217 protein-coding genes, 6 tRNA genes and 2 pseudogenes (2 of these 225 running past the window's edge) are annotated in these 230686 nt (G+C 49.7%); 156 read left to right on the top strand and 69 right to left on the bottom strand.

Annotation, left to right across the window (positions count from 1 at the left end):
- Window positions 1-2437, bottom strand: partial view of a M14 family metallopeptidase gene (locus tag BLX24_RS12880; RefSeq protein ID WP_071503539.1) — the 5' portion only. 386 nt of this gene lie to the left of the window's left edge; only the first 2437 of its 2823 coding nucleotides appear in the window; it begins with the start codon at window positions 2435-2437; its stop codon lies off the left edge, out of view.
- 284 nt (window positions 2438-2721) lie between these two features.
- Here BLX24_RS12880 and BLX24_RS12875 point away from each other — a divergent pair, with 284 nt between their 5' ends.
- The 24 genes from BLX24_RS12875 (at window position 2722) to BLX24_RS12765 (ending at window position 27393) form a co-directional block, all read left to right on the top strand.
- Window positions 2722-3813: a PepSY-associated TM helix domain-containing protein gene (locus BLX24_RS12875; protein WP_071503538.1), complete on the top strand. Its 1092-nt coding sequence runs from the start codon at window positions 2722-2724 to the stop codon at window positions 3811-3813.
- 119 nt (window positions 3814-3932) lie between these two features.
- Entirely contained in the window at window positions 3933-4364 is a 432-nt protein-coding gene (locus BLX24_RS12870) for a hypothetical protein (protein ID WP_071503537.1), read from the top strand.
- Between the two features lie 115 nt (window positions 4365-4479).
- Window positions 4480-5913, top strand: a complete 1434-nt coding sequence (locus BLX24_RS12865; RefSeq protein WP_071503536.1) for a c-type cytochrome — start codon at window positions 4480-4482, stop codon at window positions 5911-5913.
- 58 nt (window positions 5914-5971) lie between these two features.
- Entirely contained in the window at window positions 5972-7306 is a 1335-nt protein-coding gene (locus BLX24_RS12860; protein WP_071503590.1) for a c-type cytochrome, read from the top strand.
- Between the two features lie 6 nt (window positions 7307-7312).
- The gene (locus BLX24_RS33845; protein WP_262482982.1) at window positions 7313-7447 is read left to right on the top strand and encodes a hypothetical protein; all 135 of its coding nucleotides are present in this window, start codon (window positions 7313-7315) and stop codon (window positions 7445-7447) included.
- 24 nt (window positions 7448-7471) lie between these two features.
- Window positions 7472-7852 carry a hypothetical protein gene (locus tag BLX24_RS12855; RefSeq protein ID WP_229201787.1) on the top strand — a complete coding sequence of 127 codons (381 nt, stop codon included), beginning with the start codon at window positions 7472-7474 and terminating at the stop codon, window positions 7850-7852.
- Between the two features lie 343 nt (window positions 7853-8195).
- The gene (locus tag BLX24_RS12850; protein WP_143092655.1) at window positions 8196-8480 is read left to right on the top strand and encodes a hypothetical protein; all 285 of its coding nucleotides are present in this window, start codon (window positions 8196-8198) and stop codon (window positions 8478-8480) included.
- The gene (locus BLX24_RS12845) at window positions 8470-10113 is read left to right on the top strand and encodes a PepSY domain-containing protein (protein ID WP_083421947.1); all 1644 of its coding nucleotides are present in this window, start codon (window positions 8470-8472) and stop codon (window positions 10111-10113) included. The genes BLX24_RS12850 and BLX24_RS12845 overlap by 11 nt, the downstream gene beginning before the upstream one ends.
- A gap of 93 nt (window positions 10114-10206) precedes the next feature.
- Window positions 10207-11733 (top strand): DJ-1/PfpI family protein, encoded by a 1527-nt coding sequence (locus BLX24_RS12840; RefSeq protein ID WP_071503534.1) that lies wholly within the window; start codon window positions 10207-10209, stop codon window positions 11731-11733.
- Window positions 11734-11741: 8 nt separating this feature from the next.
- Complete coding sequence (locus BLX24_RS12835) at window positions 11742-12890, top strand: DJ-1/PfpI family protein (protein ID WP_071503533.1); 1149 nt, start codon at window positions 11742-11744, stop codon at window positions 12888-12890.
- A 77-nt stretch (window positions 12891-12967) separates the two neighbouring features.
- Entirely contained in the window at window positions 12968-15289 is a 2322-nt protein-coding gene (locus tag BLX24_RS12830) for a TonB-dependent receptor (RefSeq protein WP_071503532.1), read from the top strand.
- 20 nt (window positions 15290-15309) lie between these two features.
- Window positions 15310-15843 (top strand): DinB family protein, encoded by a 534-nt coding sequence (locus tag BLX24_RS12825; RefSeq protein ID WP_071503531.1) that lies wholly within the window; start codon window positions 15310-15312, stop codon window positions 15841-15843.
- A gap of 35 nt (window positions 15844-15878) precedes the next feature.
- Window positions 15879-16706: an MbnP family protein gene (locus tag BLX24_RS12820; protein WP_071503530.1), complete on the top strand. Its 828-nt coding sequence runs from the start codon at window positions 15879-15881 to the stop codon at window positions 16704-16706.
- Between the two features lie 11 nt (window positions 16707-16717).
- Window positions 16718-18262 carry a cytochrome c peroxidase gene (locus BLX24_RS12815; RefSeq protein WP_229201786.1) on the top strand — a complete coding sequence of 515 codons (1545 nt, stop codon included), beginning with the start codon at window positions 16718-16720 and terminating at the stop codon, window positions 18260-18262.
- Between the two features lie 81 nt (window positions 18263-18343).
- Complete coding sequence (locus tag BLX24_RS12810; RefSeq protein WP_071503528.1) at window positions 18344-18724, top strand: hypothetical protein; 381 nt, start codon at window positions 18344-18346, stop codon at window positions 18722-18724.
- 166 nt (window positions 18725-18890) lie between these two features.
- Complete coding sequence (locus BLX24_RS12805; RefSeq protein ID WP_071503527.1) at window positions 18891-19700, top strand: MbnP family protein; 810 nt, start codon at window positions 18891-18893, stop codon at window positions 19698-19700.
- A gap of 51 nt (window positions 19701-19751) precedes the next feature.
- Complete coding sequence (locus BLX24_RS12800; RefSeq protein WP_083421946.1) at window positions 19752-20834, top strand: cytochrome-c peroxidase; 1083 nt, start codon at window positions 19752-19754, stop codon at window positions 20832-20834.
- Window positions 20831-21739, top strand: coding sequence for a transporter family protein (locus BLX24_RS12795; RefSeq protein ID WP_071503525.1), 909 nt, complete (start codon window positions 20831-20833; stop codon window positions 21737-21739). The genes BLX24_RS12800 and BLX24_RS12795 overlap by 4 nt, the downstream gene beginning before the upstream one ends.
- A 20-nt stretch (window positions 21740-21759) precedes the next feature.
- The gene (locus BLX24_RS12790; RefSeq protein WP_143092654.1) at window positions 21760-22209 is read left to right on the top strand and encodes a hypothetical protein; all 450 of its coding nucleotides are present in this window, start codon (window positions 21760-21762) and stop codon (window positions 22207-22209) included.
- Between the two features lie 2 nt (window positions 22210-22211).
- Window positions 22212-22856 (top strand): SCO family protein, encoded by a 645-nt coding sequence (locus BLX24_RS12785; RefSeq protein ID WP_071503523.1) that lies wholly within the window; start codon window positions 22212-22214, stop codon window positions 22854-22856.
- Between the two features lie 16 nt (window positions 22857-22872).
- Entirely contained in the window at window positions 22873-23256 is a 384-nt protein-coding gene (locus tag BLX24_RS12780; RefSeq protein WP_071503522.1) for a hypothetical protein, read from the top strand.
- 33 nt (window positions 23257-23289) lie between these two features.
- Window positions 23290-23688, top strand: coding sequence for a hypothetical protein (locus tag BLX24_RS12775; protein ID WP_071503521.1), 399 nt, complete (start codon window positions 23290-23292; stop codon window positions 23686-23688).
- A gap of 54 nt (window positions 23689-23742) precedes the next feature.
- Window positions 23743-26106 (top strand): TonB-dependent receptor, encoded by a 2364-nt coding sequence (locus tag BLX24_RS12770; RefSeq protein WP_071503520.1) that lies wholly within the window; start codon window positions 23743-23745, stop codon window positions 26104-26106.
- Window positions 26107-26157: 51 nt separating this feature from the next.
- Window positions 26158-27393, top strand: a complete 1236-nt coding sequence (locus BLX24_RS12765) for an exo-alpha-sialidase (protein ID WP_071503519.1) — start codon at window positions 26158-26160, stop codon at window positions 27391-27393.
- 9 nt (window positions 27394-27402) lie between these two features.
- On the opposite strand, the gene BLX24_RS12760 is transcribed toward BLX24_RS12765, so the two are convergent.
- Window positions 27403-28497, bottom strand: a complete 1095-nt coding sequence (locus BLX24_RS12760; protein WP_083421944.1) for an alkaline phosphatase family protein — start codon at window positions 28495-28497, stop codon at window positions 27403-27405.
- Window positions 28498-28699: 202 nt separating this feature from the next.
- Between BLX24_RS12760 and BLX24_RS12755 the strand changes: the two genes are divergently transcribed.
- The 34 genes from BLX24_RS12755 (at window position 28700) to carA (ending at window position 50426) form a co-directional block, all read left to right on the top strand.
- The gene (locus tag BLX24_RS12755; protein ID WP_229201785.1) at window positions 28700-29452 is read left to right on the top strand and encodes an MbnP family protein; all 753 of its coding nucleotides are present in this window, start codon (window positions 28700-28702) and stop codon (window positions 29450-29452) included.
- A gap of 7 nt (window positions 29453-29459) precedes the next feature.
- Window positions 29460-30557, top strand: a complete 1098-nt coding sequence (locus BLX24_RS12750; RefSeq protein WP_071503518.1) for a cytochrome-c peroxidase — start codon at window positions 29460-29462, stop codon at window positions 30555-30557.
- A gap of 396 nt (window positions 30558-30953) precedes the next feature.
- The gene (gene fusA, locus BLX24_RS12745) at window positions 30954-33071 is read left to right on the top strand and encodes an elongation factor G (protein ID WP_071503517.1); all 2118 of its coding nucleotides are present in this window, start codon (window positions 30954-30956) and stop codon (window positions 33069-33071) included.
- Between the two features lie 128 nt (window positions 33072-33199).
- Window positions 33200-33505, top strand: a complete 306-nt coding sequence (gene rpsJ, locus BLX24_RS12740) for a 30S ribosomal protein S10 (protein WP_071503516.1) — start codon at window positions 33200-33202, stop codon at window positions 33503-33505.
- Between the two features lie 404 nt (window positions 33506-33909).
- Window positions 33910-34530: a 50S ribosomal protein L3 gene (gene rplC / locus BLX24_RS12735; protein ID WP_071503515.1), complete on the top strand. Its 621-nt coding sequence runs from the start codon at window positions 33910-33912 to the stop codon at window positions 34528-34530.
- Window positions 34531-34535: 5 nt separating this feature from the next.
- Window positions 34536-35165 carry a 50S ribosomal protein L4 gene (gene rplD / locus BLX24_RS12730; RefSeq protein ID WP_071503514.1) on the top strand — a complete coding sequence of 210 codons (630 nt, stop codon included), beginning with the start codon at window positions 34536-34538 and terminating at the stop codon, window positions 35163-35165.
- A gap of 5 nt (window positions 35166-35170) precedes the next feature.
- Complete coding sequence (rplW, locus tag BLX24_RS12725) at window positions 35171-35458, top strand: 50S ribosomal protein L23 (protein ID WP_071503513.1); 288 nt, start codon at window positions 35171-35173, stop codon at window positions 35456-35458.
- Window positions 35459-35487: 29 nt separating this feature from the next.
- A complete protein-coding gene (gene rplB, locus BLX24_RS12720; RefSeq protein ID WP_071503512.1) occupies window positions 35488-36312 on the top strand; it encodes a 50S ribosomal protein L2 in 825 nt (274 codons plus the stop codon).
- A 7-nt stretch (window positions 36313-36319) separates the two neighbouring features.
- Window positions 36320-36598, top strand: a complete 279-nt coding sequence (gene rpsS, locus BLX24_RS12715) for a 30S ribosomal protein S19 (protein ID WP_071503511.1) — start codon at window positions 36320-36322, stop codon at window positions 36596-36598.
- A gap of 68 nt (window positions 36599-36666) precedes the next feature.
- Complete coding sequence (gene rplV, locus BLX24_RS12710) at window positions 36667-37056, top strand: 50S ribosomal protein L22 (RefSeq protein WP_071503510.1); 390 nt, start codon at window positions 36667-36669, stop codon at window positions 37054-37056.
- 6 nt (window positions 37057-37062) lie between these two features.
- Complete coding sequence (gene rpsC / locus BLX24_RS12705; protein WP_071503509.1) at window positions 37063-37935, top strand: 30S ribosomal protein S3; 873 nt, start codon at window positions 37063-37065, stop codon at window positions 37933-37935.
- An 88-nt stretch (window positions 37936-38023) separates the two neighbouring features.
- Window positions 38024-38449, top strand: a complete 426-nt coding sequence (gene rplP / locus BLX24_RS12700; protein WP_071503508.1) for a 50S ribosomal protein L16 — start codon at window positions 38024-38026, stop codon at window positions 38447-38449.
- 22 nt (window positions 38450-38471) lie between these two features.
- Complete coding sequence (gene rpmC, locus BLX24_RS12695) at window positions 38472-38666, top strand: 50S ribosomal protein L29 (RefSeq protein ID WP_071503507.1); 195 nt, start codon at window positions 38472-38474, stop codon at window positions 38664-38666.
- A gap of 13 nt (window positions 38667-38679) precedes the next feature.
- Window positions 38680-38970: a 30S ribosomal protein S17 gene (gene rpsQ, locus BLX24_RS12690; protein ID WP_071503506.1), complete on the top strand. Its 291-nt coding sequence runs from the start codon at window positions 38680-38682 to the stop codon at window positions 38968-38970.
- Window positions 38971-38973: 3 nt separating this feature from the next.
- Window positions 38974-39342, top strand: a complete 369-nt coding sequence (gene rplN, locus BLX24_RS12685; protein WP_071503505.1) for a 50S ribosomal protein L14 — start codon at window positions 38974-38976, stop codon at window positions 39340-39342.
- 1 nt (window position 39343) lies between these two features.
- Window positions 39344-39688 (top strand): 50S ribosomal protein L24, encoded by a 345-nt coding sequence (gene rplX, locus BLX24_RS12680; protein ID WP_071503504.1) that lies wholly within the window; start codon window positions 39344-39346, stop codon window positions 39686-39688.
- A 35-nt stretch (window positions 39689-39723) separates the two neighbouring features.
- Window positions 39724-40278 carry a 50S ribosomal protein L5 gene (gene rplE / locus BLX24_RS12675; RefSeq protein ID WP_071503503.1) on the top strand — a complete coding sequence of 185 codons (555 nt, stop codon included), beginning with the start codon at window positions 39724-39726 and terminating at the stop codon, window positions 40276-40278.
- 28 nt (window positions 40279-40306) lie between these two features.
- Window positions 40307-40576: a 30S ribosomal protein S14 gene (rpsN, locus tag BLX24_RS12670; RefSeq protein WP_071503502.1), complete on the top strand. Its 270-nt coding sequence runs from the start codon at window positions 40307-40309 to the stop codon at window positions 40574-40576.
- Window positions 40577-40683: 107 nt separating this feature from the next.
- The gene (rpsH, locus tag BLX24_RS12665) at window positions 40684-41082 is read left to right on the top strand and encodes a 30S ribosomal protein S8 (protein ID WP_071503501.1); all 399 of its coding nucleotides are present in this window, start codon (window positions 40684-40686) and stop codon (window positions 41080-41082) included.
- Window positions 41083-41095: 13 nt separating this feature from the next.
- The gene (gene rplF, locus BLX24_RS12660) at window positions 41096-41650 is read left to right on the top strand and encodes a 50S ribosomal protein L6 (RefSeq protein ID WP_071503500.1); all 555 of its coding nucleotides are present in this window, start codon (window positions 41096-41098) and stop codon (window positions 41648-41650) included.
- A 115-nt stretch (window positions 41651-41765) separates the two neighbouring features.
- The gene (gene rplR, locus BLX24_RS12655) at window positions 41766-42119 is read left to right on the top strand and encodes a 50S ribosomal protein L18 (protein ID WP_071503499.1); all 354 of its coding nucleotides are present in this window, start codon (window positions 41766-41768) and stop codon (window positions 42117-42119) included.
- A 3-nt stretch (window positions 42120-42122) separates the two neighbouring features.
- On the top strand, window positions 42123-42638 hold the full coding sequence (gene rpsE, locus BLX24_RS12650) for a 30S ribosomal protein S5 (RefSeq protein WP_071503498.1): 516 nt from the start codon (window positions 42123-42125) through the stop codon (window positions 42636-42638).
- A 12-nt stretch (window positions 42639-42650) separates the two neighbouring features.
- A complete protein-coding gene (gene rpmD / locus BLX24_RS12645; RefSeq protein WP_071503497.1) occupies window positions 42651-42830 on the top strand; it encodes a 50S ribosomal protein L30 in 180 nt (59 codons plus the stop codon).
- A gap of 78 nt (window positions 42831-42908) precedes the next feature.
- The gene (rplO, locus tag BLX24_RS12640; RefSeq protein ID WP_071503496.1) at window positions 42909-43379 is read left to right on the top strand and encodes a 50S ribosomal protein L15; all 471 of its coding nucleotides are present in this window, start codon (window positions 42909-42911) and stop codon (window positions 43377-43379) included.
- 28 nt (window positions 43380-43407) lie between these two features.
- On the top strand, window positions 43408-44721 hold the full coding sequence (gene secY / locus BLX24_RS12635; protein WP_071503495.1) for a preprotein translocase subunit SecY: 1314 nt from the start codon (window positions 43408-43410) through the stop codon (window positions 44719-44721).
- Between the two features lie 17 nt (window positions 44722-44738).
- Window positions 44739-45551 carry a type I methionyl aminopeptidase gene (gene map / locus BLX24_RS12630; protein WP_071503586.1) on the top strand — a complete coding sequence of 271 codons (813 nt, stop codon included), beginning with the start codon at window positions 44739-44741 and terminating at the stop codon, window positions 45549-45551.
- Between the two features lie 8 nt (window positions 45552-45559).
- The gene (gene infA / locus BLX24_RS12625; protein WP_071503494.1) at window positions 45560-45778 is read left to right on the top strand and encodes a translation initiation factor IF-1; all 219 of its coding nucleotides are present in this window, start codon (window positions 45560-45562) and stop codon (window positions 45776-45778) included.
- 81 nt (window positions 45779-45859) lie between these two features.
- Complete coding sequence (gene ykgO / locus BLX24_RS12620) at window positions 45860-45976, top strand: type B 50S ribosomal protein L36 (protein ID WP_009284800.1); 117 nt, start codon at window positions 45860-45862, stop codon at window positions 45974-45976.
- Between the two features lie 6 nt (window positions 45977-45982).
- Entirely contained in the window at window positions 45983-46360 is a 378-nt protein-coding gene (gene rpsM, locus BLX24_RS12615) for a 30S ribosomal protein S13 (RefSeq protein WP_071503493.1), read from the top strand.
- Between the two features lie 81 nt (window positions 46361-46441).
- The gene (rpsK, locus tag BLX24_RS12610; RefSeq protein WP_071503492.1) at window positions 46442-46837 is read left to right on the top strand and encodes a 30S ribosomal protein S11; all 396 of its coding nucleotides are present in this window, start codon (window positions 46442-46444) and stop codon (window positions 46835-46837) included.
- A 78-nt stretch (window positions 46838-46915) separates the two neighbouring features.
- A complete protein-coding gene (gene rpsD, locus BLX24_RS12605; protein WP_071503491.1) occupies window positions 46916-47521 on the top strand; it encodes a 30S ribosomal protein S4 in 606 nt (201 codons plus the stop codon).
- Between the two features lie 99 nt (window positions 47522-47620).
- Entirely contained in the window at window positions 47621-48610 is a 990-nt protein-coding gene (locus BLX24_RS12600; RefSeq protein WP_071503490.1) for a DNA-directed RNA polymerase subunit alpha, read from the top strand.
- Between the two features lie 82 nt (window positions 48611-48692).
- The gene (rplQ, locus tag BLX24_RS12595; RefSeq protein ID WP_071503489.1) at window positions 48693-49244 is read left to right on the top strand and encodes a 50S ribosomal protein L17; all 552 of its coding nucleotides are present in this window, start codon (window positions 48693-48695) and stop codon (window positions 49242-49244) included.
- Between the two features lie 84 nt (window positions 49245-49328).
- On the top strand, window positions 49329-50426 hold the full coding sequence (gene carA, locus BLX24_RS12590) for a glutamine-hydrolyzing carbamoyl-phosphate synthase small subunit (protein ID WP_071503488.1): 1098 nt from the start codon (window positions 49329-49331) through the stop codon (window positions 50424-50426).
- 47 nt (window positions 50427-50473) lie between these two features.
- Here the strand turns inward: carA and BLX24_RS12585 are convergent, their stop codons facing one another.
- From BLX24_RS12585 to BLX24_RS12550, 8 genes are all read right to left on the bottom strand, one after another.
- A complete protein-coding gene (locus tag BLX24_RS12585; protein WP_071503487.1) occupies window positions 50474-51469 on the bottom strand; it encodes a zinc-dependent alcohol dehydrogenase in 996 nt (331 codons plus the stop codon).
- Window positions 51466-52725 carry an MFS transporter gene (locus tag BLX24_RS12580; RefSeq protein ID WP_229201784.1) on the bottom strand — a complete coding sequence of 420 codons (1260 nt, stop codon included), beginning with the start codon at window positions 52723-52725 and terminating at the stop codon, window positions 51466-51468. Before BLX24_RS12580 ends, BLX24_RS12585 begins: the two co-directional genes overlap by 4 nt.
- A gap of 35 nt (window positions 52726-52760) precedes the next feature.
- Window positions 52761-53831, bottom strand: coding sequence for an alpha/beta hydrolase family protein (locus tag BLX24_RS12575; RefSeq protein ID WP_229201783.1), 1071 nt, complete (start codon window positions 53829-53831; stop codon window positions 52761-52763).
- Window positions 53832-53903: 72 nt separating this feature from the next.
- Complete coding sequence (locus BLX24_RS12570) at window positions 53904-54773, bottom strand: amidohydrolase family protein (protein WP_071503484.1); 870 nt, start codon at window positions 54771-54773, stop codon at window positions 53904-53906.
- A 26-nt stretch (window positions 54774-54799) separates the two neighbouring features.
- Entirely contained in the window at window positions 54800-56599 is a 1800-nt protein-coding gene (locus BLX24_RS12565) for a feruloyl-CoA synthase (protein ID WP_071503483.1), read from the bottom strand.
- Between the two features lie 36 nt (window positions 56600-56635).
- The gene (locus BLX24_RS12560) at window positions 56636-57421 is read right to left on the bottom strand and encodes a crotonase/enoyl-CoA hydratase family protein (protein WP_071503482.1); all 786 of its coding nucleotides are present in this window, start codon (window positions 57419-57421) and stop codon (window positions 56636-56638) included.
- A 96-nt stretch (window positions 57422-57517) separates the two neighbouring features.
- Entirely contained in the window at window positions 57518-58453 is a 936-nt protein-coding gene (locus BLX24_RS12555; protein WP_229201782.1) for a helix-turn-helix domain-containing protein, read from the bottom strand.
- 5 nt (window positions 58454-58458) lie between these two features.
- Window positions 58459-59160, bottom strand: a complete 702-nt coding sequence (locus BLX24_RS12550) for a thioredoxin domain-containing protein (RefSeq protein ID WP_071503480.1) — start codon at window positions 59158-59160, stop codon at window positions 58459-58461.
- Between the two features lie 70 nt (window positions 59161-59230).
- On the opposite strand from BLX24_RS12550, the gene BLX24_RS12545 reads away from it, so the two are divergent.
- Entirely contained in the window at window positions 59231-60559 is a 1329-nt protein-coding gene (locus BLX24_RS12545; RefSeq protein WP_071503479.1) for a rhamnogalacturonidase, read from the top strand.
- Window positions 60560-60565: 6 nt separating this feature from the next.
- Here the strand turns inward: BLX24_RS12545 and BLX24_RS12540 are convergent, their stop codons facing one another.
- Together BLX24_RS12540 and pdxR are read right to left on the bottom strand one after the other, a co-directional pair.
- Window positions 60566-61006, bottom strand: a complete 441-nt coding sequence (locus BLX24_RS12540) for a VOC family protein (RefSeq protein ID WP_071503478.1) — start codon at window positions 61004-61006, stop codon at window positions 60566-60568.
- Window positions 61007-61058: 52 nt separating this feature from the next.
- On the bottom strand, window positions 61059-62537 hold the full coding sequence (gene pdxR / locus BLX24_RS12535; RefSeq protein ID WP_071503477.1) for a MocR-like pyridoxine biosynthesis transcription factor PdxR: 1479 nt from the start codon (window positions 62535-62537) through the stop codon (window positions 61059-61061).
- 86 nt (window positions 62538-62623) lie between these two features.
- Here pdxR and BLX24_RS12530 point away from each other — a divergent pair, with 86 nt between their 5' ends.
- Window positions 62624-63256, top strand: coding sequence for a pyridoxamine 5'-phosphate oxidase family protein (locus tag BLX24_RS12530; protein ID WP_083421943.1), 633 nt, complete (start codon window positions 62624-62626; stop codon window positions 63254-63256).
- 193 nt (window positions 63257-63449) lie between these two features.
- Here BLX24_RS12530 and BLX24_RS12525 read toward each other — a convergent pair whose 3' ends face one another.
- A complete protein-coding gene (locus BLX24_RS12525; protein ID WP_071503476.1) occupies window positions 63450-64421 on the bottom strand; it encodes an aldo/keto reductase in 972 nt (323 codons plus the stop codon).
- Window positions 64422-64586: 165 nt separating this feature from the next.
- Window positions 64587-65015: a DUF6010 family protein gene (locus BLX24_RS12520; protein ID WP_071503584.1), complete on the bottom strand. Its 429-nt coding sequence runs from the start codon at window positions 65013-65015 to the stop codon at window positions 64587-64589.
- A gap of 252 nt (window positions 65016-65267) precedes the next feature.
- Here BLX24_RS12520 and BLX24_RS12515 point away from each other — a divergent pair, with 252 nt between their 5' ends.
- From BLX24_RS12515 to BLX24_RS12480, 8 genes are all read left to right on the top strand, one after another.
- The gene (locus BLX24_RS12515; RefSeq protein ID WP_083421942.1) at window positions 65268-65567 is read left to right on the top strand and encodes a putative quinol monooxygenase; all 300 of its coding nucleotides are present in this window, start codon (window positions 65268-65270) and stop codon (window positions 65565-65567) included.
- A 9-nt stretch (window positions 65568-65576) separates the two neighbouring features.
- A complete protein-coding gene (locus BLX24_RS12510) occupies window positions 65577-66083 on the top strand; it encodes a GNAT family N-acetyltransferase (RefSeq protein WP_071503475.1) in 507 nt (168 codons plus the stop codon).
- A 54-nt stretch (window positions 66084-66137) separates the two neighbouring features.
- The gene (locus BLX24_RS12505; protein WP_071503474.1) at window positions 66138-67172 is read left to right on the top strand and encodes a YheT family hydrolase; all 1035 of its coding nucleotides are present in this window, start codon (window positions 66138-66140) and stop codon (window positions 67170-67172) included.
- A gap of 9 nt (window positions 67173-67181) precedes the next feature.
- A complete protein-coding gene (locus tag BLX24_RS34055; protein ID WP_083421941.1) occupies window positions 67182-67418 on the top strand; it encodes a nucleotidyltransferase family protein in 237 nt (78 codons plus the stop codon).
- A gap of 28 nt (window positions 67419-67446) precedes the next feature.
- Entirely contained in the window at window positions 67447-67782 is a 336-nt protein-coding gene (locus BLX24_RS12495; RefSeq protein ID WP_177225828.1) for a HepT-like ribonuclease domain-containing protein, read from the top strand.
- Between the two features lie 18 nt (window positions 67783-67800).
- Window positions 67801-69705 (top strand): phosphoglycerate dehydrogenase, encoded by a 1905-nt coding sequence (serA, locus tag BLX24_RS12490; RefSeq protein WP_071503472.1) that lies wholly within the window; start codon window positions 67801-67803, stop codon window positions 69703-69705.
- Between the two features lie 94 nt (window positions 69706-69799).
- A complete protein-coding gene (locus tag BLX24_RS12485; RefSeq protein ID WP_071503471.1) occupies window positions 69800-70882 on the top strand; it encodes an aminotransferase class V-fold PLP-dependent enzyme in 1083 nt (360 codons plus the stop codon).
- Between the two features lie 609 nt (window positions 70883-71491).
- Window positions 71492-72175: a hypothetical protein gene (locus BLX24_RS12480; protein ID WP_071503470.1), complete on the top strand. Its 684-nt coding sequence runs from the start codon at window positions 71492-71494 to the stop codon at window positions 72173-72175.
- Between the two features lie 55 nt (window positions 72176-72230).
- Here BLX24_RS12480 and bla read toward each other — a convergent pair whose 3' ends face one another.
- The 3 genes from bla to pyrF all read right to left on the bottom strand — a co-directional run bounded on the left by bla (window position 72231) and on the right by pyrF (window position 75201).
- Window positions 72231-72965: a subclass B1 metallo-beta-lactamase gene (gene bla / locus BLX24_RS12475; protein ID WP_071503469.1), complete on the bottom strand. Its 735-nt coding sequence runs from the start codon at window positions 72963-72965 to the stop codon at window positions 72231-72233.
- A 25-nt stretch (window positions 72966-72990) separates the two neighbouring features.
- On the bottom strand, window positions 72991-74277 hold the full coding sequence (locus BLX24_RS12470; RefSeq protein WP_071503468.1) for a DUF2851 family protein: 1287 nt from the start codon (window positions 74275-74277) through the stop codon (window positions 72991-72993).
- Between the two features lie 111 nt (window positions 74278-74388).
- Window positions 74389-75201 (bottom strand): orotidine-5'-phosphate decarboxylase, encoded by an 813-nt coding sequence (gene pyrF / locus BLX24_RS12465; RefSeq protein ID WP_071503467.1) that lies wholly within the window; start codon window positions 75199-75201, stop codon window positions 74389-74391.
- Window positions 75202-75296: 95 nt separating this feature from the next.
- Between pyrF and rfbC the strand changes: the two genes are divergently transcribed.
- Window positions 75297-75842, top strand: coding sequence for a dTDP-4-dehydrorhamnose 3,5-epimerase (rfbC, locus tag BLX24_RS12460; protein WP_071503466.1), 546 nt, complete (start codon window positions 75297-75299; stop codon window positions 75840-75842).
- 216 nt (window positions 75843-76058) lie between these two features.
- Window positions 76059-76730, top strand: coding sequence for a tyrosine-protein phosphatase (locus BLX24_RS12455; protein WP_071503465.1), 672 nt, complete (start codon window positions 76059-76061; stop codon window positions 76728-76730).
- A 3-nt stretch (window positions 76731-76733) separates the two neighbouring features.
- Here BLX24_RS12455 and BLX24_RS12450 read toward each other — a convergent pair whose 3' ends face one another.
- The gene (locus BLX24_RS12450; protein ID WP_177225827.1) at window positions 76734-77426 is read right to left on the bottom strand and encodes a type 1 glutamine amidotransferase domain-containing protein; all 693 of its coding nucleotides are present in this window, start codon (window positions 77424-77426) and stop codon (window positions 76734-76736) included.
- A gap of 32 nt (window positions 77427-77458) precedes the next feature.
- Between BLX24_RS12450 and BLX24_RS12445 the strand changes: the two genes are divergently transcribed.
- Complete coding sequence (locus BLX24_RS12445) at window positions 77459-77674, top strand: hypothetical protein (protein ID WP_071503464.1); 216 nt, start codon at window positions 77459-77461, stop codon at window positions 77672-77674.
- 160 nt (window positions 77675-77834) lie between these two features.
- On the opposite strand, the gene BLX24_RS12440 is transcribed toward BLX24_RS12445, so the two are convergent.
- On the bottom strand, window positions 77835-79349 hold the full coding sequence (locus BLX24_RS12440; RefSeq protein ID WP_071503463.1) for a 4Fe-4S binding protein: 1515 nt from the start codon (window positions 79347-79349) through the stop codon (window positions 77835-77837).
- A gap of 220 nt (window positions 79350-79569) precedes the next feature.
- Here BLX24_RS12440 and BLX24_RS12435 point away from each other — a divergent pair, with 220 nt between their 5' ends.
- Entirely contained in the window at window positions 79570-79968 is a 399-nt protein-coding gene (locus tag BLX24_RS12435) for a hypothetical protein (protein WP_071503462.1), read from the top strand.
- An 81-nt stretch (window positions 79969-80049) separates the two neighbouring features.
- On the opposite strand, the gene BLX24_RS12430 is transcribed toward BLX24_RS12435, so the two are convergent.
- The 12 genes from BLX24_RS12430 to pth all read right to left on the bottom strand — a co-directional run bounded on the left by BLX24_RS12430 (window position 80050) and on the right by pth (window position 101485).
- Window positions 80050-83832: a beta strand repeat-containing protein gene (locus BLX24_RS12430; RefSeq protein ID WP_143092653.1), complete on the bottom strand. Its 3783-nt coding sequence runs from the start codon at window positions 83830-83832 to the stop codon at window positions 80050-80052.
- A gap of 347 nt (window positions 83833-84179) precedes the next feature.
- Complete coding sequence (locus BLX24_RS12425) at window positions 84180-86582, bottom strand: SdrD B-like domain-containing protein (RefSeq protein WP_143092652.1); 2403 nt, start codon at window positions 86580-86582, stop codon at window positions 84180-84182.
- Window positions 86583-86762: 180 nt separating this feature from the next.
- A complete protein-coding gene (locus tag BLX24_RS12420) occupies window positions 86763-87782 on the bottom strand; it encodes a DUF6807 domain-containing protein (RefSeq protein WP_071503459.1) in 1020 nt (339 codons plus the stop codon).
- A gap of 29 nt (window positions 87783-87811) precedes the next feature.
- Window positions 87812-89158, bottom strand: coding sequence for a Gfo/Idh/MocA family protein (locus tag BLX24_RS12415; protein WP_071503458.1), 1347 nt, complete (start codon window positions 89156-89158; stop codon window positions 87812-87814).
- Window positions 89159-89290: 132 nt separating this feature from the next.
- Complete coding sequence (locus tag BLX24_RS12410; protein WP_071503457.1) at window positions 89291-90037, bottom strand: 3-keto-disaccharide hydrolase; 747 nt, start codon at window positions 90035-90037, stop codon at window positions 89291-89293.
- Between the two features lie 97 nt (window positions 90038-90134).
- Window positions 90135-91058, bottom strand: coding sequence for a sugar phosphate isomerase/epimerase family protein (locus BLX24_RS12405; protein ID WP_071503456.1), 924 nt, complete (start codon window positions 91056-91058; stop codon window positions 90135-90137).
- Window positions 91059-91263: 205 nt separating this feature from the next.
- Window positions 91264-92958, bottom strand: a complete 1695-nt coding sequence (locus tag BLX24_RS12400; protein WP_071503455.1) for a RagB/SusD family nutrient uptake outer membrane protein — start codon at window positions 92956-92958, stop codon at window positions 91264-91266.
- Window positions 92959-93004: 46 nt separating this feature from the next.
- Complete coding sequence (locus BLX24_RS12395) at window positions 93005-96019, bottom strand: SusC/RagA family TonB-linked outer membrane protein (protein WP_071503581.1); 3015 nt, start codon at window positions 96017-96019, stop codon at window positions 93005-93007.
- Window positions 96020-96171: 152 nt separating this feature from the next.
- A complete protein-coding gene (locus tag BLX24_RS12390; protein ID WP_071503454.1) occupies window positions 96172-96981 on the bottom strand; it encodes a FecR family protein in 810 nt (269 codons plus the stop codon).
- A gap of 225 nt (window positions 96982-97206) precedes the next feature.
- Complete coding sequence (locus BLX24_RS12385; RefSeq protein ID WP_071503453.1) at window positions 97207-100047, bottom strand: M16 family metallopeptidase; 2841 nt, start codon at window positions 100045-100047, stop codon at window positions 97207-97209.
- Window positions 100048-100246: 199 nt separating this feature from the next.
- Entirely contained in the window at window positions 100247-100684 is a 438-nt protein-coding gene (locus BLX24_RS12380; RefSeq protein WP_071503452.1) for a hypothetical protein, read from the bottom strand.
- A gap of 240 nt (window positions 100685-100924) precedes the next feature.
- Window positions 100925-101485 carry an aminoacyl-tRNA hydrolase gene (gene pth / locus BLX24_RS12375; protein WP_071503451.1) on the bottom strand — a complete coding sequence of 187 codons (561 nt, stop codon included), beginning with the start codon at window positions 101483-101485 and terminating at the stop codon, window positions 100925-100927.
- Window positions 101486-101591: 106 nt separating this feature from the next.
- Between pth and pyrR the strand changes: the two genes are divergently transcribed.
- On the top strand, window positions 101592-102131 hold the full coding sequence (gene pyrR, locus BLX24_RS12370; protein WP_071503450.1) for a bifunctional pyr operon transcriptional regulator/uracil phosphoribosyltransferase PyrR: 540 nt from the start codon (window positions 101592-101594) through the stop codon (window positions 102129-102131).
- A gap of 106 nt (window positions 102132-102237) precedes the next feature.
- Here pyrR and lpxA read toward each other — a convergent pair whose 3' ends face one another.
- From lpxA to BLX24_RS12350, 4 genes are all read right to left on the bottom strand, one after another.
- Window positions 102238-103029, bottom strand: coding sequence for an acyl-ACP--UDP-N-acetylglucosamine O-acyltransferase (gene lpxA, locus BLX24_RS12365; RefSeq protein WP_071503449.1), 792 nt, complete (start codon window positions 103027-103029; stop codon window positions 102238-102240).
- Between the two features lie 72 nt (window positions 103030-103101).
- On the bottom strand, window positions 103102-104496 hold the full coding sequence (locus tag BLX24_RS12360) for a bifunctional UDP-3-O-[3-hydroxymyristoyl] N-acetylglucosamine deacetylase/3-hydroxyacyl-ACP dehydratase (protein WP_071503448.1): 1395 nt from the start codon (window positions 104494-104496) through the stop codon (window positions 103102-103104).
- 45 nt (window positions 104497-104541) lie between these two features.
- Complete coding sequence (lpxD, locus tag BLX24_RS12355) at window positions 104542-105570, bottom strand: UDP-3-O-(3-hydroxymyristoyl)glucosamine N-acyltransferase (RefSeq protein WP_071503447.1); 1029 nt, start codon at window positions 105568-105570, stop codon at window positions 104542-104544.
- A 168-nt stretch (window positions 105571-105738) separates the two neighbouring features.
- Complete coding sequence (locus tag BLX24_RS12350) at window positions 105739-107013, bottom strand: HD domain-containing protein (protein WP_071503446.1); 1275 nt, start codon at window positions 107011-107013, stop codon at window positions 105739-105741.
- Between the two features lie 218 nt (window positions 107014-107231).
- Here BLX24_RS12350 and BLX24_RS12345 point away from each other — a divergent pair.
- The 7 genes from BLX24_RS12345 to BLX24_RS12315 all read left to right on the top strand — a co-directional run bounded on the left by BLX24_RS12345 (window position 107232) and on the right by BLX24_RS12315 (window position 116883).
- A tRNA-Ile gene (locus tag BLX24_RS12345) sits at window positions 107232-107305 on the top strand.
- 78 nt (window positions 107306-107383) lie between these two features.
- Window positions 107384-108220, top strand: a complete 837-nt coding sequence (locus BLX24_RS12340) for an MBL fold metallo-hydrolase (protein ID WP_071503445.1) — start codon at window positions 107384-107386, stop codon at window positions 108218-108220.
- Window positions 108221-108319: 99 nt separating this feature from the next.
- Window positions 108320-109099, top strand: a complete 780-nt coding sequence (locus BLX24_RS12335; RefSeq protein ID WP_071503444.1) for a patatin-like phospholipase family protein — start codon at window positions 108320-108322, stop codon at window positions 109097-109099.
- A gap of 487 nt (window positions 109100-109586) precedes the next feature.
- Entirely contained in the window at window positions 109587-112880 is a 3294-nt protein-coding gene (locus BLX24_RS12330; protein ID WP_071503443.1) for a SusC/RagA family TonB-linked outer membrane protein, read from the top strand.
- Window positions 112881-112949: 69 nt separating this feature from the next.
- On the top strand, window positions 112950-114677 hold the full coding sequence (locus BLX24_RS12325) for a SusD/RagB family nutrient-binding outer membrane lipoprotein (protein WP_071503442.1): 1728 nt from the start codon (window positions 112950-112952) through the stop codon (window positions 114675-114677).
- A 62-nt stretch (window positions 114678-114739) separates the two neighbouring features.
- The gene (locus tag BLX24_RS12320; RefSeq protein ID WP_071503441.1) at window positions 114740-115447 is read left to right on the top strand and encodes a hypothetical protein; all 708 of its coding nucleotides are present in this window, start codon (window positions 114740-114742) and stop codon (window positions 115445-115447) included.
- Between the two features lie 71 nt (window positions 115448-115518).
- Complete coding sequence (locus BLX24_RS12315) at window positions 115519-116883, top strand: monooxygenase (RefSeq protein WP_071503440.1); 1365 nt, start codon at window positions 115519-115521, stop codon at window positions 116881-116883.
- A 17-nt stretch (window positions 116884-116900) separates the two neighbouring features.
- On the opposite strand, the gene BLX24_RS12310 is transcribed toward BLX24_RS12315, so the two are convergent.
- The gene (locus BLX24_RS12310; protein WP_083421940.1) at window positions 116901-117401 is read right to left on the bottom strand and encodes a thioredoxin-like domain-containing protein; all 501 of its coding nucleotides are present in this window, start codon (window positions 117399-117401) and stop codon (window positions 116901-116903) included.
- A 104-nt stretch (window positions 117402-117505) separates the two neighbouring features.
- Between BLX24_RS12310 and BLX24_RS12305 the strand changes: the two genes are divergently transcribed.
- The 7 genes from BLX24_RS12305 (at window position 117506) to BLX24_RS12275 (ending at window position 126095) form a co-directional block, all read left to right on the top strand.
- Window positions 117506-118759, top strand: coding sequence for an OmpA family protein (locus BLX24_RS12305; protein WP_071503439.1), 1254 nt, complete (start codon window positions 117506-117508; stop codon window positions 118757-118759).
- On the top strand, window positions 118756-119418 hold the full coding sequence (locus BLX24_RS12300; protein WP_071503438.1) for an endonuclease III domain-containing protein: 663 nt from the start codon (window positions 118756-118758) through the stop codon (window positions 119416-119418). The genes BLX24_RS12305 and BLX24_RS12300 overlap by 4 nt, the downstream gene beginning before the upstream one ends.
- Before the next feature lie 55 nt (window positions 119419-119473).
- Window positions 119474-120667, top strand: coding sequence for an alpha/beta hydrolase family protein (locus tag BLX24_RS12295; RefSeq protein ID WP_071503437.1), 1194 nt, complete (start codon window positions 119474-119476; stop codon window positions 120665-120667).
- 137 nt (window positions 120668-120804) lie between these two features.
- Window positions 120805-122808: a DUF3858 domain-containing protein gene (locus BLX24_RS12290; RefSeq protein WP_071503436.1), complete on the top strand. Its 2004-nt coding sequence runs from the start codon at window positions 120805-120807 to the stop codon at window positions 122806-122808.
- Window positions 122809-122821: 13 nt separating this feature from the next.
- Complete coding sequence (locus BLX24_RS12285; RefSeq protein WP_083421939.1) at window positions 122822-124744, top strand: DUF3857 domain-containing protein; 1923 nt, start codon at window positions 122822-122824, stop codon at window positions 124742-124744.
- A gap of 109 nt (window positions 124745-124853) precedes the next feature.
- Complete coding sequence (locus BLX24_RS12280) at window positions 124854-125471, top strand: LEA/WHy family protein (protein ID WP_071503435.1); 618 nt, start codon at window positions 124854-124856, stop codon at window positions 125469-125471.
- Between the two features lie 261 nt (window positions 125472-125732).
- Window positions 125733-126095, top strand: a complete 363-nt coding sequence (locus BLX24_RS12275) for a TonB C-terminal domain-containing protein (protein WP_071503434.1) — start codon at window positions 125733-125735, stop codon at window positions 126093-126095.
- A 74-nt stretch (window positions 126096-126169) separates the two neighbouring features.
- Here the strand turns inward: BLX24_RS12275 and BLX24_RS12270 are convergent, their stop codons facing one another.
- The 3 genes from BLX24_RS12270 to BLX24_RS12260 all read right to left on the bottom strand — a co-directional run bounded on the left by BLX24_RS12270 (window position 126170) and on the right by BLX24_RS12260 (window position 128944).
- Window positions 126170-127342 carry a glutathionylspermidine synthase family protein gene (locus tag BLX24_RS12270; RefSeq protein WP_071503433.1) on the bottom strand — a complete coding sequence of 391 codons (1173 nt, stop codon included), beginning with the start codon at window positions 127340-127342 and terminating at the stop codon, window positions 126170-126172.
- A gap of 16 nt (window positions 127343-127358) precedes the next feature.
- Entirely contained in the window at window positions 127359-127988 is a 630-nt protein-coding gene (locus BLX24_RS12265) for a Cj0371 family chemotaxis-regulating polar lipoprotein (protein ID WP_071503432.1), read from the bottom strand.
- A gap of 203 nt (window positions 127989-128191) precedes the next feature.
- The gene (locus BLX24_RS12260) at window positions 128192-128944 is read right to left on the bottom strand and encodes a hypothetical protein (protein WP_071503431.1); all 753 of its coding nucleotides are present in this window, start codon (window positions 128942-128944) and stop codon (window positions 128192-128194) included.
- Window positions 128945-129192: 248 nt separating this feature from the next.
- Between BLX24_RS12260 and BLX24_RS12255 the strand changes: the two genes are divergently transcribed.
- The 4 genes from BLX24_RS12255 to metK all read left to right on the top strand — a co-directional run bounded on the left by BLX24_RS12255 (window position 129193) and on the right by metK (window position 133645).
- On the top strand, window positions 129193-130269 hold the full coding sequence (locus tag BLX24_RS12255) for a hypothetical protein (protein ID WP_071503430.1): 1077 nt from the start codon (window positions 129193-129195) through the stop codon (window positions 130267-130269).
- A 123-nt stretch (window positions 130270-130392) separates the two neighbouring features.
- Complete coding sequence (locus BLX24_RS12250) at window positions 130393-131088, top strand: 3-keto-disaccharide hydrolase (protein ID WP_071503429.1); 696 nt, start codon at window positions 130393-130395, stop codon at window positions 131086-131088.
- 127 nt (window positions 131089-131215) lie between these two features.
- Window positions 131216-132256 (top strand): DUF3500 domain-containing protein, encoded by a 1041-nt coding sequence (locus BLX24_RS12245; RefSeq protein WP_071503428.1) that lies wholly within the window; start codon window positions 131216-131218, stop codon window positions 132254-132256.
- Window positions 132257-132367: 111 nt separating this feature from the next.
- On the top strand, window positions 132368-133645 hold the full coding sequence (metK, locus tag BLX24_RS12240; RefSeq protein WP_071503427.1) for a methionine adenosyltransferase: 1278 nt from the start codon (window positions 132368-132370) through the stop codon (window positions 133643-133645).
- Window positions 133646-133758: 113 nt separating this feature from the next.
- Here the strand turns inward: metK and BLX24_RS12235 are convergent, their stop codons facing one another.
- Window positions 133759-134133: an HPF/RaiA family ribosome-associated protein gene (locus tag BLX24_RS12235; protein ID WP_071503426.1), complete on the bottom strand. Its 375-nt coding sequence runs from the start codon at window positions 134131-134133 to the stop codon at window positions 133759-133761.
- Between the two features lie 224 nt (window positions 134134-134357).
- Between BLX24_RS12235 and BLX24_RS12230 the strand changes: the two genes are divergently transcribed.
- The 5 genes from BLX24_RS12230 to BLX24_RS12210 all read left to right on the top strand — a co-directional run bounded on the left by BLX24_RS12230 (window position 134358) and on the right by BLX24_RS12210 (window position 140358).
- Window positions 134358-135143: a sulfite exporter TauE/SafE family protein gene (locus BLX24_RS12230; RefSeq protein ID WP_071503425.1), complete on the top strand. Its 786-nt coding sequence runs from the start codon at window positions 134358-134360 to the stop codon at window positions 135141-135143.
- A 217-nt stretch (window positions 135144-135360) separates the two neighbouring features.
- The gene (locus tag BLX24_RS12225) at window positions 135361-137688 is read left to right on the top strand and encodes a TonB-dependent receptor (RefSeq protein WP_083421937.1); all 2328 of its coding nucleotides are present in this window, start codon (window positions 135361-135363) and stop codon (window positions 137686-137688) included.
- A gap of 12 nt (window positions 137689-137700) precedes the next feature.
- Entirely contained in the window at window positions 137701-138771 is a 1071-nt protein-coding gene (locus tag BLX24_RS12220) for a DUF4249 domain-containing protein (RefSeq protein ID WP_071503423.1), read from the top strand.
- 202 nt (window positions 138772-138973) lie between these two features.
- Window positions 138974-139525, top strand: a complete 552-nt coding sequence (locus BLX24_RS12215; protein ID WP_071503422.1) for an META domain-containing protein — start codon at window positions 138974-138976, stop codon at window positions 139523-139525.
- Window positions 139526-139755: 230 nt separating this feature from the next.
- On the top strand, window positions 139756-140358 hold the full coding sequence (locus tag BLX24_RS12210) for a hypothetical protein (protein WP_071503421.1): 603 nt from the start codon (window positions 139756-139758) through the stop codon (window positions 140356-140358).
- Between the two features lie 98 nt (window positions 140359-140456).
- Here the strand turns inward: BLX24_RS12210 and BLX24_RS12205 are convergent, their stop codons facing one another.
- The 3 genes and pseudogenes from BLX24_RS12205 to BLX24_RS12195 form a co-directional block, all read right to left on the bottom strand.
- Window positions 140457-141842 (bottom strand): cytochrome P450, encoded by a 1386-nt coding sequence (locus tag BLX24_RS12205; protein WP_071503420.1) that lies wholly within the window; start codon window positions 141840-141842, stop codon window positions 140457-140459.
- Window positions 141843-141904: 62 nt separating this feature from the next.
- Window positions 141905-143197 (bottom strand): TraB/GumN family protein, encoded by a 1293-nt coding sequence (locus tag BLX24_RS12200; RefSeq protein WP_071503419.1) that lies wholly within the window; start codon window positions 143195-143197, stop codon window positions 141905-141907.
- Between the two features lie 175 nt (window positions 143198-143372).
- Window positions 143373-144071, bottom strand: a pseudogene (locus BLX24_RS12195) (SDR family oxidoreductase); the annotation flags it as partial.
- A gap of 245 nt (window positions 144072-144316) precedes the next feature.
- On the opposite strand from BLX24_RS12195, the gene BLX24_RS12190 reads away from it, so the two are divergent.
- Window positions 144317-145324 (top strand): IS110 family RNA-guided transposase, encoded by a 1008-nt coding sequence (locus BLX24_RS12190; RefSeq protein WP_071503418.1) that lies wholly within the window; start codon window positions 144317-144319, stop codon window positions 145322-145324.
- Window positions 145325-145335: 11 nt separating this feature from the next.
- Here BLX24_RS12190 and BLX24_RS31685 read toward each other — a convergent pair.
- The 3 genes and pseudogenes from BLX24_RS31685 to BLX24_RS12180 all read right to left on the bottom strand — a co-directional run.
- A pseudogene (locus tag BLX24_RS31685) lies at window positions 145336-145494 on the bottom strand (NAD(P)-dependent oxidoreductase); the annotation flags it as partial.
- Between the two features lie 319 nt (window positions 145495-145813).
- A complete protein-coding gene (locus BLX24_RS12185; RefSeq protein ID WP_071503417.1) occupies window positions 145814-147466 on the bottom strand; it encodes a hypothetical protein in 1653 nt (550 codons plus the stop codon).
- 883 nt (window positions 147467-148349) lie between these two features.
- Entirely contained in the window at window positions 148350-148697 is a 348-nt protein-coding gene (locus BLX24_RS12180; protein ID WP_071503416.1) for a hypothetical protein, read from the bottom strand.
- A gap of 174 nt (window positions 148698-148871) precedes the next feature.
- Here BLX24_RS12180 and BLX24_RS12175 point away from each other — a divergent pair, with 174 nt between their 5' ends.
- The 3 genes from BLX24_RS12175 to BLX24_RS12165 are packed head-to-tail and all read left to right on the top strand — an operon-like array spanning window position 148872 to window position 151442.
- Entirely contained in the window at window positions 148872-150611 is a 1740-nt protein-coding gene (locus BLX24_RS12175) for a GMC oxidoreductase (protein WP_071503415.1), read from the top strand.
- A gap of 12 nt (window positions 150612-150623) precedes the next feature.
- On the top strand, window positions 150624-150917 hold the full coding sequence (locus tag BLX24_RS12170) for a DUF952 domain-containing protein (RefSeq protein ID WP_071503414.1): 294 nt from the start codon (window positions 150624-150626) through the stop codon (window positions 150915-150917).
- Between the two features lie 60 nt (window positions 150918-150977).
- Window positions 150978-151442, top strand: a complete 465-nt coding sequence (locus BLX24_RS12165) for a 3-oxoacyl-ACP synthase (protein ID WP_071503578.1) — start codon at window positions 150978-150980, stop codon at window positions 151440-151442.
- 48 nt (window positions 151443-151490) lie between these two features.
- Here BLX24_RS12165 and BLX24_RS12160 read toward each other — a convergent pair whose 3' ends face one another.
- Complete coding sequence (locus BLX24_RS12160; protein WP_071503413.1) at window positions 151491-152393, bottom strand: carboxypeptidase-like regulatory domain-containing protein; 903 nt, start codon at window positions 152391-152393, stop codon at window positions 151491-151493.
- Between the two features lie 199 nt (window positions 152394-152592).
- Between BLX24_RS12160 and BLX24_RS12155 the strand changes: the two genes are divergently transcribed.
- Window positions 152593-153531, top strand: a complete 939-nt coding sequence (locus BLX24_RS12155) for a LytTR family DNA-binding domain-containing protein (RefSeq protein WP_071503412.1) — start codon at window positions 152593-152595, stop codon at window positions 153529-153531.
- A gap of 6 nt (window positions 153532-153537) precedes the next feature.
- On the opposite strand, the gene BLX24_RS12150 is transcribed toward BLX24_RS12155, so the two are convergent.
- Window positions 153538-154353: a carboxylesterase family protein gene (locus tag BLX24_RS12150; RefSeq protein ID WP_071503411.1), complete on the bottom strand. Its 816-nt coding sequence runs from the start codon at window positions 154351-154353 to the stop codon at window positions 153538-153540.
- Between the two features lie 235 nt (window positions 154354-154588).
- Here BLX24_RS12150 and BLX24_RS12145 point away from each other — a divergent pair, with 235 nt between their 5' ends.
- Entirely contained in the window at window positions 154589-155536 is a 948-nt protein-coding gene (locus BLX24_RS12145; RefSeq protein WP_374755004.1) for a glycoside hydrolase family 43 protein, read from the top strand.
- 59 nt (window positions 155537-155595) lie between these two features.
- Here the strand turns inward: BLX24_RS12145 and BLX24_RS12140 are convergent, their stop codons facing one another.
- From BLX24_RS12140 to BLX24_RS12125, 4 genes are read right to left on the bottom strand one after another with little or no spacing between them, the layout of a single operon-like run.
- Window positions 155596-156300 (bottom strand): DUF4097 family beta strand repeat-containing protein, encoded by a 705-nt coding sequence (locus BLX24_RS12140; RefSeq protein WP_071503409.1) that lies wholly within the window; start codon window positions 156298-156300, stop codon window positions 155596-155598.
- Between the two features lie 18 nt (window positions 156301-156318).
- Window positions 156319-157095 (bottom strand): DUF4097 family beta strand repeat-containing protein, encoded by a 777-nt coding sequence (locus BLX24_RS12135; protein WP_071503408.1) that lies wholly within the window; start codon window positions 157093-157095, stop codon window positions 156319-156321.
- Between the two features lie 31 nt (window positions 157096-157126).
- Window positions 157127-157894, bottom strand: a complete 768-nt coding sequence (locus BLX24_RS12130; RefSeq protein WP_071503407.1) for a HEAT repeat domain-containing protein — start codon at window positions 157892-157894, stop codon at window positions 157127-157129.
- Window positions 157875-158396 (bottom strand): GFO_1088 family ECF-type sigma factor, encoded by a 522-nt coding sequence (locus tag BLX24_RS12125; protein ID WP_071503406.1) that lies wholly within the window; start codon window positions 158394-158396, stop codon window positions 157875-157877. Before BLX24_RS12125 ends, BLX24_RS12130 begins: the two co-directional genes overlap by 20 nt.
- Window positions 158397-158665: 269 nt before the next feature.
- Between BLX24_RS12125 and BLX24_RS12120 the strand changes: the two genes are divergently transcribed.
- The gene (locus BLX24_RS12120; RefSeq protein WP_071503405.1) at window positions 158666-158947 is read left to right on the top strand and encodes a hypothetical protein; all 282 of its coding nucleotides are present in this window, start codon (window positions 158666-158668) and stop codon (window positions 158945-158947) included.
- A gap of 535 nt (window positions 158948-159482) precedes the next feature.
- The gene (locus BLX24_RS12115) at window positions 159483-161024 is read left to right on the top strand and encodes a DUF4394 domain-containing protein (RefSeq protein WP_071503404.1); all 1542 of its coding nucleotides are present in this window, start codon (window positions 159483-159485) and stop codon (window positions 161022-161024) included.
- Between the two features lie 194 nt (window positions 161025-161218).
- On the opposite strand, the gene carB is transcribed toward BLX24_RS12115, so the two are convergent.
- Complete coding sequence (carB, locus tag BLX24_RS12110) at window positions 161219-164095, bottom strand: carbamoyl-phosphate synthase large subunit (RefSeq protein ID WP_071503403.1); 2877 nt, start codon at window positions 164093-164095, stop codon at window positions 161219-161221.
- Window positions 164096-164308: 213 nt separating this feature from the next.
- Between carB and BLX24_RS12105 the strand changes: the two genes are divergently transcribed.
- From BLX24_RS12105 to BLX24_RS12090, 4 genes are all read left to right on the top strand, one after another.
- Window positions 164309-165304: a DNA cytosine methyltransferase gene (locus BLX24_RS12105; RefSeq protein ID WP_071503577.1), complete on the top strand. Its 996-nt coding sequence runs from the start codon at window positions 164309-164311 to the stop codon at window positions 165302-165304.
- Window positions 165252-165836 (top strand): HNH endonuclease, encoded by a 585-nt coding sequence (locus BLX24_RS12100; protein WP_071503402.1) that lies wholly within the window; start codon window positions 165252-165254, stop codon window positions 165834-165836. The genes BLX24_RS12105 and BLX24_RS12100 overlap by 53 nt, the downstream gene beginning before the upstream one ends.
- 76 nt (window positions 165837-165912) lie before the next feature.
- On the top strand, window positions 165913-167292 hold the full coding sequence (locus tag BLX24_RS12095; protein WP_143092651.1) for a hypothetical protein: 1380 nt from the start codon (window positions 165913-165915) through the stop codon (window positions 167290-167292).
- Between the two features lie 89 nt (window positions 167293-167381).
- The gene (locus BLX24_RS12090) at window positions 167382-168908 is read left to right on the top strand and encodes a hypothetical protein (protein WP_229201781.1); all 1527 of its coding nucleotides are present in this window, start codon (window positions 167382-167384) and stop codon (window positions 168906-168908) included.
- Here BLX24_RS12090 and BLX24_RS33840 read toward each other — a convergent pair.
- Together BLX24_RS33840 and BLX24_RS12085 are read right to left on the bottom strand one after the other, a co-directional pair.
- A complete protein-coding gene (locus BLX24_RS33840) occupies window positions 168905-169036 on the bottom strand; it encodes a hypothetical protein (protein WP_262482981.1) in 132 nt (43 codons plus the stop codon). The genes BLX24_RS12090 and BLX24_RS33840 overlap by 4 nt on opposite strands.
- Before the next feature lie 99 nt (window positions 169037-169135).
- Window positions 169136-172177: a histidine kinase gene (locus tag BLX24_RS12085; RefSeq protein WP_071503400.1), complete on the bottom strand. Its 3042-nt coding sequence runs from the start codon at window positions 172175-172177 to the stop codon at window positions 169136-169138.
- A gap of 83 nt (window positions 172178-172260) precedes the next feature.
- Between BLX24_RS12085 and BLX24_RS12080 the strand changes: the two genes are divergently transcribed.
- Complete coding sequence (locus BLX24_RS12080) at window positions 172261-172998, top strand: LytR/AlgR family response regulator transcription factor (RefSeq protein ID WP_143092650.1); 738 nt, start codon at window positions 172261-172263, stop codon at window positions 172996-172998.
- Between the two features lie 96 nt (window positions 172999-173094).
- Complete coding sequence (locus BLX24_RS12075) at window positions 173095-174363, top strand: MFS transporter (protein WP_071503398.1); 1269 nt, start codon at window positions 173095-173097, stop codon at window positions 174361-174363.
- Window positions 174364-174464: 101 nt separating this feature from the next.
- Here the strand turns inward: BLX24_RS12075 and BLX24_RS12070 are convergent, their stop codons facing one another.
- The 4 genes from BLX24_RS12070 to BLX24_RS12055 all read right to left on the bottom strand — a co-directional run bounded on the left by BLX24_RS12070 (window position 174465) and on the right by BLX24_RS12055 (window position 180131).
- Window positions 174465-175958 carry a tagaturonate reductase gene (locus BLX24_RS12070; RefSeq protein ID WP_071503397.1) on the bottom strand — a complete coding sequence of 498 codons (1494 nt, stop codon included), beginning with the start codon at window positions 175956-175958 and terminating at the stop codon, window positions 174465-174467.
- Window positions 175959-175986: 28 nt separating this feature from the next.
- A complete protein-coding gene (locus tag BLX24_RS12065) occupies window positions 175987-177330 on the bottom strand; it encodes an MFS transporter (RefSeq protein WP_071503396.1) in 1344 nt (447 codons plus the stop codon).
- Between the two features lie 232 nt (window positions 177331-177562).
- Window positions 177563-178648, bottom strand: a complete 1086-nt coding sequence (locus tag BLX24_RS12060) for a saccharopine dehydrogenase family protein (protein WP_071503575.1) — start codon at window positions 178646-178648, stop codon at window positions 177563-177565.
- Between the two features lie 193 nt (window positions 178649-178841).
- The gene (locus BLX24_RS12055; protein ID WP_071503395.1) at window positions 178842-180131 is read right to left on the bottom strand and encodes a metal-dependent hydrolase family protein; all 1290 of its coding nucleotides are present in this window, start codon (window positions 180129-180131) and stop codon (window positions 178842-178844) included.
- A gap of 115 nt (window positions 180132-180246) precedes the next feature.
- On the opposite strand from BLX24_RS12055, the gene BLX24_RS12050 reads away from it, so the two are divergent.
- Window positions 180247-181473: a retropepsin-like aspartic protease gene (locus BLX24_RS12050; protein ID WP_071503394.1), complete on the top strand. Its 1227-nt coding sequence runs from the start codon at window positions 180247-180249 to the stop codon at window positions 181471-181473.
- On the opposite strand, the gene BLX24_RS12045 is transcribed toward BLX24_RS12050, so the two are convergent.
- Window positions 181437-182066 carry a hypothetical protein gene (locus BLX24_RS12045; protein ID WP_071503393.1) on the bottom strand — a complete coding sequence of 210 codons (630 nt, stop codon included), beginning with the start codon at window positions 182064-182066 and terminating at the stop codon, window positions 181437-181439. The genes BLX24_RS12050 and BLX24_RS12045 overlap by 37 nt on opposite strands.
- A 115-nt stretch (window positions 182067-182181) precedes the next feature.
- On the opposite strand from BLX24_RS12045, the gene BLX24_RS12040 reads away from it, so the two are divergent.
- Entirely contained in the window at window positions 182182-184371 is a 2190-nt protein-coding gene (locus BLX24_RS12040; protein WP_071503392.1) for a penicillin acylase family protein, read from the top strand.
- Between the two features lie 96 nt (window positions 184372-184467).
- Here BLX24_RS12040 and BLX24_RS12035 read toward each other — a convergent pair whose 3' ends face one another.
- Both BLX24_RS12035 and BLX24_RS12030 read right to left on the bottom strand, forming a co-directional pair.
- Window positions 184468-184914 carry a DUF4920 domain-containing protein gene (locus tag BLX24_RS12035; protein WP_071503391.1) on the bottom strand — a complete coding sequence of 149 codons (447 nt, stop codon included), beginning with the start codon at window positions 184912-184914 and terminating at the stop codon, window positions 184468-184470.
- A gap of 102 nt (window positions 184915-185016) precedes the next feature.
- On the bottom strand, window positions 185017-185637 hold the full coding sequence (locus tag BLX24_RS12030; protein WP_071503390.1) for an ABC transporter ATP-binding protein: 621 nt from the start codon (window positions 185635-185637) through the stop codon (window positions 185017-185019).
- A gap of 32 nt (window positions 185638-185669) precedes the next feature.
- Between BLX24_RS12030 and moaA the strand changes: the two genes are divergently transcribed.
- Window positions 185670-186650 (top strand): GTP 3',8-cyclase MoaA, encoded by a 981-nt coding sequence (moaA, locus tag BLX24_RS12025; protein WP_071503389.1) that lies wholly within the window; start codon window positions 185670-185672, stop codon window positions 186648-186650.
- Here the strand turns inward: moaA and BLX24_RS12020 are convergent.
- Window positions 186647-187039 carry a VOC family protein gene (locus BLX24_RS12020; protein ID WP_071503388.1) on the bottom strand — a complete coding sequence of 131 codons (393 nt, stop codon included), beginning with the start codon at window positions 187037-187039 and terminating at the stop codon, window positions 186647-186649. The genes moaA and BLX24_RS12020 overlap by 4 nt on opposite strands.
- Before the next feature lie 3 nt (window positions 187040-187042).
- Entirely contained in the window at window positions 187043-187585 is a 543-nt protein-coding gene (hpt, locus tag BLX24_RS12015) for a hypoxanthine phosphoribosyltransferase (protein WP_071503574.1), read from the bottom strand.
- Window positions 187586-187758: 173 nt separating this feature from the next.
- Here hpt and BLX24_RS12010 point away from each other — a divergent pair, with 173 nt between their 5' ends.
- Complete coding sequence (locus tag BLX24_RS12010) at window positions 187759-188976, top strand: tetratricopeptide repeat protein (protein WP_071503573.1); 1218 nt, start codon at window positions 187759-187761, stop codon at window positions 188974-188976.
- Between the two features lie 55 nt (window positions 188977-189031).
- Here the strand turns inward: BLX24_RS12010 and BLX24_RS12005 are convergent, their stop codons facing one another.
- On the bottom strand, window positions 189032-189502 hold the full coding sequence (locus BLX24_RS12005) for an Lrp/AsnC family transcriptional regulator (RefSeq protein ID WP_071503387.1): 471 nt from the start codon (window positions 189500-189502) through the stop codon (window positions 189032-189034).
- 176 nt (window positions 189503-189678) lie between these two features.
- Entirely contained in the window at window positions 189679-189969 is a 291-nt protein-coding gene (locus tag BLX24_RS12000; protein WP_071503386.1) for a TIGR03643 family protein, read from the bottom strand.
- Between the two features lie 62 nt (window positions 189970-190031).
- Between BLX24_RS12000 and BLX24_RS31680 the strand changes: the two genes are divergently transcribed.
- Together BLX24_RS31680 and BLX24_RS11995 are read left to right on the top strand one after the other, a co-directional pair.
- The gene (locus BLX24_RS31680; protein WP_218160690.1) at window positions 190032-190175 is read left to right on the top strand and encodes a DUF2256 domain-containing protein; all 144 of its coding nucleotides are present in this window, start codon (window positions 190032-190034) and stop codon (window positions 190173-190175) included.
- Window positions 190176-190290: 115 nt separating this feature from the next.
- Entirely contained in the window at window positions 190291-191913 is a 1623-nt protein-coding gene (locus BLX24_RS11995; protein ID WP_374755003.1) for a glycoside hydrolase family 10-like protein, read from the top strand.
- Here the strand turns inward: BLX24_RS11995 and BLX24_RS11990 are convergent.
- Window positions 191910-193139: a 4-hydroxy-3-methylbut-2-enyl diphosphate reductase gene (locus BLX24_RS11990; protein ID WP_071503384.1), complete on the bottom strand. Its 1230-nt coding sequence runs from the start codon at window positions 193137-193139 to the stop codon at window positions 191910-191912. The two genes, BLX24_RS11995 and BLX24_RS11990, sit on opposite strands and share 4 nt — an antisense overlap.
- Window positions 193140-193276: 137 nt before the next feature.
- Here BLX24_RS11990 and BLX24_RS11985 point away from each other — a divergent pair, with 137 nt between their 5' ends.
- Window positions 193277-193765 (top strand): flavin reductase family protein, encoded by a 489-nt coding sequence (locus BLX24_RS11985; protein WP_071503383.1) that lies wholly within the window; start codon window positions 193277-193279, stop codon window positions 193763-193765.
- On the opposite strand, the gene BLX24_RS11980 is transcribed toward BLX24_RS11985, so the two are convergent.
- Together BLX24_RS11980 and BLX24_RS11975 are read right to left on the bottom strand one after the other, a co-directional pair.
- A complete protein-coding gene (locus tag BLX24_RS11980; protein WP_071503382.1) occupies window positions 193766-195298 on the bottom strand; it encodes a GH3 auxin-responsive promoter family protein in 1533 nt (510 codons plus the stop codon).
- Between the two features lie 3 nt (window positions 195299-195301).
- Window positions 195302-196150 (bottom strand): glycerophosphodiester phosphodiesterase family protein, encoded by an 849-nt coding sequence (locus tag BLX24_RS11975; protein ID WP_071503572.1) that lies wholly within the window; start codon window positions 196148-196150, stop codon window positions 195302-195304.
- 234 nt (window positions 196151-196384) lie between these two features.
- Here BLX24_RS11975 and BLX24_RS11970 point away from each other — a divergent pair, with 234 nt between their 5' ends.
- From BLX24_RS11970 to rpoB, 39 genes are all read left to right on the top strand, one after another.
- Window positions 196385-198841 (top strand): penicillin acylase family protein, encoded by a 2457-nt coding sequence (locus tag BLX24_RS11970; RefSeq protein WP_071503381.1) that lies wholly within the window; start codon window positions 196385-196387, stop codon window positions 198839-198841.
- Window positions 198842-198848: 7 nt separating this feature from the next.
- Window positions 198849-199217 (top strand): hypothetical protein, encoded by a 369-nt coding sequence (locus tag BLX24_RS11965; RefSeq protein WP_071503380.1) that lies wholly within the window; start codon window positions 198849-198851, stop codon window positions 199215-199217.
- A 59-nt stretch (window positions 199218-199276) separates the two neighbouring features.
- Entirely contained in the window at window positions 199277-199879 is a 603-nt protein-coding gene (locus BLX24_RS11960; RefSeq protein WP_071503379.1) for an OmpH/Skp family outer membrane protein, read from the top strand.
- A gap of 425 nt (window positions 199880-200304) precedes the next feature.
- A complete protein-coding gene (gene smpB, locus BLX24_RS11955) occupies window positions 200305-200766 on the top strand; it encodes an SsrA-binding protein SmpB (RefSeq protein WP_071503378.1) in 462 nt (153 codons plus the stop codon).
- 123 nt (window positions 200767-200889) lie between these two features.
- Window positions 200890-201405 (top strand): HNH endonuclease, encoded by a 516-nt coding sequence (locus BLX24_RS11950; RefSeq protein WP_071503377.1) that lies wholly within the window; start codon window positions 200890-200892, stop codon window positions 201403-201405.
- Between the two features lie 258 nt (window positions 201406-201663).
- Window positions 201664-203448: a 30S ribosomal protein S1 gene (gene rpsA, locus BLX24_RS11945; protein WP_071503376.1), complete on the top strand. Its 1785-nt coding sequence runs from the start codon at window positions 201664-201666 to the stop codon at window positions 203446-203448.
- A 198-nt stretch (window positions 203449-203646) separates the two neighbouring features.
- Window positions 203647-203717, top strand: a tRNA-Cys gene (locus BLX24_RS11940).
- A gap of 354 nt (window positions 203718-204071) precedes the next feature.
- On the top strand, window positions 204072-205352 hold the full coding sequence (locus tag BLX24_RS11935; RefSeq protein WP_229201780.1) for a cytochrome c3 family protein: 1281 nt from the start codon (window positions 204072-204074) through the stop codon (window positions 205350-205352).
- 55 nt (window positions 205353-205407) lie between these two features.
- On the top strand, window positions 205408-208509 hold the full coding sequence (locus tag BLX24_RS11930; protein ID WP_071503374.1) for a TAT-variant-translocated molybdopterin oxidoreductase: 3102 nt from the start codon (window positions 205408-205410) through the stop codon (window positions 208507-208509).
- Between the two features lie 25 nt (window positions 208510-208534).
- Complete coding sequence (gene nrfD, locus BLX24_RS11925) at window positions 208535-209965, top strand: NrfD/PsrC family molybdoenzyme membrane anchor subunit (RefSeq protein ID WP_071503373.1); 1431 nt, start codon at window positions 208535-208537, stop codon at window positions 209963-209965.
- Window positions 209966-209989: 24 nt separating this feature from the next.
- Window positions 209990-210526, top strand: coding sequence for a DUF3341 domain-containing protein (locus BLX24_RS11920; protein ID WP_071503372.1), 537 nt, complete (start codon window positions 209990-209992; stop codon window positions 210524-210526).
- A 15-nt stretch (window positions 210527-210541) separates the two neighbouring features.
- Complete coding sequence (locus BLX24_RS11915) at window positions 210542-211147, top strand: c-type cytochrome (protein ID WP_071503371.1); 606 nt, start codon at window positions 210542-210544, stop codon at window positions 211145-211147.
- 96 nt (window positions 211148-211243) lie between these two features.
- Window positions 211244-212554, top strand: a complete 1311-nt coding sequence (locus BLX24_RS11910; protein WP_071503370.1) for a quinol:cytochrome C oxidoreductase — start codon at window positions 211244-211246, stop codon at window positions 212552-212554.
- Between the two features lie 13 nt (window positions 212555-212567).
- The gene (locus BLX24_RS11905; RefSeq protein WP_071503369.1) at window positions 212568-213686 is read left to right on the top strand and encodes a cytochrome c oxidase subunit II; all 1119 of its coding nucleotides are present in this window, start codon (window positions 212568-212570) and stop codon (window positions 213684-213686) included.
- Window positions 213687-213710: 24 nt separating this feature from the next.
- The gene (locus tag BLX24_RS11900; protein ID WP_071503368.1) at window positions 213711-215597 is read left to right on the top strand and encodes a cytochrome c oxidase subunit I; all 1887 of its coding nucleotides are present in this window, start codon (window positions 213711-213713) and stop codon (window positions 215595-215597) included.
- On the top strand, window positions 215572-216594 hold the full coding sequence (locus BLX24_RS11895; RefSeq protein WP_071503367.1) for a COX15/CtaA family protein: 1023 nt from the start codon (window positions 215572-215574) through the stop codon (window positions 216592-216594). Before BLX24_RS11900 ends, BLX24_RS11895 begins: the two co-directional genes overlap by 26 nt.
- Before the next feature lies 1 nt (window position 216595).
- Window positions 216596-217495: a heme o synthase gene (gene cyoE, locus BLX24_RS11890; protein WP_071503366.1), complete on the top strand. Its 900-nt coding sequence runs from the start codon at window positions 216596-216598 to the stop codon at window positions 217493-217495.
- Window position 217496: 1 nt separating this feature from the next.
- The gene (locus BLX24_RS11885) at window positions 217497-218090 is read left to right on the top strand and encodes a cytochrome c oxidase subunit 3 (RefSeq protein WP_071503365.1); all 594 of its coding nucleotides are present in this window, start codon (window positions 217497-217499) and stop codon (window positions 218088-218090) included.
- 15 nt (window positions 218091-218105) lie between these two features.
- Window positions 218106-218879, top strand: a complete 774-nt coding sequence (locus BLX24_RS11880) for a cytochrome c oxidase subunit 3 (protein ID WP_071503364.1) — start codon at window positions 218106-218108, stop codon at window positions 218877-218879.
- 18 nt (window positions 218880-218897) lie between these two features.
- Window positions 218898-219224, top strand: a complete 327-nt coding sequence (locus BLX24_RS11875) for a cytochrome C oxidase subunit IV family protein (RefSeq protein ID WP_071503363.1) — start codon at window positions 218898-218900, stop codon at window positions 219222-219224.
- Window positions 219225-219227: 3 nt separating this feature from the next.
- Window positions 219228-219938: an SCO family protein gene (locus BLX24_RS11870; RefSeq protein WP_071503362.1), complete on the top strand. Its 711-nt coding sequence runs from the start codon at window positions 219228-219230 to the stop codon at window positions 219936-219938.
- Window positions 219939-219946: 8 nt separating this feature from the next.
- Window positions 219947-220489, top strand: a complete 543-nt coding sequence (locus BLX24_RS11865) for a DUF420 domain-containing protein (RefSeq protein WP_071503361.1) — start codon at window positions 219947-219949, stop codon at window positions 220487-220489.
- An 11-nt stretch (window positions 220490-220500) separates the two neighbouring features.
- A complete protein-coding gene (locus BLX24_RS11860) occupies window positions 220501-220782 on the top strand; it encodes a CAMCR motif-containing small membrane protein (protein ID WP_071503360.1) in 282 nt (93 codons plus the stop codon).
- Window positions 220727-221104: a DUF983 domain-containing protein gene (locus BLX24_RS31675; RefSeq protein ID WP_083421935.1), complete on the top strand. Its 378-nt coding sequence runs from the start codon at window positions 220727-220729 to the stop codon at window positions 221102-221104. The genes BLX24_RS11860 and BLX24_RS31675 overlap by 56 nt, the downstream gene beginning before the upstream one ends.
- Window positions 221105-221220: 116 nt before the next feature.
- Window positions 221221-221808, top strand: coding sequence for an RNA polymerase sigma factor (locus BLX24_RS11855; protein WP_071503359.1), 588 nt, complete (start codon window positions 221221-221223; stop codon window positions 221806-221808).
- A complete protein-coding gene (locus BLX24_RS11850; protein WP_071503358.1) occupies window positions 221777-222667 on the top strand; it encodes a hypothetical protein in 891 nt (296 codons plus the stop codon). The genes BLX24_RS11855 and BLX24_RS11850 overlap by 32 nt, the downstream gene beginning before the upstream one ends.
- The gene (locus BLX24_RS11845) at window positions 222664-223701 is read left to right on the top strand and encodes an outer membrane beta-barrel protein (protein ID WP_071503357.1); all 1038 of its coding nucleotides are present in this window, start codon (window positions 222664-222666) and stop codon (window positions 223699-223701) included. The genes BLX24_RS11850 and BLX24_RS11845 overlap by 4 nt, the downstream gene beginning before the upstream one ends.
- 154 nt (window positions 223702-223855) lie before the next feature.
- A tRNA-Tyr gene (locus BLX24_RS11840) sits at window positions 223856-223938 on the top strand.
- Between the two features lie 66 nt (window positions 223939-224004).
- Window positions 224005-224080 (top strand) — tRNA-Gly (locus BLX24_RS11835).
- Window positions 224081-224153: 73 nt separating this feature from the next.
- Window positions 224154-224228: transfer RNA gene (locus BLX24_RS11830), tRNA-Thr, on the top strand.
- A gap of 157 nt (window positions 224229-224385) precedes the next feature.
- A complete protein-coding gene (gene tuf, locus BLX24_RS11825; RefSeq protein ID WP_071503356.1) occupies window positions 224386-225573 on the top strand; it encodes an elongation factor Tu in 1188 nt (395 codons plus the stop codon).
- 130 nt (window positions 225574-225703) lie between these two features.
- Window positions 225704-225774: transfer RNA gene (locus BLX24_RS11820), tRNA-Trp, on the top strand.
- Window positions 225775-225789: 15 nt separating this feature from the next.
- Window positions 225790-225981, top strand: a complete 192-nt coding sequence (gene secE, locus BLX24_RS11815) for a preprotein translocase subunit SecE (RefSeq protein WP_071503355.1) — start codon at window positions 225790-225792, stop codon at window positions 225979-225981.
- Between the two features lie 68 nt (window positions 225982-226049).
- A complete protein-coding gene (nusG, locus tag BLX24_RS11810; protein ID WP_071503354.1) occupies window positions 226050-226607 on the top strand; it encodes a transcription termination/antitermination protein NusG in 558 nt (185 codons plus the stop codon).
- Between the two features lie 83 nt (window positions 226608-226690).
- Window positions 226691-227137 carry a 50S ribosomal protein L11 gene (rplK, locus tag BLX24_RS11805; protein WP_071503353.1) on the top strand — a complete coding sequence of 149 codons (447 nt, stop codon included), beginning with the start codon at window positions 226691-226693 and terminating at the stop codon, window positions 227135-227137.
- A gap of 21 nt (window positions 227138-227158) precedes the next feature.
- Entirely contained in the window at window positions 227159-227857 is a 699-nt protein-coding gene (gene rplA, locus BLX24_RS11800) for a 50S ribosomal protein L1 (RefSeq protein ID WP_071503352.1), read from the top strand.
- Between the two features lie 2 nt (window positions 227858-227859).
- Window positions 227860-228393 (top strand): 50S ribosomal protein L10, encoded by a 534-nt coding sequence (gene rplJ / locus BLX24_RS11795; protein WP_071503351.1) that lies wholly within the window; start codon window positions 227860-227862, stop codon window positions 228391-228393.
- A 113-nt stretch (window positions 228394-228506) separates the two neighbouring features.
- Complete coding sequence (gene rplL, locus BLX24_RS11790; RefSeq protein ID WP_071503350.1) at window positions 228507-228890, top strand: 50S ribosomal protein L7/L12; 384 nt, start codon at window positions 228507-228509, stop codon at window positions 228888-228890.
- Window positions 228891-229154: 264 nt separating this feature from the next.
- Window positions 229155-230686: the start of a DNA-directed RNA polymerase subunit beta gene (gene rpoB, locus BLX24_RS11785; RefSeq protein ID WP_229201777.1), read on the top strand. Its footprint extends 2314 nt past the window's final position; 1532 of the gene's 3846 nt are visible here — the first part of the coding sequence; its start codon is at window positions 229155-229157; its stop codon lies beyond the right edge, outside the window.

Raw genomic sequence — 230686 nt, 5'->3', positions numbered from 1 at the left:
CGGTGTTTGTCATTTCGACAAGGGCATTGCGCACCGGCAGACCAAGGTGGTAGGCCAGGTTGGTGCTGCTGCCAATAGTAACAACATTACCGCCTTCTTCCATGAACTTCTTCAACTGCGGGATTGACTTATCGGCTGTGATCCGGCCCATCCATGGTCTGAATTCGGCCGGAATTTCTTCGGTTTTCGGCTCGCGGCCAAAGCCAAACTCGCCTTCGCCGCCTCCCGGACGGGGAGCGCCGCTGCTGACGGCAGGAATGGCACGCGTAACAAATACGATTACGTCGAACTTCTTCCGCAGGTCACCGGCGTCGATGTCCTGCGCATAGACCACCTTCATCGGGAAGTGGTATTGCTCCATCATCCAGCGTACCCAACCCGACGGCATAGACCCGCCGTAGCTGTCCCAGAGCGCAATCCGCATCGGGCTGACTTTCGTGAGGCCGGCTGGCTTTTTGCTCAGGCCCGTAACGCGGACGCCTAATTCTTTCGCGGCTTTGTCGAGTGCTGCTTTCGCTTTGCTGCCTGCTGGTACGAAGAAGGCCCCGGCTTCTACGCTATTCTGACCGGCCGCTCCTTTCGGTAACCGATACACGTCAACCCCTGACGCAATCAGGTCGTTGACGGCAATAAAGGAGTTGTTCGACCGGCTGGTCAGCACATAGCCGCCACTTGCCGAGGCATCGACAGTGCCCTGTGGTGATTGCAGTTCGCCATATGGCAGTGCTTTAAACGGACCGTCGAAGCCCTCCAGCACGCGGTCGACCTGTACACCCATCTGGTAGGCCAGTGTCCAGCCGGCGGCATCGTATGGCCGGATCGGCGGGCCACCCTGATACTGGAAATCATTCGGGTGATCCTGCGGTTCGAACATATCAATAACGTGCGGGCGGAAAGCCTGAGCCGTTTTGACCACATACGAGCCTGCCGGATATTTTTTGCCGTTTACCGTAAATTCGGCAGTAGCCTGATGAATCTGGATGCCGGTTTTAATCAGGGCGTTAATAAACTTCACTGCTGTCGGGAAGTCCGCCTGATCGGCAGGAATGATGAATCCGCGCGGGTCGCGGGTTGCCGGGTCTTTCAGCACCTGATCAAAATATTTCACCGGTACACCCGACGACCGGCCGCTCCAGCCGAACGGATCAGAGGCGCCGCTGTTTGCACCGCCATTGGCCCCGGCCGTTTTGCGCTGGTCAGCCTGATAGGCCTGATTGATGGCCTCTACGCGTTTCGGCGACAGGGTCCAGTAATCGCTGCTGCCACGGTCGATGGAGTTTTTACCCATGTGGTAGATGTTGTACAGCAACTCGTCGTGGTGACGGGCGGCATAATCCAGCACGGAGTAGTTCAGCGACAACGAATAATCAATGGATTGTTTGTAGTGCCATTTCTGCGGCGTTACCGGGTAAGGTGTATTGCCGTTCGGGATCAGGCGTTGTGGCACCAGCGGCACCTCTTCCGGCGTCGGACCACCGATAATTTCGGTCAGCAGGCCGATCATGTTATGGAAGTGGGTTGTTGTGCGCAAGCCACCGTTATACCAGGTCGAGAAGCTTGCCCCGTTCAGCCGCGTAAAGCCGGGCTTATTTTCGGCATTCAGGCGGTTATACATGGCAGCCCCCACCGCGTCGATGCCCGTAATCATCATCGGATCGAACACATAGTTGAACGGGTCACGGTAAGGCGGGCCTGCCAGAACCGAACCGGCCGGACCGCGCTGGTGGTGGTTATACATGATCTGCGGAATCCACTCTACGAAGAGCTGACGGCCCATGTTCTGCGATTCCTTCAGGTTCATCATGAAGAAATCGCGGTTGTTGTCGTGACCGGCGTATTTTTCGTACAGACGCGGCAGGTTTTCCAGCGACCGTTTTTTCGGGTCTGATTCGCGCATGTACCAGTTACTGACCAGCTCCTGTCCGTCGGGGTTAGCGTGTACGAAAAGGATAATGACATTGTCGAGAATCCGCAGGGTTTCGGGGTCTTTGCGGCTCACCAGCTGCCACATGGTTTCGATCAGCTGATGCGTACCCACGGTTTCGGTTGCGTGCAGACCACCGTCGATCCAGACCACTGCTTTGCCTTCTGCGGCAAGGGCGCGGGCCTGCTCTTCGGAAATGCCTTCGGCACGGGCAAGTTTCTGTGAAATCTCCTTATAACGGTCCAGCTTTTTATGGTTTTCCGGCGACGTTACGATAAGCATGTACTGATGGCGACCTTCTTCCGTCATCCCGATGTCGACCAGCTTTGAGCGGTCTGAGGCAGCAAGTTTTTTAAAGTACGCTTCGGTTTGCGTGTAGTTGGCCAACTGATAATCGTCGCCGATGTTGAAACCGAAGTGTTCCCTGGGCGAAGGCAGGTTTTGTGCCCGGGAAGACATAGTCAGGCTAAGGGCCAGAAGGGCCGTTAGTAACGGTAAACGTTTACGTATCATAAACTGATGAAAAATGATGATACACTCAGAGTTTGTTAGAAGTGTTCAGGCTAAATAAGCCATTTTATTTTACAATATACCTGAGCATGAATATAAAATTTTACCATTTTGGGATATTGTACTATAACTTATTAGAGGATTACAGAAGTAAGTTAAATGCCTGAAAGTGTAACTATTGCTGTAGGTGACAGCCTCCGGGAGATAACCGCTCTTTTTACCTGGAAGTCTGTACTTTTGCGCCGGATCTGAGATTGTATGCATCTGGTTCTGCTCTGTTTGCACGTATGAATAAAAAAAAACTCGGGCGCATCGCGTTCCGGCTGCATAGCTGGTTTGGACTCATAACCGGTATCTTTTTATTGCTGTTAGGCGTAAGCGGCTCGGCACTGATTTACATGGACGAGCTGGATTACTGGCTCAACCGCAACATAATGACCGTAGACCCAACGGGCCCGCGCCGATCGCTGGATGAACTCTACGGGCAAATCATAAAACGGTATCCCAGCCTCGATAATATCGCCTGGATCAATCCGGAAGCCGGACCGGAGGAAGCGCTGAATTTCCGCCTGTATCTGAATGACGGAAAGCTGCATACGTACGACCTCGGCATGCTTACCCTCAACCCGTATACGGGTGCGGTGCTGCGCGAAGGCCGCAATGACGAATTCCGGTCGGGGATCATGCCCTGGCTGTTTCAGTTTCATTTTTCCTTTCACGGCGGGATGCCCGGCGCCGCGCTGACAGCCATTTTCGGGCTGACGATGCTGGTATCGATCATTACCGGCTTGATCATTTACCGCAAGTTTATCTGGAAGGTTCTGACGTTCCGGGTAGCCATCAAGCGGAAAAACTGGCGGACGTTATCGTCCGATCTGCATCGGGTGGTCGGGGTATGGACACTGCTGCTGAACGCCGTCATTTTTTTCACCGGTTTCTGGATGAATCTGTTTGCCTTCGAACCCGGTGTCTGGCAGACAGAGACCACTCTGGCAAAGCCTAATGTACCTGTCCGGCAATCGCTGGACCGTATGCTTGTGCAGGCGCGTCAGGCGATGCCCGACCTTGAGGTGTCGTATGTGACACTGCCTACCCAACCCGAACGTAAATTTATGATCCGTGGCAGCCGTCCGGGCGATTGGGGGATTTTCGGGAAGAGCAATTCCGTGGCCATTGACGGGCAGACCGGCGAACTCAAAGCCGTTAAGCGGATTGAGGACGCACCGGTTGCGGCCAAAATCGAGGCGATGGTGCATCCGCTGCATGTCGGTATTTACGGCGGATGGCCCATAAAATGGCTCTATATCGTGCTGGGCCTGACGCCCGGGTTTCTGTCGGTAACGGGGGCCTTGCTCTGGTGGCGGCGGAAACGGAAGTAATGCTGCCGATGGCTGACTGAGCTGAAAGGTTTTCGGCCTGGTCAGCCATCGATAAGCTATCTGTTGTTATCTTTGTTGTAACGAAAATGCGCTTAACAAAAGTGGAATAGCCCTGGAGCATGCTTAGCTTTCGTCTCGATATAACCCAACTAAGCCAGACCCGGCTTCGCCGCATACGGGCGTGGCTGGTGGTGGCTATTGTCGGGGTGATGGCGATGCAAAGTGTAATCGGGCTGCTGCTCGTTACGTCACTCGATTATCCGTATCTGCTGCGTCAGCAGACCCGCCAAACGGAAAGACAGCTACAAACGTTCCGGCAAAAGGTACATAAACAGCTGGCTAACATGCTTGATTTCGGGCAGGAACCAACCCAGAAAAAGGAAAACCGCCCGGCAGCCAGCGGTGCCTTTAACCTGTTTGCCGATGCCCTCATTATTACCCTGCCACCCTGCCGGCAATATGATGTCATTCCGAGTCAGGGAGTGGGCTACCTGTTGCTGCATGGCAGTGAATTTCCTCAGAAAATTCCCCATCCTCCGCGCTTCGCTTAGTGATTTACTGACTTAGCAACTGCTCCGGCAGCTGTTATCGTGCCCGGCCGGCCCGTTTGTGGTCCGGTTACGGAGCATACTGTCTACGATTTTAATCACTAAACAGAAGATATTCATGGATTTTCCCATATTTCACCTCGATTTCATCGGAAACCGGGCGATGATTGCCATCATTGCCGTGCTGCATGCGGTCATCAACCATGCGCTGGCGGTCGGCCTGATGCCGGTAGTTACCATGCTCGAAATTAAAGGATTCCGGCTTATGGCTACCCAACCTGAACTGGCCGAAAAGTGGGACCGGCTGGCGTACCGGATTTTATTTTTTGCCTTTATCATTACGACAACCATCGGTGCCATGACCGGCGTCGGTATCTGGTTCTCGGCCGCGCTCATCAATCCTGCATCCATTGCCAGCCTGATCCGTGTGTTTTTCGGCGCCTGGTTTGTCGAATGGGGCGTTTTTGTGACCGAAGTGGTCTTGATGCTGCTTTACTTTTTAACCTGGAAAAAGCTGAAATCCAGTATGGCAATGAAGTTCAGACACGTGAAATACGGCCTGTTCCTGAGCTTCTTCTCCTGGATTACCATGGCCATCATTGTGTCAATTCTGGCATTTATGATGGATACGGGCAACTGGAATACTAACCGGTCCTTTCTATACGGGTTTACCAATCCGCTCTATCTGCCGCAACTGGCTTTCCGGACACCGCTGGCGATGACGATGGGGGGAATGATTGCGCTCTTCCTGACGCTCATCTTTACCCGCAACGATCAGCCGTTCCGGGCCGTTGCCCTGCGGTCGATCAGTAAGTGGGTACTGGTTTGGGGGCCGTTTGCGGCCGGCGGAGCCATGCTGTATTACTACATGATTCCGCAGAACCTGACCGGCAATCTGCCGGTTGCGATGGGCACGATTGAGTTCCAGAGCTGGTATCAGCAAATTATTGTCATTGTGGCGGTAGCCATCGGGCTGGTCATTCTGCTGGCGAACTGGGCCTATTTCCGGCCGCGTACCACACCGGTCTGGCTGGCCGGCGTCAGTATTCTGCTGATTGCCGGGCTGATGGGCCATTTTGAACGGCTGCGCGAGTTTATCCGCAAGCCCTATGTTATCGGCGAATACATGTACTCAAACGGGTACCGGGTCGAGGATTATCCGCTCCTGAAACGGGACGGTGTCCTGAAGCACGCCAATTTTGTTGCCACGAAGGAGATAACGGTCGATAACCAGCTGGCGGCCGGCCGCGATGTATTTATCCTGACCTGTAGCCGCTGCCATACCAGCAACGGGGCTGTGAACTCCCTGGCGTCTAAGTTTACCAACATGTTCGGCACAAAACCCTGGGAAAGCGGGCCGCTGAAGGGCTACATCAAAAACATGCACTCGGCGCGGTATTTCATGCCGCCATTCCCCGGCAATGATGAAGAACTGGAAGCACTGACGGTTTTTATTAAGTCATTGCAGGATTATCCGCAACCTGTTCCGGGTGCGCAGGATGGCCTTGGCTTTCAGAAAGCCACTCCGGCAAAACCGCTGGCGTATAACTAACCGAATGCCTTCCGGACGTATGTTTCCGGAAGGCACCTTTCTAAAACGACTTATTTTTATGTTTATACAGATTTTATTGCAGGCACCAACCATCGTGCAGAAGGATATTCCCTTGCCATTGCCTGTTCCTGAATGGTTTCTGATTGTTGTGCTGGTCAGCATGTTTCTGGTGCACATGCTGTTTATTAATTTTATGGTAGGCGGCAGTATCATTACACTGGCTTATCAGTTACTGGGCCTTCGTAAGCCCGACTATGATAAACTGGCCTACGAAGTTGCACAGACCATTACGGTAAATAAATCAATGGCAGTGGTGATGGGTATTGCACCGTTGCTGGCTATCAACACGCTTTACACGACCTATTTTTATACAGCCAACGCCCTGACCGGATTGATGTGGATCATGATCATTCCGCTGGTTACGATTGCCTTTCTGCTGTTGTATGCGCATAAATTTCTCTGGCACCGGCTGGAAAAAAATAAACTGCTGCATATCAGTATACTGGCGACTTCGGTAGCGATCTTTCTGTTTGTGCCGCTGATTTTTCTGACCAACGTAAACCTGATGATGTTTCCCGATAAATGGTCGGTGGTAGAAGGGTTCCTGTCGGCGCTGACATTACCAAACGTTTTTCCGCGTTACCTGCATTTCCTGAATGCCTGCCTGGCTGCTTCGGGGTTGCTGCTGGTGTGGTATTTCGGGCGGTCATCTTTCGATTTCGAGGGGAAATTCCCGGCCCTGAGCCGCTACCGCATCCGGCTGAATCTGTATACGGTGACCTTCTATGGCTCAGTTGTTCAGTTTCTGGTCGGCCCGATTGTCCTGATGACATTACCTACGCAGGGACTGGGCTGGAATGTACTTGGCGTCATTCTTACGGGTGCTTCTATTGCGGTATTTGCCCTGTTCTGGCTGTGGAAAGAACTGAATGCCCAGGAGGCGCAGTTTGGAAAGCATTTTCCGAAAATTGCCGTTACAATGGGTATCGTGGTGTTGTTTATGGGGTCAGGCCGTCAGCTCTACCGCTCCAATGTGATTGACCCGCATCGTAAGCTGGTCGCGCAAAAGACGGCTGACTATGAAAAAATGGTACAGGAAGCCCGGACCGAAGCGGCCAGGCCGCCCGCTGCCGGCCCGGCAACGGCGATCAATATGCCGGGCGAAACGGTGTTTAACGGCAACTGTGTGGCCTGTCATCAAGTAGATGAAAAGCTTGTCGGACCGGCCATGAAAGAGGCTGCTCAGATTTACAAAGGCAATATCAACGGATTAATAGGCTGGATCCGTAAGCCGGGTAAAAAGCGCGAAGGACCGGCAATGCCTGCTCAGACTCATTTGACAGACGAACAGGTAAAGCAGGTAGCGGAATGGATTCTGTCGCTTAATACGTAGCGCATTATGGCTAAAAAATCGGTTCGTGACAAGGTAACCGATGCACGCCCTCCACGCTGGAAAGCGTGGGGGGCCATGCTGTTACTGATACTGATGCTGGTGTCGATGATTCTGGCGGGTATCTTGTTTAGTATTGCATAATCAAAAAATGTATCTTTGCGGTATATGCGTCAGCTGGTTATTTATATGCTACTGGTTGCGGTGCTATTGCCTGTCATTAGCCCGTGGGGAACCATTGCCTATTACCAGCTCAACAAAGACTACATTGCCCGCGTGCTCTGCGAAAACCGCGATAAACCTCAATTGCACTGTGACGGGAAATGTTATCTGGCCAAACGCCTGAAAGAGCAACAGGATAAACAGGATAAGGAAACAGCGGAACGCGTGCAGAAACTGCCGGTAGTCCAGTTGTTTTCAGATGCGCTGACCACGTTTGTCTTTCAGGTGCCTCATTTATCACATATACCTTCTCCGCCCGCCGGGTATGCCGGAGCCTGTCTGGCCGGTTATCCGGGTGAGCCTCTCCAGCCTCCGCAGGCCAGTTAAGTTGACTACCGTTTAGTTCCTGATTTTGCTGCCGGTAACGGCAGCCCGGTTCAACTTATTCTTCATTTCGACATGGAATCATTACCCTCACGCCGCGCGTTGCGCCGGCTGTTAGAGGGCACAGGTGTTGCCTTGCCGGTACATCCGCTTTTCTGTCATGAAAACTGGATATGGGGCCTTCTGGCCCTTATCCATCTGGCGGTATTTTTCGGCCTGTGGGACCTGTGCCTTCGCGTTCACTGAATCTAAATCATGCTGACCAAACGGCCGGGCGGATGGGATTCAGTCGCTGACTTCTCCAGCCTGCCTGGCCTCTACATACATTAAACTTATGTTCCGGAAAATGCCCTCAATCGTCACGTTCACCTTCTTCGGGCTGGTGTTCGTCGAAATAACACTTTTCAGCAGCCTGATTTATACGCTTAAACAATCGCCGTTACCGGTATCGGAGCTGGCCATTGTTGTTTTTCTGATGGTTGTTATTGCCGGTATGCTGCTGCTGATTCTCTGGCTTACGGACCGTAAACCCGATCTGCCGGAATTTCCGGTTCCTGCCCGTAAACGGCATATTACCGGACAGCTTTCACCTGAAACGGACTATTTAGCCGGCTCATACGATGAAAAATGATAAAAACGGGTCAATGGCTTATCAGGGCACTGTTGCCGCCCGTCAGGTACATTCAACGCCTGAAAAATCATCATTGCGGAAATATGTACAGCGCAATATGTATCGCTGGCATCGCCTGATCGGAATCCTGACGGTAATTCCGGTTATTTTCTGGTGCCTGAGCGGGTTAACACATCCGTTTATGTCGCATTGGTTTAAGCCGGCAATTGCCCGGGAGTTTGTTCGTCCGCAGGCTATAGACAAAAAGGCACTCATTAAATCGCCGGAAGCTGTGTTAAGCCTCAATCACATCGCTGCCTTCCGGAATATCCGTGTCGTTACTATTGGCAGCGCTACCTATTATCAGGTTAAAGGCGCCGATAACCAGCTGAATTATTATGATACCGGTTCGGGCAAACCGTTGGTTAAGGGCGACGAACAGTATGCGGAGTCATTGGCGCGCTATTTCGTTGACGATGCCCGTACACCGGTCCGGATTACGCCCATAACCGGTTTTACAAACGAATACCGCTATGTGAACCGGTTGCTGCCTGTCTGGAAAGTTAGCTTTGACCGGTCCGATGATATGGATGTATACGTGGAAACCGAACAGGGGCGTCTGGCAAATTACAATGAGTGGAGCCGGAAATCCTTTCTGTGGTTATTCAACAATTTTCACAACTGGGACTGGCTGGCTGCTATCAGTAATCACACCATACGGGTAGGGGTTATGCTCTTGTGCCTGAGCATCATTATTCTGTCGATGATCAGCGGCCTGGTTATCTACGGATTTATGTGGGATCGGTTTAAAACGGCCCGAAAAGCGGCCGGCAAGACAGGATTACTCCGGAAAAACCACCGCCGGATTGGTATCGCTGTGTCGTTTGTAACCTTTACGTTCGCCTTTAGCGGGGCCTGTCACGTAACCCGTAAACTAACATCGGACGAGCGCATCAAGTACGTACATCAGCCGGTTATCCGGACAGAGAAACTTCAGGCCTCTTTGCTGCAATTGCCGGTTGACTGGGGAAAGATCAGCCAGATTGGCGTAGTAAGCCTGGGCAGGAAAGCATATTATCAATTGTTTGCCAAACCGGAAGGTAATGAAAGCTGGAATAAAAAGCAGATTGATAACGCAGAAGGCAGCAGAAAGGAGGCCGTAACCCGGCAGAAATCCGGCATTACGTATTACGATACACAGACAGGAACGTTGCTGCCGGATGGTATGACCCGGCACGCCAAAGAACTTGTAAAACGCTTCCTGGCGGCAGATGCCAACGGAGTGCCCTGTTGCGGACGTATAGATGCAATACAGGTGGCAAACGCCGGTGAACTGCCCGCCTTACAGGCAACAGAAATTCTCACAAAATTTGACCGGGAATACGGCTTTATCAACAAGCGGTTGCCGGTGGTCAAACTTGCGCTGGACACTCCTGACAAACTGACTTACTACATCGAACCGGCTACCAGCCGGCTGGCGGCCAGAATCACCGACAGCGACCGGCGCGAAGGCCTTTCGTTTGCCGTGCTGCACAAATACTTTTTCATGGACTGGGCGGGTAAAAATGTGCGCGACATCGTGACTATGATTTCGGCGTTGGGCGTGCTGGTAGTAAGCCTGTTCGGGCTGGTGCTGTTTCTGAAGGTAAAGTAGGCGCAGGTTTCTTCGGGTGTAATCATCAGGCCTGACGGCTTATCCATGTACAATCGGTAGTGTGTGTATGACTTCTTTATTTATCTGTAACCCATGCGTTTGCTGACTACGTTTCTGATTTTGCTGGGCCTGACCGGTTGCCAGTCTCCCGATAAGCTGCCCGCCTATAACTATGGCAGTGCCAACCGTAAAAAGCTGCCCGAAATGACCATGTTCAATCACAGCAGCATTATGGGCGAGGTGATCGGCAAACCGGCTATCGATATTAAACAAATCGGAATTCTGGTCTATGACGGTGTAAACACGCTTGAGGCCATTGCGCCTATGGTCGTGTTTTCTGAACTGATGGACGTCAAAATCGACTACATCGCTCCCCGTAAAGGACGGATTAAAACGACACTCGTTGATATTGACGCCACTAAGTCGATAACCGACGTCGACGGGCTTGATCTGCTGGTGGTACCGGGCGGAGACAGTCTGGCGTTGCAAACGATCCTGCACGATAAGGCGATTCTGGAGTGGCTCAGCCGGACCGATGCCCGCACAACGTTGACGGCAGGCATCGGCAGCGGAAGTTTTCTGCTGGGTAAAGCCGGCCTGCTGAAAGGAAAAAGGGTGAGCCTTCCGTGGTGTGGAGCAAAAAAGAATGCCGGACACATGGGGGCGGAATACATTGAAAAACGCTACATCGCCGACGGCAAGTACGTCACTTCCGGCAATGGTACGGCAGCCCTTGATTTATGTCTGTTTATGGTCGGGCAGATTGCCGGTAAAGGTAACCTGCAGGGAGCTATGCTGGATCTGGAGTATGATCCTGAACCACCGCTGAACGGCGGTACCCCTGACCGCACGCCGCCACAACTTGTTGATCAGCTGCAACAGGCATCGACGGAGGTTGACGGGTTTGTTCTGGCCCGCGATGAGCAGGTGCCCCGAACGCTTATTACACCGGCGGATCCGCCGGTTAAAACGGTTGGCATACTGGTGTATGAAGGCTTCTTCCCGCTCGATGCTATCGGTCCGCTGGTGGTATTGTCGCAGCTGCCCGATCTGAAGGTTAAACTCATTACAACCGGCGAAAACAGGATTAAGAGCGGACGGACCTATTTCTACGTGGATGATACCTACCGCCAGACCACTGATTTGGACGCCGTGATTGTGCCAGGCGGCGCAGAAGGGACGTGGCAGATTACCCAAAACGATGAGGTACTGGACTGGCTCCGGAAAACAGACAAAACCACGGCCTATACGGCCAGTGTCTGCACCGGATCGTGGGTATTAGGGGCAGCCGGTTTACTGAAAGGCAGAAAGGCCAGTACAAACTGGTATCGCGCCGGGCAAATGATGACCCGTTACGGGGCTGAGTTTACCGGCAAACGGTATACCCGCGACGGCAAATACTGGACTTCGGCGGGCGTTTCGGCGGGTATCGACATGGGCTTTGCACTCATTGAAAAACTGGCGGGCCAGAAAGCTATGGCAACCTCTATGCTGAATCTGGCCTATCACCCGCAACCACCTGTGTCAGGCGGATCGCCCGAAAAAACAGATGATCTGGTGCTGGATATGATGCACCAGATGTATGACTACCTGATGGCTCCGCTCATCCGTAAAAACTAATTTATAACATGACTAATCGCATCATTGCCCGTTTTTCCGGAAGTATTACTCTGGCAGGGCTAAGCATACTGTTTCTGCTGAGTGCTTCCAGCCTGTTCGGGCAGGTAACGAACCGTAGTGTTCAGGACAGCATTGTTTTTGTGTGTGAACCCTGCAATCTGCCTTGTGACACCATACAACACGCATCGCCGGGTATTTGTGAGGTATGCGGCATGCAGCTGTTTGCCACCTATGCCGGGCTTAAACCAAAACACGGAACGATCAGCAGAAAATTCGATAAGACCGTGGCGGTGCTGTTGTTTCCGGGCGTAGAGGTCATCGATTTTGCCGGTCCTTATGAGGTTTTTGAAACCGCCGGTGCCAAAATCTTTACCGTCGCCGAAACGACAGGTATCCTGAAAGCGGGTAAAGCGCTGCAGGTTAAACCCGACTACACGTTTGCCGACATGCCTGAGGCGGACATTATTCTGGTGCCCGGTGGCACCGTAGACCGCTCTGACCCTAAAATCCTGAACTGGCTGAAAGCGCAGGATAAGCAGGCTGAAAAAATAGTATCGGTATGTAACGGGGCTTTTTTTCTATCCGGCGCCGGACTGCTTGATGGGCTGAGTGCCACCACTACGTTTCCGCTGGTGGCTGCTCTGCAAAGCATATCCCCGAAAACAAAGGTTGTCAACGATCAGCGATACGTCAATAACGGGCACATTATTACATCGGCCGGGCTATCGGCCGGCATCGATGCCGCCTTGTTTGTGGTCTCGGAGTATATAGGCGTGGTGGGTGCCCGGCAAATTGCCATGACACTGGAGTATAACTGGAATGATGGAAATGGCTATGTGCGTGGTCAGTTAGCGGATAAACACCTGGCCCGGAGTATGGATATTTTCTCCCCGTTTGCCCCGGAATTACGTACCTACACCGGTGACCGGAATCAGTGGCAGGCCGGTCTGGATATTGAAACGCCGTTGACTGCCGCACAGTTAACCGGGCTAATCGATGCCCAGTTTGCTCAGGTAAATCAATGGAAGCGGGCCGACTCTACCCCAGGGTCAAGCCGGTGGACGTTCAAAAACGGTGCAGAAAGCTGGAATGCGCTGGCGACTATTGAAACCAAAACCGGAAACACCAGATACGTTACACTTAAAGTGTGGCGCTGACGGAGATCAGTGCAAAGCACTAATCAGGTGTATTCTTCTTAAAACAAGTTCATTGTAACAGTTAATCAATCGGTAAAATGCCTCTTAAAAATACAATAACCATTCTTTTTTGCCTGCTGGCATCCATCACTTTTGCTCAGTCTATAAAAGGAACCGTTAAATCGCAGTCAGGCGAAGCCATCGGCTTTGCCAACATTGCCGTATTAAACAGTTCAATCGGCACGGTTGCCGACAAAGACGGTAACTTTTCACTTGCCCTGGGCAAAGGAAAGTATCAGCTACAGGTAAGTACCATTGGTTATGCTACCAAAATCCAGTCCGTAAACGTGAGTAACCAGACGCAGACGGTAGTGATTACCTTAGCCGATAATGTAAACGCGCTGAGTGAAGTGGTCGTAACGGCAGATAAAACAGAAGAAAGACTACAGAATACGCCGATGGCCGTTACGTCTTTGAGTAGCAGACAGCTGAAAGAATACAGGGTCTGGACAATCAATGACCTTACGGCACTGGCACCAAGTACGTTTACTGTGGAGCACGGAAACAGTACCGGATCGAATTTCCTGAACATCCGGGGAGCTATGGGCTTTTCAAATGATCAGGCCGTAGCTACGTATGTAGACGGGGTCTATCAGTTTGATTATTTTTCGGCTCCGATCAATTTCAGCAATATCGAACGGGTTGAGATTCTGCGGGGACCGCAGGGGACACTCTATGGCAGAAATGCATTTGGCGGTGTACTGAATATCATTACCAGAAGACCGACCAACCAGACAAGCGGATTTGCCGAAATTGATTTGGGTAATTACGGTCAGCAGCGTTACAGCGTGGGCATCAATACACCACTCATAACCAATAAACTGTTTGTGAATGCAGGCTTTCAGGCTAACAACCGTGGTGCTGTGTATGACAACCCAACGCAGGACACCAAAAATTTTGATCACCATAATGCGTACAGCGGCAATGTGAACCTGAAATATCTGGTATCGGATAAATGGACAATTGACTGGAACACCCGTTACGAAAATGATAAGGACAAGGGAGCTTACCCCTGGGCGGCTACCGACAGTGCTGCCAGAGCCAATCCGTACACGGTTTTCGGCAATTGGGATAATACAGAACGCCGGACTAATGTCAACACGTCGGTTGCTGTAAAATATTTTGGTAAACGGTTCAATTTTACGTCGATCACTGCCTTTGTCGATTACCATATCTGGCTTCCGGGACGATTTGATTTTGATTTTGGTCCTGCCCGGTTAATCAGCTTTACGACCTGGTCAAGACAAAACGAACTCACCCAGGAGCTTCGGTTCTCGTCGCCGGCCAATGCCGGAAAGTGGAAATGGACAGCAGGGACCTTCTTATTCGGAGAAAAAACAAAGAACAGCAGCACGACGTATTTTGACGAAGATTATGCCCTTCTCGATCCGAATGCACCTTATGCGTCTATCGGTGATGGAAAACGAAAGGCGTATGGTGCGGCGTTTTTCGGGCAGGCTACTTACGCCATTTCGCCGGCGTTTGACATTACTGCCGGGGCAAGGTATGATGTAGAGCGCAGGGAGCTCACCCAGAATGCTTCGTTTGAAAAAGACAATGTAGTGATGCTTCTTTCTCCCGACAGTACCGCTAAAAAGACCTTTAATGCGTTTACGCCTAAGGTCGTTCTGAGCTATAAACTGACAGATAATTCGATGGTGTATGCGTCTTACGCCAAAGGATTCCGGGTTGGCGGCTTTAATTTCGGCAACAAAACAAACCCCACGTACAACCCCGAAAAATCGGATAACTATGAAGTGGGAATCAAAAATATGCTGTTTACTAACCGGCTGAAACTGAATATTACCGCGTTTTATTTTCAGCAGAAGGACCAGCAGGTATCTACATCCCGGGATGGTATAAACTACGCCACGCTCAATGTCGGCGACATGGATAACTACGGCCTTGAGCTGGAAGCTTCTGCCCTGCCGGTTAAAAATCTGCAGATCGAGTGGACCGCGAGCACGTCGCACAGCGAATACAAAAAACTGGAATTGTTTGATGCAGCAGCCAATGCCGTAAAAAATTACAAGGGGAATAAGGCAATTAATAATCCGGCTCTGCAGTCAATGCTTGCGCTTCAGTATGGTGTTTCTTTGTCTGAATCGGATCAGCAGCTCAAAGCCTTTGTCCGTGGGGAGTTCAGATACATCGGTGAATACCAGCTGGATTTTATCAATGCATATCAGCAGAAAGCGTATGGTATGCTCAATGCCCGGGCAGGCGTTACCAGCAAGCATTTCGATGTGGCGCTATGGGTCCGTAACCTCAATGATGTGCGCTACATGGCTTATGGATACGGCAGTTATATGATGGGGCTGCCCCGAATGATGGGCGTAACGGTAGCAGGGCGGTTTTAAAACGTAATTAACCGAAAACTATGAAATACATTCTCATCCTTTTGTGTAGCCTGACCGGTTATGCAGCTATGGCGCAGCGGTCGCCGGAAACGATGACGCCGGTATTGCGGCAGGAACTGATTGATGCCTTTGACGCGTCGGAGCGCTACAGCCTGAAAATCTGCGAACAGATGCCGGCAGAACATTACAACTTCCGGTCTACTGATTCGACGATGACCTTTGCGGAGCAGTGGCGGCATTGCTGCATCTTTACCAGCGGACAGCTTGCCGGCCGGCTGGGCATCGACAATCCGTATAAAACCCGTAAGCTGCCTAAGGTTATGACTAAGGAACAGATCATAGCTGAGGTGAAAGCCCTGTATGAGTTTGTCCGCCAGACCATCCGGAATGTGCCGGACAGCAAACTCTATGAGAAGACGGATTTCGTGAACGGAGCCATTCCGGGATGGCGGCTGATTTACGCCATGGAGAATCATATCATTCACCACCGCGGGCAATGTATCGTTTACTTGCGGCTGAAAGGCATTACGCCGGAGAGCTACTACGGGTGGTAATTAACCAAATACAAACATTGAATAATCACAAACCAATGAAAAAAAACCTTCTTTTCGTGGCGTCAGTGCTAATGACCATGAACACCTTTGCCCAAAAGACCGGCTCGGTCGAAATTCAGTTCGACAACGTGGTTGGCAGTCAGGATCTGGTCCTGAAAGACAAAACGTACACCAATGCAAACGGGGATGAGTTCGCGGTGTCGCTGTTTCAGTACTATGTCAGCAATTTCCGGCTGAAGCGGAAAGACGGCAGCGAGTACGTGGTGCCACAGGATGAGTCGTATTTCCTGATCCGCGAGCAACGTCCTGAAACGCAGCGTATCATCCTGAAAAATATACCGAAAGGTAACTATGTCGGCGTTAGCTTTGTCATTGGCGTGGATAGTCTGCGGTCGGCATCGGAAGTAAGCCAGCGGCAAGGTTGCCTGGATGTCGGGGGCGAAGGTAAGGATATGTACTGGGCGTGGAATTCAGGGTATATCTTTGTGAAGATGGAAGGTCGTTCGCCACAGGTGCCGATGACCGGAAACCGGAAAGAACCCATCTTTATGTACCACATTGGCTTATTCGGTGGCATGGGCGACAAAAAGACGCTGAACAACATTAAGGCCGCAAGCCTGAGTTTCGGCACTGATAAGGTGCGTGTGAAGGCAGACGATATAACCCGTATCGGCATAAAAACGGATGCGTCGAAACTGCTTAACGGATCAACCAACGTCAGCATCGCAGCCAATCCGTCGGTGATGGGTGGTCCGTATTCAAAACATATCGCGGATAACTACGCGACGATGTTCAGCTACGATGGATTGAAAAAAGAACTGCCGGCCGGAAAAGGGGCCGGTGTGGTTGGTATGAACGAGTAAACACGATGACCATGACGTCGAAAATTGGTATTGTCCTTTGCTGTTTTGGCCTGTTGCTGCTGTCGTTCTGTAAAAAGAGCGCACCTGCGCTGTTTGAAAAACCGGCCAACTTCCCGGCACCGACGTATAAATTTGCTGAAAACCCGCTGACAGCCGACGGGGTGGCGCTGGGCAAAATGCTGTTTTATGATGCGCTGTTGTCGAAGGATAATACCATTAGTTGCGGCAGCTGCCATCAGTTGTCGGCCGGGTTTACCCAGCACGGACACGCGCTGAGTCATGGCATCAATGATTTGCTGACCAAACGAAACTCCATGCCGTTGTTTAACCTGGCCTGGTCGACGGATTTTGGCTGGGACGGCGGGGTACATCATCTGGATTTATTTCCGCTGGTGCCGCTGCAAAATCCGTCGGAAATGGATGAAACGCTGGCCGATGTGCTGGAAAAGCTCCGGAAAACAAACCAGTATCCGCCCCTGTTTGCCAGAGCCTTCGGCTCACCGGAAATCAATACGGAGCGCTTCCTCAAAGCCCTGTCGCAGTTTATGCTGACGATGGTATCGGCAGACTCCCGTTACGATAAGGCGATGCGTTATGAAGGGGTGACGCTGACGGATACTGAAAAGGAAGGGCTGACGCTGGTGCAGCAGAAGTGCGGGAACTGCCATAGCGGCGAGTTATTCACCGATAATAAGTTCCGGAACAACGGGCTGAAACGGGAGCTGAATACCGACGAGGGCCGTTATGATATAACGTTGCTGAACGAAGACCGCTTCCGGTTTAAAGTCCCGGGTCTGCGAAATCTGGCCGCCACGGCACCTTATATGCACGATGGCCGCCTGGAAACGCTGGAGGCGGTGCTGGATCATTACAGCAACGGAGTGGAAGACAGTCCGACGCTTGATCCGTTGCTGAAGCAAAACGGGCGGTTGGGCATTGCGCTCACGGCTGATGAGAAGCAGAAGATACTGGCATTCCTGCAAACGCTGAACGATGATACGTTTCTGAAAAATAACCGGTTCGCCGAATTTGATGCGCCTGAAAAACCGCAGAAAAGCCAGTATGCCAATACCGACTGGAGCAAAGTCGATCTGACGCTGACCAGTCCGGCCCTGAAAGCATCATTCGATAAAGTGATGAACTATTATTGGGAAAGCCTGAACGGCCTCATGGCAGAAGACGGCGCCAGGGTAAAGCAGTCGGCGTTGCGGATGCTGAACATCCTCAAAAACTTTGACCGTTCGCAACTGACAGAACAACAAAAGGCGTTTTATGAACTGGTTTACGAAGATCTGGGCTTTGATGCAGAACATCTCGGCGAGACAGGCCTGATCGCCCATCAGCGGGATCATTTCGGGGATTTGTCCAAAAACCTGTACCGGCTTGTCAAAGCATTTCACCTGAATAAAAAACCGTTGTATTATCACTTCTGCCCGAAGGCGGTTTATAACCAGGGAGGTTATTGGATGACGGAAACGGCTGACAGTAAGGGAAATCCGTTTTTTGGTAAGCATGACGAGGCGTGTGGTACCATTTCACACGTAGTGCTGGAATGATGCCGGTCATATCGCTACACTGATCAAAATTAGTAGACTATAAGGCGAAGAGTCATTATCTTTGCGGAAAATTACAAAAACGTGCGTTCGGTTCTGGTGTACATATTGCTCTTTGCGATTATGCTGCCAACGGTTAGTCCGTGGGGAACCATTGCCTGTTTTCAACTGAACCGGGACTACATTGCCCGTGTGCTCTGCGAAAACCGCGACCGGCCGCAAATGAATTGTAACGGCCAATGCTATCTGGCCAAACGCCTGAAAGCGCAGCAGGACAAACAGGACAAGGAAACGACCGAGCGGGTACAGAACCTGCCGGGACTACAGCTTTTCTGGCAGGCACCGGCTGTCTTGTCTGTCAGCACTGACGTCATTGATCTGACGGGTCATTCTACGCATTTTATTTACCTGCTTAAGCATTATTCGGCTCCTTTGACGGGCTTATTGCAACCTCCCCGCCGGTAAAGTTTTTTGTCTGCCACCCTGCTTATCGTCTGGCGGGACGGCTCTGATCGCAGTTTCCTGCGATTTCAATTCACTTTATATCAATAACAGCACCATGCTTCAGTCAACAGACGGGCATGCATCCTCTCATTTTGTGACCTCTGCGGGGAAGAGGTCAGCTATTTCCATGAAATCAATTCTTTCATTTGTCGTTGCGGCTGTATTAGCCTTTACCATTTTTTCCTGTTCAAAAACCGAAGTTGACAGCATTGATCCGAACGGAACAGGCGGTCTGACGCTCGAATTCGATAACTATGTCGGTGGTACGAACATGGCTCTGGGCACGGCGCAATATAAAAACACGGCCGGTGAGTCGTTTACGGTCACTACGTTCAACTATTTCGTCAGCAACATTGAACTGACGAAAGAAGACGGAACGGTTGTAAAAGTACCAAACAGCTACTATCTGGTACGGGAAGCCGATCCTAAGTCGCTGAACGTTGCCCTGACCGGCATTCCACAGGCCAATTATGCAAAAGTTGCTTTTACCATCGGCGTCGACAGCCTGAAGAGCCAGGCACCGGTGACAGAGCGTACAGGCGCCCTGGATACCGGGAGCTATGGTACCGATAATATGTACTGGTCATGGAACTCAGGCTATATTTTCATGAAGCTGGAAGGTATCTCACCTGCATCAACCATTTCCGGCAAAGCGTTCCAGTATCATATTGGTGGATACGGCGGTGGCTTCCAGGGAGCTGCCAGGACCGCCAATAACCTGCGGAAAATAACCTTGTCGCTCGGTAGCACCAGTGCAAAAGTGCGCGCAGCAACAACACCAACGGTGCATTTGATTGTTGATGCGGCTAAGGCATTGGGCGGTACGAATACCATCAGTTTTGCGACGACCCCAACGGTACACAGCCCGGCATTGGCTAAGCCAATCGTAGATAACTACGTGAATATGTTCGTGGTCGATCACGTACATAACGACTAACCCCTGATCAGGTGTCCGGAGGAGGGTTCTCTTCCGGACCTTTTATGTGGTATGCAAAAACGACACACAACAGGGCAGGCCGGAATGAGGCTGGTTCGTAAGGTATTACGTGTTGTAATGGTCTGTACGTTGCCGGCGGGTATCAGTAGTTGTAGCAATCAGTCAGAGGTGGCATTAGATACGCCGGCATTTACTGTACCGAAAAACTTTCCGGCACCGGTTTATGCACTGGACCGAAACCGGATTACAGCGGCCGGTGTCGAATTGGGCCGGATGCTGTTTTTTGACGCCAGATTATCCCGCGACAAGTCAATTTCCTGCGCCGAGTGCCACAGTCAGCCGTATGCCTTTACGCATCACGGACACGACGTGAGTCACGGCATTGATAACCGTGTGGGAACGCGCAATTCACTGCCGATTCAGAATCTGGCCTGGAGCAACAGTTTTTTCTGGGATGGCGGGGTGCTGGATCTTGATCTGGTGCCGGTTGCACCCATTGAGAACCCGCTTGAGATGGATGAGACGCTGTACAATGTGCTGGAAAAGCTCCGGAAAGACAGCACCTATCCGAAAAAATTCAAGGCGGCATTCGGAACGGAGGAGGTGACTACCGCCCGTTTTCTACAGGCACTGTCGCAGTACATGCTGACGCTGGTTTCGGCCAATTCGCGGTATGACAAGTATGTACGGAATGAAGGTGTTACGTTAACTGCGGATGAGCTGGCTGGTAAACAGTTGTTTGTACAGAAAGGCTGTGCGAACTGCCACGCTGGTGAGTTATTTACCGACAACAAGTTCCGGAACAATGGGCTGAGCCTGGCATTCGGTACTGATTTGGGCCGCGGCCGGATTACCGAAGCCCCGCAGGACAATTATACGTTTAAAGTCCCAAGCCTGCGTAATGTCGGGGTATCATTCCCCTACATGCACGACGGTCGTTTCCGGACGCTGGAGGCGGTACTGGATCACTACGCGGAAGGCGTTACCGAAACGCCGAACCTCGATCCGCTGCTGAAGCAGAACGGACGGTTAGGTATTCCGATGACTGCCGGGGAAAAGGCGCAGATCATTGCCTTTCTCAAAACGCTTACAGACGAGGAGTTCCTGAAGAATCCACAATTCATACAGAAATGAAAAAACTATTGATGTTTACGTTAGTACTGTGGCCGCTGGTTAGTTCTGCCTGTGATATTTGCGGGTGTTCGAACGGCGGGGCCTATTTCGGCATCATGCCGCAGGTCGGCCGGCCGTTTGTCGGAGTACGCTACCGGCTTGCATCGTATGATTCGCACCTGAACAGTCAGTATTTACGGACGAAGGAAACATTCCGCGCCACGGAGGTGTGGGCGCGAGTTTATCCCGTCCGGCGGGTACAGGTGATGGCCTTTGTGCCGTATTATTTCAATCAGCAACAGGAAGTCAGTTCCGGAGCGATTCGCCGGCTACAGGGCATTGGCGATATTACGGCGCTGGCTAACTACAATGTCTTCAATACATTCTGGGATTCAACCCGTGTACATCGCGTCAACCACAGTCTGTTGCTGGGGGCCGGTGTGAAGCTGCCGACCGGCCGTTTCCGGTACGATCAGACGGATCTCAGTGAGGTAAACAACCCGAATTTTCAGTTGGGGACCGGCAGTGTGGATGCCTTGCTGAGTGCCTTATACTCGATGCGGGCCGGTGCGTGGGGCTGGAATACCGATCTCACCTATAAAATTAATACAACCAATGCGCAGCAATACCGCTTCGGTAACCGGTTGACAGCCAACAGCCTTATTTTTTACGCGAAAGAGCTGCCGGCCGTTACGCTGATGCCGAATGCGGGTGTGTATGCCGAGGTTGCGGCACAGGATCACCGGAGTGGTGTATCAAACAACCAGACGGGCGGCTATGTAACGATGGCTAATCTGGGCATGGAATTATACCTGAAACGGTTTTCGGTAGGGGCAACCTATCAGCATCCGATGGCTCAGCAACTGGCCGAAGGTGAGCTGAAAGCCCGTAGCCGCGCCACGTTTCACATTACTTTAATGTTATAGTCTTAACAAACGGAACAGAGATGAAACTTTATCATTGGCTATATATGCTGCTGGCGTTTACCGCCTGTCAGTCAAAAACGGAACAGCACGAACATCACCATGGAGGCGCCGCAAAGGTAGTGGCGGAGATCGATTCTGTGGGACAACTGGAACAGGAAATTCTGGCTATTCATGACAGTATAATGCCGCAGATGAGTGAGCTGATGCGGCTGAAAAAAACTGTTTCTGCCAAAATTGAAGCGACTAAAGACGAGGCCGTAAAAAAGGGTGGTCTGGCAGTCAGCGGCGAGCTGGAACAGGCCGATCAGGCGATGATGTCGTGGATGAATCAGTACAACGGCGATACGCTGAAAAAGCTGCAACCGGCACAAGCCATGGCTTACCTCAGGGATCAGCACGGTAAAGTAACTGAAATGCGCCGGACCATGCATACGAGCATCGATCACGCTAAAGCCTACGTGCAGCCCTGATCATGAAACGAGCACTTTTTGCCGGTATGCTGAGTCTGTTTGCGTTAACCGGTTGCCGGTGGAAGGCGGAAAAGCTGCCTTATCTGGGTGAGCCGGAAAAGATTACGAAAGTAGTGGATGGCAAACAGGTGGACGAACTGGTTTATCCAACCATTCCGGCTTTTCAGTTTATCAGCCAGGACAGTGTACCCATTACGGAGAAAAGCTTCGACGGTAAAATATACGTAGCTGATTTTTTCTTCGTGACCTGTCCGACTATCTGCCCGATCATGAAGAAAAACATGCTGAACGTATACGAAGCGTTTAAGGGAGCTGAGGACGTACGGATTCTGTCGCACACCATCGACCCGAGTCACGATACACCGGCGGTATTAAAGCAGTATGCGAAAGACCTCGGCATTACTGGTCCGATGTGGCAGTTTGCAACCGGCGACAGGGAGAAAATTTATGACATCGGCGAAAACCATTATCTCGTCACGGCGGGTGCAGATTCGACCGCTCCGGGTGGCTATATCCATAGCGGTGCCTTTGTCCTGATTGATAAGGAAAAACACATACGCGGCCAGTATGACGGTACGACAGAAGCAGGGACCAATAAGCTGATTGCTGACATCAAACGCCTCCGCGACGAATACAAAAACGATTAACCAACACAACTAAACCATGAAAATCAAACAAACCGCCCTCATTACCGGCCTCTTTATGCTGGTCAGCCTGTTGTCGTTCGGCCAGAAAAAGGCCTGGAAAGAACTGGATGACTACCATTCTGTAATGGCGCAGACATTCCATCCGGCCGAAGAAGGAAACCTGAAGCCGGTAATGGCCCGCTCCGGTGAACTGGTGGCCAAAGCCGTTGCCTTGCAGAAAGCAGCCATCCCGACAGATTACCAGAAAGAAGGGGTTAAGCAATCGATAGACCTGCTGGCAAAGGAGTCGGCCGCGCTGGATAAACTGGTGCAGCAGAAAAAGCCGGAAGCCGACATCAAGAAGGCCATTACAGCGCTGCATGACCGCTTCCATGAGGTTATGGAAAAATGCGAACACTAACCGTTACCAACACTGCTTAACTAACGCTTTTCTTTGCTGTTCCGGAGATACATAGCGCTTTTTCTGCTGGTCACACTTTGCGCCAAAGTGCTGATTGTGCCGTGTATTCTGCTGGATTTTGAACTCCGGAAGGCGTATATCGTCAGTAATTTCTGTGAAAATAAAAACCGGCCTGAGCTGCACTGCGACGGGAAATGCTATCTGGCAAAACGCCTCAGGGCTGCTCAGGAGCGGGAAGAACAATCGAAGACCGAAGAAGTGGTAAACCGGCTGCTGAAAGCCGTTTATTACCAAGATATAGTGCTTCGGTATGTTGCCTCAACCGCACCTTTAACCACATTCATCAACCAACATGTCCTTACTTTTCTTTACATAGTAACACGGCCCGGCTATTTGTCCGGGGTTTTCCGTCCGCCTGCTTTGTCGTACTGATCCGCTTCCGCACCAAACGAAGCATACCGTTAGTTTTTCAGTACAGACATTTTCATGAATTCACCAAAGTTACTTTCATTGACAGTGGCCATGCTGCTGTCTGTCAATACATTTGCTCAGACCATAAAAGGGCGCATTTTTGATGCGCAGACCAAAGAACCGGTTATCGGGGCTACCATTCGTGTGGTACAGGGCCAAACCGGAACGACAACCGACGTTAATGGGCGCTTTGAGCTAAAGCAAGCTACTGACAATGCCCGTCTGGTCATTTCTTCGGTAGGCTATGGCACGCAGGAAATCAACGCGTCAGCGATTGGCAGCGGCATTGCGCTCGAACCAAGCATTGAAGATTTACAGACGATCGTGGTGACCGGCAACCGCGAAGCAACGCTGCGCACGGAAACGCCGATTGCCATTTCCCGCCTGTCGCCCCGAATCATCGAAGAAACTAAGCCAACCGCGCTATACGAAATCGTGAATAAGGTGCCGGGTGTGCTGATGGTTAACCTCAATAATGAGCAGCACATGATGGCGATACGGCAGCCGATGACCACAAATGCCTACTTTCTGTATCTTGAAGACGGGATTCCGATCCGGCCGATGGGGGTATTCAACCACAACTCCATTCTGGAATTTAACCAGCTTGCCATCAGCTCGGTTGAGGTGGTGAAAGGTCCGGTTTCATCGATATACGGAGCAGAAGCGGTCGGAGGAGCGATCAACTTTATTACCCAGCGTCCGACGGTGGTGCCAACCGCCCGGATCGGCGTTCAGGCCGATCAGTGGGGCTATAAACGGATACAATACGGGGCCGGTGCCACCATGGGTAAACTTGGCGTGTATGTGGGCGGTTTTGTTGCCCGTCAGCGTAGTGCCTGGATGACCAGCTCAGACTACGACAAGGCCGCCGTTAATGCGCGGGTCGAATACAGTTTTACCCCTAAAACGCGGCTGACGGGTGCGTTATCCTATAATAACTACGACTCGCAGACCAGCGGCAGCGTCGATAGTGTGGCGTTTTACAGTCGTCAGTACGTCAGCACGACGGATTTTACGTACCGGAAATCGTACTCACTGCGGACGCGGCTGACGCTGGAACATGAGTGGAAAAACGGCTCTCAGTCGTTCATAACGGCTTTTCTGCGGGATAACAAGCACGGGCAGAATCCATCGTACAGCATCATCTGGAAATCAGGTGCCTCAACCGCTACCGGTCAGATTAACTCCAATGACTTTAAAAGTAAAGGCATCATTGCCCAGCATACTCAGAAGCTGCCGTTCCTGAACGCAAAGGTGATTGCCGGTGCTACGGTCGACCTGTCGCCGAACACGTATTGGGCCTATCAGGTCGATCTGAATGCACAGTTGCGGGCCGATAAAAAGTCGGTTGAGAGGTATACTATCGCCAAAGAACGGCCGGATGTTCAGCTGGCCAATTACAATGCCGACATTTTTAACACGGGACTGTATGCGCAGGTTGAGTTTGAGCCGGTTTCACGGCTGCGGGTATCGGCCGGTGTGCGCTACGACCGTATGTCATTCGATTATGTGAATAACCTTGATCTGGATAAAACGACCGGTCTGGCCGTTGGCGGGACAAAGGAATATAGTCAGGCTACGCCGAAACTGGGGCTGACCTACGATCTGGGCAAGGGCAAAGGGCTGTATGCCAGCTATTCGAAAGGTTTCTCACCGCCGGCCTTAACGGCTATTTTCCGGAAACGGCCTGTCGCAGCGGCCAACGGCGATTTGTTCTACTACAACATTACACCGGCGCTGTTCAACAACATGGAAGTTGGTGGCTGGGCATCGGCGTTTAAAAATAAGGTATACATCGATCTGGCCTATTACCAGATGAACGGCACCAACGAACTGCTCAACATCCGGCAACCGGATAACTCAACCGACTACCAGTCGGTCGGGAAAACCCTGCATCGTGGTGTTGAATTCGGACTGACCTACAAACCGTCGAAACAGTTGTTTTTTCGCTTTGGCGGGACGAATGCCATCCACCGGTTTGTGGCCTTTACGCTGAGTCAGCGGGCGTCAGATGCCGTAAAAGATGTAAACGGCAAGGACATGCCGTCGGCCCCGCGCTGGCTCTGGAACACAGAACTGAGCTATTATCCGGCCTGGCTGCCCAAATTCCGGACTTCGGTGGAGTGGCAGCATGTGTCGTCCTGGTACCAGAACCAGGTAAATACAATCACCTATCCGGGCTATGATATCATGAACGTCCGGATTGGCTATCAGTGGAGAGGCATTGAGGTATTCGGTAATGTGCTGAACCTGACCAATGCACTTTATGCTACCAACGCAACACGCGGTAATGCCGCTACCGACCGCACTACGTTTACCCCTGCTGCGCCACGAACCTTTGTGGCGGGTATCCAATACAACTTTACCGGTAAAAAATAACATCACTTAACCACCTCCCGGAAGCCGGTCTTCCGGGAGGGTTTTCTCTGTATGAAAACGATCATCTCCTGTATCTGTCTGCTGGGTATTCTGGCCCTTAAACCTGCCCCGAAACCTGCTGCTACGCGTTTGTCAGATCCGGCGTTTACCGGCCTGACCCCCCGCTTCTCCACTGATCAGCACGGTAATCCGGTATTAAGCTGGGCCGAGCGCGTGGATGATAAGTCAGCCAGGTTCTTTTTCTCTGTCTCAGCGGATGGCGGGCAGACCTTTGGCCCCAAGGTGCAGGTTGCTGCGCCGGCGGACTTGTCGGTGCATGCGGAAGGCATGCCGAAGCTGGCATTCAAAGCCGATGGGACCATTCTGGCCTTGTTGGAGGTGCCGCGTCCGGCAGCGGCCTCACGCTTTGCCGGCGATTTGTTGTTTACGACCTCATCAGACGGCGGTAAGACCTGGACGCCGGCCAAAGCACTTCACCGCGACACGACACCCGGTAAAAGCCATTCGTTCAGCGATATGACTCGCTTGCCGAACGGACAGATCGGTATTGTCTGGCTCGATGATAAAATGCCCGGTAAGCCCGGACGCAGTGTACGGTTTGTGCAGACACTGCCGGAAGGAGGCTTTACGGAAGAACGTATCGTGGATGACAATGCCTGTCAGTGTTGCCGGACCAACATTTTTGTCGATCAGCAGGGCAATATTCACCTGATGTACCGCGACATGGAGGAGTCATCAACGGATGCCAATCCGGGCGCGCGCGATATCAGCCATGTGGTTTCGGCTGATGGCGGTCAGACGTTCAGCAAGCCGGAGAGGGTCTACGCGGATAACTGGCGGATCAATGCCTGTCCGCACGCAGGACCGGATGTTGAACAGACCGGCGATGGAATCTACGCAACCTGGTTTTCGGGCAAGGAAAAGGCAACCGGGCTGCGTCTGGCCAAACTGGGTAACTCTTCGCTGGTGGCAAGCCGGATGTCAGACCGCGCCAAACATCCGCAGCTGACCAGTTATCATGGTCAACTGGTGTGGGTTTGGGATGAAGCATTCCCCAAAAAAGGGAAGGTAGCCGAAGATGGATTTCCGGAATATGCACAACGCATTTGTATGCAGCTGATAAGCGGGAAAACCGTAAAACCATTAACCTTCCTGACTGATGAAAACCAGCATGCCACCTATCCGGCCGTGATGGTCACCAGAAACGGCCTGCTGCTTGCGTATGAACAGCAGCAGACCACGGGTGGTAGTTCGGTTATTGTTTCCCGGCTGGTGACTGACCTGTAAACCGGTTGCTTACTTAAAGACGGATGACACAGGCTCTCCGACCGGGTGTTCTGCTTTATAGGTAACGCCGAGTAGCCGGGCAATGGTGGCAGCCAGCTGATTCTGGAAAAGTACCGGCCCGCCCTGTTGCTCGCCGGTCGGTGCAACACCTGCCCCCGCCACGCCAAACCACATCTGGTAGGAGTCGGCGGTTTTGGTGCCGTGGTCTTTCCAGCGGACTTTCGGCGTGTGGCCGCGGCCATGATCGGTCGTAATAATAAAGGTTGTTTTACCGGCATACTGCGGCATAGTCTGGATGGTCTGCCACAGGTCATTCAGCATGCCGTCGATGGAATGCAGCATCTCGAGATGGTCCGCGTATTTGCCCGCATGCGCCAGGTCATCGGTTTCATCAAACGAAAGAAAGAGTACACGCGGCTTGTTTTGTTTGAGGTAGTTTTTGGCCATGAAGTAGGTCAGGAAGTCCTGCCGGACGCCATCGCCGAACTGAGACGGGAGCAACCGCATCATATCATTAAGCAGTGAATCGGAACTGGTACGTGGATTAACAATCAGCTCATTCGCCGAGTTAGCATAAATCCCGCTGCGGTTTTCATTGACGGCCGCCTCAATAACATTCCATGACGAGAAGACCGCAATACGGTTTTTGAAGCCCGGCTGCTGATTCAGGTACTCCAGCACCGTTGTATTCGGGTTATCTTTCTTGTCGTTTGAACTAATGCGTTCATCGGCAAAGCCCGACAGAATTTCGTTGTATCCCGGATAGCTGAACCAATATGGATTGGCGGTGTTCACCTTGCTGTCTTTTAATCGGTTACCGTAGAGCTGTCCTTGTTTCGCTACGACGTTCCACCAGAAAGGAAGCAGCTTTTGCCGGCGTTCGGCCGCTGTGGGAGCCCAGAATGTCTTGCGCGCTTTGGCGGTGTCCGGCGAGAAAACCGGATCGAAAAGCAGTGTTGAGTCGGCTCCTGTAAACACTTCCTGCCAGCGTACGCCGTCGAGGGTGATCAATACAATGTTTTGGGCCGGTTGTGCCAGCGCTGGCTGCGCGCATACAACGCTGAAAAGCAGCAGAAACCAGAGGAGGATAGATGATTTCATCATAATGGCAAAAGAAATACGCAGACGACTGTGTGACGATCAGTTATGCATTAACATTTCATGAAATTTGTCCGGTCAGGTAAAATAAAAGGCCGGATCAGCGCAACGCTTACCCTATATCGGACGTTATACAATGCAGAACTTACCTTTTAAAGCAGAAAATGCCATGACGAGAATATATACACTGATTGGTATAGTATGTACTATGCTTCTGTGGGGATGCCAGCGCGATCCTGAAACAGCACCAACCGGCCGGGTGCGGGTTACTTTTGACAATGTGGTAGGCGATAAAGACCTTGTCTTAAACACCGGTACGTATACCAACAGCAGTAATGAGACGTTCTCGGTGTCGCTCTTCAATTACTATGTCAGTAACATTAAACTACTAAAAGCAGACGGGACCTCATTTACGGTTCCGCAAGACAGCAGCTACTTCCTGATTCGTGAAAGCCAGCCGGCAACTCAGACCATTTCGGTCGGTCAAATTCCCTACGGTGAATACACCGGTATGGAGTTTATGGTCGGCGTGGATAGTCTGCGGAATACGATGGATGTCAGCAAGCGTACCGGTGTGCTGGATCCGGTAGGCGGACACAGCGGTGGCATGTACTGGGACTGGAATTCGGGCTATATTTTTCTGAAGCTGGAAGGTAGTTCACCACAGGCGGTTGAAACGGCCGGAACGTTTATGTACCACATTGGGCTGTTCGGTGGCTATCAGGCCAAAACCCTCAATAACCTGCGTACGGTTCGGGTATCCTTTACTAATACTAAAGCCGTAGTTGGTCAGAATCTGACACCTGCCGTACAAATCCGGACGGATGTAGCGACTATTTTCGATGGCGCCACAAAGATTAGTATTGCGCAACATCCGGACGTGATGGTCTCCGATTTTTCTGCGACCATTGCCAATAATTACAGTCAGATGTTCCGCTTTGTAAACCTGCAGTCAAATTAACAGGCATATGAGTCGCTGGCAGTGGATTGGTTTAATGGCAGCCGTTGGGTTCTGGGGGTACATTGTTGTTTCCTGCAAGCCGGGTAATTCGGGCGGGGGAGAAGAGCCTGGTCCTGAGCCGGTAACGCCGGTGCAGACAACACCTTATACCTGGACTAAACCTGCCAATTTTCCGGCTCCTGTCTATAATTTTGCGAAGAACCCGCTGACGGTTCAGGGAGTGCAACTCGGGAAAGCCCTTTTTTATGACGGACTTCTTTCGCGGAATGGCACCATTACCTGTGGTTTTTGTCATTCGCCGTTCAATGCCTTTGCGCATACCGATCACCCGCTAAGCCACGGTATTAACGATCAGACCGGTATCCGGAATGTGCCGGCCATTCAGAACGTTGCCTGGGGACAGCACTTTTTCTGGGATGGCGGTATTGTCGATCTGGACTTACTGCCTATTGCACCCATCCAGAATCCCGTTGAAATGGGGGATTCCATGACGAATGTACTGGCCAAAGTACGGCAAACGGCGAAATACCGTACTATGTTTAAAGCCGCTTTCGGAACCGACTCCATTACTACCGCTACTTTTCTGAAAGCCCTGTCGCAGTTTATGCTGACGCTTGTTTCGGCTAATTCTACCTATGATAAATATACACGCGGAGAAACCGGCGGGGATCTGAGCGAAGAAGCCAGACGGGGTTTAACACTTTTCAAGGCAAAATGTGCAGGCTGTCACAGTGGTGAATTGTTTACCGATCAGACTTTCCGCAACAATGGACTGCCGAAACTGGCCAACGCCCGCACGGATGACAAAGGCCGTTACACCGTTACGCTGCTGACCACGGATCAGTATAAGTTCCGGGTGCCCGGTTTGCGCAACGTCGAATTTACTCCTCCGTACATGCACGACGGACGGTTCCAGACCTTACAGCAGGTGATTCAGCATTACGCCACCGGCGTTCAGGATACGCCGCAGCTGGATCCGTTACTGAAGCAAAACGGTCAGTTGGGTATACCCCTTACCGCTCAGGAACAGAAAGACCTGCTGGCCTTTTTACTGTCATTGACTGATTATGAATTTTTGAATAACCGGCAGTTTCAGCCCAACTGAATCAGTGTGTCTGCAAAAAGCAGAATTTTATAGTACGCCGGGCGAACAGGAAAAGAAAAAACGGCGTTTAGAGGCATATGGATAACCAGCGATTTAAAGCCTGGCTTAAGCGGATTGGGTGGGCAGGCTTTTTGTTTTTTCTTGTTAAAGGGCTTTTATGGCTCCTTATTCCTTATTTAATAGCAAAAGGGTTTCTGTCGAAGTAATAATGCAGATAGAGAATCCTAACTTCCTCATTTATCAATCATTGCGTTTTGCTTTAATTCCGGGTCCCCACTTGGTTTATAAATTGTTTATCAGTAACTTTGCGTCCTGATTTTGAGTAGGTATGTTCTTTACAAAAAAAGCATACTTAATAATCGCATTCGAACTTCATAACTTCAGTATAACACAATAATGGCTCGCGACTTACGATTCACGAGAAACATCGGTATCGCTGCCCACATTGATGCGGGTAAGACGACAACAACCGAGCGGATTCTGTACTATTCCGGTGTAAGCCACAAAATCGGTGAGGTGCACGAAGGTGCTGCCACGATGGACTGGATGGAGCAGGAGCAGGAGCGTGGTATCACAATTACCTCAGCTGCTACAACGGTAAACTGGGAATACCGTGCCCAGAAATACCACATCAACATCATCGATACCCCGGGTCACGTTGACTTTACGGTAGAAGTAAACCGCTCACTGCGTGTACTGGATGGTCTGGTGTTCCTGTTCAGCTCGGTTGATGGTGTAGAACCGCAATCAGAAACGAACTGGCGTCTGGCCAACAATTACAAAGTACCTCGTCTGGGCTTCGTAAACAAAATGGACCGTGCCGGTGCTGACTTCCTGAACGTAGTTAAGCAGGTTAAGGAAATGCTGGGTAGCAACGCCGTTCCGCTTCAGCTGCCAATCGGCGCCGAAGCAGACTTCAAAGGTGTGGTTGATCTGGTAAACTTCCGGGGCATCACCTGGAACGAGCATGACAAAGGCATGACGTTCACAGAGGTTCCTATTCCTGACGACATGCTCGACGAAGCCATTGAATGGCGCGGAAAACTGCTTGAAGCAGTAGCTGAAGTCGACGACACACTGATGGAAAAATACTTCGAGGATCCTGAGTCGATCACCGAAGATGAAATGCTGGCCGCTCTGCGCGAGGCGACGATCCAGATGAAGATCGTTCCTATGCTTTGCGGTTCTGCTTTCAAAAACAAAGGTGTGCAGACGATGCTCGATTACGTGATGGCGCTGATGCCTTCACCACTGGATCGGGATAGCATCATCGGTACAAACCCTGATACAGACGCCGAAATTACCCGTCGTCCAAGTGTAGAAGATCCGTTTACTGCTCTTGCGTTCAAAATCGCGACTGACCCTTATGTAGGTCGCCTTTGCTTCGTTCGGGCTTACTCAGGTGTACTGGAGTCAGGTTCTTACATCCTCAACAACCGTTCAGGCAACAAAGAACGTATCTCCCGTATCTTCCAGATGCACGCCAACAAGCAGAACCAGATCGAGCGTCTGGAAGCTGGTGACATTGCAGCGGTTGTAGGTTTCAAAGACATCAAAACAGGTGATACCCTGTCTGATGAAAAGAACCCGATCGTTCTGGAAGCCATGGTATTCCCTGATCCGGTTATTGGTTACGCTATCGAGCCTAAGAAAACAGCCGATCAGGATAACTTCTCTAAAGCGATCACTAAACTGATCGAAGAAGATCCTACCCTGAAAGTTGAAACTGACGAAGATACCGGTCAGACAATTATCCGTGGTATGGGTGAATTACACCTTGAAATCATCATCGACCGTATGCGTCGCGAGTTCAAGGTAGAAGTAAACCAGGGTGCTCCTCAGGTTGCTTACAAAGAGACACTGACGAAAAACTTCGAACACCGTGAGGTTTACAAGAAACAAACAGGTGGTCGTGGTAAATTTGCCGATATCGTGTTCGAAATCGGACCACGGGACGCAGAAGAAGATGGTACCACAAAAACCGGTCTTCAGTTTGTGAACGGAATCGTAGGTGGTGTAATTCCAAAAGAATTTATCCCTGCTGTTCAGAAAGGTTTCAACGAAGCAATGTCAAACGGTCCGCTTGCCGGTTACCCGCTTGATTCAATGAAAGTGCGTCTGTTCCACGGTTCATACCACGATGTTGACTCCGACTCACTGTCATTCGAATTAGCTGCCCGGACTGGTTTCCGTGAAGCTGCCCGTCAGGCAGGTCCGAAACTGCTCGAACCAATCATGGCAGTAGAAGTACTGACGCCGGACGAGTACACGGGTCCGATCACCGGTGACCTGAACCGTCGCCGCGGTATCATGAAAGGTATGGATACCCGTGCCGGTTCACAGGTTATCAAAGCAGACGTACCACTTTCAGAATTGTTCGGTTACGTAACAGACCTCCGTACAATCTCGTCAGGTCGTGCAACGGCTAACCTTACGTTCTCACACTACGAAGTACTGCCAAACAACCTGGCTGAAACTGTAGTTGCCAAAGCGAAAGGTACAATCAACGCGTAATAGCTGATTCGTTTATGCTTACTGACTCTCCGGAGTTGGTAAGCATAAATTTTAATAAGTACAATTGCCGGAGGAGTAAATGGTTCTTTCGCCGGTTAATTCCATAAACGTTTAACGAACCAAACAGAATGAGCCAAAAAATTCGCATTAAACTGAAGTCGTTCGACCACAATCTGGTTGACAAATCGGCTGAGAAAATTGTGAAGGCCGTTAAGTCAACAGGTGCTGTTGTGAGCGGACCAATTCCTTTGCCAACTGACAAAGAAATCTACACAGTTCTCCGTTCGCCACACGTGAACAAAAAATCACGGGAACAATTCCAGCTGTGTACGTATAAGCGTCTGGTAGATATCTATTCAACGAGCGCTAAAACGGTAGATGCCCTGATGAAACTGGAGCTGCCTAGCGGCGTTGACGTTGAAATCAAAGTTTAATGATAAATAATTGGCCAAAGGCCCGTTATTTTCAAGGCTGAATGGAGTATACCACTATCCGTAAGGTAGTGGTATATTTTTTTGTGTGTCAATGTTTTGCAATGAAAAAAAGATTGCATAATTTTGCACTCCGAATTAGTAGAGTCTCTTGTAACGACATAACCTGGATGAAGGTCTGGTCTCGTACTGGAAACCACATCTGACAACGTGCCAGTATAAGCCATAAGGCTAATACGGCATACAGCGGTCAGGTGTATTTCATACCTGGCTATTTTTTTGTCTGAAATGTTGAAAATCTGCAAGATACAGTTTGTAGTCCTGCATGATTCTCTCTAATTTTGCGGCTCCGTTTCGGCGGAGGTCAAATTTTTTAATTTTTCCTGCTTACAACAGTTACAAAACAAATGTCTGGTTTAATTGGAAAAAAAATCGGGATGACCAGCGTGTACAATGCGGACGGGCAGGCTCTGGCATGTACAGTCATTCAAACTGGTCCCTGTGTCGTAACCCAGGTTCGTACCACTGAGAAAGATGGGTATGAAGCGGTGCAATTGGGTTTCGGCGAAAAGAAAGAAAAGCATACGAACAAGCCGTTGCAAGGCCATTTCAAAAAGGCTGGTACAACCCCTAAGCGTAAGCTGGTCGAATTCAAAGAATTCACAACAGAATTCAACCTCGGCGACACTCTGCAAGTGGCCGATGTATTCGGAGAAGGAGACTTCGTAGATGTAGTTGGCACAGCCAAAGGCCGCGGATTCCAGGGCGTTGTGAAGCGTCACGGTTTCGGTGGTGTCGGTGGTCAAACGCACGGTCAGCACAACCGTCAGCGTCACCCTGGTTCAATCGGTGCCTGTTCATTCCCGTCACGGGTATTCAAAGGATTGCGTATGGCGGGTCGCATGGGCGGTAACCGCGTAAAGGTGCAAAACCTGAAAGTGTTGAAGGTGATGCCTGAGCAAAACCTGCTTGTTATCAGCGGGTCGGTTCCGGGTGCTAAAAATTCATTCGTAATTATTGAGAAGTAAGCGTCATGGAACTTATCGTATATAACAGCAAAGGCGAGGATACGGGAAAGAAGGTTACGCTGCCGGAAGACATTTTTGGTATCGAACCAAACGAGCATGCGATTTACCTGGACGTTAAGCAATACCTAGCTAATCAGCGCCAAGGAACGCACAAAGCAAAAGAACGTGCTGAGAATGCTCACTCAACACGCAAACTGAAGAAGCAAAAAGGTACAGGCGGTGCACGTGCAGGTAGCATCAAATCGCCGGTATTCGTAGGTGGTGGTACCATTTTCGGTCCACGTCCGCGGGATTATAGCTTCAAACTGAATAAGAAAGTTAAGCAGCTGGCACGCAAATCAGCACTGGCCGCTAAAGCTCAGGCAAATAGCATTTCCGTTATTGATTCAGTTGCCTTCGAGAAACCACGTACAAAAGATTACATCTCTTTCCTTGGTTCAGTATCTCTGGGTGCTAAGAAAACACTGCTCATCCTGCCAGACGTAGACTCAAACGTAGTCCTGTCGAGCCGGAACGTACAAAAGGCGAAAGTGGTTACTGCCAGTCAGGTAAACACATACGATCTGATCAATGCTGATCGTCTGTTGATTAGTGAAGAAGCGCTGTCGAAACTCCAAACACTTTTTGAGCAGTAATTATCATGAGCGTTTTAAAGAGACCGATTATAACGGAAAAGATGACAGTCTTGAACAAACAGGGCCAGTATGCCTTCGAGGTAGAACTGAAAGCCAACAAGTTTGAAATCAGCAAGGCTATCGAAAAAATGTACGGCGTGAACGTAGAAAGCGTTCGCACACTGCGCACGCTGGGTAAGACACGCAGCAAGAGTATCAACGGTCGGATTGTGACCGGTAAGACCTCAACTACCAAGAAGGCTATTGTGACACTGGCGGAAGGTGAAGTAATTGACATCTACGCAGACCTGTAAGCCGGAGGGCAATAACGGAATAAACAATCATGGGAGTTAAGAAATTAAAACCAGTAACGCCGGGTACGCGCTTCCGCGTAGCTCCGGACTTCTCGGAACTGACCGCTTCCAAGCCGGAGAAAAGCCTGCTGGAACCAATAAAAAGAACCGGTGGCCGTAACAGCCAGGGTCGTCGGACAATGCGCTACATCGGTGGTGGTCATAAGCGGATGTACCGTATTATCGACTTCAAACGGGACAAAACAGGCGTTCCGGCCGAAGTATTGACAATCGAGTACGATCCAAACCGTTCAGCACGTATCGCGCTGGTTCAGTATACAGACGGCGAGAAACGCTATATCATCGCTCCGCAAGGTCTGGCCGTTGGTAAAACGATCCAGTCAGGCGAAGGCTCTACACCGGATGTCGGGAACGCAATGCCACTGGCCAAAATGCCGATCGGTACCATCGTTCACAACATTGAGCTGCACCCTGGTAAAGGGGGCGCTATGGCCCGTAGTGCAGGAACGTATGCGCAGCTGGTAGGTCGTGAAGACAAATATGCTATCCTGCGTATGCCGTCAGGCGAAACACGTAAAGTATTAGGCGTATGCTTCGCTACTGTAGGTTCAGTATCGAATCCTGATCACATGAACTACACAATGGGTAAAGCCGGTCGTGTACGTTGGTTAGGTCGTCGTCCTCGTGTACGTGGTGTTGCTATGAACCCGATCGATCACCCGATGGGTGGTGGCGAAGGCCGTGCATCAGGTGGTCACCCACGCTCGCGGAATGGTCAGTTTGCAAAAGGCCAGAAAACGCGTAAGCCTAAGAATCAGTCGAATAGTTTGATCATTAGCCGACGGAAAAAGTAATAAATAGATGGCACGTTCACTAAAGAAAGGCCCGTATATAGATTTTCGTCTGGACAATAAAGTTCAGACGATGAACGACTCAGGCAAGAAGTCAGTAATCAAAACCTGGTCTCGCCGGTCGATGATCTCTCCTGATTTCATCGGTCACACGTTTGCCGTACATAACGGTAACAAGTTTATACCGGTATACGTAACGGAAAACATGGTAGGCCACAAGCTGGGTGAATTTGCACCAACCCGGAACTTCCGCGGTCACGTTGCAAAAAAAGACAAGGGCAAACGATAAACCAGGTGGGAGTCATTAACCGGTTGGCCCGCTAGCCGCTGATGACGCCCCTCACCACTCGAAAAAACATGGAAGCAGTAGCAAAACTGAGAAATGTGCCCACGTCGCCCCGCAAAATGCGCTTGATCGCTGACCTGATTCGTGGTCAGCGTGTAAGCCGGGCTCTGGGTCTCCTGAAATACCAGCCACAGGCAGGTGCCGCCGTTATGCAGAAAGTTCTTCTGTCGGCAGTAGCTAACTGGCAGCAAAAAAACGAAGACGTTAATATCGAAGATGCCGATCTGTTCATCAAAACGGTATTTGTTGATGGCGGTCCCGTGCTGAAACGTTTACGTCCGGCTCCGCAAGGTCGCGGACACCGGATCCGGAAACGGTCAAACCACATCACGCTGGTGGTTGATAGCGCAGACGTTGCAAACGACTACGAGGTAGAAACGGAAAAATCTGATAACGAGTAACACCGAATGGGACAGAAAGTAAATCCGGTAGGTCTTCGTCTTGGCATTGTTCGTGGCTGGGAATCAAGCTGGTATGGTGGCAAAGAATTTGCTGACAAACTGGTTGAAGACGAAAAAATCCGCAAATATATTGCAGCCCGTATTCCGAAAGGAGCGATTGCCCGGGTTGTTATTGAGCGTACTCTGAAACGCATTACGTTGACAATTCATACTGCCCGTCCAGGTATCGTTATCGGTAAAGGCGGTGGAGAAGTTGACAAGATCAAAGAAGAATTAAAGAAAATCACGGGCAAAGACGTCCAGATTAACATCTTCGAGATCAAACGTCCTGAAATCGACGCTAAACTGATCGGTGAAGCAATTGCCCAGCAGTTACAGGCTCGTATTTCATTCCGTCGTGCCATGAAGCAGGCGATCAGCTCTGCCATGCGCGTAGGGGCTCAAGGAATCAAGGTGAAATTGTCAGGTCGTCTGGGTGGTGCTGAAATGGCCCGTACAGAACAGTACAAAGAAGGTCGTGTTCCTCTGCACACACTGCGTGCTGATATCGATTACGCAATTTCTGAAGCTCAAACGATTTACGGTAAAATCGGTATTAAAGTTTGGGTATTCAAAGGCGAAGTATACGGTAAGCGCGATCTGTCACCAGCAGCGATGGCAAGTGCCGCTGCCGCCGGCGAACGTAGTGATCGTGGCGACCGTGGTGGTGATCGTGGTGATCGTCGCGGCCCTCGTGGCGACCGTGATGGCAACGATCGTGGCCGTGGCCGTAACGACCGTAACGACCGTGGCGGTAATCGTGGTGGTGGTAACAACCGTGGCGGTAACAACCGCGGTGGTGGAGCCGGCAACAACCGTGGAGGAGGTAATCGTAAATAAGTCGAAAGTCAGAAGTCAAAAGTTAACCGTCGTTTTTAACGATAATCATCTTTAGACTTTCGACTTATGACGCTAACATTCAAGAGAAATGTTACAGCCAAGAAGAACTAAGTTCCGTAAGCAGCAGAAAGGCAGAGTCAAAGGTCTTGCAACACGTGGTCACCAAATTTCTTTTGGTACATTTGCGATCAAGTCTCTGGAGCCAGGCTGGATTACGGCCCGTCAGATAGAAGCAGCCCGTATCTCAGTTACGCGGGCTATGAAACGCGAAGGCCAGGTCTGGATTCGCATTTTCCCGGACAAGCCGATTACTAAGAAACCGGCCGAAGTTCGGATGGGTAAAGGTAAAGGTGCTCCCGAATATTGGGTAGCGGTTGTGAAACCGGGTACCATCCTGTTTGAGGCAACTGGTGTGCCACTCGAAACAGGGATGGAAGCGCTGCGGCTTGCAGCTCAAAAATTACCGGTACGGACCAAGTTTGTGGTGCGCCGTGATTATCAGGAGCAAGAATAAGCCTAGCGTTTAGACACAAGTCATGAAAAAGGAAGAAATCAAGGCATTATCTGTCGAACAATTGCGCGAGCAAATCGCTGCAGAACAGGACCGGTTGTTAAAACTTAAGTTTGCCCACGCGGTATCACCTATCGAAAATCCGATGCGTATCCGTGAGAACCGCAAGCTTATCGCCCGTCTGAATACAGAATTAACGATCAAAACGCGCCAGGCTTAAATAGCGACTACGAATGGAAGAGCAAGCAAAACAAGATCAGCAGCCAACCGTAGAACGGAATAGCCGTAAAGAGCGGATTGGTCGTGTGGTTAGCAACAAAATGCAGAAAAGCATCACGGTTGCAGTAGACCGCAAAGTAAAGCATCCGATGTATGGTAAGTTTATGCACCGTACAAAGAAGTTCATGGCTCATGACGAGAATAACGAGTGCCAGATTGGCGACAAAGTGCGCATCATGGAGACTCGTCCGTTGAGCAAGAATAAGCGTTGGAGATTAGTCGAGATCATTGAAAAGGCGAAATAAGCCATGGTACAGCAAGAATCAAGATTGAGCGTAGCCGACAATAGTGGCGCAAAAGAAGTGCTCGTCATCCGCGTTCTGGGCGGTACGGGCAAGCGCTATGCATCGGTAGGCGACAAAATCGTAGTAACGGTAAAGCAGGCTTTATCGTCAAGCAATATGAAGAAAGGCACAGTCTCTAAAGCTGTTGTCGTTCGGACGAAAAAAGAAATTCGTCGTAAAGATGGTTCGTATATCCGGTTCGAAGATAACGCGGCCGTATTGCTGAACAACAACGACGAACCTCGTGGTACTCGTATTTTCGGGCCGGTTGCCCGCGAGCTGCGCGAGAAACAATTCATGAAAATTGTATCGTTAGCCCCGGAGGTATTGTAAGATGGAAAAGAAGACGACAAAACCCCGCCACAAATTTCACATTAAAACTGGCGATACAGTTTTAGTCATTGCCGGTAATTCAAAAGGCCAGCAAGGCGTTGTGAAACAAGTACTGGTTGAAAAAGAGCGTGCTCTGGTAGAAGGTGTTAATCTGATCACAAAGCACATCAAACCAACGGCTCAGAACCCGCAAGGGGAACTGGTAAAAACAGAAGGTTCGATTCATATCAGCAACCTGAAGTTGATCGATCCGGCTACCAAAGAAGCTACCCGTACGGGCCGTGCCCTGAACGACGCCGGTAAGTTGCAGCGGTACTCGAAGAAGACGGGTAAGTTTATTGCTTAATTCGTCGATGTATCATTCTTAAACGAGCGAAGACAGTGGCAACACCTAGATTAAAAGAAAAATATCTGAACGAAGTAGTCGCCCAGTTGCAGGACAAATTTCAGTATAAGTCGGTCATGCAAGTACCGCGTCTGACTAAAATTGTTATCAACAAAGGCATCGGAGCGGCAGTAGCTGACAAAAAACTGGTTGACGTAGGCGTTGATGAGCTTACACAAATCACAGGTCAGAAAGCCGTGGCAACGGTAGCAAAGAAAGCCGTTTCAAACTTTAAACTGCGTGAAGGCATGCCGATCGGAGCAAAAGTAACGCTTCGCGGAGATCGGATGTTTGAATTCCTTGACCGTCTGACTGCGGTAGCATTACCACGGGTTCGTGACTTCAAAGGAATCAACGATAAGGGCTTTGACGGTCGTGGTAATTACACGTTCGGTATCAAAGAACAAATTATCTTCCCGGAAATCAGCATCGATAAAGTGACGCGAATCTCTGGTATGGATATTACGTTTGTTACAACGGCGGGCTCTGATAACGAAAGCTATGAACTGCTGAAAGCACTCGGAATGCCGTTTGCAAGCAGCAAAAAGTAAGTAACCAACCCGGTAAAGACTTTAAAAAATGGCAAAAGAATCAGTAAAGGCACGTGAGCGGAAGCGCGAGAAACTGGTAGCTAAGTATGCTGCCAAACGTGCTGCATTAAAAGAAGCAGGTGACTATGCCGCACTCGACAAGTTACCGCGTAATGCATCACCCGTACGGCTTCACAACCGTTGTAAATTAACTGGCCGTCCTCGGGGCTATATGCGCAAATTCGGCATTTCACGGGTTACATTCCGCGAAATGGCCGGTGCAGGTAAAATCCCTGGTGTAACAAAAGCAAGCTGGTAAAAATCTGGCAGCGACAGTCACGCTAGCAAATTTTTATTTGTAGTTCTGTTTCCGTAATTTTGCAAGCTCTTTTAAAACAAGGGGTTTGCGAGCAACTCTCAAAGGAGATGAATACAGATCCAATAGCAGATTATCTGACGCGCGTCAGAAACGCCATCCGTGCAAAGCACCGGATTGTGGAAATTCCTGCATCCAACATAAAAAAAGAGATTACAAAAGTTCTGTTTGACAAAGGATACATTCAGAACTACAAGTTCGATGAAAACGGCCCGCAGGGTACGATCAAGATCGCACTTAAGTATAACCCGGTAACGAAGCAACCGGCTATCGTAGATCTGCAGCGCGTAAGCCGCCCGGGTCTTCGTCAGTACCGGTCGGCTGATAACCTGCCGCGCATCCTGAATGGCTTAGGTGTAGCCATTGTTTCAACTTCTAAAGGTGTTATGACCGATAAGGAAGCGAAAACACTGAACGTGGGTGGTGAGGTATTGTGTTACGTTTACTAATTCGTATTGAACAATGTCACGTATAGGTAAAAAACCAATTGCCCTGCCAAGCAACGTTACACTGACGGTCGACAAGAGCGTGGTGACGGTTAAAGGCCCTAAGGGTAGCTTGACACAAGCTATCGATCCTGATATCGAAGTAGCTGTAGAAGAAGGCCAGATTCAGGTGACACGTCCGACCGATCAGAAGCGTCATAAGGCTTTACATGGCCTGTATCGCGCACTGGTAAATAACATGGTTGTTGGCGTTAGCACCGGATACAAAACAGAACTGGAAGTAGTCGGTGTAGGGTACAAGGCGTCAGTAGCTAATAATGTTCTTGAATTGAACCTTGGCTACTCGCACAATGTTTTCCTGGCAATGCCTGACGAAATCAAGGTTACAGCCGTAACAGAAAAAGGTCAGAACCCTAAAGTAATCCTGGAAGGTATCGACAAGCAATTAATCGGCGACGTCGCGGCCAAAATCCGGTCACTGCGTAAAGTTGAGCCTTACAAAGGTAAAGGTATCCGTTTTGTTGGTGAGGTTATTCGCCGCAAAGCTGGTAAGTCTGCCTCTAAGAAATAAGTTTGATGTGTTTGAATGGGTACTTTATTTGTGTTATACAGCTAAAGTGCACGCATTCAAACGCTTCATTCCGGTAAAATAGATTTTTTGGCCGATTTGGTTGGAATCAAATAACATGGCACTTAAGAAAACAGAAAGAAGACAACGGATTAAATACAGCATCCGGGCAAAAATTTCAGGCACATCTGAACGTCCCCGCTTGTCAGTATTCCGTTCAAATAAAGCAATCTACGCTCAGTTAATCGATGATGTAGCTGGTCATACACTGGCTTTCGCTTCATCAAGCGAAATCAAGAGCGAAGCAAATGGCTTTACCGTTGAAACTGCAAAACAAGTAGGTCAACGACTGGCTGAAAAAGCGGCCGGTAAAAACATTACAGCTGTTGTGTTTGATCGTAACGGCTATCTGTATCACGGTAAAGTAAAAGCATTAGCTGATGGTGCCCGGGAGGGTGGCCTCAAATTCTAAGGTATGGTAACGAACGCAAGACCTTCTAAAGTAAACGAAGCGGATCTGAAAGAACGCGTAGTAGCCATTAACCGTGTAGCCAAAGTGGTTAAAGGTGGTCGTCGTTTTAGTTTCTCAGCAATCGTAGTGGTGGGCGATGGCAACGGTGTTGTCGGATATGGCCTGGGTAAAGCTAACGAAGTAACCGATGCAATCGCAAAGGGAGTTGAAGATGCTAAGAAAAACTTAGTGCAAGTACCTTTGCTGAAACATACTGTACCTCATGAAATGGAAGGTAAATTCAGCGGTGGTTTTGTACTGTTAAAGCCGGCTGCTCCTGGTACAGGTGTAATTGCCGGTGGTGCGATGCGTGCGGTACTGGAAAGTGCAGGCGTACGCGACGTATTGGCAAAGTCAAAAGGTTCGTCTAACCCACACAATGTGGTAAAAGCAACTATTGACGCTCTGAAAAAAATGCGGGCTCCTCACCAGGTTGCATTCCAGCGTGGTATTAGTCTTGCAAAAGTGTTCAACGGTTAATTCGTAAAAAACATGGCACGGGTACGTATTACACAGGTCAGAAGCACGATTGACCGTCCGCAAACGCAGAAAAATGCTATCAAGTCTCTGGGCTTAGGCAAGATTAACCGTAGCATCGAGTTAGAATATAACAATGCTATCGCTGGTGTGATCCGCAAGGTTCAACACTTAGTTAAAGTAGAAGAAATTTAAGTAAATTTGTGGTTCATGATCTATTCGGGACATCCCATAGATATGAACCACAATTTTCGATTACAAACCAGTAAAGAAATGAAATTAGAAAACCTCAAACCGGCTAAAGGTTCCGTTAGAGAGCGCAAGCGAGTCGGCCGTGGCCAAGGCTCAGGCATGGGTGGTACCTCTACCCGTGGCCACAAAGGTGCACAATCACGTTCAGGCTACAGCCGCAAGCTGAGCTTCGAAGGTGGTCAGATGCCATTACAGCGCCGTGTTCCTAAGTTTGGTTTCCGTAACCCGACACGCGTTGAGTATAAGCCAATCAACCTGGACAGCATCCAGACATTAGTTGAGAAGTTCGAGGCTAAGGTTGTTGATGTGGCGTTTCTGCAACAGCACGGTTTAGCCGGTAAAAAAGACCTGATCAAGGTTTTGAACCGTGGTGAACTGACAGTGGCTGTTGAAATCCATGCCCATGCTTTCTCAGCGACTGCCAAAGAAGCAATTGAAAAAGCAGGTGGTAAGGCAGTTGTTCCGACACAGGAAGCAGAGCAGAATCAATAAGTGAGCACGGCAACGGCCGGATACCTTTATGAACCGTTTCATAACCACTCTTAAAAATATTTTCGAGATTGAGGAGTTAAGAACACGTATTCTTAACACTCTCTTGTTTATCACGGTTTTTCGCCTTGGTACAGCTATTGTATTGCCAGGCGTCGATCCTAAGCGTCTGAATTTAAACCCGCAAGGTTTGTTGGGTTTGTTAGACACCTTCCTGGGTGGGGCGTTCAGCAAAGCGTCCATCTTTGCGTTAGGTATCATGCCGTATATCTCGGCTTCAATCGCTATCCAGCTTCTGACGCTGGCACTCCCGTATTTCCAGAAAATGCAGAAAGAAGGGGAGTCCGGCCGTAAGAAGCTTAATCAGATTACGCGTATTCTGACAATCTTTGTGACGGCAGTACAGGCAATGACCTATATCCGGACCACTATTCCGGCAGATGCATTACTGATCGATCGCGGATTGTTTACGATATCTTCTCTGTTTATTCTGACGGCCGGTACAATCTTCTGTATGTGGCTGGGTGAGAAGATTACCGATAAAGGTATCGGTAACGGGATTTCGATGATTATTATGATCGGTATTGTTTCCCGTTTTCCCGGAGCAATTGCCGGTGAAGCCATGTCACGTGGGTCAGCTCAGTTGCTCATCTTCGTACTTGAAATCGTTGCGCTGTATTTTGTCGTAATGGGTGCCGTTGTACTGACGCAAGCGGTACGCCGGATTCCTATTCAATATGCAAAGCAGGTAATCGGTAATAAAGTAGTAGGTGGTCAGCGCCAGTATCTGCCATTAAAGTTGAATGCCGCCGGTGTAATGCCGATTATCTTTGCGCAGGCGCTGATGTTTATCCCTACTTATGTGGCAAGCCTTTTTGCCGAAAAGAGTGATTTCGCGGCCGGCGTACAGAATGCATTCCAAACATATACAACCTGGCAGTATAACCTGCTTTTCGGTTTGTTGATTATCATCTTTACGTTTTTCTATACAGCGATCTCGGTAAACCCGAATCAAATCGCTGATGATATGAAGCGTAGTGGTGGCTTTATTCCGGGTGTCAAACCAGGTTTTGCTACTTCAGAATACATCGGTCTGGTTCTGGACCGTATTACATTACCAGGAGCTGTTATGCTGGCTATTGTGGCCATTTTACCAGCGATTGCTAACCTGCTGGGTATGACAACTGGTTTTGCACAGTTCTTTGGTGGTACATCCCTTCTGATCATGGTTGGTGTTGTGCTGGATACGTTGCAGCAAATTGAAAGCTATTTGTTAATGCGACGCTACGAAGGCTTAATGAAATCCGGCCGTATTCAGGGTCGGACAGAAACAGTAGCAGCATAATGTTTCGTAAAAGCACGATGATTAATCTCCGGAGTGAAGAAGAGATTGCTCTGATAAAACAAAGCGCTCAGGTGTTGGGTCGTGCACATGCGGAGGTTGCCAAACTGGTTCGGCCTGGAATTAGCACGAAGGAACTTGACACCGTAGCTGAAACGTTTATTAGAGATAACGGTGGTGAACCGTCATTTAAAGGCTACAATAAATTCCCGGCGTCGCTCTGTATTTCAGTCAATGATGTAGTCGTGCATGGCATACCAGGGCGTTATGAGTTACGTGACGGTGATATTATCTCAATCGATTGCGGTGTGAAGCTTCACGGTTTTCATAGTGATAGTGCTTACACCTATCCGGTAGGAGAAGTAAATGCCGGTGTACGCAAGCTGTTATCGCGGACGAAAGAATCGCTTTATATAGGTCTGTCGAAGGCCGTTGAGGGAGGAAATGTCGGTGATATCGGGTATGCGGTACAAACGTATGCAGAACGTTTCGGATATTCGGTAGTACGGGAACTCGTAGGGCATGGTGTGGGCAAAGACCTGCATGAAGCGCCGGAAGTACCAAACTACGGGAGAAAAGGCCAGGGACCGAAACTAAAAGAAGGCATGGTATTGGCAATTGAGCCGATGATCAATTATGGTAAAAAAGCAATCGTTCAGGAGCGTGACGGATGGACAATTCGTACGGCTGACCGGAAGCCTTCCGCCCATTTTGAACATACGGTTCTGGTTCGCAAAGGTAAACCTGAAATTTTAACAACTTTCGAGTATATCGAAGCGGTTACCGCCAACACCAGTCTGATGATTGACATGAACCATGTAGTGACGGCTTAAAATCAGCTATGGCTAAACAGTCTTCTATTGAACAGGATGGTGTAATCTTAGAGGCATTATCGAATGCAATGTTCCGCGTAGAACTCGCAAACAAGCATGAAGTAATTGCTCACATTTCTGGTAAGATGCGCATGAATTACATCAAAATTTTACCAGGTGATCGCGTTAAGTTAGAGATGTCGCCTTATGACTTAAGTAAGGCGCGAATTGTGTACCGATACAAATGATTTACGCATTACGGATTGCGAATGACGGCACAAACCGTATGGCGTAGTTCTAAAATCGTAAATCGTAAAACGTAAATCGAAATGAAAGTTAAGGCGTCTATCAAAAAACGTAGCGAGGATTGCATTGTCATCCGCCGGAAAGGTAAGCTCTACGTGATTAACAAGAAGAACCCAAGATACAAGCAAAGACAAGGTTAATTATTTATGGCACGTATTGCAGGTGTTGATATTCCAGACCGTAAACGTGGTGAGATCGCTCTCACGTACATCTACGGAATTGGCCGGAGCACAGCTCAGAAAATCCTTTCTGAAGCCGGTATTAGCTTCGATAAGAAAGTAAGCGAGTGGACGGATGAAGAATCTGGCGCAATTCGTACGATCATTAGCAACGAACATAAAGTTGAAGGTGCTCTGCGTTCAGAAATTCAGTTAAGCATCAAGCGACTGATGGACATCGGTTGCTATCGTGGTCTCCGTCACCGGAAAGGGCTGCCAGTTCGTGGTCAGCACACTAAGAACAACTCACGTACGCGGAAGGGTAAGCGTAAAACAGTTGCTAACAAGAAGAAAGCAACTAAGTAACAGTTAACAGTTTCCTCTTTACAGCAGCCAGTTTAGTCGTGAGATTATGCTGCAGGGCTGTAAACCGAAACTCTGAAAACAATGGCTCAAGCAAAACGCAAAGACAAAGCGAAAAAGCGGATAGTAGTTGTAGAATCGGTTGGTCAGGTACATATCAAGGCCTCCTTCAACAACATTATCATTTCGATTACCAACATGAACGGCCAGGTTATTTCCTGGGCATCAGCAGGTAAAATGGGCTTTAAAGGCTCAAAGAAAAATACGCCTTATGCTGCACAAACAGCTGCCCAGAACTGTGCGGCTGTCGCTCATGAATTAGGTATGCGGAAGGCTGAAGTATTCGTAAAAGGCCCTGGCGCCGGTCGCGAATCAGCAATCCGTACTATCCAGAATTCAGGAATCGAAGTAACTACAATCCGCGATATCACCCCGCTACCACACAATGGTTGCCGGCCGCCCAAGCGCCGTCGCGTTTAAAAACGGGTGAAATGAATACGGGCAGGCGACATTTGGTTGTGTCTGTTCATGTTCCACAGTTATTCTTTCATTTAACGAATGGCACGTTATACAGGCCCTAAGGCCAAAATCGCGCGCAAGTTTGGTGAGCCAATCCTCGGCCCGAGCAAAGCGCTTCAAAAGAAAAATTACGCTCCAGGTATGCATGGACGCGGCCGTAAGCGGAAGCAGTCGGAATACGCGCTCCAATTGATGGAGAAACAAAAAGTAAAATATATCTACGGTATCCTGGAGCGCCAGTTCCGCGCACTGTTCCACCGCGCTGCCATTAAAGAAGGCATTACCGGTGAAAACATGCTGAAGCTTTGCGAAGCTCGTCTGGATAACACGGTTTACCGTTTAGGTATCGCCCCAACTCGTCGGGCTGCCCGTCAGCTGGTTACACACAAGCACATCGTAGTAGATGGTGAAGTGGTAAACATCCCGTCTTACTCACTGAAACCAGGCCAGGTTGTTAGCGTTCGGGAAAAATCAAAATCACTGGAAGCTATCACAGATAGCCTTTCTGCCCGCAATGCAAAACGCTACAACTGGGTTGAATGGGATTCACAGGAGCTGTCAGGTAAGTTCATTAGCTACCCTGACCGCGATCAGATCCCTGAAAACGTTAACGAGCAGTTGATCGTCGAATTGTATTCGAAGTAATCACGTTGGCAGAACTCGTCCTTGGGTTCTGCCGACTTTTGCATATATCGGGTAATCTACTCCTTTGGCAGGCGAACTGCTCTAAAAAATACGAAACGTATGTCAATCTTAGCGTTCCAAATGCCCGATAAAGTCGTCGTTGAAAAAGCAAACGACTTTCACGGAGTATTTGAATTTAAACCCCTCGAAAAAGGGTACGGTGTAACGATTGGGAATGCTCTCCGGCGTATTCTGCTTTCGTCGCTGGAAGGCTACGCCATTACGAGTGTGAAATTCCCTGGCGTATTGCACGAGTTTTCATCAATCGAAGGTGTTGTTGAAGACGTGACAGAAATAATTCTGAACCTCAAAATGGTGCGGTTCAAGAAGATTTCTGATATGGTAGACAACAAGATCTCGGTACATATTAAAAATCAGGCAACGCTGTCAGCTGGAGATATCAGCCGCTTTACGTCGTCTTTTGAGGTTCTGAATCCGGAGCTCGTTATCTGTAATATCGATGACACACGCGACCTGGAGATGGAAATTTATGTAGAGAAAGGACGGGGCTACGTACCAGCGGATGAGCCACGGGCAAATGAACTGTCGTTTGGTCACATTCCGATTGACGCGATCTATACGCCGATCAAGAATGTGAAGTACAGCGTAGAAAACACACGGGTTGAACAAAAGACGGACTACGAACGCTTAATTCTGGATATCGAAACGGATGGCTCGATCCACCCTGAAGATGCCCTGAAAGGCGCTGCCAATATTCTGATTCAACACTTCATGTTGTTCTCTGACCAGACCATGACATTTGAAACAACAAAACCTGAAGAGGATAATGTTGTGGATGAAGAGATGCTGCACATGCGTAAACTCCTGAAAACGCCGCTTGCAGATCTTGACTTGTCAGTACGGGCATACAACTGTCTTAAGTCAGCTGACGTACGTACGTTGGGTGACCTTGTAAAACTGGAAATATCAGACATGATGAAGTTCCGCAACTTCGGTAAGAAGTCACTGACGGAGCTTGAACAACTGGTAGCTGAAAAAGGTCTGACATTCGGAATGGATGTCGCAAAATATCGTTTAGACGAAGAATAAAATTGGTTCTGTGTTTTGAGTACTGCGTGCTGAGTCATGGTAAACGCAGACACAGAACCCAGGACGCAGAACAATCAAAACAATGAGACACGGTAAAAAAGATAATCACCTGAGCCGTACGCACTCGCACCGCGGAGCGTTGCTTACTAACCTGGCGTCTTCGTTGATCCTGCACAAGCGCATTGAGACAACGTTGGCCAAGGCGAAAGAACTGCGGAAGTACGTAGAGCCAATCCTGACCCGGGCGAAAGATGATACCTACCAAAATCGTCGGGTTGTATTCCAATACTTAAATAACAAAGAGACGGTAAAAGAATTGTTCGGCGTAGTAGCTGACAAAATCGCTGACCGTCCCGGCGGATATACGCGCATCATCAAACTGGGTAACCGTGCCGGTGATAACGCTGAAACTTGTCTGATCGAGCTCGTTGACTTCAACGAAACACTGCTCGCTGCCGCTGCTGAACAAAAAGCGACGCGTACACGCCGTAGCCGTCGTGCTGGTAAAAAAGCTGAAACAGCTGAAGCGACTGCTGCCCCTGCAGTTGAAGCCGCCGCTGAAGAAGCTCCTGCGGCTGAAGCACCGGCAGAAGACGCACAAAACGAATCATCTGAGGAACCGAAGCAAAGCTAATGACGTTCTTCATTTGCATATCATAAAGGGGTTAACCGTTAGGGTTAGCCCTTTTTTTTAACCCTCAAAACAAGTAAACCATAGATGAAAAACCCTCAGCAACGGGAAGCCCTACTGGTATTGCAGGATGGCTCGGTGTTCAAAGGTTTAGCGTTAGGAAAAATCGGGACAGCCGGTGGCGAGATTTGCTTTAATACAGGGATGACTGGATACCAGGAAATCTACACAGATCCTTCGTATTACGGCCAGGTGATTGTGAATACCACATCACACATCGGTAATTACGGCATTCAGCTGAAAACGGAAGAAGAATCAGGCGGCGTGAAAATCCGGGGAATGGTATGTAACTTTTTCTCGCAGATTCACTCGCGCCATCTGGCCGACGGTTCTTTGCAGGACTATTTTGAGCGCGCAAATATTGTCGGTATTCATGGCGTGGACACGCGTGAGATCGTTCGTCATATCCGGAACAAAGGGGTGATGAACTGTATTATCTCCTCGGAAATCCTGGATCCGGCATTATTGATGGCCGAATTAAATCGTGTACCGGATATGGAGGGCCTTGAACTTTCATCGGAGGTTTGTACACAGGAAATTTATGAGACCGGTCAGGAAGATGCCCGTTTTAAAGTGGCTGTTCTGGATCTTGGTATCAAAAAGAGTATTCTGACCAATCTGACAGATCGTGGTGCTTACTGCAAGGTTTTCCCTGCCAAAACACCGTTTGAAGAACTGGCAGCCTGGAATCCGGATGGGTTCTTTATATCGAATGGCCCCGGTGACCCGGCCGCGATGCCATACGCAGTAGAGACCGTAAAACAAGCCGTAAATACAGAAAAACCGCTTTTCGGCATTTGCCTGGGCCATCAGATTCTGTCGCTGGCCAGCGGTATTTCAACTTATAAAATGCACAACGGCCACCGTGGTCTGAACCATCCGGTCAAAAACCTGATCACGGGTCGTTGCGAAGTGACGTCGCAGAACCACGGTTTTGCCGTAAAAGGAGATGAAGTTCAGGATCACGCTCATGTGGAAGTTACCCACGTGAACCTGAATGATAAAACGATTGAAGGGATTCGCCGCAAAGATAAACCGGCGTTCTCGGTGCAGTATCACCCGGAGGCGTCTCCCGGACCGCACGATTCGCATTATCTGTTCGAAGACTTCATTAAGATGATGTAATCAGAAAGCCTGCTCCGGAAGAGCAGGCTTTTTTCATTCAGGCAGGGTCAGATCGTAACGATAATCTTCGTGTCATCGCCCAGCGCAGCGAGTGTAAGCGCCTCCTGAAGTTGATTAAGCGGCATATACCGCGAAATGATTTTCCCCGGATTGATCTTTTTCCGCTGAATTAAGTTCAGCGTCCGCTTAAAGTCGGCTGGATGGTCATAGATAATCGATGGGACGATATGAATACCTTCGCGGGCAATTTTTAGTGGAGTAAAGCTCGCAGGCTGACTGGCTAAACCAAGTAAAACTACCTCAGAGCCGCGAGGTGCAGCGGCAGTTGCCAATGAGGCGGTAGCCGCAGAACCGGCACACTCAAACACTGTACAAACTTCATATTGCTCCCAGAGCCGGTTCAGCGTATCGGCGTCGCCTTCTACCGCGATGGCACCTTCCGCAACGGCAAGTTGTCGTTTGCGGGCATTTAATTCGGTTACCAGCACACGATAGCCAAGCGATATGGCCAGATGAGTAAGTAACAGGCCGATAGCCCCGAGCCCGATCACGGCAATGGTATCGCCCGGTAAAGCTGATGACTTGAACAAAGCATGGACGCCAACTGCCATGGGTTCAACCGTAACTGCATCGGTATCCGTAATATCGTCGGGAACCGGCCGGCAAAATGCTTCGGGCCAGCAGACATATTCGGCAAAGCAGCCGGCTTCCGTTAGTCCTGCAACCCGTTTATTGACGCAGATATTTCCATGCCCCTGCAGGCAATACCGGCATTGGCGACAGGGAATATTGGGCTCAATAATGACGCGCTCGCCGATTTGCCGGCCGGTTACCCCATCACCGGTTTTGTCGATAAAACCATAGCCTTCATGACCAATAATGGTTGGTTGAGGCAGCGCGCGATGTCCCAGAAATAAGTGTACATCCGACCCACAGATTCCGACCTGCTTCAGCCTGACGCGAACTTCACCCGTTTTGGGTTCCGGAATAGCTACTTCGTCTAAATCAATGTGTTTCGGGCTCGTTAAAAAGGCAGCTTTCATAGATTTTCAGCCTGTAATAACCAGATGCAGCCGCCCATAACCAGCAGCGGAACCGAGAAAATAACGAATAAAAAGGGCGTGCTCAGGGCAGCGTCGGATAAATAGCCGAAAAGTAGCGGTCCTAAAATGGCCCCAAACCGGCCAATGCCAACCGTAAAGCCAACGCCTGTCGCGCGGATACGGGCCGGATACAGGCGCGACAGAGTAGGCCAGATGCCGTTAAAACCACCCTGCACAAAAATACCGATCAGTAGTACCAGACCGAAAATCAGCTCGGTCGAAAGCGGTAAGAAGGCGTAAAGCTGCATGACCAGAAAAGCGACGAGCATAAAGGTCAGGACGCTTCTCCGGAGACCAAACCGTGAACCAATGGCCCCGATTGACGCAGAGCCCAGGGCTGCGCCGATATTCAGGGCAATGCCTACCCATGTGGCCAGTTCAAACGGTAAGCCCGAGTCTTTGGCAATGGTAGGCACCCAGCTCATCAGCGTATACAAGGTCAGAAAACCGAAGAAAGCCGCAATCCAGACTTTAATGGTATTGGCACGGTAACCCGGCATGAAAAGAGCACTCAGGTGAGCGTCAGCGCCTTTTTCGATCCTGTCGGGCAGTGTCTCAAGCCGGGGAAGCTGAAGTTTCTGAAGAAGGTTATTGACGGTGGTCAGACGGCCGGTAGCCGGGTTATTTAACATGAACTCCAGCGAGTCGGTCATGAAAAACCAGACCAGTACCAACATGAGTAACGACACACAACCTGCCACGAAAAAGGCCTGATGCCAGCCATAGACCGGAATGTACCGGGCGCAGAACAGCCCGGTAAGAATAGCCCCGACCGGCCAGCCAGCCTGCACCAGACCTACATTGAAATCGCGGTATTTATTGTTAGAAAATTCTGCGGCCGTGGCGGTCATGGTTGGCAGAATGCCGCCAATGCCTAGTCCGGTAAGAAAGCGTAAGGCCAGCATCAACCCGTAACTCCGGCAAAGCCAGACCCCAAACATGCCCATTGTGATCATCGATACAGAAACCAGAAAGATGCGGCGACGACCCAGCCGGTCGGCAAGGGGGGCAATTAAAAAACAACCGAGGGTCATGCCCGCCAGTCCGGCACTAAAAATATACCCCATCTCCACTTTTGACAGCCCCCAGTCCTTAATAATCTCAGGGCTCGAAAAGGAAACGATCAGCACATCAATGCCGTCGTTGAAGTTGAGGATAAAGCAAATAGCGACCATCAGGACCTGAAATCCGGTCATGGGCCGTTGCGAAAGGTCAATAGAGGGCTGCATCATTACTCAACAAATCCGGCTTTTGCTTTCCGGCCTGTTTTTACCCACTGACGGAGTGCGTCGAAGGCCCGGGCGGTTTGTTGGGGCGTAAAGTTACAATGTCCCTGTCCATTGGTGTAATTCACGGAAAAAAAGTGGTCTTTACCCTGCTTATGAACCATGTTTTCGAAGTTAACAATGCCGTATGTAGGCGGAATCAACTGGTCGTAGATCGTATGCAGGGCCAGTACCGGCTTATTAATGTTTCCGGTGCGGTCGTATTTCCCGAATATCTTTTCCGGATCGGTAGTAGCAGCTAAGCGCTCCGCTTTCTGGTTGACGAGCCAATCGTTCGGGAAACCGCTATAGATGGTGTTTATATTGTCGAACGGGTTTCCGCCGGTTTTCTGTGCCAGGTCACGCAGCACGTTTTCATTGAAGAAAAGCGAAAAAGGAAGATCATCCGGTTTTAAGTCGAACCGTTTGGCAAAGGCAACGGCCAGTAACGAGTCTTGCGCATACATTGCCTTTTTGATGTTAGCCGCGCGTGTTCCCATACTACGGGCATCCTGCGCCTGGTACGGTTTCGACAAGTCGAAAATGGTGTGCAGTGAAGTCACCACATTGGGAAAGAGCCCGTTGAAGGTGGCGTACATATCAAACTCCTTGCGGCATTGCAGGTAAGGGCGGCTGGAAAGCGGACACATCGGCAGAGCTCCGTCATAAGCCTGTCCGTAATTTTCGATCACAGCAATTGAAACGCCTCCACCCATCGAATGCCCTGCCATAAATGTTGAGTCAGGCCGGCCGTAGGTTTTGACAAAATACTGCCGTAACGCTTCGGTATCATCAACGCCTTGTGGGAGGGCGAACCCCTGATACTGATAATCGGAGGCCGCTACCGCGAATCCCCGTTCCAGGAAAACGGCCATGCGCTTCACCCAATCCGGATTTTTGCTTTGAGCAGGAGAGCCCATAAACTCATAGCCATGGGCATACATGACCAGTTTCTTTTGCCAGTTTTCAGGGAAAACGATGCGGTAGCGGGCACCGTTGATGGTGCCGGTATCTGTTTTGGCAACTTGCTGAGCCATTAACCTGCTGCTTATCAGCAGGCATATCATAAGGAACTGTTTCATAATTGAGGGCAGAAATGGGGTAAACTACTAAGCGCGGAGGTTAAGCATCCGGATAGCATTTTCTTTCATAATAAGTGGTTTTACTTCGTCGCGGAAACCGGCGTCGGTAAAGTCTTTCATCCAGCGCTCCGGCGTAATCAGCGGAAAATCAGTGCCGAACAGCATACGGTCTTTCAGTAAGGTATTGGCGTATTGGATGAGCTGTTTCGGGAAATACTTCGGAGACCACCCGCTCAGATCGATGTAAACATTGGGTTTATGCATGGCCACAGAGAGGGCTTCGTCCTGCCACGGCCAGCTAGGGTGGGCAATGATAATCGGGCAGTTGGGGAAATCGATGGCCACATCGTCGAGGTGCATCGGGTTAGAGTATTCGAGCCGCAGGCCACCTCCGCCTCTCACCCCCGAGCCGAAACCGGAGTGGCCGCTATGAAACAACATCGGCAGTTTGTATTCGGCAATGACTTCGTAGAGGTGGTAAGCCATTTTATCCTGCGGGTAAAAACCCTGCACCGTCGGATGAAACTTAAAACCTTTAACCCCGTAGTTGTCGATAAGGTCACGGGCTTCACGGGCACCCATCCGGCCCTTGTGTGGGTCAATACTGGCGAAGGCAATCATCACGTCACTGTTTTTGAGAGCGCATTCGGCCACTTCGACGTTTGGGATGCGGCGCTTGCCAACCTCAAACTCCGAGTCGATGGTAAACATAACCAGCGCCATATGCTGGTCGCGGTAAAAATCGGCGGTTTCCTGCATCGTCGGCCGTTTGTCGGACTTGAAGTAACGGGCAAAGGCCTCGTCGAGTTCGGGCCGGTAGGGGTCATGCGGCTGGCAACAACTGACTTCGGCGTGGGTATGCACATCAATGGCAATAACGTTGTCGATATCGATCATGGTTTTGACGGGTTCGGGATAAAAACTCAGGATGCGTAAAGTGATCGTACCAGATCGGCACGGTGGGTTAAAACGGCCCGCTGGTTCAGCGAACCTTTATCGGTGATTTCGCCCAGACTAATTGACGGCGGCTCGAGCGCAACTACAAAGTTACCAATGGCCGTTGAGCTTCCCGTTGCTGTTTGGTTGAACGTCGTCTGCCACTGGTGCAGATACGCCCGGACAGCCGTATGCGCAAACGCTTCTTCGGCCGGGGTGTGCGCGGCTAATCCGGATAGCCTGCGGCAGGCATCGCCGTTCAGGAACAGAATTGCCCCGACAAATGCCTGATCCAGACCAGTGAGAACCACATCCTGAATAACCGGGGAGCCCGTTGAGATAATTTTTGCTTTCAGCATGCCGACGTTAACCCACGTACCAGTTGAGAGCTTAAAGTCTTCGGCGATCCGGCCGTTAAAGACAAGGCCTTTGTCTGGCTGAGTTTCGTCCAGAAACAGCACAGCGTCGCCGGTTTTGTAATAGCCGTCTGCGTCGAACGCGTAGGCTGTAGCCACAGGGTTGCGCCAATATCCCTTTGTTACGTTCGGCGCTTTGTACCGGGCTTCGGTTTTGTCGCCGTCGGGCACTAATTTAACCTGCATGCCGGGCACCGGCACGCCAAGCAGCCCCGAAAAGGCGCCACCCCAGCTGGCAAACATCGCCGATGGACCGGATTCCGTACAGCCTAATCCCGTAATAATCGGAATTTTAACGCCAATCGTCTCAACGGCCAGTTCTTCAAGCCGGTTCCAGACGGGTTGAGCCAGACTGGCACCGGCATAAAACAGAATGTGCAGGTTTTTGAAAAATGTCCGGCGTAAGCCGGGCTCGTTTTCCAGGTACGGTATCAGCATTTCGAACCCTTTCGGAACGTTGAAATAGGCGGTTGGTGATATTTCCCGAAGATTCTGAACGGTTTGCTCAATGAACTGCGGTGTTGGCTTACCGTCGTCAATAAACAGTGTGCCGCCGTTGTAGAGCGTCAGTCCGAAATTATGGTTACTGCCAAATGTATGATTCCACGGGAGCCAATCGATAAAGACTGGCGGCTGATGCTGCATAAACGGCAGGACCTGGGTAATCTGTTGCAGATTGGCGCACCACATGCCCTGGGTATTGATCACGCCTTTCGGTAAACCGGTTGAGCCGGATGTGAACAATATCTTGGCGACGGTATCGGCATCAACCTGACTGGCGGCTTGTGCCACAGCGTCGGTTGGCGTCGTAGCTGCTATGTTCCGGAAGGCAAGTCCGGTTTCGCCGTCAGCAGTCAGAATCACTGCGTCCGGAAAAAGCGTTGATGCGTGGGCGAGCGCAGGTCCGTATACGTGACAGTTCTGGGCAAAAATGACTTTAGGGGTCATGAGCTTCAGGCAGTGGCTCAGTTTCGCAAAATCGTCGGAAATCGTCGAATACGGCGGCGAAACAGGCGCATAGGGAATACCGATGTGAACCGCTGCCAGAGCAAGCAGGGCGTGCTCCAGGCTGTTTTCCGACAGAATCACAATCGTTTCGTCAGGCGTAAAGCGGAGATTAAGCAAAAACTGAGCAACGGCCTGGACCTGGTGCCATGTCTGCGCATAGGAAAGGGTATGCCATAGACCGGCTACTTTCCGTCCGATAAAAGGGTGGTCGGGCTGTATAGCGGCCCAGTGGGCTAAACGGTCGGTAATTTTAGTTGGGTAAGGTTGCAGCGGTTCGGCTAGCTGGTAGTGCATTATGCCGCTCTCGTGTCGTTCAAGCCGGGTATTGACAGGACCGAAGGCCACCTCTTTGTACTGAGCCATGCGATTTATAGTAAAAGTCCGACACTGAAGGAGAGATCATTCTCCGGCTTTTTTAGCCCGCCCTTCCAGAAAATCATGGAGGCGTTGCTTGGCTTCCGGCGCACTTTGGGCAATGGCAGCCATCAGGCTTTCAAGCAGCAGCCCTTCCTGTTGTCCGGAATCAGCGATGCGCGGCAATACCTGCGTGAGCGCATAATTGGTCATACCGGTATTGGCCGCGATTTTCCGGGCCAGCTCCATGCCTTTTTCCAGGCCCGAGCCTGCCTCAACAAGGTACTGAGCCATGCCGATGCGTTCACCTTCGTCAGCCTGATAGACGCGACCAGTCAACATCATATCGGTCATGCGGGCGATACCGATCAGTTTCGGCAGACGAACCGAAGCCCCGCCGCCAACGAATATGCCCCGCTGCCCTTCGGGTAACGCATAAAAAGCAGTGTTTTCGGCAACGCGGATATGACAGGCAGCCGCCAGCTCCAGACCACCGCCGACAACAGCCCCGTGCAGAATAGCCAGCACCGGTACTGGCCCGAACTGGACTTTATCCAGCACACGATGCCACATTCTGGAGTGAAAAATGCCTTGAATGGCATCCCGTTCTGTCAACTCAGAAAGATCGAGACCGGCCGAAAAGTGTTTGCCGATACCATAAATAACTGCGCAGCGGATATTGGGCGGAATGTGCTCAAACACTTGTTCGAGGCCCAGAATCAATTCATCATTGAAGGCATTTCGCTTATCGGGCCTGTTCAGCCCGATAAGCAAGATGTTTTCTTTGATTTCCAGTAAAATAGAAGAGGTTAAGGGAACTGGTAATTGCATCAATTAAATCAGGGTAATTGATTTATTTCAATACAAACTTAGACTTATGAGGGTAAGTTGGGTAGGGAAAAGGCAATGTAGACTATGCAAAACCAATCATTCCGGCAGATTGCGGTACGATTTCGGCGATAAACCGGTTTTAGTCTTAAAAAAACGGGCGAAGTCACTCGGGTCGAAGCCGCCGATTTTGAAGGCAATGTCGGCAACCGGCAGCCTGGTTTGTTTCAGCAGGACTTTTGCCTCCAGAATGCGGATGTCTTCCAGCAGCTCATGGGCTGATTTGCCTGTTGTAGACTTGACACATTTGTTGAGGTGGTTCGCCGAAATTCCTAAAATAGCGGCAAGTTCGCTGACGGTATTTTTCTCATAAATCCGTTCGCTCAGCAACCGTTTGTAGCGCTGAGTCAGCGCCGCGGCAGCCGTTGGGGAAGTGGCCGGTAAGGACTGGTTAAGGTGGTTGAGTTCGGTAAGAAGGGCGGTCAGGTAAAGGGCTACTAAGCGAATTCTTGCCGGGTCATTACGTAGCCGTTCCGCCAGGAGTATGTCGAGCAGGGCACAGAGGCGGTCAGACTGCGGAACGCAAATAAGCGGTTGATCGGCGGTCAGGCTAAAAAAAGGAAACTCCTGTTCGAGATTAACCGGTAAATGGGCATGGTGAAAAAGTTCGGGCCGGAAATGGCAATAAAAGCCTTCGACATCATCAGAGATTGCCTCGAGCGAGGTGATCTGGTCGGCGGCCAGACAAAAAAGCATGCCCGGACCAACCTCGTACCGGGTTAGCCCTTTGCTACGGACAGCCAACCCTTTGGTGACGAAAATGAAAAAGTAGACAGACCGCCGGTGGGGAAGTACCGGTAGTTTGAGATGAGCCTTGTAGTTTTCGATCCGCTCAATGTGAAAGCGTTCGTAAAAACCCGAAACCGTCGGCTTCCAGGTACCGAACAAATACTCATCAAACTGAGAGGGGTTGAGCTTGGGGACCGGCATCCGGACAAGGGCAAAGCGGTGGCGCGGAAGACCATTCCGCGCCACCGGTGTTATTTATACTCGTCGATCGTTTTGCGGAACATAGCTTCGTCCATGTAGCCGATACCCCGCCATTTGATTTTCGACTCCTTGTACATCAGGAACGTAGGAATTTCATCGACACCGAGCTGCTGGGCCAGTTGCCGGTTTTTGTCGTAATCAATCGTTACAATCGTCACTTTATCCGCTAATTCGGCTTTCAGCTTATTCACGGTCGGCAACATTTTCTGGCAGGGTGCACACCACGGGGCATAAAAGTCGATCAGGACGGGTTTGGCCGAGGCCGTTAGTTTCTGGAATGCCTCCGGTGTCATTGCGCCCGCCGGCGCTTCCTTGCCGCCTTCGACAGGCTTGTTGGCGGCCGTCCACTTCGCAAAACCACCCTGCATGTCATACACAGACTTAAAGCCTGCGCTGGCCATCAGACCGGCGGCTTTAGCGCTGCGGCTACCGGCGAGGCAGTAAACCAGCACCGGTTTGTTGGGGTCAAGCTGTTTAACTTTGGCCAGAAAGGCTTCATCGCGCACATCAATGTTGGTCGAGTGGCTCAGGTGACCGTTGGCGTATTCACCGGCAGTCCGGACGTCCAGCAACTGAATAGCCGGCATCGCCTTGAGTAGCGAATCGGCCCGGTCGGTAGTCAGCAAAACCGGCGACTGGGCGAAACAAGCTGCCGTCAGGCCGAGAAAAAGGAAGGTGAATATTGATTTCATGGTAAAAGACCGGATTAGAATTATGTACTTTTATCCAGCTGTTTGTCTTTCTGCTATTATAAGATCAAAAATGTCGAAAAAATTCATTGCAATCATCGGTATTCTTCTATTTCATCAGGTACTTTTTGCACAAACGAAACCGGCGAACGTTTTTCCGGATGGGAGCAGGATACCCGCCTGGTTTTCAGACACCACAAAAATCCCGCTGTCGAAGCTGGGGAAGCAATATGTGATTACCCGCTTCGGTGCCGTCGGCGATAGTACGGTGCTTCAGACGACGGTAATTCAGAAAACAATTGATGCGGCTTCACAGCAGGGGGGCGGTGTCGTAGTCATTCCGCAGGGGACTTACCTGAGCGGAGCCTTATTCTTTAAACCTAAAACACACCTGTACCTGGCCGAAGGGGCTGTGCTGAAAGGTTCGGACGAGATCAAAAATTACCCCAAAATACCGTCCCGGATGGAGGGACAGAGCCTCGACTATTTCGCGGCGCTGGTAAACGTGTATCAGGTCGACGGTTTTACGATTACGGGCAAAGGCAAGATCGACGGGAACGGTCTGCGCTACTGGGAGGCGTTCTGGGCACGTCGCAAAGAAAATCCGAACTGTACCAATCTGGAGGTCTCACGGCCGCGCCTGGTGTTCGTCTGGAAATCAAACAATGTGCAGATGCAAGATGTAAAACTGCACAACTCCGGTTTCTGGACAAACCATTTCTACCAGTGTAACAACGTTAAGCTCCTGAATCTGCACATTTTCTCGCCGTACCAGCCGGTGAAAGCCCCGAGCACCGACGCCATTGATCTGGACAATTGCTCCAATGTACTGGTCAGCCGCTGCTACCTGTCGGTCAATGATGATGCCATTGCGCTGAAAGGCGGGAAAGGACCGTGGGCCGATCTGGTGCCAAACAACGGTGAAAACACGAATATTATCATCGAAAACTGCCACTTCGGGTATTGCCACTCGGCGCTGACCTGCGGCAGCGAGGCCATCCACAACAAAAACATCGTGATGCGTAACTGCCACGTCAATCAGGCTGAACGGGTACTGTGGCTCAAAATGCGCCCTGATACGCCGCAACTGTACGAATATGTAACGGTCGACAATATAACGGGTCAGGCCAAAAGCCTGCTGTACGTAAAGCCATGGACGCAGTTTTTCGATTTGCAGGGCCGGCAGGATCCGCCGCATGAATACTGCCGGCACATCAGCCTGAAAAACATCAGGTTAACCTGTCAGATATTCTTCGATGTGGCCATCAACGAAAATAACCACCTCTCGGATTTTGTCTTCGATAATCTGACCATCGAAGCCAAAAACGGGGCCGTTAACAAAGACATCGTTAAGGGGTTCACGCTCAGAAATGTGTTGGTCAATCAGCAGCCCGTTAAGTAGAGGAGGCTACAGTTTCGTGCGGGTATCGCCGTTGATTTCGAGGAGGTACCCGTCCGGATCCGAGAAATAGATCTGCGGGACCCCATCTACCCGTACCTGCTTGTGGTACTGGATATTCTGTTTTTTCAGAAACGCTTCGGCTTTATCCATCGACTCAACAAACAGGGCAATGTGGCTGCCGTTGCGGTCGTGGACAATGGTTTCGGTCCGGCCGTCGAGCAGGTGCAGCTGCTGACCGTTGCCGAGGTCAAACCAGAACCGGCGGCCTTTCAGGCTAGGGGGCACGTCGATCGGCTTCATACCGACCACTTCCTGGTAGAATTTTGCACTGGTCTGAATGTCTTTTACGTGCAGCGCCACGTGATTATGTCCGGTAAAGCCAAGTTTGTCCTGGCCGAACGCCAGACTGCCGGTCAGCATCAGGACAGCAAAGAGGAATTTTTTCATGGGTAAAACCGACGCATTCCTGCGTCAACAAAAGTCAGGATTTGGGGTAAAATCAGGGTACTAAGGTAGCCAATACTTTCTGGATAATGTGTGTTCCCTGCTCCATTTCTTCCGGCGTTGACGACGCAAAGCCTAACCGTGTGTGATGGACCACGGGCTCGTCGGGTTGGTAAAAACGTCCGTTGCCAATGATCAGTCCCTGTTTGTGGCACGCCGCCGCCAAAGCGGTCAGATCAATCCTGTCGTTGAAGCGTGTCCAGACCGCCATTCCGCCATCGGGGATGGTAAACGAAACCGCATCGCCGAGGCGGTCGCGGAGGAGTCCGCAGAATACATCACGCCGCTGCTGATAAATCTTCTGTGCTTTTTTCAGGTGCCGCTGGATGTCGCCTTCAGCCAGCATTTCGGCAATGGCCTGTTCCAGCACTGTATCTCCCTGCCGGTCAATAATCCGCCGGTAATAGCCCAGGGCTTCGATGAGGTTTGGCGGCGCCACCACATAGCCGACCCGGAAGGCGGGGGCAATCGACTTGGTAAATGACCCGATGTAGACCACCATACCGGCCGCATCAGCGCTTGCCAGCGGCAGAATCGGGCTGCTGGCGTAGTGGAAATCGTAATCATAGTCATCTTCCAGAACCACAAACCCGTAGTGTTCGGCCAGTTGCAGCAACCGGATCCGGCGCTCGGCGCTGAGGGTTACGGTCGTCGGGTGATGATGGTGGGGAGTAACAAACACCATCCGGACCGGCTGCTGCCGGCACTGTGCTTCCAGGGCATCTATATCCAGTCCGTGCGTATCCACGGGGAGGTGAATCAACGTAGCGCCGCGCTCCGCAAAAATGAGGTTGGCCGACCGGTAGTTCGGCTTACCTACCACCACTATATCATTGGGTTGCAGCAGAATCTGAGCCAGCAGATAAATGGCCATGACGCTGCCCCGCGTTGTGAAGATATGCTCAGGCGAGGCCGGAATACCCCGGCTGTCGTGCAGGTAATGCGCGAGCTGTTGCCGGAAAAAAAGGTCACCGTTGGTATCAGCATATCCCAGTAACCGTTGCTGAAAACTACGCTGTAGCACGTTCCGGTAATTTCGGGCGAGTTGCGCGGTGGGAGCCAGCCGGACGTCGGGAAAGCCGTCGTCGAACATCAGCATGTTTGTGTTTTTGAGGACCGGAAGTGTCAGCTGCTCCCGAATGCGGAACGAGTATCCGGTGGTTGTGGCAAGACCGGCCGAAGCGGGTGTGCCGGTCAGCTGACGGGGGGCGATGTCGGGTAGTTCACTGCTGACGAATGTGCCCCGTGCAGGCTGCTGCACGAGCCATCCCTGGGCCGTCAGTTCATCGAAAGCGGTAATAACCGTTTTCCGGTGCACCCCCAGCAAGCCGGCCATAGCGCGGCTGCCAGGCAACTTGGTATTGGCCGGCAGAATACCCTGCCGGATCAGCCGGATCAATGTGTTGGCAATCTGGGTAGTAATCAGCGTTGCCGATTGCCGGTCGAGTGGGATCAGGGTTTTATAAGGTAGCATAAACCGGACTATCAACTGTTTAAAAACTGGTAGCCTGTAGTAGTCCGGCAAAGAAATAGTTTTGTGGCATCAAAACAAATACAACGATGATGAATACCTCGCGGACTAAACTTACCCGCCTGCCAAAACGCGGTGCTCACGATGCCGAAACCATTTATCCGATTCTGGATGCTGCTCTGGTATGTCATATCAGTTATTGCATCGACGGACAGCCGTTTATTATCCCGACCGCTTTTTGCCGGATTGAAGACACGCTCTATATCCACGGCTCGGTCGGAAGTCATTTTTTTCGGGAACTGGCTAAGGGTGTCCATGTATGCGTAGCCGTGACCTTTATCGACGGGCTGATTCTGGCCCGTTCGGCATTCAGTCATTCGGTCAATTACCGGTCTGTGGTCGCATTTGGTAAATCGCGTCTGGTTGAGGATGAGGCGGAAAGCTGGCTGGCACTGGAACGGATTACGGAGCAGATCATGCCGGGGCGCTGGGCCGATACCCGCCACCCGAATGCCAGTGAAATGAAGAAGACCATGGTGATTGCCATACCAATCGAAGAGGCATCGGCTAAAGTGCGGACGGGCGGTGTTAACGATGACCCTGAGGATCTGGCGTTACCTTACTGGGCGGGAGTGGTGCCGCTATCGCTGACCTACCACACGCCGGTGCCGGATGAAAAGCGGATCAAGGATGTGCCGCTGCCGGATTATCTGAAAGGCTGATAAACTGCTTATTTGCCAGTATTACCTTCCTTGAAATGGGCTTAGCAATAAAACACTTTTACCACATAGCCACATAGAAAACAAAGATTTTTATTCTTATGAACTCTATGTGGCTATGTGGTAAACATGTAATTGTATGTAGTCTGGTAGCCCTTCGCCGATTTAGCGCTGAAGAGAAGGTATTTCTACTGTTTTATTGACTCCATTCCGTCGGGGTACGGTCCCAGCGGTGGCCTTTCAGCTCCTGAAGCAGTGCGTCGGGCAGGCCCGCGCCGTCGCTGCTGCCGCAGTTGGCTTCAACGTTCCGGATTTTCCGCATGCCCGGAATCGTAGTGGCTACATCGGGATTGCTCAGAATAAAACGCAGTGCCATTTCGGCCATGCTCATGCCGGCCGGTACTAACGGTTTCAGCGCATCGGCATGATCAACACTGGAGTTCAGGTTTTCTGGTACGAAATACGTCGACCGCCAGTCGTTGGCCGGGAAGGTAGTTTCTTTGGTAAAGGTTCCTGTCAGCGTGCCTTCATCGAACGGTACGCGGGCGATAACAGCAACGTTCAGTTCGCGGCAAAGCGGGAACAGGTGATCTTCCGGATTCTGGTCAAAGATGTTATAAATTACCTGGACGGCATCGATCAGTCCCGTACGCAGCGTATTGAGGCAATTGTCCGGCTCCCAGCGGTTTACCGAGACACCCCACGCCTGTACTTTGCCTTCTTTGGTCAGCTTCTGAATGGCTTCCTTCCACTCATCGCGTTCGGCCCAGCCATCTTCCCAGACGTGGAATTGTTGCAGGTCAATGGTTTCGACACCCAGATTTTTCAGGCTTTTTTCGGTATACTCAACAATATAATCGGCCGGGAAAACGTCGTCGATGGAAAACTCCGGTTTTGATGGCCACTTCCGGTTTTTCGGCGGGATTTTCGTGGCGGCATACAGGCGTTTATCGCTGTGCCGTTTCATGGTACCGTTCAGGATGGTCTCGCTCAGACCGTCGGCATAGGCCCAGGCTGTATCGAAGAAATTACAGCCCAGTTCAATAGACCGGTCAAGGGCGCGTTCCACTTCATCGCGTTCGGCACCGGTCCAGCCGGCGAGGCCCCACATGCCGTAGCCGATTTCACTGACTTGCCAGCCCGTGCGCCCAAAGGTTCTGTATTGCATTTGGTAAAGGGTTTAACGTTTCTGCAAAACTAACAGGTTTTGGCCGTTTACGTTGATGGCAATACCTTCCTGTATTGTGTGCTCCGGAAAAGAAGATGGTTAATAAGTTGACAGTCATTGGTTTGTTTTGGTATAACCAATCGTTTACTGATTGTACACACAATTTCAGGAGTCGGGCAGCGGTCGTTTGAAAAAGCTGAAGACCGAAGGGGCCTGTGCGAAAAACCAGAGCGCCAGTATACTGTCACAGACCGCACAACCCGCCGAAGAGGAAGGTTCAAACGCGACAATCGGGTTGGCGTAGAGGTGATGAACAAGATCCCAGGCGGTATGCAGCAGCCAGCCAATTCCGATAAATGTGTAGCTGGCCAGTCCGCGGTAGGCGACCCACAGCATAACTATGCCAAACGGGAACTCCCACACGCCCAGTCCGCCACTCCAGTAAACGGCACCGGCACCGGCAATGATCAGAGCGTTAATGAGTTGTCGCTGCGGTTCGTTAACCAGTGAAAAGGCAGTGATGTAGAGCAAGGCAATACCCACTGCCGCAATCGCATTTATAAGCCCAAAGGCAGGAATAACGTGTTGTAACATGACACTTTGCATTAATTTGATAAAAACTGATAGGCCGTAAAGGCTTATTAATCAGTTATGCAAAGGTCTTAATAGAAGGTTACTGCGGATAGGATATACGGAGGTAGTTTCAGGATTTTTCAATCGATAGCTTTAGGCATAGGCAGACATAAAAAGTAGCTTGTTGATAAATAGCTTGCATTCTGTAAAAAAATACGAGCTTTGCCGGGTACCATTGGCATCTCAATGGTCTCCCTATTTAGCGTCAAAAACATGGATGCATTGATCAGAATTGTACGCATGACCTTTCAGGAAGATAAACTGGACGAGTTCATGGCTATTTTCGGGCAGTCGAAAGACCAAATCAGGGCGTTTCCGGGGTGTTTGCATCTGGAGTTGCTCTGTGATCTGGATAAACCCAATATCCGGATGACTTACAGCCGCTGGGAGTCGGCTGAAGCCCTTGAACAGTACCGGCAAAGTGAGCTTTTCCGGACAACATGGGCCGCCACCAAAAAGCTGTTCGCTGATAAGCCCATGGCCTTTTCGGCCGGACAACTGGACGTACTCTAAGTTTATGATATGTTAACAACACCACGATTACACCTGATTCCGGCAGACCTGGCGATTCTGGAGGCGTTGATCCACAAACACCAGGAACTGACGGCCCCCGTCGCCTGCCGGATTCCTGACGACTGGACTGAGTTTCCCGAAGTCCTGGAGCCGACGTATCATTTGCTGAAAGGCAAGCCTTCGCTGTCGCCCTGGTGGATGTACATTTTTGTGCACCGTGCCGATCAGGTATTGATCGGCAGCGGTGGCTTTAAAGGTTTACCCGATGAAGACGGGACGGTTGAAATCGGCTACGAAATATATGTGCCCTACCGGCAGCAAGGCCTGGCAACTGAGGTGGCTAAGGAATTGGTAGCCTTTGCCTTGAGCCAGCCGAAAGTCCGCAATGTAATGGCCCACACGCTTCCTGAGCAGAATCCGTCTAACCGGTTGCTGAAAAAAATAGGATTTAAGTTTGATGGAACTATACAAGACCCGGATGATGGGGAAATCTGGCAATGGATCCTGAAAAAGTAGGTCGCGGGTTCGTTGAACATTCGTAACTTCGCAGCTTAATCAACTGCGCTGGGTATGCCCCTGATTGCGCCTTCAAGTTATCGTCCGCCGGCCCGCCTGTGGAATGGCCATTTGCAAACCATTGTGCCTTCGCTTTTCCGGAAGGTAGCGGTGTCTTATGTGCGTGAACGAATTCAGACACCTGACCATGATTTTCTGGATCTTGACTGGGCAGAGGCAGATGAGGGCAGCGGGCTTCGGGCAGAAACCATGCGACAGCTGGTTATTCTGTCGCACGGGCTCGAAGGAGATTCAACGCGGCAGTATATCACCGGTATGGTCCGGCATCTGACCCAAAACGGGTTTGATTGTCTGGCCTGGAATTTTCGCTCATGTAGCGGCGAAATGAACCGGTTGCCTCGTTTTTACCACTCCGGCGCTACCGAAGACCTCGACTTTGTCGTACGGCATGCCATGCAGAAAGGATATAGCCGGATTTCGCTCATCGGCTACAGTCTGGGTGGCAATCTGACGCTGAAATATGTCGGTGAACGCGGGCCGGCGCTGCATATGGCCGTTGAAAAAGCCATTGCCTTTTCAGCCCCGATCGACCTGGCGGCCAGCTGTGAGATGATTAACCGGGGCTTTTCCCGGATTTATCTGCGGCGGTTTCTCCGGCATCTGAAAGAAAAGGTCCTGGAAAAAGAAAAGCTGTTCCCGACCGAGATTTCGTCAAAACATTATCGCCGAATCCGTACCTTTGCAGACTTCGACGACCGTTATACGGCTCCGTTACATGGCTTTCGGGATGCCAGAGAATATTATGCGCGCAACAGTGCAATTCAGTTTTTGCGCTCAATTCAAATCCCGACGCTTCTCATCAATGCTAAAAATGACCCGATGCTGGCTCCCGAGTGTTTTCCGGAAGCTATAGCGCGGGAACTACCCAATGTATTTATGGAGTTTCCTGAGCAAGGCGGCCACTGCGGTTTTCCGTCCGGCTCCGATATTCAGGGAACATACTGGTCAGAACAAAGAGCGTTGGCGTTCTTAAGAGATAATAGTGATTATGGATGCGCAACAAATCCGGCAAGCCTTACAGGCTCATAAAGCACATTTATTTACCAAATATCCTTTAAGTTCAATGCCTTATTTGGTTCGTATGCCGATGGAACAGCAACGGCAAACAGTGATATTGATATTCTTGTGGAATTTAATCAGCCGGTTGGTTTCGAATTTATTGATCTGGCTATTGAGCTGGAAGATATTTTACAGAAGCGGGTGGATCTGGTAACACGACAAGCTATCAAGCCCAAGCTTATGCCATTTATTATGAGTCAATTGCAATATGTCTAGGCGATCGGCTTATCTTCTGTTGACAGATATGCTGGAGGCTGTATCCGCAATTGAGGAATACATTGCCGGGTATACATTTGATGCCTTTGTGCGTAACAGAATGGTTTGTGATGCTGTTGTTCGCAACGTTCAGGTTTTAGGCGAAGCTGCTAACCCGGTGCCTGAAGACTTTCGTGACCAGCATCAGGATATAGAGTGGACCAGAGTAATCCGGACAAGACATATTCTGGTTCATGACTACTTCGGTATTGATTACACAATTGTGTGGCGCATTATAACTGTTCATTTACAACCTCTGCGGGATACGCTACAACGTATTATACAGACAGAATTTCCAGATGGTGATCCTATGGGCTCACTGTGATAACGGAATCTAATTAATATGCTTACCAAACAGCTCGAACAGACCTATTTTGTCATTGATTTTGACAGTACCTTTACCAAGGTTGAAGCCCTCGACGTTTTGGGCGAAATCTCTCTGATTGGCCGCCCGGACCGCGACGATGTGCTGGCTCAGATCAAGGCCATTACCGACCGTGGTATGGCCGGCGAAATCTCCCTTGCCCAGTCGCTCGAACTAAGGCTTAAACTGTTGAACGCTCATCGGGATCATTTACCGGCTCTGATTGAAACGCTGATGACCAAAGTCTCCGATTCGTTTCAGCGCAACCGTGTCTTTCTGGCCGAAAATGCGGAGCAGATCTTTATCGTTTCGAGTGGTTTCAAAGAGTTTATCGTGCCAATCGTAACCGCATTAGGGATTAAGGAGGAACATGTGTTTGCCAATACCTTTACGTATGACGGGAACGGAAATATCATCGGCTGTGACTGCGATAACCCGCTGGCGACCGATAAAGGCAAGGTAAAGCTGATCCGTGATATGAAGCTGGACGGCGATATCTATGTCATCGGCGATGGCTATACGGATTATGAAATCCGTGAAGCGGGCCTGGCCAATAAGTTTTATGCATTCACCGAAAACGTTCTGCGGCCAAGCGTAGTGGAAAAAGCCGACCACATCGCCCCGTCGCTCGACGACTTTTTATTCGATAATAAATTGAGCCGCAGTCTTTCTTATCCAAAGAGCCGTATTAAAGTGCTCTTACTCGAAAACGTACACCCTGTTGCCTTGCAGCTGTTTGAGCAGGAGGGTTTTCAGGTCGAACTACGTAAAGGAGCACTCGATGAAGACGAACTGATCGAAGCCATTCAGGGGGTACACATTCTGGGTATCCGCTCAAAAACGATGGTAACGCGCCGGGTACTCGAAAGTGCCAATAAACTGATGACTGTCGGAGCATTCTGCATCGGTACCAACCAGATTGATCTGCAGGCCTGTACGGAACGCGGCATTGCGGTCTTCAACGCGCCTTACAGTAATACCCGTTCGGTGGTTGAACTCGCCATTGGTGAGATCATTATGCTGATCCGGAATGTAGTGACGAAGAGCAACCAGATGCATGCAGGTGTCTGGGACAAATCAGCCACAAACAGCTTCGAGGTACGGGGTAAGAAACTGGGCCTAGTTGGATACGGAAACATTGGTACGCAGTTGTCGGTCGTTGCCGAAGCGCTGGGCATGGAAGTGTATTTCTACGATGTCGTTGACAAACTGTCGCTGGGGAACGCCCGTAAGTGCAAGTCGCTGGACGAGCTGCTGGCCATTGCCGACATCATCAGCCTGCATACCGACGGCCGTAAAGACAATAAAAACCTGATCGGCGCCCGTGAGTTCAGCCTGATGAAGAAAGGCGTCATTTTCCTGAACCTGTCCCGTGGTCATATCGTGGATATTCAGGCGCTGGTCGAGGCTATTAAGTCGGGTCAGGTTGCCGGTACGGGTATCGATGTATTCCCGTATGAGCCGAAAACCAATGCCGAGGCGTTTATCAACGAACTGCGCGGTTTGCCAAACGTGATCCTGACGCCGCATATCGGTGGTAGTACCGAAGAAGCTCAGGAGAATATCGGTAATTTTGTGCCGGCTAAACTGCTGGAATATATCAATAACGGCAGTACATACGGTAGCGTGAACTTCCCTGAACTGCAACTGCCTCTGCTGAAAGACTCGCACCGGCTGTTGCATATTCATACAAACATGCCGGGTATTCTGGCCAGAATGAACAACATTTTTGCCAAGTACAACATCAACATCCGTGGTCAGTATCTGAAAACAACTGAAGATATCGGCTACGTAATCACGGATGTCGCCAAAAACTACTCAGACGAAGTCGTTGAGGAACTGAAAGCGATCGACAACACGATTAAGTTTAGACTTTTATACTGATTGAGTGATTGAATGATTGAGTGATTGAGTGAATAGTGTTGCCGCGCTTATTCACTCAATCACTCAATCGCCTAATCACTCATTGACTTGATCAATGAAACCACTTTACTTCACTCCCGGTCCGGCAGAGCTGTATCCGACGGTTCATCAACATCTACAAACGGCATTGGATGAGCAGATTGGCTCGATCTCTCATCGTAGTCAGAAATTCCGCGACATTTATCGGTTTACCGACGAACAACTGCGGATTCTGCTGAACATACCGTCGAGCCATGGTATTTTCTTTACGGGTTCGGCTTCCGAAGTCTGGGAGCGGGTGCTGCTTAACTGCGTTGAGCACGAAAGCTTTCACATGGTCAACGGCTCGTTTTCGCGTAAATTCTACGATTATGCACAATCGCTGCACAAGTTCACGCATCTGCTGGAAAAACCGTTTGGCAAAGGGTTTGATTTTGCCGAGACGGAGGTGCCGGAATATGCCGAGCTCGTAGCGATTACCCACAACGAAACGTCGTCGGGGGTACAGATGCGTACGTCAGACATTCACCGGCTGAAGAAAAAATACAGCCAGAAATTGTTCTGCGTCGATATGGTGTCATCGGCCCCGTATCCGGATCTGGATTTTGGTCTGATCGATTCGGCGTTTTTCTCCGTTCAGAAAGCCTTTGGCATGCCTGCCGGTCTGGGTGTCTGGATTGCCAGCGAAGCCTGTCTGGAAAAGGCTGAGCGGTTGCAGCGGTACGATTCACTGACCATTGGCGCTCACCATAACCTGCCGACCCTCTGGAAACTGTATAAAACGTTTGAAACCCCGGCAACACCAAACGTGTTATTTATCTATGTGTTGGGCAAGGTGGCCGAAGATCTGAACAAGATTGGTATCGAGACCATCCGGAAGCAAACCGAAGAGAAGGCAAAGGCGCTCTATCGTTTTCTGGAGCTAAGCGATGGTTATCAGCCCTTTGTGGAAGAAGAACGTCACCGGTCGCAGACCGTAGTGGTCGCCAACACCACAAAGCCCTCGGCCGAGGTGATTGCCGCCGTCAAAAAAGCAGGAATGATTGTTGGGAGCGGATACGGCAAATTCAAAGAGTCACAAATCCGGATCGCTAATTTCCCGGCAACATCCGCCGGGCAAATCAACGATCTGATCGAAGAGTTAAAGAGAGCAGAATAGGTTTACCAGTAGGGGCGGCCCCGTGTGGCCGTCCCTTTTATTGTTTTGTTGGCCCCGTGTGGCCGTCCCTTTTATTGTTTTGTTGGCCCCGTGTGGCCGTCCCTTTTATTGTTTTGTTGGCCCCGTGTGGCCGTCCCTTTTATTGTTTTGTTGGCCCCGTGTGGCCGTCCCTTTTATTGTTTTGTTGGCCCCGTGTGGCCGTCCCTTTTATTGTTTTGTTGGCCCCGTGTGGCCGTCCCTTTTATTGTTTTGTTGGCCCCGTGTGGCCGTCCCTTTTATTGTTTTGTTGGCCCCGTGTGGCCGTCCCTTTTATTGTTTTGTTGGCCCCGTGTGGCCGTCCCTTTTATTGTTTTGTTGGCCCCGTGTGGCCGTCCCTTTTATTGTTTTGTTGGCCCCGTGTGGCCGTCCCTTTTATTGTTTTGTTGGCCCCGTGTGGCCGTCCCTTTTATTGTTTTGTTGGCCCCGTGTGGCCGTCCCTTTTATTGTTTTGTTGGCCCCGTGTGGCCGTCCTTGTCTACACCCCCTCGCCAGTCCCCTTCCCGGACAAAACCACCCTGAAACCAAACCTAATCCTTACATAATCGTTATTCAGTATATACGACAACGATTATGAAACAACTACTGATGATTGCGGGTATGCTAACCACGTTAGCTTCCGCTGGAATGGCACAATCAACGAACGATACCAGTTCCACACGCGAAAACCGTCCGATTATTGACGAACGTACCCGTGAGGATGTTCGCCGCAGTGTAAACCGCGTCGAAAACGAAGCGCGCGAAGAAACGCAGAAAAGTATTGAATACCAGCGCCGGAATGAGCTTGAGTGGTTTCAGAAAGGGAGCGTATTCGTCGGCGGGGCATTAGGCTTTGGGCTGGGTGCTGGTAGCGGTACCTACCTCACACTAAATCCACGGATTGGTTATTTCGTACAGCCTGGCTTTGTAGTGGGGCTGCGCGGTGGTTTCGACCGTCGCCTCGCAACGAGTTACCGCTCACGGCAGGTCGGATTATTTGGCCGGTATTATCCCTTCCGCACACGTATCCATAGCTTTGTTGGCGCAGGCTACAACCTGGGCCGCGAATATGCCAGTAATATAGGCGAAGGGGATAAGGCAAAGTTTAATAGTATTAACCTCGAAGCAGGGGTAGGCTTTCTGGCAACCCGCAACATAAGCGGCGAAATTGCCCTGGAAAGTAACTATTACGACCGCAGCAACCCGCTGGCCGGACGTAACCGTGGTGGTCGGGTGAAGTTTGGTATCAACTACTTTTTCACACGGGCATTTCGTTAGATCTTTTATCCCCGTAACAAGAAAGCCCTTCCCCGTTTCGGGGCGGGGCTTTTCTTTATCGTTTTTTTTCAAGCAGGCGGATAGTGTGCTCCAGCGACGTGTTCCTGTCCCATTCCTGATGACCCGGAATGACGTATTCAGGGACCGGGATAAGCGTTTGCAGGTTTCGCACCGAGTTTGCCCAGGCGCTTACGTTGGCATCAGCAACGTTTCCCAAACCAAAGGCCGCATAGCTTTTTACAAAACACCCGCCGTGCAGTGTTTTTTCGGTTGGGAACCAGACAACGATATTATCGCTGGTATGGCCTTCGCCCGGAAAAATGCAGCGGATCGGGAGTTTGCCCACCACAAACGTGGTATCATTCGGCAAAATTCCTTCGGGACGTTCATATCCCTGTTTGACCGATTTGTCGGCGGTCAGGGGTGTACTGATTACCCGTATACCGGCTTTACGCAACAGTCCGATGCCACCAACCCGGTCGTCATGAAAATGGGTAACAATGCAGAGTGTCACCGGCATATGCAGGTTTTTATTAACCCAGTCGAGCACCTGCCGGGTTTGATCGGTATCGTTAAGTACGTCCCAGCCCGTGTCGACCAGCACGACGCCGTCTTTTGTTTTGGCAATGATACCATTAGAAGGGAATGGCTTGCCGTCGTAATTGCGGGAGGTGGTGTGTACCCACAGTCGTTTCGTCAACGGGGTCACCTTGATCTTCGGAGACTCCTGAGCACGGAGGCCCGACAGCAGAAAAAAACAAAAAAAGATGGGTAGCAGACGGGAAGTCATTGTGGTGATGCGTTGAGGAGTAAAGTTATGATTTTTGCCCGACCAAACGGGCGCCGATCCGGCAGCGCAGGCAGTTTTTCGGTATGCAATATTGATTGTACAGTTCGATCAGTGCTTGTGAATCCAGTGCGTTCCGTGCGTCGTAACCGATCTGTTGCCAAATCTCAAGAATGGTATTTTGTTCGGCCGGCAGCTCTTCCAGCAATGCAATCGCCCGATCAATATAGGCTGATGCTTGTTTATGCTGCGCATAAGCCGCCAATAGCGGGCTGGCTGAATTAATCAGTATGTTGACTGCCGATGCCCCGCCAAGTGTCGGCGCTCCTTTTTCAGTTTTTTTGCCAAAGCGGTAATGCGTTTGCCAATACACTGACGGCTTGACCTGCAATGCCGAAAGCAGTAATGATATGTCATCAGTGCTGGTTAGCAAGGAAAAGAGGCTGGGTGTCTGTACAACAAGCTGGGCGAGCTGAGCAATGCGCAGAGTGGGGAAGCCGGCGGGCCGCAGACGTGCCCATTTCCAGATATGAGTGGGTAGCTTTTTGTCTGCCAGCTGGTATTTGACTGCCAGAAAGCGATATTCCCGGCGCAGGCTGTCGAGATACTCATCGCTTTCAGCTATATCATCCAGCAAACCTGCAACGCCGAACAACATGGCTTCGACCTGGAGTGGAGCATTACGGTGTTTTTGCAGGATCTTCAGCGGAACCGCACGGCTAAGCTGATGCATTGGTCCGGCATTGATTTTAAAGCCCAGATTAACGGCCAGCAGTTGATAGGTTGTTTCTTCCCAGTCGAGTTTCGTATGCACCACGATCGCGAGGACATCGGCCGCTTTGCGTTCCAGTCGACGGAGCAATGCCTGATCAAGCATAGAAATAATGGTCAGGGTATTGAGGCGGGGCCAGTGTGCGCTACAGGGAATGAGATCGCCGGAGGTATGCAGGGCTTCGTAGCGAAAAATAAGCTGCGGATCAGTACGGTCCCGGAGCGACAGCGTTGGGATAACAGTGCCGTCAGTACGCTGAACGGTTTTATCGGCGTCCCAGACAAGGTGCAGAATGACCGTGTCGTAAGCGGCATCCTGTTGATGGCGGTGCAGAAACCAGTCAGAAGCCTTAACATGAATTTCGACAGTACCGACCCATTCCACCTCATTGATCAGCAAACGCGCATCGGTAAAGTCAGGGCCGGCGTGATTATTTCTGAAACCCGGATAGAGAACCTGTATCGGTTCACCATCGGTGGTGCAGAGCTGTTTGTGATCAAAATATTGAAATTGCCACAAAAAGTAAATGAAAGATTCAGACAAGACTCAAAAAGTTTACGGTTTGCATTTCGGTGTTTATAGTTTTTCAAGTCGAGAAGAGAAGGCTCAAAATACTGATAAACAGCGGGAAAGATGCAAACCGTAAGCTAGAATCTAGAGGTATGTCGCCATCTCCTGTTGTAGCGTACGGGCTTCTGCAGCGGCCCGCTGCGCGAAGTCAGTACCGTCTGAAGCATAGAGAATGCTGCGTGAAGCGTTGACCAGCAAGCCGCCGTGGCTGTTGAGGCCAATGCGCGATACTTCGGCCAATGAACCACCCTGAGCACCCACGCCCGGGACGAGCAGGAAGTGATCGGGCACCAGTTCACGAATCCGGCTAAGCTGAGCGGTTTGCGTGGCACCTACGACAAACATGAGCCGGTCAGGGCCACCCCAGGTAATGGCTTTTTCCAGTACATGCTCAAAAAGGGGCCTGCCGTCGACGGGAAGCATCTGAAAATCGTGGCTGCCGATGTTGGAGGTCAGCGCCAGCAGAATAACCCATTTGTTGTCGTACGCCAGAAAAGGCGTTACCGAGTCTTCACCCATATAAGGAGCGACGGTTACCGAGTCAAAATTCAGGCCAGAAGCCGATGGGTCGAAAAATGTCCTTGCATACAGACCGGATGTATTGCCGATATCGCCGCGTTTGGCATCAGCAATCGTAAAACATTCGTTCGGTATATAGTCCAGCGTTTTTTGCAGACTTTCCCAGCCTTGCGGGCCGTGGGCTTCATAAAACGCAATGTTGGGTTTATAAGCGACTGCATACTCGGCAGTTGCATCAATGATCTGGCGGTTAAAGGCAAAAATCGGGTCGGATTCCTTATGAAGATGAGCGGGAATTTTACGGATATCGGTATCCAGACCTACGCAGAGATATGATTTTTTCGTGGCTATTTGCTGGTATAGCTCGTTATAATTCATAGAGTTGCAAGAAAAGAATTGCTCCAAAAGTACGAAGTACGGTCAGGGTTTCCTATTTTTGTCAGAATATACCAGTCTGGAATTTACTCTTTTCTATGCAAGTCCGACACACAGCAATTGAAGGCCTGATCGAACTTACTCCCCGCGTTTTCGGCGATGAGCGCGGCTATTTCTTTGAGTCATATAATAAACCTGTTTTTGAGTCATTGGGTTTACCGATGGATTTCGTGCAGGATAACCAGTCATTCTCCGTCAAAGGGGTAGTAAGGGGGTTACACTTTCAGAATCCTCCGTTTGCCCAGGGAAAACTTGTCCGTGTTATTACGGGGAAGGTGATTGATGTGGTTGTAGACCTGCGTCCGGACTCCCCCACGTTCGGGCAGCATGAAAAATTTGTACTGGATGCGAAGCTGAATAACATGGTTTGGGTACCGGAAGGTTTTGCCCATGGGTTTGTGACGCTCGAAGACAGTATTTTTAGCTATAAATGCACAAACGTCTATAATAAGGGAGCTGAATCCGGCATTATCTGGAATGATCCTGACCTGCAGATCGACTGGGAGGTTGAGCATCCGATTGTATCAGAAAAAGACCTGCTTCTACCGACATTACGCTCATTGTTTCCACAAGTAGTGGCGTAGTAACAAGGTCAATATAAATAAAAAAGCAGGCTATACGGCCTGCTTTTTTGCTTTTTGGCACAATTCGTGCAAGACACTGCGTATAACTCTTCCCCATAAAACGTATGACAAGTTACATCCATCAACGTTTATCGCAGTTTGTCGCTCATGCCGTTTTCATTTCTGACGCGTCAACGGAGGGCCGTATACCGGTCTGCTGTTCCATCCGCCGGACGGATGGATTTGTATTGCCATATTTTACCAGGTCTTGACGATGGCCCGCATTCACTGGACCAAAGTGTTGCCATTGCCCGGCAATTGAACCGCCTGGGGTTTCACCGGCTCGTAATTACGCCGCATATTATGAAAGGCTATTATGAGCCCAGCCCCGAACGGATCAGGTCGATAACGGCAGGACTTCAACAGGCGTTGCGGGCAGAGGGCGTAAACCTTTCGGTGGAGCCTGCCGCAGAGTATTATTTAGATGACGGGTTTCTGTCGGTGCTCCGGAACAGGGGGGATCTGCTGGTATTTAGTCCGTCACTGGAAGCGCCGAAATCGCTGGTGTTGGTCGAAACCTCATTGATTACCTTATCGGATGCATGGATGGATGCACTGGATTTATTACGATCGCGCGGATTTGTACCGGTCTTATCCCATTCTGAACGGTATATTTATTTGCAACAGAATCGGGGGCAAGCCATTAAACTGAGAGATCAGGGTGTCTTGTTTCATATGGATCTGCTTTCTTTGACCGGTCGGAATGGCCTGAATGCCCGTCATTTCGCCGAGTGGTTAATCGACCAGAACGTGATTTCGTTTGTAGGCGCGAACGTAAACAGTGAGTCTCAGTTCAGAGGCGTACGCGAGGCCTTGTCGTTACCTTATGGCAAAAAGATTATTGGGTAAACATTACTTATCAAACATTTCTTCGACGACTTTGCGCCCGACTTTACGGGCTGAGAGCGGATTTTGTCCCGTAACAATGCGTTCGTCGACCTCAATATGGGGCAGAAATGGTAAAAAGCTTTTGCTGTAGAGGGCGCTTTTAGCTTTAAGAGCGTCCTCCAGCAAAAAAGGTACTTCCTCTTTCAGGCCAACCAGTTTTTCTTCCATATTTGAAAAGCCGGTGATCTGCCGGTCATGCAACAGAGTCGTGCCATCGGACAGGCAGACGTTCAGCAGGCCCGCTACCCCATGGCAAACGGCCGCGATCATTCCCCCTTGCTCGTAAATCTGCCGGACGATTTCCTGTAGTCTGGTATTTTCCGGAAAATCCCACATGGTGCCGTGGCCGCCCGTCAGGTAAATCAGCTTATAGGCCTGCGGGTCAATACTATCCAGCCGAAGTGAATTGTCTAGTTTAGGCCGTAAGATCGCCGAGTGATACCATTTATCGTTGGTATTGTCGTTGCGTTTGAGGCTGCGTTCATCAATCGGAATCGGCCCCCCGGCAGGGCTGGCAATATCAATCAGGATGTTCCGGTCGGCAATTTCGTCGTAAAAATGGGTGAGTTCGCTGAGCCAGAGTCCCGTTTTTTCGGGTTTGGTCGGGTAATCCGTATGATTAGTACAGACGAGTAATGCACGGATCGGAGCAGCCATAATACCGGAAGATTAATGAATTCCCGTCAAAAATGGGCGATTCCCTCAAAAATCAAAAATTATCCGTCAATAATTATTCTGTACCGGGCCCCTGTGACGGGCAAAAACAGGGTGATGCTGCTAAAAGTATCGCTATTGGGTATGTTGATGATAATGCGGGCATGGTGCTGTATGCCAAAACGATTTTACTCTGGCCCTATCACGGTGTTCGCCCAGGCAGTTTATTCAGGAAATCAGGCTACCTGTAGCCTCTTTGAGAAACATCCGGATATCATGGTGAAAACGGTGGCTTTTCAGATCAGATATCAAAACGTATCGTATTTCAGCCGGTTGTATCGGAAACGTTTGGGCGTGAATCCGGAAGGGCATGCCCGGATGACCAGAGCCGGCATGAGCTGGAAGCGCTGCTTAAATCCGGCGGCTGTCGACGGTACCGGTTTCAAGATTCAGGACACCGCGCGGACAAACAGCTGAACAAATGCCGCAGCCGACACATGACGAACGGACGATGTCTTGGCCGCGCTGGGCATACCACCGGACATCAATACCCATTTCACAGTAAGTTGAGCAATTCCCGCAGGAGATGCATTGTCCGCCGTTGGTCGTAATCCGGAACCGGGATTTAAACCGTTGTACCAACCCGAGGTAAGCCGCGAGCGGACAGCCAAACCGGCACCAGACCCGGTTGCCGAATATGGGATAAAGCCCCGTACCGATAACGCCCGAAAACATGGCCCCGATCCAGAAACTGTAGGCGCTGCGGAGGCTGTAAGAGTCAAGCACACCAAACAGAGCCGACTGACCCGTAAAATACGTGTATAGGACCAGCCCTGTCATGATAACGGCAAATGCCAGCACACCATGGACCAGCACACGTTCGGCTTTCCAGGCACTCAGTTTCTTGTCGGAAAGCTGGCGGTAGGGGTCCCCCGCGGTTTCGGCCAGACCGCCGCAGCCGCATACCCACGAGCAATACCAGCGCTTACCATAGAAATAAGTCAGGGTTGGAACGGCCACAACCGTCAGGATAATCCCCCACACCAGCATAAAAATCCCGAATGTACCGGCTTGTAGCTTTTCATTGATGCGGTAATCGAAGAAGAACGAGTAATCCAGCGGCCAGATATTTTTCAGGTCCTGATAGGGCTGTTGGAGCAGGGTCAGGATCTCAGGAATCAGAAAGGCAAAAGCCGTCTGAAAAAACATGACCGATGCCGTCCGAAGCTGCTGGTAGGCGTTATACCGGTGCCGGATCAGCATCCGGATGCCCATTACCAGAATAGTCAGGGTATAAATAAACCCATAAAGAAACCACTGGCTGGCCGGTTGGCCGGTCAGCGCCTGTTTCAGCGGATTAATCAGTAAAATCCAATTGGTCAGGTATTCGGGATAAAAGTACAGAACCACATAAAAGGCAATGAGAAAAGAACCCACGGCCCAGCCGATCCAGCCTCGGTTAGTTGCCGGATTACTGAAGATTCCGTTATTGATGGCAGCGGGTTTTTGATGCCGTTCTGCCAGAATAGCGATCAGCGCACCGATGGTACAAAGCCCGATGCTGAGGCCGAACCATAGCCATGCTCCGCCCGTAGTACTTAGAGGCCCGACAGTGGCGGCTTTCGTAACCGACAGCAGATAGTCGTCGCTAAGTTGCTGATCCCATTTCTGCTGTGCCTTTACCTGGTCATTGTATTGCGTAAGCTGTTGGCGTAAGCGACCGATAAACACATAGGTGTTTGCTTCTGACTGGCCCATGAGCGGGGCTAGCTGCTCCGCTAGAATAGCCTCCTGCCCGGAATTAGCTACCTGCTTAATGACCTCGGCCGACAACCGGACCGGTTGCGGCCATAATAGCCCCAGCAGGACCAGAAAACCAACAAAAAACAGAATAAGGCCCGAACGATAGGTACGCAACTGGATCATGACAAAAGGATTTTGTTAAAGCTACTAACAAATTTGCTTCATAAGGTTCACTGAAACGTAAATCTCTACCGAATAACCCTTAAACCAAATGCTGTAAACATGGTCTAATATTTTGTATTAGTAAACATTAATGTTTTAAAATTTGCCAAAAAATATACTTAGCCTATTTTTTTAGTCTGTCAAAATAATAAATTTGTTATCCGTAAACTTCACCGTAACCATGACTCAAAAAATCACTTACGAATCGCTTAAAGCGGAGCAGGCGTGGCTGGTTGTTTCAGAGCAACTGCAGCAACGTAATTCTTTACTGTCAATGGGGATCAATTACCTGGAGCGTTTACCCGGTGACCTGTCGGTTGCCAGCCGGTTAATGATTATCCGCTATCACTTACGGGTAAGCCTGCGCAAACTTACGGCTGAAGCGCGGGCCAAACCCGCTGCCAACATGACTCCCGATGATGTAAAGCAGCAGTGGCTGCATATTCATCAGTTGTTCTTTCTGCTCCGGCAGATTGATGCCGAATTAGAAAAGGCTTCGGGTGTGTCGGATAATTTCCGGCAGTGGTGCGAAACAAGACCACAGCGCGTTTATAAATCTTCTCTGGTACATCTCAATTAAGGGGGTACTCATAAAAAAAGCCGTTCCTCAACGTGGGAACGGCTTTTTGACTCAGCATATTCTCTCTGCTATTGTCGTGGCTTACCGGATGCGGGTAGCGGTGACGGGCACACACGCCGCAGGTGGGCAAGCACAATCTTTACGGGTTAGAGTTACTGTCTGATCGGTGTAGCAGCCACTGTTGCTGTACACACGCACGGTATAAGGTTGACCGGTTATGGCTGTCGGATTTGCCAGACCGGTAGCAATGATACCATTGCCCGGAATCTGGGTTGGCGCAGCCGGTATCGCCGTCGCCGAACTGAATGTATTGCCTGATACATATTGATAAGCAGTTGCATTTTGCAGACTGCCGAGGCTGAGCTGTGCATCTGCATTGGCCGTGACACCCGAACAGCTGACCGGCGTAGCAGTAGCGGTAAAGGCCGGTGCCGGGAAGTACGTAACGGCTGCAACACCAGACATTGTCTGGCAACCGGTCGTCAGGTTAGAGACCAAAACGGCTCCGGCAAAACCAACCGGTAAAGTAGCGGTTGTGGTTGTGCCGCCGGTGATGGTGAAAGACGCAACCTGTCCGGTGATGTTTTTCAGCGCACAGCTTACTGCATTTGCTCCGGTACCAAACGTAGCGACGTATGTACCGCTTCCGGCCACACTTAGCACAACCTGCCGGGTTGTGCTGCTGCTACACGTTTGCAGACTCGTCATCGAAAGCTGCGGCGATGGCAATATTGTCACCTGCGCTTCGCCAAACGGACGGCAGTTCGGGTCAGCCGACGGTGTTTTCAACCGGGCGTAGATGTAGTATGTCACCGGCGTTGATCCGTTATTTTGAGGCAGGCTCAGGCCCGGAATACCTTGCGGAATAACGAGTGCGCCATTTACCGGTGTTCCTTCGCCAAGCACAACCCCACCCGTATACACGGCCGTGCCGGTTTGCGGCGTACTGAACTGAACAAGTTCAATGATACCTGTTGCGTCAGTGCTAAGACTGAACGAGGCACACTGTCCGTTACAGATCTGGGCGTTATTCAGAATCAGCAAGTTTAGCTGTGGACAAGGCCCCTGGCAATTAGCGGGTGCCGTGTAAGTACGGCTTGTGGTGCCACAGGCAGTTGCCGAAGAAACAACGCTGATCGTATGAGTTGCTCCGTCAGACGTTAGGTTGGTTAATACAAAATTGGCGGATCCGCTTCCTGCAATCACAACGGTAGTACTGCGAACCCCATCCGAAACGGTCAGTGTCTGGCTCCCTGTCCCGTTCGCAATCGTAACGACGCCACTTACAGAATAAGCATTGGCTGTCAGGCTACAAACCGGCTGACTGGCTGTCAGTGACAGGCTGCAGGCCGGTGCGGCCGTTGTACAGGCCGTCGGCGCGGTATAGGTCTGGCTGACCGGTCCGCAGGAAGTGCCTGAGAAGGTAGCCGTGATCGTGCCAATTGCCCCGTTCGATGTAAGGTTGTTAAAGTTGAATGAGTAGGTACCGACGTTGGCCGCGATAGCGTACGTCACGCTCTGCACGCCGTTCGACACCGTCAGCGTACCCGACGATGGCCCGTTAGCGACGTTGACCGCACCGGAGAGGGTATAGCTGTTGGTTGCCGGATTACAGGCCGATGGGGCCAGTGTCAGCGAGACCGAGCAAGGCAGTGGTACGGCCGCTGTACAGGCCGTCGGCGCGGTATAGGTCTGGCTGATACCACCGCAGGCGGTGGCCGAAGTGGCGACCGAGAGCATATGTGGTAACCCGTCAGCGCTAAGATTGACGATGGTAAAGTTAAATGTGTTGGAGACGGTGGTCAGGCTTTGAATAATGGGTGCACCAGCACCGGTAATGGTAACCGTGAGCGGAGGGGTGACATTATTGGCCAATAACGTGGCTTCCAAAGTATAGGTATTCGTCGCCGGATTACAGGCAGTCGGGCTCACCGCAAAGAGTAAACCACAAGGTTGTGCTACGGTACAGGCGGCCGGCGCGGTATAGGTCTGGCTGACTGGCCCGCAGGAAGTGCCTGTGAAGGTAACGGTGATCGTACCGGCTGCGCCGTTTGAAGGCAGGTTATTGAAGTTGAATGAGTAAGTACCGATTGTCGGGGAGATCGGGAATGTAAGCGATGACGTGCCATTGCTGACCGTTAAGGAGCCAGACGATGGGCCGTTAGCAACAAAGACTGCACCCGAAAGCGTATAACTGTTTGTGGCCGAATTACAGGCTCCGGGACTCAGGGCCAGCGATACCGAGCAAGGCGGCGCGGCTGAACAGGCCGTCGGCGCGGTATAGGTCTGACTGATGGTACCGCAAGCTGTTGCCGACGTGGCAACCGAAATGGTTTTGACGGAGCCATCTGCCGTCAGGTTAGTGATGTTGACACTGAGTACATTATTGATCGCTGTCAATGTCTGTACCGACGAGTTGAAACCAGCTCCGCTGAGCGTTACGGTCATTGGCGGAGTGATATTATTGGCGGTCAGAACAGCCGTGAGCGAGTAGCCGTTTGTGGCTGAGTTACAGCTGCCGGGCGTTAGCGCTAATGATAGGCTACAAGGCAGTGTTACTGAACAGGCAACCGGTGCCGTATAGGTCTCTGTGACCGGACTACAGCTTGTGTCAGAAAATGAGGCGGTTACAGTGCTGGATGTGCCATTGGCCGGTAAATTTCCGAAGTTGAAGGTATAGTTGCCATTTGCCGATCCGACCGCAAAGGTTATACTGGCACCAGCCGTCGATAGCGTCAGTACACCCGATGCCGGACCATTCGACACATTGACTGTTCCGTTGAGGGTATAGCTGTTGTTGGCCGGATTACAGGCAGTGGGCAAGAGCGTCAGGGTCTTAGAACATGGCATGGCTACTGAGCAGGCCGCCGGAATAGCATAAGTCTGGCTGACCGGCCCGCAATCAGCACCGGTAAAGGTGACATTAATAGTTCCTGTACCACCGGTCGACGGCAAGTTATTAAAGGTAAAACCATAGGTGCCGATACTGGTAGTAAGCGGCGAGGTTGCGGTCAGCGAACCGTTGGTGATGGTAATCGTTCCCGATGCCGGCACGTTCGCAATGCTGATAAGCCCGTTAAGCGTATAGCTGTTATTGACGGAGTTACAGGCGGTGGGCGAGAGGGAGACAGTAGCCGAACACGGAGTGCTGACAGAGCAGGAAGCCGGTGCCGCATACGTATCTGTGATACCCGGACACTCCAGTGATGACGTGGCAACGGTTATCGGATGCAACTGGCCGTCGGAGGGCAGGTTATTCAGAACAAAGACAAAATTGTTGTTATTGGCCGTCAGGCTTTGTACCACCGTGCGGGTACCGGTTGTAATCGTAACCGCAAGGGGCGGGCTTGATACGTTGCTGGCTGTCAGAATGCCGGTCAGCGAATACACATTTGTTGCCGGTGTACATGCACCGACATTGGTTACCAGTGAGATGGAACAAGGAGTTGTGGAGCAAGCCGGCGGTGCATCGTAAAAGCCATCCAGCACATTACAGGCGGTGGCTGACGAAAATACGGTAACCACGTGCGTGCCGGATCCTGCCTGTAAGTTATTAATTGTAAACCCGACAGAAGTTGTGTTGGCTGGTACCGTAATCTCAACCGTTGCGCTGCCATCAAGAATGGTCAGACTACTGGCCGGTGTATTGGTCAGGTTAATAACCCCCGACAGTGTATACAGGTTGTTCGTACATGGTCCGGCGGTGATCGATAGCGTACTGCTACATTCCCCTGTTTGTGCAAAGACGGAATGATTCACCAGCAAGGTAAATAAGATGCAGGGAAGAATGTTCAATAATAGCTTCTTCAGAGATGTATGCTGATGTAAAATGGCTTTTGAGTGGAGGTAGTTGTCTTTTTTCATACGCAACGTTGTTTCCGTAAGGGCAATAAAAATCCTGTATCGCATGACTGCGATGTTTTTTTTGATATACACAAATGAGCTGGTTAGCGCTGTTGCTCAGCGCCTCAAGGCGTAAGTGGTTGCATGATTTTTTTGCCGTTACTTAGTTTCATCCCTTTAAAATGTTCGATGCCAAAGTGCCTGTATTTGGCTCTGCATGGGGCAAAAAAAATGCCGTATTCCTCTCTGAAAGAGAAATACGGCATTATACACCTTGTTTAGGTGCCGAAATCTTAGAAACGGTAACTAATCGAAGGAGGAATAAACAGTTATTTTATGTTACCAAAATTCATGCCAGATAAAAGATATCAGCGCAGTCTTTTGACCGAAATCGGCACGCAGCCTGGTGTTGTTGCCTGACAAGGGTCAAGAAAACCAATCGTAAGCTGAATGACCGGGGGATTGACTCCCTGCTTGACCGGTATACTACCATTAATTGCATTGCTGACCCAGCCAACACTTGTCTGGCGCAGCAGCGTGCTGTTTTGCAGCCCCCATAACAATTGGTTCGGCAGAAAATTGCTATTATCAAATACAAGCACGTAAATGCCGTTGCTTGATAAGCTGCCGAATGAATAGCGCCCGTCGTTGCCGGTTGTTGTTTTCGCAACCAGTATACCGTCTTCCGGATTGCCGTCGCCGTTAGGATCGGTATATAATGATAACGTTACACCCTTTACGAGCGGCTCTCCGTCGTCCAGAACACCGTTTGAGGCTTTGCCGCCAGTGTCCTTGAAGACCTGGCCGGTCAGGGTAAAAGGCGGGAGGCAATCAGGAACCGAAAGCTGAACGGTATCCGAGAGCGTATTAAAGCTGGTATTCTGAAGAACGAAACGGTAGTTGCCCGGTTTCAGCATGTTCGATACAAAACCCTGTGCGTTGATACTGGCAGAGGCACTGGCCGGCTGGCTCAGGACGCGCCATGCGGTTCCGTCAGTAGCGGCTGTCAGGGTTGCTGATGTCGGAGCTTCCGTACCGTTACAAGGCAATATCTGATCGGGACCCGCCTGCGGCCGTGCCGGCGCATTTACCGTAATCGTGATGGTATCAGAACACACATTGCCGCTTACATCGCTCAGGTCAGCCGGTGGCCCGTCGGGACTGGCAGATACCCATTCAATTTTAACCGTACCATTCACATCCGGCCCGTCCCAAGGAGGTCGGAACTGGATCTGTTTGATGTTTACATTCATCCAGTCGGTTTGTGACAGGTCAATTTCGTAGGTATGAAACAGATCGTCATTCTGGATCGTAAAGTCTTTGAACCGGTTGCCGAGTTCCTTGAAATCGCTGTCTTCGACCGTTCGCCAGAAGAAACGGAATTTATCGTGCTGGGTCTTAAAGGCCGCCCGGATGTATAACTTCGGGGTGTCTTTACCCTGCCAGAACGCTGCCGGTGATTTGATCTGATTACGTTGCTTGTCATCAAGCTGCACGTTCAGGTAGCCGTTAATCGGCCAGCCGGTGTCATGTACATCAAAGTAATGCCAGCCTTTCCGCCCGTTGTTGAAGCGGTAGTTCGGGCCGGTTGCCGGCCGTGGCTGCGAATAGATATACGACCGGATGTCGTTGATATGCCCGACAACCAGTTCATAATCAAATTCGGTTACTGAATTATGATCGAGCTGCTCAAACGGGGTAGCAGCCACATACGATGTTTCGGAATAAAACTCATCACCAACGTATTCCCGGCCGAAATAGCCTTTTCGCCAGAAATAGTTTTTCGGAGCGTATAAACCTGCACCGAAACCATTGGCATCGGTGGCCGCCATCCATGGTTCTGTTACGTGGAAATTGGCAAAATCCATCGGTGGCGTAACATGTTCCATCTGCCCGAACGTAAACGGACTGTTGCCCGAATACCCCCAGATATGGTGGTAAGGCCCGTTCAGGTACATACACGGGAACTCATGGTCACGCGCCTGATACTGGGTTTTGTCGGCACGGAACATCGTCATTTTGACGTGTACCTTTACCACATTTCCCTGTAAACGCACCCAATGCTCAATGTAGGCTTCGCCCGGATAATTTTTGAGGTGAAAATGCTTAGGAATCGTTTTAACATACAACAGATTATCCCGCTTTTCGAAAGCAACAACCTCGGAAGGGTTGTGAAAAACGTCGCCGGCCTGGATGGGGTTATACCCTAATCCGGCCGCCCAACCCTGATCAAATTCAACGCCCGGTGGGGTAAAGGGAACCGGACCATCATAGATACCAATCTGAATCTGCCGGCCAAGGTCAAAGTTATTCACCATATTGGGGCCGGTAGCGGAGGCCAGATGTGTAATCGCACCGCCATATCGGGAGTCTACACCTACCCGGATAACGCCGTTGTTAAGTACCTCCAGCCCGTTAAGTTTGTTGCTGAGCAGTTGCCCGTCCTGTGGTAATACCTGTCCTGCGTGTCCGGTCATACCATCGGCGATGGATGACAGAATAAACCGGTATTTGCCTGGCGTCGTCATTCCGTTGATCTGACCTGTCTGCGCGTTTATGGTTGCGCTGCCGGGGTTAGTCGTTACCGGACACCAGAAGTTATTGGCCGGTGCATTAGGTAATTTATAGGAAGGCGTCTGAATGGTAATATCCTGACCCGCATCAGGCTTGGTACAGGGAGTTTGTGCCAGAAGGAAAACGGATGGGGTCAGGGTGAAAACAAAAAGTCTAGCCCAGAACCAACCAGTACACCAAGATCTAAAAGAGAACATACTGAGTTGACTTTTGTCGTTATGCCTAACTCAGTAACAAAATGTATGCCAGTTGGGGATAAAGATGTATAATTGGGTTTAATGTATTGGTTTATAGTTATTTGTGTTGGTGGCGTAATATAAAAAAAGCCTGTAAAACAACTTGTTTTACAGGCTTTTTTTATATCAGGACTATAAAGGTTACTGCCCCATTGCATTCAGCGCCGCATCCGAAACGGCCCCTGACGTAATCAGGACCTTATACCGGAACGTCACCGATTTACCGGCTGGCAGGGTGTAATTCATTGGCGATTCCTTGCCATTGGTAAATACACTTGGTGCGAGCGGGTTGGCGGCATACAGGCCATAGCCCCGGGCATGCCAGTAGGTTGGGTAACCGACGTTTTTAGGATTGTCGAAGATCGCGATAGAGACCTTTTCGCCGTTAAGCTCGCCGGTCAGGTTCATCCACTTGGCGCGCTTGCCCCAAACGTCTTCACCTTCCACGCCTTCGCTGCTGTGGTAGTGACCAACCACACCGCTGTTATCCATCTGAGCCACCTTTGTGGCAATACCGTTGGCGTCGGTAAAAACCTCTGGTTTGTTCGACGGGTGTTCCAGCTGACGGGCTAGCCGGATGGCGATCATGCCTTCCTTGTTATCCTTAAAAGCAACATCTTTGTCCAGCGCTTTCAGGGTCGTGCTCCGGTCGATGGAACGCTCGTTTCCTTTGCCACGGAAGACAAAGGTCGTTTCTTCTTTCAGCATCGGCTTGCCGTCCTTATCGAGCCAGTCGGCCGTGACGGTCAGTTCGGCCTGATCGTTGCCGCTTTTGATCGATTTAACGCCCGTATGGACAATAGTGCCGAACGGGCCGCCGTGGCCTTTCACGTCGTTAGAGTTATTCCAGAAGTCATGGCCGTTCACATCTCCGTAATTGAACCACATTCCTACGTGGTGCGGGTGGTCAATGCGTTCGCCCGGGCGCGGGTCCATGGGCCAGCCCCTGGTGATAAAATTACCACCTGCCGTCCGGATCGGGTACAGCACCGGTTTCTTCAACACATCAGGGCCCGGATAGATGTAGGCCGTGAAGGGCTTATCGTCTACCGTGACCTCTATCTTTTTCTGTGCGTCATTCGGCGTGATCTGAATACGCGCTTTCTTTTGTGCCATAGCCATTGTGCTGGCTACCAGGCAGAGTAATATGGCTTTTTTCATGTTAACGATACATCGTGAAAACGGGTAGCCTATACTTTTACTACTTTGCCGTCTGCCAGAATCTCTTGCTTGATGTTATCGTATGTCACGCGTTTGCCGGTCTGGTAAGCGATGGTCGACATGATGCTGGCAACCGAGTGATTGAAGCCAGCCTTTGCCGGTGCATTCGGCTCCTTGCGGCTCCGTACGCACTCCATCCAGTTACGCATGTGGCGTGAAGTCATCGGGTCAGCTCCGGTATTGGCCGACGTGACCATTTTTTCACCGGTTGTCGGCAGGGTTTGCTCGGTCAGCAGATTGGCTTTCATGCCCATCTCTTTCGCATAACGCTCTTCCAGACCACCTTCCGGCGTAATTTTGTTGGTGTCGAGGTTGATCATACCACCGTTAGAGTAGTACAATTCCTTCGTGCCACCGGCTTCGTTGGTCATCCGTGAGTGATACAACACCTGGAAGCCTTTCGACTTATCATCGTCCGGACCGTAATCGAATACGGCCGTAAAGGTATCCGGGTTTACACGGCCATCTTTCCACAGGTAAATACCACCATTGGCCACTACGCTGCGTGGGTGCTCATAACCGCTGAACCAGTGTACGGTATCAATCTGGTGCGACATCCACTGGCCCGGAATACCTGATGAATACGGGTAGAACAACCGGAATTCTAAATATTTGCGCGGATCCCAGTCGACCATCGGACGGTTCATCAGGAAGCGTTTCCAGTCGGTATCTTCCTTCCGGATTTCCGACACCAGTTTCGGACGGCGCCAGCGGCCCGGCTGGTTAACATCCCATGTCATTTCGACCATGATGATATCGCCGAACTTACCCGACCTGATGAAGTCATTGGCTGCCCAGTAGTTAGGGGTACTCCGGCGCTGCGAACCAACCTGGACAATTTTCTTTGATTTTTCAACGGCTTTCAGCGCTTTGCGGGCGTCTTCCAGCGATTCAGCAAATGGCTTCTCCACATACACGTCGCGGCCTGCTTCAACGGCTTCAGCACAGTGCAGGGCGTGCTGGAAGTCAGCCGTCGAGATAATCACCGCATCAACGTCTTTACGGTCGTATAGTTCTTCGTTGTTACGGCACTGTACAAAATTATCACTTGCCCAGCCTTTGCCTTTCAGGAATGAGGCGGCTTCTTCGCGGCGGCGGCTCCAGATGTCTGATACGGCAACAAACTCGAAATTCAGGTCTTTGCTGTGGCTGGCAAAGCTAGGAGCCAGCGCACTGCGGAAACGGTCTGAGAAACCAACTACGCCTACTCGTACGCGCTCGTTCGCTCCCAGAATACGGGCGTAGCTACTGGCAGAAAAGCTCATGCCTAAGCCTGCCAGTGCCGATTTTTTGATAAAATCTCTGCGGTTTTCCATGGTTAATCGTATTTAACGAATGAATAATGTTAAAGGGTTGGTAAATAAGGTAATGAAAACTGTAGAATGAGTAATGTACAATGGATCATGAAACGCACTCATTGTACATTACTCATTATCGGTTTATTCAGACTATAGGGTCCGGATCTTAATGTTGCGGAAATACACCCGGTCGCCGTGATCCTGTAGGAGGATATGACCTTTAGGGGCTTCACCGAACGGGCCGTGCGAATTATAGGACGGGGCTGCGTACTTACTCATGCCGACAAGTTTGCGGAATGCTTCGCTGCCCCGCTCGTATTCAACCGTTTTATGGCCGTTCAGCCAGTGTTCTACGTGGGTACCTTTCACGATAACACGGCCCTGGTTCCAGTCGCCGATGGGCTTCACTACCTTGTCTTTCACGGCCGGAATCAGGTCATACAGCGAGCCAATGGTCCGGTTGCCATCGCGGCCCATTTTGGCGTCAGGGTGTTTCGCATCGTCGAGCACCTGAAATTCGAGGCCATAGGCAGATCCTGACGGCTTTGGTGAGTATTCCGGCACAAAATATTTGACACCGCTGTTGGCGCCTTCGGTCAGTTTGAACTCAAACATCAGGTCGAAGTTGGTAAACTCATCGTTGGTGACGATGTCGCCCGCGTTTTGTGATTCGCGTCCGTCTTTACCGGCAATAGTCAGCGAGCCATCCTCGATAGTCCAGCCCGCTTCGGGGAATTTGTCTTTATAAGCCCCGCGCCAGCCGTTCGTCGTTTTACCGTCGAAGAGCAACCGCCAGCCTTCTTTTTTCTCTTTTGTCGTCAATGTATTCGGTGCCTGAGGCGTTTCCGCCGCCACCAGCACCGCCAGCAACATGCCGGTCAGGATGAAAGACTTCATAATAAATGAGTGATTTGTGATTAAGTGATTGAGTGAAGGTCTGAGCGCATAGCTCCGTAACAATTTACTCAAGCGCCCAATCACTCATTCACAATTGTTAAAGTGGGTGATTTAAGGTTTTGGTAATGTATTCCTTGTTGATTTCGGCGCACTGGAGCGGTGTTTTGTCTTTTTCGGGGACACCGTCAAGCTCAACCACGCCCCAGCCTTTGAACTTGATGTCGTCGAGGGCTTTGAAGACGGCCGGTACGTTGACGTTGCCGCGGCCGAGTTCCACAAACTTGTAGGCCTTCGGATTATCAGGTTTATCGGGCAGGGGCGACATCGTATCTTTGAGGTGAAGCGAGTGGATCATGTCCTTGTATTGCTTCACCGCCTTTTCGGGTTCGCCGCCACCTTGTTTGTAATGAGCAATGTCGAGCAGGAGCTTCACGTATTTCGGATTCATGTTCTGCACAATGATATCCACCTCTTCCGGGGTTTCGCCCCATTGATTCATGTGGTTGTGATACACTGCCTGAACGCCCAGATCGGCCGTCTGTTTCCCGATTTCGTTCATCACCTGCGCGAGTTTTTTCAGCTCGTCAGGTGTCGGGGCTACCCCCCCTTTGCGGAGACTGTTGGTCATCTGGAAAGCTGAGCCACCCAGTGCTTTCACAAAACTGGCATGGGCCACGTGCATATCGATGGTACTCTGCAATTTGGCCGGATCTACTTCGACGTTGCCACTCGAAAACATGGCCAGTGTCAGTTTGTACTCATCCAGCAACGCTTTGAGTTCCGAAGGTTTGTTACGGTAGGGACCAAACGTATTGGCCCGCAACTGAATGCCTTTGTAGCCAAGGGAGGCCAGGTCTTTTATAGCCTGATCGTCTTTACCACCCCAGGTAATGGCGGAATAAGCGATTTTGAGGTCGCTTTTCCTGAGCGAGCCGGCTAATAAATCCGCGCTGATGGATGCGGTGAGGGCAGCTCCGCCAAATAGTTGAAGAAACCGGCGTCTGTTTACAGAGTCCTGCATAACTATGTCTTGAATTAAACACAACCGCCGTTGACGGGCGTCAGCGCAGGTGTGTCAGCGAACGAAAATGCTTAGATTGGTTTGTCTGGAAAAGAAGCCCGAAGTGCATTCATACTCAGTTTGTCAGGAAAATGCCGTAAAAAGAAACGCCCCGGAAACCACTGGTTTCCGGGGCGTTAATCGTATTAGCTATATTACAAACGGGTTAGTAACCTGTATTTTGAGCAAAAACGGATTTCCCGTCAGACCCTTTGGCACTACGGTCGATCTGTGTTTGCGGAATCGGGCGCAGCACGTGGAAGTCTTTGATATTGACGGCTGCCTGTGGATTGTACAGTTTTACGCGTTCAACCAGCTTGCCCCACCGCTTCAGGTCAATCCAGCGGGATTGCTCACCGGCCAGTTCACGGGCGCGTTCTTCCATGATCAGGTCCAGTGTTGCAGTCGTCACCAACATGTTGTCTTTTTTGCCTGGCCAGCCGGCGCGGTAACGAACAGCGTTAATTGCCGTAACGGCATCGGCGGTTGCACCCGCACCCACAGACGCTTCTGCCAGCATCAGGTAAACATCGGCTAAACGGAACACAAAATAATCCCGGCTACCAGCTTCATAAGTAAGGTCAGGACGTTTTGTGTCAAAGAATTTTGTCAGCGTCGGGAAGAGGGCTTCGTTATACTGACTAGGTACCAGTACCTGATATTTTTTAGCTGCCCGCTGCGCTTTGGTCCATTCAACACCCGGAATGAAGATAGCCGTGTCACCTGCGGCAAAGGTCACCCGTGTTTTTGAATCATCGAATGCCGCTGAGTTGTACGAACCAGGATTATTGCTCAGCCATGTATCACGAAACGTCTTTTTGTAACGCGAATCGTTTACGCGATCTGCAAACACGGTATTTAACAAGTAAGCCGTCGGACGGAGGCGCTTAAACGGACGGCCATAGAAAACGTCCCGCTTCATACCTGGCTGTACGTCATACTGCATACCAAAGAATAAGTGCAGGTTGTTGCCACCGTTTACAGAGCCGGTATTGTTGGTCAGGTTCGTCAGCGGGTCAGAGGTATACTGTACCGCAAAAACGACTTCACTGTTGAGCTGGTTGTTTTCGTCAAAGACACTGGCAAAGTCGTCAAGCAATTTATACCCGTAATTGGTTGTTACCGATTTACACAAGGCTGCTGCCTTACTGAAATCGTCAGAAGCTTTTGAGGTTGAATAAGCCTTAGCGAGGTATACTTTTGCCAGCAATGTCTCGGCTGCCGGCTTTGTTGCACGACCGTAATCTGTTGACTGAGCTTTGGCTTCCAGATCAGTAATAGCCTCGTTCAGGTCTTTGATAATGGCAGCATACATTTCAGCTTCAGAAGCACGCTTTGTATCCTTGGTAGGTACCAGTGTTTCGGTAAGCCGAAGATCAACCCCACCCCACTGCATCAGGAGCAGGTAGTAATAGTGAGCCCGCAAAAACTTCGCTTCAGCAACACGGATTTTCTTGGTCGCGTCTGCTACACCGGCTACGTTCGGAGCGCGTCCGATAATAGCATTGCAGGTATTGATGCCCCGGTACAGCTCATCCCAGGTGTTGATGAGGTAGTCTACAGTCGGGTTAAGCTGGCCGTCGTAAAAATGGAATCCTTTGTAGCCACCGTCAGCACCGGTTGCGTATATGTCGGTACCATACTCGGTCATGGTCAGGCCCTGCTGCGTACCATAATAATAACGCAGGGTCGAATAGGCTGCATTCAGGGCGTCATTAAAGCCCTTTGTTGTATTGATATAATCATTGCCGATGCCGGAGACTACTTCTTCCTTCAGGACATCCTTGCACGATTGGCTGGCCAGCAACAGCGTTGCCAGACCAAATATTTTAAGGGATTTTGAGATATGATTAAGTTTCATTGGATTCTGTACGTTTAATGTGTTGTCTCTTACACGGAGTCAGTTTTTAGAAGCGTGCATTAAGACCAACAGTGAACACGGTTGTTGCCGGCGTTACACCCGTACCACCTGCTGATAAGCCGGTTGTTTCAGGGTCGACACCATTGTACTTGCTCCGGTATTTAGCCCAGATGAACGGCTGCTGAATGCTTGAATACAGACGCAGTGATTCCATATGAAGCTTCTGAGCAATGGCTGGTGTAAACGTATAGCCAAAGTTGATATTCCGCAGTTTGACGAACGTACCATCGAAGTAGAGCAGGGTTGTGTTGTACACCGGGAACTCCTGATTACTCTTCGGACGCGGGAACTCGTTTGTCGGGTTGTTTGGTGTCCAGTAGTCTACTTTGATTTGCTGATAACGGCCGGCTAGCGCGTTGTTGTTGCGGTGGAATTCGCTCCGGATAATATTACCGACACGGGCAAAGAAGAAGAACGACAGGTCAAAACCTTTGTAAGAGAAACGGTTGGTAATACCAGTACTGAACTGCGGAACGTCTGATCCGATAATGACACGGTCATCGGCATTGATTTTACTATCGTTGTTGGTGTCCTGCACTTTGATCTGACCTACTTCGCTGGCATAGGATTTTGCCTTGTCAGCTTCTTCAGTTTGCCAGATACCCACTTTCTTATAGTCGAAAATAGTGCTCAGCGGGCGACCAATAAACCAGCCGTTACCTAAGTCATCTACTTTACCGTTGTAAAGCGACAGGATAGCCTCGGTGTTCTTCGTAAACTGGAAGTCTGTGTTCCACTTGAAGCCGGAAGGCGAGTTGATGTTATAGGTCGTAAAGCCTAATTCGATACCACGGTTACGGGTCTCACCCACGTTACGGGTTACTGCACCAAAACCAATGGAGCCAGGCAGCTGATCGGCTAACAGGAGGGCTGTTGTGTTGGTTTGATACAATTCCAGTGAGCCTTGCAGGCGGCCTCTCCAGAAGCTGAAGTCGAGACCGATGTTCGATGTAGCAGACGTTTCCCAACGAAGGTCAGGGTTACCGATTGTGTTAGGACGGAAACCGAAAGCAGCTGTTGTGTTCCATGCATAGGCCGTACGGGATAACAAACCCTGCGTCTGATAAGGTGATACCGCCTGGTTACCTACTACCCCGTAACCGGCACGCAGTTTTAACAGGTCAATCCACGGAACGGCTTTCAGAAACGGTTCGTTACTGACGTTCCAGCCCAAAGCGACCCCCGGGAAGTTACCGTATTTGGTGTTTTCACCGAACCGGCTTGATCCGTCACGACGGATCGTTGCGGTAATCAGGTACTTATCGTTGAAGTCATAGTTGACACGGGCCATGTACGAGTTGATCGTCCATTGCGTTAGTGAACTGGCTGTACCCAGTACCGAGCTGGCAGCGCCCATGTTGTAGAACTGCTGGGTTTCAGCCGGCACGCCCTGTACATCGGTGCGGTATACATCGTAGTTGTCACGCTGGATTGAGTGCAATAGCGTAACGTTCAGATTATGAACGCCTTTGAAGGTCTTTGTGTAATTTACAATGTTCTCCAGTGTCCAGTTGAAGCCCCAGCGGTTTTCGTTAGTGGCCTGCGGATCCCCGAATTTACGTGCATTGGTAGCCGCACCGATAAAGCGGCCCCAGCGTGACAGCGTAAAGTCTGGCCCAAAGTTAACACGGTATTTCAGGCCATCCAGTATTTTAACTTCCGCAAAAAGACTGTTGAACATCCGGTACCGCTTTGTTTCATCAACTTGAGCACCAGGTATAATTTCATACAGCGGGTTAGTCAGTAGGGCGTCATTAGTTGGCGAGAAGATAAGGTTGCCTTTATCATCATACGGCACTGCCAATGGGTTTTGCTGGATGGAAAAGCCATACGGGTTCAGGTTCTCACCATTCCGCAGGCTATACATCATATAGGATGAAAGACCTACCTTCAGTGCTTTATTTACCTGATGGTCGATGTTTGCCCGCAGTGAATAACGGGTAAAATCCAGACCATCCGAGATCCCTTTATCCTGGAAATAACCGGCCGAAATATAGAACTGTGTTTTCTCAGTACCACCCTGAACACCGATTGAGTGGTTTTGCATGACACCATTTTTCAGGATCAGGCTTTGCCAGTCAGTGCTGGTTCCGTTGGCAATACCTTTAGCAACGGCAGGGTCACCGCCTAATACCGCTACTTTGGCATCGGCTACCGGATCGGCTACACCTGTCGGAACGGCATTGCCATTAGCATCTTTATAGCCACCGGTAGCGCGGTATGATTCGCGGACAAACTCAGCAAACTCTGAACCGTTGAACAGGTTTACTTTGTCAAGTGGTTTAGAAATCCCCACGTAAGTATCATAACTAACGGTTGTTTTGCCTTTCTGAGCACCCCGCTTCGTTGTAATCAGTACGACACCGTTAGCACCCCGTGCCCCGTAGATGGCCGTAGCGGTCGCATCTTTCAGGACTTCCATAGAGGCTACATCATTTGGGTTCATGTCTTCATACCCTGCCGAGAGCGGAATACCGTCCACTACATAAAGCGGGTCATTACTGGCACTGAATGAACGGCGGCCACGAATCAGGATTTTCGGAACAGTACCTGGTTTTGAACCGGTCTGGGTCACGTCTACCCCGGCAGCACGGCCCTGCAGGGCCTGACCAAGGTTTGTAATCGGCATTTCCTGGATTTCCTTTGCACCTACTGAGGTGATTGCACCGGTTGTCTGGCTTTTCTTCTGTGTACCGTAACCAACCACCACGACTTCGTTCAGCGCGCGGGTATCAGTCTGTAGTTTAACGTCGACGGAAGCGCGGTTACCCAGCGTTATTTCCTGCGAGATAAAGCCAACGGACGAAATGACGATAACGACATTGCCTGCCGGTACAGACAGGCGGTAAGTACCTGATGCGTCCGTTGTTGTTCCGCGCGTAGTACCTTTCACGGCTACGTTTACGCCCGGTAGCGGGGCATTGTCATCGGAAGAGGTAACCTTGCCCGTGATGGTACGTTCCTGCTGCGGGTTTTGAACGGTGGAAGTAAGCCGGGGCATTGCTGCCAGAACCGGTGCGGTCAGAAGCAGACCGGCTGCCATGCACATGGCTGTCAGGCGCAGAGACTGCGCACCCGACCGATGCTTAGATCGGAGAGCGTGTTTCATGAGAAATTAAGATAAGAATTAGGTTGGTAAATGTTTATTTATTGTTAGTCAAGTTTCGCTACAGCGAGCCCGGAACGGGTAATTGTCACCTTTCCATCGTTGACGACAATGGTTTCTCCAGGCTTAAGGGAAAATGATTCTTTTTTAGTTGGCAGAAACGCATCCAGTTGACCTGTAACCAGGGTAACCCGTGTGTCGGAATTACAGTCAGAAACCCTGAACGTTGTACTACACGACGAAAGAGTCAGTGTAGACAGGTGCACGCGGAATTGCTGATCCGGCGCCTTAAAGGCACAGCGGGCAATTTCAAAATCAGCTTCGCCGGTCAACCAGACCGCTTTGGGATTTTCGTCGGTCCATTGGTTAGCGTAGCGCAGCTGGCTGTTTGGGTGAAGCTTCACTCTTGAGCCATCGGGAAGGCGGACAGTTTGATTCTCTGTTACTTGCGTACGGATTGTGAGAAGGGGTGGATTCCATTGTATCCAGAGTGCCCATCCGACAAAAAGAACAATGCCAATAAGCGCTGCAACAGTACGAATGAAGTACCACCACGCAATGACATTCTGAATATTGGGTTGTAAAGTTTTTACATCATCTATTTCCTGTAGTGAAACACGTATACGTCGCCAAAGGGTAGAAATATCTTCACCAGCCAGCTGATCTTCCGGTAAAGGAGCCGAAAACGTCAGAATCAGTTGCCGGGCATCTTCTACCGTTTGATAACATTCAGGATGCCTTACTAACCAGTTATTCCAGAAGCTGACGACCTCTGCGTCGGAAGGATGCTTCACCCAACGAACAAACAGGTCGTCGAGGGCTAGCTCTTCGGCAGAATAGGTAGCGTATGGCTTCATGAACTAAATCGATCAGAGGTTAGATATACCGATAAAGCACGAACCTGTACGAAATCTACTTATTTTTAGACCTTTCCAGGATGGCAAAATTAACGTTTAAATACATATTATTGACATATTCGACGATTTTTTTAGCCTTTTTCTATTTTTTTTTGATCAAAATGGTGAAAAAAAAGTAGTCTACTTTTCGGCAGACTACTTTAGTATAAACAAAGTAAAATATGGCTACTTTTTTTCCGGGAAAAGGACAAACTTGATAAAGTTGCTGTTAAAATAGTGCTTAGCTGCATTTTTAGTACTCTCCGGAGTAACTTTATTCAGCACTTCTGTCTCATGCAATACTTCAGATAAATCATCCCCATTGAAATATTGATTCGTAAGATAATCCAACCAGAAATCGTTGTCTTTCAACTGAAGTTCAGTGTCACGCATACTTTCTGCCTTAAACTTAGCAATGTCTTTCGGATCGGCACCGTTTTTCTTCAGGTCATCGATAAGTTCAAGGGTTTTATTAACAAGCTTGTCAACATTTTCCGGTGCACAGCCAAAACCAATCCTGAAGCTGTACCGTTCTGCCGGATATTTGCTGTAGGAGCCACTGGCACTTACACCGTAAACCCCGCTTTCCTCTTCCCGTAATTTTTCAAGGAGTTTGATTTCAAGGACTTCGGCAAGTGCATCAACCTGCGTAGCATTTTCGGGGGTCCAGGAAAAATTTCCGGTATATACGAGCTGGACATTGCTCTTAGGATCAATGCCTTTATAAACCGTTTTACTGATCTGACCCTCCGGTGCGCGGATGCCGAGGTCTTTAAATGACTCATGCGTGCTGCCGGCCGGTAATCCTCCGATATACTTCTCAATCAGAGGCCGGATCTTTTTTTCATCGAAACTGCCGACAAAGAAAAAGGTAAAGTCGCTGGCGTCAGCAAAACGTTCCTGATAGATTTTCAGTGCCTTATCAAGGTCAATCTGATCGAGATCCTGCGGTTGGAGCGGGTACCGACGCGGATTATGATTGCCCAAGGTTACCTCTACTGTATCCTGAAATACCTTGTTCGGCGTTGGGGTTGCCAGTTGATTAGCCAGCAAGCCACGCTGGTTTGATAAGAAGCCTTTGACAACATCAGGGTCTTTGCGTGGTTGCGTGAAGTAGCTGTGTAATAGCTCGAGCGCCGTTGGCAGATCCTTAGGGGAGGCCAATCCGTTCATACCTTCATCGAGTTCGCTGATGTATGGATAAATAATTAAGGATTTACCGGCCAGAAACTTGCCCAGCTGAATCTGATTGAATTCACCGGTACCACCCTGCGAGATCAGGGTCGAAGCAAACCGGGCGTTCTGCAAATCGTTCAGGTCATAGAGAGACGTTCCGCCTTTACTGATGGCCGAAAACAGAATCTGGTCGTTCTTGAAATTGGTTGGCTTCAGAACAACTTTAATGCCGTTTTTTAAGGTCCACTCGGTGACACCAATGTCTGCTATTTTTTTCTCGCTGGTTACCGGCGAGGGAGTAGGGGCTTTGGCTAGTAAAGGCTTATTGACGGTCTGGTCAACATAGGCCGTCAGGTTTTGACCGGTGTTGTTGATATACGAAAGTATCTGATCCGTTGTCGGGAGCTTGTCTTTGTCTTTCTCCGGTGCCATTACGATTACCGCACGGTTGGTGTCGGCAATGAACTGATTCACCAGTGCGTTGACTTCCGGCAAGGTTATGCCGTTCAGGTTCTTTTTAACAAACTCGTAGTAGTAAGCGATTCCGGTCGAAGACTGTCCGTTAAGAAAATGCTGAACATACTGTCCTACAAGTGTCGAGGAGCGGGTTTTGTTCTGCTCTTTATAATCTTGTTCCACGCCGTTGAGTAATTCCTGCTTTGCACGTGATAACTCAGTAGCGGTAAAACCGAATTTCTGTACCCGTGCGTTCTCGTTCAAAACAGCCTTGATTGCCCGTTCAACATCTGTAGCATCTTTAGGAACCGCGACCGACGTAAAGGCGTCAAGATTTCCCAGAAAGCTACCATAACTGCTGAATCCAAATGCAAACGGAGGATCAGCCTGTTGTTTCACCTCTTCGGTCCGGTTGCCCAACATCGCATTGAACAGGCTTCTTTTCAGGCTTTCCCTCAAATCGTTAAGCGTTCTCTCCTTAATTTCAGGCCGCTTCGTAATCACCTGCACAACCGTATTAGGTTGCTCAGGATCAGTCAGGATAACGACTTTGGTATCCGGATGCGGAGCGATTGAGTATTCTGTTCTTGGTCTGGGAGACGTAACGGCAGGAATCCGGCCGAATTTCTCCTTAATGATGTTGTCGACCTTAGCGATGTCGAAATCCCCGACAGCAATTACTGCCATCAGGTCCGGGCGATACCAGTCTTTGTAGAACTGTTGTAATACCTCCGGCTTGAAGTTTTTGATAATATCTTCTTTGCCTATTGGTAACCGGTTAGCGTACTGTGAATTATTAAGGATAAGGGGGAAATATTTGTCCCGCATCCGCTGCTGGGCTCCGCGTCCCAGGCGCCATTCTTCCAGGATAACGCCTCGTTCCTTATCAATTTCAACCGGATCAAGGGTGATGTTATGAGCCCAGTCTTCCAGAATCTGAAAGGCCCGTTCGAATAGCCGGACCGAATCAGTCGGTACCGGAAGCTGGTAAACCGTTTCGTCAAAACTGGTATAGGCATTTAAATCTGCTCCAAACCGTACGCCTGAAGTCTGAAGGAAGCTGACGAGCTCATTTTTAGGGAAATTCTTTGTGCCATTAAAAGCCATGTGTTCCATAAAGTGAGCTAAGCCCAGCTGAGCGTCGGATTCGAGCACCGAACCGGCCTTAATCACCAGCCGTAGCTCTGCCCGGTTTTTAGGCTCAGTATTTTTCCGGATGTAGTAGGTGAGGCCGTTGGGTAGTTTCCCGGTTTTAACCTGAGGGTCAAATGGAATAGGCTTATTTAGATTGGTGGAAACCGGTGGCAAAGCAGCGGCAGGCTTCTTAGGAACGGATTGTGCCTGTAAAAAAACGGCAGTACAACCCAGACAGACTGATAAGAATAGTGCTTTCATTAAGCGGATGGGAAAAGATACGTAGAATAACGTATGGTATAAAGATAATATTTGACTGGATATAAAAAAGATAAGGCTCCCTGATCTTCGCAGAGAGCCTTATACTGACTATTCCTAAACCCTTAACCTTTTCTACATGAAAAACTAACTTTTACCCATTTCTGTTCCGGGATTTACTGATTTTTTTAGGGTTAACCTATTATAAATCAGTTGCTTCCTGAATCTGAGTCTCTGTTGACCACAGGTAATTAATTACCCGTTTTGTAAAGTCGGCCTGCTTAATCCAGCGTACCGTTTCGGTGTTTGCCGGTTGCTTAGCCAGTGCTTTTGTTACTTGTGACGCAGCCTCATTAAATTTGTCACGGTCAGCGGCGCTAACGGATAATACTGAGACTGGATTATTATTATATAACGAGACAACCCGCATAAAGTTTTGCCAATCATTTCCCTGGCTGAAAAGCTGCGCTTTTTGTTCAACATAAGCGGCGAATTGCTTTTCTGTGCCATTAACTAGCATTGCGCTTGCCGGCGTTTTGGAAGCCGGGCTATCATCAGTGATGGTGGTAGCCGCGCTTGCCTTGGTGATCATTAATCCTAATCCAAGAATCAGTGATGCAAAGATAACACGCGATTTCATTGTTTTGTTCTATTTTGCTTTTGTTTTGAGAACGCACAAAGGTCCATAGAAGTTTGAAGATTACAAAATCTAAAAACCATGAAATCAGAATAAAATAAAAGTACAAAGCTTTGTTTTGTTGGTATTTTTCTGAATTTTTGACTAAATTATGCAATAAGACAGAATAATATTTTGACTAAAAAAGAGTAATCAGTGCAAAATTTTATTTTAAAAAAAGTGAAAGTTCTTTAAAAAGTTATATCATTGGTTGAAATTATTCATGGCATTTTGTATGCCCATAGTACAAAATGCAAGGATAGCGTCTCCGGCTTTATCTAAATGTTGGGGTAATTCAGCTAATTCGGCTTCCGGAAACTGGCCAAGAACGAAATCTGCCTGACGCCCACGGGCGAAATCATTGCCTATCCCAAAGCGCAGACGGGCATATTGTTGCGTACCCAATACTTCATCAATGTGTTTAAGACCGTTATGTCCGCCGGGAGACCCTTTTGGTTTCATACGTAATTTACCGAACGGTAAGTCTTTATCATCGGTGATAACCAGCAGATTTTCAACCGGAATATTTTCCTGTCGCATGTATGACTGAACAGCTTTACCGCTCAGGTTCATGTACGTAGTTGGTTTGATAAAGAAAAGTTGTTTGCCTTTGTACGACCATTTGGCGGTGTAGGCAAGGCGGTTGAGTGAAAAGCTGAAACCATTTTGGGCCGCTAGCCGATCAAGGACCATAAAGCCCGCATTATGCCGGGTAAGAGCGTATTCGGCACCAATATTTCCGAGGCCAACAAGTAAAAACTTCATGTGTATATGTTTGTCTACGGCGAAAAAATGCAAAAATCGTAATCCTTGCCCTGAAAAACTAACCGCAAACCGCAAACCACAAACCCGTAACTACTATTTTTGATCTATGAACCAACAGCGCCTTATCTTAAGCAGCCCTTTATTAGAGATTGTTATCAGCCGGTTGTGCCAGGAGCTAATCGAGAATCATCAGTCCTTTGATAATACCGTTATTTTAGGCATGCAGCCCCGGGGGATTTATTTCGCTGAACGCGTAAGTCGTGAACTAAGCCGGCTACTGGGAAAAACCATCCAGGTTGGTCGCCTCGATGCCACCTTTTACCGGGATGATTTCCGTCGCCGGGATTCGCCTTTGCGCCCGAATACAACCCAGGTCCCTTTCCTGATAGAAAATAAAAATGTCATTCTGATCGACGATGTACTGGCCACCGGCCGTATGGTACGGGCCGCACTGGATGCCATGACCGCTTTTGGCAGACCACGTAAAGTTGAGTTACTGGTTTTAATTGACCGGAGATATAACCGTGATTTACCGATTAAACCTGACTATACCGGTATGCGGGTAAATACGCTTGAATCGCAGCGGGTACTGGTTGAATGGACGGAGCAGGGGAGCGAAGCCGACCGGATCTGGCTGATCGGCTAAAACATGTCTTCCGGTGGATATGAAGTTGCTGATTGTTTCTGCGTATTGCTTTACCGGAGGCAACTCCCGTAAAGCAATACGCAGAAACAATCAGCAACGTTAAAAACTAGTCGCGGTCATTGCCGCCGGGGCCCTTCATGATGCCGCGCTCCGAGTTGCGTACGAAGTTCACAATCTCATCCCGTTCATCCGAAGGAGGTAGCTCGAGTTCAATGGCACTTAGTGCTTCTGCGTTGTTTAAACCACGCAGATAGATGTAACGGTATATTTCCTGAATCTGGTTAATCTGATCGTTTGTATAACCGCGGCGGCGTAAACCTACCGAGTTAATACCTGCGTAGGTAAGCGGCTCACGGGCTGCTTTCGTAAACGGCGGCACATCCTTGCGAACCAGCGACCCACCCGAAATAAAGGCGTGGGTACCGATCTGTGCAAACTGATGGACAGCGCTGAAGGCACTGATAATACCCCAGTCGCCCAGTGTCACGTGGCCGGCCATCTGTACCGTATTACCGATAATGCAGTTGCTGCCAATCCGGCAATCATGGGCAACGTGTGCATAGGCCATGATCAGGCAATGGGAGCCAATCTCAGTTTTCCAATGTTCTTCGGTGCCCCGGCTAATGGTAGAGTACTCCCGTAAGGTCGTATTGTCACCAATAATGGTCAGGGTATATTCACCTTTATATTTTAAATCCTGAGGGATCGCAGAGACAACAGCACCAGGAAAAATTTTACAATTCTTACCGATACGTGCGCCTTCGTTGATCACGGCATGAGAACCAATCCAGGTTCCTTCGCCAATTTCCACGTCCTTGTGAATAATGGCAAAAGGCTCGATGATAGCATTCGGTGCTACTTTGGCCTCCGGATGGACGTATGCTAATGGTTGAATCATGTTTCTTAGTGGTCAGCAATCAGTGAATCCGTTTGTGGAGTAAACACAGTTTGAAAAACACTGATTACCAGGTTACTTTTTCTTTACCAGACTGGCAATCATATCGGCTTCGCAAACAAGCTGTCCTGCTACGTAACCCCGTCCCTGCATTTTTACGATACCCCGTTTCATCGGCGACGTAAATTCGCAGCGGAAGATAACAGTATCTCCCGGAAGAACATTGCGGCGGAACCGGCAGTTTTCGATACCGATCAGATAGGGCCAGTAATTCTCAGGATCCGGAACCTGGCTCAGTACCAGGATGCCGCCTGTTTGTGCCATCGCTTCAAGCTGCATTACACCCGGCATTACCGGATTACCCGGAAAATGACCCATGAAAAACTGTTCGTTCATGGTCACGTTTTTAATGCCTACCACGCTGGTTTCGTCCAGAGCGATGATTTTATCGATCATCTGGAACGGATAGCGGTGGGCCAGCAGGCCGGATATTTTGCTGATATCCATCACCGGCGGCTGTTTCGGGTCGTACTGCGGAACCTGATTTTGTGCCGTTTTCTGAATCTGTTTTTTTATTTTTTTGGCAAATGCTACGTTAGCGGCATGGCCGGGACGCGCTGCCAGAATCTGTCCTTTAATAGGACGGCCAACCAGCGCCAGGTCACCAACCATGTCCAGCAATTTGTGGCGTGCCATTTCGTTCGGGTAGTGCAGCTCCAGGTTATTCAGGATACCTTCTTTCCGGTTGACGCCTACCTTGGGTTTGTTGAGCAGCGTGGCCAGATAATCCAGCTCGCCTTCTTCGACCTCGCGGTCAACAATGACAATAGCATTGGTCAGATCACCGCCTTTGATCAGGTTCTGTTTGTACAAGGCCTCCAGCTCATGCAGGAAAACAAATGTACGGCAACTGGCAATTTCGTCGGCAAACTGGGTAATATCATTGAGGGTTGCATGCTGGCTGCTGATAACCCGGGAGTTATAGTCAACCATAACCGTTAACCGGTAATCATTTAACGGCAGCGCTGCAATCTCAATATTTTTTTCGGGATTTTGGTAGTGAATGGCTTCGGTTACTTCGAAGTAGTTGCGGTTGGCATTCTGTTCTTCGATACCCGCCGCCAGTAAAGCCTCTACAAATTTAATCGAGCTGCCATCCATGATGGGAGGTTCGGGGCCATCCAGTTGAATCAGTGCATTATCGATCTGCAAGCCAACCAGCGCCGCCAGTGTATGCTCGACGGTATGGACGCGGGCGCCGCTTTGCTCGATCGTTGTTCCGCGCGACAGATCGACGACGTTGTCTACGTCGGCATCGACAATAGGTTGCCCCGGTAAGTCCGTACGCTGAAACTTAAATCCATGGTTCGTCGGAGCCGGAAGAAAAGTCATCGTGGCAGATACCCCCGTATGTAGACCTACGCCCGACACCGAAACGGATTTCTGGATTGTTTGCTGTTTGATATTCATAGCTTAATGATTCGTATCTGAGCAAGGGTTATGGGGTTCAGATACCTAATTTCCGGTCTTTTTTTCTAAACTAAGCAGCCGTCGTTCCATATCAGGCAAACGACGGTACACTACAATAGCACGCATGCTTTCTTTTAGATCGAAAGCAGGTGAACCGTTGAGCGATAAGCCTTCTTCGGTTACCGGCTTCATAACACCCGACTGGGCACCGACTTTAGTTTTACTGGCAATTGAAATATGTCCGATAATACCGACCTGGCCGGCAATAACGCACTGGTCACCAATTTTGGTAGACCCCGAAATGCCGGTTTGTGCCGCAATAACGGTATGTTTCCCGATTTCAACGTTATGAGCAACCTGTACCAGGTTATCTATTTTAGCGCCCTGTCGGATAATAGTTGACCCCATCGTCGCACAGTCGATCGTCGTATTGGCGCCGATGCTTACAAAATCTTCCAGAATGACGTTCCCCAATTGAGGAATTGTCTTATAACTACCGTCGGGTTGAGGAGCAAAACCGAAACCATCGCTGCCAATAACGGCATTCGGATGAATCGTACAATGATTACCGACCACGCAGTTGTCGAGGATTCGGGCACCCGGATGAATAATAGACGAATCACCGATTGTCACATTATCACCAATGTAGGCGTTCGGGTAAATCTTGACGTTTTGGCCGATTTTGCAGTTTTTGCCTATGTAGGAAAACGCACCCCGGTAGATATGCTCACCAGCCTCGCTATTTTCGCCGATGAACGATGGCTGTTCTACGCCGGTACGGCTGTATGAAATAAAGCGGTGATATTCTTCCAGTAACCTTGTAAAAGCAGAATAGGAGTTTTCTACAAAGATTAAAGAAGCTGAAACCGGTTTTTTCGGCTCAAATGTACGGTCAACAATGACTGCCGATGACTGAGTCGTATATAAAAAAGGCTCGTATTTTAGATTGGATAAAAATGAAACACTTCCGGGTGTACCCTCCTCAATCTTCGCTAACGTATTGATTGATAAAGAATCATCACCCTGAACATTTCCATCCAGCAGTGTTGCAATCTGCCTGACTGTAAACTCCATGCTTTTAGAGTAACGCTTACTGACCGTTATTTAGGAACGGTTTTTTTGCCGCTAAGGTAGAGAACAAATAGGATTATTCGGATGTTTATTCGAATAATTTAAAAAAATATTGAACAGGTCCAAAACAATAGTGCTGATGCAGATTGAGGCATGGGAATCAGCTAATTGTCAGCGGCTGAATTCAGGCTTTTGCGCTGCTACTGATAAGTCTGTTAAGTCTTTTGCCCAACAAATGTAGTGGCGGCGTACGATATTGGTTAATGCCTTGATTGTGGGCAGGTCAGACGCATCGGCAATGTCAATAATCTGGCCTGACTTTAGTTTGATATCAATAGTGTCTCCGGAAGGCAAATAACCGGCATTCGTGGCCTGTCCCTGTACCATAAAATACGAAAGCTCCTCATCGGTCAACCCTTGTTTCCTGAGTTGCGATTCAATTTCGCCGAACAACTCAGGTGCAAGCGGCTCTTTTGCTAATACGATTTTATAAAGGTGCCGGTTGACAAGCATGGTACAGATTGTCGACAGAATCCGGTCGCTGTGGGTAGTCCAGGCCTTCAGGCAAAACCAGACGTCGTGATCATCGAGTTGTGTAAATGCCTGCAGATATTCCGGATGCCGGCGAAACCTGCTTAGGGAAATATCTTCAGTCAGAAAGAGCAGAAAGGCAGGGGAGGCCACCAGATCCGTTGCGCCTTGCTGAATCAGGAAGCGGGCGCGCCGGAAAACCTGAATAAGCATCGACTCTGCGCAAATTGACGTCTTGTGCAGATACACCTGCCAGTACATGATCCGGCGCGAATTAAGGAAGTTTTCGATACTCAGAATGCCCTTGGCTTCTACCACCAGCTGATCATCAACCAGATCAAGCATTTTGATAATACGGTCGGCACCGATAGTACCTTCTGCCACACCGGTATAAAAACAGTCGCGGTTGAGGTAATCCATGCGGTCCATGTCGAGCTGACTCGATATGAGCTGGTGAAAAAAGGGCCGTTCATAGGTCCCTTCAAACATCCGGATTGCGAGATCCAGCGTACCGTTCATTTGCCGGTTGAGGTCCTGCATTAACAGAAGTGAAACCGCTTCGTGCGGTACATCGTTGAGCAGGCAGGATTCCAGCACGTGTGAAAAGGGACCGTGGCCGATGTCGTGTAACAAAATAGCGGCCTGGGCGGCCGTGCATTCATCGTCTGAAACCGGATGCCCTTTGCTGCGGAGCGTCTGAATGGCCTCACCCATCAGGTGCATAGCGCCGAGCGCATGATGAAAGCGGGTATGCAGAGCACCAGGGTATACATATTCGGATAACCCCAGTTGTTTGATCCGGCGCAACCGCTGAAAATAAGGGTGCTCTACCAGATCGAACAAAAGTTTATTGGGTATAGTGATAAACCCGTAAACAGGGTCATTCAGTATTTTTCGTTTTATAGATGCTGACATCGGTCAAATTGGCTACCAGGGGGTGCTTCGTTTGTTGATTACGCAGGTTCCCTGTAAAGAAACGGAAAAATAGCCTGCATTCGTTTCTAAGCACCGGAAACGTACTGTTAACAAACCCGTAGTGTGGCAGACCGGTTAACTAATTTTCAGGAATTCTATTTATCCTGTTCGAAAAAAATGTAAATTTGCAGGGCTATGAAGGTATAAACTATAGCAACGGGCTTGTAACTCAGTCGGTTAGAGTGCCTGACTCATAATCAGTAAGTCCCAGGTTCGAGTCCTGGCTGGCCCACACAAAGCGATCCCCGCCGGATTTTTTCGGCGGGGATTTTGTTTTATTTGCCATTCTAAACCTTACTGATATACATACATGAAACTGCATACGATTGATACCGGTCTGTTTAAACTGGATGGAGGGGCTATGTTCGGCGTTGTGCCCAAATCGATCTGGAACCGCCTGAACCCTGCCGACGAACGAAACCTGTGTACCTGGGCATTGCGTTGCCTGCTCATTGAAGAAGGAAACCGGCTGATGCTGGTCGATACCGGTATGGGTAACAAGCAGGATGCTAAGTTTTTCAGTTACTACGACCCGCATGGCGATGCTACCCTGCTGTCATCCATTCGGGCAGCCGGTTATGATGCCGCTGATATTACCGATGTTTTATTGACCCACCTGCATTTCGATCATGTTGGCGGGGCCACCGTACGGGATGGGGCGGCAATCGTGCCTGCCTTTGCCAATGCCACCTATTGGGTGCATGCTGCTCACTGGCAATGTGCTGTACATCCCAACCCGAGAGAGCGCGCGTCGTTTCTGAAAGAGAATCTGCTGCCATTGCAGGAAAGCGGGCAACTCCGGTTTCTGGATGAAACGCCGGTTGGCCTGGCTGGCATACAGACGGAGTTTGTTGATGGCCACACCGAAAAAATGACCCTTCCGCTGATTGAAGTCGCTGGTAAAAAAGTCCTTTTCTGCGCGGATCTGATACCGTCTTCTGCTCATGTACCGCTGCCCTATGTAATGGGCTACGATGTGCGGCCTTTGCTGACTATGGAAGAAAAAGCGCGTTTGCTTGAAAGAGCCGCCGCAGAGCAGTGGGTTTTGGTGTTTGAACATGACCCGATTACGGAAGCCGCTACTGTCGAACATACCGAAAAGGGAATCCGTATAAACGCAAGTGGCCGTCTGGCAGATTTTATCTAAGACTTAAGTTCCTGAAAAACTAAATGATTTGCTTCGTCGTTGCTGGTAATATATACACCTATTACAACAGACAGACATGATTAAGTCTTGCCCATCAATATGAATATAGGCTTAGTTTTATCAGGAGGCGGAGCGCGCGGGATTGCGCATCTGGGCGTCATTAAGGCGTTGCAGGAACAAGGTATAACGGTAAGCCGTGTGTCAGGAACGAGTGCCGGAGCCATTGCCGGGGCGCTGCTGGCCGCAGGCTATCCACCCGACGAAGGGCTCCGGATTATTGAAAGTGCCGGTATCTTCAGGCATTTGCGGCCGGCCTGGAACCGGATGGGGTTGTTACGGATTGATACTGCTTTCCCGATCTATCAGAAATATTTTCCTCATGATTCGTTTGAAGGCCTGAAAATTCCGCTGCATGTCGTAGCCGTTGACCTGAATCAGGGAGAAGTTGTTGAATTTAACAGCGGCGAGCTGATCCGGCCAATTCTGGCGTCCTGTTGTCTGCCCGGTATTTTTGAGCCGATGCTGCTGAACCGGAAACAGTATATCGACGGTGGCATTCTGAATAACATGCCTGTCGAAGTGCTCGAAAACAAAGTTGATCATATCATTGGGTCACATTGTAATCCGGTACAATGGCAGAAGCCCGTTACGTCGATCCGTGGGGTAGTGGAGCGTAGTCTGGTACTGGCCGTACAGAGCAAAACCAAAGATCGTTTTGCCAGATGTAACGTCTTGATTGAGCCACCGGAACTCGCAAAATTCGATGTCTTTGATGTGCGCCGGGCCCGCGATTTGTTCCGGATTGGTTACACATATACTCATTCGATTGACGCGCAGATCAGTAAAATGCTCGCTGCTCCTGCCCGGCAACTTGTGTAGTTTTATTTTTTTTGTTTAAGCCCTGCCCCTCAGTCTTTTAACGCTGAGGGGCTTTTTTATGCCTCTTGGTTACCAGCCTTGTGTCATTTTCTTAACAAATTTCTTGGCTTAAGTATACTTGTGTTTTACTTTCTAAAAGTAGAATATAAATAATTTAATATTACTTAAATCTATAATAGTGTATACTTATAAGTATACTATAGATAAATTTATCGTATAAATACAAAAATTTTAAGTTGTTATATTTTTTTAATTTTTATAATTATTCACATTAAACCGATACAGATAAATTGTATACAAATTGTAAATTTTTGTTTAAATAAAATTGTTACACTAAGTATATTTAATATAATATTTTGTGAACTTCTAATATTGTAGAATAATATATCATTAATTTAATTTTAATCAATTGGTTGTTTTTTTAGGGTGCTCTTCTAAATTTGTAGAAAATTATCTACGTTTTCTTAACCTAATTTTATCTTCATCTATGAGAAAATTTCTACTGGTGAGCTTACTTTTCGTATGCTGCCTCTGGGTTCCGTCGTGGGCGCAGGATAGGAAAATTTCGGGAAAGGTGCTTTCGTCGGAAGACGGCTCGCCGATGCCCGGGGTATCAGTCGTGCTGAAGGGAACGACGAAGGGGACAAACACCGATGCACAGGGTGCCTATACCTTAATGGTTCCGGCCGGTGGCGGAAAATTAATCTTCAGTTTTGTGGGGTCGGCCACCCAGGAGGTGGAAATAGGTAACCGTTCAACACTGGACGTGAAACTGGAAAATGACTCAAAGCAACTGTCAGAAGTTGTCGTTACTGCCGTCGGTATCCAGCGGGATAAGAAAGCGTTGGCCTATGCGGTAACCAACCTGAAAGGCGGCGATTTACAGCAGCGCTCGGAGCCTGACCCGTTGCGGGCATTGTCAGGTAAAGTACCTGGTGTGAACATTACGGCCGGTAACGGAGCACCCGGTGCCGGTACACGGATTACCATTCGCGGTAATAACTCATTTACCGGTAATAACCAGCCCCTGTTTGTTGTCGATGGTATTCCTTTTGATAACTCGGTAAACGCCACACAGGGCTACAACCAGAATACCGTAGCCACCAACCGTGCGTACGACATTGATCCGAACAACATCGAGACAATGACCGTATTGAAAGGGGCGGCCGCATCGGCACTTTATGGTTCACGGGCCGCTAACGGCGTTATCGTGATTACGACCAAGTCAGGTAGCAAGTCGGCCCGTAAAGGCCTGGAAGTAAGCTATAACTCTTCGTATTCAGTCGAGAAGATTTCATCACTGCCGGATTATCAGGATACCTATACGCAGGGATCGAACCAGACATACAACGGTGGGTTTATCGGTAACTGGGGAACGGTATTCCCGGCAGAGGTTGACCGGATCAATGCACAGCTGGGTTTCGAGCGTTATTCAAAAGTAATCGACCCTGATTTCCCCGCCGGTACAATCCCTCATCCGTTGGTTGACCAGACTGTTTCATATGGCTATGCCCGCTATCCGTCGGCTTTCCCTGAACTGGTTCAGTCAAACGGCCGTGGTATTGCCGTACCACTTGTCCCTCATGACATTATCGGCGGCTTTTTCCGTACGGGTAAGGTAATGGAAAACGGGATTCAGATTAATTCTACAGGCGATAAAACATCACTGAACGCATCGGTATCACGAACCAAAAACGACGGTATCATTCCAAACTCGTTTACAGAACGGACTACCTTAAGCTTCGGTGGCAATGCTACGCTATCCAACAAACTGAACGTGGCAGGTAGTGTGGCCTATACCAACACCAATCAGCAAAGCCCGCAGTCAGGCGCCGGTTACTATGCTGACTACGGCGGACTGGCTTCTGCCGGTTCGATCTACAGCCGTCTGTTCTACCTGCCGCGTAACTATGATCTGATGGGCTATCCGTTTGAAAACCCGGTTGATGGCTCAAACGTATTCTACCGTGCCCTGGATAACCCGCTCTGGACGGCCAAGTATAACTTGTATAATTCGACCGTTAACCGGATCTATGGCAACATGACGTTGAACTACGACGTTACGCCATGGTTGAATCTGACAGCACGGGGGGGGATCAATACGTATTCTGAAACGCGTAAGAACGTAGTTCGCCCGGGTGGTACGTTTGTCCCGCTCGGTCAGGTAATACGTCAGGATCTGACACGTACGGAGGTTGATTTCACGTTTCTGGCAACGGCTCAGCATGATTTCTCTGAAAAAATCAGCACAAAGCTCCTGGTTGGTTTCAACCCGAACCAGCGTAGCTATACCGAGTCGGCTGTTAGCGGTGCACCGGTCATTGATCCGAACGTATTGACGATTGGCGGTACGCTGAACCAGACGTCCGGTGATTATAAGAGCATGCGCCGTTTATATGGTCTCTTCAGCGAATTTACATTCGGCTATAACAACATTGCCTTCCTGACGGCATCGGTTCGTAATGACCACTCGTCGACGCTGCCTAAAGCAAACAACAGTTATTTCTATCCGGCTATTTCAGGTTCATTCGTGTTTACGGATGCCTTCAACCTGCCTAAAAATATCCTGAACTTCGGTAAGCTGCGTGCTAACTATGCAAAAGTGGGTAAGGATGCTGATCCGTATCAGGTATTTACGGCTTATAACCTGAACCGTACTTTCTACAATGGTACGGCGATTTCAACAGCGAGTTTGCCAAGTCAGCTGAACAATGCCGTATTAAAACCGGAGTTTACGGCTGAGGTAGAATTAGGTGCTGAACTTCAGTTCTTCAACAACCGGATTGGTCTTGATATTGCCCACTTCGACCGCGTATCTACTGACCTGATCGTAACGCGTGAATTACCACGGACAACCGGTTTTGCAACAGAAGTAACGAACGCGGGTAAAATCTCTAATAAAGGATGGGAGGTAGGTTTGACACTGATACCGGTTAAAACGGCCAGCGGGTTTACATGGACATCATTCGGCGCGTTTACCCGTATCCGCTCAAGAGTAGAAGATGCAGGTCCTGGCGGTGAAATCTTTATCGGTGGTACGGGGCTGACGTCACTGGGTACTATTTTCCGGAATGGTATGCCGTATGGTCAGATCATTGGTTCGGTCAACGCCCGCGACGATCAGGGTAACCTGCTGATCAACCCGACGACAGGTCTGCCAATCCGTGCGGCTAAATCAGCCATCATTGGTGATCCGAACACGAAATACACTATCGGCTGGACAAATACATTCACCTACAAAAATTTCAACCTGAACGTCCTGATTGACTATAAGGCTGGTGGTAGTCTGTTCTCCAGCACAGCGGCTTCCCTGTTGCTCCGTGGTCAGTTGAAAACAACTGAAGACCGCGAAGGTATGCGGGTTATTCCGGGTGTGTTAGGTGATCCGGCAACGTACAAGCCGCTGGTAGGTGATGATGGCAAGCCCATCAAGAATACCATTGCCATGTCGGCATTCCAGTACCATTTTACAGATGGGTACGGGGCTTATGGCGCGGATGAGGTAAACATTTATGATGCGTCAGTTATCCGTCTGCGCGAGGTTTCTCTTGCCTACAGCGTGCCTAAAGCTTTCCTGCGGAAATACGCGAAAGTGCTTGGTAGCCTGAGCCTTTCACTGTCAGGACGTAACCTGTGGTTTAAGGCCCCAAACATGCTGAAAGGCCTGAACTTCGATCCGGAGGTATTGTCAAACCTGTCTGACTCAAACATCCAGGGCTTTGACCTGGGCGTTGCCCCTTCGACACGTCGTTTCGGTATCAACCTGAACGCATCATTCTAAATTATGTGCAGTGTGAGCTTGACTGTGTGAATGTAACTGCAACCATAACTTAAACTTATTGAGACATACATGACAAACTATAAGAACGTGTTCAGAGCCTTGATGCTTACTGGACTCATCAGTGTAGTCAGTTCCTGTAAATTTACCGAACTCGACATCAACAAAGATCCGAACCGTCCTGCTTCCGGATCACTGGCCCTGCTTATGCCGGTTGCTGAAAATGCAGCCATCAACGCATACGGAGCTGTAAACAGCAGTGCGATGGGTTTCGCGGGGCTATGGGGCGTTTCTGACTCGTATAACCTGAGTAACACCAGCTTCCAGGGCACATGGAACTCCGCCTACCAAAGTCTGCAAAGCATTGAAGAGATGCTGCGGGCCACAGAAGACGGTAAAAATCCGCGCTACCGTGGTATTGCGATGGTTCTGAAGGCCTATTCGATGGGAAACTACGTGGATATGTTCGGCGATATGCCTTACTCGGAGGCATGGCAAGGCAACGCTGCTACACCCAACAAATCGCCGAAGTTTGACAAAGACGCCGATATTTACGAAGCCCTGATTAAGCTTTGTGATCAGGCTGTGGCCGAGCTGGCCAAGGCTCAGCCGGTTGCGGTTGCCAACGATTATATGGGTGCCGGTAATGCAACTACCTGGACCCGGATCGCCCGGACCGTAAAGCTGCGTTTATTGCTGAACGCCCGTAAAGGCCGTGCCAATGGTAATGCTGAACTGAAAGCCGCTTTTGATGCCGGCGGATATATTACGACCGCTGCACAGAACTGGACGTACCTCTATTCGACGCAGGTATCGCCGGCGGATAACCGTCACCCGTGGTATTATACCTATGCCGGTGGTGGGGACCCGAACTATATCAACCACCAGTTGATGGGTGAAATGATCCTGAACAAAGACCCTCGTCTGCCTTTCTATTTCTATCGTCAGACATCGCGGGTACTGGATCCGAACAACTCAACTGACCGTGGCACCATTCCGTTTGGTGGTTCATACCTGCCCCTGCGGGATGCCTTTCTGTCAGAATATAAAACTGCATTTAACATAACGGGAGCCATTCCGACGGCTGACCTCCAGTATCTGGCAGGCTTCTTTGGCCGCGACCGCGCCGACGTATCCGGTGCACCGGCCGATGGTGCCTTACGGGCAACTCCCGGTGCCTATCCTGCCGGTGGCGTGTATTCAGACAGAAGTACAGCAGCCGTAGCGCTGACGGGCCAGGCCGCATTGAACTACGGTGGTAACGGGCAGTGGCCGATTATCAACAGCTGGAACACAAAATTCTGGCAGGTTGAGGCGATTCTGGACGGAACCGGCGTAACCGGCGATGCCCGTGCGCTGTTTGATGCCGCTATGCGTGAGCAGATCGCTGTTGTGGTTGCACAAGGCCTGAAATCTGATCCCAGCAAAGCTAAAGCACCGGCTACGACAGAAGTGGATGCGTATGTAAAAGCATGGCTTGACATGTATGATGCCGCGCCGTCTAATCAGGCCAAACTGAACGTAGTTGCTAAACAAATCTGGTTTGCTTCATGGGGCCAGGGCATGGAAATATGGAACCTGCAACGCCGGACGGGTTATCCGATTCAGGGTCAGTTCAAACAGTTCTCGGTAGGTATTCAGGCACCGATTTCGAAGCCTCCACGTCAGTATGCATTGCGTTTGCCTTATCCTCAGTCAGAAGGCGCGCTAAACCCGAACGCGTCAAAATACATTACCGATGTCGTGTTTGACCGCGATCCGCTATTCTGGGACAAAGTAAAGGTGAAGTGGGAATTCTAATTTTTACGGTACAATCTGGCCCCCGGCCGTAGGGGGCCAGCCATTACCAAACTAAAACAGCAATGAAAAAACTCTTTATATACTGTTTGTCGGCTGCTATTTCGTTGTTGATGAGCTGCCGTGATGAGTCACTTGACCCGAATAAAGCATGGGAACCAGGCGTACATGGGTTTGGCGTGTTTGATGGTATCTCTGAAGGAACCGCCGGCGGAACCGCAAAACCAAATATTGCGGCTAATGCTAAAAACTTCCCGCTGACAGGTCAGGATGCCGCTAAAATCGATTTTAAAATCCGTTGGGTGTCGCTGGATAACCAGTTGACTGTAAGCAAAATAGCGCTCAAGGTCGATATGATTGAGTCGTATACTGATCCGGATGGTAACCCGAAAACGGTCTCACTGGGTAACGGAGGGAAAGTATTCAAAACCATTGATGCACCTACCGGAAACCGCCAGTGGAACACCTTCTCGCTGTCGCCTAATGAAATTTATGCCTTGTTTAAAGACGCAACGGTTAAGTATGACAAGGTAAATGCGGTGAAGGTATTTGAAAATCCGGCTCGTCCTCGTCCGGCGGGTGCCCGTTTGCAGGGAGCGCAGGTAGTCAATGGCAAGACGGTTGCGAATGCCGATGCTTTTGTGCTGACATGGGAACTGACTACCACAAGTGGTCTGGTATTCAAGGTGTGGAACGAAGACAGTATCTGTCTTGACCCGACTCCTGTATCGCAGGCGAATGCAAACTGCCGTCTGAACTTTACTGTGAAATAAACCAATCATAGTGGAACAAAGGTTAAGCAGCAGCGGGATTCCCGCTGCTGCTTTTTTGTATATTTGACTACATGAGAGCAAGCCGTAACGTAAAGTGGATTATAGGCTGTATCCTGTTAGGCAGCAGCGCGCTTTTTGCCCAGATCCCTGTATACTACCAGCATGTAGAACCGATTATTACGAAAAACTGTGCGCAACCCTGCCATCATGCCGGCGGGGTCGGACCGTTCTCATTGATGAGCTATGAAGACGTATCGAAGCGGGGGAAATTCATTGCGAAAGTAACAGAGATCCGCTACATGCCGCCTTTCCCGGCCGACCGTTCCTTTCAGCATTATGCCAATGAGCGCGGATTAACAGAAGAAGAAATTACGACGATCCGGCAATGGGTTACCAACGGAATGCCCCGTGGCAACGCCGCCGCCCCCGCCCCCGCCCCCGTACGGGCGACCCCACGTGGTCGCCCAATCCCAGATGGTCGCCCAATCCCAGAGGATCGCCCAATCCCACGTGGTCGCCCAATCCCAGATGGTCGCCCACTAAAGGACGCATCCCGCCGGACTATGCGGTTCCGGATGTCGCGCCCCTATGCCATTAAGGGCGACGGCCGTGAAGACTTCCGGTACTTTCATGTTCCGATGAACCTGAAGGAGGATATCTGGGTCGAGGCTGTTGAGTTTATTCCCGGCAACCGCAAGCGGCTTCACCATAGCCGGTTGATGATTGACTCCACCGGTACCATGCAGGCAATTGACGGGATAGCGGAAGATGACCCGAAACTGCGCTTTTTTCAGCAGACCCCGCTGGCAGACGCCTTTCTGTATGGCTGGGTGCCGGGCAACGACAGGGTTAATTTCCCGGCAGGGACCGCCAAGCATATCAAGGCCGGCAGCGACCTGATTCTGAATATCCACTACGCTCCGTCGCCAGCGGACGAAACAGACCAGTCGGAGGTGATACTGCATCTGGCCCCTAAACCGGCGCAACATACCGTACAGACCCTGACGCTGACCGAAAACGATGTCACAAACCAGCCTTTTCTGCTGCCTGCGAATACTAAACCGACTTTTTTTGCCAAACACGGCCCGATACAGCAGGATATTCAGTTGATTTCGGTGCTGCCACATATGCACCTGCTTGGTAAAACGTTCCGGGCATTTGCCATTACGCCCGACGGGGAGGCGATCAATCTGATTAAAATTGATGACTGGGACTATAAATGGCAACTGACGTATCAGTTTAAAGAGCTCCTTACTGTACCGAAGGGATCGATTATCATTGCCGAAGGGCGCTATGATAACACCGCCCAAAACCCGCTTAACCCTAACAATCCGGTCAGAGACGTTGGCTACGGCTGGAACTCTACCGATGAAATGATGAACCTCGTCTTTTATTATATTGTAAAAAGCGAAAGAGCGGCGGGGGCTAAAGAGTGAAAGAGCGATGGGGGGCTTCAGTCAATGAGGCAGCCGATTGCCTCGGTTTTTGGGGTAAGGACAGGACGCCCGGCTAAGGCCGCATCCAGCGCATCCCGTAAGTAGTGCTGCGTAGGCTGGGGGCGATGCCTGCCCAGTGTGTAATACCAGTTATCAATAGCTCCCTGGTAATAAATCTGCCCTTTCTCATTCACAACAACAACCTCCGGTGTAATCTGTGCGTTTAATCGATGGGCCGTCTTCTTTTCAGGGTCAGAACGACCTTGAAAAGGTAGTTTGTACGTTTGCTGAAACGTGGCAATGATCTCAGCTGTATCCGTTGCCAGAGGGTAAACGGCTAGAAACGAAATGCCCTCAGGCGAATACAGACGGTGCAGTTCGGCCAGTCGTTTGGTGTATTGCTGACTAATCGGGCACTCTGTATTTAAAAAGACATAAACCGTAATTTTGGGAGACGAAAAGTTCAGCAGGCTCCACAGGCCTGTAAGCAAAAAAGCATAAAGAAGGGTAAAACGCATAGGTAAGACAGGCAGATTCGATAAGTAATTTACGCAGATTAAACCATAAAATACACTGGCTGATCTAAACGTTTAGACTGGGTAAACAAATGCTCCACAGACTAATGAAAAAGCAACTATATTGGATGTTGAGCGCTTTTCTGTTGCTATCGGTGACAGTGAATGCGCAGGTTGAGTATGTAACAGACCGCCCGAGGGTTGAAGATGTAAACGATCCGCAGGTAACCATCCGGCGGATCGAGCTCACGGATAAGTACACGGTTATTTACATGACCTTTCAGAGTGATAAGCAGCCGCGAAAACAGATGCAGCTGCCTCCCGGCTTTAAACTACCTCCGGGGTTTAAGCTGCCCGAACAGCAGGGTGACAATACAATTAACTTTGAGCCGGGGTCGCGGCTTTATGCCGATCAGGGGGCACGATCATTCAAATTTATTAAAGCGGAGAATATTCCGACAGAAAAGCGCCGGGACGTTGTCGCTGGTGAGCGGGTCGATTTTGCGGCTTACTTCGAGCGCCTTGATCCGGGAATTACTGTTTTTGACTTGTTTGAATGTAGTGACCGGCAGCGCCAGAATAGTACCTGTTTTAATTTCTGGGGGGTCCATGTCATTAATCCGAAAAAGCCGCCTGTCAGCAAACCGAAACCGGCAACCCCGACCCCGGCAAAACCACCGGTCCAGACCAAACCGGCCCCGGTAACACCCGCCCCCGTAGATACAGTTGTCGCTACCCCAACGCTGGCGCTGAAAGGGACTGTACTGGATCAGAAAACCAGAAAGCCGGTTGCGGCTACCATCAGTTACCGGCTGATTTCCGGAGCTGAGAGTACCGGCGGAGCCGCCGACTCTGTACGTACTCAGCCGGGCAACGGGCAGTTTGCGATTAATGCCGAAGCCTTGTCAGTGTATGCGTTGACGGTAACGGCGAAGGGGTATTTCGGGCAGACCGATACGGTCACCGTACTGAGGGTTGAGAAAGTCTATGATGTCAGTCTGGTGCCGATTGAAGCAGGCGCTAAAATTACCCTGAAAAATATCTATTTCAATGTGTCGAAATATGACCTGAAAACCGAGTCGTTTCCGGAGCTGGACCGGTTGGTAAAGGTAATGCGGGAGAACCCGGCTATGGCCATTCGCCTGGAAGGGCATACGGATATCCTGGGCGACTTTGACGCCAACGTTGAACTGTCGCGGAACCGGGTTAATGAAGTGAAGCGCTATCTGGTGCAGAAAGGCATTACCCCCGACCGGATTGAAACGATTGGCTATGGCCCGTCGCGGCCGATCAATACGAATAAGAGCCTGAAAGAACGCCCTGAAAACCGCCGTGTCGAAATGGTGGTTATCAAGGTGTGAAAGATAACATCGATATAACCAGCCTGTTTGCCCGGATCGAAGAAGCCGTACGACCGTTTCCGAAAGCGGCCATGTTTGATCTGGCCGACCGGGGGTATAATACTGTTTTCGAACAGCTCATGTCCTGCATTATTTCGATCCGGACCTTAGATGAAACAACTATACCCGTTTCGCTGCGGCTGTTTGAGCGCGCCAGAACACCTGAACAACTGCTGAAACTAGATGTGGAAACCCTCACGCGGCTGCTATTCGGAACAACCTATCCCGACCAGAAAGCGTATACCATGCTTGGTATCGCCCGCCGCGTTGTCGATGAGTTTGCAGGACAGATTCCTGCCGGCTACGCTACCTTAACATCGTTTAAGGGCGTTGGACCGAAGTGCGCTAACCTGACGCTCGGAGTGGCTACAGGGCAGGCCGCCATCAGTGTGGATGTCCATGTGCATCGCGTAGTTAACCGCTGGGGTTTTGTGTATACCAGACAACCCGAACAAACGTTAAAGATACTGGAAGACCGCATCCCGCGTGACCGGTGGATAGACGTAAACCGGTTGCTTATGCCTTTTGGTAAGTATATTTGTACAGGCCCGCTGCCACACTGCTCCACTTGCCCTGTATTTGCTGAGTGCGAGCGTGTTGGTGTGGTGAAGTATCAGTAGCCTCCGGAGACGGATGTGGTCATAACCTGCTTCCTGTAATGCATACAAAAAATCTATGAAATTCGTAAACCGTCAAATTAGTGCCTGGGTTGGTCTGTGGATGATCCTGTTGGTCGCATCGTGTACGCCCAAAGATCCGAATCCAACCAACACCTATCTGGTAAGCAGTGAAAAAATCACCCAGCTGACCAAAGAACAGATCATTACACAGATTACGCAGTCCGGCCTGGCCGGCGGTGTTCCGGTGAGTGCCTTCATTCAGAACGGATGTACGGTTTACCGGCTGACGTATCACACCAAAAACACCGATGGCACGGCCATTGATGCGTCGGGGCTGGTGTTAGTGCCGGATCGTTCGGGTGCGTTATCGATGATGAGCGTGCAGCATGGGACCATAACCACCAACAGTCAGGCTCCGTCTGTTTTTACGGCAGGGACGGAAGCTACGTTGGTAGGTCCGTTTGCGGCCGCGCTGGGGTACATTGTTGTCTATCCGGATTATCTGGGTTACGGGGCGAGCCAACAGACAGAACATCCGTATGAGCACCGCGAAAGCCTGGGAGCAACCAGCCTGGATATGCTCATGGCTGCTAAAGAGTTTGTGGCAACCAACGGCGTAAGCTGGAATAACAAACTGTACATCGCCGGTTATTCGGAAGGGGGCTTTGCGACGATGGCGCTTCAGCAGAAACTGGAGCAGCTGACCAACAGTCCGTTCCAGCTTAAAGCATCGAGCTGTGGGTCAGGAGCGTATGACAAAACGAGTTTTACGAAGTATCTGATCAACAATACAACCTCAGGGGCGCCTTCAGCCAATAGCCTGTATATTTGGGTGCTGACGACCTATAACCGGTTGTATAACCTGAAGCGGCCGATGACCGATTTCTTTAAAGAACCATATGCCACTCAGATTCAGAATCAGGGGCGGGCAGCATCGGTCGGCGTAAGCCTGAATACCATCATTACCGACAGCTTTAAAAAAGGGCTTAACGATGGTTCGGATACCGGTTTCCTGAATGCCCTGAAAGATAATGATGCCTATACCTTCGTACCGAAAACACCGACGTTACTAACCCACGGAACGAGCGATCAGCTGGTATTCTATCTGAACTCGGAAAATGCGTATAATGCCATGAAGGCCAAAGGTGCGACAAATGTTACGTTCACACCGTTTCCCGGTAAAGGTCATGACACGGCTCTGCCGGACTTCTTACTGGCAACCATTCAGTTTTTCAGTGCGAATCCTTAAGGATGTGTCAACACGGGCAAAAAGGCCAGTCTTCATGACTGGCCTTTTTGCTATATATTAATAAACCCTTGGAAACGTTATCGACAAAAAAGAATATCTTGCCCCAAAAATCATCCACGATCTATTAGTCGCACCGTATGTCTGTCAACTTTATAAAACCGCACCGGTTTGTTGTTGCTTTTCTATGCTGTTTCTTATGGGCAGGTATCTCCAGGAGCCAGAACGATAACAGCAAGGTTACTGAACCAAACGTCAGATTCGGCAAGATCGATCCCGCCGGGTTTTCACAAAAGTCAGCACTGCACGATTCGACGGCTGAAGCCGTTGTGCTCTATGAACGCGGAGATGTTCATTTCTCCATGGCCGGAAACGATATTCAGATCGTACTGGAATATCAAACCCGTATTAAAATTCTGCGGAAAGCCGGTTATGACCGGGCAACGGTGGAAATTCCGCTCCTGAAAGCTAAAAGCGGCCCTGCCGAATTTGTCAGTAATATTGAAGGATTCACCTACAATGAATCAGGCGGAACAATCCAGACCGACAAGCTTACTAAAGAAGGGATATTCACCGAAAAGGTATCGGGCGAGCTTTCTATTCAGAAATTTACGCTGCCTGATGTGCGTGAAGGCTCAGTTATTGAATACCGCTATCGGCTGACAACCCCGTTTTCGGTTAACCATAACCCACGGACATGGAAATTTCAGCAGCGGATACCGGTAGCCTGGAGCGAGTACCGGATCAATGTCCATGACTATTTTTACTACAAAATGATCATGGGCGGTTATCTGAGGCTGGCAATCAATGAAAATCAGCCCGGTACCCAGTCTTACCGGTTTGTGGTGCAGAATGCACCGGCATTCCGTGATGAAGCCTTTATTACTACCCCGAATGACTATATCTCCAAGATTGATTTTGAGCTGGCGAGTTATTCCATTCCGGGGGCTTTCCCGCATAAGATATCGGTAAGCTGGCCCGATATGGATAAAACCCTGCTGGCCGAAAATATCTTTTCAGGGCAGCTTAACGGGCAGCACAGCTTTCTGAAAGATGCCGCCAGGGCGATCATAAAGACGAACCCTGATACCTTATCAAGGCTACAGGCGGCTTGCCGGTTCATTAACTCACAGGTTGTCTGGGATAAGTCGAACAGCTTTTATTCGTACAACATCCGGAAGGCGTTCGAAGACCGCAAAGGTGACGCAGGTGACATTAACCTGATGCTGATTGCGCTGCTGCGTCAGATGGATTTGCCGGCAAATCCGGTTATTCTGAGTACGCGTTCACACGGGCACATTATGGAAGAGTATGCGTTGCTGCGTCAGTTTAATTATGTGGTGGCGCATGTGATGGTAAACGGAAAGGATATGCTGCTGGACGCGACAGATCCGTTTCTGAAAACGGGTATGTTGCCTTTCGAATGCCTGAACGGACACGGACGTCTGGTCGTTGGCCGCGATAGCCGGTTTTTACCAATCATACCCGCCGAAAGGGAAACGGAAGTGGCAGGCGGGACGTTCACCATCAGCGCTGAAGGTGACGTGAAAGGTGTTCTGAAAAAAACAAATAACGGGTATAGCGGCCTGAAACACCGCAGACAGTATGTGGTCGACGGAGAGGCCGGATACCTCGAAAATATCCGCAGGAACCGGCCGGCATGGCAGATAACCAGTGTTGAGTTTAATAACGTCAAAGAGGTTGAAAAAGGGTTTGAGGCAAATTACACGCTGGAGATCCCGGAAGCTTGTCAGCGGGCCGGTGACCGTATGTACATCAAGCCGATGTTGACAGAAGCACGGTTCAGTAATCCGTTTAAAGAGCCGGAGCGGTTGTTTCCGGTAGATATGGGCGTGCCGATGGAAGAAACATACTTCAGTACATTTACCCTGCCTGCCGGTTATGAAGTAGAAGAAGCGCCAAAACCAATGGTGATGTCATTGCCCGAAAACGAAGGCCGGTTTACGTATCAGGTAACGGTTGAGGGCAACCGGTTTACGGTTACCTCCCGCATGCTGTTGCGGAAAGCCCGGTTTTATGCAGAGCAGTACCATGTGCTGCGTGAGTTTTTTGACAAGGTAGTTGCCAAACAGGCAGAACAGGTCGTTATCAAGCGAACCGGCCCTGTGGCAGAGAAGAAATAACACCACCAAAGCCATGAACGTATACCCGTTTCGTTACCTGCTGTTGGCAGGGGCGTTGTCGGCCGTTGCTCCTGCATGGAGTCAGGACGAATATAAGGCATCGGCCATACCGGAACCGTTGAAAGTAAAAGCCCATGCCGTTGTCCGGCGTTCGGAAACGGTTTACACCGTTAAGTCATTGGGCGAAGCGGTAGAACAGACCCATACCATCATCACGATTCTGGATAAGGAAGGCGATTCGCATGCCAGCCTTCGGGTGCCTTATGATAAACTGTCAAAGGTGAACGAGATCGAAGGGGTGTTGTATGATGCTGCGGGCAAACTGATCAAGAAACTGCGGAAAAATGAGATTGTCGATTATAGTGCGATGGATGATGCCACGCTCTACAGCGATAACCGGATGAAAATTGCGCAGTTCCCGAATCAGCGCAGTTATCCCTACACTGTTGAATTTACCGTTGAACAGACAAGCCGGAACCTGATGTTTTATCCGCAATGGGCGCCTCAGGCCGATGAGTACCTGTCTGTTGAACAGGCATCGTTTCTGGTTGATATGCCGAAGGGACAGGCGTTGCGGTACAAGGAATACAACGTGGCTAATCCGGCAAAAATCGACGATCAGGGTGACCGGACGCGCTACCAATGGTCGGTAACGAATCTGTTGCCGGTTGAAGAAGAGCCGTTTTCGCCGGATGCCCGGGCGTTTTTGCCGATGGTACTGACTGCTCCGACGGAACTGGAGGTACAGGGGTATGAAGGTAAATTGCAGACCTGGGAAGACATTGGCCGGTTTTACTATCGCCTCAACAAAGACCGTGATGTGATTCCCGACGAACTCCGGCAACAGATTATTCAGCTGACGGCCAGCGAGCAGACAACGGCCGGTAAAGTGGCTAAAGTATATGCTTTTTTACAGAACCAGACGCGGTATGTCAGCGTGCAGCTGGGCATTGGCGGCTGGCAGACTATCGAAGCCGGCAAGGTTGCCGCCAATAAATACGGCGACTGCAAAGCATTGTCGAACTACGCCAAAGCAATGCTGAAGGCGATTCATATCCCGGCTTACGAAACCATTATCAGAGCCGGGAAGCAAACGGCAGATATTCATACCGATTTTCCGGGGTTTCAGTTTAATCACGTGATTCTGTGTGTGCCCGATGGGCGCGACACGCTTTGGCTGGAGTGCACGAGCCAGCATAACCCGTTTGGTTATATGGGTACATTCACAGGAGGGCGCCACGCGTTGCTGGTTTTGCCTGACGGGGGGAAACTCGTTATGACGCCAACCTACAAAGCGGCCGATAATGTCCAGCACCGGCATATCCGGATCACACTCATGGAAGATGGTGAAGCAAAGGCTGAGGTGTCAAGTGCGTATACCGGTATTCAGCAGGAGTCATATTTTGAGGCGATGAACTACATGAGCCAGGCCGACCAACGGAGCTGGGTGATAAAAAGGGTGCAGATACCCGCGTTTGAACTGGAAAACTACGCATTTAAGGCCGAGCCCAAACGCATTCCTGTTGTACACGAAAAGCTGTCGCTGCACGTGCGCCGGTGGGGAAATCCCAGCGGAACGCGGTTGTTTGTGCCCCTCAACCTGATGTCGCATCTGCCGGCAGTAACGCCGATGGATAAGCCGAGAAAGTTTGCGCTGATGCTGGGTCGTGAGTACGAATTTGAGGATGCCGATACCATTACGTATCAGCTGCCCAAAGGCTATGTGCCGGAGTTTATGCTGGAGCCGTTGGCCATCGAATCGAAGTTTGGCCGCTATGCCGTTGCGGCCACGGTAAAGGGCGAAACGCTGGTGTATACCCGCAAAGTAACCATGCACAGCGGTCGTTATCCGGCTGCTGCCTATACCGAGTGGGTCGACTTCCGGAAGAAAATTGCCAGGGCCGATCGGGCCCAAATGGTGTTTATTAAGAAATAATAACCGCAGAATCAGATTCTTTGGATAAACCAAAGGCAAATTGGCTTGTCAAAGATGACGTAAACACTACTTTCGTGGTGCCGATACGGCTAAAATTCGACATAGACGCATGAAACGATTTATTTTGCTGGCAGTGGCCATGCTGCCTTTGCTCTTAAGCCAATGTGGCGTTAATAAACAGGTTTCGCAGGCCAAAGCGCTCGGCGACTGCCGGTATTCCATAGTCTCGGCAGACTCTATTTTTGTGGCGGGCTATGATGTGCGCCAGTTCCGTAATCCGGAAGAGCTGAATCCGCTGAAATATCCGCGGATTGCCAGCGGGATTTTAACGCGCAGTGTACCGCTGGATGCCCGGATTAATCTCGATGTGCTGAACCCGACAAACCGGCTGGCGGCCATTAATCAGCTGGAATACAAAATCATTCTGGCCGGCACGGAGCTGTTCAGTGGGTTCCTCAATCAGCGTATTGAAGTACAGCCCGGTGGCGGCCGTACCCGCGTACCGGTCAGGGTAAATGCCAATGCCTACCAGTTGCTGACCGATCCGAAAACCCGCGACGCCTTTACGGAATTTCTGGGGAATCTGGCTGGTTCGGCCAATACCAAACCGACCAAGCTGACAATTAAAATCAAACCTACCCTGGATCTGGCCGGCAAACAGGTGAATTATCCCGGTTATATCACCATTGACCAGGAGGTAACAAACAAGATTTTGTTAGGCCAGTAACATACATCACCGGTTAGTGAAGCCTGTGCTCCTGTGAGTACAGGCTTTTTTATTAACACAATGTTAAGTTGATTAATAAATGTAAAAATAGTTAAAATGCTTATAATGAATTGTTTATATTTTTGTTGTGAATTTCCAATGTTAAGTTTTTAGTCATTTCTTAACATTGGCTTAACATTGCGGCGGCTTTTTAGTAATATTGTACAGACGCCCGAACACATGGTGCGGGTTGAATCAGCCATATAAAAACATAAAAAAGACATGAAAAAAGTACTCGCTCTAACTGGTTGCATGGTATTATTGATGGCAGGCGCGTATGCCACTCCGCGGCATACACCCGTGAAAAATGCGGAGCCGAAAGAGGCAAAGGCAATGCTGGAAAAGCAGTTGTCAACGTATATTTCGTGTCCTGAAGAATTACAGCAAACAAATCGTAACGGTGTGGTCGTGATCCAGTTCAATGTGAGCGACGAAGGCCGTATTTCAAAACTGGTTGTTCACTCAGGTAATGAGGCCGTGAATACCAATTTGATCAAGCAGCTTACCGGTCGTAAGGTCAACCTCCCTGATGTAGATCCCGAGCATACCTATACGGCCCGTCTGCATTTTAACGTAGAAAAATAAACCATGAACGATGCCAGGCAAAAGGAGTAAGATCAGTAGTTTCGGAAAACACGCTGGTCTTACTCCTTCTTTTTTTACATAATCTGGTGCCCGACAAACTGAGCTCCGTTGTCAAGGATCAATCCACCCCGACGGTACCCCAGTCCGCAGGCTTCTCCTGCAAAGAAAACCCCCGCCTGATAGGTATTACCGGCCTCATCGGTATTCAGCCCGGTATACGCCTGATAAATCTTCGGATAGTCGCCATACTCACCCTCAACGGCAAGCCGCTGACTACCGTCTGCTTCCAGAATCCTGACATTAGCCCCTTCGCGGCCAAACAAGACTTTTTCGACCATCGGTTTACCGGTCAGGGGCGTTGTACTGGTTTCGAGCAGCAACGGATGATTGGGGAACAGCTCCCATAATACTTTCAGAATGTATTTCGTCTGAAACAGCAGGGTATAGGCCGGATTCAGAACAATCACTTTGCGGTTGCGAACGGCTTCGGTCAGTATGGTGGTCAGTTCCGGTTCTTCTTCAGCAATATACTCCCAGGGAACGAGCTTAAACCAGTAATCGTAACGAACAAATTGTCCGCTGAAGCTGTCCTGCCGGAATACCCCGTCGGTTGCCGAAAACTCAACGTCATCGATATAGGCAAACGCTACATCAAAACCCGCTTCCCGTGCCGCCTCGCCCAACACAGCCACGTTGGCATCGTCTTCGGGCGAATCGCGCATGGCCGACAGCAACAGGCTTGGGTCCATATCCGGATTTTGCTGGCGCAGATACCGGAACTGGCTAACCAGTGTTTCGTATACGGCGTTGAATTGTTGCTTTTCGTCGAGCTTGTTGGCTTTCAGGTGCGCATACTGCACAACGGCCGTCTCCGGAATACAGGTCGCTGTGTCGGCATTGAACTCAAGCAGTTTGATGGGCTTGTAGTCTATACCCCCCGCCAGATCGAAGCGCCCGTACAGATGAATATGCCGGTCGTCGTCCCATGTATAGCGGATAAGGTCGGTCAGATTAGCCGGAATCCCCGCCTCCTGAAACCGGTTCTGGTCAATAATATGCTGCCCGGCCCGTACATACATGGCAAACAGCTCATTGGCAGCTTCGTAGTACGCGTCGGCCTCTTGCGGCGAGACAACCACCTGTTCGTTGACAAGGTAGGGCAATGTGTCGGTGCCCAGCATCCAGTCCCAGCCAATGGTATGCACTTGCTGGTCAGGGCCGGAAGCCATTTTTCGTGTTAAAATCATGTTGGTGGAAAGAAGGTTATGACGAGAAACCACGGCTCATACGGCTGAAAAAACCGCTGCGGCCACCGGATGGACGGCTGCTGCTCACCCGTGAGGTCCGTACACTTTCGCGGACGCGGCTGCTTTGCTCATACACCCGCGGGCTGCTGTAAAAACCGGAGCTATACCGCCGTTCGTCGTCGCGGTACCGAGGCGCCGTTGACCGGCCAATCATATAGCCCAGGCCACCCCAAAGCAGTGCATTGGCCAGGCCATTGCTGTGATGGGTATGATACGACGACGGATTATTGAAATACGTACGGGTCGACGGATCGCTCTGAACCAGCCTTCGGGCCGCCTCAACGCTCAGCGTATCACGGTGCCCGTCGTGATAGTTAACAATCGCACCGGCTTTTGACGGATCGACCTGTACTTCGTCGGTAATCCGGAAATTGCCCGGAGAGTTTTCAGTAATGTAGGTCAAAACACCGTTACCGAAACGCTCCGATGATCCCGACGATTCATAGTTTGAATCACGGTTCTCGTCACGGTTATTACCGCAGCTTTGCAGCATAACAGCATTGCTGAGCAGGGCCAGGCTAAGGGTTGTCCCAATCGAAATGTCTTTAATCTGGCGGATGATCGCCCTACGGCGCAGAGGTGTCATAGTTTTAAGGAATCGTTATACTGCTAAACTACCGGATTAAGGCAGGGGTTGCAAGCAATTAGGGATGAACATGGCCGGTAGATGGCCGGACGGTTGAAAATAGTGTTGATTATCAGTCTGGAAAGTAACTGAAAAAGAAAACCCTTCCGCTGTCTGAGCAGGGAAGGGTCATTTTATAGCGAGAGAATAAATGCTGTGTTTACTTAGAAGACCCGGTTCCGGTTACCGAACAGGAACGTCAGGCCGGCCGAAATACTAACAAACGAAATGGGTTTCATGCTCGAATACGTCGCTGTCTGTTCGCGGTCGAAGCCAGAGGAACTGGAGGTCGTCATTTCGCTGAATGTAACCTTTGAGTGGCTATAGTCGGTATTGACCTGTAAGGCAAAGCTCGTACCTAAGCGGTAGCGAACCGTCAGTCCGGTTCCGTATGCCGTTGCTTTCGACAAGGCCGAGTTGGTTCGGACCGCGATCGGAATATCGGCAAAGCTGCCTTCCATCGACGTGGCTGGACAGGTGGCCGTCAACTGACCGGCAAGGGCACGAACATCAATGGTAAACAACCTAACCGGAATGCTTACATAAGGTCCCGCCATGACAGTACTCAATGACCACTGCCCGGCTTTCGCTGACCACGAGGTGCCATCGGCCTTATAAACCAGGTCCAGCATACCCGAAGCATCCATTTGGTTACGGGTACGTTCATACCGAACCATCAGACCTACCGGCCCTACTACGCGGTAACCTGCTGAAGCATTGCTGGTAAACCCTTTAAGGGCCATGCCAGCCAGATCATTCTGAGATGATTTACTGCTAAAGTTTCCTGTTGGCAAGCTCACCCCTCCGTTCACGTTCAAAAATCCGTTTTTGCTTTGGTGGTTCAAAATGAACGCTTTCTGCGCATACAACTGACCGCCAACCAACAAACCAATACCAATAAGTACAATCCGTTTCATACCTGATTCTGTCTTTACATCTCTGAGCTAAGGCTGATTAGCTGAATCAGTACAAATACAATGCCACATTTAAAAAAACCTTTCGTAATCAGAGAGGTTTATATAATCAGATACTTAGTTACTATCAGAATCTGTTACTGGTCGTGCTGCCGGTTGCTAATGGTGTTGTATTCAACCCGAATGCAGACTAATCAGGATCTCAGCAACAAACAGGAACAAAAACTAAGTGTCGTTAAATCATCAACGTTATGCCAAATTCATCAGCCCTTTCCGATGGCGCTCAGCAGGCCAATATGGTCTCAAATGAAAACGCCGAATCAATGTACGGTGCCGATCAGGCCGAAACCAATATGGTAAAACTGGTCGATGGACGATTGCAGCCTATTGGCGACACAAGCGACGATGTGCAGGACGAACAGCTCCGGAATCGCTACAGCAGCGATGAAGAGCGTGCCTTGCAAAGTTTTGACGAAAACTCAGAGGATACTTCATACGAGCGTTCGGCGGCGGCCCTGCGGGTTGGTAACGGGTTTGAACAAACCGAAAACGATTCGGATGAGCCGCGCATCGCCGAAGATGGGATTACAGACAATCCGGAAGCAGGAGCAACGGTTCAGGCCGGCAACGAGCAGGATGTTACGCCGACTGCCGGTTTCTGGACGATAAACAGTACCATGCCGGTGCGGGGGGACATGATACCGCCGTCACCATCACCGTCGGTACCGGATCCGAACAACCCGGTTCCTCCTTCTCCGGATACACCGCAGCCTCCGGTGCCGCATGACCCGCAACCGGAGTTGCCGACACCGAACCCGATGCCAAACACCGAGCCTGAAATTCAGGACCCAACCCAGCCCGGGCGTTCACATGAGATAAATGCCGTTGCCGCCGCCACCACTGGTGATGTGACGTTTACGTCGACTTATTTCGGTATTGAACTGCCGGGGAAGGCAATCCCGAAAAATAACCCGCCCGCCGACCACGACGAGATTAAGCCTGTCAGGGTAAAGCCGGGAGAGGCGTTAACCGGAAATACCATGATTCCGGGTATGGAGGACGAAGGTATGGAGGAAGATCCGGCAACCGGTGACTCTTCACATCCCTACGAGGTCGATGCGCATATACCGACCGGCTACCAGTCATCTGAACGGCCACAGGAAGCCGCCCAGCTCCAGACACAACCTCGTGAGATGCTCGATGAAGCATCGGTAAAGAAGGCGGATATGGATGAAGATCCGGACGTTTCGCCTGCAGACGGTAAGTCAACCGACAATCTGGACCGGAATTATAACGATCCGGAAATAGCCCGCGAAATGGCGACATAGTCGTATCCGATAAATAATTAGTAGATAGGGTTGAAACCCTGCGTGAAAGAGCATAAATTTTGGCTCTGAAGCGTAGGGTTTCAACCCTATATTCTTTTATATCAAACCAAATCCAATAGACCGATGAAACGACTTTCTTTCCTGATTTCGGGCGTAATGGCAGGGGCTGTACTTATTGCAGCCACTACAGCCACTAAACCCGGTAAATGGACGACGCTTTTTGATGGAAAAGAGATTAAAGGCTGGCACAGCTATCACAAAGACAAGGTAGTAGGCTGGTCGGTAGAAGATGGCGCGCTGACGCCGGACGGTACCGGTGGTGACCTGGTCACGGATAAAGAATACGAAAACTTCGATCTGGAGTTTGAGTTTAAGATTCCGCCAAAAAGCAACAGCGGCGTGGTGTATAAAGTGATTGACGATCCGCAGATCAAGTCGACGTATATGTCTGGTCCTGAATTTCAGGTGATTGATGATAAGGGCTATCCGCTGGGCAATGGGGCTAAGCTGAAAGGGAGTCAGCTGACCGGGGCCAATTACGATATTTATGAGCCGGCCGACCTGACAGCGGTGAAGCCCGCCGGCGAGTGGAACAAAGGCCGGATTGTGGTAGAGAAAAATCATATACAGCACTTCGTGAACGGTAAAAAGGTAGTCGATTACGAGTATGGCACCGATAAATGGAAGGCTGATGTGGCGAAGAGTAAGTTTGCCAGCTGGCCTTACGCCACGGCTCACGCCAAGGGTAAAATTGCCCTGCAAAACCATAGCCCGGACGAAAAGGTCTGGTATCGTAACATCCGCATCCGCGAATTGTAGTCCTGTAAAACGGAATGATATTCCGTTCTGTGCATGAAAAACATAGAACGGAATATCATTCCGTTTTACATTTTACCTGGGGTAAATCTTCGGTGGCGTCTGCTTTTTCCGGAAAGCCCCTTGCCTTATGAAAGCCCTTTTTATATCATATCTGCTGCTGGCTGTTACAGCTGTAACGACGCTGGCCCAAAAGCAGTCTTCGGAACCAACCACGCCGGTAGTGCAGCAATTCGTACACTCGCTGAATCCCGAACAGCGGCAACTGGCCGTTCTTGCCTTCGACGACCAGGAGCGTTATAACTGGTATTATGTCCCGCGCGATCGTAAGGGCCTGCCTCTCAAAAAAATGACGCCGGAGCAACGGACGGCAGCTATGCAGGCACTCCAGACCTTGCTCAGTACGACCGGCTATCAGAAAATAACAGCCATTATCGATCTGGAAAACGTCTTGCGGGTTGTCGAAAACCGGCCCCCGAACGATACGTATCGTGATCCGGAAAACTACTATTTTACCGTTTTCGGCGATCCCGATCAGGCTAAAATGCCGTGGAGCTTCCGGATCGACGGGCATCATGTGGCTCTCCAGTTTTCAATGCTCAATGGGAAGCTCATCGGCTTTACTCCGGCATTTATGGGCAGTAATCCGGGCGTGGTCAGGGCAGAAGTGCCGCAAAAGGGTACGTTTATTCTGCAACAGGAAGCGGATCTGGCCTATAAACTGCTGAATGGACTGACGGAAGAACAACTGAAAAAAGCCGTAATTTCGGATAAGTGTCCGGGGGATATTGTAACCACAAACACCCGAAAGGCGAGTATCGACAAAAAAGAAGGCATTGCCTATGGGGAGCTGACCACCGCGCAGCAAAAGCTCTTCCTGGAGTTATTGACCACCTATCTCGACAATTACCACGTAACGTTGAAGAACCAGCAGCTTGACAAGCTCAGAAAGTCTGGATTAGACCAGCTGGTGTTTGCCTGGGCGGGCGATCGCGAGCCTGGCTACGGACCCGGGAAGGGGCAATATTACCGGATTCACGGCCCGACAATCCTGATTGAATTTGACAACAGCCAGAATCAGGCTAATCATATTCACTCGGTTGTCAGGGATTTAACGAATGATTTTGGTGAAGATATGCTGCGGCTCCATTATGAACAGCAGCACAAATAGCACAGGGCGGGCGCTCAGGCAACTGTCTGTGCATACGAAACTGTAAACGGTGCTGATGCAATACACAAAATAGTTTACCTTTGCGCATTAATCAGAAAAATTTGCCTACTAATGCCATATCTTTTCACGTCCGAGTCTGTTTCTGAAGGACACCCTGATAAAGTAGCCGATCAAATCTCCGATGCACTGATTGACCATTTCATGGCTTTTGACCCATCCAGCAAGGTTGCTTGCGAGACGCTGGTAACAACCGGACAGGTTGTGTTGGCAGGTGAGGTTAAAACCAACACGTATCTGGATGTACAGAAAATCGCCCGCGAGGTAATCCGTAAAATCGGTTACACAAAGAGCGAGTACATGTTCGAAGCCAATTCATGCGGTATCCTGTCGGCTATCCATGATCAGTCGGCAGACATTAACCAGGGCGTTGACCGTCAGGTAACGACTGAAGATTTTGAAACATTAGCCAACGCGCAGGGGGCTGGTGACCAGGGAATGATGTTTGGTTTTGCTACGCGCGAAACCGATAACTACATGCCGCTGGCACTTGATCTGGCTCATAAGATCCTGCAGGAGCTGTCATACATCCGCAACCACGACAGCAACATCATGTCGTATCTGCGGCCGGATGCCAAATCGCAGGTGACCATCGAATACAGCGATGATCATCGGCCAATCCGGATTGATACCGTTGTTGTATCAACACAACACGACGACTTTGCTGACGATGCCGCCATGCTGGAGCGTATCCGCGAAGATGTGATCAACATCGTTATTCCACGCGTGAAGGTGAAGCTGAAAGCAGAGTTGCAGGAGCTCTTCAACGACGATATTACCTATTACATCAACCCGACCGGTAAGTTCGTAATCGGCGGACCACACGGTGATACAGGGCTGACAGGCCGGAAAATCATCGTGGATACCTATGGTGGTAAAGGAGCTCACGGCGGTGGCGCTTTCTCGGGTAAAGATCCGTCGAAAGTTGACCGTTCGGCGGCGTATGCAACCCGTCATATCGCGAAAAACATGGTGGCTGCCGGTCTGTGCGATCAGGTTCTGGTACAGGTTTCCTACGCAATCGGCGTGGCTAAGCCTTGCGGATTGTTCATCGATACATACGGCACGGCTAAAGTTGATCTGACCGACGGCGAAATCGCCCGGAAAATCGAGAAAATTTTCGATATGCGTCCGTACGCCATCGAGAAACGCCTGAAACTGCGTAACCCGATTTATTCAGAAACGGCCGCTTACGGGCACATGGGCCGTCAGAACCAGATTGTCAAGAAGTCATTTACACGGAATGATGAGACGAAAGTGCTGGAAGTAGAACTGTTCACGTGGGAAAAACTGGACTACGTCGACGCGATCAAAGAATCGTTTAATCTTTAGTTACTTCCCGGTGTTTTCAGCTTCCTGAAAGCGGACCACACTGGTAGTTAATAAAAGCAAGAAGGCCGCCTTAATCACTTAAGGCGGCCTTCTTTATTCAGGATCAGGAATAATCAGAGGTCATCTATTTCTTCAGCCTCTTCTACCTCCATGCGGTCACGCGCTTCGGCGATGGCGGGGCTTGAGAAGTCGTTCCGTTTTTCTTTGGTGCGAACGAGTTTGTCCTTCAGAACCTCGAGAACGCGGTCAGTTGCGCTTTCAAATGACTTATCGCGTTCGGTCACAAAGAGGTCCTTACCGGGAATATGCAATCGGACTTCGATGATTTTATCTTTTACTTTGTTGGTTTCTGAACCTTCAAGTTTTAAAAACACCTCTCCGCCTGTTATTCGGTCATGGAAGGTGTCCAGTTTATTCAGTTTTTTCTGAATGAATTCAAGCAGCTTCTGGTCGGCTGCGAAATGAACAGCATGAATTTGCAGTCTCATATCCACGATTGTTAAAGTGAAACATAAACCGTTGGACTATCTAAGTTTGGTAAAAATGATACATGAGTCAATAGCATTCGGGAATTATCCAACTACGTTTCACGCAAAGAATTATAAAAAAGGGATAACTCTTTCTTTACATACGTTTTGCTGGAGGGCGTGAAACATCGAAAAGTGCAAATTCTTCTAAAAGTATAATTTCATGTGTGCTAATTTTGGGGAATATGACCCAAACAGATAGTTTTTTAATTCTTATTGTATGCGCAGCTTCCTTATTAGCCGGTTTTATTGATGCAGTTGTCGGGGGAGGCGGGTTAGTGCAGATTCCCGTTCTGTTCATTTTATTTCCTCAGTTTCCGGTGCCGCGGGTGGTTGGTACGAATCGTTTTTCGTCGTTTATGGGGACGGCTGTAGCCGCCAGTCAGTACATCCGCAACGTAAACGTTCCATGGCGGGCAGTAGCGTGGGCGGCTGTCGGAGCGGCTGTTATGTCCTATACCGGGGCGCAGATTTCGAGCCTGATCAGTACAGCGGTTATGAAGCCCGTAATCCTGGTGCTGATGACCAGTATTGCCGTTTATACGTACCGGAATAAAAATCTCGGTCAAACAGAACAACTGCGGGTATCGCCGGAGCAACTGCCGTACTATAGCCTGCTGGTCGGTATGGCCATCGGGTTTTACAACGGTTTTGTCGGGCCGGGAACGGGGAGTCTGCTGGTGTTTGGCTTTGTCAGTATCATCGGCTTCGATTTTCTGCGTTCATCCGCAACCGCAAAAATCATTAATGTGGTAGCCGACGTATCATCGCTGAGTTTTTTCATCATGAACCACCACATTGCCTATGAACTGGCGCTGCCCATGATGGCCTGCAACATGCTGGGTTCGTATATCGGCAGCCGTACGGCCATTTTCCGTGGCAGTTCATTTATCCGGATGCTGTTTCTGGTCGTTGTGTTCGGGCTGATTTTCCGGTTCGGCTATGAGATTGTGGCTGGGTGGCTGGGATAAACAGAGAACAATCACTGGAAATACGACCACCGGAGCATCAATCTTCAGTGCATTTTGCCTATATAACAGCGAAGAAAGTATGTTGATAGAATTTATTGTATAACTTGTTGTACGAAAGACTATTACCTATACTATAATCGTTTTGGCGTGTACAGGAAAAAAGGCAGTTAATCTGTTGCTGGGCGTATGTCTATCAATACAGGCAGGTGCTCAGTCAATGCCTTCGCAGGTTATTTCCGGATATGTTAATGAAAAAGAAACCGGGAAACCGGTTCCGGGGACGACTATTTTTATTCAGGAACGCCGGCAGGGGGTAACCACCGACAGAGAAGGCTTTTACTCGGTAACGCTGCCGGCCGGTACCTACACGTTATCTGCTTCGCATATCGGTTATTTGCGGTTTCAGCAGAAAATAACCCTCCCGCCAAATTTGTTTCTCAATAATATCAGCCTGAGTCAGGATACTCAGTTGCTGGAGGAGGTAACGGTTCGTACGGAGGCACCCGATCAACAGGTAAAACAGGTAGCGTTGGGCGTTACACAACTGCCGATCCGTAATCTGGTTAAAATGCCGGCATTGCTGGGAGAAGTCGACGTCGTCAGGAGCCTGCTTATGTTACCAGGGGTTACGACGGTTGGCGAAGGAGCAACGGGTATCAATGTCAGGGGAGGAAGTATTGATCAGAATCTGGTGCTGCTGGATGACATGCCGATCTATAACTCGTCGCACCTGATGGGTTTTTTCTCCGTATTTAATCCTGACGCAGTACGTGATGTAACGCTTCAGAAAGGTAGTTTACCGGCCCGGTATGGTGGTCGCACGGCCGCCGTCCTTGATGTCCGTACCAAAGAGCCCGATGCCGAAAAATTACGGATAAGCGGAGGCGTTGGCGTTGTCTCTAACCGGTTAGGTATTGAAGGACCGGCCGGCACCCGGAAGGTAACCTTTCTGGCAGACGCCCGGCTGGCTGTTAACAGCTTTTTGTTCCGGCTTGCACCGTTTAATATCCGTGATACGAAAGCCCGTTTTTATGATGTAACGACAAAGGTTAAATACCTGCCTGATGAACGGAATACGTTTTATGCATCACTATATGCCAGTAACGATAAGCTCCTGTTTTCATCGGACTCCCTGCTATCTGTTGATGTTGCTGCTACGCGGACAGGCTTCGATTACCAGACAACCAATGGTTCGTTAAAATGGTTGTTTGCAGTTAATAAACGGCTGACTATCAGCCTGACAGGCGTTTTGTCGCGTTACAGGTCAGCTACAAGTGTTCCTGATTCGGGAAATGCCTTTCGGCTACAGGCAGAGCTTTTGTCTAAAACCGGCAAAGCTGAATTAATCTACCAGGCGAGGCATCACCGAGTATCGGCTGGTCTGCAGGCTACCTATTACAGCTTATTACCCAATACGCTGACACCGGGACCCGTATCAAATCTCAACCCCGTCCGCCTGGCTTCTGAACAAGGACTGGAAGCTGCCGTATTTGCCGAAGACGAAATTAACATCTCAAGTACGATGGCGGTGGTTGCCGGCATACGGTATTCGCAGTTCCTGTATCTGGGTCCGGCCGAAATCAGGACCTATCTGCCGGACAAACCGCGCCGGCCGGAATATATCCAGGAACGTCATGTTATCGGTGATGGCGGCATTGTCAGTCAGAATGGTGGTCCGGAACCCCGGCTGGCATTCCGGTGGTCGCTGAAACCGGACCGTTCGCTGAAGTTTTCCTATACGAAAAGCCGTCAGTACCTGCAATTGGTTACAAATACAACGGCCGCCTTACCAACATCCCGCTGGAAACTGAGTGATAAGTACATCAAGCCCCAACTATCCGATCAGGTGTCGGGCGGGTATTTTCATAATGCCGGAGAAAACACCTGGGAAATCTCCGCAGAGCTGTATTACCGCTGGAACCATAATGCTATTGATTACCGGGACGGAGCAAAGCTCTTATTAAATAACACCCCCGAAACGGAATTGCTACAGGGCCGTGGCCGGGCTTACGGGCTGGAAGTCATGGTGAAAAAAAGCAAAGGCTTTTTAACCGGCTGGGCCAGTTACGCCTATACCCGCACGGAATTATTGATTAACGGTCCGTTGCCGATTGACCAGGTAAACAACGGTGCGTGGTATCCTGCTAACTACGATAAACCCCATGCGGTAAACTTACTGGGTATTTATCGTCCATCGAGAACGTTTACCTGCTCAGCCAATTTTACCTACAGCACCGGTCGTCCGATGACAGTGCCCTATGCCAAAGGCCAGTTATACGGCGTGCCTTTCCCGATTTATCTGGACAGAAATCAGCAACGAATTCCCGATTATCACCGGCTGGATGTATCCTTTACGTGGGAGAAGAATCCGGCAAAAAAAACGAACTGGTGGTATAGCTGGAATTTTGCACTCTACAACGTATATGCGCGTAAAAATGCCTTTTCTGTGTTCTATAAATTCAATAGCTATGCCGAAAGTACAGCCAATAAGCTATCCATATTCGGATCAGTTATTCCGTCGCTGACGTATAATTTCAAGTTGTAACGGTAACCGCCTATGAAAGTCGTAACGGTTTTTCTGCTTATCCTGTTGATTACCGTACAGTGTGTAACACCCTTCTATCCGGACGTGCAAACGCTGAAGCCGGGGTTGGTCATTGACGGGCTGGTAACCGACCAGCCCGGGCGTAACCGTGTTGCGTTGTCGTTTACGGCTGAGTATACGCAGTACGCGCTTAACCTGCTTGTGCGCGGAGCAACTGTTCTGGTGAAGGACAACGACGGTACAGAAGTCACGTTCAACGAAACGGCTCCCGGTTATTATGAGCCTAAGACCAGTAGCTGGCAAGGTGAAACCGGTAAGAGCTACACCTTATACATTACACTGTCGGACGGCAGGCGTTTTCAGTCAACGGCAGAAACGCTTTTACCGGCCACGCCTATGGATACGGCCTATACGGAATACACAGAAAAAATAAAACCGGGTACACTGGCCTACGACAAAGGGTTTGATGTCTACGTCGATGTGAAAGACCCGGCCGACATTAAAAACTATTACCGCTGGACCTGGGTTCATTACGAACCTATTGTTTACTGCGATGTGGTGACCGTGCCGGCCTGTCCGGGCTGTCAGAGCAGCAGTGATTTCAGCCGTAACTGCTGCGAGACCTATTGCTGGGATATTATCCGTTATTTTTCGCCCATTAATATTGCCAGCGACCAGGCCGTTAACGGAAACCGGATTAGCCGGCAGCCGGTGTTACGGGCTCCACATGCCAGCACGACTGTTTATTACGTTGAAATTGAGCAGTTCTCGTTAACCGAACAGGCCTATCAGTATTTGTATACCTTGAATGATCTGATCAAAAATACAGGAGGGTTGTTCGATGCCGCTCCTGCTACAATTAAAGGCAATGTCAGCGCTGTCGATCAGGGAAATGAACAGGTATTCGGCTTGTTTTCTGCTTCGTCAATGGTCGTACGACCGTTACTGATTGACCGGAGTACGGTCTCTGCCTTGCCCAATGTCGTGTATCACCCGCCTCCGTTACCGCCTCCCGGCGCCTGTGTATCATGCCGGGAGAGCGCTTTCCGCACAACAAAGCCACCCAGATGGTGGCGTTTCTAGCACATATCTCCGTATCGTGAGTGCTGTGATAACTTTGCTCCTGCTCCGGTTCCGGTTCCGGTATGATCGGTTTCCCGGGGAGAAGGATAATTTATGGCTGTTTTTTGAGACGCAATCTTACCGAAGAAGAATTGGTTATTTGTTACTTGTCTGTGATTCTCCGTCATAAGTAAGTTATTTCATTTTAAACAGCTTTACTGATATGAAAAATCTGTTTTATTGCCTGTTTGGTTTAATGATGATGAGCTGGACAGCCGGATGTAAGGATGAGGCCGCTTCGGTTACAACGAGAGCAGATGACCTGAAAGGGACCTGGGTATTGAAAAGCGTACTGATGGGGGATGCGATGGATGCGGCTTGTGGCTTCATGAATGAAGGTAAAGTACAGGAGATGAATGTGACGTTTACGCAGGAGAGTGTCGGTGATAAGGGTGAGTTGAAGCTATACGGACAATCATCCGTAAATACATTTGCGGGGAGTTATACAATTGACTCATATGATATGGCAGCTAAAAGAGGTAAGCTTAATATTGGGGCACTAGCGGTAACAAAAATGAATTCCCCAAATGCGGAGTTTATGAATTGCGAAACAAGATACCTGACCTATTTGTCGAAAGCAGTAGATTTCAGCATTAACGCTGATGGTCAGCTGGAGTTAAGCAATACCGTGAAACTGAACGGCAGCGGATCTCTAATTGGAGAGTCGTATAAAAGCGCGCTTTATTTTAGTAAAGTAGTTCCTTCTGGAAAGTAAGGTAGCCTGTTTGTTTCTCCTGTATAGTTATCAATCAGGGTTGGCATACATATGCTTATCCTGATTGATTTTGTGCCGGATAAACCTATTGCAGATCCTCTTAAGGTAGAAAAAGATATTACGTCTCCATTTTTGTGGTGCATGATACAGATGGATAGATTTTTCTGTTACTTATGACATGTAAATGCGTCATAGTTTAATTGTTTCATATTAAAAAAGACTTAATAATTATGAAGAAACTGGTTTATTGTCTGTTAGGCTTGGTAATGATGAGTTGGACGGCAGGGTGTAAGAATGAAACGGCTTCAGTTACTACACCCCCGGAGGTTACTACACCCCCGGAGGTTACCATAACCCCGGAAGAGATGACTAGAGCAGTAGAAGATATGAAGGGCATATGGATATTGAAAAATGTACAGACAGATAATGTAATGGAGGTAGTTTGTAACGGCATGAGTGAAGATAAAATACAGATGAGCGTAAACTTTACGCCGATGGGGTACGGTATTGGAATATCTGGAAATGCAGTAGAGTATGATACGTATTCTAAATCGTTCGGAGGAAATTGTCTAATTGAGTCATATGATGTAACTGCCAAGAAAGGTAAACTAAAGATTACTGATCTGATGCAATACAAAATGCATTCCGCTAGCCCGGAGTTTATGAATTGCGAAACCCGCTACCTGACCTATTTGACGAAAGCAGTTGATTTCAGTATTAATGCAAATGGCCAGCTGGAGTTAAGCAATACAGTGAAAAAGAATGGTAGTAGCTCGCCAGTGTCTTATAAAAGCGCGCTTTATTTTAGCAAAGAAGGCTCTTCAGGAAAGTAAGTAACCTGTTGGTTTCTGCTGAGAGGCATCAGTCGGGGTGAGCAGATGTGCTCACCCCGATTTGTTTTAACCCAATAAGACTCCTGTTGCTAATAATACTATCTACAGATTATCACTAACCGGATTGGTTGCTTTGGCCGCAGCGTAATCAACGGCTGTAAACCAGGGGGACTGACAGGCGGGGCGCTTATGGTAAAGCGGCGGGCAAACAGGGCCAGCAGAATCTGCATCTCCATCAGCGCAAACTGATTGCCGATGCACAGCCGGGGGCCGGCTCCGAACGGAATGTAGGCAAACGGATGCCGCTCTTTGTCGCAGCCAGGCGCAAACCGGTCCGGATCGAAGCGGTCGGGGTCGGGCCATTGGACGGGATCGCGGTGCAGCAGATAGGGACTCACCAGCACCGACGTGTTGGCCGGAATGGTGTAGCCCTGAATGCGGTCGTCCTGCAAAGCCAGCCGGCTCATGATCCACGCGGGCGGATACAACCGCATCGACTCCTGCACAACCTGACCCGTATAGGGCAGCGCACGCAGATCATCAACCGTTAAGGGCTGGTTGCCACCCAGAACCTGATCAACTTCTTCGTGCAGTTTTTGCAGCACCTCTGGGTGTTGAGATAGCAGGTAAAGCGTCCAGCCCATAGAGACGGCCGTGGTCTCGTGACCGGCCATAAAAAGCGTCACGCATTCATCCCGCAGCTGCAGGTCCGACATGCGTTCGCCGGTATCGGCATCTTCGGCATACAGCAGCATGTCCAGCAAATCATCATGCCGTGCGCCGGTTTGCCGCCTTGCGTTGATAAATCCGTAAATGAGCTGATTGACCAGGCGGGTGGCTTTCTTAAATTTCAGGTTATCGGGCGTCGGCACCCATAGTGGAAAGCGCACCGGAATAATCAGCAGCTTGTTGGCCAGGTAATTGACCATTTCGAGCGAATACGATAAATCCTGGTTCAGGCGCTGACCGGCATCGGCGCCGAACAGCGTTTTACACACAATCCGCATGGTTGTATCCATCAGCGACTGCGAAATGTTTACCGGTTGACTACCCGCGACCGCCGATAGCTGCTCAACCCAGTAGTACCCTTCCTGAATCATGGTTTCGGCCAGGATCGCCAGCTTCCGGCGGTGAAATGCCGGTTGAGACAGCCGCCGCTGACGGAGCCAGAAATCACCGTCGCTGGTCAGCAGGCCCTCGCCCAGAAACAGTTTCAGGACCTGAAACGCCGGAGAGCGGCCGTAGTTCCGGTGATTTTCCTGCAATACCTGTTTGGCATCTTCCGGCCGGAACACCAGTTGCTGAATCCGTCCGCCGACACTCAGCCGGACAATATGCCGGCCGTCGTCCTGGTCGTACAGGCGGCGGTACATACGCAGGGCTCCCAGCGGGTCGCGGACAAAATCCAGCGAATTGCCCAGCAGCGGCAAGCCGGGATGCACAGGAATCGGATGGTTGGCAGCGGGTGTAACAGGCGTTTCCATAACTGGCAGAATAAGGTCCGAAGGTACGCATTTTGCGCCGCTTTACAGATGGCGCCGGTCTGCTACCGTACTACAGGTTGCCAGAGGTGAACAGCCGGTGAGTCTTTCACCAGAAAGACGTACTGAAAATAATCGGTTGTGACGGTCGGAGCCAGGGTATAGGGTTCGATTTTCGTACCAGTCAGCCCGCCGGTTTTGACAAGGCGTAAGGTCTGGCGATAAGGCGAATCGGGGGCATCCAGCTTGAATAACGTAACGGATGCGGGGTTGTTGACCGACGTCAGATCATCGAAATGATCAACCTTAAACACCTTGCCGTCGGCATTGAGTGCGCTGACTTCACAAAGCAACTCATTGCCTTTTCGTAGAAAAAACGGTAGGTGGTCGCGGTGTACCAGCATTTTACTGTCTTTGAACATGGTAGCCATGGTAATTACCCTTTGTCCGGCCTTTGCCAGCATGCCGGAGAACGTCGCCTGTTTGCCCGTGCCGGCCTGTAAAATGTGCGCATATCCCCATAACCCATATAGTTTTTCCTGTTCGAGGTGCATTTGCTCCGAATAAAACAACGTCATGCGGGCAGCAACCTGGTCGCGGTTCAGCTTATCCGTAGCACAGTTGATTAATTCGAAGAAGAGTGAGAAGGGCAGAACGTTGTCACCTAGCAGTTGCCGGTAGTAGCTCGGATTAGCCGTTAAATCCCGCCGGATTGAGGCCGTCAGGGGCAATAGTTTACCAAGCGAAAGGCTATCGCCGGTGAGCAGGGTCCGCAGGCTATCCAGTGTCGGCCGGTTTGTCGGAGTAGTTAGCGACTGGTTGCCGATGTGCTTCAGGAGGGTCAGGGCGAACCGGCCTTTGTTCTGGAACCAGTCAACGCCGATAAACCGGATTTGGGCGATTGCCGGTTGAGTCAGGTTATAGGTACGAATCGCCACAATTTTATCGTAAAACTCCTGATTTCCCCATTGCGATGTACCGGCATTTGTTTGTCGCCGGAAGTTATTAAACAACGAATCCAGCAGCGTGGTCTGTCCGGTTTGCAGGTATTGGTTCACCAGATCAGCCTGGGCAAAATCCATTTCGGCGAGGTAGTTGCGGAGGCCGGTACGCTGATTCAGGTGTTTCAGCAGGGTAAGGTCAATGGTTTGCGGGGCAGCATACCCATGTGGTTCGCCAAGCAGAAAGATACGGTTCCGGTAAAATGCGGAGTCAAACTGTGAAAAGCTGAGTGGCTCATCCGGTGCAAATGCAGTCTGATGCTGACGCAGGTAAGCTGTATAATCCTGAGCCTGCACCTGGGTGATCACAGAAAGAATAAGCAGAGAAAGTACGGTCAGAAATCGGTTAGTAGTCATGGAGCGTTTGTGAACGTTACTGTCACGAAGGTAGGCGCGCCATTTTTAGTAAGCGGAAAAAAGGGGCGTTTAGCCCTTTTGAGGGACGAAATGCCTTTTTGGGGACGTTTGGCAGGCAAATCGGGGGACTTTTGCAAGATAAGATTACCCGATTTGCCTGTACGCAGTCTGTTATTTACGAATTGACAACCTCGCCGCCGTTGACGTGAATGACCTGGCCGGTAAAGTACGAGGCATCTTCTGAGGCCAGAAAAACATAGGCCGGAGCCAGTTCGGCAGGTTGCCCTGCCCGACCCAGGGGCGTATCTTTTCCAAACTTCTCTACCTCTTCCGGTGTCTTGGTCGATACGATAAGCGGTGTCCAGATCGGTCCGGGCGCAACGCCGTTGACGCGTATTTTCTTCTCGGCCAGATTACTGGACAAGGCGCGGGTAAACGACATAATTGCTCCTTTGGTCGACGAATAATCGAGCAGGTCAGCGCGGCCCTGGTAAGCAGTTACCGAGGTGGTATTAATGATGCTGTCGCCCTCGTGCAGGTGTGGGATAGCGGCGCGGGTAACCCTGAAAAACGCGTAAATGTTGGTTTCAAACGTTTTTTGCAGCTCATCGTCGCTGATCTGTTCCAGCTCCTGATTCTGGTACTGCACGCCTGCATTGTTGACGAGAATATTGAGCTTGCCAAACCGCCGGACCGTGTCTTGCACAACCTGCTGACAAAAGACAGAGTTGCGCAAATCGCCGTTTAGCAGCAGGCACTGTCGGCCCTCGGCTTCAACCATCCGTTTGGTTTCCTGCGCGTCGACTTCTTCGCGCGGGGTGTAGACGATGGCCACATCCGCGCCTTCGCGGGCAAAGTGTACGGCTACCGACCTTTAGATTTGTCCAGTTGCACGTTTCCAAGATTATACGTGTACATTAATGCCACTCACAGTGTGTGAGAACCAACTCCGGAAGGAACACCTTAAGGCTTCGGCAAGGAAAGACCTATGGACGGATTCAGGGACCTTCCGGAACACTTTAGACATTTATCTCAGATAGAAATTTGGGTTAAAGACCCATTAGCAAGGTATTGAGGAGTCTAAGCGTTGGTCAACTTTTGTGCTTACCCTTTAAAGTTATGCAGCAATTCGACTATTTCGTTGGCGTGGATGTCTCTAAAGCTACTCTTGACTTTGCCGTTGCCAAAACCAACCAAATCTTATTTCATCAGCAGGTGACCAATGATAAGAAAGGCATCATACAATTTCTCAAAGCATTACATCAGCAGACGAAAGTCAATCTAAGACAATGCTTATTCTGTATGGAGTTTACGGGAATCTATAATAACCCTTTACTCACTGCACTTCACCGTCATTCTGCTCCTGTTTGGGTAGAGCGAGCCGCTCATATTCAAGAGAGTATGGGACTTACCCGTGGTAAAACCGACCAGATGGATGCAAAACGCATTGCCCTGTTTGCTTACAAGAATCGCGATGAAGCTCGCCTATGGACACCACCCAGAACTGTCATCGCTCAACTTGACCGACTTACAGCACAGCGTGCCCGTCTGGTTAAGGAGATCAAAATGCTGCAAACCCCACTGACTGACACTGAAGGTTTTGTGGGAAAAGCTGATCGTAAAGCTGATCAACAGGCATGTGCAGCCTCGCTCAAAGCACTCAAAGCCGACTTACAGTCGATTGATCAAGCCATTACTGAACTTGCTCAGCAAGATCCAGAACTCAAACGGCTCTTTGAGCGAGTTACTTCTGTGGTTGGTATCAGCCAAACAACCGCTGCTGAGATCATTGTAGCGACAAATGAATTCACTACCATATCAGACCCGAAAAAATTTGCGTGTTATGCAGGAGTGGTACCTTTTGAACGGAGTTCTGGCCAACGAAGAGGAAAACCTCAAGTTAGTCATATGGCCAATAAAAAGGTCAAGTCGTTACTGCATTTAGGAGCTATGTCAGCGATTCAACATTGCCCTCAATTGAAACTCTATTATCAACGTAAGGTAGCCCAAGGCAAGAACAAAATGTTAGTCCTTAATAATGTTCGCAACAAGATAGTCCATCGGATTTTTGCCTGCGTCCGGCAAGATCGGAATTATGAAGAAAATTATACGCATCAGCTTGCTTAGATCATAGAAATCCGTCCGATGCCACTATCGCCGCCCGTAATGAGGGCTACTTTGTCGCGCAGCTTATCGGCGCCTTTGTAGAGATACCGGATTACTTTCGGCTGTGGATCGAGTTCGGCCTCGATGCCCGGCTGTTCGGTTTGGTGTTGAGGGGGAATTTTGGTTTCCATAACGTTGCGTTTACTTGTAGTACGGCCCGGCGCACCGAAGTGGGGTCAGTCCGTGCTGTATGAATACGTCCGCAACGCATGTTGTTTATGAAATCTACTGAAATGATAGGATTTGGGGCTGACGTAGTGAGGAAACGGAACAAGTAGTAAACAGCCCTCTGCTGCAATGACCCTTTCGGGCCAGAACAGCAGAGGTTATATTTGGCCTGGATTCTACCGAAAAACAGGTTGACAGAAAAGTCTGGCGTAAGCCCACAAAGCCCATACAACACATGATGCTACCGGTGGGATATGTATAGGCTTCCTATATCGGTCCGGATTAGTTGAAGCAATTAATTAGTTTATAAGGTCCCCGGCGCTGAAGATTATTGTTTAAGTATTCCATATACATACCAAAAGCAAAGTCTAAGGAATATGAGTTGTTGTTGACATCTCCACCAGGAACCGCAGGATTCACGGCTAAATTAAGCGTGCTAGTTAATGCATATGAATGCTTGTTGTCTTTACTCTTGAGAATAGTAAATCCCCCCCGGCTATGTGAAGAAGGCCAAAGCTTGTCGATTTTGAAATTTAGTCCTTGACTTGGTCCGAATTCAAAAAGCTGATAACTGGTAAGCGGATATGTGCCTCCATTATATCCACGTTGAGCTGTTACTAATGGGGTTCCTCCAGTCACGACCAGGTCGAGCGGAAATAATGCCTGAGGAGCGTATGGTTGCGAATTATCATAGTCATTCTCTATAGCATACGCATCTCTGACAACAAAGTCCTGAAACGTATAATTACCTAAGTTTACAGTTGTGGCCGGCGGTAAGGTTTCGACAAACCGATGTATTTTACCCGCGTAATCTAATACATAATCAACGGGGGCCGGGTAAGGCGAGGCACTAGTAGATGCAGAGGCCCGTTTATAATCCTTTAAAAAACCTCGCTGGATTTTCTTTGCTTTTGCATTTCCTTGTAGTGGTATATTTTTGAGAGTTATTGCAGTGGCTAATGAAGCCTCAGGCTGATGTTCATAAACATATGTATACACCAGAGAGTCAGTGCCGATATAACTAATAAAGTTATAAGAAGCTACACTTGGACCACCGGACTCTCTCCAGTCTCCAACCAAGGTACATTCATCATCGCTGGCCGGTATCCTGGGTTGTGGCACAAGACGGTCCATTCTTACCGGGGTAGCAATAGTAGCCACCTGTGGATTAGCCCATCCATAATCAATGAGGTTAGTAGATACAGCAGCATTTGAACTAGGGAAGGCTGAGCTGGGCCCCTGTCCCCAACACCACCAATCTCCTGATTCGTCGGCAGCATATCCGGCACGCTGAGTAATTTGCATAGCTACCCATTTTTTATTTTGAGGATGTGGAATTTCCCGTAGTACCTGAAAAGGTTGACAATCCGGGTCATTGGCAGTTAACGTTAGCGCAGCTGGTCCTCCAAGTGCAAAACCTGATGCTGATAAACGCCCCCAATTATAAATTTTACCTTGGTCGCTGAGGATAAAAAATGCCTGATCTATTTTTTGAATAGCTTTGAATGTTTGTCCTGGGGCGCCCGCAAGCACGTTTCTGGCCGGAAATGCCGAGTACATCTTGTCTGTTCGTTGTGCATAGCCCGTCGGAAGAGCTGCTTGCGGGTACTGGCCTGCCAGACAATCTTCAAGGTTACCGCCTTTATTACTAACAACATCAGAATCATGCCAGCCAATATACACAATGCCTTCTTTTGAAATAAAACCCGAAATCCGGTTGTAAGTAGGTAAGTTGCGTGAGTTTCCCATTGCTCCGGAAAAATCCTTAGCATCCTGTAACCCGTTGCAGGGTATAGGCTCGCCCAGCACATTAGGCGTTGTGCTTGTCGGACATGTCGCGCAGACACCTGGTAATATTACTTCTCGCTGGGCCTGTGCATATAAGCTCAGACAAAGCATAAAACATATCAGATGGTAGATTTTTTCTTTTTTCATTTTATTGGTTGCTTTAGACACTACCTTACCTGGCAGTGTTGAATCGTCACTGTTCGGTTCACTTGTTTGTTCTCCTGATAAACCGCTTGCTTCAGGCTTGCTTTATGGATAAGCTCTGTTGCCGGCGTTAACGTCGATGCATAGTTTATAGGTAGCATCTCTTTGTGCGTTCTTATTGGTATGCCGCTCAACTATTTCATAACCTGCTTTATAGTCGATCAAAAAAAGGCAATTAAATAACATATGATAATTTATGCAAATAAATATTTATAGTTTTGTTGTTTTTGATAACTTGTGGTTTCTGCAATACGAGTAAGTGAGTTGTCAGACGTTTAGATGCGTATATTTTACGGCACAAATGACTAGCTGTGGTTAAAAGTCATAGTCCTGAAAGAGATAACGCATAGCAGTCAAACCGACAAATGGTTAATAGGTGCCAGAAGGGTTATTGGCATACACAATGCGAAAATTGTCTTACCTGGCAGGTGTTGAGCGCATTATCGATCAAGGTTAAATTACGGAATTGTTGAAGATTTTGTTTAACTGTCATTTCTAGAGCAAATTATTTTCCAATATAAGTGCAGTAGAATTTTCATTGCTTGAATTGATGGTAATTTTATCTGTATTTTCTTTTTTTTATTTCATATGGTGTTTTCGGGATATAAATAACGATTGTATATTGTTTGCCTATGTGCGATTTGTCAATTAGTGATTAGTAGGCCTTAATAACGAGTTTTTTTGCATAAACGAATAGTTTGACAACATGATTCGCAAACAAATAATGATTCATTAGCACGGTGTTTGCGCATTATAAATAGTAAGCTGTAAAAGAAACAACTGCTGTTACAGTCTTCGACGGCTATAACAGCAGCAATCCCTCATATCACAGCCCCAACACCTGCACCCCGCCCGCCATCACCAGCGTCGCTCCGGTGCCGGTAAAGCCATAGAGTGCCCGGGGGGCGGGTTCGCCGTATTGCCACTGGACAAAGGTGATCAGGAAGACAAGGCCGCACAGCAGCACGCCCAAACCAAGGCAAACCATGCCTCGCTTGCGGCAAAGCAGGTAATGCTGCGTTTTCAGGTTTTTGACAATCAGGGTAATTGTGTCAGCCGTTGCCGGAAAGCGTTCGGTCAGCATACGCTCTGTATCACTGAAGCTGTGACCGGCTTTGCGAAGGAGTATGGCTTCTTCGTGTAGGGAGGTTAGGGTTACGTCAAGCGGTTCCATATGTTGAAGGGTAAAGGGCGAAAAAGTGGTCAGTCTTTACTAATTAATCAAGATAATATATTGATAAATTAATGTCAAGGGTTGCGCTCTCTCCTTTGCTTCCTGCCTTCTGCTCGCCGTTTACTGGCTTATGTGCCTCTAAACCGGTACTTTCGTAGTTGTTAAGATGAACCGATGGAAACGCCCTTACTCACGAACGAAAAACAGCCGGTACCTGCCCTAAATCTCAATACCACAAACCACTATGATGCCATTGTCATTGGCTCGGGAATCAGCGGTGGCTGGGCCGCTAAGGAGCTTTGCGAAAAAGGCCTGAAAACGCTGGTGCTGGAGCGCGGACGCGATGTGCAGCACGTTACCGATTACCCTACCGCAACCCTCAATCCGTGGGATTTTCCGCACCGTAACCGGATGCCGGCCGAATTCGATGAGCAGAATCCGATTGCCACCAAATGTTATGCGCTGGATGAAGCAACGCAGCATTTTTTTGTCAAGGACGCTGACCAGCCGTATATCCAGGAAAAACCGTTTGACTGGATCCGGGGCTATCAGGTGGGAGGAAAGTCGTTGTTATGGGCGCGGCAAACCCAGCGCTGGAGCCGGTATGAGTTCGAAAACCCAACCCGCGACGGATACGGTGACTGGCCGATCCGGTACGAAGACCTGGCTCCCTGGTATAGTCATGTCGAAAAGTTTGTCGGTATCAGCGGCAATCGGGACGGTCTGGATACCTTGCCCGATGGCGAGTTTCTGAAGCCCTGGGAAATGAACTGTGTCGAAAAACACATGCAGCGCGAACTGCAAAAGCACTATAAAGACCGTTATGCCATCATAGGCCGGTGTGCACACCTGACGGCGCCCAAACCCATCCATCTGGCGCAGGGACGGGCACAGTGCCAGGCGCGGCATTTGTGTTATCGCGGCTGTCCATATGGCGGGTATTTCAGCAGCAATTCGAGTACGTTACCGTGGGCGGCAAAGACCCGAAATCTCACCCTGCGGCCGTTCTCAGTGGTGCATTCCATCATTTATGACGATGCAAAAGGCAAGGCAACGGGTGTTCGGGTGATTGATGCCAATACCAAAGTGGTGACTGAGTACTTTGCCCGTGTCATTTTTGTGAATGCGGCCTGCCTGAACACCAACCTCATTTTGCTGAATTCGATTTCCCGCCGTTTCCCCAACGGACTGGGCAACGACAGCGGGGTGCTGGGGCAGTACATTGGTTTTCATAACTACCGTGGCAATGCCGTGGCCGACTTTGAGGGCTATCCTGACGGTTATTTCTACGGCCGCCGGCCCACGTCGGTATTCATGCCCAACTTCCGGAACGTGCACAAACAGGATGCTGATTTTACCGGCAGTTATATGTCGTACTACGGGGCGAGCCGGGCAGGCTGGGGGCAGGGGTACGGGAAAGAAGGATTCGGAGCTGATTTTAAGGAAAGCATTACCAAACCGGGGTCGTGGAGTGTGTTCATGGGTATGCAGGGCGAAACCATCCCGAAAAAGACCAATCATGTCCGGTTAAGCAAAGAGCTGGATCCGTTCGGGCTGCCGCAGCTGATCACGTCGATTGATTACGACGATAACGACATCCGGCAAATGAAGGATTTTATGACGCAGGCGGCCGAAATGCTCGACAAAACAGGCTGCAAAAACATCCGTACCTACGACGATCACCGGAATCCGGGGCTGGATATTCACGAAATGGGTGGCGTCCGGATGGGCCGTGACCCGAAAACATCCTTGCTCAACCGGTGGAATCAGTTTCACACCGCGCCGAACGTTTTCGTGACCGACGGTGCGAGTATGGCGACCATGGGCAACCAGAATCCGTCCATTACCTTTATGGCCCTGGCGGCCCGCGCCGCCAACTACGCCGTGGCTGAAATGAAGCGGAAGAATTTGTAAAGAGATAAAAGAATGCACATTTATCATATAACCACAAAAGCCTGGTGGGAAACGTTTGCCGGCAAAACGCACTACCTGAGCCCGACCTTTGAGCAGGAAACGTTTATTCATCTGAGCAAACCCGATCAGGTGGCCGGTGTGCTGGAACGCTACTATGCCGGTAAGACGGGTTTGCTCAAACTGCATATTGACCCCGATAAGCTGACCGCCCCGCTCATCTACGAGCCCTCCACCAATCAGGAGCTGTTTCCGCACCTGTACGGGCCGCTGAACAAAGAAGCTATCGACCGCATTGAGGCGCTGTGAACGATTTTGACCGATAAGCAGTTGTCTGAAAACGACAAAAAACAGCGTCGGCATTCCGTCATGCACATAACCCCTCATCCTGTAAAGGACGCACTCTATCAGCAATGTCAGCAATACGTCCGGCAGCGGATCGATACCGCCCGGTCGGCTATGGAAGCCGCTCAGGAGTCGGCTAACGAAGAATCCAAAAGCAGTGCGGGCGATAAATACGAAACAGGGCGGGCTATGGCCCAGATCGAGCGCGACCGCCATGCACAGCTGCTGGCCGAAGCGCTGAAACTCGAACAGGACCTGCATCAGCTCGATATTGATAAACCGTCGTCGGTAGTGCGGGCGGGTAGCCTGGTCCTGACCAATCGCGGCCGGTTTTTCATTGCCATCAGCGTCGGTAAACTGGTGATAAATGGTGTGGATTATTTTGTCGTTTCGCCGGCTTCACCCATCGGGGCTTTGCTGATCGGCCATAGCGCGGGTGATACCGTAACGTTTAACAAAATGGCGTATCAGCTTCAGGAAGTAGCCTGATCTCTGCCTGTTCTTCCCCGCAAAACAGGGGAAGAACAGGGGGTAGGCTTAATTCCGGGCCGTCTGCTCGCGCTCCTGCACATCGGCCAGTTTGCTGCATGTAACGGTCAGGTTCATGGCCGTTGTCATGCCGTTGAATTTCTTCCATTTATCCTGACTGCCGTATTTGTAATAGTGAGTAGCGAAGGCAGGCATCTGCATCGGCATGCCCAAAAACGTTCCCTTTTCGCTGTTATCAATCCACTGAATTGAAACAATGACGTTTTTCCGGGCAACAATGTTGTAAGGCGTTAAATCCACTTCCACCCACTTTTTGCCTTTTCCGGTCACCGGCACATAAATGTTCTGGTCGATCAGCGGGTGCATATCGCCGGCGTCGTATACGTTAACACGGAATGTGACCGATTCAAAGTTCGACATGATATAGAACCGGTATTTTTCTAACCGGCAGGCCCCGGTAGGCGTGTTAAAAACGCGGCCTATTTCAGCTCCCAGATTCTGGCGCGGCTTTTGGCTGAGGGCAAAGTTGGTGTGCATTTTGGTGTCCGCCTTTTCGCTGCCGATGGTTTTTACCCTGGTGTCACGGCTGGAGATCCGTACCTCGTTGAGCAACTGAGGTTGTTCGTCCATGATCAGCGGCTGGTTTTGGGACTGACGCTGCTGCAGATCGGCAACGGTCAGACTGATCGACCGGTAGCCTAAGATGCTGAACCGGACCGAATCCTGCGGATTTACCTTGTCGGTGAGGTAAAGTGTAAAAGCTCCCTTATCATCGGCCACCGTTCCGACCGGGGTATTGATAATGCCGATGCTGACGTAGGCTAACGGCTGCTGACTCCGGTCGGTCAGACGACCCGATACACTACGATTTGGAGTGGTCTGACCAACGGCGAAAAAAGTGGAAAAAATATAGGCGAAAAAGGCGATGAGAGAGAATTTCAGAAGGCTCATGGCTATATGTGTTTAGTGTTTTCGTGGTCGGGTTTGTCCGTAACCGACAATGCAAACGTACACCGGCTGTGGGGCGCTGCGCAAGCACACAGGCCTGAGATAAGGGCTTTGACGGCTCAAATAAGGCCGGTTTCGTTATTTAAAATCCTGAAATGCCCGTAAACTTGCCCGAAATACGGGTAGATTTTACCTTTGATCCATGACCGGACAACCATCCCTCCATCTAACCTTTCGCGTCAAGCGGCAATGGCGCGCCTTTCTCATCACTACCCTGATCGGTATTGTGCTGTATCAGGTCATGACGTTGCAACGGGAGGACGGGGGAGAGTTTGCGCCACTGACCCGGGGCAATGTGCTGCACTATCTGAAAATGCTCTTCGGCTACTATTACCTGTTTGAGTTGATTTCGGTATTTATCTTTGTGCGGCTGGCTATGTTGTATGTGCGGCTGACGCAGCCGGGGCCGCTGGTGCTTTCGGGCCGGTCGGTCATTGGGTATGAGCTGAAATTCTTTCCTTTTATCTGCCTGGCCATTCCGGTATTTGGGCCGGTTACCAATACATTACGCTATCTGGCCATTTTTTATCCGGATTATGCCTGGAGCGACTGGTTCCCGGAGTATGTCTTTACCGGCCGGATGTTTGCCAACTATTTTCTGCCGTTTCTGGTGTTCGGCTATGGCTTCCTGAATCTGAATCTGTTCCTGGATTATAACGACTGGCAAAAACAACGCATGGCGGCCCCGGTTGAACCGGAGGCGTCACCAATAGCTGAAGTGGCTCAGCCAAAGCCGGAGCCTGCCTATCTGGCGCAACTCGAAGCGTCGGACGAGGAAGGAGAAACCCTGCTGGCAGTACGCGATATACTGTATGTTGAAGTCGAACAAAAGTTATACTACGCTTATACCCTTGGCCGGACATACGCCATCCGCAAAACGCTGACCGAACTCGAAGCCGAACTAAACCCGGAGCAGTTTTACCGGATCAACCGGTCAGTGATCGCCAACGTCCGGTTTGTGAAGAACTATTCGTATTGGGAAAACGATAAATACATCGTCCGGCTGACCGACAACAAAACCGAATTTATCATGCAGCGTACCCGTCTGAAAGGGCTCAAAGAGCGCCTGGGCACCGTATAAACCGGCTTATTTTTTCTTCTTTCTGTGGCCGGACAGCCATGACAGGAAGTCGGGCTCGGCGAAGGCGTTATCCCAGCTGTTGTGTTTTACGTCGAGGTATTCCGAATACTGCACATCGGCGCCAAGCGATTGTAGTTTTGCCACCATTTCCCGCGAATGCCGTGGATCGACTACGTTATCCTTGTCACCATGGAAAACCCAGACCGGCACCCGTTTCGCAAACTTTTCGCAGTAAGTGGTATCGCCGCCGCCACAAATGGGTGCGGCGGCCGCAAAAACTTTCGGGTAGCGCGCAATGAGCTCGAAGGTGCCCATGCCACCCATCGACAAACCGGTAATGTACAGCCGTGATTTATCGATCCGCTTATCGCGTGCCACTTTCTTTACCAGCGAGCGAACAGCTTTGAGCGGCCAGGTCATCGGGCGGTGGTAATCAAACTGCAAACCGAGCGGCGACTTATCGCGGTCAATCTTCACCGATGCCCAATAACTGTCCGTCGGGCATTGCGGAAAGAGAACGACTGCCGGAAAATCAGTCCGGCTGCGTTCCTGCAAAAACAGATTTCCGCCGTGGGTCAGTTGTTTTTCGTTGTCGTTGCCGCGTTCACCGGCTCCGTGCAGCACCAGCACCAGTGGGTATTTCTGCTTTTGCCGGCCCGACGCTTCGGCGTATCCTTTAGGATAAAGGATGCGGTAGGGTAACTCATGCCCCCCCTTTGCCTTAAAAACGTGTTTCTCATAGGCATCAGTCGATTGGGCCCGGCCAGAAAGGGGCGTAAACCAGATCAGCAGGCAGAGAAGCAGGGCAACAGGTGTTTTCATGAGTCAGCAGGGAATCGGATTATTGCGGGTGCAATACTACAATGATTTAGGTTTGTGAACGCTGAAACGCCGATAAAATGAGCGTACAGACAATTGCGCAGATTTTGCAGATTGAAAGCAAAAATTGCTGTTTATTTGTGGCAAAACCCGTTCTTTTCCTGAAAACGCAGCTAGTTAGCTGCCTGATGTTTCACAGCACATGACTAAATTTTTCTTTTCGCTGGCTCTTGCTGTTATGAGCATGCCAGCTTTCGCACAACAGAAAACAGACAAAAAGACCTCGGGCAATCCAATCTTTCCCGGTTGGTATGCTGATCCTGAAGGAGCTATTTTTGATAAAAAATACTGGGTTTATCCGACCTATTCGGCACCGTACAACCAGCAGGTGTTTATGGATGCCTTTTCGTCGCCGGATATGATTACGTGGACGAAACACAGCCGCATTGTTGACACGACCTCTATTAAGTGGGCGCGGCGGGCAATGTGGGCGCCGGCGATTATTCAGAAAGGGAAAAAATACTACCTCTTTTTTGCGGCCAACGATATTCAGAGCGACAAAGAGTTGGGGGGCATCGGCGTGGCAGTCGCTGATAATCCCGCAGGGCCGTTCAAGGATTTATTAGGTAAACCCTTGATCGACAAGTTTCATAACGGTGCGCAGCCAATCGACCAGTTTGTTTTTAAAGACAAGGACGGACAATATTACATGATGTATGGTGGCTGGCGTCACTGCAACATAGTGCGGCTGAAGGATGACTTTACGGGTATTCTGCCGTTCCCTGACGGCACCATGTTTCGTGAGATTACCCCGAAAGGCTACGTAGAAGGGCCGTTTATGTTCATGCGGAATAATAAATACTACTTCATGTGGTCGGAAGGCGGCTGGACAGGCCCGAATTACTCGGTGGCCTATGCCGTTTCAGATTCGCCGTTCGGGCCGTTTGAGCGGGTGGGCAAAATCCTGCAGCAAGATCCGGCAGTGGCAACAGGTGCCGGTCATCATTCCGTTATTCAGGTGCCGGGCAAGGACGAATGGTACATTGTGTATCACCGCCGGCCTTTGTCAGAAACTGATGGGAACCACCGCGAAACCTGCATTGACCGCATGGAGTTCGACGAAAACGGTGGTATCAAGCCGGTGAAAATTACGTTTGAAGGCGTTCTGCCCCGTAAATTACGGTAATGTAATAACACGTAGAGACAGGGCATGCCCTGTCTCTACAACATCCAATTAATGGTCAATCAGCGGCCGCGCCGCAGATACACGTTGTTGCTGATGGATTCCAGATGAACATCAGGCCCGCCACCGTTTACTGTTCCTTTCAGTAAATACCCGACCATCGCATGTTTTTCCCGTTTGCCGGTAAACGCGATATCCAGATCGGTATATACTTCACCGGTGATGGTCTTCATCGCCAGATTGGCTCCCTGCTTTCCCGGCCAGCTGAAGTCGATGAAACCACTGATGGATTTGGCAAAGACCGGTGCGCCCGTTGAACCCTGAATGTCGATATTGCCGCTGATGGTTTCGATGTTGAGTTTTGCCTGTTTCGGCAGGTAAACCACATAGTCGATGTTGCTGCACACAAAATAGGTCTGGCCGTTTGTGTTGGTACTCCAGCCATGTTTACTCTCCGGACAATCTTCGGCTTTGCCGTTTTTCAGCATGTCTTTGTCGAAGTCGGTTTTAAGGCCAATCTCGCCGGCGGTGGTCGTTGTACTGACCAGCAGTGCGTCGTTCAGACGGTTGCTGTTGATGTTGACCGAGATCTTGACCGATACCTGATCGTTGTCCCAGTAGCGGACGACAATGCTGTCGGCAAACCGCAGATTCAGGTTGACAAGCTGCCCGTTTGCGTAGGGGAGCTTTTTTTCAATGACCTTTTGGGCAAAAAGCGGGTTGATACCAACGAACAACAGAAGGATAAGGAAAAGGTGCGTTTTCATGGGATTGAGCAGGAAGAGTTATTTCTGTTTCCGGACGTAAATGTTGCTGCTGATGGTCTTCAATTGTATTTCGACCCCGCCACCGTTAATGGCGCCGTTGATGTTATTCCCGCCTGCTACTTTAGGCAACCCATCTTTGACGTTGTTTTTCAGGCCCAGATCAAAGTCGGTATACATTTCGCCGTTGATCGACCGTAGTTTCAGATTGCTCTTTGTATTGGCCGGCAGCGTTACGTCGATCTCCCCGCTGATGGTCGACAAAGCAGATGGTTTTTCCTGATTCAACGCCGAATACACCACGACGATTTCTCCGCTTGTTGTGTTGGCCACAACCGGCCCCGTTACGTTGCTGAGTTCGATGTTGCCGTTTTTCGTCTTGATTTCCAGATCACCATCGAAGTTATTGACCGTAATGTTGCTGCCGCCCATCCAGCTCATTTGCTCATACATCACCGCCGCTTTTTTAGGAATACGGATGGTAATGGCGTTTGAGCTCCGCGATGCCTTCTCAATTTTGAGGTTCCCGTTTTCCTGGGTAACCGCAACTCCCAATCCCGTATTGTCGACGGCAGAGTTATACAACGGTTTCAGACCCTTAGCCCGCTCCGGCGGTGTCTCGGTCTTCCCGCCTGAAATAATTACGTCATCGCCGTTATGGCCCTCAATTCTGACGTTACTGAAATCCATCTCAATCCAGACTTTCTGGTCTTTGCCCAGTTTTGTTTTATAATCCTGGGCCAAAAGAGTCCCCGTACACCACAAAAGTGCGGTGCTCAACAGCATTAGCTTTTTCATTAGTTTTTGTATTTGAGGTAATTGACGTTTATTAAGAAGCAGAGTTCATGGTTTGACGGCTTAGCCGGCTGACGCCTTCTTCGGCCTTTTGCCGGACAACATCAATGGTTTGTTTACTTTGGGCCAGTTGCTGCATGGCATTCATCGCCCGTTTTTCCTTGATGGCCACCAGCAGTTCAATCAGCGTAATCTGAACATTGGCGTCTGTCTGCGATTTCAGTGACTGGATCAGCGCTTCCCGCACGCCCGGTTCGTTCTCAAAACTAACCAGAGCCTGACACGCTGCCAGCCGTACATTGACGTTATCGTCGGCATTCATTGTATTGATGAGCAGCTGCGTAATATCTTCATTGACCTGCGGCAGCTCGGTACACTGATTCACGGCCAGGATACGGTCACTGGCCGAGGTGTTGGCTTGCTGGGTCACCGACAGCACATTTTTGATTTCGGCGGTTTGCCCGTTTTCGGCTACTGTTTCGTTCGGCGAGCCGGTATAGTAGCGGCCTGCCGCAAAGCCCAGCAGCAGCAGAGCCAGCCCGGCGGCAATCCGCATGCTCCAGCCACCGATCCGGTGTATGACATCGTTTTTGTTAAGCCTGGCCGTTACCCGTGTACTGAATCCAGGCGATGGGTGTTCGGCACGTGCCCCGTCTGCATACCGGAAAAGGCCGGCGTCCGGTATTTGCTGAGGCGTTTGCTGGCCGGAGGCAAAATACTGCTTCAGCCATTGCTCCTCCTCCAGCGTCGTTTCTCCCTCGTAGTATCGGGCCAGTAAGGCATCAATATCCTGATGATTCATAATTGAGAACTTTAGTATAGTTGTCGCGGACAGTTTTCCGGGCCCTCGACAAGGCCACACGAATGTTATTAATAGATATACCGGTCACCTGCTCAATCTCCTCAAACGAATACTCCTCTACGTCGCGCAAGTGCAGAATCAGCCGCTGCTGTTCCGGCAATTCCTGAATCAGTTGCCGGACTACCGCAGCGGTATCGGCCGACTCCGTAAGCTGATGGGGTGTACCCATGTTTGCCTGAATCAGACTCAAATCTGCCTCGTCGGTCCGGCGGGCATATCCGTGCGATTTCAGTTTATCCAGGCACAGATTCCGCGTCATCTGAACGGCCATGGCCTCAACGCTGCGGTACTGATCCAGCTGCTGCCGGTTTGTCCACAGTTTTAGTAAAACATCCTGCAAGGTGTCTTCGGCTTCTTCGCGGTTTCGCAGAAAAAGCTTTGCCAGTCGAAAAAGCCGGCCTTGCACAGGAAGTATTTGTTGTTTAAAGGTTTGCAGGTCCATGTCTATGCAAAAGACGAGCGATCCGGACAAACATTACAGGGCCGGTGAAAAAAAACAAAAAAAAATTACTGAGCCTGTTACCATATAGAAAGTAGCCGTATTCATGTTAAACGTAAATCTAAGAAGGGAGCTTCATACGTATGTGTGCTACATAAAGTGCATCTTTTTTATGGTCTTTGTGCAACCTACTGTTACGATTCAGACTCTCTGCTATAAACAAAACATATACGTTGAACACGTATTTACCATTACCGTACAACCATACCCCCATGAAACTCAACTTTTCCCGGAACCAATACTTTGCTGTTTACTTTCAGCAAGGGCAGTACCATTATTTCCCGTGTCAGACCGTTGACGAAGGCATGCGGTTACTGAACGAACAAACCCATCAGGCAGGTGAATTACCGATTGGGGTTTTTGATCCGGTTAACGATGCATTTCAGTGGCATCCGGTCAAACTGGTACAGATTAATCAGTTTAGTATGGAACATCATGACCGCCTGATCGAGCATATTCTGATACTCTGCAAACGCCTGACGGCCTCCGCCTGAAGTACCTGATAAAGTCGCTGTACCCTGAGAAGAATCTATTGTACATAAAGCCTATTCGCTGACTGATAAAAGGTAGTTTTTGTACTTTACCAATATCGGTGAATCATTGTGTGCTATAAATGAGTTATTTAGCTGAAAGGCTTATTCGATTTTATATGGCGGATAGGTCAATGTTATACTAAATACTACCTATATGCAGACAATTCGGATTAACTGGAAAGGCCATTTGCAGGCACTGCGGTCTAAGTCTAATTGGATGTTTTCGACGCAAGCAGTACATGCGTTTGTAAACAAAAACGAACCGGCTTTTGAAGCCCTGACTCGTTTATCGGCGCCACATGGCGGAAGAATTTTTTAAACTGAAACGATAGATCAATCACTGGGAAGAGCCTCATTCGGGGCTCTTTTTTTTTACGATACCTCATTAGTTGGCCGCTCAGTCAAAAAAAAATAAACATTAAAATCCGGTTAAAGCTTATTCCCGTATGAAGTGGTATTACCCAATTCACAAATTCCTTTATAACTATTTCAGAAGATGTTTACAGCGAAAACAATTCAGCGCTTTGCCACACTGACCGTGCTGGCTGGTATGTTGCTGGGCGTAAACGCCTGTCGGGATGCCTCGTTCCAGCCCGATGCACCCTCAAACGGAGCGGCCAGAACACCCGGCAACACAGTTGCCTATGTATTAACAGACGGTAACCAACTCCTACAGGTCAGCACGGATAATCCGGGCTCGCCGGCTGCGACCATCAGCGTAACGGGATTGATGATGGACGAACGACTGACGGCCATTGATTTCCGGCCGGCAACCGGCCAGCTTTATGGGGTTACCAACCAGAGCCGGATCTATATGATCAACCATATGAACGGTATGGCCCGTGCGTTGAACAGCACGCCATTCTCACCGGCTATGACCGGCGACGTAACCGCGTTCGACTTTAATCCGACGGTAGACCGCATCCGGCTGGTGACAAACCAGGGACAGGACCTGCGGCTGAACCCTGAAACAGGTCTGGTCGTGGCGGTAGACGGGATGATCAACGGCGTGCCAGGGGCAGCGATTAACGGCGTAGCATACACAAATAACTTCTCGGGAGCCACAACGACAACCCTGTATGATATTGACCCGGTAACGGATAAACTCTACAAGCAGGATCCGCCGAACAATGGTACGTTGAGCGAAGTTGGCCCGCTGGGCGTCAACATCATCGGAGCCGGTGGTTTCGACATTGCGCCGAACGGAGTTGCGCTGGCAGCTCTTGGCTCAACGGGAGGCAGTCCGGTACTGTATGAAATCAATCTGGCAACAGGCCAGGCAGAAGCCATCGGGAACCTGCCGAACAGGAGCATCATCGGCCTGGCTATTCCGACAGATCCGGTCGCGTATGCGGTCGATGGCTTCAACCGGCTGATGATTTTTAACCCGCTGAATCCGGGTACACCAATCGTGAAGGCGCTTACAGGCCTGCAATCGGGTGAGATGATTGTCGGCATCGACTTCCGGCCGGCCAATTCGCAGCTGTATGCCCTGAGCAGCGGTAGCCGGATTTATACAATTAATGTTTCAAACGGCGCTGCTACGGCCGTTGGGTCGCCGTTCTCTCCGGCTTTATCGGGGATCGACGTGGGCTTTGACTTTAACCCGACCGTAGACCGCATCCGGGTGGTAACGAGCACAGGTCAGAATCTGCGGATTAATCCGGATAACGGAGCCGTGGCCGCAGTAGACGGTGCGCTGAATCCGGGTATGCCAACGGTAACGGGTGCGGCCTATACCAACAACTTTGCGGGTGCAACCACTACCGTTTTATATGATATTGACGCAAATACCGACCGTCTGGTGCGTCAGGACCCGCCGAATGCTGGTGGGCTGGTCGACGTAGGAGCCTTAGGCTGGAATGTTGAAGGGGCGAACGGATTTGACATTACAGGGACAACAGGAACAGCCTATGCGCTGCTACGGATGGGGACTGTAACGAAAGTATGCCGGATTAATCTGGCAACAGGCGCGGCTACCCCAATTGCTGACTTCCCGGCGCCTGTTCAGGCTATGGCAGTCGGCTTAGGATTTTAAGTCGAGTTGGGTTTACGCGTAAACGATACTATTATGGTTTAAAAGGAGCCTTAGCAGACATGGTTTCACAGTCATTACAGAATGTATTGACATCGTAAATCGTCCTTCGTAACTCGTAATTAGTATTGATGCGTTTGAATGCAAAACGGCCGCCGGAATTTCCAGCGGCCGTTTTTTATGGCTATGCCGTTTGCTTAGCGGCTCAGATACAAATTGCGCTCAGCATATACTTTCTGGAAGAACTCATCCTCCAGATCCTCAATGAAGTAGATCCCTTCACCGGTCGATTTCATTTCAGGACCAAGCTCCTTGTTCACGTTCGGGAATTTGTTGAACGAGAACACCGGAATTTTGATGGCATAGCCATGTTTTACCGGTTTGAAATCGAAATCCTTCACCTTCTTATCGCCCAGCATCACTTTCGTGGCGTAGTTGACATAAGGTTCCTGGTAGGCTTTACAGATAAACGGTACGGTACGGCTGGCCCGTGGGTTGGCTTCGATTACGTAGACCACTTCATCCTTGATAGCGAACTGAATGTTGATCAGACCAACGGTTTTGAGTGCTACGGCGATTTTCTTCGTATATTCCTCAATCTGGCGAATCACGTTTTCGCTCAGGTCAAAGGTTGGCAGTAAGGCATACGAGTCACCGGAGTGGATACCGGCCGGCTCGATGTGTTCCATGATACCGATGATGTACGCATCTTCACCATCACAGATTGCATCGGCTTCGGCTTCAATCGCGTTTTCGAGGAAATGGTCAAGCAGGATGTTGTTGTCCGGAATATCGCTCAGGATTTTCATCACGTGCTGCTCCAGTTCCTGCTCGTTGATCACGATCTTCATACTCTGACCACCCAGTACGTAGCTCGGGCGTACCAGCAGCGGGAAGCCAAGCTCCTTTGCCAGATCAATTGCGGCTTCCGATTCGCGAACCGTACCAAATTTAGGATATGGGATGTCCAACTTACGGAGCATTTCCGAGAAGTGGCCGCGATCTTCGGCCAAATCAAGGGCTTCCCAGCTGGTACCGATGATCTTGATGCCGTAGCGGGTCAGTTTTTCGGCCATTTTCAGCGCCGTCTGTCCACCCAGCTGTACAATCACCCCTTCCGGTTTTTCGTGCATGATGATGGCGTGTACGTGCTCCCAAAAGACCGGTTCGAAATACAGCTTATCGGCAATATCAGGGTCCGTCGAAACCGTTTCAGGGTTACAGTTGATCATGATCGTTTCGTAACCGGCTTCTTTGGCCGCCAGCACGCCATGAACACATGAGTAGTCAAACTCAATGCCCTGACCGATCCGGTTCGGGCCTGAACCCAGCACAACCACTTTCTTACGGTTGCTGGCTACCGATTCGTTGCCCGGCAGCGACGAAACCGGCTCCGGACGGTCAGTCGTGATCGGTACCTGGTTGTTGAAGGTCGAGTAGTAATACGGCGTTTTAGCTTCAAATTCGGCCGCACAGGTATCGACGCACTTAAATACCCGGCGGATGTTGTGCCGCTGACGGTATTCATAGATTTTGCTTTCGCGTACCTGCAACAGGTGTGCCAGCTGGCGGTCCGCATAACCTTTCTGCTTCGCTGTCCGGAGCAATTCCGGTGGCAGATCATCCAGATCGTATTTCTCGATTTCACGTTCCAGCTCGATCAGTTCTTCAATCTGACGCAGGAACCACTGGTCGATTTTTGTCAGCTTCTGGATGGTCCGGAACGACATACCTGCCTTAAAAGCGTCGTAGATATGGAACAGACGGTTCCAGCTCGGATTGGCCAGGCTTTTCTTCAGCGCATCCTGGTCGGTCAGCTCGCGGCCGTCGGCTCCCAGTCCATTGCGGCGGATTTCGAGCGACTGACAGGCTTTCTGGAGGGCCTCCTGGAAGTTCCGGCCGATCCCCATGGCTTCACCCACCGATTTCATCTGTAAACCCAGTGACCGGTCGGCGCCCGGGAATTTATCGAAGTTCCAGCGCGGAACCTTCACGATAACGTAGTCAATGGCTGGCTCAAAGAACGCTGATGTTGTGCCCGTAATGGGGTTCATCAGTTCGTCGAGGTTGTAGCCGATTGCCATTTTGGCGGCAATTTTGGCAATCGGATAACCGGTTGCTTTTGAGGCCAGGGCCGACGAACGGCTCACGCGCGGGTTAATCTCAATCGCAATGATGTCGTCGGTTTCGGGGTTAACCGAGAACTGAACGTTACAGCCGCCGGCAAACTTACCGATGCCGTCCATCATCATGATTGCCAGGTCACGCATCTTCTGGTAGAGCGTATCCGGCAGTGTCATGGCAGGGGCGACGGTAATACTGTCGCCCGTATGGATACCCATCGGATCGAAGTTCTCAATCGAACAGATAATGATGAAGTTACCGTTACCGTCGCGCAGAAGCTCAAGTTCGTACTCTTTCCAGCCCATTACACTCTGCTCCACAAGCACTTCGTGTACCGGTGAAGCATGCAGGCCGGCGGTCAGGGCTTTGTCAAAATCTTCAGGATGCTGAACGAAGCCACCACCGGTACCACCCAGCGTAAATGACGGGCGGATCACAAGCGGGAAGCCGATTTCCTGGGCAATTTCCTTACCTTCGAGGAATGAGCGGGCCGTACGGCCTTTACAAACGCCTACGCCCAGTTCGAGCATTTTCAACCGGAATTTTTCCCGGTCTTCGGTCGTTTCGATCGCTTTGATATCTACCCCGATGATCTGAACATTGTATTTTTGCCAGATACCGGCTTTGTCACAATCGATCGCCAGGTTCAACGCAGTCTGGCCACCCATGGTAGGCAATACGGCATCGATGGGGCGACCCATTTCCTGATGTTTCTTCAGAATCTCAACAATGGACTTCTTTTCGAGCGGTTTGAGGTAGACATGATCCGCGTTGATCGGATCAGTCATAATCGTGGCCGGATTGGAGTTAATCAGCGATACCTCGATACCCTCTTCACGTAGCGAACGGGCGGCCTGTGAACCGGAGTAGTCAAATTCACATGCCTGACCGATGATGATGGGACCAGAACCGATAATCAGGACCGAGCGGAGATTGGGATTTTTGGGCATTTTTCAGCGAGACCTTGAAAAACGAATAATGAACGTTTGAAAAAAGTACAATAACGTACTTTGATTGTCAGCGACTTGGATCAAGTATGGCTAAAAATCCCGCAAAATTAGTGGATGCAGCCGGAAATACGAAGCCGAAACGGGTAAAAACTTGCTTATAATGGATATTTAGCGCAAATACTGTATAATTACAAAAGAGTAAACGGAATAATGATGAACAAATTGACCTCATTGGAAGTCTGTGCGGGAGCAGGAGGACAGGCGTTAGGGTTGGAGCAGGCGGGCTTTGATCATGTTGCTTTAGTAGAAATAGAACCATTGGCCTGTGCCACACTGCGTTTAAATCGTCCCGAATGGGAGGTATTTAATCAGGATCTTAAAACATTTGACGCCACACCTTACAAGGGAAAGGTTGATTTGTTGGCAGGTGGCGTACCTTGCCCACCATTTTCTGTCGCTGGTAAACAGTTGGGAGAACTCGATGAACGTGATCTTTTCCCGGAAGCGATTCGTATTGCTGCGGAGTGTGAACCTAAAGCAATAATGCTGGAAAATGTAAGAGGTTTACTAGATCCGAAGTTTAAGCTCTATCGTCGACATATTTTATCAGAGTTGCGGAAGTTAGGTTTCTTCTGTGAGTGGAGACTTTTACAGGCATCTGATTTTGGCGTATCACAACTACGGCCAAGAGCGATTTTAGTAGGTCTGAAAGAGCCCTATTATCCATATTTTCAATGGCCTGCTATTGGTTTAATTAAACCCAAAACAATTGGTGCACTTTTGTATGAAGAGATGAAAGCCAATGATTGGGGTATGGTCGATGAATGGTCTAAGGAAGCAGATGGCATTGCACCAACCCTGGTAGGAGGCTCAAAGAAACATGGAGGGGCAGACCTTGGACCCACAAGAGCTAAGAAAGCCTGGGCAACGCTAGGTGTCGATGGAAAAGGACTGGCAGATACGGCTCCTGTACAAGATTTTCGGGGCATGCCCAGATTAACACTAAAAATGACTGCACTTGTTCAGGGATTTCCGAAAGAGTGGCAGTTTGCCGGTAAAAAAACGCCTGCATACCGGCAGGTAGGCAATGCGTTCCCGCCTCCGGTTGCCAAAGCATTAGGCGAAGCTATACACCAGGCCATAAATTACACCGAAAATGGACAAAACACCCGGATCCAAAGAAAAGCTGAAAGCCTTTTTATTGAATAACGTAGGGAAAGTAGTTGATTCTAATCGTTTGCGGGAAGTTGCCGGTTCCAGTGAATGGGGGCGACGTATCCGGGAATTGCGTAATGAAGAAGGGTTTGATATCATTACGCATAAAGATCGCAGTGACCTCAAACCAGGGCAATACATTCTGGTATCTGCGGAAAAGAAAGACAGAGCCTTTCAACGTAATATCTCAAAAGAAACCCGTGCTTTTGTAATTGACCGTGATGGAAATACATGTCAGATGTGTGGTGTGGCAGCAGGAGAAATTCATCCGTTTGACGGAAGACCTGCCCGAATGCAACTGGGGCATGTTGTCGATAAAACTAAAGGCGGCACAGACGATGCCGATAACCTGCGTCTGCTATGTTCTGTTTGTAATGAAGGGGCCTCAAATTTGACGCTGGTTCGTCCGGACTCAATCAGTCTTTTGATACAAACGCGCAGGGCTCCTAAAAAAGTACAGCTTGAGGTATTGGCATGGCTGATAAAAAAGTTTCCCAAAGAAGCTCAGAGGATTCAGTCAAGTTAAAAAGTAGGTTACAAAACAGTCACTCTGATCAGATAGGATGGGAAGGATGGGAAGGTTGATAATAGTGGGGATTTGGGTGATTAGTATCTGCTTTGGCTGCGGCAGCGACGTGCGGCCGAAGCTCCGGCGCTACGAAGAAAATCCGGACGGCATTCAGAAAAATCCGTTGCCTGAGCCTAAACGGCTCTTTCTGGATAATGGCAAGGTCCGGCTCGGGATCGACCTCAATGCCGGCGGTGCCATTACCTACCTCGCCGAAGGCACATCCGGGGTCAATATGGTAAACAATGCCGATCTGGGCCGGCAATTGCAAACCAGCCTGTATTCGGGGCCGGTGCCATACAGCGTTAATGGCAAAGACCCCGTTGCTAAATGGATCGGTCTTGGCTGGAACCCTGTGCAGACCGGCGATGTACATAATAATCCGGCGCAGGTGATCAGTCACCAGCAGACCGGTAATACGCAGCTCTACGTCAAAACGATCCCGAACATCTGGCCGCTGCTGGCCGAACCCGCCGACTGTGTCATGGAGCACTGGATCGAACTCCGCGACAACACGGTCCATGTCCGCAGCCGTACAACCATCAACCGCGCGGATACCACGCAATACGAGGCCCGTACGCAGGAAGCGCCCTGTGTGTACCTCAACGGACCATACACACGGATTATCACCTACACCGGCCTGAACCCCTTTACAAACGATGTCGTAAACGAGTTTAAGCCCGACCATGGTATCACCGACCGGTATGCAACCGAAAACTGGGCGGCGCTGCTCAATGCGTCGGGGCGGGGTGTCGGGCTGTACCGTGCCAATGAATTCCGGTTTATTACGGCTTATTTCGGTGCTCCCGGCGTGGGTACTGAATACGATGTATCCAGCAGTTATATGGCGGCGGTGCCGTTTGAGGTGCTCGACCACAACCGTGTCTATGAATTTGAGTATGACCTGATCATCGGGAGTCTGGACGATATCCGGCAGTTTGCCTACCGGCAGACACGGCCGGCAACGGTGCCTGATTTCCGTTTTTCCGGTAGCCGCGCCCGCTGGTTTTATTACAACACCCGTGATACCGGCTGGCCCGTCGGTAACGAACTCAATGTCCGTTGGGCACGTACTGATACCACCAAAGCCAGCTTTCAGATCAAGAGTCCGGCCGTTTACTGGAAAGCCACCGATGTACCGGTTCTGGAAATCGAAGCAGCTTTCTCGACACCGGCAACCACTGCCCGGCTAAGCTGGCGACAGCCCGGCGACGTTGATTTTCTGGCGCTGCCCACCCGCACGCTCGACTTCCCGATTACCGGCGACGGGGTTTACCGGACCTACCGAATCAGCCTGGCCGGTAAGCCGGGCTGGCAGGACATCATCAATCAGATCGGGCTGGAGCCAACGCCCGGCCAACCGGCACGGTCCACGGCTACTGTAAGAATCAGGCGCATCGGACTCGGCCGGTAGCAGGAAGGCCACTTACGAAGGTCTGCTTGCCGGCGGCCGCCGGAGCCGTTTTTCATTGTATCTTTACCGGCACAATGGGGAAAAGGTTTATGAAACAATGGGGGTCGCTGTCGGGGCTGGCAGTGTGTGTGATGATGATAGGGTATCTGACGGGATGCAGTGATGAAATCAGGCCCACAAACCGTCCTAAACCGGTGACGCCGGTTTCCAGTACAACACAGGTTGCGAAAGGGGGAGACGGGACCGGAACAACAGACCCGACAACGCCCCCCGGCCAGACCACTACCACCCCCGGTCAGCCAACTACGCCCCCCTCACCGCCGCCGCCGCCCACTCATATTTTTCTCTGGAACGGTAAAATCCGCCTTGGCATCAACCTGAATGCGGGGGGAGGCATTACATACCTCTCGGATGGCTGGAACGGCGAAAACATGGTGAACAACTTTGACCTTGGCCGCCAGTTGCAGACCAGTATTTACTCCGGCCCGATTCCGTTTACGCCCAATGGCAAACAGCCGGTCGCCAAATGGTGGGCCCTGGGCTGGAACCCCGTACAGACCGGCGATGTCTACAATAACCCCTCGCTCGTTGTTACCTCGCAGCAGATTGACAGTACCCGCCTGTATGTAAAAACGGTTCCCTATATCTGGCCCTTGCTGAAGGAGCCGGCCGAATGTACGATGGAACACTGGATTGAGCTGAAAGGCAACAACGTCCATGTCCGGAGCCGCACAACCATTAACCGGCGGGATACGACCCAATACGAAGCGCGGGCGCAGGAATTGCCCTGTGTTTACCTCAACGGCCCATATTACCGGATGGTGAGTTATACCGGCATGCAGCCGTTTACCAACGACGCCGTTACCGAATTTACGGGCGAGAGCGATCTGACGCCCCGCTATGCTACCGAAAACTGGACGGCCCTGCTCAACAAGGAAGGTAAGGGGGTCGGGTTGTATACACCGGATCAGTTTCGCTTCGTAACCGGTATGTTCGGGCGGATGGGAACGGGCAACGAGTATGATGTGCAAAGCAGCTACATGACCTCTGCGCCGATTATTGTAATGGGGTATAACGACGTTTTCGAATACGAGTTTGATCTGGTTGTCGGTACTCTGCCCGACATCCGGCTGTTTGCCCAGATGCAGCCAAGGGCATCCATTGCTCCCAACTACCGGTTTACGCGCAACCGGCTCGGCTGGCATTATTACAACACCTTCGATCAGGGACAGCCGGATAACGAGCTGGTGATTCAGTGGGGGCGGCGCGATTCGACCAAAGTCAATTTTCAGGTAAAAAGCCCGATGGTGTTCTGGCGGGCTGGTAATGTGCCAAAAGTGTATGTGCAGGCAGCGTTTGAAACGTCGGCCAATACGGCACGGTTTAGCTGGCGGAAACCGGAAGACGGTGATTTCCTGATACAGCCCGAGCGCTACGTTGATTTCCCGATTACCGGCGACGGCGAAATGCGGGTCTACGAAATTGATTTAGGCAGCCGCGCGGGCTGGAGTGGTGTTGTTTCGCAGGTTGCGCTGGAAGCCTCGCCGCGTTCGTTCAGTTCCGCAGAACGCAGGGAAGTGCTGAAGCTCCGGAGCGTTACCGTGTCGCGGCCCTAGAAGGCAATACCATCGTAGATGTCAGTTACGGATAGGGTGATGCCTGAGCTGCTGATATCAATGGTATCCTGTCGTTTATCCTGATGATCGTCCTGCGCGGTTGATTCTGACAGCACTTCGATCAGCATAATATGTATAGTACGGATAAGACGGGTTCGCTGACTCCATGATTATGTCTCATTTATAGTAAAGTAAACATAAATACAGTTTTTGCCGGAACAATGCCTTTACGAAGGCAGTAAGGCGGGTAGCCACAGATCAACGCGGGTGCCTGGCGCACAGTCGGTCGTTTCGACGCGGATGGCTTGCCGGTACAGTTGCTGGTAAACGGCTATCCGCCCTGCCGTGACATGCATCCCCATCGACCGGAACGCTTCGGGGCGTTGGGCGTTTAGCCGGGCGGATGCCTCCCGTCCGATGCCGTTATCCTGAATACAGACATGCATTGTTTCACCGGCAAGCCGGATCGTAATAGTCAGTTCACCGGTCGAGGGGTCAGGCAGGTGGCGCAGACCGTGTAGAATGGCATTTTCGACAAATGGCTGCACGAGCAACGGTGGAATCTGATAAGGACGCTCGTTCAGCTCCGGACTCACCAGAATCCGGTACCGGAAGAGATTGTTGAAGCGTTCGGCTTCCAGACCGATGTATAAATCAAGCAGCCGGATCTCCTGCGACAGGGCAACCAGCCGGCTTTCGGAGTTTTCGAGTGTAAGCCGGATCAGCTTGGAAAACCGTTGCAGAAACCGCGATGCCTGCCGGTTGCGGTCGGTCAGGATGTAAGCATCAATGGTATTCATACAGTTAAAAACGAAGTGGGGGTTGATCTGTGCCCGCAGCGCCCGGAGCTCGGTTTCGGTTTGCAGGCGCGCCAGTTCGGCTTTGGCCTGCTCGTCGCGCCAGATGCGGATGCGTAGCCAGGCAATCAGCGAAACCGTAAAAAGCAGTAAAAATACCAGCAACGCCCGATACCAGCGCGTTTTCGTAAAAGCAACTGTCACCTGTACCGGAATCCGGCGGGTGGCCTGAAGCTGTCCGGATGCACTCCGCGCTTCAACCAGAAGCAGAAAATCACCGGCGGGCAGGTTGGTATACCGGATCGTTGCCGGGTTACCGGTCTGTTGCCAGCTTTTGTCATACCCATCGAGCCGGTACCGGAACGTATGGCTGGCCGGGGCAATCGGATCAGGGATCACCCAATCGAGTAGAAAATCCTCCTGGCCGGGCGTCAGGGTAATGCCGTTACCGGTCAGGATCGCGGCCATCTGGCCGGCATCTGCCTGGTCTGCAATGCTCATCCGGGTAAGTTGTGGATGACCGGTAGCGGTAGTGGGTTTAATGGCCGGGTGGTAGGCAAACAAACCGGCCGGGCTGCCGAAAAACCATCGTTTCCCCGTCTCTTGCATAGCCGCCGCCGGTATGTAGTTGCCGGGCCGGATGCCGTCTGCACCGGTAAAATAACGTACTAAGTGCCCCTGCCCATTACCTTGATACAGCCCGTTTGTCGACAAATACCACGTATGCCGGTCACTGGTCAGGATACCGTTGAGGGGATGAGCTGTCCGGTATAGTTTTCCCTGAAGGGTTTGCTTATGAAACCGGAAAATCCCTTGTCCGCAGGCAAGGTTAAGTGAGTCGGCCGCGTTAGGGACGGAGGTAATCTGTTGTCCGAGGAGATCAATCCGTTGTTTGGCCACCCGTTTCCACCTGCCTGCATCCGTTCGCCGGAAGGTGTAAATCAGGTTGCCGTATTCACTCAGTACAAACATGGTTCGTTGTTCCGGATCGACATAAGCAGCGGTATTGACGACGGCCGCGCCTGGTATATCAGCGAAGTCAATCGGTTGCCAGGAAAAGGATCGGTCCGGATGAAGCGTAAGGCTGAACGCGCCATAATAGGTATTGATCCACCAGGAGCCGGGGCCTGTCTGAACGATGGCAAACACCTGATCAGCCGGGAAATGGCCCGGAAAAGGCAGTGGTGTTGGCTGGCCGGTCTGTGTATGCGCCAGAAAAAGTCCGTGGCTGGTACCGGCCAGAACAAAGAATTTGTCAACAGGTACCAGACTGGTAATACCGGGAAGCCGGTTTAACCGCTTTGCGGGATGGCCGGTTTGTGCTACCGACACCAGACCGTAAGGCGTACCCAGCAGCAGGCCTGTTGCTCCGGCCTGACAAACGGCACTGACGGTCTCATCGGGCAGGTGAAGGTTTGCGGCCTGTAGTTGTCCGTAAACCTGCCGGAAAGGAGTGGGTTGCAGGGACGTATAGCTTACCCCGCGTCCATTGTTCAGCGAACAGAAAATAAGGCCCGCCGAATCGACAAACGTTCGGTTTACGTTATCTCCGGCAATGCTGAGCTGATTGGCGCGCTGCACACTGAACCGGGCGTAAAAACGGCGTGTTTTTGTGTTAAAAAGTAACAATCCGCTACCCGATGAGCTGACGGCCAGTTGATGGTCACCAAAGGCCGTCAGGTGATTGATGGTGCCTGTCGGAGACAGCGCAGGTCTGAACTGCCTGAACTGTGCATTCGCTGTATTGAGCCGGATCAACCCTGCATCGCCACCCGCCCAGACGATGCTGTCGTTTTCGGGCACAAGCCAGTAGGAAAAAGAAAAAACGGGCGCAGGCCGTTTTACTGAGGAAGGATTAAAAAAGAGCTCCGGCTGAAGAACCTGCCCGTTCCGGATGCTTCGTTTAACGATTCCGCCCTGATCTGACCGGCTGTAAATAACTTTCAGGGGTTGAAACGGCTGTTGGGGATACGGAATGAGCCGGTCTGTCAGTTCGGTGCCCGGGCTGCGATACAGGACACGTAAGGTCCGGATGTTGAGAGTAAATACTGCCCATTTCGCCGGATAAAAAAACCAGAGCTGTTGCTGGTTATCAATGTAAAAGGGGGCAATCCACCCGGCAGTTAATCCGGTGAGCCCGGCGGGCAGCTGAATCAGCGTAAACCGGTCGCGGGTATAGGTGTACCGGAACAGGCCGCCTCCCGTACCAATCCACAGGTTGCCGGACTGATCTTCGTGGATGGCATTGATTGATTTGCCGGCGAGTTCGGTCAGGTAAGTACGGGTCCGGCTGCCATCGAACCGAACCAGTCCGGCGTTGGTGCCAATCCAGACAAATCCCCGTGAGTCGCGGAAAATGAGGTCAGTCGTGTTACTGGGCAGACCATTCTCAACGGTCAGGTGCCGGAACCGGCTATCGGCCGACGCAGTCAGAACACAGCAAAACAGACAGACTAGCACAAAAAGACGCATCAGACGAGGGAAAGGAATCGGGTACACCTGAACTTCCCGTAAGTATAGCTATATTTCGGAGTACTCACTAATACACAGGATCTGTGGCAGTTTTTACCGCTATTTTAGTCGATGATGAGCAGCCAAGCCTTGATGCGCTTATGGCCAAACTAGGCTTTGTCGCCTCTGATATTGAGATTCTGGGCCGCTATTGCGTAGCGCAGGAAGCCCTGCTGGCCGTCGAACGATTGCAACCCGATTTGATTTTTCTGGATATAGAAATGCCGGGCATGGATGGATTTACGTTTCAGGAGCGTGTCCGTGCATACGGGGCAGAAATTATTTTTACGACGGCTTACCAGCAGTATGCCATTCCGGCGTTACGGGCCTATGCGTTTGATTTTTTGCTGAAACCGGTTGATGAGGACGAGCTGGCAGGGGCACTCGGGCGCTTCCGGCAGAAAAGACGGGAGCAGCGCCAGCAGGTATCCGACCAAAAGCAAAATCAATCCCCGGCTTCCCTGCAAAAAATAGCCGTCCCGTCGGCACGCGGGATGTTGTTTGTACCGCTGGCGGATGTGGTTTATCTCGAAGCCCATAAGAATTATACGATCTTTCATCTCACCGGCAAGCGGCAGCTGGTGGCCACCCGCACCCTGAAAGAATATGAGCTCCTGCTCGACACACAGGGTTTTTTCCGGATTCATCACGCGGCTGTGATTAACCTGCAACACCTGACTGAATACATTCGCGGTGAGGGCGGGAGCGTTATTCTGTCCGATGGCAGTGAGGTGGAAGTTGCCCGCCGCCGCAAGCAGGAATTTCTGGCCCGTTTAGGTTAACGGAGAAATTACGGCGGTTTTATTTGGTCATTCGGCCGGATTTCTGTCATTTTGTATTATTGTACTCAATCAAAGCAAAACTCAATCCGACCCCGAATGGCTGTTCCTACCCTTACTCCCAAAACCAAAAGTACTGCCCAACATTTAATCAGCCTGCCGGTAATTGTCGCAGCACTGGGCTACTTCGTTGATATTTACGATTTATTACTTTTTGGTATTGTCCGTGTCCCCAGCTTACAGGATCTGGGTCTGAGTGGTGAGCAGATTTCGGACGTAGGTACCCGGATTCTGAACTGGCAGATGGGTGGCCTGCTCATTGGGGGCATCATCTGGGGTGTGTTAGGTGATAAAAAAGGACGGTTGTCGGTTCTGTTCGGCAGTATCATTACCTATTCACTGGCTAACATTGCCTGCGGGTTCATTGCCGATGTGACGTTCATGGACCCGACCGATTATTATGCCTACATGCGGTTCATCGCCGGTATCGGTCTGGCGGGCGAGCTGGGGGCGGGTATCACGCTGGTATCTGAAGTATTACCGAAAGAACTGCGGGCGATCGGCACCTCGCTGGTGGCCGGTGTCGGACTTTTCGGAGCCGTAGTGGCGTATTTCACGGTTGAGCTTTTTGACTGGAAGATGGCCTTCTTCGTGGGTGGTCTGATGGGCATCGGCCTGTTATTGCTGCGGGTTGGGGTGATTGAGTCCGGCATGTTTAAAAACGTAACCGAGCAGCGGCACGTTGAACGGGGTAACTTCCTGGCCTTTTTTACGAGTACAGACCGCTTGTCGCGCTATCTGAAATGCATCGGTATCGGCCTGCCGACCTGGTTTGTGATCGGTATTCTGGCAACATTCAGCAATGAGTTCGGAAAAGCATTCGGTATCGAAGAGCCAATCAAGCCCGGATTGACGATTATGTGGACATACGTCGGGCTGGCCTTCGGCGATTTGTCGAGCGGGGTCATCAGTCATGCCCTTCACTCGCGCAAAAAGGCGGTGTCGTTGCTGATGGGGCTGACCCTGGCAGTGAGCTTGTTTTATCTGTACGGCGGTCTGAAAAGCGCCGCTACGCTGTACGGAACAGCCCTGGTGCTGGGCTTTGGCATCGGCTACTGGGCCATGTTCGTGACCATTGGCGCCGAACAGTTTGGTACCAACCTGCGGGCTACGGCGGCCACAACCGTTCCGAACATGGTGCGTGGGCTGGTGATTCCGATGACACTGACCTATCAGGCGTTCAAACCATCCATGGATATTATCAATGCCGGTGCGCTGGTGGGCCTGATGGCCTTTGTACTTGGCTTTTATTCGATTCTGACCATTCCGGAAACGCACGGCAAGGATCTGAATTACCTGGAGGAATAGGAGCTTTCGCCCCGATAAAAAGAGCGGCCACCTGCTGTCAGGTGGCCGCTCTTTTTATGCACCGTAGTAGAGACGCAAAATTTTGCGTCTCTATATGATAGTTATGCCAATGCCTCTTTCACCGTCGCACGGACGCCTTTGTTGAGCATTTTATACAAATAACCGGATACCGCGTCAACCCAGCCTGGCAGGGCCGATAAGTCCGCTTTCCAGAAGTCTTTATCCGAACAAACCTTTTCCACAAAGGCCCGTACTGATGCTTCGTCGCTGGTTTGTACAGCAGGCCAGATGCCGTAGTAATAAGCGGCCCGGTCATCTTTAACCGGATAATTCAGCAGACCGGCCGCTACATCCACTTCGCCGTAGTAGGTGCCTTTATCTTCGTGCGTTACCTTCATAAACCGCAGGTAAGCCGCAAAGCCAAGGGCAAACCGGTCGGGTACTTTGTTGAAGAGTTCGTAATAACGCTGGAGGGTAGTTACATTCCGCGCCTGCATTTTAGCCGACTCCTGAACGGTAATGTTCAGCAACAGGTGCTCAATGCTCGGATTCCGGAAGCGGTCCAGCACTTCGTCGGCAAACTCTTTTACCAGCGCTACATCGTCGGCCGGGACCGTCGGCACGATTTCCTGCTGCATTACCTCCCGGATAAACTGACTCGACAACGGATCATTCATCATGTCGAGCACAATTTCGTGGCCCAGAAGGTAGGCTAGCGGTACGCTGATGGTATGGCTGCCGTTCAGGACGCGGAGTTTACGCTCGCGGTAAAACGTAATATCTTCGTCGATCACGATGGTATTCGGGTTGGCACCGGCAAACGAAAGGATTTCTTTCACACGGTCGTCGCCTTCGATGGCCCAGAGATGATACGGCTCCGTCATCGTCAGCAGATCATCTTCGTAGCCAAGCTCCTCTTCAATCTGTTTTTTGATACCCGCTTCCGGTTTGCCCGGGACAATGCGGTCTACGAGCGAGTTGCAGAAGCGGACGTGGAATTTAAGCCATTTGCTGAAGAGCTTACCCAATTCGTTGTGAGCCGCTAAGCGTTCGACCAGATCACGCAGCTTCAAGCCGTTGTCTACCACAAGTTCTGTTGGAATGACCACCAGGCCACGGTTCCGTGACCCGCCTACATCCTTAAACCGCTCGTACAGAAACGCCGTCAGTTTACCGGCAAATGATTGGGGAGGATTCTGGAAAATGCTCTCTTCTACATACTGTAAACCGACCTCTGTGGTGTTCGAGACAATGACCCGCAGGCTCGGGCTTTTCGCCAGATTCAGGATGTCGCGCCATGCTGTCTGGGCCGATAGTACCCGGCTTACCGACGTTACCAGCGTGTTTTCACTGATACTTTGCCCCTGCCGTACGCCGCGAACGGCAACGGTATATAAATTATCCTGTTGGGCAAACTCATCGGTTGTGCCGCCCGTTGATTTAACGATGACAACCGAACCATTGAAAAGACCCTGTTTGTTGGCCTTATCAATTTGATAGTCAACAAGTCCGCGCAGGAGGACGCCCGTGCCGAATTGTAACACACGTTCCGGGTTTGAGGAAACAGGGTGGGTTGTACGATTAAGTTTGGTCATAGTCAACATACGAATTGAGGGCATAAAATTAGACAGCTGCACCTGCTAACTCTTCTGCACTTACCGGCTCCAGCTTCGGCAATAAAAAGTGTATAATAATCAACGCTACTAAATAAGCACAACTTGCGATAATAAACATAGGCAAATAGCCAAAAGCTGTAATTATTCGCCCCGATTGCTGGGCCAGCAGAATACCGCCGACCGCTCCCGACATGCCGCCGATGCCCATAACCGAGCCGACGACACTTTTCGGGAATAAATCCGAAGCAAACGTATACATGTTGGCCGACCAGCCCTGATGGGCGGCCGTCGCCAGCGAAATCAGGGCAATGGCCATGGTAAGGCTATGAGTCTGGGCCACGGTAAAAATCGGCAGTACACACAGCGCACAGATGAGCATGGTGGTTTTACGGGCCCGGTTAGCCGACCAGCCCCGATGCATGAACTGGGTACTGAGCCAGCCGAAAAAAATACTGCCCGCGTCGGATACCACATAGATGATCAGGAACGGAAGACCGAAGCTGCTCAGGTCGAGTTTCTGGTCAAGGGCATCGTTTGACTTAAAAAAGTCGGGTAGCCAGATCATGTAGAAATACCAGATCGGATCGGCCAGGAACTTACCAATCACCAAAGCCCAGGTTTGTTTATAACTCAGCAGGTTAAGCCATGAAATTTTTTCGGGAGCCTGCGGGCTGTCGTCCCGTTGCCGGATGTACGCCAGTTCGGCAGGAGAAACGGCATTGCTGTATTCGGGACGCGTGTAGGTACGCCACCACAGGATGAGCAGGAAAAAGCCCAGAATACCGGTTACGAAAAACGAACTGCGCCAGCCAAAGTGCAGAATCAGGTACGGAACCAGCAGGGCGGTCAGGATGATACCGACGTTGGTGCCGGCGTTGAACAGGCCGTTGGCAAAGGAGCGTTCGTGCTTCGGGAACCAGATAGATACCGTTTTGATCGCCGACGGAAAGTTGGCGGCTTCTCCGATACCCAATACGGTTCGGGCCAGTGCTAGTCCCGAAATAGATTGTACGAAGGTGGTCATAACGCCCGCAATACTCCATACGAGAATGCCCAGTGAAAATCCGCGCTTGGTACCGATCCGGTCGATCAGGTAGCCGATGGTCAGCAGGCCCAGCGCATACGTAAACTGGAATGCCGCCACCACATCACCATACTGAATCCGGAACCGGTCGATGGCTTCCGGCGTCAACAGGTCGTCGGGACCAAGGCCGAGCATTTCGCGCCGGAACAGCTCGTCGGTCATCGTAAACGACAAAACCTGCCGATCGATGTAGTTGATCGTGGTAGCCAGAAATAAAACGGCAACAATTCGCCAGCGATAAGTGCCGGTGGGCGCGGTATTTTGCATGAAAAAGAAGGGCAATCCTTACATCCAAAGCGGAAACCTGTACCGTTTTACTGATGGAGTGACAAGAAGAAGACGGCGTCCGGATAGGTTGGGCTACCTGGCTGATGTGGTTAAAAAGACACAGAATATGGGGTAAATCGCACAGAAACGGCGTTTTTAGCAGGCAGGCTGACGGGGTTGACAGGAGTTAGTAACGAAAACTATCCTGCCAATCCCGTCAGCCTGTCCAATCTTACAGGGTCATTACCTGTGATTTGTGAGCGGCTTCATAGATAGAGCCGTTAAGTGTTTGCAGAAATGCATCGAGCGGAATGTCTTCCTGCTTCAGGAAACCCTGCTGCGGTAAACGGCCATCGGCAACCAGTTCCACCACGGCCGCTACTGACGCGGCTGTCGTCCACGAAATCGCCCGCCACCGCCGCCCTTCGAGGGCAATCGGGTGGTAGGCATGGGCAAACTCTTCGCGTTTCAGCTGCCCGTTTTTCCAGCCTTCGACAACGGCATATACGTAGACGACATCATCCTGAACCGGCGGTTTGGCTTCGGTCAGGATTTGCTCGGCCAGTTCCCGTTTATCTTTCAGGATAAGTTCATAGAGCAGAAAGCGCATCAGCTTCGCGTGGCCGGGATAGCGGATCGTCTTGTAGTTGAGCGTGTCTAGCTGTCCTTCGTAGGTCTCACACATGGTGCCCAGGCCACCCGACGTCGAAAAGGCTTCGAACTCCATGCCATGCATATTAATCACCTCCAGCCCGTCGAGGGCACTCACCCATTTCCGGACACCGTTCTGAATGACCTCACAGTCGTTCAGGTATTCGTTGATAACACCTGCCGGTGACCACGTAAACGAATAGCCCAGGAGGCCGTTCGGGTTTTGGGGAAGGGCCCCCACACGCAGTTCGATGTCGCGCAGGCGGTCGAAACGGTTGGCTAAGTCTGCCCCGACGATACCGATATAGCCCGGCGCGAGGCCGCATTGCGGGGCCATAACCGATGTGCCGGTTTTGGCCATGTCGCGGATCGCATTGGTTGTCGGAACGTCTTCGGTAAGGTCAAAATAGTGAACACCAAGTGTATGGGCAGTCTGCGCAATCGGCAAGTTCAGGGAATAGGGCAGACAGGAAACCACAGCGTCGAATCCCTGAAGGATTTTTTCGAACGCGGTTGCATCGGAAATGTCGCCCTGAAGCGTCGGAAAGGGGAGGTTTTCGTAGGCCGGCTGGTGTTTGTCGAAGCCCGTTACCGAAAACTTGCGGCCAAGCAATACACCTACCAGAGACCCTACTTTACCCAGCCCGACAACTAATACGTTCTGGATCATAAGCTTTACTAGTTTGCAATGAATTTGGTAAGCAATATACAGATAAGCTTATAATTTATCCGGGTTTTGTCCTTAAACCGAGTATGAAGAACCGTCTGTTTATTGTATATGCACCAAAAAAGCGAGACCGGTGGGGGCTCGCTTTTTTGGTGCAACAAACAGGTGATAAATGAGATGCCTGTATGCGTTTCTACTGTTTGTACACCTTACCGTCTTTCATGACAAATTTGACCTGTTGCAGGGTTTTGATGTCTTGCAGCGGGTTGCCGTCAACGGCGATGATGTCGGCCAGCTTGCCGGTTTCGATCGCTCCGATCTGGTCTTTCATGCCCAGCACTTCGGCGTTGACAACGGTGGCGGCCTTGAGGCACTCGACCGGCGGCATACCGCCTTCAACCATGTATTCAAACTCCTTGGCGTTGTAGCCGTGCGGGTAAACCCCGGCATCGGTACCAAAGGCGATTTTTACCCCGGCTTTGTAGGCTTTCGTAAACGTTGCCTGAATTTTCGGGCCAATGGCCAATGCTTTAGGCGTCACCAGGGCCGGATAATAGCCCATGATGCGGGCCGAGTCGGCGGCGGTCCGGCCGGCGATGATGGTCGGCACGTAGTAGGTACCGTGTTTCTTAAAGAGCTCAATGGCTTCATCGTCCATCAGCGTACCATGTTCGATGGTCGTTACACCGGCGCGGATAGCCCGTTTCATACCTTCAGCACCGTGGGCGTGAGCAGCGACGCTCATGCCATAATCTTTGGCGGTTTCCACGATGGCCTTCGCTTCTTCGTCGGTAAACTGCGGGCCCTGACCGTCCTTGGCGTTGCTCAGTACCCCGCCGGTCGCGGTAATTTTAATCACATCAGCGCCCTCTTTATACCGCTGACGAACAGCCTTACGGGCTTCGTCCGGTCCGTTGATGACACCGTCGATTGGTCCCGGATCACCGGCCAGGTCGCGGCGGAACCCGTTGGTCGGGTCGGCGTGGCCGCCGGTGGTGGCAATAGATTTACCACTGGTCATGATGCGCGGGCCTTCGGCCAGCCCACGGTTAATTGCATTCCGGAGCGAGATATTAACGCCTGAACCGCCCAGATCGCGCACCGTCGTGAAACCGGCCATCAGCGTTACTTTCGCGTGTTTAGCCGCCTGAAACGCCACATCGGGTACGTTCTGCGTAAAGCGGTCGTAGGAGCCACCCCGGCGGGTTTCGCTCTCAATGTGCACGTGCATGTCGATCAGGCCAGGCAGCACGGTTTTATTCTTCAGATCAATGACTTTATCAGCGCCGCTGGCTGCGGTAAAGCCTTTCTGGATGCCGGTAATTTTGTTGCCTTCCACGACAACGGTCACGTCGCGCTGGAGGTCATTCCGGACGCCGTCGAAGAGGTTGCCGCAATGAATGAGGGTGCGCTGGGCAAACAAGGGTGTGGCAAACAGGCTTAGCCCGGTAAGAATAAGTACTGGCAGGTAACGATGTTTCATTGTTAGAGGGAATTGTTTAGGTTATTCCATGCAATTTATTGGAGGTGAACGGGATTTCAAACGGCCAGGCGTGTAGATTGGGGCAAAATCCCAAAATCCGTAATCCGATTGCCTCATGAAAACTATTACGCTCATTTTCTGCCTTGCCCTTGTTGCCTTTAGTATGGCGGCGCAATCTGTAGACCCATCAACGGCACTTGCCAACTTTCGGTTTGAGCAAATTAATTACGCCGGCCTGGACACGCCTTCAACTGATTTTATTAAAGCCATCGAGCATACATTGTACCGACGGTATAATGCTGCGGAGCCATTGTTGCGGAAAGTAGCCCGACAGATTAATCACCCATTACATACAGTCGCTCAGAGTTATCTCTTCAATGATTTTTACTTTGTGCGGGCCAAATACCGGGAGCTAGTCACTTTTGCCGACGAACTACAGGTTAAGCCACCGGAATATACCCTGGCCAGCTTATTGGCCGCCAGGCCGCAACTAACCGTTACGCTGGAGGAAGACAGCGTAACGCTCCCTGTTGGGATTCATCGAAAAAGTCGTTGTCATGTTTTTCTGACTGTAATCATCAACGGAAAGCCCCGGAAGTTTATGCTGGATACGGGCTTTACCAAATCGGCCATTACCCAACAATTAGCGGATGAGTTGCACCTGTCACCGTTGCCGGGAATTGAAGTGGTAAACGCGCTTAATCGTTCGCTGAGTGTTCCAGCCTGTTTTATCGACTCGCTGAAAATTGGCCCTTTTGACCTCCACAATTTTTTAGCTCTCCGCTTAAACAAAAGCATGCCGGGTTTAAGGGTAGACGGCGTAATTGGATGGGATATCTTACAGCAGGTTGCGTATACTATTGATTTTAAAACCAGTACGCTCACTGTCCGCCAGTCCAGACCGGACGCTACGGCCGACAAGAATCTTTTTGGTATTCTTAAACCGTTTATGGTTGTTGAAACTGACGAAGGGCAACGGCTAAATCTGTTCTATGATTCGGGGTCAAACGGTTTAGAGCTATCAAACAATGGCCTGAAAAAGCTCAATGACTATACTACCCGTCGGCGGATACGGTTTGGTTTTGCCTTAGGACAAGCCGGTCTGTTTTGGGATAAAATAGTAAAGCGCTATCGTCTTTCGGTTAGCCATTCTCTGCTTACGGCTAATAAAGTTCTGATTACAAAGCACGAAAACTTCAACATCGGCATTCGGGAAGATGGGATAATTTCTAATAAGCTGTTCAATACAGGCCGTTTAACGATTGATGCCCTGAACAATCATTTTCATTATGAGCCGAACCCTGTTCACTCCCCGACAGTAATTCCCTCTTCATCCAGATAACGGGCTATGTTGAAGGTGTGTCCGTCCATGAGCTCAATATCCATGTTCCAGTCGCGCACCTGCCAGTTGCCGGAAACGCCGTCAGGGCCTGACTCAATGACCAGAACAGCCTGAATATCAATTAATATCCAGATGATCCGTTCAACGCCAAAGCCAAGCAGCTTATTCGTTTTTTTATAGATATAGCCAAAGTTCGTCAACGCTGATACGTCGGCCTCCGTGTCGATCTCAATGACCAGCTTAGGCGGAACGTCAGGGTACTTTTTATTGATTTTATCTGCAGTCAGAATGTTCTTGTCAAAAATGGCAATGTCGTTTGACAGGTTGTTATTCTTGTCAATGTGATTGCCGATTTCATTGGAATAGACACGGTATTTTCTGGTGTCGATAAAGCGGTAGATGATTCCCAGCAGGTAGCTGATGATTTCAGCCTGTAACGAGCTACACCCCATAATGTCATCCAGCGTTTTGGTTTTGTTCAGTACGGCCTGATAATCCCGGTAATACACAGGCTTCCCGTCCATGATTTCGTAGATCAGATAATCAGGGATTTGTTCCTCCGGCAGTATACTTGGTTTGGGTGCAACAGCCATAAATGCATAAACTGGTTTAAACAAATATACATAATTTATCTGTGCCTTTCTACCTGCTAAAACGGCCCGAAGGCTTATATTTAGCCTTCTCATAACAGACTACAAGCCTGAACTAATGAAAGTCCTTTCCCTTTTAGGTGTGCTGCTGTCGGCAGGGATAGCCACGGCCCAGTCGTTTAGCGCTGATGAAGTGGCCCACTGGCAACAACAAGCTCGTCAGATTACCATTACGCGCGATACATGGGGCATCCCGCACATCTACGGCAAAACCGACGCCGATGTGGTTTTCGGTGCGTTATATACCCAGTGTGAGGACGATTTCGCGCGGGTCGAAGCCAATTACATCGACGCTATCGGCCGCATGGCGGAGGTCGACGGTGAGGGCGCGCTGTACCATGACCTCCGCGCCCGGCTTTTTATGGACAGCACCATGGCCATTGCGCAATACCAGAAAAGTCCGGCATGGATGAAAAAGCTCCTGAATGCCTTTGCCGACGGAGCCAATTATTACCTCCATACCCATCCACAGGTGAAACCCCGGCTACTGACACGCTTTAAACCGTGGATGCCGCTGATGTTCAGTGAAGGCAGTATCGGCGGCAACATCAGCGCGGTCTCAACCGATCGGTTAAAGGCCTTTTACGAAAACCGTAAAACGTCGCAGGCTGATGATTTCGAGAGCCACTACGAGCGGGAGTCGGTCGGGTCGAATGGTTTTGCCATTGCACCGTCGAAAAGCGCGACCAAAAATGCCCTGCTGCTGATTAACCCGCATACGTCATTTTATTTCCGTTCCGAATTACAGATGGTCAGTAAAGAAGGCCTGAATGCATACGGTGCCGTGACATGGGGGCAGTTTTTTATCTATCAGGGCTTTAACCAGAACTGCGGCTGGATGCATACGTCGAGCTACGCCGATGTGATGGATGAGTTTCTGGAAACGATTGAGAAAAAAGACGGGAAACTGGTCTATAAATACGGCGAAGAATGGCGGCCGGTAACGGTCGAAAAAGTGTTGTTACCCTATAAACTGGGCAAAGGGGTTGAACAGCGCGAGTTCACGATCTACCGTACCCATCATGGGCCGGTTGTTGGTGAGAAGGATGGCAAGTGGATTGCGTTGAGCATGATGAACGACGGCCTGAACGCCTTGATGCAGTCATATCTGCGGACAAAAGCCAAAGATTATGCGGGCTACAAAAAGGTCATGAAGCTCAACGGCAATGCCTCAAACAACACGGTGTTTGCCGACCGGAAGGGGAACATTGCCTACTGGCACGGCAATTTCATGCCGAAGCGTGATCCGAAATTCGACTGGGAGCAGCCCGTTGACGGCAGCAATCCTGAAACCGACTGGAAGGGCTTGCATGCGGTTGAGGAGATTGTACAGGTAAAAAATCCGGCGACGGGCTGGATTCAGAACTGTAATTCAACGCCGTTTACGATGTCGGGTAGCAGCAGTCCGCAAAAAGATAAATTTCCGGCTTATATGGCTCCCGATGCCGAAAACTACCGGGGGATCAACGCCGCCCGGGTGCTGGCTGGTAAGCCGGTGTATACGCTGGACTCACTCATTGCCGCCGCCAACGATCCGCATCTGGCTGCCTTCGATGCGCTGATTCCGGCATTGCTGAAAGCCTACGAAAACGTAACGGATTTATCGGGCAAGCAGGCTGCTGATGTCCGGAAGGCCATTGAGGTGCTGCGGGCGTGGGATAAAAACTACGGCGTGAACTCAGTCGGTACCGCACTGGCCATTGTCTGGGGCGAAAAAATGCAGCGGATGGCCCGCCCGCGCGCCACAGCCGGGCAGCGGCTCGATAATCTGGGCATGACGGATCTGGTGGTTAATAATACGTCGGCAAAGGAAAAGATGCAGACGCTGGCAGAGGTGGTCGACGAATTTGAGCGCGACTTCGGCAAGTGGAACGTAGCCTGGGGCGAGATGAACCGCTTCCAGCGCCTGACGGGTCAGATTCAGGAGACATACGATGATACAAAACCGAGTATTGCTGTCGGTTTTACGCCATCGGCCTGGGGTTCTCTGGCGGCATTCGGGGCGCGGTCATATCCAAACACGAAAAAGCGCTACGGGTACGTAGGCAACAGCTTCGTTGCCGTGGTTGAATTCGGCAGGAAGGTAAAAGCGAGGGCCGTGGTCACGGGTGGTTCGAACAGCAATCCTAAATCGCCGCATTTCACCGATCAGGCTAGTCTGTACAGCCAGGGCCGTTTCCGCGATGTGTGGTTCTATCCCGAAGACATTCAGCAACACGTCGAAAAAACATACCACCCCGGCGAATAATTCATCTCACCCGTACGGGCGACCCCACGTGGTCGCCCTTTTTTCTGCCCACGTGGTCGCCCTTTTTCTACCTAGGAATGCTTACCGCACAGGGGCTTATTTCTTGACGATTACGCCATCAGCAACAAATGTCAGCGCCTTTTCCGGCTCCGTGATTTTTTCGATCTCAGCTTTGCTCTTACCCGCGTCTTCGGCATAGTGACGCAGTTCGGCAACCGGTGTCGTTGTCGTCTGGGCTACCCCTTCGAATACTACTTGTTTACCGGCAATGTCTTTAGGAACAAAAAAGCCGTAATCTTTGAACGTAACGCGCATAGTTTTGCCGTCAGCCGTTTTTACGGTCATCCAGCAACCTTTTACCTTGCAGACCTGATCGACAGTACCTTCCACTTTGGTCGTCAGTTCTTTTTTCTCGCCCATTTTCGTTGCCAGCTCTGTGGCAGGAATGGCGCCGTTGTCCGTAATTTTTTTACCGTGGTAGCTCTGTGCTTTAGCCGTCAGTGTAATGCCAAGGGCCAATACCAGTACAAGAATGTGTTTCATTGTGTGTCAGAAGTTTTCGTAAGGTAAATATACAAGCTATGTTCCAAAAAAACACAGGTGCTTTATCATACGTGAACGTTGCCCTTCACGCTGCCGGAATTATTATTTCCACTCCATAACGCTCAGTACGTGCGGGCAGAAAGCATACTCTTCCGGCTGGTTGGAGCCAATGAGCAGCAAGCGGTCGGCGCCGAGCTGCTGTACCTCGTCCAGATACCAGTTGGCCCCCTGCCGGTCGAGGTTAGCGGTTGGCTCGTCCAGAATCACCATCGGTGCATCAGAGAAAAAGGCCAGCCCCAGTTTTACCCGCTGTTTCATACCCGACGAAAAATATTTGATTTCCTTGTTGCGGGCATGGCTCAGAAACATCCGCTCCATCACTTCACCGGTGGCCATACCGGCTTTAAATGGCTTAAATGTCTGGTGGAAGGTCAGTAACTCCTGCAAGGTTAATTCCTCGATCAGTTCAAGATAAGGGGCTGCTATGTTAACTTGCCGAAACCAGTCGTCGGGTAAAAGTGTTTTATCGCCGAGGCGATAGGCTAATTTCCCTTCAGTGGCAGGCATTACGCCCGAAATTAACTGAAGAAACGTGGACTTACCACTTCCGTTGGGACCAACAAACGTGTAACTTGTTCCTGCGGTTAATGTCAGGTTAACGTGTCGGAATATCCATTCGCGACGATATTTTTTGCCGATGTCTTCGGCTGTAACGGTCAGCATACCGCAAAATTAAGCTAACTTGCTTGTACCTCATGCTTTTTGATAACCATAATCGCCCGATAACCTATTTGCGGCTGGCCGTTACCGACCGCTGCAACCTGCGTTGCTTTTACTGCATGCCGGAAGAAGGCATCCGCTATCTTCCGAAAAAACAACTGCTTACATTTGAAGAAATGGAGCGGCTGGTCGGGATATTGGCCGGTTTGGGGGTTAATAAAGTCCGGATTACGGGCGGTGAGCCCTTTGTGCGCAACGGGCTGATGGCGTTTATGCGGGCGTTGTCGGCTATTGACGGCCTGACGGAACTGGCTATGACCACCAACGGCGTACTGACTGCGCCGCACGTGTCAGAACTGGTCGGACTGGGTCTGAAATCGGTCAATCTGAGTATTGATACACTGGATCGTCAGCGCTTTCACCAGATCACCCGCCGTGATGAACTGCCAGCCGTACTACGTACACTGGATGAACTGCTGGCGCATAACATTGAGGTAAAAATCAATGCGGTGGTGATGGAAGGGCAGAACATCGAAGACATTCCGTTACTGGCCGAACTAACCCGTGATCAGCCCGTGGCAGTGCGGTTCATCGAAGAAATGCCGTTCAACGGAGAGGGGACACACTATCCGGTCCTGAACTGGACACACCGCCGGATTCTGACGGAGTTGAAATCGTTTTACCCGGATCTGCATAAACTGACAGACGGGCCTTTCTCCACGTCGAATGATTATCAGATACCGGGCTACCAGGGTACTGTCGGGATCATTGCAGCCTTTAGCCGTACGTTCTGCGGAAGCTGCAACCGTATCCGTATGACTGCGCAGGGCGTGTTGAAAACCTGCCTCTACGACAGTGGTGTCCTGAACGTCCGTGACCTGATGCGCTCAGGCGCGACGGATGCAGATTTGGTGGAGGCGTTTAAGCAGGCCTTTGCCAGCCGCCCGGCCAATGGTTTCGAAGCGGAGCAGAACCGTGCCCCCGTCTCCGAATCAATGGCGACGATCGGGGGTTAACGCTCCGGCCCGATTAAATCCCACAAATTTCCGTATAAATCAGCAAAGACTGCTACCGTGCCATAGACCTCGGTAACGGGCTGGCGAACGATGGTGATGCCATGATCAAGCAGATTCTGATAGTCACGGGTAAAGTCATCGGTGTGCAGAAACAGAAAGACACGGCCACCGGTCTGGTTGCCCACGCGCGACTGTTGCTCCTCATTGGCGGCTTTGGCCAGCAGAATGCCGCTGCCGGTTGTGCCCGGCGGAGCAATAACCACCCAGCGTTTGGTCTCGCTCAGAACGGTGTCTTCCCGCAGCGTGAAGTGTAGTTTTTGGGTATAGAATGCAATGGCTTCATCGTAATCAGTGACTACGAGCGCAACATACGCAATGTTTTGCTGCATGGTTTATTCGCTTAACACGTAGATCGCCGCGGTATTACGGCCCAGCCCATCATAATCCAGTCCGTAACCAACCACAAATTTATTCTCGATCTCAAAACCAACGTATTGCAGCTCAACCGGCTGTTTCAGGGCATCGGGTTTGTGCAGAAGCGTAGCAATGGCGAGTGACGCCGGTTCCCCGGCAAGCAGCTGTTTGCGTATATCATTGATGGTAAGACCGGTATCGACAATATCTTCCACCACAATCACATCGCGGTGTTTTACCGGTTCGGTCAGGCCCAGAATTTGTTTTACTGCGCCGGTTGAGCTGGTTTGCTGATAGGAAGACACCCGGACAAAGGCAATTTCGCAGGGAATCGTCAGTTTTTTGAGCAGATCTGCCGCAAACAGTACGGATCCGTTCAGGATACCAATAACCAGTGGCTGTTTGTCTGCATAGTCTTCATTAATCTGCTGAGCCAGCTGTGTGATGCGGTTCTGAATGGCTTCGGCCGGAATAAACGGCACAAACGACTTATCTTTGATCGTTATCTTTTCTGTAGGCATGAGCAAAGGTACGGCGGGCGGGCATGGTAAGGCAACTTTTTCGTAAATTTTATGAACGGTAAACTGATCGCCGGCTTTGTACGTTAATGGAAAGGTCGCACATAAAAAGATGTGGCAACCGTTATAGGTAAGGCGCAGAGAACGTTCAGCAGCGTAGCTAAATGACAAAGAAAATGAAGCAGTTCAGTTTGACGGTTTTATTAATCGTATTGGGCTATATGGCTCAGGCACAGTTATATGATCCGTCGGCTTTTGATAAAAAATACGATGGATTATTGAAGCACCCCGGTGTGCAGCTGGAATCGGCCGAAGCCATTAACCAGTTGTATAACTATAAATTTTATGAAGCCGATAAGGAATTCCGGTGGCTGAAGGTCCGGTACCCGAAACATCCGATGCCCTACTTTCTGATGGGCCTCGCTGAGTGGTGGAAAATAGTACCCAACACCGACATTGAAGATTACGATGACCGGTGTCTGGCGTATATGGACAGCACAATTACCCTGGCAGAAAAACTGTATGATGACAGCGACAATAAAGTAGAGCCTTCGTTTTTCCTCGCTGCCGCTTATGCCTTCAAAGGACGTCTGTATTCAGAGCGGAAGAAATGGGCGAAGGCTACGCTGGCCGGTAAAAATGCTCTGAAATATTTTGAGAAGTGCAAGGGCAACGGCGATATCAGCCCTGAACTGCTCTTTGGCGACGGGTTGTATAACTATTATGCCCAGTGGATTCCGCAAAACTATCCGTTGCTGAAACCAATCCTGATGTTTTTCCCGAAAGGCGATAAAAACGCGGGTATTCAGCAACTGGAAAAGACGGCGAACAACGCCTTTTATACCCGCACAGAGGCACGTTATTTCCTGCTGCAGATTTACAGCATGGAAAATCAGTATGACAAGGCCTATGATCTGGCAAAGTACATGACTGAGCAATATCCTGAAAATCCTTTTTTTGAGCGGTATTTTGCCCGTTCGGCGTTTGTCCGCGGGCGGTTGAATGAGGCCGAGGTGATCTCAAAACGGATTCTGGAAAAAATTGCCAGGAGCCAGGCCGGGTATGAGGCCGTCAGTGGCCGGACAGCAGCCTATATTCTGGCCTACATAAATCATAATTTTTACCGGAATACGGCGGTCGCTAAACAGTATTACCAACAATCCATTGATTTTGCAAAGCAGATCAAGGCCACCAACGCAGGGTATTACTGGTCGTCGCTGACCGGACTGGCGAAGATTGCTACCGATGAAAAAAATTATGATCAGGCGACAGCGTACTACAAGGAAGTGCTCGATTCGGCCGATAAGAAATCAAGTCAGTATGAGGAAGCAAAGAAGGCGCTGAAAGACAGTAAAAAGTCGCGCAGGGATGAGCGGCGGAAACGTCGGGATTAAACACGAAAAAGGGCCATTTACAGCAAATGGCCCTTTTTCATAAGCTATATACAGATCAAGGAATCGGCATTACCTTACTTTCCTTGAAGGTCGATAAAATCACCATGGTTTGTGTGCTGGCCACTTCTTCGATCTCATTGATTACTTCCAGCATCAGCTTCTGATACGAGTTGATGTCTTTTGAAATAACCTTCAGCAGGAAATCACCCGAGCCGGTAATGTGGTGGCACTCGATAATTTCAGGGATTTCGTTAACCCGCTGTACAAACGAATCGGTCACCATTTTTTTGTGGCCTACCAGGGTTACCATCACAAATGTAGTCACGCCCAGCCCCACTTTTTCGCGGTCGAGTTGTGCGTGGTAGCTTTGGATGATACCGGAGGTTTCCAGCTTTTTAACCCGTTCCAGGGTCGGGGCCGGCGAAAGGCCGATTTCCTTTGATAGTTGAGCGTTGGTTATCTTGGCGTTTGATTGCAGAATATCCAGAACCTTGCGGTCGATTTGGTCTAACTTTGAGCTTGACATAGTCTTCGTTGTACGCTAAGGTAAGTAGTTTAGCACGTCTTTTACAAAACTACACCTTTCCAAAAAAAATTTTAAATTTTTGGGTTTTTTTACTATTTTTTGAATAGAAATTTAGATTTACCCAAATATTGCGCGACAAAATTAAGCGAAAACATTTAGATGCCAAAATGTCATTCTCAACGTTTTTTCGACTGATTATGACTGATTTGCCGTTGTCGGGTACATTTAAACGTTTGATCATCAACGGCCGATGTGGCCCGGTGTTTAGTCTTACGGCCTTGTACGCGGGCTCGCCACATGCGCCACGACGATGGTTTCATTTCGCGTCGCATCAGGTCAATGACTTCCTGTTCGGCCAGGCCAAACTGTGCCTCAATGGCGTCAAAGGGTGTCCGGTCCTCCCAGGCCATTTCAATAATCCGGTCGATCTCGTCGTCAGTCAGGAGGGTAGTCTGCTGTGTTTTCATGGAGACTAAACCATTGGCCGCAGGGTAAGGTTTAGCGAAATAAAACGTTCAGGAAGCAGAGTATGAAAATGCGTAAGAAGTCAGACTTGCCGGTGAAGGTATGTCCTGTTTGTCAACGTCCTTTTAGCTGGCGGAAAAAGTGGGAACGGGACTGGGAGCAGGTAATCTATTGCAGTGATCGTTGCCGGCGGGAAGGCAAAAAGTAATTAATCCCGTACTTTTGTAGCCTAATTCGCTTTTTTCATGTTTCGGGCAACTGTTTTTTTTGTTTGTTTCTCAACACTTCTTCTTGCGATCGGGTGTCATTCGCGCCGGGCACCAGTGGTTGTAAAAACACCGCCGGCTGCTACCAAACCCGTAGCCAAAAAGCCGCCGGTGACGCCGCCCCGGTCAGCTTCGTCGGTAGCTGCAACCAGGCCCAGGCCGCCTGTTGATACCGTTGCCTACGAAATGCCGGATATGTCGGTGCCCGCCTCGCCGAAACGGGAGTTCAGAGCGGTATGGATCGCTACGGTACAAAACATTGACTGGCCCAGTAAAAAAGGACTGCCTACTTCACAGCAGCAGCAGGAAATGATTTCGATTCTGGATATGCACCGGCAGGCAGGCCTGAATGCCGTTATCATGCAGGTGCGGGCCGCCGCCGACGCATTCTATGCCGAAGGACCAGAACCGTGGTCGGAGTGGCTGACCGGTAAGCAGGGGAAAGCTCCCGATCCGTTTTATGACCCGATGGAGTTCATCATTGACCAGGCACATAGCCGTGGCATGGAGTTTCACGCGTGGCTGAACCTCGACCGGGGAACGTTCGGTAAAACCGCCAGCCTTGCCAGCGACCATATCAGCTACCGGAAACCGGAATGGTTTATTACCTATGGCGACCGGAAGCTGTTTAACTTAGGTTTGCCGGAAGTCCGTACGTATGTGGCCGGTATTGTAGCGAATATCGTGCGGAACTACGATGTAGACGGTATCCATTTCGACGATTATTTTTATCCGTATGCCATTGCCGGTCAGACCATTAAGGATGATGCAGCTTACCGGAAATATTACAACGGAATGGGTAAGGAAGACTGGCGCCGGAGCAATGTTGATAAACTGGTACTGGAGCTGCGCGACTCCGTAAAAGCCGTAAACCCTTACTGTAAGTTCGGGATCAGCCCGTTCGGTATCTGGAAAAACGTGAAGAGTGATCCCGATGGTTCGGCAACTACCGGCGGTCAGGCGTATTATGAGCTGTATGCCGATACCCGTAAATGGGTACGTCAGGGGTGGGTCGATTACATTGTGCCGCAGGTTTATTTCACCACCGAATTCAGCCGCGCGCCGTATAAAGTGCTGGTCGACTGGTGGGCAAAAAACAGCATTGGCCGTCACCTGTACATTGGCCATGGGGCTTACCGGCTCGGCAATACCCGCGAACGTGACCCGGCCTGGATGGATCCGGCACAGATGCCGTCTCAGATCAGATACCTGCGCAACAGCGCGCTGGCGGCAGCGCGCGGACCGGTTCACGGCAGTATTTATTTTAGCTCGAAATCGCTGACCACCAACCGTATGGGTGTGCGGGATTCGCTTCAGACCAGCCTGTATAAATACCCGGCGCTGGTGCCGCCAATGACCTGGATCGACAGTATTCCGCCGCTGCCGGTACGTGACCTGAAAGCCGCACGGACCGATCAGGGTGTTGAACTATACTGGCAATCGCCGGACGAGGCGAGAGACGGCGACCTGGCAAGTTATTATGTCGTTTACCGCTTTGAAGGCCGTTACCGGCAATACCGCACAGATAATCCGGAACGTATTCTGTCTATCTGCCCCGGCGAAGACAATACCCGGTTCATTGATCGTACGGCCGATCCGAAAAAGAAATATACCTACATTGTGACTGCCTTTGACCGGTTGCACAACGAAAGCAGGGAAATTCAGGTCTGGATTAACTAATCCGTTACCTTTTCCATCACCTCTTCGATAGGTCGGGCGGCCGGGAAAAAGCTGACCAGACGCATCAGGATACCCTCGACAACGGCGTCGGGGCAGGAAGCACCGCAGGTTAACAACACGGTTACCTGCTCCTGTTCCGGGATAAAGGCTTCCGTCACTATCTCCTGTTTGGTGTGCAGGTCGTAATGGCGGATCAGGTCGGCCGATAACATTTTCTGGTCTGATTCGATAAAGTAGGTTGGAAGCTTCGCCTCGCAGAGTTCGACAATGTGCGAGGTATTCGAACTGTTATAACCGCCTGCTACGATAGCAAAATCAGCCGGATAACCGAGCAGGGCATAGGTCGCATCCTGATTATCGTTGGTGGCATAACACAAGGTATCCCGGGTATTGGCAAAATGCTCGTCGACAGTATCCGGCGTTAGCTGGTAGGTATCTATCATAACCCCTTTCAGATAGTCGGCAATGCCCTGAGTATCCGAGGCGAGCATGGTTGTCTGGTTTACTACGCCGATACGCTTTAAATCGGCTGACGGATCAAATCCTTCAGAATACTGACCTGCAAAGTCGGTGTAAAACTGTTGGGCAGGTAAAGCACCGGTGATAAACTTTGCCAGATGCTGCGCCTGTTTCATGTCTTTGACCACCACTGTCGGGGCGGCTTCCTTACTGTGCGAAAACGTAGCCCGCGTTTCTTCGTGGCTTGGTTTTCCGTGGACAACCACAGAATATTGCTTATTGCCGATCTGGCTGGCTTTATTCCACACTTTTTCCACAAACGGGCAGGTCGTGTCGTATTTTTCGATATCCAGACCGATGGCCTGCAGGCGGGCATAGGTTTCCAGCGTAGTCCCGAATGCCGGAATGATCACAACGTCATCGGCCGTAAGCTCCTCCCAGGGGATCAACTGTTTGCCATGGGTATCCATCAGAAAGCGCACTCCCCGGCTAATCAGGTCGGCGTTGACGTCGGGGTTATGAATCATTTCACTCAGCAGAAAAAGTCGGCGGCCTTCATTCTCGGCAATGGCCCTATAGGCAATTTCGACCGCATTTTCAACGCCGTAGCAAAAACCAAAGTGGCGGGCAATCAGTACCCGTACCGGTCCGAAATCTAATTCGGTCGGCGTGAAATCACGTTTCAGCTTATCACGTTTCCGGCGGAATTCCTTGATTGGAGTAATAACGGCACTACGGTAATGCCTGGGAATGTTGAAAGACTTCATGACGATGCTGAATGGATCCTGCGCTTACGCTCTATGCAGGCCTTGACAAATAACCTGCTTCATTATAAACAGAGAGATAAAACGCTTTGTTCACTGCAAAACTACGATAACCCGTTTGAACTTCAAGACGCTTACCAATGGCAAGAAAACTACTGAAATATAAAAACTACGACGTTCACGCCATTACAACCGTAACCGGCGCCGGTACGCCCGACGCACGTTATAACGCCAACATTGCCACATGGGTGATGCAGACGGCCATGGGCGGCACTCACCTGACCGTGGCCCTGTATAAAATTGATTATACCATTACCCTCGTGCAGCAAAGCGGTATACTCAACGTCAATCTGCTGGCTGACGATCAGACAGGTCTCATCGGCCGGCTCGGCCGCAAAAGCGGTCGTGATCAGGATAAGTTTAGCCGGTTGCCGTATGCGCTGGATACCCGCGGTTGCCCTTTCCTGACAGACGCCATTGGCTATGCACAATGTCAGGTGATCGGGCAGATCGATTCCGGCGACCATGTACTGTTCGTATGTGAAGTGATCGGTCAGGTAGTACTTAACCCCGATAAAACGGTGCTGACAAACAATTTCCTGCGCGAAAAAGGGCTGGTCCGGGGGTAGTTAATCGACGTAGTCCTGATCCAGACAGTGCAGAATGTCGTCCAGATACTCCCGTGAATTGGCCAGACGGGGAACCTTATGCTGTCCGCCTAACTTCCCGCGTTGTCCCATCCAGTTGTAAAACGTGCCGCGCGGGACAGCATGAATGATTGGTGCCTGCAGCACCATGTCGTTGTATCGTTTCGCGTCGTAATCGGAGTTGACGAGGCGTAGGGTCTCGTCAAGAATATGGTTGAAATACGACTGGTCGGCGGGTGGCTGCGAAAACTCAATAATCCATTCGTGCCGGCCGTTTTGGTTACCACCCATATAAACAGGCCCCGCCGTGTAGTCGGCGATGACTGCCCCGGTCGCCTCACAGGCTTTGGTTATCGCCGCCTCGGCATTTTCGACAATGACTTCCTCCCCGAATGCATTGATAAAGTGCTTGGTACGGCCGCTGACTTTGAGCCGGTGCGGATACAGAGAGGTAAACCGGACCGTATCGCCAACCCGGTAACGCCATAACCCGCCGTTGGTCGAAATAACCAGCGCATAGTTTTTATGGAGTTCGACTTCTTCAATCGTCAGCGCTTTCGGGAACGGGCTGTCGGCTTCTTCCATCGGAACAAACTCGTAGAAAATGCCGTAGTCGAGCATGACCAGCATCTCACCGATCCGCCGGACATCATCCTGAATCGCGAAAAAGCCTTCGGAGGCGTTATAAACCTCAAGGTATTTAATATCTCCTGACGGGAAGACGTGTTGCGTAAACAGTTCGCGATACGGCTGGAAATTGACTGCCCCATGAATAAAGACCTCAAAATTAGGCCATACGTCCAGAATATTGGATTTGCCGGTATTGGCCAGGATCTTATCGAGCAGCACGAGGGTCCAGGTTGGTACGCCCAGAATACTCGTCACGTTTTCGCGAGCCGTTACTTCGGCCATCCGTTCAATTTTCGACTCCCACTCGCTCATGAGCGCGACATCGATTGTTGGTGTGCGGATGTATTGCGCCCACGAGGGGAGGTTTTTCATCACTACGGCCGAGACGTCACCTGCCGCACCGCTTTTGCTGAACGGATTTTCGTGCAGACTTCCCCCAATAGAGAGTCCTTTGCCTTCAAACGTTTTGCTGTCGGGGCGGTTGGCGACATAAAGTGCCATCATGTCTTTGCCCCCTTTGAAATGACAATCGTCCAGCGATTCCTGCGAAACGGGAATAAACTTACTGCGGGCATTGGTCGTCCCCGACGATTTAGAGAACCAGTGAATAGGAGAGGGCCAGAGGAGGTTGTTCTCGCCTTTCATGGTTCGTTCAATATACGGGTACAGGTCTTCGTAAGAGGATACCGGCACCTGTGTCTGAAAATCCTTAACGGAGCGGATGCTGCCATAGTGGTGCAGCTTTCCCCAGTGCGTGCGCCGGCCACGGCGGATGAGCTGGTTAAAAACCTGCTGCTGCACCTCACCAGGGTGCTTCATCATCGACTCGATGCGGGGCAACCGACGTTCAAGAAGCCATTTAAGCGTAGTGTTCAGCAGTGTCATAAGCTACAATCCTTTTGCACGATCCGGATAATCCGTAATGATACCGTCGACGCCCCAACCTTTCAGCTTTTGCATCTCGCCGGCGTTATTTACCGTCCAGGGAATCACTTTCATCCCTTTCTGATGAATACGATTCACCTTTTCCTGACCCAAAAGTCGGAAATATGGACTATAAATATCGGGTATAAATCCTAAATCTTTTAAATGGGTATCCACACTTTTCAAATCTGCTACCAGGGCAGCAAGTTTGATTTTCGGATACTTACCGGCGTCAATCTGTTGTTTCCAGTGTTTTAAAACCGCGAAATCAAAACTTTGTATGGTAATCCGGTCCGGCGATATGTGTTCTTTAATTATGGCCAGCACCAGGTCAGAAAAAGCCGCAGGTGCCGGCTGGGATATGCCATACTGATCCGGCTCACTTTTAATTTCAATATTATAACCGAATTCCGGAAGATTATTGGTTTTCCGGTATGCTTCCATCGAGTCGAATACTTCCTTTAGCAATGGCTTATAAGCAGCCTGCTTTTGCTGTTCCGGATAGTTAACATTTCCCCGAAGCCCGACATCATACCGTTTGACATCGTTATAATCCATCCGGTATATGTTGAGCTCCTTCTGGTTTTGGCGCGAAACGGGCGTACCGTCAGGAGCCGTTGTAATGTCGGCGTTGAAATAGGGTTCGTGTGAGACAACGACCTGCTGGTCATTGCTGATCACGACATCTAACTCAAGCGTGGTGACGCCCAGATCTAATGCTTTCCGGAAGGCAGGAATCGTATTCTCGGGCATTAGCCCCCGACAGCCCCGATGCCCCTGTATGTCAAGTACCTTTGTGGTTGTTTGCCCCATAACATGCAGTACCGGTATGAACAGTGAAAGAAAGAAAATACAGCGCATAGGCAGATGTTAACAGCATGAAACTCCTTGCATAACACAAATTGCCGGACCCCTGTTGCAGACGCTTATGAAGTTTCTGTGAATTGCTGAAGCAAGTTAATTCACAGAAAGTTGCATTCGGGGTGATAAAGACTATTTTTTATTAAATAAAGAATATTTTACTTGCGGCCCGATTCCCTTAGCTTTATGAACAATCTGAAAGCCATTGGTAGCAGTGTACTGGCACTGACTATTGTTTTGGCACTTAACCGCCCCTGGGGGGCTATTCCCGCCTTTGGTCCTCTCCTAAGCCCGTTTACAGGCTTCTGGCAAAATGCCGAATCAGTTGCCACGACTGATCTGGAATTTACCATTAAAGGCACTCGGCAGCCGGTCACTGTTTTATTTGACGATATAGGCGTACCGCATGTATTTGCCCAAAATGACTATGATGCCTATTTCGCGCAGGGGTTTGTGACAGCGCGGGACCGCCTCTGGCAGATGGAGTTTCAGACGCATGCCGCTGCCGGCCGTATTTCGGAAATCGTCGGCGAACGGGCGCTCGAACTCGACCGTTTCAACCGGCGGATGGGCATGGGTTTCGGTGCCGAAAAAGCCGTAAAAGCGATGCTGGCCGATCCGAAAACCAAAGAGATTGTAGAGGCATACACCGCAGGCATTAACGCTTGGATTGAGCAGCTGAGCCCCGGAAAGTACCCGATCGAGTATAAACTGCTGGGCTATGCACCTGAGCCATGGACACCGATCAAATGTGCTTATCTCCTGAAACAGATGACGAGTACGCTGGCGATGGGAGCCGATGACCTCAGGATGACCAACCTGCTGAAAAAATACGGCGCCGGTGTGGTTGCCGATTTATTCCCCGATTACCCGACCCGCGAAGATCCGATTATTCCGTCGGGTACCAAATGGGACTTTACCCCGTTGCCGGTTCCGGCTACGCCCAAAGACTCTGTGATGCAACAGCGCCTGTTAGGCATGGCCGCTCCGGCATTCAACGCCGGATTGATTCGCCACGATCCATCCGTTGGCAGCAATAACTGGGCGGTTGGTGCTGAAAAATCAGCGACCGGTTACCCGATTCTGGCCAATGATCCGCATCTGACCCTGAGCCTGCCGTCGATATGGTATCAGATTCAGATTGTTACGCCGACGCTGAACGTATATGGAGCGTCGCTGCCAGGTGCGCCGGGGGTAATCATCGGCTTCAACAAGAACGTTGCCTGGGGGGTAACGAATGTAGGAGCCGATGTGCTGGATTTTTATACCATTCAGTTTAAAGACGATCAGCATTCGGCCTATCTGCACGACAGGCAGTGGAAACAGACTACCCGCCGCATCGAACGTATCAAAGTAAAAGGGAAGCCCGATGTGGTCGACACGGTATACTACACGCATCATGGCCCCGTCGTATATATGGGTGCGCAAAAGCCGTTCCGGCCGAATATTCCGGTGGGGCACGCGGCCCGCTGGATTGCCCATGAAGCCGCTAATGACTTACTGTGTTTCTACCAGCTTAACCGTGCAACCAACTACGATGATTATGTAAAGGCGTTGGCCCATTATGCGGCACCTGCCCAGAATTTTGTTTTTGCCGACAACAGCAGGAATATCGCCATTTCGCCCAACGGCCGTTTCCCGTTGAAGTGGAAAGATCAGGGCAAGTTTTTGCTCGACGGAACAAGTCCGGCCTATGACTGGCAGGGCTGGATTCCGGCCGAGCAGAACCCACGGGTTAAAAATCCGCCCCGTGGGTTCGTCAGTTCTGCTAATCAGTTTTCGACCGATCCGACCTATCCCTATTACCTGAACTGGCAGTTTGCGCCGGCAGAACGCGGCCGGCGTATCAACCAGCGGCTGGCAGCCATGAAGGGCGCAACGGCCGATAGTCTGCGTGGTCTGCAAAATGATAACCTGAACCTGCGGGCGGTCGATGCCTTGCCGGTATGGATGCCGCTCGTCGACGTAAAACGGCTGAGTGGTCTGCAAACGAAGGCACTGGGAGTGATGAACGCCTGGAACCGCTACAACGATGCCGATGCCGTCGGGGCCAGTATTTTCACCGTATGGTATGAGCAGTTGATGGAGGCCGTCTGGAAAGATGAATTTGATGCCGGTGATACGCTGCCTATGCGTTATCCTGGTTTTGACCGCACGCTGACACTCATGCAGCGTGATCCGCAATCCCGCTGGTTCGACAACACGAAAACGCCGCAGCGCGAAACAATAGCTGATATCGTAACGCAGTCCTTTCAGGCCGCCTGTGACTCGTTGCAGAGAAAACACGGCGAATTGGGTACTGGCTGGGCGTGGAGCAAGCATAAAAATACGTCTGTCAGGCACCTGCTGCCAGGCATGGATGCCTTCAGTGCTATTGGGGTTCAGAACGGGGGAGGGGCTACCGTGGTCAATGCGACCTCCGAAAAACACGGACCTTCGTGGCGGATGGTGGTGGCGCTTGGCCCATCGCCGAAAGCATACGGCGTGTATCCGGGCGGGCAGTCAGGGAATCCGGGCAGTCCGCTGTACCAGAACATGATCCAGACATGGGCAGATGGTAAACTGAACGAGTTGCTTTATTTTCAGCAAGTTACCGGGAAGCATCCTCGCCTGGCCTATAAGTTAGTGCTACAACAACGATAGATTCATTATGCGACTTATTCTGATTATCGCCGTATTAAGTTTTGTGGCCCAGCTCCTGTTGCCCTGGTGGAGTATGGCATTAGTAGCGGCAGGCTGTTGTTACTGGCAGGGGAAACATGCCTGGCAATCATTCGGACAGGCATTTGCCGGAGCTGCGCTGGTTTGGGCTGCCTATGCGTTGCTGATTCATGTACAGACGGGTGGGATTATGACAAACCGCATGAGCCAGCTGATTATTAAAAGTACCTCACCGGCAGGAATGCTGCTTTTGACGCCGTTAGTGGCTGGTCTGGTGGCTGGTTTAGCCGGACTGGCGGGTTACTATATCCGGCAGGCAATGGCGCCCTCTCAACAAATCGTAGGGAAAAGGGCGTAATTAGGCAATGATTTTGATAATTTTGTAGAAACTATTAACAATAACTAACTGATTATCTCGTGAAGAACGCTTCGTTGATTCTTAACATCGTACTGGCTGTTGCCGTCGCTGTACTGTATTATTTGCATTTCAAAGGGACCCCATCACAAGAAACAACAGCAACAGCTGTACCTACCGAATCAAAAGGTAAGTCGATTGTTTATGTCAACGTTGACTCCCTGCTGACCAAATACGATTTTTTCAAGGATACGCAGAAAGTACTTGAAAGCAAGCGTTTTCAATTAGATAACGACCTGAACACAAAAGGCCGTAACCTGCAGAATAAAGCCGCATTTTTCCAGCAGCGCGCTCAGACAATGACCATGGATCAGGCGCGTGCTACAGAAGCTGCTTTGCAGAAAGAGCAACAGGAATTGCTGCAATACCGTGAACGGGCTGCCCAGCAACTGGCTTTGGATGAGCAAAAGAAGAACGAAGAACTTTACAACAAGATTTTTGAGTATCTGAAAAAATACAACAAAGAGAATAAATACGAGTTTGTATTAGGCTATACAAAAGGCGGCGGTATTCTTTTTGCGGATGCGCCTAATGATGTAACCAAAAAGGTTCTTGAAGGGTTAAATAAAGACTATAAATCTACGCAAGAGACGGTTAAGAAATAATTTTGCTAAATTTGGAATAGTTAAATCCATTAGTGAGTTCTTTCCGTAGATGAAAAGCGGCGTTTTGTAGAGGATGGTAATACTGGTATTATTTTTGTTAGAATCAAAACAAACCAGTTGGTACCTCTAAAAAAGTAAGTGTTCTTTACAAAACGCTGAATCTATTGTATTCTTCTGAGATAAAATAAGACAGGCACAATTATTGCTTGTATTTTTTGAAGAATACTTTTGCTTTCCTTCATACATAAAGATATCGCCTGGAAGGTATCAATGCTGTATCAGGTCTTGAGGCTGTGACTTTGGTACCGTTTTTAAAAACGCACGCATTGATCCTCCGGGCGTCTTTTTTTATTGCTCTCCTGCGAACCTCTGCCGTCTTTCTCTGTTTATTCAGCATATTCATTTATCCTCATTGATTAGTTAATATGGCATCTGCAACGATTGCAAAAGAAGTAAATATTAAAAACCGCAGAGCGTCTTTTGAGTATTACTTCATTGATACATATACCGCCGGCATTGTTCTGACCGGCACCGAAATTAAGTCGATCCGGCAAGGAAAAGTTAATTTGCAGGATGCCTATTGTTTGTTTCTGGGTGACGAATTATTTATTCGCCAGATGAGTATTTCGGCTTACACAGAAGGTACCTACAATAACCATGAACCACTCCGCGACCGGAAACTGCTGCTGACCAAAAGGGAACTGCGGAAGCTCACGGAAAAACTCAAGGATCAGGGGCTGACAATTGTACCGGTACGGTTGTATACTTCAGAACGTGGCTTTGCAAAAATGGAAATTGCGCTGGCAAAAGGGAAAAAGCTTTATGATAAGCGCGACAGCATTAAAGAGCGCGAGGCTGAGCGCAGTATGCAGCGGGAGCGGTACTGATCAGGTTAAGAAATCAAGACGTTTCTGCCCGTTATGGCATTAAGTAATTTAACGGTGAGTACATCTTGTGGAAATGTGGACAACTCTGTAAATTGCTAAAAAACAGAGAAGTTTCAACCACGTATGGGCAGGAAAGTATTAATCTTAAACCAAGACTATAGTGCGCTTAGTATCTGTTCCGTTCCAAAAGCATTTTTGCTTGTTTTTCTGAATAAGGCTGAACTAGTTGCCGAATCTGATCAATTTAAGCTTCGTACTGTTCAGGCTGAATTTCCGATGCCAACCGTAATCCGGCTACACCGGTATGTTAATCTGCCTTATAAAGGCGTTATGCTGACCCGCCAGAATATTTTTAAGCGGGACGGGCACCGGTGCCAGTACTGCGGTACGACTGAAGACCTGACGTTAGATCATGTGATGCCGAAATCGAGGGGAGGAAAAACGAACTGGGATAATTTGACAACCGCCTGTAAGCGCTGTAATTCCAAGAAAGGAGATTACACACCGGAAGAAGCGAATCTCCACATCCGGCAACGACCGTTTAAACCATCCTTCCTGCTTTTTCTGCGCGAATTTTCAGGAGCTGTCGATGCCAGCTGGATGCCGTTTATTGCTAAACGCGAGCGCCGGTATGATTAACAGGTAGCATAACCACATACGTCTGTAAACCGAGGGGTTGCCATCCGGCTAAGGGTGAGATTGTTAAATCTTCCGGCTGGTTGGTAATCCCTCGGTTATTTATTGCTGAAACTCAAACGCTTTTTGCCCAAAGAGAACTTTTTGTTACGAAAAAATCTTACCTTTGCAGTCCTTTTTACAAAGATGTAAAACTAAAATTCAGACTGCCATTTGACCCACAGTCTGATGTAGCTAAGAGGGTCAAGCAACCAAACATTTATGAGCAAAACGCAGAAAAGCGACAATCTGCCAGAATTTGACTGGGACCGGGCAGATAACAAAGGATTCGGTAGCGGGTATACGGCTGACGAACGCAGCCGCATGGAACAACTTTACAACGACACACTGTCGCAGGTAAACGAAAAAGAAGTTGTTATGGGCACCGTGGTCGGGATTACAGATCGTGAAGTGATCCTGAACATTGGTTTCAAGTCAGACGGTTTAGTTCCTGCTTCAGAATTCCGGGATTTGCCGGACCTGAAAATGGGTGACGAAGTTGAAGTTTACGTAGAAAACCAGGAAGACCCGAACGGGCAGCTGGTGCTGTCTCGTAAGAAAGCCAAGGTAATCACAGCATGGCAAAAAATTCAGAAGGCTCTGGACGAAGACCTCATTATCGATGGTTTCGTGAAGCGCCGGACGAAAGGTGGTCTGATTGTAGATATTTACAGTATCGAAGCATTCTTACCAGGTTCGCAGATCGATGTGAAACCAATCCGCGACTTCGACATCTTCGTTGGTAAGAAAATGGAAGTTAAGGTCGTTAAGATCAACTATGCGAACGACAACGTGGTTGTGTCGCACAAAGTACTGATCGAGAAAGACCTTGAAGCACAACGTACTCAGATCCTGAACAACCTTGAGAAAGGTCAGGTACTGGAAGGCGTTATCAAGAACATGACCAACTTCGGTGTGTTCATCGATCTGGGTGGTGTCGACGGTCTGTTGCACATTACCGATATTTCATGGGGCCGGATCAATCACCCGTCAGAAGTACTGCACCTCGATCAGCGTGTGAACGTTGTTGTGCTTGACTTTGATGAGGACAAGAAGCGGATCTCATTAGGGATGAAACAACTGCAGGCTCATCCTTGGGATGCACTTGCTGAAGATATCCAGGTTGGCTCGAAAGTGAAGGGCCGGATCGTAAACGTAGCTGACTACGGTGCGTTCCTGGAAATCATGCCGGGCGTTGAAGGCTTGATCCACGTTTCTGAAATGTCATGGTCACAGCACCTGCGTAACCCACAGGAATTCCTGAAAGTGGGCGACGAAGTTGAAGCTGTTGTTCTGACACTGGACCGCTCCGAGCGCAAAATGTCACTGGGCATTAAACAACTGACAGAAGATCCCTGGACTCGTCCGGAACTGCGTACGAAATATGCCGTTGGTACAAAACACAAAGGTGTAGTTCGTAACCTGACCAACTTCGGTCTGTTCCTTGAACTGGAAGAAGGGATCGACGGTCTGGTACACGTATCTGACCTGTCATGGACGAAGAAGATCAAGCATCCTTCAGACTTCATCAAAGTTGGTGAAGAACTGGAAGTGATTGTACTTGAACTGGACGTTGAAAACCGTCGTCTGGCGTTAGGCCACAAGCAACTGGAAGAGAACCCATGGGATACGTTTGAGTCTGTATTCTATGTAGGATCAACACACCGTTGCACAATCCTGAGCAAAAACGACAAAGTAGCTACACTGGAGCTGCCATACGGCATCGAAGGTTTCTGCTCGATCAAGAATCTGGCGAAAGAAGACGGTTCACTGGCCGAAGTTGGTGAGTCACTTGACTTCAAAGTAACCGAGTTCTCGAAAGAAGAGAAACGTATCATGCTGTCGCATACAAAGACATGGCAGGAAAAAGACGAGCCTAAAAAAGAAGCGAAGCCTAAAGCCCCTAAAGCTGAGAAAGCCGCTCCTGCACAGGCTGAGCGTGGTGCTACGTTAGGTGATCTTGATGCACTGGCTGCATTGAAAGAGCAACTGGAAGGGAAAAAATAATCAATAGCCGTCTGCCTGTCGGGCACCGGATATTGAGGAGGGTCGGATTGGTCAGCGATACAGACACTGTCTTATCGTTGCCGGATTCGACCCTTTTTAATTTTTACGATATTTTTTGAGGCGGTATTGTGATAAAAACATTTTTCTTCTAGTTTTGCAGTCCCGTTTGTCAGCAATGACAGATGTGACATACAAAACGGTTCCGTGGCCGAGTGGCTAGGCAGAGGTCTGCAAAACCTTCTACAGCGGTTCGAATCCGCTCGGAACCTCAAAAATCCCTGTATCGACAAAATGTTGGTACAGGGATTTTTATTTTTTACCGATTTTGAATGCTGAAATCAGACAGTATAAGTAATGTTTATATGATTAAAATAATGATAGAATAGTTGAATTAATTAATCGTAGAAAAATTTATTTTTTACAAAGAAAAACTGGATAAACGGTAAGGAAAATCGCTCAGAAAACTGCCAATCAGCTAGTTGCTTAGAAAAGTTATAAATAAAGGTGGCATGGAAAATAAAAAAACCATTTTTTGACTGAATAGCAATCCTGCATTACTTTTGTGTGCCAATAATAAGTTGGTAAAAAGTATGTATCAACAGTCAATGAATAAGCAATTTGCAATGAGTCGCTTATCGACGTTTTGCGGAGCATTCGCTCTGTCACTGGCAATCCTGGTTGGTAGTGGTCAGGCAATGGCGCAGGACTCGGCTGCCGGAGGAGATCCGGCTGCGGCTACTTCGGCACCCGCCGGTGGTGGCGGAGACGTAGAAAAAGGGAAGTCGTTGTTCACTAACAACTGTGCCCAATGTCATGCTGCTTCCGATGAAGTAGTGGTCGGTCCTGGCCTGAAAGGCGTTCGTCAGCGTACACCTGGCGAAGACTGGCTTAAGAAATGGATCCGTAACTCGCAGGCCGTTGTGGCGAGCGGAGATGCGTACGCAGTAGGTGTGTACAACAAGTTCAATAAAATCGCGATGTCAAGCTTCCCGAACCTGTCGGATTCTGACATCACGAGCATTCTGGATTACATTGATTCAGCTAACGCTGCTCCGGCGGCGGCAGCTACGGCTGTTCCGGCGGCAGGTGGTCAGGCTACTGCTGCGGCAACGTCTGAATCACCATCAAACCTCTTTACGTTTGTACTGGTCGCACTGTTAGTGGTTATGTTACTGGTATTAGGTGTTCTGCTGGCGATTGTATCCATTCTGTCGAAGGCTGTTACCCCTGCAGGCGGGGAAGGTACGACTGAAGCTCCGTTTATGCAGCGCCTACGGGATGGCCTGACCAATACAATCAACAATCCGGTTGCCCGTTCAATTGTGATCTGGATTTTCCTGTTTGTTGTTGTTAAGTCAACGCTTGACGGCCTGTACGGTATCGGTATCCAGCAGGGATATGCACCGAAACAGCCAATCGCGTATTCGCACAAGCTGCATGCCGGTCAATACAAAATTGACTGTAACTATTGCCATACGGGTGCAAACCGCGGGAAATCGGCAACGATTCCTTCGGCCAACATTTGTATGAATTGCCACGGTGTCATCAAAAAAGAATCGCCGGAAATTCAGAAAATCTACGCAGCCATCGAGCAGAACCGTCCTATCGAATGGATCCGCGTTCATAACCTGCCTGATCTGGCTTATTTCAATCACGCCCAGCATGCCAATGTCGGTAATATTCAGTGCCAGACCTGTCATGGTGAGATTGAAAAAATGGAAGTAGTTGAGCAACGGTCCTCTTTAACAATGGGCTGGTGTATCGATTGCCACCGGAAAACAGAAGTTAACACAAAAGACAACGCTTATTACGACAAGCTGGTTGCCCTGCACCGTAAGGAAAGCAAAGAGCCGCTTAAAGTGGCAAACATTGGTGGTCTGGAGTGTTCAAAATGCCACTATTAATTTCCACCACTTCGGTGACTCAAAGAAAAGGGTAATCTGACGTATTAAAGCACGCATGGAAAATACATCTAAACGGTATTGGAAGGGTGTCGAAGAACTTCGTAACGATGTTAAATTTGTAAAAAACGCGAACAGCGAATTTTCGAATGTAAACTCGGCCGATGATCTTCTGGGAGGCTCTAACACACAACGCCGTGACTTCCTGAAAGCAATGGGCTTTAGCATCGCTGCTGTATCATTAGCAGCCTGTGAGGCCCCTGTTCGTAAGGCAATTCCTTATCTGAACAAACCGGAATTTACATTCCCGTCAATTTCTGATTACTACGCTTCAACTTACATTGAAGGTGGTGATTATGCCAGTATCCTGGTCGAAACACGGGAAGGCCGGCCAATCAAAATTGAAGGTAACCCTTCGTCGAGCATCACAAAAGGCGGTACAACTGCCCGTGTGCAGGCGTCGGTTTTGTCATTATATGACATCGACAAGCTGAAAGGTCCTAAAAAAGGTGAAGCTGATGCTGACTGGGCCACAGTTGACCGGGAAATCGTTAGCCAACTGAATGCTGTTGCTGGTCGTAGCGGAGCAATCCGCATCGTTACATCAACGATCCTGAGCCCTTCAACAAAAGCCGTTATTGCTGAATTTACGGCGAAATATCCGACGACTCAGCATGTTATGTATGATGCCAACTCATCATTCGGTATCGTACAGGCCAACCAGGCGTCGTTTGGTAAGGCCGTTGTTCCTTCTTATGATTTCAGCAAAGCAAAAACAATCGTAAGTATCGGGGCTGATTTCCTGGGTACCTGGGTTGCACCGCTGGAATTCGCAAAACCGTATGCGCAGACGCGTAAGCTGAGTGCGACTAAAAAAGAGATGTCGCGCCATTATCAGTTTGAGACAATCCTGTCGATGACTGGTTCAAACGCTGACTATCGCGGCACGTACAAGCCTTCGCAGGAAGGTCTGGTAGTTGCGGCTCTTTACAATAAAGTGGCTGCGAAACTGGGTGGTTCACCAATCAGTGCGCCTGCAGTAGACATTCGTTATCTGGATAAGGCAGCAAATGACCTGATTGCTTCACGCGGTGCGGCTCTGGTTGTTGCTGGTTCTAATGACCCGAATGTTCAGATTGTTGTAAACGCCCTGAACAGCTTGCTGGGCAGCTACGGAACAACAATCGATATCAATACACCGATCAATTACCGTCAGGGAAATGACGTGCAGATGAACGCATTTATTGATGCGGCGAAGGCAGGTCAGGTTCAGGCGGTTCTTTTCTTTGGTGCCAATCCGGTTTATGATCACCCGCGTGGTGCTGAACTGGCTCAGGCGTTACCAAAAGTACAGCTTTCGGTTTCGTTTGCTGATCGGGCCGAAGAAACGGCATCATTGTGTAAGTTCATCACACCGGCTCCGCATTTCCTGGAGAGCTGGGGCGATGCAGAACCTAAGGCTGGCTTCTATAGCCTGATGCAGCCAACCATCACGAATATTTTCAAGACACGCCAGTTCCAGTCAAGCTTGTTGACATGGGCCGGTAAGTCAGGTGATTATGCGGCATTCCTGAAAGGTTTCTGGCGGACAACGATCTTCCCTAAAGCCGGTGGCGGTTCATTTGAATCATTCTGGGTTAAAACACTGAATGACGGCGTGTTTGAGCCAGCTAAAGGAGTAGCCGCAGCCGGTGCATCCTTTAATACAGCCAGCTTAGCCACTGCTGCACCTGCTGTTGCTTCACGGTATAAAGCCGCTAACGACGGTATTGAACTGGCTATCTACGAAAAAGTTGGTTTAGGTACTGGTTCATCCGCTAATAACCCATGGTTACAGGAATTGCCGGATCCGGTCTCTAAAGCTTGCTGGGATAATTATGCTGCTATTTCACAGCGTACAGCATCTGAGTTAGGCCTGGAGCAGGGTGATCTGGTGAATGTAACTGTAGATGGCAAGCCGGCTATTGAACTGCCGGTGCTGGTACAGCCGGGCCAGGCCGATAAAACGGTAGCTGTCGCTATCGGATATGGCCGTGAAAAAGCCGGTAAAGCTGCCAATGGTGTTGGAAAAAGCGCTTTCCCGCTGGCATCAGTAGCGAACGGTTATGTTGTGTTCTCAGGTGTTAGTGCAAAAGTTGAAAAATCAAGCGGTAAACGTGAGATTGCTCAGACACAAACGCACGACACGGTAATGGGCCGTCATGCCGTATTGCAGGAGTCTGTACTGGCCGAATATAAAAAGAACCCGAAAGCGGGCCGTCACGAGCCGAAAGTGGTAACGTCGGAAGGCGTAACAGATGCTACAAACATTACCTTGTGGCACGGATACGGTAAGCCTAACCACTCATGGGGTATGGTTATCGACCTGAACTCATGTATCGGTTGTGGTGCCTGTGTCGTCGGCTGTAATGCTGAAAATAACATCCAGGTAGTTGGTCGCGACGAAGTAATTATGCGTCGTGAAATGCACTGGATGCGTATTGACCGCTACTATAGCAGCGATGCTGATGTAGAAAATATGGGGATGATTGCTGGCTTTCAGGCGCTTGAAGTAGCTTCTGAAAATCCGGAAGTTACTTTCCAGCCAATGCTTTGCCAGCACTGTACAAACGCTCCTTGCGAGACGGTATGCCCTGTATTGGCTACAACGCACAGCACAGAAGGGTTGAACCAGATGACATACAACCGTTGTGTGGGTACCCGTTACTGTGCGAACAACTGTCCATATAAAGTACGTCGCTTTAACTGGTTCAAGTACTTCGATAACGATAACTTCGATTACCATTTCAATAACGATTTAGGTAAAATGGTTATCAACCCTGATGTAACAGTTCGTTCACGCGGGGTAATCGAAAAATGTTCATTCTGCGTACAGCGTATTCAGGAAGGTAAACTGACAGCGAAGAAAGAACGTCGCCGGTTATTGCCTGATGAAGTGCAGACAGCTTGTTCACAGGCTTGTCCGACAGACGCCATTACGTTTGGTGACATGAACAATCCGGAAAGCAGCATTTCAAAAATTCTGGCATCAGAAGAACAGGGGCGCGCTTTCCACGTACTGGAAGAAATCAACGTCCGGCCACAGATCGCTTATCTGACAAAAATCCGGAATAAGGATGCTGAGCCGAAAAAAGAGGCTAAAAAAGAAGAACACGCGTAAACCGTATATCGTAAATTAGAAATCTATGTCGCATATCACTTCACCCGTAAGAACTCCGCTCGTCACAGGAGGTAAAACCTACGCTGACGTAACGGAGGATGTGAGCAGACAGGTAGAAGGCCGTCCGACCCGCGAGTGGACCATTGCATTTACTATCTCAGTGATAGTATTGATATACGGTGCCGCGTGCGTATTCTGGACATGGTGGGAAGGTCTGGGCGTCTGGGGTTTGAATAAAACCGTAGGTTGGGCCTGGGATATCACCAACTTCGTATGGTGGGTAGGTATCGGTCACGCCGGTACACTGATCTCTGCCATCTTATTGCTCTTCCGTCAGAAATGGCGGACTGCCGTAAACCGTGCCGCAGAGGCGATGACTATCTTCGCCGTTATCTGTGCTGCGAGCTTTATCCTGATGCACATGGGCCGTCCATGGCTGGCTCTTTGGGCGTTACCACTGCCTAATACCTTTGGGTCACTGTGGGTAAACTTTAAGTCGCCACTAGTTTGGGACGTATTCGCCATCAGTACGTACTTTACTGTATCGCTTGTGTTCTGGTACATTGGTCTGGTTCCTGACCTGGCTACCATCCGTGACCGTGCAAAAAGTAAAGTATCGCGTTATATCTACGGTGCATTCTCATTAGGATGGAACGGATCAGCAAAAACATGGGCTCGTTATGAGTACATCAGTCTGATCCTGGCGGGTCTGTCAACACCACTGGTATTGTCAGTACACACCATTGTATCCTTTGACTTTGCTACATCAGTTATTCCTGGCTGGCACACAACCATCTTCCCTCCATACTTCGTTGCGGGTGCGATCTTCTCAGGCTTTGCCATGGTGCAAAACCTGATGCTGATTATCCGTGTCGTATTTAAGCTGGAAGATTACATTACATTCGAACACATCGAGTCGATGAACAAAGTCATTACCCTGACCGGTTCGATTGTAGGTGTTGCCTACCTGACAGAATTCTTCATTGCCTGGTATTCAGGTGTTGAGTTTGAAAGCTACGCGTTTATCAACCGTGCAACCGGTCCTTACTGGTGGGCATACTGGGCGATGATGACCTGTAACGTAATTTCGCCGCAGCTGTTCTGGTCACGTGCCATCCGCCGGAGCGTAGTATGGACATTTGTTCTGTCAGTGGTTGTAAACATCGGTATGTGGTTCGAGCGTTTTGTAATCATTGTGACATCACTGCACCGTGATTATCTGCCATCGAGCTGGGCGATGTTCCACCCGACACTGTTCGATATCAGCGACTATATTTTCTCGTTCGGTCTTTTCTTCACGCTCTTCCTGCTGTTCTCGAAATTCCTGCCGGTTGTAAACATGGCTGAAGTGAAGACTGTCATCAAGTCGTCGTCAGAAACACTGCCTAAATCAGTGTCAGGCGTAGCAAAAGGGGAGCGGGTAACCAAACCAGCATTCAACAAGGATGCTGAATAACAAAACTGATCGGAAGTTAAGACAATGGCAGAATCTCACGGTAGCGCTAGTAAATTTTTAGTCGGCATTTTTGATGATGACGATGTAGTACTTAAGGCCGTAAAAGAGGTGAAGGACGCCGGTGTACGTATTCATGAAGTATACTCGCCGTTTCCTATTCACGGTCTGGACGTAGCCTTAGGTCATCCCCGTACACGGATCGGTATTGCCGCATTCCTGTTCGGTCTGACAGGTACATTAACAGCCTTAACGCTGACGATGTACACGGAAAAGCTTGATTGGCCAATGGTGGTTGGTGGTAAAGACTCTTACTCATTCCCGGTGTATATCCCGATTATTTTTGAGTTAACAGTCTTGTTCTGTGCGCTTGGCATGGTAGGTACATTTATTGTATCCAATGGCCTCGGCCCCACTGTTAAGCCACTGATGTTTGATCTTCGTACAACAGATAACAAGTTTGCCATGGCCATTGATCTGGGCAAAAACAAACTTGATGAAACGAAAATCGAGCAAATTCTGAAAGCTTCAGGAGCAGCTGAAGTAAACGTTAAACAGTTCTAATCACCAAAATTGGCAATGGCTATCAAGCATATCAGCATATCAGCCCTGGCAATCCTGAGCGTGGTCGTGATGGGAACTTCCTGCAAACGCGGTCATGATGATACAGGTACGGAATTTGCGCCGAACATGTATGAACCGGTTGGTTATGAGCCATATAAGCAGACACGTGAGCATCCTTACAACGCTTATGGTCTGAATATGCGCTTACCGGCAAAGGGTACAGTGGCACGGCCGAACTACCATACATCGTTTGGTACAGGCGACAGCACAGTGAAAGACCTAATGATTTATAACATCCCTGCAGACAGCATCGGCATTGCAGAACGTGTACTGAAAAACCCGGTTCCTTCGAATGAAAAAACATTGGAAGAAGGGAAAGTTCTGTACGGACGTTACTGCCAGCACTGCCATGGCGAGGGTGGCAAAGGAGATGGCTTAGTAGGCAAGATGTACAAAGGTGTACCAAGTTACTCCGCAGATGCCTATAAGACAATGAACGACGGGCATATCTTCCACGTGATCACAAACGGTAAAGGCCGGATGTGGCCGCATGGTTCACAGGTAACGCCTGAAGAGCGCTGGAAAATCGTTCACTACGTTCATAAATTACAAGAAGGATAATAGATTATTTCAGGTTTCGAGGGAGTGCCGGTCAAACTGGCCGGGCTGCCCCGAATCAACCGTTCCTGAAATCTAAAACTACTTAATACATTAAAAATGGCATCTGTTCACGCAATACCATCGCTCGACGAACAGTATGAGTTTACAGCAGAATCAAAACGCCGATTAATCATTGGTATTGTCGCTGGTGTAGCTTTGGTTGGTCTTGGCGCATACTTACTGGCATCTGGTGCCGGTAGTCATGAGGCTCATCATGGAGCGGCTCATGCTGCTGCCGGTCACGAGCATGCTGGTGCTCACCATGAGTACAAATGGACGACCCGTCTGTGGGCAAACGTTTGGGTTAATGCAGTATACTTTACCGGCGTTTCTGTTGTCGGTATGTTCTTTTTGTCGTACAACTATCTGGCGCAGGCGGGTTGGTCATCTGCTTTCAAGCGGATTCCTGAAGCTATGCCGGCCTTCCTTCCGGTTACAGGGTTAATTATGCTGGCCGTATTTTTTATTGCCGGCCATGATCTTTTTCACTGGACACACGAAGGATTATACGATCCGAACAGCCCTGAATTTGATCCGATCATCAACGGTAAAAAAGGCTTTCTGAATAAGCCGTTCTACCTGATCCGGATGGTAGCATATTTCGGGTTGTGGTACGGTCTGTGGCGTGTACTGCGTAATCTGTCGCTGCAGGAAGATTTGTACGGTGGTACAGAGTACTACAACAAAAGCATTAAGTTCGGAACTATCTTCCTGGTTGTATTTGGTGTAACATCATCAACATCAGCCTGGGATTTTGTGATGTCAATCGACACACACTGGTTCTCAACAATGTTTGGCTGGTATACACTGGCAAGCTGGCACGTAACAGGTCTGGCAGTTATGACATTAACTGTTGTGACACTGAAAGAGCAGGGTTATCTGAAATGGGTTAACCAGAGCCACCTGCATGATTTAGGTAAATTCATGTTTGCTTTCAGTATCTTCTGGACGTATGTATGGTTTGCTCAGTTCATGCTGATTTACTATGCTAACTTACCTGAAGAAACAATCTACTACCGTGAGCGTTTCAGCGGTTACGGCGAAAAGTATCTGGTAACATTTTGGGTTAACCTTTTCTTAAACTTTGCGTTCCCATTCCTTGTTTTAATGACAAGAGATGCGAAGCGTACAACAATCTTCCTGAAGATTGCTGCCTGGGGCATTATTGTTGGTCACTACTTTGACTTTTACAATAACATTATGCCGGGTACAGTTGGTGAGCATGGTGGTTTCGGTCCGATTGAATTCGGTATGATCCTGATTTTTGCCTGTGGTTTTATCTGGTCTTTATCGACTCAGCTGACGAAGGCTAATCTGGTGCCGAAAAATCACCCGATGTTAGAAGAGGCATTACACCACGATATTTAACCTGTCGAATTGTATGGTTTATCTTGTAGGCTTATTATCTATAATATTTCTGGCACTCGCAGCCCTGGTTGTATCCAGAATGGCGGCGGTGGTGCGGAATGTCAACGGTCCTGTTGAAGAAGGCCGTATTGGCATGAGCAACCGTATTAACGGAGCACTGTTTATGGTGTTTTTTGTACTGGCAATGATCGGCTTTGTCCTTTCATTCATGAGTGCAAAACAATACTTCTTACCTGAAGCCGGTTCAATCCACGGACGCCGGACGGATACGCTTTTCTGGATTTCAATGGCAATTGTAACGGCAGCGTTTGTGGTTACAAACGCCTTGTTGTTCTTCTTCGCCTATAAATACCAGTATCGTGAAGGAAAGCGGGCATCTTACTATCCGGAAAACCACAAGCTGGAATTGATCTGGACGGTTATTCCTGCGGTTGTTATGGCGGTTATGGTATTCACTGGCTGGAGAGCATGGCGTGATATCATGTCAGAAGCCCCTCAGGACGCACAGGTTATCGAAATCGTTGGCAAACAGTTTAACTGGATTACCCGTTATCCGGGTGTTGACGACAATAAACTGGGCGCATACAACTATAAGTTAACAGACAGCAACAACGAAGTAGGCGTTGATTTCAGCGACGAAGCTTCTTTTGATGATTTTGTTAACTCGCAGGGCGAACTGCATATTCCGGTAGGAAAACCTGTCTTGTTGAAAATCCGTGCCCGCGACGTGCTGCACAGCGTATTCATTCCGCACCTGCGGGTGAAGATGGATGCTGTGCCCGGCATGCCAACCCGTTTCTGGTTCGTTGCCGACAAAACAACGGAAGAAATGCGGAACGTAACGGGTAACCCTGACTTCAACTATGAATTAGCCTGTACAGAAGTTTGTGGCCGTGGTCACTTCTCAATGCGTGCTAAAATTGTTGTTGAAGACGAAGCTTCATGGAAGAAGTGGTGCTCAGAGCAAAAGCCGTTGCTGACGACATATCCTGAGTATGCTTCACGGATTCCGGCAAACCTGAAAGCAAAAGCAGCGAAGTATCTGCCAACAGAAACAGCCGCTCCTTCAGACAGCACAACAGCATCTACGCAGGAAGGTGGAGCGAGCTCTGCCAGTGTTTCACTTCGATAACTTAACTTAACTAAACCAATAACGATGGCGACTGTCGACACAAGCCTGGTGCATGACGCTCACACACATGAGCACGATCACCATGAGCCACAAAGTTTTTGGCGGACATACGTTTTCTCGGAAGACCACAAGACCATTGCGAAGCAGTACCTGATTACAGGTATCTTATGGGCGGTTATCGGGATCGGTATGTCAATCATTTTCCGACTCCAGTTAGGATTCCCTAAAATGAGTATGGCCTGGTTGAAGCCAATTCTTGGTGAATGGATTAATGAATCAAACCAGCTTGATCCTAATTTTTATCTGGCCTTAGTAACAATGCATGGTACCATTATGGTATTCTTTGTATTGACGGCAGGCTTGAGCGGTACGTTTTCAAACTTCCTGATTCCTTTACAGGTAGGTGCCCGTGATATGGCATCAGGTTTCCTGAACATGCTTTCATACTGGTTCTTCTTTGTGGCCGGGGTAATTATGTTCAGTTCATTGCTGATTGAAACAGGACCTGCAGGTGGTGGCTGGGTTGTTTATCCGCCATTGAGTGCATTACCACAGGCAAACCCTGGCTCAGGTCTGGGTATGACACTTTGGCTGGTCAGTATGGCACTGTTTATCGTGTCGCAGTTGTTAGGTGGTATCAACTACATTACAACGGTGATCAACCTGCGTACGCGTGGTATGACATTCAGCAAGCTGCCTCTGACCATCTGGGCATTCTTCCTGACGGCCGTACTGGGTCTGATTTCATTCCCTGTACTTCTTTCGGCTGCCTTGCTGCTGATTTTTGATCGTAGTTTCGGCACAAGCTTTTATTTGTCAGAAATCTACATCAACGGTGAGGCACTGCCAAACGTGGGTGGTAGCCCGATCCTGTTCCAGCACTTATTCTGGTTCCTGGGTCACCCTGAAGTATATATCGTAATGCTTCCGGCATTAGGGATTACCTCAGAGATTATTGCCACAAACTCACGTAAGCCAATCTTTGGTTACCGTGCGATGATTGCGTCTATGTTGGGGATTGCATTCCTGGCCTTTATCGTGTGGGCACACCACATGTTTGTGACCGGTATGAACCCGTTCCTGGGCTCAATCTTTATGTTCCTGACACTGATCATTGCGGTACCTTCTGCGGTAAAAGCGTTTAACTACATTACAACATTGTGGCGCGGAAACATCCGCTTTACACCGGCAATGTTGTTCTCAATCGGTCTCGTATCCTTCTTTATTTCGGGTGGTGTGACGGGTCTGATTTTAGGTAATTCTGCACTGGATATTCAATTGCACGATACCTATTTCGTAGTTGCTCACTTCCACCTTGTAATGGGTGCATCATCTGCATTTGGTCTGTTAGCGGGTGTATACCACTGGTTCCCTAAAATGTTTGGCCGGATGATGAATGAAAAGCTTGGCTACATTCACTTCTGGTTATCATTTGCCGGCATTTATTGCGTATTCTTCCCGATGCACTATACCGGTATTGCCGGTTTCCCTCGCCGTTACTACGCTTTCACAAGCTACGAATGGACGAAAACCATCTTTACCGACCTGAATGCCTTTATTTCAATTGCAGCCATTGTTTCGTTTGGTGCCCAGTTTCTGTTCCTGTTTAACTTCTTCTATAGCTTGTTCCGTGGCCGTAAGGCAACCCAGAACCCATGGAAGTCGAACACGCTGGAGTGGACAACGCCAATCGAACCGGGTCATGGCAACTGGCCGGGCGAAATCCCTGCAGTTTATCGTTGGCCTTACGATTATAGCAAACCTGGTGCAGCGGATGATTTCATCCCTCAAACCGTTCCATATTCTCAGACTCCGGAGTCGAACCTGCCTCATGAAAATGAGCTGATCGCATTCGAGAAAGAGATTGAGGAGGCAGAAAACTTAAATGACCAGTTCCGTCAACCTCACTAACAAGCAGGAACAGCAGTTCCGGAGACTGGCTCTTCTAACCGTAATTATCATCTACCTGGTTATCCTGGCAGGTGGTATCGTTAGAGGAACAGGCTCCGGAATGGGCTGTCCCGACTGGCCCAAATGTTTCGGGCAATGGGTACCTCCAACGGATGTATCGCAACTCCCTTCAAATTACCAGGAAATTTACAGTCACCGGGGATATGCCAATACCGCATTTAATCCGGTGAAAACCTGGATCGAGTACCTGAACCGTCTTTTAGGCGTCTTAACGGGTATATTCATCTTCCTTACCTTCATTACATCAACCCGTTTCTGGAAAAAAGACAGGACAATCACTATTCTGAGCTTTGCCGCATTTTTGCTGGTTGGCTTTGAAGGGTGGCTGGGTGCTAAGGTCGTATCCAATGTACTTGCGCCATGGATCATCACACTGCATATGTTGTTATCCATTGTAATCGTAGGTATATTACTTTATGTGACTGCACGATCCTATTCAACTGTAGTACAGATTACCACTCTGGAAAGCCGTCAACTGATAAACCGGTTTCTTGTTATCGGTTCGTTTGTGCTGTTGCTTCAGATATTGCTGGGAACACAAGTGCGTGAAGAGGTCGATTATGTCGCAGAACGGCTCGGTGAAGCCGGGCGGGGAGAATGGGCGGATCACTTAGGAATTAAGTTCATCATCCACCGTTCGTTTACCTGGATTGTGGTCATTTCACAGCTGATCTGGTACCGGAGCCTGCGTAAGCAAAAGGCACAGGGATTAGTAAGCACACTGGGAAATGCCATTATCGGATTAACAGTCGCACAAATTGCCACAGGTATTCTCCTGGCCTATTTCGGAATGCCCGCTTTCGGGCAGCCGATGCATCTGACATTGTCAGTTATTACGCTGGGGATTCAATTTGTGTTGATTTTGTTATTAAATCGGGAAAGGTTCTTTCCTGCAATTTATGATAGCCGGACTAACCCGGGAAAAGCGTTCGCATAATATGATTACGGTTGAGGAGCAAGTAGAATCGTCGCGACAGAAGTGGAGGGCAAAATTCAAGGCATACATTGAATTGCTTAAACTTAGACTAGCGGTCATTGTTGGTTTATCCGGTGCGTTAGGGTATATGCTTGGGGTAGAACAGGAATACTCGCCGGGTATGATTCTGCTCTTCAGCGTAAGCGGATTAATGATTACCGGTGCGGCTAACGCTACAAACCAGGTACTCGAAATTGAGCTTGACCGGATGATGAAGCGCACGGGTCAGCGGCCTTTACCATCGGGACGGTTAAGTAAACGAAATGCGTTATGGTTTGCTGCCATTCTGTTGTTTGGCGGCATTCTGATACAAGCCTTGTATTATAATCCGTTAACGGCAGCCATATCATTTATCTCATACCTGCTCTACAGTTTTGCCTATACACCATTAAAGCGTGTAGGACCGATTGCTGTTTTTGTAGGGGCTATTCCGGGTGGGCTACCACCACTGATTGGCATCGTTGCGGCTAAAGGCGTAATTGATCTTGAAGCAATCGTATTGTTTGCGGTACAGTTTGTCTGGCAGTTCCCGCATTTCTGGGCAATTGCATGGGTGCTGGATGAGGATTATAAAAAAGCCGGCTTCCGGTTATTGCCGCTGAACCGACCTAAATCGCTGGAGACGGCATTAATTGTGATGGTGTTTACCCTGGTTTTGTTACCATTAGGGATTTTGCCTACGCAATTTGGTTTTACCGGACAACTGGCAGCCTGGGTAACAACAATTTGCGGTATTGCTTTCCTATACCTTAATCTGCGGCTGGTACGGCAAGGAACCGACAAAAATGCGCTAGTATTGATGTTTGGTTCGTTTTTATACCTGCCAATCGTACAGATTGTTTACGTTCTAGACAAGATTTGATATGAATGAGGAGTTAGAAAGCGTAAATTTCATTGAGCAGGAGCCTGAAGAAACGTTGTCAATGAATCCACGGAAGTTTATTCTGTGGTTGTTTATTGTCAGTATCATCATGCTGTTTGCCGCAATGACAAGTGCATATCTGGTGCGCCGGGCCGAGGGAAACTGGCTGGAATATGATATTCCACCAATTTTTGGGTACAGTACAGCCGTTTTGATCGTAAGTAGTTTAACGATCCACTGGGCATACTGGGCTGCAAAAAAAGATCGGTTCAACACACTCAAGACGGCAATAACTATTACTTTTGTAGCCGGAATGGCCTTTTTATACATGCAGTTTCAAGGCTGGGTCCAGTTGGTTGATCAAAAAGTTTTCTTTGTTGGCAATCCGGCGGGGTCCTTTATGTATGTATTTACAGGATTGCATGCTTTTCACTTGATTTCAGGACTAATTGTTCTGTTATTTGCACTGAAAGCATCATTCCAGCTTCGTGTCCATGCGAAAAGCTTAGATCAGATTGAGATTGCAGCAACGTATTGGCACTTCCTTGACATTCTTTGGATTTATTTATTCCTGTTTTTGATCTATTTTCATTGATTTAATTTCTGACGCATGGCGGCTACTGTAACGACGGATTCAACCGAAGTGTTCGACAAGAAATCCTGGATGGGTGGGGTTGAGCCTATGAAGGTGAGCTACGGTAAACTGATGATGTGGTTTTTCCTGTTATCAGATACCTTTACCTTTTCAGCCTTACTTGTGACGTATGGCTTAATTCGCTTCAGCTTCCCGGCTTATGATCCGGCAGTACATGGAGCTTTTCAGTTTTCAGACCTTTACTGGCCGATTCCGGAAAAGGTTTACAACTCAGTACCGTTCCTGCATGGTGTAGATCTCCCGCTGGTTTTTGTGGGTATCATGACCTTTATCCTGATCTTTAGTAGCGTAACGATGGTACTGGCTGTTGAAGCCGGTCACCGTATGGACCGCGCTTCGGTAGAAAAATACATGCTCTGGACAATCATTGGCGGGTTTGCCTTCCTGGGCTGCCAGGCATGGGAGTGGAGCCACTTTATCCATGGCACAGACAATGGTCGTATGATCACAGATGTGGTAACAAAGGAAGTACGTACCATCTTTGGCGCCAACCTGACGGAGAATGAATATGGTCCGGCAGCCTTTGCTGATCTGTTCTTCTTTATCACAGGTTTCCACGGCACACACGTATTTAGTGGAGTTGTATTGAATATTCTGATTTTCTATCGTACTGCAACCGGCCTTTACGCCCGCCGCGGTCACTACGAAATGGTTGAAAAGGTTGGTCTGTACTGGCACTTTGTAGACCTGGTCTGGGTATTCGTGTTTACCTTCTTCTATCTTGTTTAATTGACGATATTCTGAAACATGGCAGGTCATAACTACACACATGATCACGAAGAGGTGGAAATTGCACCTCCGCAAACCAAAGCAATCTGGAGAACATTTTATATTCTGGGTGGCATCACTGCATTTGAATTTTTGATCGCCTTTACCTTGCACGCAAGCATTTTAAAGACATCAATCTTCATTGGCTTGACAATTGTTAAAGCATTTTACATTGTAGGTGAGTTTATGCACCTCAAGCATGAAGTAAAGAGCCTGATCTGGGCTGTTCTGCTTCCATGTATGTTCGTTGTCTGGTTACTGGTAGCATTACTGATCGAAGGAGAATCAATCTTCATGATCCGTTAAACTATGTCTAAAAAATTTAAAGCCGGGATCCTGCTAGTTGTGCTGGCGGTCCCGGCTTTGTTTTATATCGCATTGAAAGGTTTAAGTGAGAATCACTATAAACTGAGAAAGTACATACCGGTCATTGATTCAACTACCGGGGAGCCGAAGTATGGCCGGCAAATCAATGATTTCGGGCAGGAGGTTGAAGATACCCTGTTCAGGACAGTTGGTACGTTTAATCTGATTGATCAGAACGGAAAGCAGGTAAACGGTGCCCTGGTAAACGATAAAATTCATATTGCGGCTTTTTTCTTTACCCGCTGCGGTACCATTTGTCCTAAAATATCAACACAACTCAGCAGGGTGCAGGATGTGTTCCGGGATCAGAAAAGTATTGTACTCCTGTCATTCTCGGTGGATCCGCAACATGATACGCCGGCAGTTATGCAAGCCTACGCAAAGAAATATGATGCGATTACCGGAAAGTGGTATTTCCTGACCGGCGACAAAGAGCAGATATATACTTTGGCTCAGCATGGCTATTTTTTGCCGGTTGTTGATAAAGGCCTGGATTACGGCAAGCCTGACGAAACTTTCATCCACACAGAGAAGGTTGTTTTAGTGGATAAGCAAGGACATATCAGAGGATTTTACGATGGTACAGATAAGGAAGATGTCGATCGCCTGATCCTCGAAACCCGTGTCCTGCTCGATATTTACAGCAAACAATAGAACGTGCTATGGAAGCAATTCAAACGGAAAAAGAACAAAAAGCAAACCGATTGATCAACATCCTGGCCATTGCTATTCCGGTTGCAGTGGCGGTCTTACTTGGAATAAGACAAAAAGTTGACCTTGGGCAATGGACAACCTGGCTACCGCATATCAATGGGGTAATCAATTCATTGACAGCTGTGCTGTTGATTTTAGGACTGATCTTCATCAGAAAGCGAAATATTGAAGCGCACAGAATCACAATGTTGACTGCATTCGCACTGGGTTCTCTCTTCCTGGTGAGTTATGTATTGTATCACCTGTCCAATGAGTCAACGCCATTCGGTGGGCAGGGAGTTATCCGGCCCGTCTATTACTTTCTGTTGATCTCCCATATCGTGTTATCGGTTGTGGTGGTCTGGTTTGTACTGAAGGCCGTTTACTTTGCTACGTCCGGACAGTTCGAACGCCACAGGAAAGTTGTGAAGTGGGCCTACCCGATCTGGCTTTATGTCAGTATAACCGGTGTAATCGTTTATTTAATGATTAAGCCATATTACATTCATTAACCTTGAACCCCATGAAACGAATATCAGCATGCTTAACGGTATTAATTGCATTGGCTGCCAACCTGTCGGCATCGGCACAGTGTGCCATGTGTAGAGGCACAGTAGAAAGTACAGTGAGTAATGGCCGTAGTGTTGTTGCATCAGATTTAAATTTCGGGATTATTTATCTGCTTGCCATTCCGTACCTGATGGTAGCTGTCGTTGCTTTTGTCTGGTACCGGAATAGCCGAAAAGAATATGCAAAACGTCTCGAAATTACAAGCCGTGTCCGGCGGGCTATGTCCCAGATGTAGGAAAGGCAAAATCTTTGCAGCGCCTTTTTATAACCTGAGACGCTTTGATGACATGCACGAACATTGCCCGAATTGTGGCCTGCGGTACGAGATAGAACCTGGCTATTTCTATGGGGCTATGTACGTAAGTTATGCCATCTCAGGAGCAGTAGCTTTAGTGACAGCCTTTTCATTATTTTATTTTGCTAACGATCCGGATGGCTGGATTTATGTAAGTGTGATTGTACCATTAATGCTACTGATTGCACCGGTAAACTTCAGAATATCCAGAATCATCTGGCTGCATTTTGTAGCAGGCATAAAATACAGGCCAGACCTGTAAAGACGGGAAGCCGGAGTCGAACATGCTCCGGCTTTTTTTATAAAAAAACAGGAAGCCATGCAACCTCGGCCAGAGGAATCTGCATCTTCAAAACAAACGAACGGTGAAGCAGCGTTATGTTAAGAATTATACCTTTTTATCCGACAGAAGCAAAGCTTGTAACAGCTCTGAAGCGCGGTGAAGCCCGTGCGCAGAAGGTTGTTTATGAGCGCTATTCGGGTAAAATGTTAGCAATATGCGTTCGTTATGTTGCCAATAGAGCTGATGCTGAAGAGGTCATGATCGATGGATTTATGAGGATTTATGAAAAAATCGACCAATTCAGAGAAGAAGGAAGTTTTGAGGGGTGGATGAAGCGGGTAATGGTAACCGAATCGTTAATGTTTTTGCGTAAGAAAAAAGCATGGCGGCAGGAGATTCCAATAGAAGATATGGGCGTAGAACCGGATTATCACTGGGCCGAAACCTCGCTGGAGTCAGAAGATCTGATGCGTTTGGTAAACCAGTTACCGGATGGTTATCGAACGGTTTTTAACCTTTATGCCATTGAAGGGTACTCGCATGCAGAAATCGCAGAAATGCTTAAAATCAGCGAAGGTACCTCAAAGTCACAGCTTAGCCGTGCACGTACGCTATTGCAGGTTGGTCTAAAGAAAATTCAGGAATATCATTATGAAGAAGCATACAGAAAAACAGCCAATTGATGATCTGTTTGCCCGTAAACTAGGCGATATGTCAATTACCCCCGGGCCGAAATCCTGGGATGAACTGCAAAATCGTATGGGAAGGGAGCAGAACCCGCGTATCGTGCCAGTATGGTATCGGTATGCAGCAGCAGCGGCCTGTCTTGTGCTGGTCGGTGGTATTGGCTGGAAGGTCTATCAGACCAGCGAATCGGCGAAGCCGACCACCGCTGTACTGGCCAATGCCGGAAACGATAGCAATAAAGCCGGCAGCCGGAAGGCTGAAGCTGGCCGGATTGAAAACCTGACAACGGCAGATACCGTCAGACAACAAATGGCTCAGGTTGCCACAGAAGTGCCTGCATCTGCTCCGGAAAATATAGGAACAATTCAAAAGGTCAAGGCCAGGCAACAGCAGGAAAAGATACCTGTAGATGCACCAGGACCGTCACCGGTTACGAGCCAAACACCTGAAGAAGAGAGAATGGTGGCCCGGATTCCGGCACCGACAGAGAAATTACCGGTTGCCCCGATTGAAGCGCCAAAGCCAGTCGTTGCAGAGTCTCTTAAACCGGGCCTGCGCGAAGAACCTTCGGAACGGAAACTGGTCGTAATGATTAATACACCCGTACTGGCTACCTCCAAAGCCAGCGAAGTCGCAGGAGCAATCGGGGTAGAATCCGTAAATAAGCCCGAAACAATAGAAGAAGAGGGTTTGTCAAAGGCGAGTAAACTGTTTAAAAAACTAAAACGGATAAAGAACGGGGAAGCGTTGGCATATAAAGGCGAAACAGGAGATGAAGAAGATAGCGGTCTGATTTCACGCTTATATGGAAATGTCAGACAAAGCCTTGAAACAAAAAAAGACAGTAAACAATGAAATTATACAGCAGACTGATTGTCAGTTTCATCATTTTACTACTGGCAGAAAAGAGCATGGCTCTGACGCCCGGTAAGGCAGATTCACTGGTTATACAATTTGCCAATAAAACAAGGATTGTTGTCCATGCACCGGATAAGGCAGGGATTAAAGCGCTGTCAAACTATGATTTGAATAAAGTTATACGGGATATGGGAGCAAAGCTGGATTCCATCCCGGATGGACAGGAAGCCCGTATAACAATTGAAGGGGCTAATGGCCAGCGATACCTGCGTGATACCGTTATTGTCATAACCAAAGAGAAAGGCAGAATCAGTGTAACGATAAAAGCCGACAAGGATACGGTACGAAGTACATCGCCGGTGACCAGAGAAAATCCGAAGGTGACAGACAGCAAAGCCGAAAAGGCGCGGAAAAAAGCAACCAGTCTGAATTCATTCACAAGCTTCCAGTTAGGGCTTAACACGCTGCTTACAGAAAGTGAGATGGCTGCCTACCCGTCAAACCGCTATGATTTGAAGCCGTTAGGATCACGTTATTTTGCGCTGGGTATCGGCCAGCGTCCGACATTGATTAAAGGCAAGAAAGCACGGCTCAGTCTGCAATATGGCATTGAGGTAGCATGGAATAATTATTCATTTGAAAACGATGTAACGATTCAGAAGGGAACTACGCAACTCCAGTTTGTGGATATTCAGGAAGCAGTCAAGCGAACAAAGCTGACGATTTGCAATGTTCAGCTACCGATTGTCCCCAGAGTTAGCTTTTATAACGAATCCGGTAAAAAGATTCTTCATATCGGGGTAGGAGCCTATGTAGGTTATCGGGTAGATAGTTATACAAAAATCAAATTCGAGGACGGTTCTAAAAAGCGGGATCATGATCGTTATTATACAAATGATCTCCGTTATGGAATAATGGCACAGTTAGGTATCGTTAGAACGAACCTGTTTGTAAAGTATGAGTTAAATCCGGTATTTCAAGCAGGAAAAGGACCGGATGTAAGAGGGCTAAGTTTCGGTGTAATACTTTGATTAACAAGCTTGTCTGTTGTTTTTAACGATGTATGCTCAAAAAAAAAGTTGAAAATGAAAACATTTTTTTTGAGTTAGATATTGACAAAAGGCTAAAACCGTGTAATTTTGCAACTCCAAACCGAAACGCGGGGTGGAAAAGTAAATAAAAGCAGGGGAGTTTCCAGAGTGGCCAAATGGATCAGACTGTAAATCTGCTGGCGTACGCCTTCGGAGGTTCGAATCCTCCACTCCCCACAAGGCTTTTAATGTTCACGGGTGATAGTACTAAGCCTGTGAAAAACAGCAAAAGCAAACATAAATGCGGGAGTAGCTCAGTTGGTAGAGCGATAGCCTTCCAAGCTATAGGTCGCGGGTTCGAACCTCGTCTCCCGCTCCATGACAAAAGGATGTACAGTGTAAAATGAAAAATGCTTCTCATTAATCATTATACATTGTACATTTTTATGTTCGCCTTCTTAGCTCAGGGGTAGAGCACTTCCTTGGTAAGGAAGAGGTCGTCGGTTCAAATCCGATAGAAGGCTCCAGCCATCGAACGTGTTGATTTGCCCCGTTCGGGAAGAACAGTTAGCTGTTCTGCTCAGGCTAATGAAAAAGTGCTCTTGAGGGCACTTTCTTGTTTCTCAGCAAATTCAAAAATAAACTAATAGTTAATTCTTTAAGCGTTTTTTAACGTTTTTAAACATGGCAAAAGAGAACTTTGACCGCTCCAAACCGCACGTAAACATCGGTACAATCGGTCACGTTGACCACGGCAAAACGACGCTGACGGCTGCCATTACGAAAGTTTTGGCGGAAAAAGGTCTAGCCGCAGTTCGGGACTTCTCCTCAATTGACAATGCCCCTGAAGAGAAAGAACGTGGTATTACCATCAATACTTCTCACGTAGAATACCAAACTGCTAACCGTCACTACGCACACGTCGATTGCCCGGGTCACGCTGACTATGTGAAGAACATGGTTACAGGTGCCGCTCAGATGGACGGTGCCATCCTGGTAGTAGCTGCGACTGACGGTCCAATGCCACAAACACGTGAGCACATCCTGCTTGCTCGTCAGGTAGGTGTACCTCAGCTGGTAGTGTTCATGAACAAAGTGGATATGGTGGACGATCCGGAACTGCTTGAACTGGTAGAGATGGAAATCCGCGAACTGTTGAGCTTCTATGAATTCGACGGTGACAACATTCCGGTTATCCAGGGTTCTGCTCTGGGTGGTCTGAACGGCGACGCGAAATGGGTTGCTACAATCGACGAGCTGATGGCTGCTGTTGATAGCTTCATCCCACTGCCTCCACGTCAGACTGATCTGCCATTCCTGATGCCAATCGAAGACGTATTCTCGATCACTGGTCGTGGTACGGTTGCAACGGGTCGTATCGAGCGTGGTATCATCAACTCAGGTGAGCAGGTTGAAATCCTGGGTATGGGTGCTGAAAACCTGAAGTCAGTTGTAACTGGTGTTGAAATGTTCCGGAAGATCCTGGATCGTGGTGAAGCTGGTGACAACGTAGGTCTGCTGTTGCGTGGTATTGAGAAAACCGATATCCGTCGTGGTATGGTTATCTGTAAGCCAGGTTCAGTTAAGCCTCACTCGAAATTCAAAGCCGAGGTTTACGTTCTGTCAAAAGAAGAAGGTGGCCGTCACACGCCATTCTTTAACAAATACCGTCCTCAGTTCTACTTCCGTACAACTGACGTAACTGGCGAGATCAAATTGCCGGATGGCGTAGAGATGGTTATGCCTGGTGATAACATCACTATCGAAGTAACACTGATCAACCAGATCGCTATGGAGAAAGGTCTTCGTTTCGCGATCCGCGAAGGTGGCCGTACGGTAGGTGCTGGTCAGGTAACTGAGATCATCGAATAATATTTTTGAAACAAGTGCATTATCGCAAGATGATGCACTTGTTTTTTTATAATTAATTAGTACTTTTGCAGTCCGTTTCGACGGGCACAATACGAGGAAAGAACTTTCTACCAGCTTTCTTCACAAATCTACGGGTGTAGTTCAAGGGTAGAATAGCGGTCTCCAAAACCGTTGATGGGAGTTCGAATCTCTCCACCCGTGCAAATCCTTTTACAGATGGACAAGTTTATTTCGTTTCTGAAAGACTCCTGGGAGGAGTTTCAGCACAATGTCACTTGGCCAAAATTTAGTGAGCTACAGGCCAGTTCAACTCTGGTTCTAGTGGCTTCATTAGTTTTTGCACTCGTCGTTGGTCTGATCGATTTCTTGTTTGAGAATGCACTGAATGCCTTTTATCAGTCGTTCTAAACTGATTTACGAATAACGGTGGCAGGAGTACAATAACCTGAAATCGTACGTCCAAAATCAACAATATTATGAGCAGCGGCATTAATTGGTATGTCATTCGGGCGGTATCCGGGCAGGAAAAGAAAATTAAATCTTACCTGGATAACGAAATCATTCGACAAAAGTTAGATGAAGTTATTCCGCAGGTATTAATTCCGGCGGAGAAGGTATACGAAATGCGTAACGGTAAGAAGCGCATTCGGGAAAAATCATTCTTTCCTGGCTATATCCTGATTTCAGCTGATTTGTCAAATAACCGTGCGCTTGACCTGATCACAAATATGCCTGGTGTTCTTGGCTTCTTGGGCAATACAAGCGGTACGACGAAGATTCCTGTTCCACTGCGTCAGGCAGAAGTTAACCGGATTTTGGGTAAGGTAGACGAGGAAACTCAGGAAGTTGCCGCGCCTACCGTACAGTTCCTGAAAGGTGAATCTGTAAAAGTAATCGACGGGCCATTCAGTGGTTTTGTCGGTACAGTAGAGGAAGTATTCGATGATCGTAAAAAGCTGAACGTTGTCGTTAAGATTTTTGGTCGGAATACACCTGTTGAATTGAGTTACGCACAAGTAGATAAAGAGAGCTAGACAAAATCTGGTTTTCAGTTTGTTATTCAGGCTTCCCTCTGGAATGGCAAACACAAATTGAGTCTGTTTAAAGACACAAGAAAATGGCAAAAGAAGTAGGTGGCTACGTAAAGTTGCAGGTAAAAGGCGGTCAAGCTAACCCTTCACCTCCGATCGGTCCGGCTCTGGGTTCCAAAGGTCTAAACATCATGGAATTCTGCAAGCAGTTTAACGGCCGTACGCAGGATAAGATGGGTATGATCTTGCCGGTGTTGATTACTTATTACAAAGACAAAACATTTGACTTTGTCATTAAGACTCCACCAGCGCCCGTTCTGTTGAAAGAAGCAGCCAAGGTTAAAGGTGGTTCAGCTCAGCCAAACCGTACAAAGGTTGGTTCAGTATCGTGGGATCAGGTAAAGCAAATCGCTGAGACGAAAATGCCGGACCTGAACTGCTTTACCGTTGAGTCTGCAATGCGCATGATCGCTGGTACAGCTCGCAGCATGGGGATCACAGTGACGGGTACCGCTCCCTGGGACAACCAGTAAGCCAAACGCAATTTACGAGACATGGCTAAGTTGACAAAAAAACAAAAGGAAGCTTTATCGAAGTATGATGCTGCTAAAGAATATTCGCTGCTGCAAGCCGCTGATATCCTGAAGCAGATTTCATACACGAAATTTGACTCTTCCGTAGATATTGACGTTCGGTTGGGCGTTGATCCGCGTAAAGCTGACCAAATGGTTCGTGGTGTTGCCACATTGCCGCATGGTACAGGTAAAACGGTTCGCGTACTGGTACTTTGTACACCGGACAAGGAGCAAGAAGCGAAAGACGCTGGTGCTGACTTCGTTGGCTTAGATGACTATATTCAGAAGATTGAAAAAGGCTGGACGGATGTAGACGTGATTATCACGATGCCTAACGTTATGGCTAAAGTCGGTCGTCTGGGACGTATTCTGGGGCCACGTGGTCTGATGCCAAACCCTAAGTCGGGTACGGTAACACTGGAAGTTGGCAATGCCGTTCGTGAAGTGAAAGCAGGTAAGATTGACTTTAAAGTTGATAAAACCGGTATCATTCACACAAGCATTGGCAAGGTATCGTTCGATCCGGAGAAAATTGCTGAAAACGCACAGGAAATCATCGCTACATTGTTACGTCTGAAGCCTTCATCGGCAAAAGGTACCTATGTGAAATCGATTCACCTGTCGAGCACAATGAGTCCGGGCGTAATCATTGACAAAAGCACAGTAGCTGGAATTTAATCATGACACGGGAGGAAAAAGGAGTAATCATTGAGGAATTGGCTCAGAAGTTTCAGACCATTCCTTTCTTCTATATCACCGAAGCCAGTGGCATGACGGTTGACCAGGTCAACCAACTCCGCCGCATGTGCTTTGAACGTGGTATCGAGTACAAAGTGGTGAAGAATACCTTCATCAAAAAAGCACTTGAAACAGTTGCCGGAGCGGATTTTACTCCGTTTAACGATACGGTTCTGAAGGGTCAGTCGGGCGTAATGTTCCATGCTGAAAACCAGAAAGCACCGGCGCAGTTGATCAAAGAGTTTCGTAAAACAAACGATAAACTGCAATTAAAAGGCGCCTCAATCGACGCCAGCCTGTTTATCGGCGCTGATCAGCTGGATACATTGATCTCGCTGAAGAGCCGTCAGGAGTTGATTGGCGATATCGTTGGCTTGCTGCAATCACCTGCGAAGAATGTGGTTTCGGCCCTTCAGAGCGGCGGTGGCAAACTGGCCGGCATCCTCAAAACGCTTTCAGAGCGCGAGGAAGCATAAGCGTAAGACAGTCTTCGTACTGCGCTTACCAGTGCAAAACAATACTCGTGGCTCGAAAAAGAAAGCCACAAAATCTAACAAAATCGTAAAACAATTTAATCAAGAATACTAAAATGGCAGATTTGAAAGCGTTCGCTGAGCAGCTTGTAAACCTGACAGTGAAAGAAGTTAACGAACTGGCAGCTATCCTGAAAGATGAGTATGGCATCGAACCGGCTGCTGCTGCTCCGGTAATGGTAGCTGGTGGTACAGGTGGTGGCGATGCTGCTGCAGCCGCTCCTGAGAAAACTTCATTCGATGTAATCCTGAAGGCTCCGGGTGCTGGTAAACTGGCTGTTGTGAAGCTGGTTAAAGATCTGACAGGTCTGGGCCTGAAAGAAGCGAAAGAATTAGTTGACAGCGCTCCTAAGCCTCTGAAAGAAGGCGTAGCTAAAGACGAAGCTGAAGCGCTGAAAAAACAACTTGAAGAAGCTGGTGCTGAAGTAGAAATTAAATAATTTCAGCCCTTTTTCTGATATCACTCCAAGTAGAGGAGGCCTGGCCAACGTCAGGTCTTTTCTGCTTGGAGGCTTTTTTGTCTATGAAAATTCGTAGCAGTAAACTATTTTAGATTACTGTACGTTGTTCCTTTATGCCCCCACAGGACGGGTGACGTCTGGGGCATTGTATGACTACCTTCGCAGGAGTTATAACGAATATTCTCAGGGTAAAGTTATACAGTTTTGCTCACATTCTTGGCTACAAACGCAAAAAACAACAGCATGCGCAAAAACTTTGCGACAATCCAGCCAGTGATTGAATATCCGGATTTTCTGGACGTTCAAATTAAATCCTTCAAAGATTTTTTCCAGCTTGATACACCATCTGACCACCGCTCACAAGAGGGTTTGTTTAAGGTGTTTCAAGAAAACTTCCCAATCTCCGATTCACGGGAGAATTTCGTACTGGAATTTATCGACTATTCGGTCGATCCACCGAAATATTCCGTTGACGAGTGTATTGATCGCGGCCTGACTTATTCAGTGCCTCTCAAAGCAAAGCTGCGGCTGTCAAACAATGACCCGGATAACGAAGACTTTGAGACAATCGAGCAAGAGGTATTTTTAGGGAATATCCCTTACATGACCGAAAAAGGCTCTTTTGTTATCAATGGTGCCGAACGGGTAATCGTTTCGCAGCTTCACCGTTCACCAGGTGTGTTTTTCTCGATGAGCAAACACACAAACGGCACAAAGCTTTACTCTGCGCGTATCATTCCATTCAAAGGATCATGGATTGAATTTTCAACAGACGTAAACAACGTCATGTACGCGTACATTGACCGGAAAAAGAAATTTCCGGTTACAACGCTGTTACGGGCGATTGGTTTTGGATCTGATAAAGACATTCTCGACCTGTTTGGTTTATCTGAAGAGGTTCCGGCGACACCGGCTAACGTGAAGAAAGCCATCGGCCGTCGTCTGGCAGCACGGGTACTTCGCACCTGGACAGAAGACTTTGTGGATGAAGATACCGGTGAGGTCGTATCCATCAGCCGCAACGAAGTATTGCTGGAGCGTGACTCGGTTATCTCGGTTGATGATATTGACACGATTATTGAATCAGGTCAGAAATCGGTCATCCTGCATAAGGAAGACATGAACGTGGCCGATTACAATATCATTTATAACACCCTGCAGAAAGATAGCTCAAACTCTGAAAAAGAAGCGGTTGAGCAAATCTACCGGCAGTTACGTAACGCTGATGCACCGGACGAGCAGACTGCTCGTGAAATCATCCAGAGCTTGTTCTTTTCAGACAAGCGCTATGACTTAGGTGACGTCGGCCGTTATCGGATCAATAAAAAGCTTGGTCTTGATGTAGCCTCAGATACGAAAGTACTGACAACACAGGATATTGTGTCGATCGTGAAGTATCTGATCGGGCTGATCAATGCCAAGGCTGTAGTCGATGATATTGACCACCTCAGCAACCGTCGTGTACGGACTGTGGGTGAACAATTATATGCGCAATTTGGTGTTGGTCTGGCCCGTATGGCGCGGACAATCAAAGAGCGGATGAACGTACGTGATAATGAAGACTTCAAACCGGTTGATCTGATCAACGCACGGACGCTGTCTTCGGTTATCAACTCGTTCTTTGGTACCAACCAGCTATCGCAGTTTATGGACCAAACCAACCCGTTGGCAGAAGTAACGCATAAGCGTCGGATGTCAGCTCTGGGGCCTGGTGGTCTGTCCCGCGAACGTGCCGGTTTCGAGGTTCGTGACGTTCACTATACGCACTACGGTCG

Origin of the sequence: Arsenicibacter rosenii (genome assembly GCF_001870735.1) — a bacterium.
GTDB classification, from domain to species: Bacteria; Bacteroidota; Bacteroidia; order Cytophagales; family Spirosomataceae; genus Arsenicibacter; species Arsenicibacter rosenii.
This window is presented reverse-complemented; position numbering and strand designations above follow the sequence as displayed.

Bases quoted from the DNA above. Each gene is read 5' to 3' on its own strand.
- pyrR (WP_071503450.1), top strand. From the start codon at position 101,592: ATGAACCAACAGCGCCTTATCTTAAGCAGCCCTTTATTAGAGATTGTT.
- rpsA (WP_071503376.1), top strand. From the start codon at position 201,664: ATGAGCAAAACGCAGAAAAGCGACAATCTGCCAGAATTTGACTGGGAC.
- BLX24_RS12515 (WP_083421942.1), top strand. From the start codon at position 65,268: ATGGATGCATTGATCAGAATTGTACGCATGACCTTTCAGGAAGATAAA.
- BLX24_RS12265 (WP_071503432.1), bottom strand. From the start codon at position 127,988: ATGACACCTCTGCGCCGTAGGGCGATCATCCGCCAGATTAAAGACATT.
- BLX24_RS31675 (WP_083421935.1), top strand. From the start codon at position 220,727: ATGCAAAACGTCTCGAAATTACAAGCCGTGTCCGGCGGGCTATGTCCC.
- BLX24_RS12140 (WP_071503409.1), bottom strand. From the start codon at position 156,300: ATGAAAACGCACCTTTTCCTTATCCTTCTGTTGTTCGTTGGTATCAAC.
- BLX24_RS12120 (WP_071503405.1), top strand. From the start codon at position 158,666: ATGAAACTCAACTTTTCCCGGAACCAATACTTTGCTGTTTACTTTCAG.
- BLX24_RS12010 (WP_071503573.1), top strand. From the start codon at position 187,759: ATGAAGCAGTTCAGTTTGACGGTTTTATTAATCGTATTGGGCTATATG.
- BLX24_RS12545 (WP_071503479.1), top strand. From the start codon at position 59,231: ATGTCGAAAAAATTCATTGCAATCATCGGTATTCTTCTATTTCATCAG.
- BLX24_RS12445 (WP_071503464.1), top strand. From the start codon at position 77,459: ATGGGCGATTCCCTCAAAAATCAAAAATTATCCGTCAATAATTATTCT.
- BLX24_RS12210 (WP_071503421.1), top strand. From the start codon at position 139,756: ATGAAGAAACTGGTTTATTGTCTGTTAGGCTTGGTAATGATGAGTTGG.
- rplQ (WP_071503489.1), top strand. From the start codon at position 48,693: ATGAGACACGGTAAAAAAGATAATCACCTGAGCCGTACGCACTCGCAC.
- BLX24_RS12450 (WP_177225827.1), bottom strand. From the start codon at position 77,426: ATGGCTGCTCCGATCCGTGCATTACTCGTCTGTACTAATCATACGGAT.
- BLX24_RS12270 (WP_071503433.1), bottom strand. From the start codon at position 127,342: ATGATTTTAACACGAAAAATGGCTTCCGGCCCTGACCAGCAAGTGCAT.
- BLX24_RS12020 (WP_071503388.1), bottom strand. From the start codon at position 187,039: ATGCAGCAAAACATTGCGTATGTTGCGCTCGTAGTCACTGATTACGAT.
- BLX24_RS12360 (WP_071503448.1), bottom strand. From the start codon at position 104,496: ATGAATATCAAACAGCAAACAATCCAGAAATCCGTTTCGGTGTCGGGC.
- pth (WP_071503451.1), bottom strand. From the start codon at position 101,485: ATGAAGTTTTTACTTGTTGGCCTCGGAAATATTGGTGCCGAATACGCT.
- BLX24_RS12040 (WP_071503392.1), top strand. From the start codon at position 182,182: ATGAAAGTCCTTTCCCTTTTAGGTGTGCTGCTGTCGGCAGGGATAGCC.
- hpt (WP_071503574.1), bottom strand. From the start codon at position 187,585: ATGCCTACAGAAAAGATAACGATCAAAGATAAGTCGTTTGTGCCGTTT.
- rpsQ (WP_071503506.1), top strand. From the start codon at position 38,680: ATGGAAGAGCAAGCAAAACAAGATCAGCAGCCAACCGTAGAACGGAAT.
- nusG (WP_071503354.1), top strand. From the start codon at position 226,050: ATGAGCAGCGGCATTAATTGGTATGTCATTCGGGCGGTATCCGGGCAG.
- BLX24_RS12350 (WP_071503446.1), bottom strand. From the start codon at position 107,013: ATGTCAGCATCTATAAAACGAAAAATACTGAATGACCCTGTTTACGGG.
- bla (WP_071503469.1), bottom strand. From the start codon at position 72,965: ATGACTTCCCGTCTGCTACCCATCTTTTTTTGTTTTTTTCTGCTGTCG.
- BLX24_RS11975 (WP_071503572.1), bottom strand. From the start codon at position 196,150: ATGGGGCAAACAACCACAAAGGTACTTGACATACAGGGGCATCGGGGC.
- rplK (WP_071503353.1), top strand. From the start codon at position 226,691: ATGGCAAAAGAAGTAGGTGGCTACGTAAAGTTGCAGGTAAAAGGCGGT.
- BLX24_RS12855 (WP_229201787.1), top strand. From the start codon at position 7,472: ATGCGTCAGCTGGTTATTTATATGCTACTGGTTGCGGTGCTATTGCCT.
- BLX24_RS12400 (WP_071503455.1), bottom strand. From the start codon at position 92,958: ATGAAACTTAATCATATCTCAAAATCCCTTAAAATATTTGGTCTGGCA.
- tuf (WP_071503356.1), top strand. From the start codon at position 224,386: ATGGCAAAAGAGAACTTTGACCGCTCCAAACCGCACGTAAACATCGGT.
- BLX24_RS12055 (WP_071503395.1), bottom strand. From the start codon at position 180,131: ATGAAACATCGTTACCTGCCAGTACTTATTCTTACCGGGCTAAGCCTG.
- BLX24_RS12845 (WP_083421947.1), top strand. From the start codon at position 8,470: ATGAAAAATGATAAAAACGGGTCAATGGCTTATCAGGGCACTGTTGCC.
- BLX24_RS12755 (WP_229201785.1), top strand. From the start codon at position 28,700: ATGCTTCTGTGGGGATGCCAGCGCGATCCTGAAACAGCACCAACCGGC.
- BLX24_RS12145 (WP_374755004.1), top strand. From the start codon at position 154,589: ATGAGCATGCCAGCTTTCGCACAACAGAAAACAGACAAAAAGACCTCG.
- BLX24_RS11845 (WP_071503357.1), top strand. From the start codon at position 222,664: ATGAAATTATACAGCAGACTGATTGTCAGTTTCATCATTTTACTACTG.
- rplD (WP_071503514.1), top strand. From the start codon at position 34,536: ATGGAACTTATCGTATATAACAGCAAAGGCGAGGATACGGGAAAGAAG.
- BLX24_RS12575 (WP_229201783.1), bottom strand. From the start codon at position 53,831: ATGGCTCAGCAAGTTGCCAAAACAGATACCGGCACCATCAACGGTGCC.
- BLX24_RS12205 (WP_071503420.1), bottom strand. From the start codon at position 141,842: ATGGAAACGCCTGTTACACCCGCTGCCAACCATCCGATTCCTGTGCAT.
- BLX24_RS12805 (WP_071503527.1), top strand. From the start codon at position 18,891: ATGAAATCAATTCTTTCATTTGTCGTTGCGGCTGTATTAGCCTTTACC.
- BLX24_RS12505 (WP_071503474.1), top strand. From the start codon at position 66,138: ATGCCCCTGATTGCGCCTTCAAGTTATCGTCCGCCGGCCCGCCTGTGG.
- BLX24_RS12215 (WP_071503422.1), top strand. From the start codon at position 138,974: ATGAAAAATCTGTTTTATTGCCTGTTTGGTTTAATGATGATGAGCTGG.
- rplF (WP_071503500.1), top strand. From the start codon at position 41,096: ATGTCACGTATAGGTAAAAAACCAATTGCCCTGCCAAGCAACGTTACA.
- BLX24_RS12540 (WP_071503478.1), bottom strand. From the start codon at position 61,006: ATGAAAAAATTCCTCTTTGCTGTCCTGATGCTGACCGGCAGTCTGGCG.
- BLX24_RS12410 (WP_071503457.1), bottom strand. From the start codon at position 90,037: ATGAAGTCTTTCATCCTGACCGGCATGTTGCTGGCGGTGCTGGTGGCG.
- rplV (WP_071503510.1), top strand. From the start codon at position 36,667: ATGGAAGCAGTAGCAAAACTGAGAAATGTGCCCACGTCGCCCCGCAAA.
- rpmC (WP_071503507.1), top strand. From the start codon at position 38,472: ATGAAAAAGGAAGAAATCAAGGCATTATCTGTCGAACAATTGCGCGAG.
- rpsE (WP_071503498.1), top strand. From the start codon at position 42,123: ATGGTAACGAACGCAAGACCTTCTAAAGTAAACGAAGCGGATCTGAAA.
- BLX24_RS12825 (WP_071503531.1), top strand. From the start codon at position 15,310: ATGAAATACATTCTCATCCTTTTGTGTAGCCTGACCGGTTATGCAGCT.
- BLX24_RS12385 (WP_071503453.1), bottom strand. From the start codon at position 100,047: ATGAAAGCACTATTCTTATCAGTCTGTCTGGGTTGTACTGCCGTTTTT.
- rfbC (WP_071503466.1), top strand. From the start codon at position 75,297: ATGCAAGTCCGACACACAGCAATTGAAGGCCTGATCGAACTTACTCCC.
- BLX24_RS11915 (WP_071503371.1), top strand. From the start codon at position 210,542: ATGGCTATCAAGCATATCAGCATATCAGCCCTGGCAATCCTGAGCGTG.
- BLX24_RS12225 (WP_083421937.1), top strand. From the start codon at position 135,361: ATGCCTTCGCAGGTTATTTCCGGATATGTTAATGAAAAAGAAACCGGG.
- BLX24_RS33845 (WP_262482982.1), top strand. From the start codon at position 7,313: ATGGCTAAAAAATCGGTTCGTGACAAGGTAACCGATGCACGCCCTCCA.
- rpsS (WP_071503511.1), top strand. From the start codon at position 36,320: ATGGCACGTTCACTAAAGAAAGGCCCGTATATAGATTTTCGTCTGGAC.
- BLX24_RS12135 (WP_071503408.1), bottom strand. From the start codon at position 157,095: ATGAAAAAGCTAATGCTGTTGAGCACCGCACTTTTGTGGTGTACGGGG.
- BLX24_RS12415 (WP_071503458.1), bottom strand. From the start codon at position 89,158: ATGGAAAACCGCAGAGATTTTATCAAAAAATCGGCACTGGCAGGCTTA.
- BLX24_RS12160 (WP_071503413.1), bottom strand. From the start codon at position 152,393: ATGAGCCTTCTGAAATTCTCTCTCATCGCCTTTTTCGCCTATATTTTT.
- BLX24_RS12335 (WP_071503444.1), top strand. From the start codon at position 108,320: ATGAATATAGGCTTAGTTTTATCAGGAGGCGGAGCGCGCGGGATTGCG.
- BLX24_RS11850 (WP_071503358.1), top strand. From the start codon at position 221,777: ATGAAGAAGCATACAGAAAAACAGCCAATTGATGATCTGTTTGCCCGT.
- BLX24_RS12835 (WP_071503533.1), top strand. From the start codon at position 11,742: ATGACTAATCGCATCATTGCCCGTTTTTCCGGAAGTATTACTCTGGCA.
- BLX24_RS12390 (WP_071503454.1), bottom strand. From the start codon at position 96,981: ATGAAGCCATACGCTACCTATTCTGCCGAAGAGCTAGCCCTCGACGAC.
- cyoE (WP_071503366.1), top strand. From the start codon at position 216,596: ATGATTACGGTTGAGGAGCAAGTAGAATCGTCGCGACAGAAGTGGAGG.
- rplX (WP_071503504.1), top strand. From the start codon at position 39,344: ATGGAAAAGAAGACGACAAAACCCCGCCACAAATTTCACATTAAAACT.
- BLX24_RS12005 (WP_071503387.1), bottom strand. From the start codon at position 189,502: ATGTCAAGCTCAAAGTTAGACCAAATCGACCGCAAGGTTCTGGATATT.
- BLX24_RS12580 (WP_229201784.1), bottom strand. From the start codon at position 52,725: ATGACCGGATTTCAGGTCCTGATGGTCGCTATTTGCTTTATCCTCAAC.
- rpsC (WP_071503509.1), top strand. From the start codon at position 37,063: ATGGGACAGAAAGTAAATCCGGTAGGTCTTCGTCTTGGCATTGTTCGT.
- rplA (WP_071503352.1), top strand. From the start codon at position 227,159: ATGGCTAAGTTGACAAAAAAACAAAAGGAAGCTTTATCGAAGTATGAT.
- carB (WP_071503403.1), bottom strand. From the start codon at position 164,095: ATGCCCAAAAATCCCAATCTCCGCTCGGTCCTGATTATCGGTTCTGGT.
- BLX24_RS12420 (WP_071503459.1), bottom strand. From the start codon at position 87,782: ATGAAAAAAGCCATATTACTCTGCCTGGTAGCCAGCACAATGGCTATG.
- BLX24_RS12840 (WP_071503534.1), top strand. From the start codon at position 10,207: ATGCGTTTGCTGACTACGTTTCTGATTTTGCTGGGCCTGACCGGTTGC.
- BLX24_RS11860 (WP_071503360.1), top strand. From the start codon at position 220,501: ATGAAACGAATATCAGCATGCTTAACGGTATTAATTGCATTGGCTGCC.
- BLX24_RS12865 (WP_071503536.1), top strand. From the start codon at position 4,480: ATGGATTTTCCCATATTTCACCTCGATTTCATCGGAAACCGGGCGATG.
- BLX24_RS12185 (WP_071503417.1), bottom strand. From the start codon at position 147,466: ATGAAAAAAGAAAAAATCTACCATCTGATATGTTTTATGCTTTGTCTG.
- map (WP_071503586.1), top strand. From the start codon at position 44,739: ATGATTAATCTCCGGAGTGAAGAAGAGATTGCTCTGATAAAACAAAGC.
- BLX24_RS11970 (WP_071503381.1), top strand. From the start codon at position 196,385: ATGAACAATCTGAAAGCCATTGGTAGCAGTGTACTGGCACTGACTATT.
- BLX24_RS12090 (WP_229201781.1), top strand. From the start codon at position 167,382: ATGAAACAATGGGGGTCGCTGTCGGGGCTGGCAGTGTGTGTGATGATG.
- rplW (WP_071503513.1), top strand. From the start codon at position 35,171: ATGAGCGTTTTAAAGAGACCGATTATAACGGAAAAGATGACAGTCTTG.
- BLX24_RS11905 (WP_071503369.1), top strand. From the start codon at position 212,568: ATGGTTTATCTTGTAGGCTTATTATCTATAATATTTCTGGCACTCGCA.
- BLX24_RS11880 (WP_071503364.1), top strand. From the start codon at position 218,106: ATGGCGGCTACTGTAACGACGGATTCAACCGAAGTGTTCGACAAGAAA.
- BLX24_RS11865 (WP_071503361.1), top strand. From the start codon at position 219,947: ATGGAAGCAATTCAAACGGAAAAAGAACAAAAAGCAAACCGATTGATC.
- BLX24_RS12190 (WP_071503418.1), top strand. From the start codon at position 144,317: ATGCAGCAATTCGACTATTTCGTTGGCGTGGATGTCTCTAAAGCTACT.
- BLX24_RS31680 (WP_218160690.1), top strand. From the start codon at position 190,032: ATGAAAATGCGTAAGAAGTCAGACTTGCCGGTGAAGGTATGTCCTGTT.
- BLX24_RS12785 (WP_071503523.1), top strand. From the start codon at position 22,212: ATGAAACGAGCACTTTTTGCCGGTATGCTGAGTCTGTTTGCGTTAACC.
- rpsJ (WP_071503516.1), top strand. From the start codon at position 33,200: ATGAGCCAAAAAATTCGCATTAAACTGAAGTCGTTCGACCACAATCTG.
- BLX24_RS12550 (WP_071503480.1), bottom strand. From the start codon at position 59,160: ATGAAATCAATATTCACCTTCCTTTTTCTCGGCCTGACGGCAGCTTGT.
- BLX24_RS12875 (WP_071503538.1), top strand. From the start codon at position 2,722: ATGAATAAAAAAAAACTCGGGCGCATCGCGTTCCGGCTGCATAGCTGG.
- serA (WP_071503472.1), top strand. From the start codon at position 67,801: ATGCTTACCAAACAGCTCGAACAGACCTATTTTGTCATTGATTTTGAC.
- BLX24_RS12870 (WP_071503537.1), top strand. From the start codon at position 3,933: ATGCTTAGCTTTCGTCTCGATATAACCCAACTAAGCCAGACCCGGCTT.
- BLX24_RS12425 (WP_143092652.1), bottom strand. From the start codon at position 86,582: ATGTTCTCTTTTAGATCTTGGTGTACTGGTTGGTTCTGGGCTAGACTT.
- rplR (WP_071503499.1), top strand. From the start codon at position 41,766: ATGGCACTTAAGAAAACAGAAAGAAGACAACGGATTAAATACAGCATC.
- BLX24_RS12065 (WP_071503396.1), bottom strand. From the start codon at position 177,330: ATGCAAAATACCGCGCCCACCGGCACTTATCGCTGGCGAATTGTTGCC.
- BLX24_RS12600 (WP_071503490.1), top strand. From the start codon at position 47,621: ATGTCAATCTTAGCGTTCCAAATGCCCGATAAAGTCGTCGTTGAAAAA.
- BLX24_RS12000 (WP_071503386.1), bottom strand. From the start codon at position 189,969: ATGAAAACACAGCAGACTACCCTCCTGACTGACGACGAGATCGACCGG.
- BLX24_RS12050 (WP_071503394.1), top strand. From the start codon at position 180,247: ATGAAAACTATTACGCTCATTTTCTGCCTTGCCCTTGTTGCCTTTAGT.
- BLX24_RS12560 (WP_071503482.1), bottom strand. From the start codon at position 57,421: ATGCAATTACCAGTTCCCTTAACCTCTTCTATTTTACTGGAAATCAAA.
- BLX24_RS12340 (WP_071503445.1), top strand. From the start codon at position 107,384: ATGAAACTGCATACGATTGATACCGGTCTGTTTAAACTGGATGGAGGG.
- BLX24_RS12175 (WP_071503415.1), top strand. From the start codon at position 148,872: ATGGAAACGCCCTTACTCACGAACGAAAAACAGCCGGTACCTGCCCTA.
- secE (WP_071503355.1), top strand. From the start codon at position 225,790: ATGGACAAGTTTATTTCGTTTCTGAAAGACTCCTGGGAGGAGTTTCAG.
- rplB (WP_071503512.1), top strand. From the start codon at position 35,488: ATGGGAGTTAAGAAATTAAAACCAGTAACGCCGGGTACGCGCTTCCGC.
- BLX24_RS12750 (WP_071503518.1), top strand. From the start codon at position 29,460: ATGAGTCGCTGGCAGTGGATTGGTTTAATGGCAGCCGTTGGGTTCTGG.
- BLX24_RS12440 (WP_071503463.1), bottom strand. From the start codon at position 79,349: ATGATCCAGTTGCGTACCTATCGTTCGGGCCTTATTCTGTTTTTTGTT.
- BLX24_RS12790 (WP_143092654.1), top strand. From the start codon at position 21,760: ATGAAACTTTATCATTGGCTATATATGCTGCTGGCGTTTACCGCCTGT.
- BLX24_RS11855 (WP_071503359.1), top strand. From the start codon at position 221,221: ATGTTAAGAATTATACCTTTTTATCCGACAGAAGCAAAGCTTGTAACA.
- BLX24_RS12310 (WP_083421940.1), bottom strand. From the start codon at position 117,401: ATGCGTTTTACCCTTCTTTATGCTTTTTTGCTTACAGGCCTGTGGAGC.
- BLX24_RS33840 (WP_262482981.1), bottom strand. From the start codon at position 169,036: ATGCTGATCGAAGTGCTGTCAGAATCAACCGCGCAGGACGATCATCAG.
- BLX24_RS11920 (WP_071503372.1), top strand. From the start codon at position 209,990: ATGGCAGAATCTCACGGTAGCGCTAGTAAATTTTTAGTCGGCATTTTT.
- BLX24_RS12405 (WP_071503456.1), bottom strand. From the start codon at position 91,058: ATGCAGGACTCTGTAAACAGACGCCGGTTTCTTCAACTATTTGGCGGA.
- BLX24_RS12235 (WP_071503426.1), bottom strand. From the start codon at position 134,133: ATGAGACTGCAAATTCATGCTGTTCATTTCGCAGCCGACCAGAAGCTG.
- ykgO (WP_009284800.1), top strand. From the start codon at position 45,860: ATGAAAGTTAAGGCGTCTATCAAAAAACGTAGCGAGGATTGCATTGTC.
- BLX24_RS12180 (WP_071503416.1), bottom strand. From the start codon at position 148,697: ATGGAACCGCTTGACGTAACCCTAACCTCCCTACACGAAGAAGCCATA.
- BLX24_RS12430 (WP_143092653.1), bottom strand. From the start codon at position 83,832: ATGAAAAAAGACAACTACCTCCACTCAAAAGCCATTTTACATCAGCAT.
- BLX24_RS12130 (WP_071503407.1), bottom strand. From the start codon at position 157,894: ATGAATCATCAGGATATTGATGCCTTACTGGCCCGATACTACGAGGGA.
- BLX24_RS12085 (WP_071503400.1), bottom strand. From the start codon at position 172,177: ATGCGTCTTTTTGTGCTAGTCTGTCTGTTTTGCTGTGTTCTGACTGCG.
- rpmD (WP_071503497.1), top strand. From the start codon at position 42,651: ATGGCACGGGTACGTATTACACAGGTCAGAAGCACGATTGACCGTCCG.
- BLX24_RS12295 (WP_071503437.1), top strand. From the start codon at position 119,474: ATGAAATTCGTAAACCGTCAAATTAGTGCCTGGGTTGGTCTGTGGATG.
- rpsN (WP_071503502.1), top strand. From the start codon at position 40,307: ATGGCAAAAGAATCAGTAAAGGCACGTGAGCGGAAGCGCGAGAAACTG.
- BLX24_RS11875 (WP_071503363.1), top strand. From the start codon at position 218,898: ATGGCAGGTCATAACTACACACATGATCACGAAGAGGTGGAAATTGCA.
- BLX24_RS12155 (WP_071503412.1), top strand. From the start codon at position 152,593: ATGACCGGACAACCATCCCTCCATCTAACCTTTCGCGTCAAGCGGCAA.
- rplO (WP_071503496.1), top strand. From the start codon at position 42,909: ATGAAATTAGAAAACCTCAAACCGGCTAAAGGTTCCGTTAGAGAGCGC.
- rplN (WP_071503505.1), top strand. From the start codon at position 38,974: ATGGTACAGCAAGAATCAAGATTGAGCGTAGCCGACAATAGTGGCGCA.
- BLX24_RS11930 (WP_071503374.1), top strand. From the start codon at position 205,408: ATGGAAAATACATCTAAACGGTATTGGAAGGGTGTCGAAGAACTTCGT.
- BLX24_RS12850 (WP_143092655.1), top strand. From the start codon at position 8,196: ATGCCCTCAATCGTCACGTTCACCTTCTTCGGGCTGGTGTTCGTCGAA.
- BLX24_RS12455 (WP_071503465.1), top strand. From the start codon at position 76,059: ATGGATTTGTATTGCCATATTTTACCAGGTCTTGACGATGGCCCGCAT.
- BLX24_RS12480 (WP_071503470.1), top strand. From the start codon at position 71,492: ATGAAACAACTACTGATGATTGCGGGTATGCTAACCACGTTAGCTTCC.
- BLX24_RS12815 (WP_229201786.1), top strand. From the start codon at position 16,718: ATGACGTCGAAAATTGGTATTGTCCTTTGCTGTTTTGGCCTGTTGCTG.
- pyrF (WP_071503467.1), bottom strand. From the start codon at position 75,201: ATGAATTATAACGAGCTATACCAGCAAATAGCCACGAAAAAATCATAT.
- BLX24_RS12760 (WP_083421944.1), bottom strand. From the start codon at position 28,497: ATGATGAAATCATCTATCCTCCTCTGGTTTCTGCTGCTTTTCAGCGTT.
- moaA (WP_071503389.1), top strand. From the start codon at position 185,670: ATGCTTTTTGATAACCATAATCGCCCGATAACCTATTTGCGGCTGGCC.
- BLX24_RS12780 (WP_071503522.1), top strand. From the start codon at position 22,873: ATGAAAATCAAACAAACCGCCCTCATTACCGGCCTCTTTATGCTGGTC.
- carA (WP_071503488.1), top strand. From the start codon at position 49,329: ATGAAAAACCCTCAGCAACGGGAAGCCCTACTGGTATTGCAGGATGGC.
- BLX24_RS12260 (WP_071503431.1), bottom strand. From the start codon at position 128,944: ATGAAACGGATTGTACTTATTGGTATTGGTTTGTTGGTTGGCGGTCAG.
- BLX24_RS12170 (WP_071503414.1), top strand. From the start codon at position 150,624: ATGCACATTTATCATATAACCACAAAAGCCTGGTGGGAAACGTTTGCC.
- BLX24_RS12485 (WP_071503471.1), top strand. From the start codon at position 69,800: ATGAAACCACTTTACTTCACTCCCGGTCCGGCAGAGCTGTATCCGACG.
- BLX24_RS11990 (WP_071503384.1), bottom strand. From the start codon at position 193,139: ATGAAGTCTTTCAACATTCCCAGGCATTACCGTAGTGCCGTTATTACT.
- BLX24_RS12285 (WP_083421939.1), top strand. From the start codon at position 122,822: ATGAACGTATACCCGTTTCGTTACCTGCTGTTGGCAGGGGCGTTGTCG.
- BLX24_RS12330 (WP_071503443.1), top strand. From the start codon at position 109,587: ATGAGAAAATTTCTACTGGTGAGCTTACTTTTCGTATGCTGCCTCTGG.
- BLX24_RS12520 (WP_071503584.1), bottom strand. From the start codon at position 65,015: ATGTTACAACACGTTATTCCTGCCTTTGGGCTTATAAATGCGATTGCG.
- BLX24_RS12115 (WP_071503404.1), top strand. From the start codon at position 159,483: ATGTTTACAGCGAAAACAATTCAGCGCTTTGCCACACTGACCGTGCTG.
- BLX24_RS12380 (WP_071503452.1), bottom strand. From the start codon at position 100,684: ATGAAATCGCGTGTTATCTTTGCATCACTGATTCTTGGATTAGGATTA.
- rpsH (WP_071503501.1), top strand. From the start codon at position 40,684: ATGAATACAGATCCAATAGCAGATTATCTGACGCGCGTCAGAAACGCC.
- BLX24_RS12765 (WP_071503519.1), top strand. From the start codon at position 26,158: ATGAAAACGATCATCTCCTGTATCTGTCTGCTGGGTATTCTGGCCCTT.
- secY (WP_071503495.1), top strand. From the start codon at position 43,408: ATGAACCGTTTCATAACCACTCTTAAAAATATTTTCGAGATTGAGGAG.
- lpxD (WP_071503447.1), bottom strand. From the start codon at position 105,570: ATGGAGTTTACAGTCAGGCAGATTGCAACACTGCTGGATGGAAATGTT.
- BLX24_RS12495 (WP_177225828.1), top strand. From the start codon at position 67,447: ATGCTGGAGGCTGTATCCGCAATTGAGGAATACATTGCCGGGTATACA.
- BLX24_RS12325 (WP_071503442.1), top strand. From the start codon at position 112,950: ATGACAAACTATAAGAACGTGTTCAGAGCCTTGATGCTTACTGGACTC.
- BLX24_RS12105 (WP_071503577.1), top strand. From the start codon at position 164,309: ATGAACAAATTGACCTCATTGGAAGTCTGTGCGGGAGCAGGAGGACAG.
- BLX24_RS12305 (WP_071503439.1), top strand. From the start codon at position 117,506: ATGAAAAAGCAACTATATTGGATGTTGAGCGCTTTTCTGTTGCTATCG.
- BLX24_RS12150 (WP_071503411.1), bottom strand. From the start codon at position 154,353: ATGAAAACACCTGTTGCCCTGCTTCTCTGCCTGCTGATCTGGTTTACG.
- rpsD (WP_071503491.1), top strand. From the start codon at position 46,916: ATGGCACGTTATACAGGCCCTAAGGCCAAAATCGCGCGCAAGTTTGGT.
- BLX24_RS12830 (WP_071503532.1), top strand. From the start codon at position 12,968: ATGCCTCTTAAAAATACAATAACCATTCTTTTTTGCCTGCTGGCATCC.
- BLX24_RS12315 (WP_071503440.1), top strand. From the start codon at position 115,519: ATGAGAGCAAGCCGTAACGTAAAGTGGATTATAGGCTGTATCCTGTTA.
- BLX24_RS12200 (WP_071503419.1), bottom strand. From the start codon at position 143,197: ATGACTACTAACCGATTTCTGACCGTACTTTCTCTGCTTATTCTTTCT.
- BLX24_RS12255 (WP_071503430.1), top strand. From the start codon at position 129,193: ATGCCAAATTCATCAGCCCTTTCCGATGGCGCTCAGCAGGCCAATATG.
- BLX24_RS12770 (WP_071503520.1), top strand. From the start codon at position 23,743: ATGAATTCACCAAAGTTACTTTCATTGACAGTGGCCATGCTGCTGTCT.
- BLX24_RS12030 (WP_071503390.1), bottom strand. From the start codon at position 185,637: ATGCTGACCGTTACAGCCGAAGACATCGGCAAAAAATATCGTCGCGAA.
- BLX24_RS11895 (WP_071503367.1), top strand. From the start codon at position 215,572: ATGACCAGTTCCGTCAACCTCACTAACAAGCAGGAACAGCAGTTCCGG.
- BLX24_RS11950 (WP_071503377.1), top strand. From the start codon at position 200,890: ATGGGCAGGAAAGTATTAATCTTAAACCAAGACTATAGTGCGCTTAGT.
- BLX24_RS12820 (WP_071503530.1), top strand. From the start codon at position 15,879: ATGAAAAAAAACCTTCTTTTCGTGGCGTCAGTGCTAATGACCATGAAC.
- nrfD (WP_071503373.1), top strand. From the start codon at position 208,535: ATGTCGCATATCACTTCACCCGTAAGAACTCCGCTCGTCACAGGAGGT.
- infA (WP_071503494.1), top strand. From the start codon at position 45,560: ATGGCTAAACAGTCTTCTATTGAACAGGATGGTGTAATCTTAGAGGCA.
- BLX24_RS12045 (WP_071503393.1), bottom strand. From the start codon at position 182,066: ATGGCTGTTGCACCCAAACCAAGTATACTGCCGGAGGAACAAATCCCT.
- BLX24_RS12795 (WP_071503525.1), top strand. From the start codon at position 20,831: ATGAAAAAACTATTGATGTTTACGTTAGTACTGTGGCCGCTGGTTAGT.
- rplL (WP_071503350.1), top strand. From the start codon at position 228,507: ATGGCAGATTTGAAAGCGTTCGCTGAGCAGCTTGTAAACCTGACAGTG.
- BLX24_RS12165 (WP_071503578.1), top strand. From the start codon at position 150,978: ATGCACATAACCCCTCATCCTGTAAAGGACGCACTCTATCAGCAATGT.
- BLX24_RS12800 (WP_083421946.1), top strand. From the start codon at position 19,752: ATGCAAAAACGACACACAACAGGGCAGGCCGGAATGAGGCTGGTTCGT.
- BLX24_RS12075 (WP_071503398.1), top strand. From the start codon at position 173,095: ATGGCTGTTCCTACCCTTACTCCCAAAACCAAAAGTACTGCCCAACAT.
- BLX24_RS12275 (WP_071503434.1), top strand. From the start codon at position 125,733: ATGAAAAAAGTACTCGCTCTAACTGGTTGCATGGTATTATTGATGGCA.
- BLX24_RS11885 (WP_071503365.1), top strand. From the start codon at position 217,497: ATGAATGAGGAGTTAGAAAGCGTAAATTTCATTGAGCAGGAGCCTGAA.
- BLX24_RS11980 (WP_071503382.1), bottom strand. From the start codon at position 195,298: ATGACACTGCTGAACACTACGCTTAAATGGCTTCTTGAACGTCGGTTG.
- smpB (WP_071503378.1), top strand. From the start codon at position 200,305: ATGGCATCTGCAACGATTGCAAAAGAAGTAAATATTAAAAACCGCAGA.
- fusA (WP_071503517.1), top strand. From the start codon at position 30,954: ATGGCTCGCGACTTACGATTCACGAGAAACATCGGTATCGCTGCCCAC.
- rpsK (WP_071503492.1), top strand. From the start codon at position 46,442: ATGGCTCAAGCAAAACGCAAAGACAAAGCGAAAAAGCGGATAGTAGTT.
- BLX24_RS12250 (WP_071503429.1), top strand. From the start codon at position 130,393: ATGAAACGACTTTCTTTCCTGATTTCGGGCGTAATGGCAGGGGCTGTA.
- BLX24_RS11910 (WP_071503370.1), top strand. From the start codon at position 211,244: ATGGCATCTGTTCACGCAATACCATCGCTCGACGAACAGTATGAGTTT.
- BLX24_RS11870 (WP_071503362.1), top strand. From the start codon at position 219,228: ATGTCTAAAAAATTTAAAGCCGGGATCCTGCTAGTTGTGCTGGCGGTC.
- metK (WP_071503427.1), top strand. From the start codon at position 132,368: ATGCCATATCTTTTCACGTCCGAGTCTGTTTCTGAAGGACACCCTGAT.
- lpxA (WP_071503449.1), bottom strand. From the start codon at position 103,029: ATGATTCAACCATTAGCATACGTCCATCCGGAGGCCAAAGTAGCACCG.
- BLX24_RS12290 (WP_071503436.1), top strand. From the start codon at position 120,805: ATGTCTGTCAACTTTATAAAACCGCACCGGTTTGTTGTTGCTTTTCTA.
- BLX24_RS12230 (WP_071503425.1), top strand. From the start codon at position 134,358: ATGACCCAAACAGATAGTTTTTTAATTCTTATTGTATGCGCAGCTTCC.
- BLX24_RS12320 (WP_071503441.1), top strand. From the start codon at position 114,740: ATGAAAAAACTCTTTATATACTGTTTGTCGGCTGCTATTTCGTTGTTG.
- BLX24_RS12100 (WP_071503402.1), top strand. From the start codon at position 165,252: ATGGACAAAACACCCGGATCCAAAGAAAAGCTGAAAGCCTTTTTATTG.
- pdxR (WP_071503477.1), bottom strand. From the start codon at position 62,537: ATGCTACCTTATAAAACCCTGATCCCACTCGACCGGCAATCGGCAACG.
- rplC (WP_071503515.1), top strand. From the start codon at position 33,910: ATGTCTGGTTTAATTGGAAAAAAAATCGGGATGACCAGCGTGTACAAT.
- BLX24_RS12125 (WP_071503406.1), bottom strand. From the start codon at position 158,396: ATGGACCTGCAAACCTTTAAACAACAAATACTTCCTGTGCAAGGCCGG.
- BLX24_RS12395 (WP_071503581.1), bottom strand. From the start codon at position 96,019: ATGCCCCGGCTTACTTCCACCGTTCAAAACCCGCAGCAGGAACGTACC.
- BLX24_RS12220 (WP_071503423.1), top strand. From the start codon at position 137,701: ATGAAAGTCGTAACGGTTTTTCTGCTTATCCTGTTGATTACCGTACAG.
- BLX24_RS11900 (WP_071503368.1), top strand. From the start codon at position 213,711: ATGGCGACTGTCGACACAAGCCTGGTGCATGACGCTCACACACATGAG.
- BLX24_RS12435 (WP_071503462.1), top strand. From the start codon at position 79,570: ATGACTCAAAAAATCACTTACGAATCGCTTAAAGCGGAGCAGGCGTGG.
- BLX24_RS12585 (WP_071503487.1), bottom strand. From the start codon at position 51,469: ATGAAAGCTGCCTTTTTAACGAGCCCGAAACACATTGATTTAGACGAA.
- rplJ (WP_071503351.1), top strand. From the start codon at position 227,860: ATGACACGGGAGGAAAAAGGAGTAATCATTGAGGAATTGGCTCAGAAG.
- BLX24_RS12070 (WP_071503397.1), bottom strand. From the start codon at position 175,958: ATGACCAAACTTAATCGTACAACCCACCCTGTTTCCTCAAACCCGGAA.
- BLX24_RS11985 (WP_071503383.1), top strand. From the start codon at position 193,277: ATGGCAAGAAAACTACTGAAATATAAAAACTACGACGTTCACGCCATT.
- rplP (WP_071503508.1), top strand. From the start codon at position 38,024: ATGTTACAGCCAAGAAGAACTAAGTTCCGTAAGCAGCAGAAAGGCAGA.
- BLX24_RS12510 (WP_071503475.1), top strand. From the start codon at position 65,577: ATGTTAACAACACCACGATTACACCTGATTCCGGCAGACCTGGCGATT.
- BLX24_RS12525 (WP_071503476.1), bottom strand. From the start codon at position 64,421: ATGCAATACAGAACCTTTGGGCGCACGGGCTGGCAAGTCAGTGAAATC.
- BLX24_RS12280 (WP_071503435.1), top strand. From the start codon at position 124,854: ATGAAACGATTTATTTTGCTGGCAGTGGCCATGCTGCCTTTGCTCTTA.
- rpsM (WP_071503493.1), top strand. From the start codon at position 45,983: ATGGCACGTATTGCAGGTGTTGATATTCCAGACCGTAAACGTGGTGAG.
- BLX24_RS11965 (WP_071503380.1), top strand. From the start codon at position 198,849: ATGCGACTTATTCTGATTATCGCCGTATTAAGTTTTGTGGCCCAGCTC.
- BLX24_RS12860 (WP_071503590.1), top strand. From the start codon at position 5,972: ATGTTTATACAGATTTTATTGCAGGCACCAACCATCGTGCAGAAGGAT.
- BLX24_RS12245 (WP_071503428.1), top strand. From the start codon at position 131,216: ATGAAAGCCCTTTTTATATCATATCTGCTGCTGGCTGTTACAGCTGTA.
- BLX24_RS12530 (WP_083421943.1), top strand. From the start codon at position 62,624: ATGATGAATACCTCGCGGACTAAACTTACCCGCCTGCCAAAACGCGGT.
- BLX24_RS12570 (WP_071503484.1), bottom strand. From the start codon at position 54,773: ATGATCGATATCGACAACGTTATTGCCATTGATGTGCATACCCACGCC.
- BLX24_RS11935 (WP_229201780.1), top strand. From the start codon at position 204,072: ATGAGTCGCTTATCGACGTTTTGCGGAGCATTCGCTCTGTCACTGGCA.
- BLX24_RS12035 (WP_071503391.1), bottom strand. From the start codon at position 184,914: ATGAAACACATTCTTGTACTGGTATTGGCCCTTGGCATTACACTGACG.
- BLX24_RS12565 (WP_071503483.1), bottom strand. From the start codon at position 56,599: ATGGCTCAGTACAAAGAGGTGGCCTTCGGTCCTGTCAATACCCGGCTT.